The organism is Streptomyces sp. NPDC007157 (assembly GCF_040634235.1).
Lineage (GTDB): Bacteria > Actinomycetota > Actinomycetes > Streptomycetales > Streptomycetaceae > Streptomyces.
The window spans coordinates 1-220316 of sequence record NZ_JBEYFE010000007.1 but is presented as its reverse complement, the minus strand read 5'-3'; the positions used below and the strand labels follow the sequence as shown (position 1 = coordinate 220316).

Sequence of the window (220316 nt, the reverse complement as noted above, 5' to 3'; positions counted from 1 at the left end):
AGGCTATCGTCCCTGTACGTCATGTTGTCGTCTCGGTGGGCCAGGTGTGACGCCTGAACGGGCCTGTGTTCAGGAAGGGCGGTGAGGGTGGTGGTGAGGTATGAGGCTATCGTCCCTGTACGTCATGTTGTCGTCTCGGTGGGCCAGGTGTGACGCCTGAACGGGCCTGTGTTCAGGAAGGGCGGTGAGGGTGGTGGTGTGGGCTGCCGCCTCGGGCTCCGAACGGGACTGGGCGGACATGGCGGGGCTGCTGCGGCGCCTGGCCGAGGACGCCGCAGCGTCGAGCGCCATGGTGTTCCTCCTCTCGCCCGCGGAACCGGTCCTCCGCCTGTCGATGCTGTACGGGACGTCCTGGACCGTCGCCTCGCCCTGGGCGCGAATCCATGTGGAGGAAGCAATTCCGGTCGCCGAGGCGACGCGGGAGAGGCGCTTGGTCTGGGTCGCCGACCCCGAGGCGCTGGCCCTGCACTATCCGCGGCTCGCTCTCATGGTGCCCGAACACATGGTGGCGGCAGCCCCCATGGTCGCCGGAGACGCCGTGCGGGGTGCGCTCTGTCTGCTGTGGCCCCCCTCGCACTCCGACGATCTGAGCGCAGGGGAAACGGGGGCGATCGAGGCATACTGCCGTGAGGCGGGGCAGTTGCTGGAGCGCGCGAGCCGGAGCGGGCATCCACTGGTGCCCGGGGAGCGTCCACTGGCCGTGGACTCAGACCGTCCCGGCCCTCCCGGCACTGCCGAAGCGCTGGCAGCCTACGACTACGCCGTCCGTCTGCCGGGAGCCATGTCCCTGGATCTGGACGGCAGGATCGCCTTCGCCGGCGACGCGGCCGCCGATCTGCTCGGCGTGCCGGCCGCGGACCTGACGGCCGGGCGTCCGTGGGAACGTGTGCCGTGGCTCGGTGGCAGTGCCTTCGAGGAGCGGTTCCGTGCCGCGGTCATCGGCCAGCGCCCCGTCCGTTTTACCGCCGGGCACACACCTGACGCACGTGTGTGCTTCGAGCTCTATCCCGACGCGAGCGGTGTCAGCGTCCACATGGCCCCGCTCCCCCACCCTCCGTCGGCCGCTCGGCCCCGTCACATCTCCCATGTGGAAGACACCGAGGTCAGGCCCTACCACCAGCTGATGCACCTCGCGGCGGCGCTCACGGAGACCGTGCGGGTGAAGGACGTGGCGGAGACCATCGCCAATCAGCTCCTGCCCGCCTTCGGGGCCGTGGGCCTGATCCTGATGGCGGCGTCCGAGGGACGGCTGCAGGTGGTCGGCCAACGCGGTTACACCACGGCCTTCCTGTCAATCTTCGACGGCCGCTCCCTGGGCTCCGACAACCCGCCCGCGAAGGCGCTGACCGGTCACACTCCGCTGTTCTTCAGCAGCTTCGCCGAGTTCAAGCGGACCTACCGGGACGCCGTCCAGTACGGCACCAGGAACGCCTGGGCGTTCCTGCCACTGGTGATCCGCGGCCGGCCGGTGGGAATACTCGTCCTGTCCTTCGACCACACCCGGGACTTCCCTCCCGCGGAGCGTCATCTCATGGTCTCCATGGCCGGGTTGGTCGCCCAGGCCCTGGACCGGGCCTGTCTGCACGAGGCCAAGGACAATCTCGCCCGGACCCTGCAGACCGGTCTGCTGCCGCAACGCCTGCCCGCGGTCCCCGGCCTGAACGCCGCCGCCCGCTACCTGCCCGCGGGTCACGGCATGGACATCGGGGGCGACTTCTACGACCTGATCCGCTGCGGGACCACCAGCGCGACGGCGGTGATCGGCGACGTCCAGGGCCACAACGTCCGGGCCGCCGCCGTGATGGGCCAACTGCGCACCGCCGTACACACCCACGCCGTCGCGGGCATGGGTCCGGACGACCTGCTGGCCCGCACCAACCAGGTGATGTGCGACTTCGACACCGGCCTGTTCGCAAGCTGCCTCTGCGTCCAGTTCGACCTCGCCCGGCGCCGCGTCCTGCTCGCCACGGCCGGCCACCTTCCGCCCCTGCTGCGCCGCCCGGACGGCCGTACCGAGGCCCTCGCGCTCCCCCCGGGACCGCTGCTCGGCATCGTCCCCGACGCCGACTACCCCCTCGTGGAGCTGCCGTTGGTGGCAGGCACCACGCTCGCCCTGTACACCGACGGCCTCGTAGAGGCACCCGGCATCGACATCGACGATGCCGTCGCCGCCCTCGCACGCCGGTTCGCGCGGTCCCCTGACGACGACGTCGAAGGCCTCACGGACAGACTCCTCGGGGACGCGTCGTGCAACCCGCGCGCCGACGACATCGCCGTGCTGCTGGTCCGCTTCACCGGCTGAGGCCGAGCCGGTCCCCGGAGCGAGTACCCGCGATGCAGGGGACCGTCGCCTCGCACGCAGGTATGTCCCGCTCCGGGGACTCGCGTCGTGGTCAGCCGTTGATGAGGTCGAAGCAGCGGAACCACGGTGGTCTGTGATCGTCGAGGAGCGCGACTGGGTCGGGCCCTCGCTGGCCGTGCCGGTACAGGGTGCTGTCCGATGGAGTGTCATAGGCAGCGGTTAGGGTCTGGGCCATGACGCAGATGTTCGATATCCGCAAAGGCCTGGAGCAGGCACGCGCGGACCGCGAGGGCGCATGGCAGTTCGTCCGCGACTTCACGTACGCATGGGTGGAACCGCTCAACGACGGCGACGGCTTCACCGAGGGGGACCTCACAGCAGCAGAGGAACGTCTCGGCGTAGGCCTGCCAACCGTCCTCGGCGAGATGTACCGACTGTTCGGGCGGCGCCAGGACCTGACGAGCAACCACGATCAGCTGCTGCGGCCGGACCAGCTCTACATCGATGCTCGAAGCGAAGCACTGGTCTTCCGGGAGGAGAACCAGGGCGCCTGCTCCTGGGGCGTACTGCTCAAGGATCTCGACCAGGCTGATCCGGGAGTTCATGTGCTGTTGGATCTCGCCGACCGGCAGGCCCAGCGGTGGGAGCCGTGGATGGAACGCCTGTCATGGATGGCCGTCGAGATGATGCTGGCGGAGTCTCTGCACGCACCGCAGCACCTGACCGACTTCCTGTATGAGCCCGACCCCGAATACACGCGCATCATCGAAGAGAGCTGCGAGCCACTGCCGTTTCCGGCGTATCCGGCCAGGGGTTACGAGGGCACCCGCTGGTTCCTCGGCGCGGACGTGCTGCTGCGGGATGAGGACGGCTGCGTGGCCGTGAGGGCTCGGACCGAAGAAGCACTGGAAGCGGTCCGAGCCCTGCTCCCAGGGGCCTGGCTCAACGAATAGTCAGTTGTCCGCGTGTTGTTGGGAGTGCCTGGCCAGTGGCTCGTCTCGAAGCATCGGCCGGCGACGAAGGGTTCCGAGTTGATCGTCTGGTTGTCCATCTGGGCTGGCCGGGTAACCGGTCCCACGGGCATCCTGCATCCGGGGCCGCACTCGAATGCGTCATGACAATCGGCCGGGTGTGGTTCGCTGCTGGGGTGACTCAGGACTTGGAGATCGTCGTATTCGAATCCGCCGAGGCATTCCAGGCATGGCTCGGCGAGAACCACGCCGCCTCGCCCGGCATCTGGCTCAGGCTTCGCAAGAAGGGCCCCGGAATCGTCGCGCTGGACTACGCCGAGGCACTCGACGTGGCACTCTGCTACGGCTGGATCGACGGCCAGAAGGCCAAGTTCGACGACCAGTGGTGGCTCCAGCGGTTCACCCCGCGCAAGCCGCGCAGCAAGTGGTCCAAGATCAACCGGGACAAGGTGGCCGCCCTGATCGAGCAGGGCCGGATGCATCCCCCGGGGCAGGCCGAGGTCGACCGCGCCAAGGCGGACGGCCGCTGGGAGGCAGCCTACGACGGCGCGAAGACCGCCACGGTGCCGGACGACCTCACGGCGGCCCTGACCGCCGCCCCGGCCGCGGCGGAGTTCTTCGAGACACTGGACCGGCAGAACCGCTACGCGATCCTGTACCGGGTCCAAGACGCCAAGAAGCCCGAGACCCGGGCGCGCCGGATCGAGAAGTACGTAGCGATGCTGGCGAAGGGCGAGAAGCTGTACCCGTAATCACGGAGAGGGACCGCAGCCGTGCAGTGCCTTGGAGTCCCGGCGCGCCTGCGGCCACGGCGGCAGCAACCAGGCGTCCTCACTGAACGTAACGAAGCGTCGGAGGCCCTGAGTAGACGCACCGCTCAAGCGGCCGCGGCGCCCAGCCACCGGTCTTGGGAGGCTTCGGCGCCGTCCGCAGTGCAGCACAGCTCGACGGTGAGCTCCCGCCTCAAACGATCGGGGGGATTCCCCTCCCCCGCGGTGAGCACGGTCAAGGCCTGGCGCATCCGGGCTCGCGGAAGAGTCGGCGGTACTGCTCCACTGCGGGGGCGGCGCCCAGCATCCGGCCGACCTGAAGGTCGTGACGGCGGCCAGCGGACCGACGGCGTACCGAGCGTTGGACCGAGCCGGCGGTCCGCGCGGCCTGCTACGGCGTGACGGCGATGTTCGTCCGGCCCTTGCCGCCGATCACCGTGCATCACTGGCGTACACCATTGTCTTGCAGGACGAGGTGGCGTTCGTGACGTTGATGGCCAGTTGGGTCGATCCCGTTGCACCGCTGAGGGATGACTTGTTGTTCCTGAACACGGTGCCGCAGGCCCACCCTGACTGCTGCGTGTGCGTCTGATAGCTGTCGTTCGTGGTCTTCGTGCCGAGGGTCTTGTCGTCCGTGCGGGCTGATGCGGCTCGCCGCTGCCCCACGGCATTGGTCGCGTCAGGACGACGCCACGGCCTTGAGGGCCATTCGCAGGCCCGGCGCTCCGGGGAAAGCCCGGCGCGAGGCCGTTCCAAAGCTGGGCAGGTAAACGATCTCGTGGTCTCATACTGCCGTGGACGGTGTCATCGCGGCCTTGATCGCCATTGTGGGCACGTTGTTGGGCTCCGCTGTCACGCACGTGTTCCAGCGCAGCGCGTCCGCGCGCGACCGGCTGTTCGTGAGTCAGCAGCAACTCCGCGCGGACCGGATGGCCGTCTACAGCGACTTCGCCGGAGCGCTGACGGAGTTCCGACGCGGGCAACAGGACCGCTGGCACCGCAGGGACGAGGATCCATACGGGTCCACGTATTCCGAAGCCCGCGCAGAGGCTCACCGGCTCCGCGGGGTCGCCCTCCACGCCCTGTTCAGGGTCCAACTCATAGCGAGCGCGCGGCCACTGATCGACACCGCTCAGGAGGCCTACGCCCTGACGTCGACCTTGCACAAGGCATCCGACAAGACGGAGCTGAGTGTCCTCGGCGCGCAAGCGCGGGAGGTCCTGGAGCAGTTCGTCAGGCTTGCGTCATCGGACGTGCAGTAGAACATCTCCCGCCGGCCCGGCGGCCCACCGCGGATCATCCCGACCACAGCGCTCGGGAAGCTTGTTGGCTGGGCGAGGTCACCGCCGTGCTCGTGGAGAGGGAGCCCGAGAGGCCCGTCGTGGCGGTCGACGCCGCACCGTCGCGGTCGGGTGCCTGGGTCAATTCCCGGCGGTGCTCTGCGTCTTGGACAGCCAGGCGCGGTAGCTGCGCAGTGCCCGTCGCTGCTTGCGTCGCTCGGCGATCAGGGCGACTGCCGGGTGGGTGTTGGGTGTGATCTTGCGGTCGCGGGCGATGCGGCGCATCTGGTGGCGGACCTGAGCCATGCCGGCGGCGGAGGCGAGGGCCTTGTCGGACCAGGTGACCGGTCGCAGTTGGCGGTCGGCTTCGCGGCCGTTGCGCCAGCGGGCGGGCAGGTCCGGGGTGACGGCGAGGGCGGTGCCCATGCCGATGATCGCGACGCCGCTGTCGAGGACCTTCTCGGCGGTCTCGCGGCGGGTGATGCCGCCGGTGAGCATCAGGGGGAGCGGGCTGGTCCTGACCAGGTCCCTGGCCAGGTCCAGGAAGTAGGCCTCACGGGCCTGGGTGCGGGAATCGGCGGCGCGGCCGGACATCGCGGGGCTTTCATAGCTGCCACCGGACAGTTCGACCAGGTCGACGCCGAGCGGTGCGAGCATCTCGATCACCTGGCGTGCGTCGTCGGCGTCGAAGCCGCCGCGCTGGAAGTCGGCGGAGTTGAGCTTCACCGCGACCGCGAAGGACGGCGAAACGGCGGCGCGAACGGCGCGGACGATGTCCAGCAGCATCCGGGCCCGGTTCTCCAGCGATCCGCCCCACTGGTCGGTGCGCTTGTTGACCAGGGGGGAAAGGAACTGCGACAGCAGGTATCCGTGTGCGGCGTGGACTTCCACGCCGTCGAACCCTGCCTTCTCGGCACGGCGGGCCGTGACCGCGTACCGGGCCACGGTGGCCTTGATCTGCTCCGGAGTCATGGCGACAGGCCGGCCGAATCGGCTGCTGTGCTTGCCCAGGGAGACGCCGATGTCGGACGGGCCCCACACGACGCCCGGCATGTCGGCCTGGATCTGGCGGCCGGGGTGGTTGATCTGCATCCAGATCGCCCCGCCGCCGCTCTTGCCGGCCCTGGCCCACTCCGTGAACGGCTTCAGCGGCGCGTGCTCGTCAAGCACCACGCCCCCAGGACCGGTCAGCGCCTCGGCGTGCACCATGACATTGCCGGTGATCAGCAGTCCGGTGCCGCCGGAGGCCCAGCGCTGGTACAGCGACAGCAGCTCATGGTCGGGGAGCTGGCCGTCGCCGGCCATGTTCTCCTCCATGGCCGCCTTCGCGATCCGGTTGCGCAGTACCTGGCCGGAGCGCAGGGGCAGCGGCGAGAACAGCTCGCTGGACATCCGAGTTCCCCTCTTCCATCTCGATCGTTTACAATGTGTGCACCGTTCACATTAGGGGATGGATGTTAGCACCGCAAACATGAGGGAGTGTGACCTGTGCCGCAAGCGACTGCGTACCATCACGGCGATCTGCGCGCCGCTTGCCTGCGCGCCGCGCGGGAGCTGCTCGAGGAGGACGGCAGCGCCGGGCTCTCACTGAGGGCGGTGGCGCGGCGGGCCGGAGTGTCGGCGACGGCCCCCTATCGCCATTACGCGGACCGGGACGCGCTCGTCTCCGCAGTCGCCGCGGAGGGTTACCGCGAACTCACCGCAGACCTGGCCGCGGCCCATCCGTCACCCTCGACCCCCGACGATCTGGCCGCGGTCGCCGTCGTCTACGTGCAGTTCGCGCTCAAGCATCCCGCACTGTTCCGGGCGATGTTCGCCGAACCCTGCGACCCGAACAGCGAGGAGCGGGTCGCCGCGACCACCGTGATCTCGGAATACGTCCGGGGCATCGTCCGCGACACCTTCCCCGGCACGGACGATGTGGGCGCGCTCGCGACGACGGTGTGGGCCCTCGTCCACGGCCTGGCCTTCCTGCACCTCGACGGCAAGCTCGACAGCTCCACGCCCGAGGTGGTCGCCGAGCAGGTCCGTGCGGCCGTGAACGCGCTGTTCGCCGTCTCCCCGGCGATGTCCCAGGCAGCCGCGCGTCCGGGCAAGTGACGGTCCGGGTCACACAGTGCCGGCGCGGTCCGGCGGATCCTGTCAGCGGTACGTGAGCAGGTGACGCCGATCGCCCGCGAAGTGGGCGTGCTCGTTGAAGGTCAGGAGGGTGGTCCCGGATCCGCCCACCACGAGTGTGGTGACGGAGGCGTTGACGGTCACGCGGTTGAGGGCGACGACTCCGTCGTACGGCAGTGACAGCAGCGTGCCGCACAACGCGGCCAGGAGGCCGCCCGAGGTGACGACGACCGCGTCGCGGCCCCGGCCGAGCACGGCAGACAGCTCGGCCAGCGCGGCCGCGGCACCCTCGGCGAAAGCGGCCCAGGCTTGTCCACCGGTCGCGTCAGGGTCCCGCATCCATGCCAGCAGGGCGTGATCGAGCAAGTCCTGCATGGACTGGGAATCCTGGGGCGACGGGGCGTAGCGGGCCAGCAGGGCGAGGTGGTCGTACTCGTTCCAGCGCGCGTCCTGGTGCAGCGGCTGCTTGAATCCGGCTGCGTCCGCGACGAGGTGCGCCGTGTCGCGCTGGCGGCTGAGTGTGCCCGACACGAGGTAAGGGTCACGCAGTCCGCGGCGAGCGAGTTCCTGGCCTACGACGGTGGCCTGGGCGCGGCCGAGATCGGACAGGACGTCGTAGTCCTCCGCGGCGAAGGAGGCCTGGCCGTGGCGGACGAGGCAGATGAGCGGCATGGTGAAAATCCCGTCTGTCAGCTTCCGCCGGTGCGGCGGATGGCCGAGCGGCAGCGTCGGTCAAGGTAGTTGACGGCGAGCCAGAGGTTGCGGAACGCCGGGTTGCGAGTCTGCTTGTGGTGGTAGCGGTAGTAGATCTGCTGGGCGATCACGGCAAGCCGGAACAGGCCGAAGGTCTCGTAGAAGGGCCAGTTGTCGGCGGACAGGCCCGTCCGGTCGCAGTACCGTTCGACGATCTCGGTGCGGGTGAGCATGCCGGGCAGGTGGCTGGGCTGGCGGCGCGTGGCGCGGGCCATGCGGTCGTCGTCGGCCTGCACCCAGTACGCGAGGGCGCTGCCGAGGTCCATCAGGGGATCGCCCAGGGTGGCCATCTCCCAGTCCAGGACGCCAGTGATGCGCAGATCCCTCTCGTCGAGGACGAGGTTGTCCAGGCGCCAGTCGTTGTGGATGACGCAGAGGGCCGAGTCGTCTGGCTGGTGGTCGGCCAGCCAGGCCGTCACCCGGCGGAAACTGGGCGTGTTCCAGGTGCGGGCCTGTGCGTAGCGGCGGGACCAGCCCTCGACCTGGCGGCGGACATAGCCGTCGCCCTTGCCGAGATCAGCCAGCCCTGCAGCAGCTGGGTCGACCCGGTGCAGATCGGCGAGGGTGTCGATGAACGCTTCCGACAATGTCCGCGCCGCAGTAGGTGGCAACGTCATGCCATCCGGGAGCCTGCCGCGAAGGATCAGGCCAGGCACCTTGTCCATCACGTAGAAGTCAGTGTCGATGACGGAGGGGTCCTGACACAGCGCACGGACCGTGGGCACGTACGGAAAGACGGGCTTCAACGCCTCCTGAACGTGGTACTCGCGCGCCATGTCATGCGCGGAGCCGGCCTTCTTGCCGGCCGGCGGGCGGCGCAGGATCAGTTCCCTGCCGAGATGCGGATAGCGCAGCAGGTACGTGAGGTTCGAAGCGCCGCCCGTGAACTGGACAACTTCCGGAGGAGGCCCGGACAGTCCGTCCACCCGCTGTGCCAGCCACGTGTGGACGCGCGCGACGTCGAAGGAGTCTTCGGCGCGGACCGCGCTCTGGTGCGTGTCGTTCATCATCACCTTGCCACGAGTCGCAGGGGCAGATGGCGCATGAGGAATCCCATGGGGACCCACGGCCACGCGGGGACCTTCGCTTGCGAGCTCTCACGCTCGATGGCTTTCACCATGGTCCGCACTCCCTTCTCGGCGGAGGCCATCAGCGGCGTCTTCGCCGCGCCTGCGCTCAGGTCGGTGGCGATATAGCCGGGGTGGATCGTGGTGACGGCGATCGGCGTCCGGGTGACGGTCATCTCGGCGCGGATGCCTTCGGCGAGCGCCGAGACGCCGGCCTTGGTGGCCGCGTACGTGGTGAGGTTGCGGGGCAGTCCCCGCATCGCGCTCATCGACGAGACGACCACGAGGTGGCCGGAACGCTGGGCGCGGAAGATGTTCATGGCGGCCTCGCACTGGGCGAGCGCGGCGGTGAAGTTGGTCTGCGCGGTCTGCAGATTGACGTCGAAGCGCCCGGTGCCGATCGGCTGCCCCTTGCCGAGGCCCGCGTTGACGATGACCCTGTCCAGTCCGCCGAGGTCTGCGCGCAGCGTGTGGAATACGTCGAAGACCTGCTGGTGGTCGTTGACGTCCAGGCTGCGGACCGACACGTTGATGCCCGGGTGGGCGGCGAGCAGTTCCTCGCGCAGCGTCTGCAGACGATCCGTGCGGCGGGCGCAGAGCGCCAGATCACGGCCGAGGGCGGCGAAGGTACGGGCCATTCCTTCGCCGAGACCCGAACTCGCCCCGGTGATAAGAATCTTGCTTCTCACGGTCACGGCGTCCTCACTCGCTCCTGCTGGTCTTGAGCCTTGAGCGTCCTGACGGTGCGCCGCCATCTCACGGCGGCCTGTGCGTCGGCAATACGGGGAAGGAAGCGCCTCAGGCGTACGGCGCGCCGGTCCTCGGAATGCGTGAGGAGCGGGAATCTTCCTGCGCCGACCGCGTCGACGATCCGCTCGACCACCTGGTCCGCGGTCGGTTTGCCGCGCCGCATCATGCGGTCGGCCTGCTTGGCCGGTACAGGATCAGGACTGTGCAGATCTGTTCTCAGGTTGGTCTGTACGAAGCCCGGGCAGATGACTGCTGCCTTCGACACGTTGTGTGAGGCCATGCCGGGCAGGTTCAGCAGCCCTGCCGGGGCGGCGATGTTGACGACGTGTCCGCTGCCCTGGCGCTTGAACAGCGGAATGAAGGTACGGCTGCCGTGGACGGCGCCCTTGAGGTCGATGTCGACGATCCGGTCCCAGTCGTCGTCATGAAGGCGTTCGCCGCGCCCGACTGCCTTCACCCCGGCGTCGTCGACCAGTACGTCAAGGTCGCCCCAGTGGTCCTCGCACCGGCTCAGCGCGCGTTGCCAGTCGTGGTGGACACGAACGTCCAGGCGGATGAACGAGACGGTGCCGGTGGGGAGTCCGGCCGGCTCGTTGCGATCCGTGATCAGGACACGGTCTCCGGCAGCGGCGTATCGCTGGGCCAGGTACCAGCCCAGCCCGGAGGCTCCGCCGGTGATGAGGACACGCCTGCTCATCGTGACTCCCCGTTGCGGTACCGGTCGAGTTCGGCCCGGGCGATGACGCCGAGGTGCACCTCGTCAGGACCGTCGGCCAGGCGCAGCGCACGGGCGGCGGCCATGGCGGCAGCGAGCGGGAAGTCGTCGGACAGGCCGGCGCCGCCGTGGAGCTGGATGGCCATGTCGATGACCTCGCAGGCCATCGTGGGGACGGCCGCTTTGACCTGGGACAACTCGCTGATGGCGGCGGCTGCTCCGGCGGTGTCCAGCAGCCAGGCGGCGTGCAGGACCTGGAGCCGCGCCTGGTTGACCATGATCCTGGCTTTCGCGATGCGTTCGCGGTTGCCCCCCAGGTTGGCGAGCGGCTTGCCGAAGGCGGTACGGGATACGGAGCGCCGGCAGGCCAGTTCCAGGGCGTTCTCGGCGAGTCCGATCAGTCGCATGCAGTGGTGAATGCGGCCGGGGCCGAGCCTGCCCTGGGCGATTTCGAATCCTCGGCCGGGCCCGGCGATCGCCGCGTCGAGTGGCAACCGCACGTCGGAGAACGACACCTCGCCGTGGCCGTAGGGCTCGTCGAGGTATCCGTACACCGGCAGCATCCGCTCGATGCGCACACCCGGGGTGTCAAGAGGCACCAACACCATGGAGTGCCGGGCGTGGCGCGGCGCCTCCGGGTCGGTCAGCCCCATGAAAATGACGAACCGGCAGTCCGGGTGCCCGACTCCGGTGCTCCACCACTTGCGACCGTTGAGGACGAGCGTGTCCCCGTCGACGACGGCGGTGGCCGCCATGTTGGCCGCGTCGGAGGAAGCCACCTCCGGCTCAGTCATGCAGAAGGCCGAGCGGATCTCGCCGCGCAACAGCGGCTCCATCCAGCGGCGGCGCTGCTCATCACTGCCGTAGTGCAGCAGGACCTCCGCGTTCCCTGTGTCGGGCGCGTTGCAGTTGAAGATCTCAGGGGCGATCAGCGAACGGCCCATGAGCTCGGCCAGCGGTGCGTACTCGACATTGGTCAGACCGGCGCCGTAGGTGCTGTCAGGCAGGAAGAGGTTCCACAGTCCTGCCGCCATGGCCTTCGTCTTCAGTTCATCGATCACCGACGGCGCGGACGCCCAGCGGTCCTCCTGGGCCCGTAGTTCAGTGAAGTACTCCCGCTCACGCGGCAGGACCTCTGACGCCATGAAAGAGCCGACACGCTCGACGTACTCGCGTGCCCTGGGCGAGTGTCCGAAGTCCACGTGCTTTCCCATCCTGTCGAGCAGTGCTCAGTAGTAGAGGCGGACGTCGACCGGGCAGGGTCCTGCCCGGTGGACGTCAGTGGTGCCCGATGACGAACCGTGCGGTGACCTGCTCCAGGTTGTTCACGAGCAGGTCGACCAGGTCGGCCGTGGTGACGACGTCTTCGGTGGCGCTGATGGCCATCTCCTCCGCCATGGCCAGCCAGCCGCGCACGGCCAACCGGTGCAGCGGCGCGGGAGCATCGACGCCCGCGGCCTCCAGCACCCGGTCGGTCAGGATGCGGCGGTTGTCCTCGAAGACCTCCAGCACCAGTTCGTCGCCGCCCGCGGCGGCACGGACAACGGCCACGTAGTTGCTCTTGCGGCGCTGCACGAACGACACAAAGCCGTCGACGATCCCGCGCACCCGTTCCGTGGGCGTGCCCTCTTCCGGCGCCTTGGCATGCAGCAGGAGCCGGCGTCCGCCTGCCTGCACTACCGCGACGTAGTAGTCCCGCTTGGTCGGGAAGTAGTGGAAGAGCAGCCCGCGGGAGATGCCCGCCTCGGCGGCCACCTCATCGATGGACATCTCGTGGATGGGCCGGGTGGTGAGCAGGCGCAGGCCGATGTTGATCAGCTGCGTCCGGCGTTCCTCCGGCCTCAGTCGCACGCGGGTCGGTACGGACTTCACGGTCATGACTGCCGACCCTAGCTTGTTGAGCAATGCTCGACAAGCTGCTCGGGCACTGGACGGGCGCGTCTTCCGGGCAACGCCCCACTGGCAGGCGCCGCTCGGGGGGCCGGGGGGGGCCGGCCGATATCGACGCCACACACCCAGGCCGCCGCCAGGGGGGGGCATGGCGGGCTCCGCCGGTGAAGCACACCCGCGCCTTCGCCTGGCCGGCGTGCGCAAGGCATCGCACAGCAAACCGCACCCACACAACAAGAAGCCCTGCGGCCCGGGGCTAGAGTGACTCGGTGGAGGGACTTGATGAGTGCTGTGGAGATGAGCCGCGCGGAGGCGGTCGTGCTCGTGCAGCGGATCATGCGAGCGGACTACGCCTCAGACAACGAAGTAGACAGCTGGCTGGACATGCTCGACAGAGCCCTGGCATGCTCGTCCGGTCATGTCAGCGATTTGATCTTCTGGCCGGAGCGAGAGCTTTCGGCTGATGAAGTAGTCGATCAGGCCCTGGCGTATCGGCCAATCGCTTTGTGAGGTCGGACTCAACTCCGAAGCCGGATAAGCAGAGCCGCGATGGTTGCAGGGCCGAGGAAGATGTAGCAGCGCTTGTCATGGCGGGTGGCCACGGCTGGGGGCTGCTTCAGTCTTCGTGGTGGTGAGGTATGCACGACCACGCCGTACTGCCGGATCTACCGGATCCACCGAAAAGGGATCTCCGGGTTACCGGATGCGGCGGAGGTCATTCGAGGCTGAACGCCCATTCGCCCCATGACCAGGGTGGGGCGTCGATACGGTCCGGGCTGCGGCTACGGGCGGCCGCTTCCCTTTGCGGATTGACGAGTTCACGATAGGGCGTCCCAGTGCGGGGAGCTGCCATTCGAGCAGGCTCTGTGCGGGATCTTGTTCGTGCCGCACACCGGTATTCAGTGGGAGTACCTCGCGCAGGAGCTGGGCTTCGGCTCGGGCATGACGTACTGGCGGCTTCTGACTGCATCGAGCGAGGCCGCGTCTGGGACGAACTGCACCTGGCGCTGCTGATGAAGCTGCGGGCCGCGAAGTAGCCGGACTGGTCGCGGGCGGTGATCGACTCTTCCCACGCGCGCGGGCCACTCGACGGGGCTCAAAAGCGGACCCGGCCCGGTCGACCGCGCGCGGCCGGGCAGCAAGTAACTATTTCCCATGTCCTGACAAAAGTCCTCACCTGACCCTTGACTGGTCTGGACCAATCACGCTTTGCTGCTGGGGTCACCACTCACCCCCTACCCCTGGAGTGGCAGATGGGCACAACCATGCCCAGCGAGCATCACAGACCCGCATATGGCAGGTGCATGACAGCACTGCTGGCCGTCCTGGCCGGCCTCCTCGGCGCGTTCACCGTCCTCGGCACCGCGAGCCCCGCGTCGGCGGCGGACTGCGCCACGGCCTGGAGCTCCGGCACGGTCTACACCGGCGGCATGACCGCCTCCTACAACGGGGACAACTGGCAGGCCAAGTGGTGGACACAGGGCGAGACGCCCGGCGTCGCCGCAGTCTGGGCCGACCAGGGAGCCTGCGGTGGCTCCAGCGGAGGAGGCACCGGCGGCGGCAGCTGCAACTACCCCGCCTGGGTGGCCGGACAGTCCTATGCGACCGGCGCCATCGTGCAGTACAGCCCCAATGGCCAGTACTACGTCGCCACCCACGACAACCCCGGATACGACCCCACGATCAGCACCTGGTACTGGTCCCCCTACACCTGCACCGGAGGCTCCGGTGGCGGAGGTACGGGCGGCGGCACCGGCGGATTCGTGGTCAGCGAAGCCCAGTTCAACCAGATGTTCCCGAACCGGAACTCCTTCTACACCTACAGCGGCCTGGTGGCCGCGCTCAGCACCTACCCCGGATTCGCCACCACCGGCAGCGCCACCGTGCAGAAGCAGGAGGCCGCGGCGTTCCTGGCCAACGTCGACCACGAGACCGGCGGCCTCGTCTACATCAACGAGGTCGACCAGTCCGGGAACTACTGCGCGAGCGAGCCCTACGGCTGCCCCGCCGGCACCTACGCCTACTACGGACGCGGCCCGATGCAGCTCAGCTGGAACTTCAACTACAAGGCCGCCGGCGACGCCCTCGGCGTCGACCTGCTGGACAACCCCGGCCTGGTTGCCTCCGACGCGGCCATCTCCTGGAAGACCGGCCTGTGGTACTGGAACACCCAGACCGGCCCCGGCTCGATGACCGGACACAACGCCATGGTCAACGGCGCGGGCTTCGGCGAGACCATCCGCAGCATCAACGGCAGCATCGAGTGCAACGGTGGCAACACCGCCGAGATGCAGGACCGCGTCAACGACTACCTCTCCTTCACCTCCATCCTCGGCGTCCCCGCAGGCTCCAACCTCACCTGCTGACCGCCACCCGTGGGAACGCCCGACCATCAAGCCTTCTCACCAACCGAATAGCCGGCTCCTCAGTACCGAATGGATGAGGATTTTCAACCTGATCACGAAGCTGGCGGTCGGCAATTCAGAACGGCGAAGCTCCTGGTAGACGGGGTGTCAAACACGAACAACCTTCTCTGCCAGGAGCTTCGCGCACTCGTACGCCCGGTGACGTCGCCCGCCCTGCGGTCGGCACGCCCCAGGAGCATGGGCCCGACCACGTTACGGTCGGGGGTTCGCGCAGCTCGCAGCAGGCTTCGAAGGCTGTCGCACAACTTCGCCCGGCCGGGAGCCAGGAGCCGAATCGTGTGGTGCTGGTGATGAGTTCACCGAGGTTGTGGACGGTGCCGAAGAGCTTGATCTCGGCCCCGACGGCTCGATGGCCTCGGTTGTTGAGGTGTCGGCCGAACCGCCGGCAGAGCCGGGCGAAGCCCGGTTCCACCAGGGCGCTCGCCAGGCGGTCGGCCATGGCCTGCCGGCCGGCGGGGGCGCTCTGGCGCTCGGCAAGGAAGCCCGCCTGATCGGCCTCGCTGGTGACCCGCGTCAACCCCGGTCGGCGTACGGCTGTCCCCGGCCTCACGGGCGTTGAGCGTGGCTGCCCCGGGTGCGGTGCCGGCTGAACCTCCGGAGCGGGCGTTGCGTATGAGTTCCGAGGGACAACTCTGGTCTCTGCCTCGGGACGGAAGGAGAGCACCGTGCCCACACCGCCCGCGTCCGACCCACCGGACGACCGCACCGCGCTGGAGCCCATCCGCGTGCTGCGCCCGCGCCGTACCGAGGCGCTGGCCCAACTGCTCGACGACATACGCCAGGACAAGGACTACCGCGGCCACACAACCGTGGCCGCACCCGTTCCCCACACCCCGACCGACGCCAAGACAGAGGAACTCCCGCCTGTCCCCGGGGGCCGGACGGAGGAACTCCCCACACTCGAGGGCGACTCCCGCCCGCCGCGTACCGTAGACCGCCCCCGCCTGGGGCCCGGACAGCGCCGGGCGGCCGTGGTGATCGCGGTCGCCGCGGCGGCAGTCGTCGGCTTCGGCTGCTCTCTCCTCATCCGCAGCCCTACCGAAGCCACCCCGACCGCGCCCTCAGCGAGCACGTCAGCCGCCCCGACATCGGCCGCCCCAAGCGCGGTCGGGGTGGCCGACGCCCTGACCAACCCCGGCTTCGAGTCGGGCGGTCTCTCGCCGTGGAGCTGTGCCGGCAACCCTGGCTCGATCGTTTCCTCCCCCGTCCACGCCGGCTCCAAAGCCCTCCAAGGGACGGTGAGTTCGAGCGACACCGCGCAGTGCAACCAGACCGTCGCGGTACGGCCGAACACCACCTACTCGCTCAGCGCCTGGGTCCGCGGCTCCTACGTCTACCTGGGCGTGAACGGCGGCGCATCCACCTGGACCACTTCCCCAACCAGATACAGCCCACTGACCGTCTCCTTCACCACAGGCGTCTCACAAACCAGGGCGACGATCTACGTGCACGGCTGGTACGCACAGGGCAGCTACTACGCCGACGACATCACCCTGAACGGGCCCCGTGGCAGCGGTCATACCTAGAGCGGGTCTCGCATACGAGTTGATCAATGGATCGTTGACCTCCTGAAGGCTTGCAGCGTCGTCCATGGAAGCCTGGCGGCATGGATACGTTCGCGGGCCGGCTCGACGATGGAACGCAGTGGTGGAACGCCGCCATTGAGGAAGCGCAGGAAGGGCGCTGGGTCCGTGATGCCGTGGAGCGGCAGGTGATCAAGGACATCGGGGCTGCCACGAACCCTCTTCATGGTGGACGGACGGCCCCGTTCACCGAGGACTCTTGGCACGTACGCATCGGGAGGATCGCGAACTGGGCCGGGGTGCTGCGGCTCGCTGCTCGGTCAGGCGGGTGGGTGCTCCAGCCAGTCGTCGGACGCCGCCCGCCGCACCCTGCAGGCATGGCCGAGCTGTTGTCTGGCATCTACGCGGTCGGCGAGCAGGGAGAGATCTGGATGAAGCAGTTGCTGAAGGGCGAGCTGCCACCAGGCGACGAGATCGCGAAGGCCGAGGGTTTCCTGACAGGACCAGGGTCCGTCGAGGACCTTGAGCTGTTCTTCTACGCCTGAGCCGCCTCTTCGTCCCGGCAGTGACGCGTCCAGATGAGGATGGCGGCGAGATGGAGTGCGACCTGGTGAACGAGGGCGAGCCTGCCTGTCCGCAGGCCAGTCCGCGCCACTGTTTGATCCGGTTGTTGCATCGTTCGTTCACATTGCGCTGCTTGTGGCGTTAACGGGCTGAGCCGGTTCAGGCACGGATTTCGTGAAGCCGATCAAGGGCCGTCAAGGTCTGTGTTCGATGGCCAAGATCTGTACGGACGGCTGTGCCGTGCGGCCGCGGTCGGACAGAATGCTGGACATGACGACTTGAAGAGCACCGGCCGGGCGGCAGCACTGGCGCAAGGTCGGGAGCGGCTGGTCCGTTCCGGACGGTGAACGCCGGAGCTGTGCCGCATGCGGGACGCCTGTCCGCTCGTACCAGTACCGCTTCTATCCGCCCGAGTCCGCCATGTTCGAGCGCTGCATCGGGTTCGCCTGGTGCTCAACTTGCAGGATCTACTCCGGAAACATGGTGTACATCCCGCGGAAGCGGGTTCTGGTCGATGCCCTCGCATCCCTTCCCCCTGAGCATCGCGAGCGGTTGGTGCGTTCGGAGACGGGACTGATCGAGTTCCTGGACCGCCAGCCCCGAGGCGGGGCAGGGCGGGCCATCGGCGGTGTGGTCGCCCCGGGCCGACGGCCGAGGCGCAGTGGATGGACGTAGTCGCGCAGGGTGCTGCAGCGTGCGACGCGTTCGCGTAACTCATGTAGGGCCTGAACGGGTCGACCTTGCTGGTCCGGTTTTGCCGCTGCCCGTGCAGCATCGCCTCCGGGCCGGCCGCGCGGGCGTACTTGCGCGCGGTGTTGCGTCCCAGGCCGAGGCGGCGCGAGCGATCTCGCGCGGACTCAGGCCCTGCTCAACCTGGGCACGGACCGTGGCGTGGGTGTCGCGGAGCCGGTCGAGGAACTTCCCCGCCGGGTAGGGCTCGGGCGCATCCGCCGTGGCCGTCTCGGTTGCTGCGGGCACTGGTTCGGACGGCTCGGGCTCTGGTTCCGATTCAGGCGATCGGGGTTCGACCAGGCCACGCGGCAGGACACCGTGGTGGGAGACGAGGCGTTCTACGGCCTCGCCGACGTTGCGCCATACGCGCCACCGCGCGGGCCGCCACGACCACGTCCAGCGCCGCGAGCATCCGCTGCCGGACGGGCGTGCGCCGACCGTACCGACAGGTCAATCCCTCGACCTGCTCGGCGAACGTCACCCGTCGGCACCCCCTCGTTGCCGCAGAACAACCGGCGCACCGGACAGCTCGATGGGAAGGCGGCCACCGAGGCGACCTCGCCGCAGCCGGTGACGGACCTGGTCGGAGGGCTGAGGGATTACTGCGCGGATCCCGTGCCGACGGAGATGGCTCCGGATCGCGCGGGACGCATACGCGCGATCTGCCAGGACGGTATCCGGTCGGGTCCGCGGTCTTCCCGGCCCGCTTCGTGGAACACGCAGGCTGTGCCGACTTCGTCGTCATGTCCGCTCTCGACACACGTTGGCGAGAGGGCGAGTTACTCGCCGACGGCACCGTCGATAGCTTCGCGGAGGAGGTCCGCGTGGCCTACGTGGCGGGCGTACTCCTCAATCACGTGCTCGAGGACGAACCGGACATCGGTGTCGCCGAACTCCGGGTTCGGCACGAGACGTGCAGGGGCGTCGGTCACCCGCGCGAAGACCCCCCGCGACTCCTCGCACGCCTTCAGATAGTCCTCGTAGACGTCCCAGGCCGGCGTAGGGTCCGACTCGTCGTACCACTCGTCACCGGCACCTGTGACGTAGGTCTGATAGGGGTGGAACTGAGGGGGTGTGGCCGCCAGCGTCCGCTGGAACCACGCCCGTTCGACCCCCTGCAGATGGCGCATGAGCCCCAGCAGGGTCAACGCTGTTGACGGCAGGGGTCGTTGCCGCAGCTGGGTCTCCGACAGACCCTCGCACTTCCACAGGAAGGTCGCACGGTGATAGTCGAGACTCGAAGCGATCACCTCCAGCCACGGGCCCGACAACACGCGCTCAGGCCGAACGATCTTCTTCACCACGATGTCGTCCACGCTGGGGTCTCCCTACTTGTCAACAGGCTTGGTCAGTTCAGGCGCACGATCCCGGGGCTCGGCCACGGACACCCTGCTGCCATCCCGCGTCAAGCGCATCCGCGCAAGAAGACCCCTTTCCGCATCGAAACTCATCGCCTGGCGGCCAACCGGAGGTCCGCAACCAGTTGGCGGCTACGGGCCTGCCCGTGCTCTCGCCGTGGTTGAAGCCGGGGTCCTGGCCGGTGGCGCCGAGGTGGACATCGACGACGGAGCCGACGGAGCCGACTCGGCGGGCGGGGTGTTCGTCGGCTGGCAGGCAGCCCTCGCCTGAGGGCATGCGCGAGCCACGCGTTCGGACCGAACTACCTCGACGATCCCGTCCTGCCGCACTCCAGCGCGATCGGGACCGCGATGATGCTGCGACGGCGGCGGTCTCGGCCGCGGCGGGCTTCAGTGTTGAGGACGCGCGTGACGGATCTTGAAGTACTCCAATGTCACCTCGTCGCCGTCGAACTCGCCGATCGTGACAGCAAGGTCACTCTGGTGCTTCGTCGAAGAACTTACCCAGGCGCAAACGGACTTGGCCCGCCTGGGCGAAGGCGTGCTCAGCGCCCACTGACGCCCGGAGCCGGATCAGTCGGGCGTTGCGCCCGTGCCCTCGCGGGGGCACGGAAAGGTGTCCGGTGCCGTGCCCCACTTGGCGCGGTTCTGTCGGTCGGGCAGGATGCCGCAGCTGAGCAGCGTGGTCGTGGCGCCGCCCGGCTGGGCGATCTCGCGGATGTAGACGGCCTTGTCGGGCGGGTACTTGTTCTTGCCGTCCAGTTGCAGCACGCCCGAAGCGCCCGGGTACTGGGTCACGCCGTGGGCGGTGAGCCACAGGTAGATGTCGTTGGGCTGGACGTCGTGCGAAGCCGGCAGCAGATTCTCGATGACCTTGGAGACGATACCGACGGTGTCGAAACCGCCGGCCGCGTCGGCGTCCGCGCTCAGATGCCCGAAGACGGCTGCGAAGTCCTGCGTGAACTGGGCGTACGGATCCCGGGGGTCCGACGTGGGGGCGTTCGCCGTCTCGTAGAAGAGCGTCATGTACGGGTAGGCCTGTGCCGTGCGCCCGGGGCGGAGCTGGAAGTCGATGGGGGCGCTCTCGGCGATCAGCGGAATGGTGGTGCCCTCGGGTGGCTGGCACTGACCCCCGGCGCTCTGCATGGCGTTGAGCAGGCTGGGCAGTACGCCCGACCGTGCGAGGTAGACGACGATGCCGTGCGTGCCTGCGACCTTGTTGCACACGTCGGTGGCGATGCTGTCCGGTGTGGTGGCTCCTGGTTTTTCGCTGTAGGTGACCTCGTCGATGCCGCCGTACGTCCGGTAGGCGCGAAGGAAGACGTTTTTGAGGTCCGTGCTGAAGGAGGTGTCGGTCGGGTCGTAGACGACAACGGCGTGGGGCCTGCCGCTGGTGAGGCGGTGGATCTCCGGGGAGTGGCGGATGAAGTCGGCGAAAACGGGTCCCAGGCGCGTGTTGGGAGCCGAGATCTGGAAGTAGCGCTGCGGGGAGTCGGGTCCGACCATGGTGCTGCCGGACACGCCGTTCGCGATGACGGGAATGCCGGCCTGATCGAGTTCCTGGACCGCCTTCAGTGACTCGGGGCGGCTCTGGGTGATGCCGATGACCGCCGCGATGTGGTCCGCGCGCTGCCGGCTGATGATCATCTGTGCGATGTCCGGGTCCTTCGGCGCTGCGTTGTTGCGCGCGCCGTACTGGAAGTACTGACCGGTGTTGGCGATGAGCAGGCGGATGGGCATCTTGTTCTGGCGGACGCCGGCGTTCAGCTTGTGCTGCTGGGCGATCGCGCCGCGCAGGATCTGCAGGCCCAGCGGAGGGTCGTCGTAGACACCCTTCTGCAGGCTCAAGGGGGCAAAGAAGACCAGGGTGCGGTACCGCCCGTCGGGGATCCGGGCGTTCTCCTGGGCGACCTTGCGTTCCAGGTCCCGCAGTTCTTTGCCGGGGTCTCCGGGCACGGCCAGGTCGCACTGCTCGCCGTCGGTGACACCCACTCGCTCCCCGGTGCTGACCGTGACGCACGAGGGGGACGCGGGATGCGCGGTCCTGGGCCAGAGGGAGGCGGGCGCCAGGTAGAAGGCGGCGGTCGCCAGGACCAGGACCGGCAGAACCGAGGGACGCGCCCAGTCGAGTGGCCGGTCCTCTCGGGCCGTGACGCCCGCACCCTTCTCGATCTTGTTCTTCGCGGTGCCCTCCGCGTCGTTGTCGGCCGGCAGCGTGACGAGGCGTACGGGCTCGGGGCTGTCCTCGCTGAGGGCGGCGAACACCTTGTCGGCGATGCCGTTCGGCCGGTCGAGGTCGGCGCCGAGCGGGACGGCGTAGTCCGGCGGCGGGCCCGCGCAGCCGGCCAGGACGAGCAGTGGCCGGGACGGGTGGTCGCCGGCCAGTTCCGCGAACACGCCGAGAAACGCCCGGCCGGGTCCCTCCGCGCCGTCGATCTCCGGGATGAGGAGGACGAAGGACCATCGTCGCCGGGACCGCAGGTGACTCAGTCGGGACCTGCGCCGGGTCGCTCTACGCAGGTCGATGAGGAGGGCGCGCAGCAGGATGCGTCGCACGCGCGGGTCCTCGCGGTCCAGCTCGCCGTCCCGGCAGAACGAGAGAGCGGCGTCCAGGAAGTTGGAGGTACGGCATTCGTCCGCCACCCACCTGAGGCCCCAGTGCCGCAGGAACCAGCGGTAGAACAGCTTGGGAACTCCGACGGCCGCGGCGGCGACGAGGCCCTGAAGCCAGCCGGTCAGAACATGCTGTCCCAGGAAGTTCGCCGTGTACGCGCCGGCGCGCAGCGTCCCTCGTCGCTTCAGGAGTTCCGTGTACAGGCTGTCGACGATGGGCTGCTGCTGGGACTGGAGGCTTCCCGTGCCCCGCTCCGACTCCAACACGGCCCGGCACGTGTGGAAGGCTCGCAGCCGCAGTCGCCCTGACGGCATGGTGAGTTGGAACCTCAGGGCCACTCGGTCGATCGCCGAGAGGAAGCCCCCGTTCAGTTCCGCGTCGTCGACCACCGCGTGCGGCACCTGACCTTGCGTGTTTCCGCGCCCTCGGGCCAGTCGGTGCTCATACTCCCGGATGACGTAGGCGGGCCATCGCGGATCACCGCCGTCCTGCCTGCCCAGCACCAGAGCAGGCACTCTCTCGGCCCCGGACCTCCTCGCCGCGAAGGCGTCGAACTGGCGTATCAGGCGGTCCGACCACCTGGGGTAGGCCGGTGTCGAGTCCAGAGGGGCGGGAGAGTTGGGCACGCGTGCCTCCCGGGAGGAAGTAGGGAGGTCAACATGCCATGAGCACATGGCTCGCCAGCACTTCCTATCCGCCAGTGGCCCTTACTGCCTGCTTCGGATCGTTTCGACGTCGCCGGGTGGTAACAGCGTGATGCGAGAGTTCCGCGCTTTGACGGCGCTACGTCACACATCTCGTGTGCGTGAGAAAGAGATCCCGCCGTGGGCGCGCACCGACTACGGCCACGCCCAGACTGTGGAGTCTCGTCAACCTGGGCAAGCTTCTTGGAACTGTGCGCGTTCATCGCAGCCGGTGTGGCCAAGCGCGACGTGGCCATCGCCGACAACGACGCCGCCGGGCACCAGGCGTACCCGACCCCTGCGACCATCTGTGCCTGAGCGCCTCAGTTGGTTCTGCCCGCTCTTCCGGATGCTGTTGGTGATCTCCGGCTGCTGTTCCGGGCAGGGGATTTGGCAGGTGTCAGGATGCGTGGACCAGGGTGGCCAAGGGAGTTTGTGCGGCGTCCGTCGCGGGACGTGACAGGTACAGCGTGGTGTGGAAGTAGCCGTGGGTCTCCCTGTCCTGCGGATCCTCGCCGGCCGCGGTCACCGCGTCGATCGCGTACTGCTGCTCCTGCCTGCTGGTGAAGCGGCGTTGCGGAAACGTGTGGGGGACGGCTTTCTCGGTCCTCAGGCCGTACGGTTCCAGGCACGTGGCGATGCGGCGGTAGGAGTGGGTACGCAGCGCGAACGCGGCGACCCACACCGGGCTGTGGACGCAGTCCAGGAGCGGCTCGAAGGTGCGAGGAGACAGGAAGCTGGCTCCGCCGGTGACGGTGATGAGGCGGGTGTGGCGGGCGGCCTGGCGCAGGGCCGGGCTGGGCGGCGCGCTCTCCAGATTCTCGGCGAACCCCTCGTCCAGCAGGCCGACGGCGTGTGCGTAGGAGACGGCATTGGGGGCGGCGTCGAGCCCGATGACGCGGGCCGGGTCCGAGCGCCGGTGCGCCGCGTAGTAGGCCCGGTCCCATTCGATCAACTCTGCGGTGGTCAGCTCGGTGGCCTGCGGCGATGTGTAGCGGGCGTACAGGTCCGCCAGGGTGAGATCGTGGTTGAGCAGGGCGGCGTTGATGCCGTAGGAACAGCACAGGTCCAGCACCGTGGCCCGGCCTGCGGGCCGGCACGCTGTGAGCATGCGGCGGAAGACGGGCTGAGCATGATGAGGGGTTTGGTATTCCCAGGGGCCCAGCTCACGAAAGTATGCGCGAGGGTCCGGCTGGTCGTAGATGTCGTCGAACGGAGTCATGGCCCCTGCCGCGAGGGCAGGCGTCTGCCGGGAGTCGCTGACCACGGGTGCTGGTGAGCCGTTCGACCGTGCATGGGTCATCACGTGTTCCCTCTCGCCCTGGTCCGGAACTGCCCTGTGACAACAACTAGCGGGCGACGGGACCAGTTGGGAACAAGGCGGAGACGGAACCGGCCAGGCGCGCCTTCGGCACCCGCGCAGAGATCACCGACAGGGTCCCGACGGGCGGTCAGAGCCCCGCGGTTGGCCCATCACTGCTCCAGTTGGCCCGCGTGACGCTCCGTGGCAACGGTGTGCCGCGACGGGCCAGCACCGTGTCGGCAGGATGTCGGCCGCCCGACGGCGCTGTCGGTGATCCGTAGGCGATCTGTCGGCGGCCGCTGGAACCGTGGGCGTTGAGCTGCCCTGCGGGGGCAGCCGCAGCCGTGTTCAACAGCAAGGGAGCCCACCGCCATGTCGCCCACCTCCTCCACCCCGCCCTGGGACGTCCAACGGCTGCCGCGTGCCGATGCCGGCGTCTTCCTGGTCACCGGTGGCAACGCCGGCATCGGGTACTTCATCGCGGAGCAGTTGTCCGCAACCGGAGCCACTGTCGTACTGGGCAGCCGGGATCCCGCCAGGGCCGAAGTCGCCACGGCCTCGATCCGCTCGCGTGTCCCTGGCGCTCGGGTGCGGACCGTACGGCTGGACCTCGCCGACCTCTCGTCGCTCGAAACAGCGGTGCGGTCACTGGATGTGGACCACCTCGACGCCGTGGTCCACAACGCCGGCGTCGCGCTCGACGACCCGCCGCGCCGGGAGACCGGGGACGGTCATGAGCTCATGTTCGGCACGAACCACCTCGGACACTTCGCGCTGACCCACTGGCTGATGCCGCTGCTGTCGGCCGCACCGGCGGCCCGCATCGTGACCATGGGCAGCTTCGCGGCGAAGTCCGAACGGCTCGACCTCGACGACCTGCAGTCCCGGAAGGACTACCGGCCCAAGCGCACCTACGGACGCTCCAAGCTGGCGCAGATGTACTTCGGCCTCGAACTCGACCGCCGCCTGCGCGCTGTCGACAGTACGGTCGCGAGCGTAGTGGTCCATCCCGGCGGCGCGCTGGACTCCCTGACCCCGTCACGGCCGCCAGTCCAGGTACGGACCGCTGGTGCGCGGCTCCGCGGCGCACCAGCCGCTCTCCTCGTCCAGGGCAAGGACGCCGGCGCATGGCCCGCAGTCCGGGCGGTGCTCGACCCGGCCGTGCGTGGAGGGCAGCTGTGGGGACCGCGCGTCTTCAGCCTGCGCGGCAAGCCCCACCGCGAATCGGTGTGGAGCCACCTCACCGATACCTCCGTAGCGGCGCGGCTGTGGGACACCAGCCGTGACCTGACCGGCGTCGACCTCGGCACCGTCCCCGGATAGCCCTGGACGCGCGCTGGCCGACAAGCGGCCCAGAGGTCGTTCTCCTTCCGGATCTTGTGTGCGGATTCCGCTGGTCGGACATGGGATTGCAGCTGTCGCGGAAGTCTCGGCTCGTTACCGGTCGAGATGTTGCGGGGGGGCGGATGCCGTCGATGCGGGCGGTTCTGGAAACTCTGCGGAAGGCCGCGACGCAAGGGCACACACGGAACGTCACCGTCCCGCTACCCTGAGATTCCGAGTCGGGGTGCGACGGGGGAATAGGCGTGGACGCTTTGACGCTTGCTGCGGCTTCCGCAGTGGTGGGGACGATGACAACGCAAGCTTGGGAACAGGCGCGCCAGACAGTGGTGGCGTTTTGGCGGCAGCGCCATCCAGAAGAGGTCCCGGCCATAGACGCGGAACTGGTCTACGGTCGCACCCAGGTGACGGAGGCGCTGGCGGTCGGGGACCGTTCGGCCGAAGAGGCGCTGATCGGCGACTGGCAGCGGAAACTGCGTCGGCTTCTTACGGAAGACCCTTCATTGGGCGCCGAGTTGCAGCGCCTACTTGATGAAGAGCTGACGCCGCTGCTGCCGGACGCCGAGGCCGCCCGGATCACCAAGATCAGGATGAACGCCAAGGTCTCCGGTCACGGCAAGGTGTACATGTCCGGCCGCGACATGACGATCAACGAGGGGCCGTCATGACACACGTACCGCCCTCGTCTCCCCACGAGGAGCCCGATCAACCCGAAACGTACGTCTCGACGCGCGACAACAGCAGGGCGTATATGTCGGGCCGCGACATGACCCTGAACAGCTCACGCACGAAGCACATCATCAAACAGATGGGTACATTTCCCCTAGTCATGCTGGTTACGGTCGCCGTTGTCGCGATCCTTTCCGTCGCATGGCTCGTCATACGCGTGACCGACGACAACGCAGGACCGTCGGACACAGCCCCCGTGAGCACAGAGATCACCATCAAGCCGACGTCCGGTCCACTGGGGACCCCTGTGCACATCTCTGGCAGCGGCTTCGAACCAGGAAACATCGTGCAAGTGATCTGTCAGGATCCAATGAATCCGCAACTTGGCCAGTTTCGCGCGGAAGACGATGGTTCGTTCACCGGCGAGATCCGCATTCCCCAGGATGAATGGATCAGCAAGGTCGGTGCGCAACTCGCCATCGTCGCGGCCAGCGGTCAGGCACAAGACTCAGACCGGCAGGGGTTGGTGTTCTTCACGGTGCGCCGGTGAGACGTCGCTTCCCGCGTCTGGCGACGGATCCCTCAACAGGTCACAGCTGCCAAGGGCTCCGACAGGTCCTGTATGCGACCCCGGTCATCGACCGGGGTACGCGTGGGTGATCCACGCGCCGTCCCCTTTCGCCGGCCGGTTCCCTGGTCGTTCGACTTCTCCTTCTCGAGACAGAAGACAGCCGCCGCCTGCTGGCCGAGAAGCACGCGGGCCGGGAGCTGCGGGTGGCGGACGCGGCCTCGCTCTGGGGGGGCGGTCGCCGGCATCCTGACCCGGAGGCGGTAACCGTCGGTGTCGAGTACGGCATCGGCGGGCTGGTCGTAGTGGGCGACGTGGTGGCTGACGCGCGGGGGCGGTCGCCGGCCGAGGAGCGCTGCAGGCCCATGCCGGCATGGAGCCCGTGGTCCACCCGGTCGGACAGTACGACGCCGGGTCGCAGGCCGCGCAGGATCCCGTGGAGCGCCGTGAGGGCGAAGACCAGCATGAAGTCCCAGCGCAGTCCGCTCGTGGCGATCACGAGGCCCTAGTGCCCCTCGGTGTCGCGGGTGTCGGCGAGCACGAGTTGGCGGGAGTAGACGCCCGGCGGTCGCTCGGACAGTTCCGTCTGCACGTCGTCGGTCTTCGCCACCGGCCGGCGCTCGGCCTTGGCGGTGAGCATGTTCCGCTCGACGTCGATCGCGTCCGCGGTGACGCCGGGGATGTCGAAGGCCACCACGTACTCGTCGTCCTCGCGGTAGGCGTCCAGCGGCATCGCCGACGGCTTCGGCCAGGTGCCCGGGCCCATCAGCCGCTGCGCCAGCCGGTCCGGCTCACGGAAGGGGTTGGTGCGCATCAACATCGTGAAAACGCCTCCGGCAGGTTCGGGCGTTTGCTCCCCATGCGCTTCACTGACACCGCTAGTGTGTCATCCAATGGACGACAAGCACGATGTCGTCGACGTGATGACCGTCCGAGGGAGGTGGCCGTGACCGCAGCCGACCAGCCGTCCACGACCAGCACCGACGCCCACGGCCCGGCGTCCTTTCTCGCGGCCGCGGCGGCCCTTGCCGCCATAGACGACGCCCTGCGCGACGCCCAGCACGAGACTCCCGACGCCGCCGGCCCCGGTCCCGAGCAGGCGCTGGCCTCCCTGATGCTGCTGCGGCAGGTGCGCGAGCAGCTCGCCGGCTGGGAGACCGGCCTGATCGAAACCGCCCGCGAGGCGGGAGCCAGCTGGGCCGACCTCGCCCGCCCCCTCGGCGTCGCCAGCCGCCAGGCCGCCGAACGCCGATACCTGCGCGGCCGCCCCGGCGCCGTCGGCACCACCGGCGAGCAGCGCGTGACGGCCACCCGCCAGGCCAGAGCCGCCGAACGCGCGTCTGTCACCTGGGCCCGCGCCAACGCCGCCGACCTGCGCCGCCTCGCCGGACAGATCACCGCGCTCGCCCACCTGGCGCCCGAAGCGCGCTCAGCTCAGGCCGCCCTGCATGCCGCCCTCGGCGCCACCGACGCCGCCGAACTCATTGCCCCCCTGACCGGCATGCGCCCCTACCTCGACGCCCACCACACCGACCTCGTCAAATGCCTGGACGCCCTCGACGACCGGCTCACGGTGACAGCAGCTGACGATCCCTGACTCCTATCACGGAGAGTCACAACATGCGGGTGCGGTGCGGCCTGCCCCGAACCACGCCGACGGCGGGCAACGATTCGTCTCGGCCCGATTCCTATCCGTACATGACGTTCCCACAGAGAGGGCCCCACATGGGTAGCAGTGTCGAGACGCTGGAATTCCAGACTGAGACACGCCAGTTGCTCCGACTGGTGATTCACTCGATCTACTCGAACAAGGACATCTTCCTGCGCGAGCTGATCTCGAACGCCTCGGACGCACTGGACAAGCTACGCCTGGAATCGCTGACCGACTCCAGCCTCGTCGAGATCGACACCACCGCCCTGCACATCTCGTTGGAGGTCGACAAGGACGCCCGCACCTTGACCGTCCGTGACAACGGGATCGGCATGAGCCGGGACGATCTCGTGGAGCTGATCGGCACGATCGCCAAGTCCGGCACCGCCGACCTGCTGGAGAAGATCAAGACGTCCAAGGACGCCGCCACCGCCGAGAGCCTGATCGGGCAGTTCGGCGTCGGCTTCTACTCGGCGTTCATGGTCGCCGACAAGGTCACCCTGCGCACCCGGCGGGCCGGCACCGACTCCGGCACCCAGTGGGAGTCCGACGGCGAGGGCGCCTACACCATCCAGGCCGTCGACGGCCTGCCCGTGGGCACCGCGGTCACCCTGCACCTCAAGCCCGCCGACAGCGAGGACGGGCTCGCCGACTACCTGTCCGAGTCGAAGATCCGTCAGATCGTCAAGCAGTACTCGGACTTCATCCGCTGGCCTATCCGGATGGCCGCCGAACGCACCGACGCCGAGGGCGAGACCACCCGCGACGTCGACACGCTCAACTCGATGAAGGCGCTGTGGGCGCGGCCGCGCACCGAGGTGACCAAGGAGGAGTACGACGAGTTCTACCAGCAGATCAGCCACGACTGGCTGGCTCCGGCCGAGACGATCCATATGCGCGCCGAAGGCACCTTCGAGTACGAGGCGCTGCTGTTCATTCCCTCGCAGGCGCCCTTCGACCTGTTCTCCCGCGAGACCAGGCGCGGCGTGCAACTGTACGTCAAGCGGGTGTTCATCATGGACGACTGCGAAGCGCTCATGCCCAACTACCTGCGCTTCGTCAAAGGTGTCGTGGACGCCCACGACCTGTCGTTGAACGTCTCCCGCGAGATCCTCCAGCACGACCGCCAGATCCGCGGCGTGCGTCGGCGCCTGGTCAAGAAGGTGCTCGGCGCCATCAAGGACATGCAGTCCAAGGACGCCGAGCGCTACGCGAAGGTGTGGGCGCAGTTCGGCCAGGCACTGAAGGAAGGCCTGATCGAGGACACGGACAGCACCGAGGCCCTGCTTGAACTGGTGTCGGCCGCCTCCACGCACGACCCGGAGAAGACCACCACGCTGCGCGAGTACGTCGAGCGCATGAAGGACGGGCAGGACGCCATCTACTACCTGACCGGCGAGACCCGCGCGATGGTGGAGAACTCCCCGCACATGGAAGCCTTCGTCGCCAAGGGGTACGAGGTCCTGATCCTCACCGACCCCGTCGACGAGATGTGGGTGGACCGGGTCCCGGCCTTCGCCGGCCACCGTCTGCAGTCCATCGCCAAGGGCCAGGTCGACCTCGACGCGCCCGCCGACGGCGACCAGGAGACCGACGCCGAGAGGGCCCAGCGCGAGCAGGACTTCGCCGCCCTGCTGCCGTGGCTGACCACCACCCTGTCCGAGCAGGTCAAGCAGGTCCGTCTGTCCTCACGCCTGACCACGTCGGCGGCATGCATCGTCGGCGACGCCCACGACGTGACGCCGACCCTGGAGAAGATGTACCGGGCGATGGGACAGCAACTGCCCACCGTCAAGAGGATCCTGGAACTCAACCCCGCACACCCGCTGATCACCACCCTGCGCACGGCACACGACGCCAACGCCGACGACCCCGCACTGGCGGAGATCGCCGAGCTGATATACGGCAGCGCGCTGCTCGCCGAAGGGGGTGACCTGCCCGACCCGGCCCGCTTCACCCGGCTGCTCACCGACCGCCTGACCCGCTCTCTGTAACCACCCATGGGTGCGGCCCGGCACGGCCGAAGCGCCCGGCCGCACCCACCCCGACCTCGCCCCACTCCGCGAACGTCCAGGTGTGCCGCTCCCGGCCAAGGTCCTCGGCCCCCGTCCATGAAAGTGCGTAACAGCCGCCGTAGTCCGAACGGGTGAGCAGCCGCGTGACGGGGATGGCCACCGACGCGGCGATGTGGTCCGTGGCTTCTTGCGTGAGGCCGGGTGGCCGTTGGTGACGGATCCGGAGGGGGCCGGGGCCGTCGCCCCCGTACTCAGGCAGCGAAGCCGATGTTGGTGACGTACTCGTACTGGCCCCACTGCGAGCCGAGATCGGCGACCTGGTCGATCCACGCGTCGTCCAGCCCCTGGTCGTCGGCGGCGGCCCATGCGGCGACGATCCGGTCCCAGCGCCGGACGTTCAGCGTGCGGAACTCCACCGGCCGCTGGCGCGGACCTGAGACCTGTGACTGATTGAGCGGGTGGAACTCCACGCGGGTGCCGCGACCGTCGCGGTTGAGGCGGGCTAGCAGGTGGCGGGCGACGTTCGCCCGCCGCACGGTGCTGTAGGCCTGCTCGATCGCGGCGAGGCTGGCGCGGGAGGGTTGGCGGGTGCCGTCGAGCCAGGCCTTGACGGTGCGGTCGGTGACGGTGAGGCCGGCGGCCCGGGCGGCGGCGTGGGCGTGCTGGGTGCGGGTGAGGTAGTGCAGGCGGGCCAGGAGGCCGCGGCGGGCGGTGATCGGGGTGGTGATGTATCCGGCGAGGGCGTCGAGCTGGTGGGCGACCGCCTGGTGTCCTTTGATGCCGCGGGCGCCGAACTTGCCGAAGTCGAGGTTGCGCTCGGGCATGTCAGGCCCCTTCCGCAGTCATGAGGTCCGCGCTGTTGACGGTGTAGACGTCCTTGACCTTCACCTCGGTCACGCCGCGTCCTTCGGGAAAGATCGCGCGCCAGTCGCCGATGACGTGGAGTTCGTCGGTACCCATGGCGCGGACGACCATGAGGCCTTCGTCCCAGGCGCGGTGGGCCTTGAACCACAGGTTCGCGAAGGCCTGGGAGCGGATCAGGTGCATCCAGTCGGTGCGGTACAGCTCCCTGTTGTAGTTCGACTCCCCCATGGTCGAGACGAACTTCGAGTACATGGCCTTGACGTACTCCAGCGTTACCTCGTCCTCCTCGGCGATCGCCCGGTCCCGGGCGTCCTTGAGCGTGATGCGGAACTTCTCCAGGAGGCCCTCGGTGGCCCCGGACGTCCACGACTCGTGGATCACGGGCGGATCGCACAGCCCGTACTTCGGGCCCGAGATCCGCAGCAGCAGACGCAGGGTCGGCTCGGTCACCCACAGCGGGCCCGGCTCGTCCCGCTCGCCGATCGGATTGGGCAGCACCGCCTCGTGGGCCCAGCCGGGCGGGGTGATCAGATGGATGCCGGCGCGGCGCGGGTTGTGCTCGTTGCCGGTGGAGTGCTCCAGCTGTCCGAGCGGCAGGTGCGTCTTCAGCGCGGACAAGTACGCCCCGTTGACATCCAGCGCGGTCACCTCGTGGGCACCGGCCGGGAGTTCCGGCCGGGTCCACTTCGGGCGGGCCTCCCACACCTGGTCCGCGCCCCGCGCGGTCTGCTTGCGCAGCACCTCCGGCAGCCACGGGTGCGCAACAACCTCGTACCGGCCGCCCACGCGGGACTGGTCGAGCAGGGTCATCGCGTCCGGGATCGCGTGTTTCACCAGCGCCGCCGAAGCTGCCGCCACGTCCCCGCCATGCTCGGCGAGCGCCGCCGCGACCGCCGAGGAAATCCGTGCCGCGAGCGGGTCCGGGGCGTCGGCAGGCCGCACCCGTCGCCCGACAGCCACAACCTTCACCCCCCGCCCTGAGCGCGGGGCCTGGCGGGCCTCGTCGACACGACCCCCACCGGGCTCTTCAGTTGAGGATGCGCCCGCAGAACCGGCTGCCGTCTGCGCGGTGGGAGGCGCGGCCGTCGGCGCGGTGATGCACTCGGCCGGGTCCAAGTGCTGAGGAAACCCCTCGACCTGGTGACGGGCCGGCTGCCCGCACAGCACACACGGCTGTGCCACCGCAAGCACGTCCGTATCCTCGTCCAGGACCGCCGCCGGCCCGGCCTCCGCGACCACCTCGTCCTCGGGTCCGCCATCGGGGCTCTGCTCGGCCGCCTCGGCGGCCAGCTTGGACTTCGCTCCCTCGAGGAAGTACGCGTACTTCACCCTCGTCTCACCGCTCGGGTCCCGCCCCGCCTCCCAGCCTCCCACCGTGGAAGGGCTCACCCCCAGCACCTGAGCAAGCTGAGTACGCGAGAGGTTCAACTCCTCCCGCAGAAGGCGCCGTTCCCCGGCCGGCGGCAGCGGAACCTCTTTCCCGGCACCGGCAAGGAGTGCATCGATCGCAGCGAAATCGGTCATCGCGCCTCTCCCCCGACAGCCGCGGGACGCCGGGTACCGGCCTGGCGGCCCGGAGGGCGGCGGCGCGGGGCGGGCAGCGCCTCGGTCGCCCGGGTAGGCCCCGCCATCAGGTCAACGACGTCAATACCGTAATGCGCGGCAACCGCCTCACAGTCCGCCAAGGTCCACGCCGCGCTGCCACGCTGACGACGGCTCACCTGAGCCTGACTCACCCCCAGCACGGCACCCAGCACCGACTGCGACTCGCCCGTCGCGTACAGAAGCGCAGCCACCGCCGACCTCACTCGCTCCTCAAGACTCATACCCACAACGCCAAGTCTACCACTTGCAGCTCATTTATTATTCAGATTTCGCATCACTCTTTGGAAAACAACCCGTGTATCCACGTGCTGACGCACACCTCCTGCGCGCTTGCGTGCAGCTCCCCGGGGCATCAGCCGCCTGCTCCCTCGACACCCAGCCGGCAGACCCGCGCGCAGCGCCGCCGACCTCACCCGGTCGTCCCCGCTAGGCGCTCACCGGGGAACATCGGTGCCCGCTGAGCATCCCGGTCGACCGGACCGCGCCACGCGGGCGGGACCGCCGGAGCGGCGAACGGTCCGTCCGGGGCAGTGCGACCCCGGACGGACCGTTCTTCACTCGCGTGATCCGCGGCTGTGCGTCAGCGCAGGCCGAACGCCCGAATCACGGTCTGGTGCACCGCGTTGCCCGCCGAGTCCTCGGCGCTCGCCCTGAGTGACACGTAGGACGCCTTCTTCGGCGCGTCCAGGCGGTACCGCCCGTCGTGATCACGGGTGGCCCGGTGCCAGGTCGTGCCGCCGTCGTAGGACATCTCCAGGGTGACCGCGCCGACCCGGCCGGCGCCGACGGCACCCGGCAGCTGAGCGGCCGTGACGGACAGGGTGTCGTGCCGTCCGGCCCGCCCGGCCGAGTCGGTGCCGACCTCGTAGTCGACCTGCACCAGCGGCAGCACCGCGCGGGTGTCGTCCGCCGTCGCCTTCGAGGTGAAGTCCCACTCGGTGCGCGTGCTGGAGGAGTACGGGGTGAACGCCACGTCGCGCTTGCCGGTGACGACCAGCCGGTACGGCAGCTTGCCGGCTCCGGGTGCGTCGCCCGAGACGTTGGTGAAGGTCCCCGTGCCCAACTCCGTGGTGCCCTGGTAGAGGGTCTGCCGCTGCTCCGCTCCGCCGTCGATCTGGTTCATGCCGACGTGGTTGCGGCTGCCCCAAGCGGGGGTGTCGATGTACAGGTGGTCACCCGTGCGCGTGGGCAGACTGTAGACGTCGTTCAGGTAGGGCCGTTCGATCGGCTTGAACCACTCCTCGGACTGCCTGCTGCCGGCCCGGTAGGAAGCCTTGGCACCGGCTTCGAAAACCATGCCGTCCGCGTACGCGCTCTGGCTCCAGCTGTTGAAGCCCCCGGTGGAGACCCAGTCGGTGCGCTTCCCCCGCACCGGCTCCGGCATCATGCCGCCGATGGCCCAGTCGTTGTAGGTGGGCCAGTCGAACCGGAACTCGCCGCCGGTGCTCCCCGGGGCCGGGCTGTCGAAGGTCTCGTCGACCCGGGCGAGGTTCTTGGCACTGCCCTGCACCACCATGTGGCTGGGGATCTCGTTGTGCCAGGTCTGGTCGAGGTCGTAGACGTACGGGCTCACGGGCGCCGAGCCGACCGTGACCGAAGCGCCTCGGGCCTGGGCCTGCCGGACGAGCTTCTCGCCCTCGTCGGTGCTGAGCAGGCCCACGTCGAGCGGGATGGGCGAGGACCCGAACGGCGCGTTGTAGCCGCGGAAGCCGCGGCCGTCCACGTTGTTCACGACCAGCATGAGCTTCGCGCCCGCGGCCATCGCGGCGGCCGCCTGGTCCCTGTCGGACACGTCGTCGTTACGGCGTACCACCACGGCCTTGCCGTGCACGTCCAGGTGGGCGTAGTCGCTGCTCGCGCCCTGACCGGCGAAGACCAGGGGGAGCTTGACGCTGCCCTTGGGCAGAGGGGTGACGCCGTCCTGGCGCAGCACGTCGGTGAAGTCGGTCGTCCGGGTGGAGACGGACAGTGCGGGCTGCTCCTTGCGCCACCGAGCCGCCAGGTAGAAGTCGCCGTGGGTGACCTTGTGGGTGGTCGGCTGGGCCCACAGGCTGTCGTAGTTGGTCTGGGTCTCCATGTAGTCCCGCCAGTTCTGGCCGCCCATCAGGCGGGTGTAGTCCAGTCGCTGGTAGGTCGTCGCGGTTCGCTGAGGTGCCGTCATGTCGATCCGGTCGATCTTGGACGCGTCGAGCGTGACGGTGGTGTCGCGGTCCAGTCGGACGTCCGGGTCGCCCAGCAGTGCCATGCCCCACGAGTGGGGACCGTGCACGCCCTGCACCGTCTTGAACGACAGCACCGAGTAGACGTCGTTGGGCAGGTACATCTGCGCCGTACCGGAGTCGTCGATCACGATGAACTGCGGGACGTCGTCACCTGACCTGAGCAGTTCGACCACGCCGGACATGGGCCGCCCCTGGGCGTCCTTGAACTCCATGGTCAGTTTGTGCTGGACGTCCCCGAGGGAGACGGCGGTGTGCGCCGCGACGTTGCCGTCCGCGGTCTTCGCGACGACCTGGCCGGTGTACCGGCCGTCGGCGGTGACACCCGAGCCGTCGATCGTCACGGTGACACCGGCGGTACCGTGCGCGGGCACGACCACCTGGGAGGCGGAGAGCCGGAACATCCCGGCGGGGGCGTGTGCCGCCTCGACGCTCAGCGCGAGGGTGACGGGCTTGTCCGTGGTGTTGGTGTACGTCACCGGGCGCTGCACGCCGCCGGCGGGATTCTGCGGAACCTGCGCGGCGTACGCGGTCGCCGAGGCGAAGACTCCGGCGTGCGAGGCCGCGGCGACGTCGAGGCGGCCGCTGCCCGCCTGGAAGGCGTCGTACTGCGGGGTCTGCCGGGAACTGCTGGCCAGCAGATCCTTCAGCTGGCTTCCGGTGAGGTCCGGATGAGCGGCGGCCATCAGCGCGGCGGCGCCGGCCACGTGGGGCGTGGCCATGGAGGTGCCGCTCATGGTCTGGTAGGCGCCCTCGCCGTTGCCGTCGAACTGGGAGTTGGCCGCGAGGATGTCGACGCCGGGGGCGGTGATCTCCGGCTTCAGTGCGCCGTCCACGCGGGGACCCTGGCTGGAGAACCCGGCCAGGGAGTCGTCGGAGTCGACGGCGCCCACGGTCAGCGCGTCGCTCGCCGCGCCTGGTGCGCCGATGGTGCCGGGTGCCCCCGCGTTGCCGGCGGCGACGACGAACAGCGCGCCGGTCTCGGCGCTGAGCCTGTCGACGGCCTGGCTGAGGGGGTCGGTCCCGTCGGACGCCTGACCGTCACCGAGGCTCATGTTGATGATCTTGGCGTGCTGGTCGACCGCAGCCCATTCCATGCCGGCCAGGACCCAGGAGGTCTGACCGGACCCGGTGTCGTCCAGCACCTTGCCGATGTCGAGGCGGGCGCCGGGGGCGACACCCTTCTCCTTGCCGTCGGAGGCCGCGCCGGTACCGGCGATGATGGACGCGACATGCGTGCCGTGCCCGAAGTGGTCGTCCGTGTTCTCGTCCGGTACGAAGCTCTGCCGGCCCGCGACGCGGTCCGTGAGGTCGGGGTGTCCCGCGTCGACGCCGGTGTCCAGGACGGCCACGTCCACGCCCTGCCCGGTGTTGCCGTCCGCCCAGACCTGGGGAGCGCCGATCTGCGCCGTGCTGTCGGCGAGGTCGGCATGGACGAGGCCGTCCAGCCAGATGTGCTCGATCCCGTCGGCGAAGCGCGGTGCGGCGGACTGCTTGCGGGCTCCGTCGGTCGCCGCCGCCTTGGCCACGGACTTCCAGAAGTCCGCGGCGTGCACGCGATCCGCGGTGAGGGCGGCGCCGTTGATGCCGTCGAGGGTACGGACCCGGGTCGCCCCGTCGGGCACAGCGGCGGCCTTGCCGCGCGCGTCGGCGGAGGGCGAGTAGGAGACGATGAGTGGCAGCCGGTCACGGTGCGCGTCGTCGTACCTGTCGGCGATCATGGCCGTGATGTTGAACAGCTGCCGGTCCAGGATGCCCTTGGCCACGAAGGGCAGCACGGACTCGGGGAACACGTAGAGGTCGTCGCCCGACGTGAGGATGTGAGTCTGTACCGGGCGCCCGTCGGCACCACGGACGCTGACGATGCCTCCGGTCCCGTTGTCGGTGCCGGGGCTCTGCCGGGTGGTGACCACATCACCGGTGATCAGCGTGACCGAGTGGTCGCCGACGGGCACCCGGTCGGACGTGAATGCGGTGGACGGGGAACCGGCGGCGACGGGACGTGCTGCCGAGGACGCGAAGGCCATCGCGTCGTAGGGGCCTGCCAGCACGAGTACCAGAGCGCCGGCGGCAACCGGCACACTCCAGCGTCTGCGGCGGTGTGCTTTCACAACGTCTCTCCCGGATCTGCGATCGGGCAGAGCACGGTCGTGTCCTCTGCCGTCCAAGTGGCGCCGCCTGACCGGTCGTAGGCACCGAGTTGCTCGGAGCCCTTCCACAGGTGGCGTGAACGTTCAGAGTGAAAGCTTGTGAACGACCAATGTCTAGATCAAACTCATGTCGTACATCGCCAGTTGGCGATTCGCGTCACGACCGTCCCGAGTGCTCACCGGGCGGTGATCACTGGGAGGGCGGCCGGTGCTGAGCACCCTGGGGATCAGCGAGTTCGACGAACGGGTCTACCGCGCCTATCTGACCAGGTCGGACCGGACGACTGCCGAGATCGCCGAGACCCTCGGCACCACGCCCAGCCGGATCAGGCGCACCGTCTCCCGGTTGGTGGAACTGGGCATGCTGAGAAGGGAAGGACACGGCCAGTACCGGCCGGTCAGCCCGCACACCGCGCTGCGGGCACTGCTGGCCAGACGCCGAGCCGAGACCGAGGCGGCGTTCACCGCGGTGTGGGGCACCGTCGACGACCTGGCGGACGAATACCGCGCCCGTCGGCTGCGGGAGGATCCGACCGGACTGGTGGAAGTGATCACAGGCGAGGCGGAGATCACGCTGCGCGTCGCCGAACTGATGCAGTCGGTCCGCACCCATTTCTGGGTGCTCGATCGACCCCCCTATCTGGGCCCCTACAGCACCGAGTTGGAGGAGGCCCTGACGATGGACCTGCTGGGCCGCGGCGTCGACATACGGTCGGTCTACACACCGGAGGCCTTGGCGCAGCCGGACCGTTTCGAGCTGATCACCCACCTCGCCCAGATCGGCGAGCAGGCCCGCATCCTGCCGGCCCTGCCGTTCAGACTGCGCATCATGGACCGACGGGTCGCGTTGGTCGCGCTGGTCCCGGGCCGCTACGACATGATCGCCGTCGTCCACCAGTCGGGCCTGCTCGACGCACTCCTCGAGTTGTTCGACTCCTACTGGCAGCGTGCGCAGTCCCTCGTCGCGACCGATCCGGCGACGCCCGACGGACCGAGCGCGCAGGACCTCCTGCTACTGAAGATGATGCAGGCGGGATACAAGGACCAGGCAATCGCCCGGCAGTTGGGGACGAGCGCACGCACCGTGACCCGCCGGATCGCGGCGATCGCGTCCGGGCTCGGCCTCGACACCCGCTTTCAGGTAGGAGCCGAGGCCGCGAAGAGGGGCTGGATCTGAGACCCGGCGTTGGTCACGTCGGCGTGTGTCGACGTGGACGATCTCCCTCGGCAGCACCCTTGTGGACCTGGTGGTGCCCGGCACGTCCGTGGGATACGGCCCAGGCCAGCTGCTCGGCCGCCCGCGCCGCCGGCGTCACCCCTCTGTACGCGGGCGACCCCGGATACGACGCGCACCTCGACCAGGACGGCGTCGGCGTCGCCTGCGAATGACAGCAACAGGTCCCACCACGACAGGAAATGCGCGGCGGGACCTACAGGTGGTGTGGCACGGGGCAGCTACTCGACCGCAGCGAAGTACAGTACCGTCGTCTTCTTGAACACTCCGCGCTGCTTCGTGCTGGCCAGCACCCAGCCGGCCGCCTCCACCGCCGCCTGCACGGTGGCCACGTCCTGCCCCGGCGGTACGTCACGCACCAGCATCACGTCGCCGTTCCGCCGCGCATTCACTGCCTGCTGATCCGCCTGCACCATGGCGCCCCCTCGAACTATGAGGCCGACAGTGTTGCGCAGTTCCAGCCCAGGCGAGTGCTGTTCCAACGGATCTGAACCGCTCCGGGTTCGGTAGAGGGCGACTCGACAGGCTGCAGGCGTTGTGCGTGCGGCAACGCTGTCAAAAAGCACCCGACAGGCCCGCGCCGATGGCATCGACGAGGCCGGCGTGGGCGTCGGAGGTCACCAGCTGGACTGGGTGCCGCAGGCCGGCGACCACCCCAAAGCCCCCGTCACGGCACACGACTAATGTCAACTCGATCGCAGAGCACGCGACTTCGGCTTTCTGGCGGTTCGCAATTCTCTGCACGCGACGCCGAGCCCTCAGCCCATCCGTGCACGCGACTACGGGCATTCACAGTGGAGCCCGACAATGACCACCCAGTCGAGCGACTCTCGCCCGGGACAAAGACACAGGTGTCTTCCGTAGTATCGCTACGACACACTGTGCGGCAGCAACTGCTACTGCTCACACAACAGCACGCGGATGAGCACCCGCGCGGGAATGCGCAAACACCGCGAGCCCGCCGCCTTCAGCCGCAGCATCAAGAAAGGTGTAAGCACCATGCCCGACACCACGCCCCAAGCCACCGAGTTGACCTCGCAGTACAGCGCACAGGTGGCCGGCGACCTCGAACGCAACCTCAAGGAACAAGACCGCCTCAGCAGCGAAATCGAAGCACTCCAGGCACAGTTGGCCGCCGTGCGGCACGACCACACCGTCCTGGTGAACATCCAACAGGCCCTCGGCATCCCGGCAGCACCCGACGCGCCTGCGGCCGAGCCCGTCGCGGCGGTGCCCGCTCCCCGCAACAAAGCAGCGGGTGCATCGGACGCGGCCCAGCAGAAGAAGGCCAGGAAAACCGCCGCCACGGCCCGGAAGCGGACCGGCGAGAAGAAGTCCGCCCAGGCACCCGCCGCGCCCTCGGCCTCACCCACGCTCGTCGAACTCGTGCATGAACATCTGACAGGCCAGAGCGAACCCCGCTCCGCGGCCGAAATCACCGCTGCCCTGGCGCAGCAGCACCCCGAGCGCGCCATCAAGACAACTGTCGTGCGCACCACGCTCGAAGGGCTCGTGGCCAAGAGCCAGGCCCAGCGCACCGTGCAAGGCAGGTCCGTCTTCTACACCACCCCCGAATCCGCCGAAGCATCCGAACCGGCGGCACACAACGAGCAGACCGCGCAGCAATCCGCCTGACACCCCCGCCCTAGGCGCTGCGCCATACCCCGCTCACAACAATCCCGCAGCGCCTGAGAACGCCGTTCCTGCCTCACCCGCCCCCAGGAAACCACCTCCTGATGGCGGGCGGCGTGTCATGTCAGGCCGGCACGCGGCCGTCGACCACTCATGCCCGGCCGGCCAGGCCACTCCCCCCAATCTCGGGCGGCCGCCTCCACGGCCCATAGGTAATCCTGAAGGAGGACGTCCGCACCACGGTCGATCAAGGCGACAGTCTCGGTTCGCCCTCCTTGCGGCATGTCGGGCTTTGCGACGCCGTAGGGCGGGTCTGCACGGTCACGCCGACCAGCTCCGACGGCTTCCGTACCTCTACACGCTGGCGCACGGCGGATACCTGATCCACATGAACGCCTCGCACGACGCGTCGTACTCCGGGGCCATCTCGCGGCCGATCCCACCGCCCGCTCCGGTGACGACTCCCCGGCGGCGGTCCAGGTCCGCACCCACTCCCAAACTAGTTCTTGATTGAACTATCCATTATTGCTACGGTGGCATCGCCGCGCCAAGGGGACCCCCCTCCACGCACGGGTTACGTATTGATCAATCCAGAAAAGAAATGGTGTGAGGTCATGGATCTCGAACTCGACAACAAGGTCGTCGTCGTCACTGGTGCCAGCAGGGGCATCGGCCTGGCCGTCGCCCGCGCCTTCGCCCACGAGGGCGCTCACGTGGTCGCTGGCGCACGCAACCCGGGCAAGGAACTCGCCGAGCTGAGCGATCGGCACGGTCTCGTCTCGCTGCCGGTGGACCTGAGCACGGCCGACGGCGCCGCCGCCCTCATCGACACGGCGGTCACCCACTTCGGCAGCGTCGACGTACTCGTCAACAACGTCGGCTCGGTCGCTCCGCGCCTGGGCGGGTTCTCGTCCGTCAGCGACGACGACTGGACGCAGACCTTCAACACCAACCTGTTCAGCGCCGTGCGGGCCAGCCGGGCAGCCCTCCCCCACCTGCTGGAGAGCCGCGGAGCAATCATCAACATCGGCTCCGTGAACGCGGTCCTGCCCGACCCGAGCATCGTCGACTACGCGGCATCCAAGGCCGCCCTGGCCAGCTTCGCCAAGTCGCTCTCCAAGGAGGTCGGCCCCCAGGGCGTCCGCGTCAACACCATCAGCCCGGGACCGGTCGAGACCGACATCTGGCTGGCCGATGGCGGCATGGCCGACACCGTCGCCAACGCCATGGGTGTCGGACTCGACGCGGCACGCGAGGCCATCGTCGCGGGCCTCGGTGGCCTGGCCACCGGCCGCTTCACGCGCCCCGACGAGGTTGCCGACCTCGCCCTGCTGCTGGCCAGCCACCGCACCGGCAACGTCACCGGCGCCGACTTCACCATCGACGGTGGACTCATCAAGACCCTGTGACACCCCCTGGAGCAACGAGCGGTGCTTCGACGCGGGGTCGACACGGAGTTGACTGTGGGACGCACCCGCGGGACCAGCTGTGCCACCGGGACGCCCTTCGAATCGCCCTTCGAATCGGCCATCGACATGTCCTGACAGTCAAGGACGGCCTGCTGGTGCGCTTCGACGCGTTCGTCGAGGACCAGCCGATCAACGCCGAGATCTGGACCACGCACGCTCAGAACCGAGCGGGCACAGCACTCGGGCACATCTCGGCTGCGCGTTCCGGTCCGGCCGTCGCGGCCGCCGGCCTGTCCACGGTTGTCCCCTGGAGCGGTGATCACCCCCCTCCCTCAATACTGGAATAAACATTCCAGAAATGCTACAGTGATCCCATGGCACGCCCTCGGGAGTTCGACACGGACCAGGTACTGGAGCGGGCCATGGACCTCTTCTGGCGTCAGGGCTACAACGCGACGTCACTGCCGCAACTGACGACGGAACTGGGCATCGGCAGCGGCAGTCTGTACGGCGCGTTCGGCTCCAAGGAAGGCCTGTACGCCCAAGCCCTGAAACACTATTGCGACGACCAGGCAGCCTCTCTCGTGGAGCGACTCGATTCCGCCTCCGACATCCGTGCGGCACTTCGGGAAACGCTGCTCGCCATGGCCGAAGCGGACCTCGCGGACCCCGAGCGCGGCTGCCTGCTGGTCAACGCGGCTACGGAGCGCGCGTCACACGAGGGCACAGTCGAACGTGTGAAGTCCACCATGGCCACCGTCGAGTCCGCGCTGGCCGGAGCGTTGCAGCGCGCCCAGGTTCGGGGTGAGCTGCCCGCCGAGAAGCGGCCGGCCGATCTGGCGCGCTTTCTGACGACGTTCATCCAGGGAATGCGTGTGATGGGCAAGGCCCACGCGGACCGGGAGTTCCTCGAGGGCGCTGTGTCCGGCGCCCTGAAGGTGCTGGACTGAGGCCGCACGGAGGGAAGTGCCATGGCGGGGTGGACGGCCACGCGAAGAGCCTGACCGTCGACGCTCGACGCCTCCGCCTCCGACGGACGCGCCACCTCAGCCGGTGCATCCCGCACCGAGGCCCGTGAGTGAACGCCGAGCTTGGGACCCCCCCCCTCGCCCGGAGTGCAGCGGTGGCCACCACACCGGACACTGCACGTCGTCGTAGCCCGCTGCGCGTAGAAGCCCCGCCGGAACATTCCGGCGGGGCTTGGTCGTCTCGCGCGTTAGATGCGGCGTCCCGGGCCCCGGGGCAGGGCCTCCGCTGCGCGAAAGACGCGGACGTGAACGCCACGCAGGAGCGCCCGGCCACCTCAAAGGGGGCCGCCTCACGCATTCCATAGTGCCGATGCACGACCAAGGAACGCTCGTTCGACGTCTCCACGCAGGCGACGCCCAGGTCGAGAGCGCCCTCAAGTTCACGGCTGAGCGCGACGAGCGACTTCGTCAGTACGCCGCGGCCTTGGAAGCGGTCGCCGACCGCGACGGGATCTTAGAGGCACAGTCTGCCGAGACCGCGGCCCTCCGCAGCCCTGAGCACCGCGACGGTAAATCAGCTGCCCGCCGCACCCACGAGCCGTAAGCTGAGGGAACCGAAGCGGGGTGGAGCAGTTAGGTAGCTCGCTGGGCTCATAACCCAGAGGTCGCGCGGTTCAAATCCCGCCCCCGCCACCACCGGTCCGGCCCCCTCCGATCGACACGGAACGGGGCCGGACCCATGCGGGCCCGACCGACAGAGGCTCACCCCGTCGCCAACGCGACGACAGGCCGCCCGCGACCAGCAGTCCAACGACCATCATGGCGTCCGAGCCACGCGCCGGCGGCGAACGCCGGCAGCACGATGTCGGATGGCGACGCGGTGGTCAGGAGGCCTCCCTGTCGTGGTGGACGGTGACGAGGTCGCGGGGCGAACGACCGGCGCGCAGGTCGGACAGGTTGTCCAGGAAGCCCTGCCCCACCGCGGCGACCTCGCCGGGGAAGGCGAAGCGCAGTGCGGGGAGACGACGAGGTTGGGTACCCTCCACGCGGGATCCTCGGGCGGCAGCGGTTCGACGCGGTGTACGTCGAGGAAGGCGCCGCGCAGAGCGCGTGAGCGCAATGCCTCGTGCAGTGCGGTGTCATCCACGGTGGACGAGCGTCCGAGGTTGACCAGCACCGCGTGCGGAGGCAACGCGGCCAGCACGTCCTTGTCCACGAGATTCGTCGTCCCGGGGGCGTCCGGCAGGCAGCACACGATGCGGTCGGCGCTCTCGGCGGCCTCGGCCAGACCGGCCACGCCCACGGTCCGGTCGGCGCCTGCGATCCGAACCGCGCCGCGGACACGATCATCGTCCCGGGCTTCGAGCACTTCCAGCGCCCTCCGCGCCCGCGGGTGAGGGCCGCTCTCAAGCTCGCCGGCCGCGCCGGGATACGCATCGCCTCCACCGCGGATCGCGGGGCGCGGGGGCTCGCGGCGAAGGCGACACTGGCATGATCCGGGCCATGGATCAGCTCTCGTACTCGGCTGCATGGCTGTCACGGTGGCGTGACGAGCTCACGGGCGCGGTGAACTCCATGATGTCGACGTTCGAGGAGACGTACGGCTACGAGCCGGGCAGGAACGAAGTCCGGGTCGCCGGTGAAGAGGACCTTCGGGCGGCCCGTGACTACGGTCGGGAGGTTCTGGGATTCGAGGATCTACTGACGTTCTACGAGTCGATCGGGGAGGTCGTGTTGCCCGACGTGGGCAACGGCTACTTCGTCCACTCGGCGCGCGATGTCCTGCACAGGCTCGCAGAGGAAGGGCCGGTCTTCGTTCCGGAAGCTGATGACCCTCATGGGATGGTGATCGCTTCGAACGGTGGGGGCGTCCTCTACGTCGCCGACCGGGGCGGCGCGATCCACCGGTCTCGGTCCGCCTCCATGGACGACGCGGAGTTCGACAAGGTTGCCGACGACCTGCCGCAGTTCCTTGATGACATCTGTCGTTGCGTCGTCAGTTTCGTGGAGACGGGTGCGACCGGAGACCTGTGATGATCACCGACTGTGGTCGCCGGGGGCGTATCGGGACTGCCCCTCGCGCCGGCGTCTGCAGATCTCATCCTGCTGAGCCGGCGAAAACCCGTGGTCACGCACCTGTGCCTCCACGATCACATGATCATCCGGGGGTGGTGCGTCGATCACTTGAGGGTGCCTTCGTTTGCCGACAGGCTCAGATGTGCCCTCCGATGGATCAGCATCGATCTCCCTATGGATCTCAGACGTGCAGCTCTGGCGGGAAGCCGGTCCAGCGGAGCTCGGCGGGGAGGTGGCCGGTGTCGTTGAAGAGGAGGACCGCCGGGGGGCGGTCGGGTGCGTAGCGGATGACGGTCAGGGCCGCGTTGGCATGGTTGATGCCCAGCCACCGCCACTTCGGCGCGTCGAGCGCGGCTCGAACGAGCCAGCCGACGAGGAAGTTGTGGGTGACGACAAGCTCGTGGCGCGGTTGGTCGCCGTCGACAGGTCCGGTGAAGTCTGCGAGCGCCTCCGCCGCGAGCCCGGGGCCCTGCTCGCGTTCCTCAGCCGTGAACTGGTCCAGGAACTTGATCCAGGCGTCGGCTGCCTCCGGCGGCAGCTCTTCGCGTGTCGGCAGGTAGGGGAGGTAGTCGCCAGCCGCGTCGGAGCGACGGCGGGGAACGCCGTCGAGCCGTTCACCGACCAGCCGGGCGGTCTGTTCAGCACGGGCGAGTGGCCCATGGTGGATTGCCGCCAGCGGAACCCCACGGAGCCGCTCCCCCAGCAAGGCTGCCTGGTGGCGGCCCGCATCCGTCAGTTCGCTTTCGTCCGACGATGCCTCGGCGTGGCGGGTGAGATAGAGGTAGCGGGCAGCCATACCGGTCATCGGCGCATCCTTCAGTGGAGTCGATCTTGCGGACTCATGAAGGGACGCCGACCGCCATGGGCCGGTTCCACGAACGTGCTGGGGCCAGGCGAGCGGACGTCGGGGGAACAAACTCATTTCCGTGAACGCATAACATAACGATCTGCACCTATTATTACTTTTTATGCGTCGACGCTCGCTGTGGTGATTCTCAGGCTGGTAGGCGGGGCGGGTGGAAGGGACTGCGGTCGTGAGTGGTGGGCAGAGTGGACTTCCCCGGTTGCTGACGGCAGCGGAGACGGCGGCGCCGGTGGATGCCGTCGGTGTGATCGCGGAGGACCTGCGGCGGCGTTTCGAGGCCACGAAGGTCTCTTTCCTCATCGTGGACCTGACAGGGAAGGCGGTGGCGCGGCTGTCGACCGCCCCCGCGGAGGATGGGCGGAAGGTGGAGCGGATCCCCTTGTTCGGCAGTGTCTACGAGGAGGTGATCCGTACACAGCGGCTGTATCAGGAGGCGACCGGTCAGGGGCAGCGGGTGATCGTGCCGGTCACCAACCGGGGGGATGCGATCGGGCTGCTGGAACTGCTCCTGCCGGTCGATCCCGGCGAGGACATCCTTGATGAGGTCGGGGAAGCCGCCCATGCCCTGGCCTACATCGTGATCGCCAACGGGCGCTTCACCGACTTCTACACCTGGGGCAAGCGCTCCAGACCGCCCACCCTGGCAGCAGAGATCCAGTACCAGCTGCTCCCCTCGTCGCTGTCGTGCGAGGCCGCGCAGTTCACACTGTGCGGAAGCCTGGAGCCCTCCGAAGATCTCAGCGGCGACACCTTCGACTACACCCTGGACCGGGACACACTGCACGTGTCGGTGACCGATCCCATGGGCCACGACATCGATGCCGCTCTGGCCGCCACGGTCCTGGTGAGCGCGCTGCGCGGGGCCCGCCGCGCAGGAGCCGGTCTGGCCGAACAGGCCCACCGGGCCGACCAGGCACTCGTCGCCCACGGCCACGGCCACGCCACCGGGCAGCTGCTGCGCATCAATCTCCACACCGGGCAGGCCCACCTCGTCAACGCCGGGCACCCCTGGCCACTGCGCATGCGTGAGGGCACTGTGGAGGTGATCACCTGCGAGGTGGACCATCCCTTCGGGCTGTCCGAGTTCGCGACCCTCCCCTACCGCATTCAGGACCTCGATCTGCGCCATGGTGACCGTCTGCTCATGTTCACCGACGGCATGGTCGAACGGCACGGGGAGAAGGTCGACCTGCGCGCCCTGCTGGAGCGCACCCGAAGCCTGCACCCGCGGGAGACCGCGTTGATGCTGACATCCGCGGTCCGGGATGCTGCCCACGGCCGGCTCGATGACGACGCCACCGTGATGTGTCTGGACTGGCACGGCCCCCAGGAGACCCAACGACACGTCAGCTCCGGCGCGGACGTCGGACAAGCCTCGGCCAGCCGCACAAAGCGGCAGCCGTGATCAGGGTGCTCACCTGGACGGCGCCGGGCCGCCGCTGAGTAACTCTCGCGTCGCGCCTCCTGCCGGAAGCCTGGCATGCCGCCCTCCCCCAGCCGCTACGAGCGACCCCGGGGCCGTCCGACCCCTCCAGCTCGCCACCCTGCGCACGGGCCGGTCCACAGCACTTGTGCGCCTGCTGGGACGGCAGTGGCCGCTGGCGACATTCGTCGGCCGCACCCCGGACGCACTCGACGAGCGGCTGGGACCGGACGAGGCCACACGATGGGCGACGCTCCGCTGGATCCTCGACCTGACCGGGCTCGGCGGCATCGTCGTCGTCGATGCGCTTGCCTTCGCAACCGGCTGGGACTCCACGCTGCTCCACCTGTTCCTCCAGGCCCTGGCCGAGCGGCAGGGCCGCGCCGGCGGGGGCGAACGATGGCTGTCCCGGTGGCGGCAGGAGCGGCAGTTCACGGCCGCCGTCGAGGACACGGTGCTCCGGCCGCTCGGCTCGTCACGGGTCGCCCGTATCGCGTTCTGGGCGGCGCTGGCCGCGGCACCGGCCGGCGAGGAGGTCACGGCGAACGAACTGCTGGCGGCGGCGCAGCTCACGGCCGACCTGGTCCCCGACGCCGAGGTACTCACCGCGGCCATGGCCGGGCTCGGCCGTCTCCGGCTGACCGAGCAGGCCTCCGCGGAGCGAGTCCGGCTGCGCCGCTGCGGGGTGCTCGCCCTGCTGGGCGAGCGGGCGGAGCAGCGGCTGGAGACGGCCCTGCGGGACTGGGCGGCACACTCGGAGGCGGCCGCGCACGAGGACCACGGTCATGCCGTACGCCTCTGGGAGTCCCGGCGGCACGGGCTCAGCCACGATTACGACGAGTACCTGGCCGCCCTGGAGGGGGCCGCCCCGGCCGCCGACCTCGACGCTCGGCTGGCGCGACTGGCGCAGCAGACCGCCGAATCTTCCGTGGACGAGCGGAGCGTGGCCGGGACAACCGATCTCGTGCCCATGCTGCGCGAGACGATCGGCCTGTGGCAGCAGGCGTTCCCCGGCGTACAGGTGGAGACCGGCGGACCGGGCGCCGCCGTGGCGCGGATCAGCGCCCGCGCCGCCCAGGTGCTCCTCTACGAGCTGCTGGCGAACGCCGGTGAGGAACTGACCGGTTCGGAGGCAGGACGCGTCTCCGTGCACGTCGAACCGTACGGCGACGAGTGGCTCGTCGACGTCCGCGACAACGGCGCCGGGATCACCTACCCGCAGGGCCGGGAGGACCTGGTCTTCCGGGCGGGCCGCTCCACCAAGGGCGAGGGCCGGGGCGACGGTCTGCACCGCGCCCGCGACATCGCCGAAGCGGCCGACGGCGCCCTTCTGCTGGCCTCCCGCGCGGACGGCCACCCGATTCTCAAGGGTGCTCATTTCCGACTCATCCTGGCGAAGGGCTGACGATTCGGCGCACAGGATTTTCAACAGCGTCCGATGCCTGCGGTGGACACGAGGATCGAACTCGTACGTGCCGGCCCCACGCCTTGTTCGTTCCGGACGTCGGACGCGCGCACAGGGCCACCCACAAACTGGCCTGACAACTGACAGGCACCATGACTTGTCCCGCTCTGATGCAGGCCTCGGCTGTCAAGTGCCCGCTCCCCCAAGGGACTTATGGACCGCCCACGACGAGATGCGCCCGGGGACATCAAGTCCCCGGGCGCCCTGGAAGACCGAACTCGCCTTCTAGGAGAGGAGCTTGTAGCCGCTCCAGCCGCTCGCGATCCGTACTCGCGTACCGAACGAGCCCTTTCCGTCACCGCTGGTGCGCCACACGTTGCCACTGGTGTCGCGGGAGACCAGGTCCGGCCTGCCGTCGTCCGTGATGTCGCCGACCCCGACGACCGCGTTGTACGAGCCGCCCCAGTTCGACAGCACCTTGACGCGGGCCGCGAACGTGCCGTCGCCCTTGCCGTTGTAGCGGTAGAGGTTGTTGGACGTGTCCTGGGCCAGGAGGTCGGCCTTGCCGTCGCCGGTGATGTCACCGGCGCCGACGATCTTCTTGTAGCCCTTCCAGTTGTCGTAGAGCTTGACGCGGGAGGCGAGCTTGCCGGTGCTCGTCCCCTTGTAGAGGTAGACCGCTCCGGTGGACGAGTTCCTCGCGATCAGGTCCGGGCGTCCGTCACCGCTCACGTCGCCGGGCGAGGTGAGCGCGTTGTACTGCGTCCAGCCGCTGGTCCCGAGGGTCGTGTACGACGTCGACGGCTTGACCGCCGCCCCGCAGCCCGGCTTGTACAGCCGCAGCGCGCCGCTGCTGTAGCGGACGAGGACGTCGTTGCAGCGGTCGCCGCTGAGGTCACCGAAGGGGATCGCCATGATGGTCGTGGGCCAGCCGGTGCCCGTGTACTTGTCGCCGAACTTGCCCGTCCCCGTGCCGCTGTGGAAGGTCAGCCCGCCCGAGGAGTTCAGAGTGAGCAGGTCACCGCGCCCGTCCGGGCCGTCGGGGCTGACGAAGTCGCGGCGCACCGCGGCTCCGCGCTGCAGGAAGCCCTTGCCGCTGCTCACCGTGTTCGCCGTGGCGGTGCCGAGGCCGGTCGCCTTCAGGGTCCAGGTGAAGTGCCCGTTCGGGAAGTAACTCCCGCTCGTGGTCTTGCCGTTCCAGGTCGCCGACACCCGGCCCGGGGTCGCGCCGCCGGTGAGGGTGCGGGTGGCCTTGCCGTTCGCGCCGCTCTGGACCGAGGTGAAGGTGAGCGACCAGGAGGTGACCGGGCGGGACAGCACCCAGGCGCCCTGGAAGGACGCCCCTGGGACCACGTAGTCGCCGACCTCCGTCTCGAAGGCCGTCACGGCGGACGGGGCGATGCCCGTGGTGGTGACGTGGGTGCGTTCGTACTCGTCGAACCAGGCGACCAGGCCGGTGTACTCGTCGACCGTCCAGCGGTAACGGCGGTCCACGGTCAGGCCCTTGTCGGCCAGGCCGGAGGCGATCGTGTGCGTGGTGCCGGTGGCCGCCTCGGTGAGGACGAGCGTGCCCGCGCCATGGTCGTGGCGGACGGTGAAACCGTCGCCGAGAAGCACGTCGCCGGGGGTGACCGCCCTCGACGTACCGGCCTTGGTGTCGTACACGCCCGCCGAGTCCGTCCCGCAGGCCCAGTACACCCAGCGTCCCGCCGCCTGGAGTTCGCTCGGCACACAGGCCAGGCCGGGGACGGTCACCGTGGTGAGCGTCTTCGCCTGCGGGATGCTGTACGAGGTCAGCTTGCCGACGGTGGAGGCGCTCCACAGGGTGGAGCTGTTCAGGGCGGCGGCGCGCACGGACCGCTTCAGCTTCTGGCCCTGGCCGAACTGGCCCACGTACTGCGCCGGGGAGGTGCCGCCGGAGTCGAAGACGGCGTAGTCGTCGGAGACGTCGACGATGTGGCCGCCCCGGCCGCCGAAGTCCAGATCGTTGCCGCCGATCTCCACCAGCCGGTCGTCGCCGAGGCCCTCGCCCTCGTCGGTGCCGCCGTTCGCGTCGAGGTAGACGTCCCGGGCGTTGAGGTTCCCCCACAGCGCCGAGCACGTGGCGCCCTGGTACGGGCAGAGGGCGGCGTATATCGAGCCGCTCGCCGTGGCTTCGGACGCCGTCAGCGTGCCGGAGCCGTCGGTGGTGAGGGTGCGCACGGACGTGGTGTCCGCGGTGGCCTTCGGGTCGTCCTCGGCGACCCGCAGGCTGCCGCGGCTGAGCGCGATGCCCGTCTTGGCGTTCTCCACCGCCGGGGCCTGCTGGACCTTCGCCTGCTTCAGCGTGCCGTCCTCGGCCGGGCTCACCCGCCGCACCCACCAGTCGGTGGCGTCGGTGCCGCCGGTGACCAGCGCGCTGCCGTCAGCCGCCGCCAGCGTGTACTCGCCGGCGCTCGCCAGCAGGGTCTGCTGCACCGAGGGATCGTCGACGTCGACCGCGAGCAGCCGGGAGCCGAGCGCGCCGGAGGACAGCGGCAGCAACAGCCAGTGGCCGACCAGGACCGGATCGCCGTCGAGTTCGCCCGGGTTGGCGGGCAGCGTGACGACCTGTTCGGCGGCGGTGAGGTCGGTGCGGGACTTCAGGTGCAGCTCGGCCTTGCCGGCCTCGTACCAGCCGATGCGGTCCTCGCTCATCACGTAGTGCGAGGCGTAGGTGGCGTCGGTGAACGCGTAGGTGTTCACGGCCGAGGCGACGTCGATGTAGCCGATCGTGCTGGTGCCGAGCGACCAGAGCACACCGGCGGAGTCCGCCGCGAGGACGTCCTCGCTCCCCACGCTCGTCGCGTCACCGGTGACCTTGCGGGTGCGCCACTCGCCGTCGACCTTGTCGATCAGGGCCTGGCTGGTGACGATCGTGTCGCCGGCGAGGGCCCGGTAGTAGCCCTGGCCGTACTGGACGGAGCCGTTCCAGCTCACCTTCTTCGAGGTGGCCGTCGCCGGATCCCACAGGGTGGCGTACGCGTCGTTGGCCGTGGCCGGCAGCGCGACCAGGTCGCCGTCCGAGCCGTACCAGGCGTTACGGCACTCGGAGGCGATGGACGTGCAGCCGGTGCCCGGGGTGTAGACGCCGTCGGCGTTCTCGACGGTGACGGTTCTGCCGGTCGCGTAGTCGGTCCACAGCAGTCCGGTCCTGCCGGTCTGCCGGTGCAGGAAGCCGGTGTCGCCCGCGACGTAAGGGCGGTCGGTGCGTGGTGTGGTGGAGCTGGGGTCGACCAGTGTGATCGCGGTGGTGTCGGCCCCGGCCGCTTCCGCGGAGCCGCCGCCCTCCGACAAGAGCACGACGGACGCGGCCGCGACGGCGACCGCGAGCAAGGAGACGGCGGCGGTCAGCCCGCCCCGTCTCAGGGCGTGTCTGCCCACGTGAGTTTCCCTCCCCTACGAGGGTCCGTACCCTCGCACAAGTGGCCGGATCTTACCAAGGATTGGTAAAGGCAGGGACGCTCTCGCAGGTGAGAGGGGGCGGCATGCCACCCGGTTCAGGCAGGCAGTGGCTCGATCACGCTCACAACAACGAACCCCAGACCACCGACCTGGGGTGTCCCCATGGACCGGGTGCCGAGAATCGAACTCGCGGTCTCAGCCTGGGAAGCTGTGATCATTCGCGACCGGTTCGAGCGCCGACCTGGAAGAACGGCCGGGGCTCCGTGCCCCGTCTCAAAAGATCTGGTCCGAGGCCAAGGCTGGGAGCTGCGGCGACCAGATCTACTGAGACGGCCTGCGGATTGGTCCCGTTGACCTGACACAGGGCCCAGATCGGCCCAGACGGGACATGTCGGCGGGGTAGGGGATACAGCTGGTGGGCATTCCGTCCCACTGAACATGGTCGCCTGCAACTGGCCTGCTGACGTGGCTAGGACTGTCGGCGCGCGAAGAGGACCGCACCTGGAACGCTCTCGTCGGGGTCGATCAGCATTTGGGCCTCGACGGTGAACCCGGCATCGCGTAGCCAGCCCGCCACTTGGTCAGGCCGGCGACGGTGAACGTGGACGTTCATCGGGTGGCCGCCGTAGCCCTGCGTCTTCAGCCTCGACCCGTCGCCGACATGAAAGCCGAGCAGCAATGGTCCGCCGGGACGCAACACGCGCCGGAAGTGGCCGAAGACCGTGGGCACCGCTTCGTCGGGGACGTGAATCAACGACCAGAATGCGAGCAGGCCGACGACTGAAGCATCGGCGAGGTCGAGGTCGGTCATCGAGCCCACCTCGAACCGCAGGCGGGGGTGGTCACGCCGAGCCACGTCGATCATCACGGATGAAAGGTCGATGCCGAAAGCGTCCACACCCAGCTCGTACAGGTGAGCGGTGACGTGTCCAGGTCCGCAGCCCACGTCCGCCACCGGCCCACCGCCGGCGGCGTGCACCAAGTCGGCGAACAGCGCTAGAGCCGCCCGAAGATAGGGCGCCCCGGCCAGAGCCTCGCGTAGTTGGTCGGCATAGCTGACCGCGACCGTGTCGTAGGAGGTCCGGGTGTCTGCCAACCAGCGGTCCGCGTTCATGGCTCGACAGAGTAGGGCAGCGATCAGGATGACGAACCAGATCAGCCGAGATCAACGACGGATCACACCGCCACACGCCCCCTGCGATCCGCTGGGGCCAACCACCCCCGCTTCTGGCTGCACCCGCGGATCGACGCACTGCGGGCCGCCGGTGACGAGCGCCCACTGCGCACCATCCTGCTGCGTCAGTTCCCCGCGGTGGTCTCCGTCGAGACCCTCCTCGGCATGACACTCCTCTTCGTCGCGCCCTTCCTGCACGGCTCCGCCCGCAACCAGGCGTTCCAGGCCGACACAGCCAAGCATTCCGCAACCGCGATATCCCCCGAGGATCTACCGAGGCTTTCCGACAAGGCGGTCAGCGCCTCCACGTGGGTGCTGGGGAGCACCGAGACCCTCGTCCTCATCGCCTTGATGGTCGGCGGTTACTGGTACTCCGGAGTACTGGCCCGCCGACGCACCGTGGCCGCTCCCGGACACAAGCCCGCGACGGGCGATCTCCTCGAGGCCTGACCACCCCAACACACGACCGATCCGGTAGGGGCCGGCCACCCGGCACTTCCCCGCCCATGTGGTCCACCCGGCCTGCGGGACGCCCGAGCCGGGTGCGCCGCAGGCCACGGGACCGCTGCGGCGCGTGCGGCCGGGTACCAGCGCCCTCGCGACTGGGCGACGTCCGACCTGTGCACCATGCGTTCCCACATGCTGGGGCAGCAGTTCGCTCAGCGTCTCCGGCGCCTCTTCCGGGATCCAGTCGAACGCCGCCCAGCCCAGCGCATAGCAGGCCAGTCAGGTGTAGCGGTCGGCCTGCTGGGAGAGGGCGTCGGGCTGCCATGTGTCGCGATAGGAGAAGCTTCCGGTGCCGGACTGGTAGCCGACGGTCGGGGTGGTGCCGTTGGTGGCGGTGTCCTTGCGGGAGGGGTCGTCGGCGGTGGAGCCGGTGGCCTGGAGGCCGTCGGAGGCGAGGCCGGTGGTCAGGTGAGCGGCCGGGGAGAAGGGTCTCCGCGACCTCGCCCGCCGCCGGGGGTCTCTGTGGAGGGCATGCCTCGGAGACAGCCACGTGAACTGCTGTCGATGTACGGGGTATTGACGCGTAGCTGGTCTAGTCCATACCGTCTTCAACCATCGATGGTTCAGCAGAGGAACCATCGTTCAGCTACGTGAACTGCTGCTGCAGCTCCCGAATGCTCTGTCTCGGCACCCCCACCTCGCGCGTCCCGCGTTCATGACAGGAGCCGTCCTGTGATCAGATCCGCTGCCAGAGCCCTCGCCACCATCCCCGCTGTCCTCGCGACGGCTGCCACCGTCCTCGTTGCCACCGGCGGCTCCGCAAGCGCCGCGACCAACCCCGGCCCTGGCTTCCCCGCCCACTACGCCGCGCCGTACGTCGAGACGTGGAACTCGCCCTCGGCCATGGCCAACGCCCGCAACGCCACAGGCCTGAAGTACTTCACGCTCGCCTTCGTCATCGACGGCGGCGGCTGCAACGCCATGTTCAACGGCGACACTCCCGTCACCGACGCCGGCTGGACGTCAGCGATCAACTCCCTGCGCGCCGCGGGCGGCGACGTCATCGCCTCCTTCGGCGGCGCCTCCGGCACCGAGGAGGCCCAGGCCTGCACCACCGTGGCCTCGCTCAAGGCCCAGTACAAGAAGGTCGTCGACGCCCTCAACCTCACTCGGGTCGACTTCGACATCGAGGGCAGTGCGATCGCCGACACCGCCGCCAACGACCGCCGGAACAAGGCCCTCGCCCAGCTCCAGCAGGAGTACGCCGCCGCCGGGCGCAAGCTGGACGTCCAGTACACCCTGCCGTCCATGCCGAACGGCCTGGACGACAACGGCACGAAGTTGCTGTCCAACGCCAAGAGCAACGGGCTCACCGTCAATCTCGTCAACATCATGACGATGGACTACTACGACGGAACCCGGGACATGGGCAAGGCGGCCACCGACGCCGCCACCGCCCTGCGCACCCAGCTCGGCACCATCTGGCCGGAGAAGTCCGACGCCCAGCTGTGGGCGATGGAAGGCAACACCCCGATGATCGGGGTCAACGACGACGTCAGCGAGATCTTCACCACCGGCAACGCCACCACGCTCGCCAACTTCGCCAAGTCCAAGGGCATCCAGGAACTCGCGTTCTGGGCACTCGGCCGCGACAAGGCGTGCGCCACCAACGGCCAGCTCTCCGACACCTGTAGCGGTACCCCACAGAGCGCCTGGCAGTTCTCCAGCGTCCTCAACACCGTGACCGGTGGTACGACTCCCCCGCCGCCCACCGGCTCCACGGGCCAGATCACCGGCCTCGGCGGCAAGTGCGTGGACGTCGCGGCGGCAAGCAGCGCCAACGGCACCGCCGTTCAGATGTATGACTGCAACGGCACCACGGCCCAGCAGTGGACCGTAGGTTCCGACAACACCATCCGCAGTCTCGGCAAGTGCATGGACCTCACCGCCGCCGGCACCGCCAACGGCACGAAGGTCCAGTTGTACGACTGCAACGGCACCGGTGCTCAGGTCTGGCAGCGGAGCAGCGGCGACACCCTGGTGAACCCCGCCTCCGGCAAGTGCCTCGATGTCACCGACAAGTCGACGGCCAACGGAGCCCGGCTGCAGATCTGGACCTGCGCCGGCGGCACCAACCAGCAGTTCCACCTGCCGACCTGACAGGCAAGAACACCACCCGCTGCAGCCCGGCGCAACGAGTACGCGCTGGGCTGCAGCGGATGGGAACCGGCCAGTACCGGCACCGGGCTATGCCCGGTGCCGGTACTGGGTAGGTCGACCAACTCGGCCAAAGCCGCTGAGATTTCGGGCAACGGGTGCACGACCCGCGCCATGACTACCTTCCGCAACCTTGCCATCGGCGTGCCGAGAACCTCGGAGCCGACGACATCGCCACGACCACCCGGGCGATCCGCGGTGAACCCGAACTGGCAGTCACCGTTCTGGGCATCACCAACAACCGGGAGAGCTACGGAGCCTGATCAAGCCCTGGCGCTCCACCGGCTCGGTAGAGCAAAGATCACCCTGTCGCAGAAGCAGGTCGCGGCGATCGGAGCAGCGACACGGAGGGTGGAACCGCGGTACGACATCCTGATCCGGCTCACAGTCCGCGCCCGGTGGCGCCCGGCGACGACTGCGCCCGCAGCGGCGGCCGGAGCTGCCGGAGGCGTGGTGGAGAGCCAGGTGTTACGCGCGTAATTTCTTGCGACCGATGGCTTGCCGACGGCCCCTGAACTCCCGATACTTCAGAATTGAACTTGTCAGGAGCACGTCGGGGCCGCCCACCGGTGGGCTCGTGCCGTGCCCACTCGCCCCTCTGACCCGCATCCCCCCACAGGAGGACCGCATGCGGATCAAGAAGCCCAGCACTGCGAGACGCACGGGACCGATCGCCACAGCGTCCGGCCCGATGACGGCAACCGTACCCACGACCCCCAGCACTCGCACCACCGTCCACCCGGGCGGGTCCCCGCCAAGTAGGCGCCCGAAGTTCACCGAGCCCCCATCCGCCGCCACCATCACCTCCTGCGGTGGCGTGGCCGCCGCAGAACGCGCGAGCGCAACCCCCGGACGGCCGCAACGCGGTGAGAGCACCTCACACAGGCCACCGACCCGCCGCCGACGTACACACCGCACACGCCACGCCCACGGCGCGCACGACACCCGCGACGCCGGTACGACCGCCGACGGCCACGTCCGCACCGCGCGCGGCGAGTCACACGGCAGGGCATCCAACCGTGCCAGGACACTCACCCCCGCCTCCGGCGGCTGTGCCGCCCGCGACGCGCGTAACTCAACTCCCGCCTCCAGGCCCGTGACCGGGACGCCGCACACGTACGGCACCGACATGCGCTGACGGTCAGCCGGCCGCTTCCTCGCGGCACCCACACCGCCCCCACCGGCCCGTCGGGGGCATCTCACCGCCCTCTCGCGGCGGCCTTCCCTGTTCACCCGCCCCTGGTCCCGTCCCCGTGAGACCAGGGCGCGAACGCGGAGTGCCGCAAGAGGGTTGATCTGTCATGCGCACGTCACACGCACCTCACACGCCTCGCCCACACGCCCCTTTCGTGTGCCACCCGATGGAATCCGACATTCCACTTCAGGAGGTCCCGTGAGATCAACCAGGTCGCTGTCCGTGCTCGCAACCCTGGGCGCCGCAGTACTCATCAGTCTGGGTCTGGCCGCTCCGGCCGAGGCCGCCGGCCCGGTGTACGTCGCGCTCGGCGACTCCTACTCCGCCGGCAACGGGGCGGGCAACTACGACAGCGCGAGCGGTAGTTGCCACCGCAGCCTCAGCTCCTACCCCTACCTCTGGAAGAACGCGCACGCCCCGTCGTCCTTCGCGGACACGGCCTGCTCCGGCGCGGTCACCACGGACGTGACGAACTCCCAGCTCGGCCCCCTGAACTCCTCCACCACCCTGGTCTCCGTCACCATCGGCGGCAACGACGCGGGCTTCGCCGACGTCATGACGGCCTGCGCCACGGATTCGGACTCCGACTGCGTCAACCGGGTCAACCAGGCCGAGAGTTACGCGCGGAACACCCTGCCCGCCCGCCTCGACGCCACCTACGACGCGATCCGGGCCAAGGCCCCCAACGCCAAGGTGGTCGTGCTGGGTTACCCGCACCTGTACACCCTCAACGTCTTCTGCATCGGGCTCAGCGACACCAAGCACCGCAAGATCGACGAGGCCTCGGACGTCCTCGACAGCGTCATCCAGGGCAGGGCCGCCACGCACGGCTTCGTCTTCGGTGACGTCCGCACCACGTTCAACGGGCACGAGCTGTGCTCCGGCGACGACTGGCTGCACTCCATCGTCATCTCGCCGACCTGGGAGTCCTACCACCCCACCGCAACCGGCCACGCCTCCGGCTTCTACCCCGTCCTCAACGCCAACAGCTGACCGGCCCACAACCACGCGCAGGCATCCCGGGCCGCCGGGGTGCCTGCGCGCGGAACGCCGCGCACCAGGCCGCCATGCGCCGCCACGCCGGTGTGCGCGCCCGGTGGACAGCCGGTGGGAGCCGAAGGCAGCCGGAGGCAGCCGGTGGATGAGGTCGGCCTCCCCGCGCTCCCCCACGCCCCTCCGGCCTGGCCACCTTGCAGATCTGAGGCAGAATGACCCACGGGCGCCCGCTGTGGCGGGCCGGGGCGAGGGGGCGGCGACATGGCGCACTGGCAGGGAACCGACTTCACCGTGGACGGCCGCGAGCCGACCAGTGCCGAGGACTACTACCAGATCGGTCTGCACTGCTGGAACAGCGGGCAACACCGCGCCGCGGCCCCCTTTTTCCTGGAGACGGCCGCCTCCGCCGGCCATGTCGCCGCCGTGGAACTCCTGGGGCACATCGCCTACCTGCAGGGTCACTACGCGATCGCGGTGCCGCTGCTGCGGCAGAGCACCGGTTCGCCGCGAGCGGCCTACTACCTTGCCTCGCTGTACCACCAGGGCTGCCCCGAGGCGGGTATGGCCCAGTCGCTCGACGAAGCGGCCCGCCATTACCGGGCCGCGGCCCGACTGGGCGAACCCGAAGCGATGCTGGCCCTGGGCGAGCTGTACCTGGAGCGGCTGCTGCCCCTGACGCGGACGCCCGCGGAGCACGCGCTGGAGTACTTCCTGGCGGCGGCCGAGCGTGACCACCCCTATGCCCAGTACCGTGCCGCGGAGCTCTACCGCACTCTCTACCAGGACACCGAGCGCGCCGCCGCCCTCTACCGGTCCTGCGTGGACAACCCGAAGACCGGCCGCCACCCGCTGGGCTCGATGATGACCCTGCAGAGCGAGGCACACCTGCGGGAGGAGGCAGCCATGCGGACGGCTCGCGCGGCGCAGCAACGGCGCGACGCCGTCAACCCCGTAGAGCGACGGGGCGACTTCATCTGAGCCCGGAGCCCCGGGAACGGGCACGAAAGGCACACCCGGCATCCCGCGCGGCCGCACCCGGCCGACGCGTCGCGGTGCGGCCGCGCATCGGCAGCCCGTCGTGACGCGCGCCAGCCGGTCAGGCGCACGCCAGCACCCACAGGAAGACGGAGAGCGTCCGTACCAGGTCCCGCGTCTCCTCAGTCTGGACCCGCAGGGCGTCCGGTACGTGGGACAGCTCCCAGTCGGCCGGGTCCCGCGGCTCCTGCGGCTCGGCCTCCCACAGGAGCCGTACTTCCTCAGCGCTGGTCCGCAGTCCGGTGCAGGCGCGAGCCGTGGCGTCCAGGACCTGCGCGAGCGGATCCGGCGTCCCTCCGTCGTCGGCCGGCTTCGCGTCGGCCTCCCTGGACAGGACGTCGGCGGCTCTGGACAGGACGTCCGCGAGGCCGACCAGGTGCGTTGCCCGTGCCAGCCAGCTCGGGGCCCGGCCACCCGGCGCGCCGATCCCGCCGGCCGGTTCCCGGTCCAGGGACATGCGTCCACACAGGGACCGTTCCCGGGCGCCGGGCTGCCAGGTCCCCCGCTCCCGGAGAACGTCGGCCCGCTGCATCGCCTGCCGGGCCTGCGCGATCACCGCCGGCCAGTCGCCGCGATCCCAGTCGGGTGTCGCCAGGAGTTCCCGGACGCGGTAGCCGACCGTCACCGTCGGCCGCACTCCGGCCGGGGCAGAACGCGGGAGATCGGGTGTGAGGTGGGCGAGCAGTACGTGTCTGACCCCGGCCACCGCTTCGACGCTGCCCACCCCGATCCCACCGTGACGGGCCGCGTCGGGCATCGGGCCTGCCGCCAGAGGAGCGGCAGCGGGGTCGCAGTAGCGCACGACGTCCGCCAGGGGTACTTCGTCGACGAGGATCCCGGCGTCGTAGGCGGTCCGCCACAGCAGCAGACCAAGGGTGTGCGGGCCACTCCCCCACGGCCACTTCACGCGTGCGCCGGGATCGGAGGCGAACCGCCGGGACGCCGGTGCGCCGAAGTGGAGATCCTGCTCCTGGTGCCAGGCGACCATCAGGCCCCCCTGATGACAGGCCCGCTCCCAGGCACCGCACCCGTACGCGGCCCGGTGCCGCGACTCCCACCCGCCCGCGCCCAGCTCCACGTCAGCGTCCACGTGACGAACCGTACCGGTGCTCTGTCGTAGCGGTGTTGCGCTCGTCGTCCCGGCGTCCGGCACGGACGACAAGGTGTACGCCGTCACCACGTCCGGCTCTCCGCAACTCATCACCGTCGGCCCCCGCACCGGTCAGGCCACACCGATCGCGGGCCTGCCGGTAGGGACCGGCAAATGGATCTTCACCTCAGGCAGGGTGTACGCCCCCCACCTTCGTCACCGACCGGGTCGCCGACGCAGATGCATTCATCGATTTCATTTCTCAATGCCATGACCAACAACTGTTGGACCTCTGAATCATCGATTCCTAGGCTCGGCCAGGCAGGCCTTCCGTACGAGAAGACCTCGACCACCTGTCTTCCAGATTCGGAGGAGACGTCCGATGAAGCAACGCACGATCGGCGGACGGACGGTTTCGGCGATCGGGCTCGGCGGCATGCCGATGTCCATCGAGGGCCGCCCCGACGCCCACAGATCGATCGCGACGATCCACGCCGCGCTGGACGCCGGTGTCACGCTCATCGACACAGCGGACGCGTATCACCGCGACGCCGACGAGGTCGGACACAACGAGGAGCTCATCGCCCGGGCTCTGCGCACGTACGGCCGGGGAGCGGACGACGTGCTCGTCGCGACGAAGGGGGGTCACCTGCGGCCCGGCGACGGCAGCTGGACCGTGAACGGCGATCCGGCCCATCTGAAGCGGGCCGCCAAGGAGTCGGCCAAGCGCCTGGGCGTCGAGGCGATCGGCCTCTACCAGTTCCACCGCCCCGATCCGCACGTCCCGTACGCCGATTCGATCGGTGCAATCCGTGACCTGCTCGACGAGGGCGTGATCCTCATGGCGGGCATCTCGAACGCGACCGTGGAGCAGATCGACGAGGCGAACGAGATCCTGGGCGGTCGCCTCGACTCGGTCCAGAACCAGTTCTCGCCCAGCTTCCGCTCCAGTCTGCGCGAGCTGGAACACTGCGCCGAACTGGGAATCGCGTTCCTGCCCTGGAGCCCCCTGGGCGGCATAGCGAACGCGCCCGAACTCTCGGCGCACCACGCCGCTTTCCGCGAGGTCGCGGACGAGGCAGGCGTCAGCGTCTACCGCGTGACCCTGGCCTGGGAGCTTGCCCTCGCGCCCGTGGTGGTCCCGATTCCCGGGTCCTCTCGCCCCGAAAGCATCCGTGACTCAGCGGCCGCCACCGACGTAGAGCTCACCAGCGAGCAGATTTCCCGCCTGTCGGCCACCTGAGGCCCCCGGTACCGGCACCGAATACCACTTACGGACAAGGACCCGATCGTGAAGACGTTCAAACTGCCCGGCACGGACATGGTCGTCCCGAACATCGTGCTCGGCCTGATGCGCATCCAGGACAAGAGCGACGCGGAGGTACGCGAGCTCCTCGCCACCGCCATGGACGCCGGCATCACGTTCCTCGATCACGCCGACGTGTACGGCAGCGAGCTGCACGGCTGCGAGCGCCGTTTCGCCGAGGCGATGCGGCTGAGCTCGTCGCAGCGCGAAAAGTTGATCATCCAGTCAAAGGCGGGCATCGTCCGCGAAGGCCCCTACTTCGACTTCTCCTACGAACACATCATGGAGTCGGTGGACGGTTCGCTCAAGGCTCTCGGCACCGACTACCTCGACATCCTGCTGCTGCACCGACCCGACGCCCTGGTCGAACCCGAAGAAGTCGCGCGCGCCTTCGACGAACTCGCCACGACGGGCAAGGTACGGGCCTTCGGCGTCTCGAACCACACCCCCCGGCAGATCGACCTGCTGAAGCGTCACGTCAGTCAGCCGCTGGTGGCGAACCAGCTCCAGCTGTCGATCACGCACGCCCCGCTCGTCGCGCAAGGCGTCGCGGCCAACATGCAGGGCCTGGACCAGTCGGTCAGCCGTGACGACGGGCTCCTGGACTACTGCCGACTGCACGACATCACCGTGCAGGCCTGGTCACCGTTCCAGGCCGGCTTCTTCGACGGACCGTTCCTCGGCTCGGAGCGCCACACCGAGCTCAACGCCGTCATCGATCGCCTGGCGGCGAAGTACGGTATGCCGCCCCTTGCCATCGCGACGGCCTGGATCACCCGCCACCCCGCCCGGATGCAGGTGGTCATCGGCACGACCACACCGCAGCGCGTCGCGGACGCCGCCCTCGGATCGGACGTACCACTGACCCGTGCGGAATGGTACGAACTGTTCCGCGCCGCCAACTACATCGTGCCCTGACCGTCGGCCCAACTTGGCAGCGCGGAGCGGCGTCCTGGGCCACAGGTGCGCAAACCATCTCGCCGATGGCCGCGCACGCACGGGTGTACGGTCACACACTCGACCGCGCGGTTCTCGGTGAGACGGCGCAGGCACCCCCGCACGGCTGGACGGCGTCTGCGGTACGAAGTTCAGCGACGGCTGCGTCGGCGCGGTTCGTGTCACCAACTGCGCGCGAAAGGAGATCCATGCCACCACCTGCGCGCGAAGCAGATCCATGCCACCACCTGCGCGCGAAGCAGATCCGTGTCGCCGGCTCAGGCGCTGCGTCAGTCGCCTGAGCTCGCGCAGCAGTCCAGGCCTCCCAGCCCTGGATCGCGGTTGCTCGTCGGTCAATCCGCTGGCGGGTGTGCCTGGTTCGCCTCGCGCAGGGCCTTCCAGGCGTCCGCCACGGGGCCGACGTGCCCGAGCTTGTCGGGGTTGTTCACCGTGCGGATCGTCTGGATCTGCCCATCGAGTACGTCAAGCGCCCAGGTGCTGAGGACCTGGCCATCTCGGTCGCGGAAGATCGAGCCCGGCTGGCCGTTCACCTGCCTCGGCTCGACAACGCCACCGCCCCTGATCACCAGCGGGACAAACGACGCCAGCGCCCGGAGCACGTTCTCGGCGCCAAGGATGACGGGCTTGAACTGCGGGGCCTTGCCGCCGCTGTCGCCGATCATGCGAACGTCGGCGGCCAGCAGCTCGGTCAGCCCGTCGACGTCTCCTTCGCGGAAGGCGTCGAAGAAGCGTTCGGCGAGTTTCTCGCGTTCCTCCCGGTCCGCCTCGAACCGGATCCGGCCCGCGTCCATGTGCCGGCGGGCCCGCACCGCGAGCTGGTGGCACGCCGCTTCCGAACGTCCCACGGCCGATGCGATCTCCGGGAAGCCGAAGGCGAACACCTCCCTCAGCACGAAGACCGCGCGCTCCAGCGGGGTGAGCCGCTCCAGCAGGAGCAGTGCCGCCATCGACACCGAGTCCGCCAGCTCCGCCGACCGCACCGGATCCTCGTACGGATCGGTCAGCAGCGGCTCAGGGAGCCACGGTCCGACATACTCCTCCCGCCGGACGCGGGCCGAGCGCAGCACGTCGATCGAGATGCGGGTGACCACGGTCGACAGGAACGCCCTGGTCGACCCGGGCCGGGTGGAGGCGGCCTGGTAGCGCAGCCATGTCTCCTGGACCGCGTCCTCCGCCTCGCTCACACTGCCCAGGATCCGGTAGGCGATCGAGAACAGCAGCGGCCGCAGCTCCTGGAACTCTTCTGTCTTCGTCACGCCGGACTCTCCTTGTTCGTACGCACCTTGATCGGCCCTGGTGCACGGACTTGTGCCGGCTCCACTCGCACGTTCGACGGTGGAGCCCACACCCCTGCAACTGCGTCCTTTCGCTGGAACAGGACCGAACAAGGGGCCGCCCCACTTCCGATCGTGCGGTGGGGTGGCCGGACCGGTACAGCGCAGCTGTCCGGGACCACCATCACCAGGGCACCGGACCCTCAGCACTGAAGAACCCTCCGGTCGGTCCGTCCGTGCCGAGCATGGCCAGGCGCACCACGGACATGGCGCCCTGCGCGACCGTGAGGAACCCGGTGTGGTTGTTGCTGTCCGTGTCGACGAAGCCGGGGGCGACCGCGTTGACCAGGATGCCGTCCCTCCGTAGCTCATTGGCGTATTGCACGGTCAGGGCTGTCAGCGCGGTCTTGGACGGCGAATACGCGGCGGACGGCAGCAGTCCCGTGAAGGGGCCGTCCGGATCGCTGGTGAGAGTCAGCGAGGCGGCGTGACTGCTGACGTTGACGACGCGTGGCGCCGGTGACCGCCGCAACAGCGGCAGCATGGCATTGGTCACTTGGATCACCCCGAAGACGTTGGTCTCGAACACCGCCCGCACCATGTCCAGGTCGACGGAGCTGGGGACCTGATCGTGGGCGTCTTCGGGCGACACCCGTCCGGAGCCGGTGATTCCGGCGTTGTTGACCAGTACGTCGAGATGCCCGAAGCGCTCCTCAACCTGCTTCGCGGCCCCTTGGACGGTGGCCTGGTCAGTGACGTCCAAGGTGACCGCGTGCGCGTCGCCGCCGACCGCGCGCACCGCCGCGGCGGCCTCCTCGCCGCGCATCGGGTCTCTGGCCCCGATCACGACCGCCATGCCCAGCGCGGCGAGTTGCTCAGCGACGCCACGGCCGATCCCCTTGTTCGCACCGGTGATCAGCGCGACCTCCTGGTGCGTGCTCTCCTCACTCATCATCTGCTCCTTGTTGTCGAGGCGGACTCTTCTCGGAACCTGTCTTCACAGCCTGAGACGAGACAGCCAGGCCATCTCTGACATGGGGGCACCAGGAGCTCTTCACCCAGGAATGGTCCGGCGGAGGTCACGCGAGACCCGACTCCGACCGCGAGTGGTCACACGCACCGAGGAGAGCGGGGCCCTCGGCCGAACTGACGGCCCTGGTGAATCTTGCTGCGGCAGGGCACCCTGGCCGCCTTGATGTCGTGGAGGGCGCCCGGCAGGGTCGGCGAGGCCCACAGCAATCCGTCATGCGGATCAGCGATGACCTGCACGTTCATGCCGTGCTTCTCGGGCTCCCCGGGGTAGGAGGGCGGTGGGCTGCACGCGACCGTGTCCGCCACCGGTCCCCCGTGGACGTGGTGATGCATTCCTGCGATGCGGGCGAAGGTGACCAGTGGGACTCTGTAGGTCCTGGAACCCCAGGGGCCGCCAGCGCGGCCCTAGGCACCCGCAGTGCCCGAGGTGGTTGAAGTGATGGGCATCACGAGGACAGGACATCGACGACGGCCCCTCACGCCGCTGGCCGCCGTCGTCGACGGCGTCGTCGCCGGCGTCGCGGGGACGGTTTGCATGGATGCCGTGCGCTATCTGCGATATCGACACGCAGGAGGCACCGAAAGTCCCAAGGACTGGGAGTTCGCGCCGGTCGAAGGCTGGGAAAAGGCGCCGGATCCCGGCAAGGTGGCGAAGCGGGTACTGGAGGGGTTCACACAGCACGACATCCCTGACCGGTGGGCATGGCTCATCAGCACCGCGATGCACTGGTCCTACGGGTCCGCCTGGGGAGCGCTGTACGGGATTGCTGCCGGATCGGCCCGGCGCCCGAACCCGTTGCTCGGCATTCCTTTCGGCGCGACTGTGTGGGCCAGCGCATATGTGGTCCTCCCGCAGGCGGGGCTCTACAAGCCGATCTGGAAATACAGCCCGAGGACATTGGCTGAAGACCTGAGCGCCCACCTCGTGTTCGGTCTGGGAGCCGGCACCTGCTTCTGGCTCACCAGCAGACACTGCTGACCTGGCACTCCGCGAGAGGCTCGGCGCACCGCGCCATCCTCGCTTCCCTTCTGATCCGCGCCGACGTCGACAACGCCGTACCCCTGGAGTCGCAGCAGAACGTCACTTGCCGGGTCGAGAAAGCAGCGGACTGGGGGAGGTCGCCGACCGGGGCGCCCTGCTGTTTCGCGCGTGCTTTCCCGGGCCGGGCGCGGCCGAGGTGCGACGCGTGGGCGGGAAGTTCGCGGTCAACGGATGGGCGGCATGGCGATGAGGGTATTCCGCGACATTCCGGGAGCGGCCCGCATCGGATCCGCGCGATCAGCACCCATGAACAGGTCGCCCCACGGGGTGTGTTGGGAGCTACTACTCGGCTGCGGGGGCCTCTATGAATCGGTCCAGCGGATCGGGTGACCGGATGCGTCCGTGGTGAGCCAGGATCCGTCTCCGAGAGGCTGAATGTCGTAGGGGTTGTCCGTGCGCGCGTCGAACTCCGTTCGGACTTGGCCAGAGCGCGCATCTACGCGGTAATGGCGGAACCATTCCTGCTCGTCCTCGGTTTCGCCGGTGAGGGTGACGATGATCGTGTCCGGGCTGAGGTAGCCGCCACTCCATTCCATGTAGACCTCGTCGGGGTCGTGTCCGAAGGCGTCAACGGAGAGCGCGAACCTCACCTCGCCGCCGGGGTAGGTGTGGACGGCGATGTCGGCCTGCCCATGGTGAACGGTCATGAACTGGTGGCCGTCGGGCGACAGGCCGATGAGGCACCGGTCGTCCCACGGATAGCCGATGAGATCCATCCGGGCCCCGGTCAGTGACGCCCGGTAGATGACCGAGCCGTCCTGCCCTTCGCCTACATCGAGGAGGACCTGATCGCCCGCCGGGTGCAGCAGTTGTTGCCCGCCGTGCCCGACGGTCTGCAGATCCGCCTGTGCGATGACCGCTCCGGTCTCGGCGTCCAGGGCGACCCACTGGTCGGGGCGGTTACGGCCGGCCATGGCGTCAGGCCGGTAGACCCACACCACAAGTTCGTTCAACGACAGGACACAACCGGGTCGGTGTCCGTGCCGCTGATCCGACTGTGGCTCGAAGTGCGACCGCCAGGCCTCGGCCCCGTCTGCCGTCATGCAGACGACTGCGTTGAGGGTCGCGTAGTAGGAGCGCTGAAGGCCGGCGGTAACGGCGTGGTCGACGACCACGTCATCGGGGGACGGCCGATAGTCCATGACCGGCGACAGCACGCCCCTGGCATCGGTGGCCAGGTCATACGCGCAGATGCGTCCGTCAACGAGCCGCGTGATTATCTGCCGGGGAGGAGGGGATTGATCCACGCCTCGGAGGTTAGCGTTCCAGCGGATCTTCGGCACGGGGTCGACCACCGGCTCCCGGCGGCCAGCCGAGGAGGAAGCTGCCGACCCGGGCAACCACACTGGACCCCTGCATGCTCGTTCCGCGTGGCCGCCTGGACACGCCGCCTATCGCGATGACCAGGGAATGCGTTTCTGCCGGCCGACAGGGCGGACATCGACAAGATCGAAGCCGTCCTCGTGGCGTACGAGATGTTGGATCTGGCCCAGGCCGGAGTCGCGGACCAACCCGACCCACCCTTGGGTCGTCGCGTGTCTAAGAAGCCACCCGACGACGTCCATCGTCAGTCCGAAGTCGTCCTCGTGGACGCAGGTCCGGACGGTCAGGGCCCACGGTTCGCCGCCGTCCGGATTCGGCCTGTCCACGGCACGGACCAGCAGGGAGACATCGGCCCCGTCGAACGAGTGACTGGCCGAACCACCGGCGAAGGCCTGCCAAGGACCGCCCCATGACTCCCAGTCGGTCGACTTCAGCTCTGCCGGCATGTCCGCCTGCCCCAGGAGCCACCTCAGTTCCAGAAGTACCGGCTCGGGCAGGTCCGGCGGCAGGTCCACCGTCAGGAACAAGTCGTAGTAGTCACTCACACCAGGGACCCTAGTCCCAGCCGCCGACGGCACTCTGCGGGCCTGACAGACTCCCAACGGAGCCCCGTGCTGTCGGTGCCGTTCGTGGACCGTCCTCCACCTGCCGAACCTCTCCGGCAAGCCGAGTGACTCGGAACCAAAGATTGTCGAACGCCCCCATATTGCCGTGTGCCCTGATGCGCTACATGTGATCCGGAGCTCGGTTTCCGAGAGGGTGGGTTGCACATGAGCACGGATTTCCGGCGTGCCGCCAGGCCGGCGGCGGAAGCGTTCGTGCGGGCCGCTATCGGGCAGGTACTCGTCGTCGGATGGGCTCTTTCAGGGGCTTGGGACGCTGTAGAAGCAGGCCGGAACGCTGCCAGCGGCAATGGCCCGATGACCAGGGAAGAAGTGATCGCGCTGATCCGCTCGCTCCCGCGGGCGGAGTACGAGCAGATCGTGGACCGTGAGCTGTCTGTGGCCGAGGGCAGTATTCGGGGATTGAGCCCGGCCGAGCTGCTGGCGGTACGACGGCAACTCGTCGAGTTGCCCGCGACCTAGTACTCCAGCCGTAGATCGTGATCTTGCTGCTCGGGGCCGGTGCAGAGACGGCTGGGGCCACCGTTGATCATCGTGAGTTGTGTCGACAAACGAAGATCACGCGGTGGCCGCAGGTCACAGCGTAGTACCTGCCCGATGGCGGTCGATGTTCGACCAGCTGACGGGCCGTATCGCAGGCCGGTTCACACGGGTCGAACCGCGCCGCCGGGCAAGGGCGCTGGTCCTTGGCCTGCTGTCGGACCTGCCGAGGAAGAACTGCTGGACCCTGGCCGAGCACGCGGGCGATGCCACCCCGGACGGCATGCAGCACCTGCTGCATCGCGCGAAGTGGGACGCAGACGCGGTCCGCGACGACGTGCGCGCCTACGTGGTCGAGCACTTGGCCGACGACGAGGCCGTGCTGGTGGTCGACGAGACCGGCGACCTGAAGAAGGGCGCCGCCACGGTCGGCGTCCAGCGTCAATACACCGGTACTGCCGGGCGGATCGAGAACTCCCAGGTCGCCGTCTACCTCGTCTACTCTGCCGCCCGCGGGCACGCCGCGATCGACCGCGCCCTGTACGTGCCGCGCTCGTGGACCGACGACCCCGGCCGCTGCCGGGCCGCCGGCATCCCCGACAACCTCGCCTTCGCAACCAAGCCGGTCCTGGCGGCCCGGATGATCGGCCGGGCGCTGGACGCGGGAACGCCCGCCGGCTGGGTCGCGGTCGACGAGGTCTACGGCGACAACCCGCACCTGCGGGCCGCACTCGAACACCGCCGGACCGGCTACGTCCTGGCAGTCTCCAGCACCCACCAAGTCTCCACCGCCGCAGGGACGTTCCCAGCCAAGACCATCGTGGCGAAGATCCCCAAGCGGGCCTGGCAGCGGCGCTCGGCAGGAGCGGGCGCCAAGGGCGAGCGGTACTACGACTGGGCCCAGGCCGACATCCATGGCCCCGCCGACCAGCCCGGGCACTGGTGGCTGCTGATCCGCCGCAACCAGCGAAGCGGTGAACTCGCCTTCTTCCGCTGCCTTTCACCGCGTCCCGTCCCGCTGACCGACCTGATCCGGGTGGCCGGACGGCGCTGGACGGTCGAGGAGACGTTCCAGGCTGGCAAGGGCCTGGCAGGGCTGGACGAGCACCAAGTCCGCCGCTGGACCTCCTGGCACCGCTGGGTCTCCCTCGCGATGCTCGCCCACGCCTTCCTCGCCGTCACCGCGGCCGCCGAACGCCCCGGCCACCCGTCCTCGACGACCTGATCCCCTTGACCTGCAACGAGCTCCAGCGTCTGTTCACCACCATGACCAGCCAGGCCCACGACCTCGCGCACCGACTCCGCTGGTCGTACTGGCGCCGCCGCCACCAGGCCCGCGCACGCAGGTCTCACTACCAACGGCAAGCGGTCACCCAGCTGTGACTGAACGCTGTAGTTGGCCCGTCTGGCCATGTAGGTGCTCAGCCGACTTGCCATGCAGACCGGGCCCGGCCCAGAAGCTAGCGGCCGACGGTGCTCCAATCGGCGGGGGCGGGCGGCACCGAACGGCCTGCGGCGTGTTCGCGGAGGCGTCGGGTCAGTTCCGGCAGGTCGTAGGCGGGGAAGCTCACCTGGAGGAGGCGCAGGCCGAAGTGCGATGGTTGGTCCTCCTGGAACATCGCCGCGTCCATCGGCTTGATCTTCACATCCCAGGCGTCCGGGGCGGCCCAGTGAGTCATCCGCACGTAGAAGGCGTCTCGCGGGCCGGCGTTCGCCGCGGCCGAGAGGAAGGCGAGGCCGCTTTCGACCGGGAAGTCGATGAGCATCCAGCCACGGCGGGACTCCACCCACTCCGCCATGTGCGGCAGCTTCTCCGGCCAGTCCGCGTTGCTCTCTGCCAGGTCCTGGCAGCAGGTGAACGTGTCGAGGCCGCACTCCCAGATCGCCTGGATCGTGGGTGCGAGCTGTTCGTCGATTTGGGCATGGCGGCTACCCACCCGGACGAGAACGGTCCGATGCGTTCCTTCGTAAGACGTCATCGCAGGAGCATAGAAGCGGGGCACGACATCAAGGCAGGCGGAGCCCCAGGCAGCTTGGGCCGCTCCCCAGGCCGACTGGAGCGCACACCGGCCATGAAGATCACGATCTACGGCTGGAGTACTAGGCGCAGGACCTACCGGCTGGCGGCCGCTCACCTCGGTCGTGCGGCGACTTCACAGTCGTAGATATTCTGCTGGCAATTGCCGATTCGGCTGCCCGTTGCTCACCCGCCGTTCACGACACCCCTGAACAGTCGGCGCGAATCCATGTAGCAACCACACACCATGATGAGGGCACATGTGTCTTGACGGACATTGCGAGCACGAGGTGGACGTCCTCCACGTCGAGCAGAGCGACGAAGCGACGAGCGCGCCCGGACGCCGCCGCTTCCTGGCCGCGGCTGCCGTCGGTGCCGCGGCGCTCACCCTCGAGTCGGTCTCCTTCGCGCAGAGTGCCGGCGCGGCGGTGCAGAGCACGCCGCCGCAGACAGGCGAAGTGACCCGCACCATCAGCGGACATCTGGACACCGGCGTGGCGGACTTCGTCTACCTGCCGGTCGAAGTACCGAAGGGCGTGCAGAAGATCTCCGTGTCGTATTCCTACGACAAGCCGGCCGTCCCCTCCGGCACGCCGGGCAATTCGTGTGACATCGGCATCTTCGACGAGCGCGGTATCGCACTCGGCGGCCGCGGCTTCCGCGGATGGTCCGGTGGCTCCCGAACCTCGTTCGAGATCAGCAACAGCGAGGCCACGCCGGGATATCTCCCCGGACCCGTCGGCCACGGCACCTGGCACATCGTGCTGGGTCCCTACCAGGTGGCACCGCAGGGACTGAACTACCAGGTGCAGATCACCCTGACGTACGGCCCGGACGGTCCCGCCGCCCCTCGCCACTACCCGCCGCAGCGTGCCAAGGGACGCGGCCGTGCCTGGTACCGCGGCGACTGCCACCTGCACACGGTCCACTCCGACGGCAAGCGCCAGCCCGCGGAGGTGGCGACGGGAGCGCGCGCCGCCGGCCTGGACTTCATGGTCTCCACCGACCACAACACCTCGTCCGCCCATGCCGTGTGGGGCGACTACGCCGATTCGGACCTTCTGATCATCACCGGTGAGGAGGTCACCACCCGCAACGGACACTGGCTGGCTCTGGGCCTGCCCGCCGGCGACTGGATCGACTGGCGCTACCGCACCCGTGACGACGCGTTCCCCCGCTTCGCGCGTAAGGTGCGCCGCGGCGGCGGTCTCGTGGTTCCGGCTCACATGTACTGCGCCTACGTCGCGAGCCAGTGGAAGTTCGGCTTCGACGACGCCGACGCCACCGAGGTGTGGACCGGCCCGTGGACGTACGACGACGAGCACGCCATCAGCACCTGGGACCAGAAGATCGGCGAGGCCGTCCGCTCGGGCGGGCGGTGGATCCCCGCCATGGGCAACAGTGACGCGCACAGCGAACCGCAGGTGATCGGCCTGCCGCACAACGTCGTCCTCGCCGAGGACTTGAGCACCGACGCCGTCATGGACGGTATCCGCGCGGGACACAGCTGGATCGCGGAGTCCTCGGCCGTCCAGCTCACGTTCACCGCCAGCGGGAACGCGCGCCAGGCCGGTATCGGTGAAACGCTGACGGTACCCGCCGAAACCCCCGTGGACATCCGGCTGGACGTCAAGGGCGTCCCCAACGGCACCGTCCGCTTCATCACGGACGAGGGCCAGATGCACCAGGAGTCCGTGAACGCCGCGGGCGAAGGCACGGTGGTGTGGCGTACGACGGCCTCCCTGGCCGCCTACGTCCGCGCCGAAGTGCGTCACCCGATGGCGAACGGGTCGCCGGGACAGGGCAACACGATGGGCGACGCCCTGATGTTCGGCCCCATGGCCGCCCTCACCAACCCCATCTTCCTTACGCCGGACCGTCACTGACGGACCACGGGACTACGGCCCACGGAGTTCACCGGCACGGTTTCGACAGCGGCGAGCACCCGCGCCGGGCGTCGCGAGGGCTCTGCGAGCGGTTCCGCTCGCAGAGCCCGCCAGCGGAAGATCACCCCAAGCAGGGCAACTATCAGAGGTCACGCGACCGTACGTGCACGTGGCCGGCGAGGGGGTAGGCGGGCGGTGCCGCGGGCAGCAGCGCTGTCAGCTCGTACCGGCTCTTCTGGGCGACACGGCAGGACGCCGTGTTGTCCGCCTGATGCAGGAGTTCAAGACGGGTCAGCCCGTCACGGGGGAAGGCGGTGAAGGCCCAGTCCGTCAGCGCCAGCAGTGCCCGGGGCGCCACTCCCCGGCCGCGTGCGTGCGCCGCGGTCCAGTAGCCGACCTCGGCGTGCGGCGCGCGCAAGGTGACGTTCTTGAGGACCACGTGGCCTGCCAGCCGCGCCTCGGCGCCGGCGGCCTGGGATTCCACGACGGCGAATCCGAAGCGGTGGCCCGTCTCCCATCCCTGCTGCTGGTCCTGAATCCACTGTGCCGCGCTCGCCTCGTCGTTCACAGCTGAGCTCGTCCAGCGGCGCATGGCCTCGTCGCGGTACAGCCCGACCAGGTCAGCAGCGTCTGCCGGGCGCCAGGGGCGCAGTATGAGAGCGGGGCCTGCCGGTGTGGCGTCCGCTTCCAGTCGTACGGTGCTCTTGCCCATGCGGTGTCCGCCTCCAGTGGTGCAGAGATCCTGTTTCCCGGTCGAGGGTACGAACCCGCCGCGGTCCGCGCACGAGTCGGGCTGTGCAGCGGGGCGCTGGGGCCGTTGCCTCAGCGGGCTGCCCGTGCCCGCAAGGCCGTGACCGACCAGTCGAGTTCAGGACGAACTCGTGGTCCTCCTTGCCGGTGCCCAGCGCGTACGAACTGCCGCGGCCGGCCACGACGGTGACGGGGGTGCCCCTGACGGTCGAGTTCTCGCCCACCGTCCGGCCGAACATGATCACGTTGTCCAGCCACGCCTTGAGCGTGGACGGGATCGTGTAGTTGTGCATCGGCGCGCCGAGGACCACCGCGTCGGCCTGCTCCAGTTCCGCGAGCAGCCGCGAACGGACGCCCCACGCGTCGGCGTTGCCCCGTAGGGCCGGGTGCACCGACGGGTCGACATGTGCCTCGGCGGTGATTGCGGGACCGGGTCGGCGGACAGGTCTCGGTAGATCACCGTCCCTTCCGGGAACCGTGCTTCCCAGGTGTCACGGAAGGCCCCGGTCACGACACGGGAGGTGGAGGAACCGGAGGGGAGCACGGATGAGTCGATGTGCAGCAGCGTGGTCAAGGGACACCTACTCGCAGGGGTACGGAGGTCGGGGAGCCGGCGCCCCGGCTGGGCGGCCGACGAGGCGCGGGGCACCGCCCCGGCTTCAACTCCAGGGCCGGGGGCGCAGGACGCCTTCCGGGTCGTAGCGCTTCCACAGGTCGCGCACGCGGTCGCCGGTCATGCCCGGGTAGGCCTGCTGGAACGTCGCCCTGCTGGGGCCGGACTCGAAGTTGACGTAGGCGCCGTCGACGTGCGGAGCGAGATGCGCCCAGCCGGCGGCGAGCCGGTCCTTGTCGTGCGGCGGGAACGCCGAGGCGACGAGGAGGACGTTCTGGTGGCGGTGCGCGAACGCCGTGGCGGCGGGGTCGAGATCGTGGGTCGCGCCGCCGAGCGACCGCAGCTGCACGAGAACCGGGTCCGCCGCGGTCGTGGCACGCACCAGAGCGCGCGCCGCGTCCCGGGACATGCCGGTGAGCATGCCGTTGGTGGTGCTCGACGGCATCTGCGCCGCGTTGGTGTGGAGATGAGCCGTGGGCACGAGGTCGGGGTAGCGGACCATCTGCGCCTGCTGGACCGCGACTTCGCCGATCTCCAGCAGCGGCGCCAGGAACCGCTGGGCGGTCCTGTGGTCGTCGGATGCCACGACGGCGCTGATCAAGGCGGCCGCGGTGGCACCCTGTGAGGCCAGCACCACCGCCGTCGACAGCTCGCGCGGGTCCCTGGTGGTGACGTCCGCCCAGCGCCGCAGGGTCTCCCCCGCCGGATCCACGGCGGCGACCAGCTGGGCGTAGCCGACCGCGCCGAGTTCCATGGCCTCGATCTCGAAGGCGACCGCGATCCCGGCCCCCGCCCCGGCTCCGCGCATCACCCACAGCAGGTCGGGATCGGTCTCGGCGTCGGCGCGTACGACCGTTCCGTCGGCGAGGACCACGTCGACGGCCCGGATGCGGTCGACCGTGAGCCCGTACCGCCGTACCAGCCAGCCGACCCCGCCGCCGGTGGCGATGCCTCCGACTCCCACGTTGCCGTGGTCGCCGGAGCCGATGGCGAGGCCGCGCGGGGCGAGCGTCTGGGCCACCCGGGCCCAGCGCGCGCCCGTCTCGGCCCGGACCAGCCGGGCCCGGCGGTCGAGGACGTCGACCCGGTGCAGTGCGCCGAGGTCGAGGACGAGCCCGTCGTCGTTGGTGCCGGTGCCGGCCAGACCATGGTCGCCGCTGCGGACGGCCACCCAGAGCCCTGCCTCGTGCGCGGTCCGCAGTGCCGCCGCGATGTCGTCCGTGGACTCGGGCAGCACCACGGCGGCCGGCCGGCCCACCGTCGTGTAGGTGGACCGCAGGCGCGGGTAGCGCTTGTCGTCAGGCGTGACGATCTTGCCCGCGAGCTGGGCGGGCGCGGCGCGGCGGAGGTTCTTCACCGGGCGCTCCGGATCGCTTCGACGCGCTCGCGCACCTCCGGGACGACCTCGCGGGCGAACAGGGCGACCTGCCGCTCCGGTTCGGCCGCGGGCCAGAGGACGAAGGTGTCGAAGCCGAGGTCGACGGTCCATCCTGTGAGGGTGTCCACCCAGCGCGCGACGTCGCCGACGAGTCCGGGGCCGCCCGCGCGGCCGCCGATCGCGCCGATCACGTTGTAGACGCGCCGCAGCGTGCGGGGGTCACGGCCGGCCGCGGCGGCCGCCTCGTCGATGATCTCCTGCCGGGAGGGCACCTCGTGTGGCGTGACATAGATGTTGAGGGGGAGATCCAGCCGTCCGCGTACCGCCCGGTGACGGTCAGCATGCGGCGCTTCTGGGCGCCGAGCCACACTCCGACGGGCTGGGGCGGGTTCGGCCCCGGCTGGTAACCGCCGATGGAGTGGTATGGGCTGTGGTGCCGGACGACCTCGCCGTTCAGCGCCCTGTGCAGCAGTTCGACGGACTCCTCGGCGAAGGCCACCATGTCGGGGCCGCGTCGCGCCGGACCGCCCATGGAGGCGATGGCATCGGGTATGCCGCCCCCGCCGACACCGAGCCGGACCCGCCCGCCCGTGAGCACGCTCAACGACGCGGCGGCCTTGGCGAGCATCACCGGCGGCCGGAGCTGGAGGTCCGCGACGTCCGTGACGAAGACGATGCGTTCCGTCAGGGCCGAGAGGTGCGAGATCAGCGTCCAGGCGTCCAGGTGGTCCGGCTGGTAGGGATGGTCCTGGACGGCGAGGTGGTCCAGGTCCAGGCGCTCCGCGGTCTGCGCGAGCTGCCGGGTCTGCGCCCACGACCCGGCGACCGGGGCAAGGCTCAGACCGAAGGAGAGGGGACGTCGGTAGTCGCACGAAGCGTGACGGCTCCCGGAGCACCGACCGACCGGCTGACCTCCGCGGCCTGCGGGGCCTGCGCAGACCGCGCGGCCTGCGCGGACTGCTGACTGCTGACTGCTGACTGCTGACTGCTGACTGCTGACTGCTGACTGCTGACTCAGAGCATCAGCTGGTCGATGGTGAACGGAAGCGACCTCAGACGGCGGCCCGTCGCGTGGTGCACGGCGTTGCCGATGGCCGCGGCGAGCCCGACCAGACCGACCTCGCCGACCCCCTTGGTGCCGACCTCGGTCGCCCGGTCGGACCCGCCGCAGAAGATGACCTCCACGTCAGGGATGTCCGCGTTCACCGGCACCAGGTAGTCGCCGAACGTGGCGTTGGCGATGCGTCCCGTCCCCGCGTCGGTCACGGTCTCCTCGAAGATCGCCTGGCTGATGCCTCCGACGGTGCCGCCGACGATCTGGCTGGTGGCGGTCTTCTCGTTGAGAATGCGGCCGCCGTCGATCGCCGACACGACGCGCGCGACACGCAACAGCCCGAGTTGCGGGTCGATGCGCACCTCGACGAACTTGGCACCGAAGGCACCGGCGGTGGCCATGCCGAGCCGCTGGGCGTCGGGCGGTGTGCTGCGGCCGTCCGCGCTGAGTTCCTCCAGGCCGTGACGGGCGAGGATGTCGGCATAGGACTCACCGGCGCCGGGATCGTCGACGAGGTGCAGGCGGCCGTCGGTCACCTGCACCCCGTCCGGCTCCGCGCCTCGCAGCGGGGAGGCGTCGTCGTCCCGCACCACGTCGAGGAACTCCCCGACGAGGTTGCGGCAAGCCGTGTGAATGGCGTTCGCCAGAGCCCCGGTCAGCCCGGACCCCCCGGCCTGCGGGGCGTAGGGCATGTCGGAGTCGCCGAGGTCGAAGCGGACCCTCCCGATGTCCAGGCCCAGGAGTTCGGCCGCCAGCTGTGTCATGACCGTGTACGTGCCGGTGCCGATGTCCGTGGCGGCGCTGCGCACATAGGCCGATCCGTCGCGGCGCAGCGACCCCCGCGCCTGGCAGGGCATCTGGTAGAAGGGGTACGACACACTCGCCAGGCCGTAGCCGACCAGCCACCGGCCGTCGCGCAGGGAGCCGATCCCCGGCGTGCGGCGGGACCAGCCGAACCTCTCGGCGCCCTCGGTGTAGCACTCCCGCAGGGCGTTGCTCGACCACGGCAGGCCGAGCACGGGGTGGGTCTCGGCGAAGTTCCGCAGGCGGAGTTCGAGCGGGTCGATGCCGAGGGTGTGGGCCAGTTCGTCGATCGCGGATTCGAGGGCGAAGTTCCCCTGTGCCTCCGCGGGTGCGCGCATCGATCCCGGACACGGGATGTTGAGCCGGGCCTGCCGGTCGCGAGTCACGACGTTGGGGCAGGCGTAGGACACCGCCGAGCACAGGGAGACCGGCTCGTAGTCGTCGTCCGCCATCGCCACCGAGGAGAGGCCGTGGTGCTCGATGGCGACCAGGTCACCGGCCGAGGTGGCGCCGATCCTGATGTGCTGGACGCTGTTGGGGCGGTGGCCGACCGAGGTGAACATCTGCGGGCGCGTCAGCACCAGTTTGACCGGGTGCTTCACCTCGCGTGCCGCCAGGACGGTCAGCACCGTGTGCGACCACACCCGCAGTCCGGCGCCGAAGCCGCCGCCCACGAAGGGCGCGAGGACCCGGATGCCGCTCTCGGGGATGCCGAAGATCCGGGCGATCGAGGTGCGGACGTTGTGGGGCCACTGGGTGGAGTCGTGGATGGTGACGGAGTCGCCGTGCCAGGAGGCGATCGTGGTCATGAGTCCGAGCGGGTTGTTGGTGTTGTCCGGGGTGCTGTAGTCCCCCTCGACCACCACGTCGGCCCGGTCGAAGCCCGCGGCCACGTCTCCGCGCGCGGTGTCCAGCCCCCACGGGTTCTCGACGATCTCCGCCCGTGGGTCCCGGACGTCGAGGAGCGGATCGGCGGGTTCGTACGTCACCCGCACGAGGGAGGCGGCGTGCCGGGCCCGCTCCGGGCTGTCCGCGACGACGACGGCGATGTGCTGCCCGTAGTGCAGGATCCGGTCGTCCTGCAGCGGGGCCGGCGGGGACTGCCCGAGCAGTGTCATGGGTCCGCGTTCCAGCCGGGGCGCCGTCAGGTGCGTGATGACGGTGATGACGCCCGGGGCCGCCTGTGCGGCGGAGGCGTCGATGCCGCGGATGCGTCCGGCCGCGATCGTGCTGCCCACCAGGGCTGCGTGTACCAGGCCGGGGTAGCTGAAGTCGTTGGGGTAGTGCGCGGTCCCCGTGGTCTTCAGGGGGGCGTCCACCCGGTCGAGGCCCGCTCCGACGGAGGTGGGGGTGGCGAGGGTCGTCATGGGTGGCCTCCCGTGACGGTTTCGAGAGCGCGGACGAGTGTGCGTTTGGCCAGCTCGACCTTGAACGCGGTTCCCGGCAGGGTCCTGGCGCCCTTCAGGGCGGCCTCCGCGGCCGTCCTGAAGTTCTCGCCGCTCGCGCGGCAGCCGCGCAGCACGCTCTCCGCGCCCCAGGCTCGCCAGGGGATCGTGCCCACACCGCCCAGCGCCACCCGGGCTTCGGTGATCATGTCGCCGTCGACTTGAACGGCCACGCCCGCGGACGTGAGGGCGAACTCGTAGGAGACGCGGTCGCGCACCTTCAGATAGTGGGACCGGGTCCCTTCGGGAAGGAGGGGGATCTCGACCTCGGTGATCAGCTCACCGTGCCTCAGCATGTTCTCGACGTCGGGTGTGGTCCCGGGCGGGAGGTAGAACTGCGTCAGCGGGACGGAACGCGGGCCGTCCTCGCCCTGCACTCGGACGACCGCGTCGAGTGCCACCAGCGGGACGGCGAGGTCCGAGGCGTGCAGGGCGATGCAGTGCGCGCTGGTGCCGAGGATCGCGTGCATGCGCTGGGCGCCGGTGATCGCGGCGCACCCCGATCCCGGGTTCCGCTTGTTGCACGCGGCGACCGCCGGATCCCTGAAGTAGCGGCACCGGGCGCGCTGAAGCAGGTTGCCGCCGATGGTGGCCATGTTCCTCAGCTGCGTCGACGCGCCGAGCAGCAGGGCCTCCCGGACGAACGGGAGCCGTTCGTCCAGGACCGGGTCCGCGGCGAGCTCCTCCATCGTGGTCAGCGCCCCGACGTGCACCGACGTGGCCGTGTGCATGATTCCCCTGAGCGGCAGCCTCGTGATGTCGACGAGGCGCTCGGGACGAAGGACGCCGTCCTTCATCAGGTCCAGCTGGGTCGTCCCGCCGGCGAGGTACGACGCGTGCCGGTCGCGGGACACGGTCGCGACAGCTTCGTCGGCGGCGGAAGCGCGCACGTACTCAAAGGGATCCATCGTTTCCCTCCGACGCGACCTCGCGGATCGCCGCGCGAATGTTGGGATACGCCCCGCAGCGGCAGATGTTGCCGCTCATGAACTCACCCACGTCCTCCTCGCTGCGGGCCCGGCCCTCGGCTATCAGGGCGACGGCGGACATGATCTGCCCGGGGGTGCAGTAGCCGCACTGGAAGGCGTCGTGCCGCGCGAACGCCGCTTGCATCGGGTGCGGCTCGTCGTTGTCGGACAGCCCCTCGATGGTGGTGATCTCCTGCCCGTCGTACTGGGCGGCCAGTGCCAGGCAGGCGACGATGCGCTTTCCCTCGACGAGGGTGGTGCAGGCGCCGCAGGCACCCTGGTCACAGCCCTTCTTGGCGCCGGTGAGACCGAGGTGGTCGCGCAGCGCGTCGAGGAGTGTCACTCGTGCATCGATCCGCAGGCGATAGACATCGCCGTTGACGTGCAGAGTGACGTCCACATCGGGAATGCCGGAAGCTGCCTGTCCGGGGCGCGCCGTGGTCTCGAAGTACTTCATAGCGCCTCAGTTCTTCGATCCAGCCCAGAGGGAACGCCTCACCGTCCGGAGCGGTATCTGTCCGATATTAAAACCGGATCGGCCTGTTCGCCTGCCTGGAGGTGCGGGCCTCTTCCCGAGGCGAAAACGCTCCCTGCTCCGGCGGTCCGGCTCCGTCCTCTCGGGGCTCGTCGTGGAACACGTCCGCGCGCCCCTGCCGATCAGGGTGCGGGATTCCGTCTCTGCTTCACGAGCTCCACGAACACATAGGGGTGGCCTGAATAGGGGCGGCATCCTATGCAAATCCTTCCCTGGCTGGCCGCCCGCCTCCGACAGACGATTGGACTACTCACCACCGGAACTCATCGTGACGGAGACTTCCCATGACTGTTTGGTTCATCACCGGCGCCTCCCGTGGCTTCGGCCTGGAAATCGCCCGCCAGGCACTGGAACGGGGCGACAAGGTCGTGGCCACCGCACGCCGTCCCCGTGAGATCGAGCAGGCGCTCACCGGCCACGGGGACCGGCTGCTCGCCGTCCCGCTGGACGTCACCGACGAGGCACAGGCAGCCGCCGCGGTACGGTCCGCCATGGACGCGTTCGGGGCGATCGACGTACTGGTCAACAATGCGGGACGCGGAGTCCTGGGCGCGGTCGAGGAGACCTCGGACGCCGCCGCTCGCGGCGTCTTCGACACCAACGTCTTCGGGCTTCTCAACGTCACCCGGGCCGTGCTTCCCGTCATGCGAAAGCAGCGGAGCGGCCGCGTCCTCAACCTGAGTTCCATCGGCGGCTTCAGGGCGGCGGCCGGCTTCGGGGTGTACTGCTCGACGAAGTTCGCGGTCGAGGGTCTGTCCGAGGCCCTCCAGGACGAGGTCTCGCCGTTGGGGATCAAGGTGACGGTCGTCGAGCCCGGATACTTCCGGACCGACTTCCTCGACGGTTCCAGCCTGCACGTCGAGGAGCGGGTCATCTCCGACTACGAGATGTCGGCCGGCGCGGTCCGCGGGGCCGTTCCGGGCCTCAACCACGCCCAGCCCGGGGACCCAGTGAAGGGCGCCACCGCGATCCTGGAACTCGCCGACGCGGCGGCGCCACCGCTGCGCGCGCAGCTCGGCAGTGACTGCGCGGAGGCCATGAAACAGAAGGTCGCGGATCTCGCCGCGGAGGCGGAGGCCTGGCGGTACCTCGCGCTGTCGACGGATCATGACGACGTCGCCGTTCGCGCATGATCCCCTCACGACCGGCGCAGGGGGTTCAGGGATGACCCGGGAGTGTTCGGCCCCAGAGTGTTCAGAGGTGTTCGATGGCGCAGCTGAGTGAATACCTGCGGGCGTGCCGGGCCCGGGTCAGCGCCGAGGAGTTGGGGCTTCCGGCGGTCGGCCGTCGCAGGGTGCCGGGACTACGCCGGGAGGAACTGGCCGCTCTCGCCGGGGTCAGCGTGGACTACATCGTGCGCCTCGAACAGGGGCGCGTGAGATCCGCTTCGCCTTCGGTTCTCCTCGCGCTGGCCGAAGCCCTGCGCCTGCAACCGGACGAGAGGGAGTACCTTCTGCGACTCGCCGACGACGACGCGGCTGTCGCCGGCAAGGTGGCGCAGACGGCACCGAAACGCCGGCAGGTGTCGTCCGCGACGCGGGTGCTGCTGGACGATCTGGTCAACGCCCCGGCGCTGCTCCTCGGGCGGCGCATGGACGTCCTCGCCTGGAACAAGCTGGGGGCGGCGCTGTTCACGGACTTCGGCGAACTGCCGTCGCGGCAGCGGAACCACATCTGGCTGACCTTCCTGGACCCCCGGGTCCGGGGGCTGTACGCGGACTGGCCGAAGGTGGCGCGGGAGTGTGTCGCGTACTTGCGCATGGACGCCGTGCGCTACCCGGACGATCCCGAACTCGCGCAGCTCGTCGGCGAACTGTCCTTGAAGGACAAGGACTTCGGCACCTGGTGGTCCGATCACCGTGTACGGGCCCAGCGGCAGGGGCGCAAGAGGTTCAGCCACCGGGTCGCAGGCGAACTCGAACTCGACTTCCAAGTGCTCGATGTCCGGGGCGGAACCGATCAGTCGCTTCTGGTCTACACCGCCGATCCCGGCTCCCACTCCGCCGAGGCCCTGGCCTTCCTGACCAGTTGGTCCGCGGCTCAGACACCCGAGAGCCGGCCGGGGCACAGCCACGACAGGGAGAGCCGAGCCTGACCGCACGGCGGTGACCGCGTCCGCGAGGCGCACCGGGACTGCTTCAGCGTAGAGGCGTTCCCGGCTCGGTGTGTCCGGACTTCTTCCCGAAGCGGGGCGTCGCGGGCCGCCGGAGGACGCCGTACCAGTAGGCCAGTGCGAGTTCCCGGGCCACCTCCGCGTCGGCCGCGCCCTCCACACCGGCGACTTGCCGTGCGATGACGTGGCCGCCGCCCCGTACGACGGCTTTCGCGGCCAGGCGGGGATCGACGTCGGGCGCCATGCGGCCGGCGTCCTGTTCCTCTTTCATGAGTCTGATCGTGTTCTCGATGAACTGGTTCTGGTACTCGTCCCACGCGTCTCGCACCGCCGGGTCGTACGCGGCCACCTCGTGGATGGCGGACAGCAGAGTGCTGTACTTCCGGTAGTGCTCCAGGATCTGTTCGTATATGCGCACCAAGCCGTCCAGTCCCCCGTCAGGACCCGTCGGGCGCCAGGATCCCGCGATGGCGTAGCTCTCACGCTTGAGCGTGACGCTCAGGCGAAGCAGCACGTCCACTTTGTCGCGGAAGTAGAGATAGAACGTCGAGCGGGAGATTCCCGCCGACTGGGCGATGTGCTCCACGCTCAGCTCGGTGTAGGTCGCACCTTCCCGGAGATGCTCGTCGATGACCGCGAGAATCCGCTGCTCAAGAACGGCCCGTCGGTCCGAGGCGTTGGAAGGTCGTCGCGTCGTGGAAGCCATGTCGTCGTCCAATGGTCGCCCGCCCCAGCGCTCCGGCCGGCTCATCTCCGGTCGAGCGAGGATGCGGTCCATGGGGTTTCGAGCAGAAGAGAAGTGAGCTCGTGCGGCATGGACAGGAAGGGTGAGTGGCTCCTCACCAGGCGTGTGACGCGACCCGTTCTCGCCGCCAGTTTCTCCTGGAGTTGTGCCGGTAGCGCCTGGTCGTGCTCGCACACGATGTATATCGAGGGTATGTCACGCCGGCCGACCGCGGTCACGACGTCGCTGAAGGATCCCGCGCTCTGCGGCACCAGTCGGTCGACGGCGTCCTCGGCCTCCGCGGCACAGAGGTCGCCGTAGAAGACCTCCCGAAGGTTTTCGGGAACGGGTTCGGAATCGTGTCGACCGGGCTGATGTCGGCGAGAGCCTCATGGGTTTCCACGGTGTTCAGCCGACACCTGTGTGCCGGGGATGCCACCGTGGGAGTGGGCGAGTACGACAACCGGTCCGTCCACGGACGCGAGCGCGTCCTTCACGACGGCCGCGTCCTGTGCAAGCCCGCTGGTCCCGCCCGAACTCGGGAGGCGGATAGTGCCTCCGGAAGCGGCGGAAGACTCCCGGACACGGTGTCCAACACCTCGTCCGACAGCAGGCATGTCGGATCCTGGGTGACACTTCGGCGGTGCCGCCCGCATGGCATGCGCCACTCCTCACCGCGTCCGCCGGCACCGATCCGCGCCACTCGCTCCGCCCGGTCCCCGGATGCCCCGCCCACCGACGTTTGCCATGCTGAATTGGCCGGGGTATGGAAGGAAGTGGCTGATGTGAGCGCCACAGAGGAGACACCGCGACATCCGCCCGAGTCCGGCTCCAGAACGGCTGACGTGGTCGTCGATCAGTACGGCGTGATCGCGAGATGGAGTGCGGCGGCGGAACGGTGTCTGGGCTTCACTGCCTCGGAAGTCGAGGGCGAGGCGGCCGGCGACCTCCTGGCCTCTCGGCAGGAAGGGCGGCCGGACGAGCCCGACCGTCTGCGCCGGGGCCGGGAAGCACCGGTGGCCCTTCGCTGCCGCGACGGCCGCACCGCGGCCTTTCAGGTACGTATCTGCCCGGCCGCCGAACCTCCCGGTTGCTGGAACGTGGTCCTGACCCCCATGACCGAGATGTCCGAGGCGCGGGCGGTGGACGACGCCGTCCTCGACGCCCTGTTCAACCGCTCCCCCACGAGTCTTTGCGTGTACGACCCGGAACTCAGACTACGACGCTTCAATCCGGCGGCACGGGGGATGCCAGGCGTCTTCGGCGAGGACTCCATCGGCCGGACACCTTTCGAAATCTGGCCGGAGTCGAACGCCGATGCTTTTGAACACGACATGCGGCGCGTTCTGGAGACCGGCGTCCCGCGGATCGACTTCGAGAAGCGGGGCCGCCCGCCGGACGATCGCGAGCACGAACGCGTGTTCAGGAATTCCATTTTCCGACTGGAGGATTCCTCGGGCCGTGTCCTGGGCCTGGCGACCACCGCGGTGGAGATCACCGAGCAGCGCCGCGCCGAACAGCAGATCGCTCTGCTCACGGAGGCCAGCTCGGTGATCGGCACGTCGTTGGACGTGATGGAGACCGGTCAGCAGCTGGCGAACATCAGCGTGCCCCGCCTCGCGGACGCCATCACGATCGATCTGTTCGCCCCGGTCCTTGCGGGGGAAGACCCCGCTGCCGCGTCGCCCGCTCCCACGGCGAAAGACCTCCTGAGAGTGGGCATGCGCTTCGCCTGCGACCGATTCGACCTCACGAAGACCGGCCGCCCGGGATTCCCCTACCCGTCCTCGGTGGCCTCGCTGGTCCGCACCCCCGAGCCGCGGCTGGGAGTCACCGACCTGCCGGCCGACGACGGGGAGCCGCTGTATCGGGGCACGGGCGGCAAACGGTCGGCGCATTCCCTGGTGATGCCGGTGACCGCCCGCGGGATCGTGCTGGGCTTCGTGTCGTGCTACAGATTCGGACCGAGTGAGCCCTTCACCGAATTCGACGTCATGACCTGTCGCGAGCTGGTCTCCAGGGCCGCTCTCAGCATCGACAACGCTCGGCAGTACACCCGCGAATACAACACGGCTCGTGGTATGCAACGCGACTTCTCTCCACAGGGCATCGTCGATCACGGTGCTGTGGAAACGGCTCACTACTTCGCTCCCACCTCATCGGAGGCGAACTGGTTCGACGTCATTCCCATCTCGGGCGCCCGCGTCGCGCTGGTCCTCGCCGCCACGGACGAAGCCGGCCTGCGTGGCGCGGCCACCATCGGCCGCCTCGGGGCGGCGGTGCACACGCTCACGCATCTGGATCTGAGTCCGGAGGAAGTGCTGGCCCGCCTGGACGGCGTGGTGAAAAGCATTTCGGGCATCCAGGCGTCCGGCACGGGTGAAGGTGAAAGCGGTACGGCGGCCATGGACCTCCGGTGTGTGTACGCCGTGTACGACCCGGCCACGGGCAGGCTCTCCATTTCGAGCGCCGGGCACCACCTTCCGGTCGTCGCCCGCCCGGACGGGGACATGTATGTGCCGGCTGCGCCGGTCGGCCCTCCACTGGGGACCTCGGAAATGCGCGCCAAGGCGGAGGAAATATATCTGGAGGCGGGCAGCACTCTGGTGTTCTCGTCGTCCTTCGGTGCCTCGCCCACCGTTTCCACTTCCACATCCGCTTCCGACGAGCAGGAGCAGCTGATGCAGGCGCTGTCGGCTGCGGCGGACGTACCCCTGAAAGACCTCAAGAAGAAGGTGCTGGAGACCATCCACCATGGGCCCTCTCCATCCGAAGGAGAAGTGCTTCTTCTGGCACGCACCCAGTGTCTGAGCGCCAGCAACTTCATCACCTGGGAGTTCCCCGCCGATCCGGCCGTCGTCGCGACGGCACGCAGTCTGGTCGAGCACCAGCTCCGCATCTGGGGGCTCGACGCCGCCGCGTTCACGACCGAACTCGTGGTGAGTGAACTGGTCACCAACGCGATCCGCTATGCGAGCGGCCCCTTCGGCCTGCGGATGATACGCGACCACCGTGTGCTCATCTGTGAAGTCTCCGACACGAGCGCCACGGCCCCACACCTCCGGTACGCGCGCTCCAGCGACGAGGGAGGACGAGGCCTGTTCCTGATCGCGGAACTCACCGACCGTTGGGGAACGAGATTCGGCGACAACGGAAAGACGATCTGGGCCGAACAGGACCTCGTGGCGGCGTGAGGTTGCGGCTGGAACCGTGGTGGTGCCCGAGGGTGCTGGCCAGGACTAGGTGCGCTCAACAACCCAGCGGCGGCGCCGTGAAGTTCAGGCCTTCCAGCGGGTCCTTGATCAGACGGGTCGGTTCTGCCAGTGCGTCCTCGTAGCGGCTACGAGCGAAAACATGGGGCCCCATGGAAAGCTCGCCCCACTCCTTGCGAACTGGCTGTCGGAACGATGACCAGGTGACGGTCGTCGGAGTGGTGGTGATCGGAGCCAGTAGGGGCCAGCAGCCCCAGATGCCGCAGGAGCAGCCCAGGACCGGGGTGGTACCGGTCGCGCCCATGCGCGCGGTGGAAGCGTCGTACGGGATGCGTCAGCGCCTTGCCGGTCAGCTTCGACGGGCCGCCGGAGCGGCGGGTTCGCCGAGGTGTCCGGCCGCCGTCCTCCACGCGGCCGTCACCGCGCCGTGGGCCTGCGCGGTACACGCTGCCCGGTCACCGGTCAGGGTGATCGGGGCCCCGACGTGGACGTGCAGGGACGGGCGGCGCAGTGGTGCGGTGACCAGCCCGGCGAGCTGCTTGCCGATCTTGCCCGAGGTAACGCGCCGGGCTCCTGCCTGGCCGACGGGTACGACGGGGGCGCCGGTGCGTTCGGCCAGCCGCGCCAGGCCGCTGCGGAAGGCGGCGGGCGCGGCTTCGGCGGCATCGGTACGGAGCGGGAGTCTGCCTTCGCCGTAGATGAGGACCATGCGTCCTTCGCCCAGGGCGGCTGCGGAGAGGTCGAGGCAGCGAGCAGCACGGCGGTCGTTGCGGTGTACCGGGATGTGGCCTTCGCGGGCGAGTGCGCGGCCCAGCAAGGGAATGCGCCACAGGCCCGCGGCCGCCATGACGGCCGGCTCGGCGCCCAGGCGGCGCAGCGCGGCGAGAACGACGGCCGGATCGGCGAGGGAGGTGTGGTTGACGACGATGATGCTGCCGGGCGCGAAGGCGGCACCGGTGTCGGCGGTCACGGTGAGTCGGCCGACGGCCGGCAGCAGGACGTCGGCAAGGCGGCTGAGCATGAGGTCTCCCGGTCTCAACGATGGTGATCATCATTCTTGAGGACCGGAGGGGGTCGAGGCGTGAGCGCATCTACTCAGCTCCACGGGCGCCCGGTACTCAACCCGGGCCGCATCATTGGCTGGGGCGCCGGCACCTTCGAGCCCCTGGGCCGCCGCGGTCTCGTCGTCCGGCGGTCGGAAGGCCCTCGTGATGACGGGAACGGGAAGGGCGGGCATCGCCGCATGGCGGCGACGGCGACGCCCACGGGTCCGAGTCTCATGGAGGTCTCTGCGGATGCGTTGGGAGGGGAGCCTGTCAGGCGCCACGCGAGGTACGCCAAGGGCGCCGCGGCAGCGCTTAGTTCATGACTTGATTTAACTCATGAGTCTCGACGCTCGGCAAGACTTCCGCAGTGGAATTCTTTCCGGGTCCTCTTCTGCCGGATCCCTTGACACCTTGATGACATGGCCTCAACACTCCTCGGCGGGAGAGCGCTCTCCCGAACGTCTCCCGGCGCCCCCACGTCAGCTCGCCTGACGTCACGTCATGGGGACTCCTGGCGACGACCTCTGACACCCCCACCGTTCAGGAGGAGGTCTCCATGCCACGGAGATCGAAAGGCCTGTCAGCCACGCTGATCACCGGCGCGCTCCTGCTGACCTCGCTCGGCCTCGGCGGCATCGCCGTCAGCGCCGGGCCGCCCGCACCGCACAGCGCCGCCGCGCAGTCGTTCGCGGCCACCCACTCCGGTCATGCGATGGCCGCGTCCACGGCCAACTCCCCGGAGGATCCGGACGGCGACGGCTACATCCCCGCGAACCCGCCCGTCACCGGCGTGACGCCGTCCACCCAGGACCCGCCGCACCGCTACTTCCACGAGTTCCAGGCCAACTGCTCGGTCACTCACACCAGGCCGGACGACCCCATCGTCTATCCCCAGCAGCCGGGCAAGTCCCACGACCACACCTTCATGGGCAACACGACGACCGACGCCAACAGCACGACCGCCTCGCTGTCGGCCGGCGGCACCACGTGCAAGGCCCCCGGCGACCTCTCCGGCTACTGGATGCCCACCCTCTACGACGGCGACCAGCAGATCCTGCCCGTCGGCCCGCAGGTCATCTACTACAAGGCCGGTGTCACCGACTACACCAGCGTCCGGCCCTTCCCCAAGGGGCTGCGCTTCGTCGTCGGCAGCCCCATGCAGAGCGCCGACGAGTTCCGGCACCACCCCGGCTTCGTCGAGGGCTGGGAGTGCGGTGACAGCTACTTCAACACCGAGTTCCCCGCGACCTGCCCCGACCGCGCGGACGTCCAGCTCAACATCCGTTTCCAGGCGCCCAGTTGCTGGGACGGCAAGTACCTCGACACCCCCGACCACAAGAGCCACATGGCCTACCCCGTGGTCAAGCCCGGCACGAACGACAACATGTGCCCGGCCGACCACCCGGTGGCGCTGCCGATGATCGAGTTCAAGATGGCCTTCCCGGTCAACGGCGACATGTCGAAGGTGCGGCTGTCCAGCGGAACGGGTCACAGCTTCCACTACGACTTCTTCAACGCCTGGGACGCCCCCACGCTCAAGGCCCTGGTCGACCACTGCGTCGTCGGCGGGCTCCAGTGCGACGCGCGCGGCTACGACGAGACCCACCCGGAGGCGGGCGCCGCGCTCGACGAGCACTACCGACTGCCTTGAGGAGTTCACGCATGACCCCACGACCCCGCACCCGCACCCGCACCCGCACCCGCACCCGCCGCATCGCGGCACCCCTCACCGCCGGCGTGCTGGCAGCCGGATTCCTCGCCGCTCTGCCCGCCGCCCAGGCCCACGCCGCGGGCAGCGTCGTCAAGATCACCGGCAGCCAGGGCGCCTGGCAGCTGACCGTGGACGGGCAGCCGTACCAGGTCAAGGGCCTGACCTGGGGCCCGAGCGTCGCGGACGCCGAGAAGTACCTGCCGGACCTCAAGTCCATGGGCGTCAACACGATCCGCACCTGGGGCACCGACGCCACCAGCAAGCCGCTGTTCGACTCCGCGGCCGCCCACGGCATCAAGGTCGTCGCGGGCTTCTGGCTGCAGCCTGGCGGCGGACCCGGCAGCGGCGGCTGCGTCAACTACCTCACCGACACCGCGTACAAGAACCAAGTGCTCGACGAGTTCCCCCAGTGGGTCCAGACGTACAAGGACAACCCCGGCGTGCTCATGTGGGACGTCGGCAACGAGTCGGTGCTCGGGCTGCAGAACTGCTACAGCGGCGACGAACTGGAGAGACAGCGCGACGCCTACACCACCCTCGTCAACGACATCACCAGGAAGATCCACGCCGTCGACCCCAACCACCCGGTCACCTCCACCGACGCCTGGGTCGGCGCCTGGCCCTACTTCAAGAAGAACGCGCCGGACCTCGACCTGTACGCCGTGAACTCCTACAACGCGGTCTGCGACATCAAGTCCGCCTGGCAGCAAGGGGGTTACACCAAGCCCTACATCGTCACCGAGACCGGGCCGGCCGGCGAGTGGGAGGTCCCCGACGACGCCAACGGCGTTCCGCTGGAGCCCTCTGACCAGGCCAAGGCGGACGGCTACACCCGGGCCTGGAACTGCGTCACCGGGCACAGGGGGGTCGCGCTCGGCGCCACGATGTTCCACTACGGCACCGAGTACGACTTCGGCGGCATCTGGTTCAACCTGCTGCCCGCCGGCCAGAAGCGTCTGTCGTACTACGCCGTGAAGAAGGCCTACGGCGGCGACACCAGCCACGACAACACCCCGCCCGTCATCTCCGACCTGACCGTGGAGGGCGGCGCGGGCCAGGTGCAGGCCGGACGTGACCTCGTCCTGGCCGTGAAGGCCACCGACCCCGACGGCGACCGGATCTCCTACGAGGTCCTCGACAACAGCAACTACATCGACCAGAGCAAGAACCTGGCCTCGCTGCCCGCCACCGACCTCGGCGGCGGTCGTCTCAAGATCACGGCGCCCGACCGCCCGGGCGTCTGGAAGGTCTACGTCAAGGCGACGGACGGCCGGGGCAACGTCGGCGTCGAGGCCCGCTCGATCCGCGTCGTCCCGCCGATACCGTCCGGCACCGACGTGGCACGGGGCAAACCCGCCACCGCCTCGTCCTACCAGGCGAGTTACGGCGACTGCCCGTGCACCGCGGCCAACGCGGTCGACGGCAACCAGGCCACGCGCTGGGCCAGTGACTGGAGCGACCCCCAGTGGCTCCAGGTCGACCTCGGCACCCGCACCACGTTCCGGCACGTCCAGCTGTCCTGGGAGGCCTCGTACGCCAAGGCCTACACCATCCAGACCTCCGACGACGGCCAGAACTGGCAGACCGTACACACCGTGTCCGACGGCAACGGCGGGATCGACGACTTCGACGTCACCGGGACCGGCCGCTACGTCCGCGTCAACGGCACGGCGCGGGGCACCGGTTGGGGCTATTCGCTCTACGAGTTCGGCGTCTACGCCTGACGGACGGACCTCTCCCGGGGTGCACGCCGCGCTCCGGGAGAGCGCTCTATTTCCGGATACGCAGGTCCGTTAGGGTGCCTGCATGAGCAGACGGGCCCCGACGCTGGAGGACGTCGCCCGGGAGGCCGGTGTCTCCCGGGCGACCGTGTCCCGGGTCGTCAACGGCATCCGCAACGTGGATCCCGAGATACAGGAGGTGGTCCGCGGGGCCATCGAGCGGACCGGTTACGCGCCCAACCGGGCCGCCCGTTCCCTGGTGATCCGGCGGGCCGAGACCGTCGCCCTGGTGATGTCCGGCGCCGGGGACACCACCGACGCCGGACAGGACGCCTTCGCCGCATCGGTGTTCGCGGACCCCTTCTTCGGACGGGTCGTCAGCGGGATCGTCGGCTTCCTGCGCCCCCGCTCGATGCACCCCGTCCTCATGTTCGCCGAGTCCGCGCAGGCGCGCGAGGAGGTGCTGACCTACCTGCGCCAGGGCCGTGCCGACGGCGCCCTGGTGGTCTCCACCCATGCGGACGACCCGCTGCCCGCGCTTCTCGCCGACGCCCGGCTTCCCGCGGTGCTCTTCGCTCGTCCCTCCCGTCCGGTCCCGCTCAGCTATGTGGACCTGGCGCACCGGGACGGCGGGCGTCTCGCCGCGGAGCACCTCCTCGCGCGTGGCTGTCGCCGACCCGCCACGGTCTGCGGCCCCCTGGACGTGGCGGCGAGCCAGGAGCGGCTCGCCGGGTTCCGTGACACGCTCGCCCGCCACGGTCACCCCTATGTCCCGGTCGCCGAGGGCGGGTTCACCCTGGACAGCGGTCTCGCGGCCATGTCCGACCTGCTGGCCCACCACCCCGACACGGACGGCGTGTTCGCCGCCAACGACCTCATGGCGCAGGGCGCCTGCCAGGTCGTGAGGGAGCACGGACGCCGAGTGCCCGAGGACGTCGCGGTCGTCGGCTTCGACGACTCCAGCATCGCCGTGACCTGCCGGCCCCGGCTGACCACGATCCGCCAGCCGGTCGAGGAGATGGCGGCGGAGATGGCCCGCCTGCTCGACGAGCACATCCATGGCGGCCGCGCCGATGCGACGTCGGTCATCTTCGACCCGGAGCTGGTGGTCCGCGACTCGGCCTAGCTGCGCTCTTCGGACAGGTCGGTGACGCGGCTGGCCGGTATCCGCCCGCCGATGCCGGCGTGACGTCGATGGAACTCGTACCAGTCCGGCCGGCCGCTTGCTCCTCCTGACTCCGAACAGCATCGTTGTGCGCCGTTCACGACTCGACTCTGAGCCCCGGGGAGCGTCGGCAGGAGTTACGGGGCTTCGTGGTACAGCGCGTACCACCCAGCGGGGCCGGGTGTGCGGGAGGATGGTGTGCATGGATCAACTCGGTGCCGCGCTGCGGGCGTGGCGGGACCGGCTGGATCCCGCGACGGTGGGTTTCGCACACGGCTCACCCCGTCGGGTCCCCGGTCTGCGACGCGCGGAGCTGGCGACGCTGGCCGGTATCTCGGTCGAGTACGTGGTCCGGCTGGAGCAGGGACGGGTGGCGACGCCCTCGGCGCAGGTCTGCTCGGCCCTGGCTCGCGCCCTGCATCTGTCCGACGACGAGCATGCGCACCTTCTGCGCATGGCCGGTCACGCGGCGGATCCGACCCGGGTTCCACGAATGATCCCGGAGAGCCTGTACCGGATCGTGGACCAGCTCGCCGGCAACCCGCTGGCGATCTACGACGCCACCTGGCAGTTGCTGCACTGGAATCCGCTGTTCGCGGCCACGTTCGGCGATCCCACGGTCCACGGTGTGGGAGACCGCAACGTCCTGGTCTGGCAGTTCCTGGGTGAGCTGCCCCGGGTCCGGCAGACGGCGGCGGAGCGGGCGGCGTTCGAGGAGTCCCTCGTCGCCGACCTGCGCGCGACGACGAGCCGGTACCCCGACGATCCCGACCTCGCGGCACTGGTGTCGAGGCTGAACCTCAGCCCACGGTTCCGCGAGTTGTGGAGCCACCGAGCGGTGGGCGGTCACCAGAGTGCGCACAAACTCGTCCAGCACCCGGATGTCGGAGACATCGCCATGAACTCCGACATCCTCAACACCCAGGACACCAACCTCCGCCTCGTGGTGTACACGCCGCAGCCAGGCACCGACGCCCGCAGCAAACTCGAACTCCTTGCGGCCATCGGGGTCCAGAGGATGTCTCCTCAGGGATGAAGGCCCGCGTTCCGCTTCGCCCGGTGGACCGGGCTGCTGGGTGGTACGCGCCGTACCAGGAAGTCCCGTAGCTCCCGCCACCCCTCCCGGGGACCCAGCATGGAGTGCGTGAACAGCGCACGACCGTGCTGTCCGGACCAGGAGGAGCCAGCATGACCACCACATTCATCACCGGGGCCAACAAGTCCCTCGGTCTTGAGACCGCTCGTCGCCTCGTCGAGGCGGGGCACACCGTCCTCCTCGGTGCCCGCGATCCCGAGCGCGGTCGGGCCGCGGCAAAGGCGCTCGGCGCCCGGTTCGTTCAGATCGACGTGACCGACGACGCCTCGGTCCAGGCCGCGGCCGCGGATGTCGCCGCGCATGAGGGAACGATCGACGTCCTGGTCAACAACGCCGGCGTCCTCGGCAAGGTCGGCCCCGTCGAGGAGTACACCGCGGCCGACGTGAGCGCCGTGCTCGACGTGAACGTCGTCGGGATCGTGCGCGTCACGCACGCCTTCCTCCCGCTGCTGCGCAAGTCGCCGAACCCCGTCATCGTCAATGTGTCCAGCGGGATGGGCTCCTTCGGCATGACCCAGGACCCGGCGCGGATCGAGTCGCGGTATGCCCTGCCCCTCTACTGCGCCTCGAAGGCCGCGGTCACGATGCTCACGACGCAGTACGCCAAGGAACTGAAGGACGTGAAGGTCAACGCCGCAGACCCCGGGCAGACCGCGACCGACTTCACCGGCGGCCTCGGACACAGCGTCGCCGACGGCGCGGAGTCCATCGTGGCCCTCGCGACGATCGGCCCGGACGGGCCGACGGGACAGTTCATCGACCGATCCGGGAACCTCCCGTGGTGAACCTGCCCTGCTACCTCGCCGCTACCCGCGTCACACTTCGCATGCTGGTCTGGCAGGCACGCGGCCGCTACCGCTGGGAGGGCCCACCCACCAGCCGCCGCCTCAAGTGATCCATCTGCCGGTCGGTCTAAGCCAGAAGGCCCTCTCACCACCTGTTCAGGCGGTCAGCACGCGCGTCGCCAACTCCCGTCGTCAACACCCGTGATCTACACCTGGCGCGCCGGGGACGTGATGCGGGCCGTCGCCCGGACCGGGCCCCCGTCGGCGCCGGCGAGGCGCATCGGAAACAGGAAGACCTCGACCGCGCATCCCGCGGCCTGCGCCTCCGCGACGCGTCCGAGCCCGGTCAGGTTCTCGGCGATCACACCCCCCGCTCCGCACAGCACGCGGTGCGAGGGCAGTTCCGCGGGACCGGTCGGATCGACGCTCAGCGCGTCGATCCCGACGGTGAGGCAGTCGGCCGCGACCACGGCCTGCGCCGCCTCGGGCGTGAGCCAGGGGTGGGCGAGGTAGTCCTCGGTCCCCCAGTGCCGCGACCACCCGGTGGCCAGCAACAGGATCGAGCCGGGCCGCAGCCGCAGCAGGCCCAGGGCGGAGGTGAGCAGGTCGGACGTGATCGGCGCCCGCGCGGGCAGACCGCGGACATCGGCGACGACCGCCGGCCCCGCGAACCGCTCCAGCGGCAGATCGTCCAGCGTGGGCCACGCCTCGTCCACGTGGTACGGCGCGTCGACGTGCGTGCCGGACTGCGACCCCATGTGCAGCCGGAGGACGTTCACCCCGTGCTCGGCGACCCGCAACGCCCTGGAGACCTCCACCTCCGGGTCACCGGGGTAGACGGGCATCCCGGTGACCACGGGCACGGACAGGTCGAGCCAGCTCTCCATCAGCGCATCAACTGCCTTCGACGGCGAGGGCGGGCGTGCCCTCGCTCTCCGTACCGGGACCGGTGATCGGCGGCACCGGAACATCGATCGTACGAGCCAGCCGCGGGCCGTCGGGCCCGTACACCGCCCGTGGCTCGGGGAACAGCCGCAGCAGCGCCAGGTACAGCACAGCGGCGACGGCCAGCGACAGCGGCAGGCTGATGTCGATGCCGTTGACGAGATCACCCAGCGGTCCGACGAACTGGCCGGGGATGTCGGTGAACAGCACACCGACCACGGCACCCACCCACCAGGCCGTCATGCCGCGCCAGTTCCAGCCGTGCGTGAACCAGTAACGGCCGCCGCGCTGGCGGCGGTTGAAGACCTGGAGCGCGTCCGGGTCGTACCAGCCGCGCCGGGTGTAGAACCCGAGCATCATCACGACCATCCACGGCGTGGTGCAGGTGATGATCATCGTGGCGAACGTCGAGATGGACTGCACCAGGTTGAAGCCGAAGCGTCCGATGAAGATGAACGCGATCGACAGGACTCCGACCAGGACCGTCGCCTGGACCCGCGACAGCTTCGGGAACACCGAAGAGAAGTCGAGCCCGGTGCCGTACAAGGACGTCGTACCGGTCGACATGCCGCCGATCAGGGCGAGCAGACACACCGGCAGGAAGAACCAGCTCGGTGAGATGGCCAGCAGACCGCCCACGAAGTCCGGAGCCGCCGGGTCGACGTACTTCGGTGCCTTGGTCGCGATGATGCTCGCGGTCGCGAGCCCGAACACGAACGGCAGCAGGGTCGCGATCTGGGACAGGAACGCGGCACCGACGACCTTGCGCCGCGGTGTGTCCGCCGGGATGTAGCGCGACCAGTCACCGAGGAACGCGCCGAAGGACACCGGGTTCGACAGCACGATCAGCGCCGAGCCGATGAAGGAGGGCCAGAACAGCGCCTGCGTCGCCGAGTCGGCCGAGGCCGTGAAGGCACCGGCGTACGAGGGATCGAAATCACCGGCGAAAGCGATCGCGCCGAGCAGGAAGAGCAGGGTCGCCGAGGTCACCGCGATCTTGTTGACGAACAGCATGAACCGGAACCCGTACACGCACACCGCGAGCACCAGGCAGCCGAAGAGCCCGTACGCGACCACGTACGACAGATTGTTCTGCTCCAGTCCGAACAGCCGGTGCGCGCCGCCGACCAGGGCGTCTCCGGAGCTCCACACCGAGATCGAGAAGAACGCGACGGCCGTGAGCAGCGACAGGAACGAACCGACGACCCGGCCGTGCACACCCAGGTGCGCGGAGGAGGCAACGGCGTTGTTGGTGCCGTTGACCGGGCCGAACACCGCCATCGGGCAAAGGATCAGCGCACCGACGACGACTCCGAGGAGAGTGGCCGCGAGCCCTTGCCAGAAGGAGAGCCCGAAGAGAATCGGGAAGGCCCCGAGGACGCAGGTGGAGAAGGTGTTCGCACCGCCGAAGGCGACTCTGAACAGGTCGAGCGGCGACGCGGTGCGGTCCCCGTCGGGGATGCGCTCGACGCCGTAGGTCTCCACCTCGGTGAGAGACGGCGACGACGTGGCGGGGGAATTCTCGGACAAGGGTGTGCTCCAGCGAAGTGCCTGGGCCCGGACGCGGGCGGTGGAGCGCGTGATGGCGCGAGGGGAGAACGGCCTCGCCTTCGCCGCTGGGGTGTGTGGCGGGAGCGGGAGCCGTCCTTGGAGGGTGTGCCGACGTTAAAGCCGGGCCGGTGATCTGCGCCAGAAGGTAAAACATCCATTTTGCGCGCCAGAGGTGGAGCATTCATCCATTGCGGGGCCTGCCCGCCGGCTCAGCTCTCCGGCCTCGGGTACACGGCTCCGCGAAGTCTTCCGCGCGGACCAGGCCCATCAGCCGCCGAGGATCTGGCCGAGGCGGTGGAAGAGTCTCTCCCTCAGCACGCGGACGCTGTGATCATCCTCAGCTTCCCTGGCCTCGGCGCCCAGGTGCTTGCCGAAGCCGGGGGGACTGGCACGCCGCCACCCGATGACGTCCCAGTCCCACCACGGCCCATCGGCATCAGCCGGCCGAACTGACCAAGGCCTCGAATCCTGAGCTATCGCAGTAGGACACTGCCCGCCCCTCAGCCCCGGCGTCGCCGCGAACCGCGTTGACGGTGTCATCGAGGATGTGGGTGCCGCCGTGTTCCAGGTCTGCCCGGTCAAGTCTTTTCGAGGCCTCGATGACCGCATGCCCTGCCCATTCGGTGTTGTCGGGCTCGGGCGACTGGACACCCTGCCCGTCACCGGTATCGGCGTCTGCTTCGTTGGTTGTTGTGGCGTGCGCCGCATCCTGCCAGGACCCCAGCTTGGTGCAGTAGTCCTGTTGCCACTCCTTGGCCTGCGCCGGATCGTCTGACGAACAACCGCTCATCAGGACAGCCGCGACCACGACGGCCGCCACTCGCCCGACTGCTCGTGCGATCCCACAGCTGTGCTGCATGGACATGCCCTCCCCGAACCTGCCGACACAGAATGTGGATCACGAAAGTTTGATTTTACGCCGAACTAACGGATCATCAGCACCGGATCGGCAAGAAGTAAGCACACGCCCGACACGGCGCGCCTGAGCGGTCACGGCACCGGCCAAACGCCCTTCATGCCGGCGGACCCGGACCGGATGTCAGTGGCTGCGGCCACGGCGGCGGACCCATCCGGATCCGAGTCACCGGGTGCGGCGGGCGGTGCTGAACCGGCGCCGGTAGGCGGCGGGGGCGATGGAGAGCTCCCGGACGAAGACGCGGCGGAGACTCTCGTAGCTCGGGAACCCGGCCAGAAAGGCCGCCCGGGTCGCGGTGTGCCCCTGGTCGAGCAGGGACTTGGCGATGTCGAAGCGGATCGACTCGACGTACCGGGCAGGCGTGGTGGACAGCTCCTCCCGGAACAGGCGTGTGAGATGGCGGGGGCTGAGGTGGAGATGCCCGGCGAGCTCGTCGAGCGAGTGGTTGCCTCCGGGATCCGCCGTCACCAGGTCGACGACCGTGCGCAGGGCCGGGGAACGGGGCGGTGGGCCCTGCAGCGGCGCGGAGAACTGCGACTGGCCCCCGGCGCGTTGCAGATAGACGACCAGCGCGCGGGCGACGTCCCGGCTGACGTCGGCGCCGTGGTCCTCCTCGACGAGGGCCAGCGCCAGGTCGATGCCGGCGGTGACGCCGGCCGAGGTGTACGTGGTGCCGTCACGCACGTAGATGGCGTCGGGTTCGACGGTGATCTTCGGGTGACGCTCGGCGAGTTCGCGCGCGATCTTCCAGTGGGTGGTCGCGCGCTTGCCGTCCAGGAGGCCGGTGGCGCCCAGGACGAACGCCCCTGAGCAGACGGACGCCACCCGCCCGGAGCGGTCCGCCAGTTCCCTGGTGGCGTCGGTCAGGTCGCGGGTGACGGGCGTCCGGGGATAGACGACCCCGCCCGGCATCACGAAGGTGTCGGGGTCCGGTTCGGAGGCGGGGCTGCCGTCGACGGCGATCCGGATGCCGGTCGAGGAGGTGACGGCGGCGCCGGTCACCGACAGCACGGCGATCCGGTAGTCGGCGCCCAGCCGGTTCGCCTCGCCGAACACCTCCGCGGGGCCGGCGACGTCCAGCAGTGCGACCCCGTCGTAGACGAGGATCGCGACCCGATGCGGTGCGGAGCTCACAGTCCCGTTCCTCAGGTGTCCGGATTCGAGTGGTTCATGGCCGTGCCGGGGTGGCGGCGAAGGCCGCGCGATCGGCACCGTGGAGATGAGGCGAACAGCCCGCTCCGCACGATCACACCGAAAGCACGAACATCATGACCGACATCATCGCCGCAGTGGAAATTCCCGAGACGGCAGCTGTGACGGAGGCCACCGCATTTCTTCGCGAAACGGCCAGCCCACTGATCTTCCACCACTCCCGGCGGGTATTCCTCTTCGGTTCTCTGCAGGCCCGCGCGCTCGGTCTGCAGCCCGATCCGGAGCTGCTCTACATATCCGCGATGTTCCACGACACGGGGCTTTCGACGCCGTTCTCCGAGGTGGAGCAGCGCTTCGAGCTCGACGGCGCCGACCACGCGCGCAGGTTCCTGCTCGACCGCGGTTTCCCGAAGAGTGCCGCGGACGTCGTCTGGACGGCGATCGCGCTGCACACGACCCCGGGAATCCCCGGCCGGATGGGACCGGAGGCGGCTGCCACGAACTACGGCGTCCTGACCGACGCGGTCGGCTGGGGGCTGGAGCGGCTGAACGCCGACCGGGTGGACGAGATCATCGCCGCCCATCCGCGCGGACAATTCAAGGAGGGATTCCTGCAGGCGTTCGTCGACGGACTGAAGAATCGTCCCGACACGACGTACGGGACCGTCAACGCGGACGTGCTGGAACATTTCATTCCTGGTTTCCGCAGCACGACGATGGTCGAGCGCGTAATGGACGCACCCTGGCCGAATTGAGGTAGGAGAACCCAGCGGAAGCCAGAGAAATCCAGAGGCATTCCGGTCGCGTGGGTGGGCGGCGTTCCCGATGGCCGGTGAGCGCGATGTCGATCGCACCGGTGCGGTCGGCGCGCGCCGTCGCCGGTGTGGCGGCGCTCAGAGCGTTGTGACTGTCGGAGGGAGAACCGGGACAACGGGGAGAGTCGGACGAACCGGTCCCGGCGCGCTGGGTGTCGTGGGCGAAGAAGGCCATGGGCGGTGGTACGAGCACGTCGGCGGACCGCCACAGGGGCGGTCCGCACGCGCACGAGCCGTCAGAACCCCTCCCCGACCGGCGCGTCGGCCGGACACCGGCCGGTCAGGACGTCTGCGGCAGAGCCCGTCCCGTCGCCTCGGCTTCCTTCGGCGCGGCGGTTCCCGTTCGCTCGGGGCCGCGGCCCCGCCGTCGGCTGAGCTGCGCCCCGAGGGCCGAGGTCACCAGGCTCAGCGCCGCGGCCGTGTACCAGACGACCCGGAAGTCGTGGTGCGAGGTGGCGTCGACACGGGAGCCGACGACCGCGACCAGGACGGCGACGCCGATCGTGGCGGAGATCTGGCGCACCGAGTTGACCAGCGCCGACCCGGTCGCCGCACGGTGTCCCGGTACCGCGTGCACGCCGGCGGCCACCAGTGTGCCCAGGGCCAGGCCCACTCCCGCACCGGTCAGCAGCTGGCTGGGCAGCAGTTCACTCGCGTAGTCAGGTGTGACCGACGCGAAGATCGCGAACCAGACCATGCCACCGGCGAACAGCACGCCGCCCGCCGCGATGAGCGGTCCCTGCCCGAAGCGCTGTGCGGCGCGGGTGGTCAGCACGGTGACGACGGGCACGAGCGCGGGGCCGGGTGCCAGGGCGAGACCGGTGCGCAGCGCGCTCCAGTGCCAGATCTCCTGACACCACAGCACGTTCGACAGCAGCATGATCGAGAAGGCCACGCCGAACAGGAGACTGCCCGCGTTCGCCGCACCGAAGCGCGGCAGCCGCAGCAGGTCCAGCTCGAACAGCGGACGGGGGTGCCGCAGGGACCGGAGCGCGAACGCGGCGCCGCAGATCACGGCGACGGCCAGCAGCACTACAGTCTGGCCGCTCGTCCAGCCCTGGTCGGGTGCCTGCACCAGCGCCCCCGACAGCGACGCGATCGAGACGCTGACCAGCAGGGCGCCGAGGAGGTCGGGAAGCGGCCCGGTCTCCCGCGCGGCCGGCTTCGGCAGCGCGGCTCGGCCGACGACGAGCGCCGCGATGCCGATGGGCAGGTTGACGGCGAAGACCCACCGCCAGTCCACCTCGGTCAGCAGGCCACCGGCGACTGGCCCGGCAGCCGCGGCGAGCCCGCCGACCCCGGCCCAGCCGCGGGTGGCCTGGGTGCGGCGTTCGGCCGGCACCGCCGCCAGGAGCAGGGCCAGGGAGGTCGGGATCTGGGCCGACGCCCCCACGGCCTGCACCACCCGGGCCACGATGAGGGTTCCCAGGTTCGGGGCCAGGGCACAGCCCAGCGACGCGAGCGTGAAGACGGCGATCCCGGCAAGGAAGACCGGCCGCTGCCCTATGCGGTCACCGGCACGCCCGGCCACCACCAGCAGCGCGGCGAAGGTGATCGCGTAGGCGTTGAGGACCCAGGACAGCGATCCGAGGCTCGCTGCCCCGCCGCCTGCGGAGAAGTCATCTCCCATGGCGGGCAGCGCGACGTTGACGATCAGCAGATCCAGGTTGGTCATGAAGACGGCCACCAGGACGACTGCGGCGGCCGCCCGAGGGTGCTTTGAAAACCGAAGCAGCGTGGACATGGCGCAACCCAAACACAGGGTGGTTTGGAAATCAAACCCTGCCGGGTGATACTGGGAAAATGACCACGCCCATCGACCCCCGGGACATGGCGGGGCGCCCGTGCTCCCTCGCCGCCGCCCTCCAGATCATCGGTGACCGCTGGGCCCTGCCGGCGATCCGCGAGGTCATGCTCGGCAACCACCGCTTCCGGCAGATCGCCAGGAACACCGGCGCTCCCACGGACCGGCTCGCCGCGCGCCTGAAGGCGCTGGTGGAGAGCGGCGTCCTCGAACGGCGCCCACTGCCGGACGACGACCGCTACAGCGGCTACTACCTGACGGCGGCCGGGCGCGATCTGGGGGCCATCACCCGCGAGCTGATCGGCTGGGGCGACCGCTGGGTCGTCACCGCACCGCCCGCCCGGATCCGGCACCGGGATCACGAACTGGTCACCCACACGGTGTGCGAGACCTGCGGCGAGCGGGTCCATGGGGAAGATGTCCACCGGGACGACCTCGTGCCCGGCTGGGACCAGTCGGGCCCGGTGACGACCCCGTAGACCGAACGGCCCATCTCCGCGAAACGAAGGTCCGGCATGATCAACGGCGCCCACGTCATCCTCTACAGCCAGGACGCGGAGGCCGACCGCGCCTTCATCCGCGACGTCCTCGCCTTCCCCGGTGTCGACGCGGGCGGCGGGTGGCTGATCTTCAAGCTGCCCCCGGCAGAGATCGCCGTACACCCCACCGAGGGCGCCCCCCAGCACGAGTTCTACCTGATGTGCGACGACCTCGACGCCCAGCTCGGGGAACTGCGGGCGCGGGGAGTCGAGATCACCCGCCCGGTCAGCGAACAGCGCTGGGGCAGGCTGACGGCGGTGCGTCTGCCCAGTGGCGCCGAACTGCCGCTGTACGAGCCTCGTCACCCCGTGGCCCACAGTCTGTGACACTCGAGCGGCCCCGCCCCGGGGCCCACCGGATGTGCGGACGGCACCGCCCCGCCACGGTGACCGGATCTCCCGTGAAAGCCGTTGTGGTGCCTGGTCGCGGGGGCTGATGGAATCATCCGCCGGGACGACCGCGTTCCCCCCACGGGAACCCCGGCGGAGGCGGCCCGGATGGTGAGAAAGGTGGCGACATGCTGGAGACGGTGGGTCTGACGGCCGACGAGAGCGAGGTGTACCGCCTTCTGGTCGCCACCGGGACGGCGTCCCCTCAGGACATCTCCGGCCGCTCGGACCTCGACGTCGTGACCGCGCGGCTGCTACTGCGCGCGCTGGAGCACAAGGGCCTGGCATCGGCGGCCGAGGACAGTCCCGAATGGTTCACGGCCGTGCCGCCGCAGGTGGCCCTCATGCCCCGGCTCCAACGCCGCTTCGACGCCCTGGAACAGACCCGGGCCGCCGTCTACGAACTGGCGGAGACACACCGCCGCAGCGCATGGGCCCGAAGCACCGGCGAGGCCGTCGAGATCATCACCGGCGCGGCGGCACTGCGCCAGCATCTGCGCCAGCTCCAGCACGGCGCCGACCGCGAGATGATGTGGTTCGTGAAGGCCCAGTACGTGGCCATGTCCGCGGAGAGCAATCAGGAGGAGTACGACGCGCTGGACCGGGGCGTGCTCTACCGGGCCCTGTACGAGCAGGCGTACTTCGACGACCCCGACGCGGTGGACTACGTCGTCAAGGGCGTGTGCGCCGGAGAGGTCGCCCGGGCGGCGCCCCTGCTGCCGCTGCGGATGGCGATCGCCGACCGCTCGGTGGCCATCCTGCCGCTGGCCTCCTCCGGCACGTCCCGCAACCCCCGGGAACTGCGGGCCGCGGTGGTGCGGGAGAGCAGCCTGCTGGACGCGCTCATCGCCCTGTTCGAACACCACTGGGAGATCGGTGCCCCGCTCCGGGTGACCGAGGAGGGCCAGATCGGCGGCGCCGGCACCACGGATGCCGCCTCGCCGGTCGGGGAGGACCGGCACCTGCTCTCCCTGATGGTCGCCGGCATGACGGACGAGGCGATAGCCGGACAGCTGCGGGTCAGCAAGCGCACCGTCCAGCGGCGCATCCAGGGCCTGATGACCCTGGCGGGCGTCGCGACCCGTATGCAGCTGGGCTGGCATGCGGCCCGCCGCGACTGGCTCTGAGCACGGCGGACGCCGCGACGCACACGGACAGGGCCCACCGGAGGTGTCCGGCGGGCCCTGCCCCGTTCGTCCGACCGCTGCGGCCGGGCTGCGCTGCTCGCGGAAGCAGCTGCTCGAGTACGTGGCCACTCCGCGGAAGCAGCTACCCGAGGACGTGACTACTCCGCGCAGGCGGCTACTTGAGCAGGTAGCCCTTGATGACGGTCTCCTTGAAGGAGTTGCCGGCCGCGTCCTTGACGTGGACGCGCAGGCTGACCGAGCCGCCCGCGGCGCGGCGCGGGTGCTCCACGGTCACGGTGCGCTCCAAGCCGGAGCCCTTGACCCGCACCGACTGCCAGGTCTTCCCCTCGTCGAAGGAGACCTCGGTGGTGAAGACGCGGATGGGCGACGCCGGGGCGCCGGCCGTCCGCTGGATCAGGATCGGGATGTCGAGCTTGCGGCCGGCCTCGGCCCGGTTCCACTCGTCCAGCTTCGGCGACATACGGACCGCGTACAGCGGCAGCGCCTGCCGGGTCGCCGTGGTCTGCGACCGGAACCGCCATTCCGCCCGCACACTCGTGGACACGGAGCTGGGGGCCTTGTCACGGTTGTGCTCGACCGTCAGACGGTAGTCGGCGGGGGTGGCGTCGGCCGGGACGTCACTCATGCTCCAGTCCTGGGAGACCAGCTCACCGTTGCGCCACAGCTTCACCTCGGGCAGGCCGGACGTGGTGTCGGCCACCAGGTCGAGGTTGCCGTTCGCAGCCGACTGGAAGGGGCGGTAGATGGTGTCGCCCTCGCGGAAGGCGGCCATCGAGGAAGCGAGACCCACGGCCTGGATCCCGCCGTTCCAGCGCTCCTCGACCTTGGCGCCGGCCTTGTAGCTGTGCAGATCGCCGAGGTAGCTCTGCCCGCGGGTGTCCGGGTCGAAGAGGTTGTTCTGGTCGAAGGCCGTCTGCCAGCGCAGGCCCTCGGCCGACGAGAAGTAGTCGACCCGCCGGGTCGGCACCGGCAGGCCCGCCATCGAGGGTGCGCTGAAGCGGACGTTGTCCACGTACATCCAGACGAGGCGGGCCGCGGTGGTTCCCGGGGTGGTGGCGGCGAAAGTGGTGTCCACCTTGGCCAGTTCCGACGAGGGGGGGCGGTACCCCGGATCGGCCGGGATGGCGCCGTGCACCGGCCGGGAGAGGTAGTAGACCGACGAGGGGTTGCCGTCCGCGCCGGCGGGGTCACCCCAGACGGTGCTGACGAGGTAGGTGAACTTCGAGTCCTTGTCCCGGGCCGTCGGCACCGCGTACACACCGTCGATGTGGTCCGTGCCGATCGCGTTGTACATGGTGACCGAGAGAAGCTGGTCGGCCATGCTGATCGTGCCGATCTCGGCCGACATGATGCGCGCGGACCGGCTCGGTGCCGACACCGTGACGGGCTTCGCCTTCCGGGCGTCGATGGTCACCTGCCGGTCGGCGCTCATCACGACCTTCGGCACACCGACGATGGTGCCCTCGGTGAAGGAGGCGTCGAAGTAGAAACCGCTCACCGAGTAGGTGTCCTTCGGCAGTCGCACCACCGTGCTGCTCTTGCCGAGCGCCTCGACCTCGTACGCCTTGCCGTCGGCCGAGTTGACCAGCAGGTAGGCGTTGTCGGGGGCGGCGCCCGTGCGGCTCTTCATGTCGATGCGCAGGTCGTAGGACGGCTGCTCGTCGTCCATGCCGAACGGAACGCGCACCGACACCTGGTGGTCCGCGGTGCTCGCGGTCACCACACCGCTGTAGGCGGCGTACGTCGTGGTGGCTTCCGGGGTCGCGGTGAGGGTGACGGCCGCGGTTCCGTGCGCGGGCACGGTGACCGTGTCGGCGCTGAGCCGGAACAGGCCGGCGGGGGCGGGCACGTCCTTCTTCCCGCTGCTCGGGTTGTCCTTCAGCTGAAGGGTGACCGGCGCGGCGCCCGGGTTGCGGTAGGTGATGGTCTTGGTCACCGGAGGCCGCTCGCCGTCCGTCCAGCGGATCAGCCCGAAGTCCAGTGCGGTGGTGTCGGCGGTGACGTCCTGGTCGACCGCCCGGGCGACGTCGACGCGTCCGGCGCCCTGGAAGTAGGCGCCGTGCTCCTTGGCGCCGGTCGCCGACTGCATCAGCTGGCGCTTGACCTGCTCCGCCGTCCAGTCGGGGTGCTGCTGGAACAGGATGGCGGCGGCTCCGGTCACATGGGGCGTGGCCATGGACGTGCCGCTCATCGCGACATAGCCGTCGTCGGCGGTGGTTCCGCCCGCCTGGGCGGCTACGACGTTGACGCCGGGGGCGATGATGTCCGGCTTGAGGCCGGAGTCGCCCACCCGCGGGCCGACCGAGCTGAAGACGGCGAGGTCGTCGTCTTCCTCGGCCGCGCCGACGGCCAGCGCCAGGTCGTCGGAGGCGGGCGAGGAGACCTTGTCGGGACCGCTGTTGCCGGCCGCGGCCACGACCAGCGTGCCGTAGTCACGGGTCACCGTGTCGACCATGGCCTCGAGGGCGTCGGTCTCCGGGGTGTCCGTGTCGCCCAGGCTGAGGTTGATCACCTTGGCGCCGTGCTGGGCGGCCCAGGCCAGGCCCTCGACGATGTCGGAGTTGTCGCAGTTGCCGTCCGCGGTGCACACCTTGCCGGACAGGATCTGCACACCGGGTGCCACACCCTTGTACTTGCCGTCGGAGGCCGCACCGGAACCGGCCACCGTGGAGGTCACGTGGGTGCCGTGGCCGTTAAGGTCGTCGGTGTTCGGCTCGGTCGTGAAGTTCGCGGACTCGGTGACGAGGCCCTTGAGGTCCGGGTGGTCGGGGTCGTAACCGGTGTCGAGCACGGCGACCTTGACGCCGGTACCGGTGTAGCCCTTCTCCCAGGCATGCGGGGCGCCGATGCGCGGCACCGTGCTGTCGAGCTGGATCCTGGAGTGGCCGTCCAGCCAGACCCGGCGCACACCCGCTCCGAAGGACCTGGCGTCCGCTCGGCCGGGGGCGATGCCCTTCCAGAACCCGGCGGCGTCCGCGCGGTGTTCGCCGAGGGTCGCGAAGGGGGTCCCGCCGATGGGGCGGACGGTGTCGGCACCGGCGGCGGTCAGCTGTCGCCGGGCGGTGCCCGCGTCCCCGGCGTACTCGACGATCAGCGGCAGGCTCGACCGCTGCGCGTACTTGCCCCGGACCAGGGCGGAGACGTTGAACAGCGCCTTGTCGAGGCGGCCCGACGCGAGCAGCGGGAGCGTGTCGGCGGGGATGACCGTCCAGTCGCGACCGGACTGGCGCTTGATGAACGCGACGCGTTCGCGGCCCTCGGCGGGCTCGACCGACACACTCTGCTTGCCCGAGGTGTCCGTCTCCAGCGTGACGCGGTCGCCGGTGATCAGGGTGAGCTGCTGCCGGGAGATGATCGGCGACCGGGCCGCTCCGGTCTGCGCGGCGGCTTCCGTTCGGCCGGTGTGCGGGCCGAGGTCCTGAGCGGCGCCGGGGGCGGCGGTCAGACCGGCCACGAGCGCCACGAGGGCGGCGGCCGCCGCCGTATGCCGAGGCCGGGGCGGACGGATCCCGCGGCGCCACCTGTTGTTCATGTCTCTCATGGGAGGACAGCGTGGTGCCGTCAAGTGTCGAGGTCAGCAGTTTGCCCTGTCCACCAGACGTCAAGTCACCTTTACGCCAACCCGCATACGTCACAAAGAGACCAAAACCGGCCAGGTTGGCGACTCATGGACGAACCGAGCGAGCCGCTCCCCAGTGGGGTCAAGCCGACCGCCGGAGATCACGCCCGGCCTTCCCCTCCCGGCACGACCGGAACGCTCCCTGCCGGCCACCAGCGGTTGCGCGACAACCCAGTCGTCGGGCTTCGGACGCCTTCCGCTTTCCGAACGTGATCGATTGGTTCGGGGTGGGTGACATGAACTCCGTTTCCTAGCGGGAGACATGGGCGTGGTTCGTCCGTTCGTCTCGCTTTTGACGGTGGCCGGCGCCGTCGGTGCTCGGTTTGTTGGAAGCGCGTGCCCCGGCGGGAGACGGGCATGGCGGCCCAGACCCTCTCGCCGGACTTTCAGCGGCTCCTGTCAGTGCTGGAGTCTGAAGCGGGCCGGGAGGACATGCGGCTACCGGCAACTGGCCGTCGCGCTGGAACTGGCAGCGGTCCCGGCGACGGTCGAGGGGCTGCGCTCGAACACGAAACGCCTGGTGGCGCGGGGGCGGATTCTGCAAGTGCGGTTGGGACCACGGCAGTTCGAGTTGCCTTCTTCCGGACGCGGGTCCGGTAGTCCGCTTCTCACGCGCCGGTGACCGCGGACAGCACACCGACCGAATACAGTACGCCGTCAACGCGATCGACGAGAAGCGGACCATTACCCACGAGCAGCTGAGCGGGGTCTCCCGTCCGCACATACTCTGCGGTCGGGCAGGAGACCGGCCGTGCGCAGTCACCGAACTCCAACTTGCGGGTGTGGAAGTGCGACCGGAACTCGCGCCATTCGTCCGTCGTGGGTTCGCGGATTCCCTCCGCACGCCTCGGCCTCCTCGTAGCAGGGGCACGATCTCACGGCCGTCGGGGATCCGATAGGACACCAGCGCGAGGTGCGTGACGACCGCGACGCTGCACGCGGACTTCCCTGGCGCCTGCGCGTCATGCAACCCTAGATCACCCAGGTCTGGGCCGACTCTGCCCATACCGGCCAGCTCATCAACTGGTCGACGAATTCCTGAACATGATGCTCAGGACCCTCTCTCGACCCGTGGGGCAAAAGGCCTTGCTGTCCTGCCCCGTCGCTGAAAACTAACTACGAACGCCTCCCCCAACACTCTGAACTACATCTGACCTGGGCACTCATCATCCTCATGCCCCGGAGGCTCGCCCGCGACGGACCCCGCACGGACTGGTCGAAAGGATCTTGACACTGTCTCGCCGGCCGCTGATACCGTCCGCCTATCGACCCAGCTGACGGAGCAGAAGTGAAAACGGAAACTAAACCAGAACACGAAATTGATTCAAGCACTCACCAAAAAATTCACGAGTTGCTTGACGCATGCTTTCCTGAATACCCTTCACGTACCTACTTCAAGCAGCTCCCTCACCTTAGGCGACTCGCCTGGGAGCATGGCGCTCTAGTTGCCCAGGTAGGCATTGATCACCGAATGATCAAAAACGGTGACATGCCGCTGCGAATTTTTGGCATAATAGACCTTTGCGTCGCCGAATCGACGCGCTCCCGCGGGATCGCCAGCCAGCTCTTGGTTGAAATCGAAGCCGCGGCGCGCTCCTCCGATGTCGATGCGATTCTCCTCTTTGCGGATGACCCACGCGTCTATCTCGCCAACGGGTACCAAAGTGTGTCAAATCACGTGAAATGGCTCATGATCAACGATCACGAGACTCTCGGGATAGCAGAAAAGCCACTTGGTGAGATGATGGTGAAGATGCTTTCAGGAGAGCCATGGGGCGAAGGCGTCGTCGATCTCCTCGGCTACCTCTTCTAAAATAAGTCTTCAATCGATGAACCCATGATGGCCAAGGGAGATGGCGATGGCCAACCTTCCCGGTTCCGATCTTTTATGAGATCCCCAACACTCCCGAAGCCTTTCCTAAGCCGTCAGGCTCGGCTCTGCCGAGGTCTCGCTGGGGTGGAGTCTCACGCCTCATCTTCGGGGAAAAAGGGGTCTGCGATCCACGCGAGCCGGTCGTCACTCAGCTGCGCGGGAACCCATCCGCGGAGGCGTGCGTGATCGATGAATCGGCCCACTACGGAAACGTGGTACTGCTCGACGTGGTGGGCGAGGTCGGTGTGCCAGAACCACTCACTGTCGGTGAGGAGGTGAAGGCTGTCGATGAACCAGGTCCTCTTCGTGCGGGTCACCTTCGCTGCGCGCGGCAGCGATCAGGGAGGGTCCGTCGGGATTGCCGTGCTTCAGTTCCCTGAACTCGCCGAGAAAGCGGTCTGCGTACGGGGGCTCGCTGGTCACCGCCAGGAGAGTAGTCGATCAGATGCACGACATCGCTTATCACCTCGGCTGTGAGAAGCACGAGGAGGCCGGGAAGAGCAGCGGCAACAGCCGCAACGGCACCCGGTCCAAGACCGTGCTGACGGACGTCGGTCCGGTCGTGATCAAGGTGCCCGGGACGTGGCTGGCAGCTTCGAGCCGTAGATTGTCAGGAAGCGCCAGCGGCGCCTTGCGGGCGTGGACGAGACATCTCATGTCGTTGGCCAGTCAAGGTGAGGCGCTGGTGATCGCACAGTCGCGACTGCTCGTGCCACCCGGTGCAACCGAGTGGGCGGGACAGGCGGTAGCGTCCTTGGGATGCTGGATGGTCCTGATGTGTCGGTCGCACTGCAAGGCGGAGTGCGTACTCGTTCGCAGGCGTGGGACTTCGTGCATTGGTTCGCCGGCGAATGGCTGGGGCGCCCGTTGGAGCCGGAAGACGGCTGCGCCGTTGAAGAGTTGGCGGCTGCGGAGGCTGGTCTGGGCTTCGAACTCCCGGTCGCCTTGCGTGAGGGTTACGCGCTCTTTGGCCGCCGGGACGATCTGACCCGACAGCAGGATCCCTTGGTCCCGCCGAGCGGGCTCTATGTCGACGACGCCCTGGGCGGCGTCCTGGTCTTCCGTCGCGAGAACCAAGACTGTGCCTACTGGGGGATTCCCCTTGTCGAGATCGAGCAGGACGATCCACTGGTAGTGGTGGAATCACAGCAGGGTTGGATTCCCTTCTTCGATCGGATGTCCCTGGCATGGGTCGAGCTTGTGCTGAGCGAGTCGCTCTTCGGGGCGGACAGCCACTACGACGCCTGCGAGTTGCCGGACGCGCTGGTGCTGAGCCTCCACACTCGCTATGCCCGGGTGGATCTGCCCGACCACCCCATGTGGGCGAGCGAGGACGACTCACCCGTGCGCTGGTACGCGGCTCCCGGACGGCTGGTGCGCCGAGACGGCGTCCAGGACCAGTCCTGGATCCACGCGCGCGGGCGCACGGTTGCCGATCTTGAGACCATCCGTGAAGAACTCTCTGGACCTTGGGTTTGCTGAAGCCGTGCCCGCCACCGATGCGGGCGGGTTCAACGTGCAGTCGGCAGGCCGTTATGCAGCCGGCGCGAGAGAGTGCGCGAAGGCACGTTCAGGCGGCGCCTGACCGCTGTCGGTTACATGTGGGCCTTCGCCGCCCTGTGATCCGCGGAGCCACGGAAGGTGACCTGCCCGGTTGAGTAGAGCGCGTAGCCGGCTCCGGATGAGCTTGGCAGCGGCGGCCCGGATCGGTGATGCAGCGGGCACCGCGCGGACGCGGGCTGAGTCCAGGCCGAGCTTGCCGCCGCCCGTGGAAGGCCGTGAGGGCGGCCAGGTAGTACTCACGTGGGTGGGAACGGAGCCGGTTGACCAGTTGGCCCCTGCCCCAGACCGCGTCGAACAGATCGCGCCGACCCTGCTGCGGATACTCCTCGCCACCGGCGACCCACCGGCGCAGACCCTGAGCCGCCGTCGACTCCGTACCCTGGCGGCATGCGCATGCGCCCCACCCTGAGCTGGACCCCCGCCGCGGATCTGCCGCCGGGCACCACCGACCTGCAACCGGTCGTCGACGCGCTGAGCACCGGCGGTGTGCTGGTGCTCAGCGGCGCGGGCATCTCCACGGAATCGGGCATCCCGGACTACCGGGGCAAGGGCGGGAGCCTGAGCCGGCACACCCCGATGACCTACCAGGACTTCACCGGCAGCGCCCACGCGCGGCGCCGCTACTGGGCGCGCAGCCACCTCGGCTGGCGCACCTTCGGCCGCGCCCTCCCCAACGCCGGGCACCGGGCCGTGGCCGCTTACGCACGGCACGCCCACGTCACGGGTGTGATCACCCAGAACGTCGACGGCCTGCACCAGGCCGCCGGCAGCGAGGGCGTCGTTGAGCTCCACGGCAGCCTCGACCGGGTCGTCTGTCTCTCCTGCGGCGCCTTCAGCCCGCGCCGCGAACTCGCCCGGCGGCTGGAGGCCGCGAACCCCGGCTTCGACCCGGTGGCCGCAGGGATCAACCCGGATGGTGACGCCGACCTCACCGACGCGCAGGTCGGGGATTTCCGCATCGTGCCGTGCGCCGACTGCGGCGGCGTAATCAAACCGGACGTGGTGTTCTTCGGTGAGGCGGTTCCGCCCCAGCGCGTCGAGCACTGCCGACGGCTGGTCCGTGAAGCGTCCTCACTGCTGGTTCTTGGTTCGTCGCTGACGGTGATGTCCGGGCTCCGGTTCGTCCGCCAGGCGCACCAGGAGGGGAAGCCGGTATTGATCGTCAACCAGGACCCGACCCGGGGCGACCCGCACGCCCTCACCCGGGTCGCGCTCCCCCTGGGGTCGGCCCTGACCACCGTGGCGCACCGGCTGGGCATCCCGGTCGGCGGCGGGTCCGCGGACTGAGGCGCCCTTCGGCGCGCATCCCGCAGCCGTGGGTACCGGCTGGGGGAGCCTGCGGACCACGAGTGCTGGACGTCCAGCAGCCAGGAGACGTCGATGTAGAGGGGCGGTATCAGGCACCACCCCCACCGTCCCCGAGCACGGACCACCGAAGCGACCGCTGGCGCCGGCGCAGCACAGGCGGCGTCCGGCGACCATCGAGGGGCCAGGAGCTCGTGCCCTCCGTTCCCAGTCGTGTCTATTCATTGACAGCGCCGCCTTGGGACTTCGGTCGACCGCGACCTCCACCGGCCGCCATCATCACGGTGCCTGCGTCTCACGAGGATGGCCTTCGGCCTGCAGCTCGAACCACATGGTCTTGCCGGTGGCCGTCCGGACACTGCCCCAGGAGTCCGCGAGCAGGTCAAGGAGCTCGATGCCCCGGCCGTTCTCCGCATCCGGGTCGGCGACGCCGCGTGCGGGGCCGGCGGACTCCGTGTCCTCGACCTCGCACAGCAGGCCGGAGTGGCGCAGCTGCAGGTTGAGCCTGAGCGGACCGCGGGTGTGACGCAGAGCGTTGGTGACCAGTTCACTGACCAGTAGCTCAGCGGTGTCGGCGAGATCGCCCACAGCCCAGTCGCTCAGTTGCGCGGTCACCAGACGTCGGGCCTGGCGCACGGAGGTCAGTTCCCGCTGCAGGGGCCAGGAGGCATCCCAGGCGGTGGCACAGCCACGCGGTGCGTCGAACGGCCGCAGCGGTGCGAGCAGGCGGGACCACAGAGCCCACTGCCGGGCGAGCCGCGATGGCGCATCGGCACGAGAGGACCGCTCTCCCCGGTGAAAGGCGATGCGGTAGCTGATGACCCAGGTGGCCATGGGGATCAGTCCCTTCGCTGACGACCGGCCGGTCGGCCGGTGAACGTGCCAGGCATGCGCCAGGCCCTTGTACGTAGCAGTCGCTACATCTCAAATATAGACGTAACTGGCGCTACAGTAAATACCACGCGAAAAGCCCAATAACGGACAGCCCGGAATCCTCGACCGCGCGCACCCAGGAGTCCCCATGCCTCGCCCGCCCGATCCAGCCAAGCGACGCGACCTTCTCGACCGGGTCCGCGAGTACGTCTTGCGCAACGGCGTCGCGGACCTGTCCCTGCGACCTCTGGCCAAGGCCCTGGGCACCAGCGACCGCATGCTCCTCTACTACTTCGGCACCAAGGAACGGATGGTCGCCGAGGCCCTCGACATCTACGAGCGTCGGCCGCTCCTGCGCACCCGTGGACTACTGGAGGCCATCGGCAGGCCCGCGAGCCCCGCAGACCTGCGCCGCTTCTTGAAGGAGGTGTGGCGACAATTCAGCGACCCCGATGTACGCGCCGCAGTCCCTCTCTACTTCGAGATCATGAGCGCCAGCGTGCTTCACCCCGGCCGCTACGGGCCCGTCATGCGCGACATCGTCACCGAATGGACCCTCCTGTACACCTCCATCTTCCGCGACCTTGGCATGACCCAAGAGCGAGCGCGCATACAGGCCACCCTCCTGACCGACGCCTCCCTCGGTCTGCTGATCGCCCCGCTGGCCGACGGTCACTGGGACCGGGCCCACGAAGCCTTCCACGCCCTCCTCGACAGCCTGGAACCCGGTTGGCACACCACCCGGTGACATCTCGCCGCAGACGCAGTCCGCGGGACGGATTGGCTTTGGCATCCCTTCTTGGAGGCTGCACGACAAGCCCGCCGGTCGCGTCGGCGTACCGGCGAGAACGGGACGGTGTCCGAACGCACCGGCCACGGCCCGCCCGGCCCTCACGTCCGGCAGTGGTGGGAAGCGACGCATGCGGACAGAATTGTGCTCAGTAGGACCGCACTCTCACAGCCACGCGCCGCAAGGCCGGTGTCCCGCCCACGGAAGGTGGAAGACATGCGGCACTACGATCTCGTCATCCTGGGGGCAGGCAGCGGCAACATGCTGCTTTCCGAGGAATTCGATCGCCTGCGGACCGCCATCGTCGAACCGGACCGTTTCGGCGGCACGTGTCTGAACCGGGGGTGCATACCGAGCAAGATGTTCGTCGTCGCGGCGGACGCCGCCGAGGGTGCGCGGGCGGCACGGCGCCTCGGCGTCCACGCGAGCGTCTCGCACGTCGACTGGAAGTCCGTCCGGGACCGCGTGTTCGGCCGCATCGATCCGTTGCACGAGAGTGCGGTGGAGTACCGCAGACGCCAGGGCGTCGACGTCTTCACCGAGGCGGCCCGATTCGTCGCCCCGAAGGTGCTGGAGGTCGGGACGGAGCGGATCACCGCCGAGACGTTCGTCGTCGCGGTCGGGTCGCGGCCCGTGGTGCCGGACATCCCCGGCCTCGACACCGTCGCCTTCCACACCTCGGACACGATCATGCGGATCGACGCCCTGCCCGCGTCCATGCTGGTGCTCGGCGGCGGCTTCATCGCGGCCGAGTTCGGCCACGTGTTCACGTCGTTCGGCGTGGACATCACGATCGTGCAGCGCGGGCCACGCCTGCTCATGGCGGAGGACGAGCAGGTGTCGCAGCGGTTCACCGAGCTCGCCTCGCAGCGGCACCGTGTGCTGCTCGGCGCCACGGTCACCTCCGTCACACCGAAGGGGGACGGTGTGGCGGCAGTGGTGGCGTGTCCGGACGGTGAGCACAACGTCGAGGCCGACATGTTGCTGGTGTGCGTCGGCCGCCGGCCCAACACCGACCGACTGCGGGCCGTCGACGGCGGGCTGGAGCTGGACGAACACGGTCACATCGTCACCGACGACGCCTACCGCACGTCCGTGCCCGGGGTGTGGGCACTCGGTGACGCGGTGAACCACTTCCAGCTCAAGCACGTGGCGAACGCAGAGTCGCGGCTGGTGCGGCACAACATCCTCCATCCGCAGGACATACGGACGCTGCCGAACAGGGTGGCGCCGCACGCGGTGTTCACCAGCCCGCAGATCGCCAGTGTCGGCCTCACGGAACAGGAGGCGCGGCGGCGCGGCATCGACTACCTGGTGAGCGTTCGCGACTACGCCCAGACCGCGTACGGATGGGCCCTGGAGGACACCACCAGTTTCGTCAAAGTCCTCGCGAGTCCGGCCGATCGCATGCTCCTGGGCGCACACATCATCGGGCCCCAGGCCGCGACGCTCATCCAGCCCCTGATCCAGGCCATGTCCCTGGGACTGACGGTGGACCGGATCGGGCACGACGTCCTCTACATCCACCCGGCTCTGACGGAGGCCGTAGAGCAGGCGCTGCTGGACCTGTAGTCAGGCGAAAGCGGGTCCGGTCCCGTCCGGAGCCGGACCGCCGTGACCGGGCGGCCCACGCACGAGGGGTGAGCCGCAAGTCGGCGAGGACGATCAGGCGGTGACGTCGAGGACGACGCGGAACCGCGCCTTGCCGGAGAGCATCCGCTCGTAGGCGTCCATGGCCCGCTCGAAGGGCATCATCTCGATGGACGGGCGGATGCCGTGGGCCAGGGTGAAGCCGAGGTTGTCCTCGTTCTCGATCGACGAGCCGGTCAGGCTGCCGACGATGCTGCGGGTGCCGAAGATCAGGTCGGCGGTGTCCACCGTCAGCGGGTCGGGCGCGGCACCCACGACGACGAGCTTCCCGCCGGGCGCCAGACCGCGCACCAGCGGATTCATGGACGCGCCGCTCGACGCCGTGGCGACGACGAGCGAGGCGCCGCCCAGGTCGGCCAGCGCCGCGCCGGGGTCGGTCTCCGAGCTGTCGATGTACTCATGAGCGCCCAGTTCACGGGCGAGCGGCTCCTTGTCCTTGCCGCGGGCGACGGCGGCGACCCGGTATCCGAGGCTGCGCGCGTACTGGAGGGCGAGGTGTCCCAGGCCGCCGATGCCCTGCACGGCCACCAGGCTGCCCGCCCGGACAGAGTCCTGCTGGAGCGCGGAGAAGGTGGTCAGTCCCGCGCACAGCAGCGGGGCGGCCTCGGCCGCGGGCATGCCGTCCGGGATGCGGACCAGTCCGCTGGCACGCGCGTAGGTCACCTCGGCGTAGCCGCCGTCGACGTTCGTGCCGGTCTGCCCCTGGTCGAGGCAGTTGACGAAGTCGCCCCGGCGGCACGGATCGCACTCCCCGCAGTGTCCGTTCAGGAAGCCGACGCCGACGCGGTCGCCGGGGTGCCAGGCGGTGACGCCCGGCCCCACGGCGTCGATCACGCCGACGATCTCGTGACCGGGCACGATCGGACTCGACGGGTCGGCACGCAGGCCCTCCACGGCAAGGACGTCGGTGTGGCAGACACCGCAGGTCTCCACCCGGAGCCGGACGTGTCCCGGCGCCGGGTCGACCAGCTCGCGCTCGACCAGCCGGAGGTTGTGGACTCCGGTGGCCTCGAAGGCTCGATAGGTGGTGGACATTGAGGCTCCTTGGTATCGCCCGGCCGGCGGGGGCCGGCGGGGCTCAGTGTGACGATGTTCTGTTCAATATGACCGGTCGTCTTAGACAGTGTCAAGCCTGGTCGGACAAGGGTGCGCGGTCCCACTACCCGGACTTGACAGCGATCAAGACGACCGGACATATTGAGGGAGAGGTGATCAGAATGGCACGCGCATCGAAGCGCGAGGAGATAGCGCAGGCGGCACTGGAGCAGTTCCGTACCCGGGGCTTCAACGCCACCGGCATCAGCGACATAACCTCGGCCGCCGGCGCTCCGAAGGGTTCTTTCTACAACCACTTCGCCAGCAAGGAGGACTGCGCCCTGGAGGCGCTCGACCGCTATGCCGTCGGTCTGCGCTTCGACATGCTCGACACGGCCGGGCGTCCTCCGCTGGAACGGCTCCGGTCGCACTTCGAGTTCATGGGCTCGGACACGGTGGACAGCGGCTTCGTCCGCGGCTGCCTGGTCGGCAATTTCGGCGCCGAGGTGGCCGACCACTCCGAGGAGATCCGCTCGGCGGTCCAGCGCGGCTTCCAGCAGTGGGCCTCGCACATCGAGCGCGTGCTTGCCGAGGCCCAGGAATCGGGTGAAGTCAGCGCCTCGCTCGACGTGTCGGCGACCGCGCTCTTCGTCCTCAGCGCCTGGGAAGGTGCCCTGATCGCGGCCCGCGCCGACAAGTCCTCCGCCGCCATCGACGCGTTCTTCCACATGGTCTTCGACGTCGTACTGCGCTGAGCCTGCCCGTCATCGTCACGGCTGCCCTTCGAGAAGGTCGTCGCGCCGGGGCTGCGTGTTCGCCCCGGAGGTGTCGTGGCTGGTCCTCCGGGAGTGGTCTTCGGACCCGACGAGAAGACCGCGATGCGCTACGCAGTCCCCGCCGGGCAGCTTCTGGAAACGGGCGCCGAACAGGAATCCCGTGAGGGCCGACAGTGACCTTCTGTCATTCTGCTTGCCATGTCCGCGCGAAATCGAAGACTGCCCCGGCACCGCGCCTGGCCACTGACCACCACCGACATCGACGGGTGTCTCGGCCCCTACATGACCCGGGTCACGGACCTGCGGTTTCTCACCGGACATGACAGCGAGACCATCGTTCTGGGGGCAGCATGGATCGCTCCGATCCCCCGCAACCATGGTCGCGGCGTGCACCCGGACATGGTCGGCTTCCGCATAGACGTCCACCCAGTCGATGCCGCTGAACGTGCTGCCACGCGCGCTGTGCTACAGGCGCATGCCCTCCCGCAACTCCACGAATGGATCACACAGGCTCTCGCCGCCGACGAAACCTGGCAACTGACTCCCCATCAGCACTACTGGCGGCTCACCAACGGCCACCTCACCCACCGCGACGAAGCATGAACCCGGTCCGGACGCCAGGCACACCCTCGCACCAGCGAGGTCGGTGCCTTGCAGTGGTGGGGCGTTACTCGTCGTGGCTGTCCCGCCGTCCGCCTACGACTGCGGGCGGCTACTCCGGATGACACTGCGGTCTTCGCACTCGAAATCGGATCCGACGGGGTCTTCTCCGCCACGCTCAGCGGTAACGCTTCGGCACAGCACAAACCCCGATCCGCTTCTGGACCGAAGGACGACAGGCAGATAGAGCTCTCTGCCGGACGGGCTGATTCCAGAGAAACCGAGAATCTCTTCGACCTCGGCCTTGCTCGCGGAGCAGAGCTCGATCGACTTGTAGTGCTGGACCAACTGCATGGCACTCACACCCTCGAAACGAAGGTCCAGGCATGCGGTGTCCACGCTGTCGGGAACGGCAGACCGACGGAGTTTGTAGAGCTCCCAGTTCGTCGCACGGGCCGCAGCGACGGGGTCCGTGATCCCGTCCACGGAGCGCTACCGCACCGGTGAAGTCCTCCTGATGGTCACGGAGTTCGGCGATCTGTCGGTGGGCGCCGAGGAGGACGAGTTCTCCTACACGCGGACGGTTCGCCGAAGCTGCCGCTGGAGAATTCCGAGGCGGCCCCGGCCCCGGCCGACGAGGGGTAATGACGAGGTCCACCAGGCCCTGCCGCCAACCACGACATGCGCGGCAGGGCCTGCACGAGTTCCGGCCTTCTACTTGTACGCGATGGCCGTGGCAGCGCGGATGCTGTGCGCGGGTGTGGTGATCCGCAGGACGTGGGTGTCGGCGTCCCAGTGCCAGGCGGAGCGCGTCAGCGGGGTGCCTGCCGCGCTGACTTGGCTCGGTGGTTCGTCGACGCCGAGGAAGGACACGGTCCAGGTGCGGCGGCCGACCTGTCCGGGGAAGGTTCCCTTGGCAGGTGCGATCTTCAGCAGGTGTGTGTCCTTGTGCTCGGTATAGCGGATCCGGGTGGTTGCCGTACGACCGGAATGCGAGGTGGTGCCGTCGTCCTCGTAGAGAGAGAAAGCGCCGGATGCTCCCGGGGCCACCGTGACGCTGACCTTGTCGAGCGGGCTCTGGCGGTCGTTGGGCACGTTGTCGGACCGGGTGGTGACGATGCCGCCCGCCCGGACGAAGACCGGCATGGTGTCCAGAGTGGTCGTGATGTCCTGCGTGGCTCCGCCGGCGGGTGCGGTGTAGGTGCGGCCGGTGAAGTAGTCCGTCCACTGGCCGGGAGGGAACCACACCGACGTGGTGGTGTCGGTGCCGGGTGTGGTGACGGGTGCGATCAGCATGTCGGGGCCGTAGAGGTACTCGCTGTCCGCCTTGGTGTAGGCGTTCTCCTCCTCCGGGTACTGCAGGTACAGCGGGCGGACGATCGGGGTACCGGTGGTGGTGGCCTCGTTCGCCAGGGTGTACGTGTACGGCACGAGCGCCTCGCGCAGCCGGAGGAACTTCTCGGCGGAATTCTGTGCTTCGGGGCCGTACTGCCAGGGCAGTCGGTCGCTGTGGTTGCTGTGCAGCCGGTCGACGGGCTGGAAGGTGCCGAACTGCACCCACCGTGCGTACAGGTCGTCGGGCAGCTTGGTGGTGCGGTGGGTCTGGCCGTTCGAGGTGTATGTCTCGGCCCCGGGGATGCCGTATCCGTCGTTGTGGCCGCCGATGTCGTGGCTGACGGCGGCGAGGCCGGTGGCGGCCGACTCCCCCGGCGTATAGCCGATTTCGGCGCGCAGGGTGGCCCAGTTCGAGGTCGTGTCACCGGTGAAGTGGAGCGTACTGCGCTTGTCGGCCCAGGGGCCCGTGGGCAGGCCTACGCCGCCGCTGTAGCCGCCGGCCTGGAGGGAGCCGTAGGCGCGGGACAGGACGAAGCCGCGGTCGCTGGTCTCGGCGGTGAGGTCAGTGTACTTCTGGTTGATCCATGCGTCCGGGGTGACGCCGGACAGGGAGGAGCGGGAGGCGTCGCAGCACCAGTCCAGCCACCAGAAGTCGTTGCCGGCCTGGTCCATCGGACGGTGCAGGTCGAGGTAGGCCTTGAGCTGGTCGGGATCGCCGAAGTCGAAGGTGTAGCAGTCCGAGCCCGCGCTGCCCGCGCAACCGCCTTTTCTCAGCTTGCCCTTGGCCGTGCTCTGGGCCTTCGCGAACTGCGGGTCGGAGCCGAGGATGCTCGGGTGCACGTTCAGGGTGTTGTGCAGCCCTTGGCCGGTGGACCAGTCGAAGAAGGCCTTGGGGTCGGGGAACTTGGCCGGGTCGAAGTTCCACCCGCTCCAGGTGTTCGGCGACTTGAAGTCGGTGTCCGTGACGAGCACGTCCAGGGGTACGTCCGCGGCGCGGAACGCGGGCAGGATGGTGTTCTCGTAGTCGTTCGCCGTGCGGTCGATGTATTCGGAGTACCAGACGCCGTAGGCCCAGCGGGGCAGCAGCTGTGACGGCCCGGTCAGGGTGGCGAGGTCGGACAGGCCCTGCTGGTAGTCGTGTCCGAAGCCGAAGAGGTAGCCGTCCTGGTAGGGGCGGCCGCCGTGGGCGGGGCGTGGGGCGGCCTTCTTGGTGCCGGTGTCGTAGACCGCGGAGGTTGTGTCGTCGAGCAGGTACCAGCCGTCTCGGTGCAGGAGACCGGGCGTGGTCCAGGGGGTGGGTTCGGTGTCGCCGTTGAGTCCGTCGAGGCTGCGGCGGTAGCCGCCCAGGGCGAGGTGGGGTGCGGGGGCGGCCTCTCCCTGCCGGCTCAGGGCGAGGGTGTCCAGGTTGACGTGGCAGCTGGTGGACTCCGGGCAGTTCAGGGTCAGTTGGTCGGTGCCCGCCTTCAACTCGACGGGGATGGAGGCCGACTGCCAGGTGTCCCAGTTGTCGGTGGCCGGGAGCGTGAGGGTGTGGGAGGCGCCGTCGCCGGTGCCGACTTCGATCGTCCGCGGCTGGTGCAGGCCGTCGCTGCCGGTGCCGTTGGCGTAGCGCAGGTTCAGCAGGTAGGTGCCGTCGTCGGGTACACCGGTGATCCGGTCCGAGACGGCGGATCCCTGGTTGAGTTCGGCGGTGAAGCCGTAGCCGGCGTGACTCCTGTGGTCGGTGGCGATGATCGCGGAGCCCGACAGGAGGGCGTCCTCGGCCTCACAACTGGTCCCGAACCGGCAGCCGTTGACCGTGGTCTGCGCTCGGGAGGGGTAGGTGGCCCCGGAGGTGAGGAGGGCGAGGCTGTCGATGTTGACGCTTCCCGAGTCGGTGGCGGCCCGGTGCAGTCTGACGGTGTGCGGACCGGCGCCGAGCGTCAGCGGCAGGCGGGCCACACCCCAGGTGTTCCAGTCCGATGTCGCGGGAAGCGTGAACGTCTTGTCGGCGCCGCCGTCCACGCTGAGGCTGAGGGTGCGTGCCTCGTGGCGGCCGTCGCTGCCCACCGCGTTGGCGTAGCGCACGGCGAGGTCGTAGGTGCCGGCGGACGATGCCTGCACGTCCGCGGCGAGGGAGTTGTTGTCGACCTCGAAGCCGGCGAGGAAGCCCTTGCCGGTGAACCCGCTGTGATCGGTGGCCAGGCCTGGACCGTCGTACTGCTGGTCCTCCGCCTCGCACAGGGCGCCGACGGTGCAGACGTCGTGCTGCCAGGGTGCCGCGACCACCGGCGTCTGCCCTGCCTTGAAGGACGTCGTCAGGTTGTCTGCGTCGAAGGGGCCGGAGCCGATCCGGTAGCGCAGGGTCATGGCGCTGGTGGTGATGGTCAGGACGCCACCGCTGACGGACGAGGTGTAGGGCGGCGGGGTGAAGGAGTCCCGGCCGACGGCGTTGAAGGTGGGGCTGTCCTCGAAGCGGCCGTCCCCCGCGTACTCCGTCCGGATCAATGTCGGTGACAGGACTTCGAAGCGGGCGTCCTGCACGGTCACGGCGGCGGGGTGGCTCGGCCGGCTCCCGGTGGCCGCCGTCCCCACGCCTGGGGTGACCAGGCAGAGCCCCAGTGCCGCGATGGCCACCGTCTGAACGACGACGGGGCGGCCCAGCCTGCGGCGAGATCTCGGCAAGGATGGTTTCACAGCACTCTCCGTCTCCGGCCCAGCCACGTCTGGGCAACGACCACCACGGCCAGGAAGGCTCCGCTGACGACCTGCTGGTAGGCAGAGTCGAGCGAGCCGATCTGGTTGATCACGTTCTGGATGACCTTCAGCAGCAGCACCCCGACGAGGGAGCCGCTGATGTAGCCGAAACCGCCGCTGAGCAGGGTGCCGCCGATGACCACGGCGGAGATGGCCTCCAGCTCCATGCCGCTGCCGAGAATGGTCACGCCGGACAGCAGCCAGGCCGCGTTGAGTGCGCCGGCGAGCCCGGCGCACAGGCCCGAGAGCGTGTAGACGGAGATCTTCGTACGGGCCACCGGTGCGCCCATCAGGGCTCCCGCGTCCTCGTTGCCTCCGACCGCGTAGACGTACTGCCCGAATCTGGTCCGGCGCAGCACGACGGCGCCGAGCACGAACAGCGCCACGGTGATCCACACGGGCATTCCGATGCCGCCCAAGGAGCCCTGTCCGAGGGTGGCGAAGAAGGAGTCCTTGTCGACGAGATAGGTCTTCGAGCCCTCGTCGGTGATGGCCAGCAGGATGCCCCGGGCGCCCAGCATCGCCGCCAGGGTGACGATGAACGGAGCCAGCCGGACACGTGCGATCAGTACTCCGTTGACGAGGCCGATCAGTCCGCACACGGCAAGCGGCAGCAGCAGGGCCACCGCCGTGCCGTACTGCGAGCCCCAGGCGGCGAGGACGCCGCCCAGGGCGAACAGCGAGCCCACCGACAGGTCGATGCCGCCGGTGACGATCACGAACGTCATGCCGAGGGCGACCACGGCGAGGAACGCCGAGGACAGCGCCATGTTCTCCAGGTTGTCGCCCGTCAGGAAGGTGTCGAAGCTCAGCGACGCGACGGCCATGGCGATCACGAGGGTGACCAGGGCGCCGTGTTGCTGCGCGAGCCCGCTCAGCCGCTCGGAACGGTTCAGGCGCCCGGTACCGGCGCCCTCGCGGCTCACGGCGTCGGTCGGCATTTTGGCCTCTTCGGTCTGCGTGGTCATCGCCTGCCTCGTTCCCGGGCCGCGTAGACGGCGAGGACGATCACCACGGCCTGGGCGATCTGGGTCCACGACGGCGGCAGATCGTGCTTGATGAGGGTGGTGGTGAGCAGCTGGATGAGCGCGGCACCGGCGACGGTGCCGCCGATGCGGACCCGTCCGCCGCTGAGCGGGGTGCCGCCGACGACCACGGCGGTGATGGCGGACAGTTCCATCAGGGTGCCGAGGGAGGTGGGGTCGCTCGCGGCGAGGCGGGCGGTGGCGAGCACGCCCGCGATCGCGGCGAGGGCGCCGGAGCAGACGTAGACCACGACCAGGACCCGGCGGACCGGGAGTCCGGCGAGCCGGGCCGCCGGCCGGCTGTCGCCGATGGCCAGGACCTGCCGCCCGAACGTGGTGCGGCGCATCACGAACGCGACCAGCACCGCGAGCGCCGCGGCGATGAGGACCAGGTAGGGCACGCCAAGGACGGCGCCGGAGCCGAGTGCCGCAAGCCCCGGGTCGCGTACGTCCTTGAGCTGGGGCAGCAGGACCAGGGCCAGTCCGCGTCCGGCGACCATCAGGGCGAGGGTGGCGACGATGGGCTGGACGCCGACGAACGCGATCAGCGCACCGTTCGCGACGCCGACCACGGCACCCGCGATCACCGCGATCAAGGTGGCGATCCAGGGCCCGTAGCCGAGGTAGAGCGAGAGCAGTGAGGTGGCCAGTGCCATCACCGAACCCACCGAAAGATCGACGCCCTCGGTGCCGATCGCCAGCGCCATGCCCAGCGCGACGATGAGGACGGGGGCGACCTGGACGGCCTGGGTGCGGAAGTTCTCCGCGGAGGCGAAGTGGGGGGTGAAGGCGAAGTTGAACAGCAGCAGCACCAGGACGCCGGTGTACACGCCGTAGTCCTGCAGCAGGCGCAGCAGCCGGGTACGGTCCAGCGCGCCGCGCGCGAGGGTGAGTTCAGTCATCGCTTTCTCCAGCGGGTACGGCGGCGATGGCGCGCATCAGCTCGCCCTCGGTGACGGCGTCACCGGTCAGCTCGCGGACCACGACGCCGTCCTTGAGGACCACCACGCGGTCGCTGCCCTCGATCAGTTCCTCGGTGTCGGAGGAGATCAGCAGCACGGCGAGGCCGTCGTCGGCGAGTTCGTCGATGAGTGCCTGCACCTCGGCCTTGGCTCCGACGTCGATGCCACGGGTCGGCTCGTCCAGGAGCAGGACCTTGGGGTGCAGGGCCAGCCAGCGGGCCAGCAGGACCTTCTGCTGGTTGCCCCCGGAGAGTTCGCCGACCTTCTGGTGCGCTCCCGCGGCCTTGATGCGGAGCCGTTTCATGAACGTCTCCACGATCCGGTCGACGCGGGCGTCGTCGACGAGGCCGAAGCGGGACAGCCCGGGCAGCGCGGCGAGCGCGATGTTCTCGCGGACCGACAGGCCCGGCATGATGCCCTCGCTCTTGCGGTCCTCCGGCAGCAGGCTGATGCCGGCGCGGATCGCGGCGGCGGTCGAGCCGGCCCGTACCGGGACGCCGCCGACGACGACCTGGCCGGTGTCGGTGGGCAGGGCCCCGGCGATGGCCTTCGCGGTCTCGCTGCGGCCGGAGCCGAGCAGCCCGCCCAGGCCGACGACCTCGCCGGGCCGGACCGCCAGCGACACGTTGCGCAGTCTGTGACGTACCGTCAACTCGGTCGCGGTCAGCACCGGTTCGGCGTCGGTGTCGTGCGAGCCGGAGAACTTGGTCATGCCTTCCGCGCGTACCTCGCCGACCTCCCGGCCGAGCATCATGGCCACCAGCCGCAGCCGGTCGAGCTCGGCGAGCGGGCCGGTGTGCACGACGCGTCCGTCGCGCAGGACGGTGATCGTGTCGCAGAGTTCGTACAGTTCGTCCATGCGGTGGCTGACGTAGACGACCGCGACGCCGCGCTCGCGCAGCATGCGGATCACCTCGAACAGGGTCTGCACCTCGCGTGGTTCGAGGGAGGAGGTCGGCTCGTCCATGATGACGACGCGGGCCTCGACGGCGACGGCGCGGGCGAGCGCGACCATCTGCTGGGTGCCGACGCCGAGTTCGCGCAGCGGCCGGTGGACGTCGACCCGGATGCCGAGTCCGCGCAGTGCCTCGTCGGCTTCGCGGTGCATGCGCCGGAAGTCGATCAGGCCCAGCCGGCCCAGCGGTTCGCGGCCGAGGAACAGGTTGCGGGCCACGCTCAACAGCGGGACGAGGTTGACCTCCTGGTAGATGGTGGAGATGCCGGCCTGCTGGGCCTGCAGCGGTGTGGTGAAGCGGACGGGCTCTCCGTCGTACGTCACCTCGCCGTGGTCGGGCCGGTACACCCCGGTGAGTACCTTGATGAGCGTCGACTTGCCCGCGCCGTTCTCGCCGACGAGCGCGTGCACCTCCCCGGCGCGCGCGGTGAAGTCCACGTCGGACAGCGCGCGCACGCCGGGGAAGGTCTTGGACAGCTGGGTGACCGAGAGCACGTCAGTAGGCCTTGCCGAGGTCCGACCGGGCGTTGCTCTTGTCGTAGGCGCTGTCCTTGATAACGATGTCCTGCCCGACCTTGTCGCCCTTGGTGAAGGTGTCGAGGGTCTGGAAGGCGAGCGGTCCGAAGCGTGGGTTGGACTCGATCACCGCGTAGATCCAGCCGTCCACGATGCTCTGCACGGCGTTGCGGGTGCCGTCGATGGTCACGATCTTGACGTCGCCGGCCTTCTTGCCCGCGCCCTTGAGGGCGTTGACGGCGCCGAGACCCATCTCGTCGTTCTCGGCGTAGATCCCGGTGATGCCGGGCTTGGACTGGATAAGGTTCTCGGTGACCGACTGGCCCTTCTCGCGGGCGAATTCGCCGGTCTGACGGAATACGACCTTCAGGCCGGGTGCCTTCTCCTTGATGCGGTCCTCGAAGCCCTTGGTGCGCTCGGTGGTCACGTTGTTGCCGGCGGCGCCGAGGAGGATGGCGATCTCGCCCTTGCCGCCGGTCGCTTCGATCATCTGGTCCGCGGCCCGTTTGCCCTGCTCGACGAAGTCGGAGCCGATGAAGCTCACATAGTCCTTGCAGGCCGCCGCGTTGATCTTGCGGTCGATGGTCACGATCGGGATGTGCCTGGCGGCCGCGGCGCGCAGCACCGGCTCCCAGCCGTCGGAGTTGAGCGGGGCGATGACCAGTAGGTTCGCGCCCTTGGCGATGAGGTCCTGGACGTCGCTGATCTGCTTGGAGAACTGCGACTGGGCGTTGGCGGTGAGTAGTTTGACTCCCTGTGCCTTGGCTTCGGCCTTGATGGAGGCGGTCTCCGCGATCCGGAAGGGGTTGGCCTCCTTCTCGGACTGGGAGAAGCCGACGGTGGCGCTCTTCAGATCGAGTTTCCGGCCGCCGTAGGCGTCGATGGTGCAGGTCGGGCCGGAGGCGGTGCCGGGCGAGGCGACCACCTGGCCGGCGTCGTCCTGCTTCGAGGCGGAGGGCTTCGTGCCCGAGTCGTCCTCGGACTTGGTGCATCCGGTCGCGAGCGCGAGGCTCGTCACGAGGCCGGCGGCGAGAAGCGTTCGCGCGGAGGTGCGACGGACAAGTGCGGTGGGCTTCATGAGTGTCCCCAAACGGCACGGCCCCGGAGCTGAGAGCGCTCTCGGGGAGGCTTGCTCTTGCGTCAACTCGGCGTGCTCGTCGTTCAGGGGAGGTTTTTACATCGTTGGAAGGGCTGTGTAAAGCCTTCCGTCCGAAATCTCGTCACCGTCGGCCCAGGGTGCTCTCCCGCTCGACGAGCTCGAACTTCGCGGTCAGTTCGCGCCCGCCGGGCTCCTCACGGCCCGACAGGCTGCGCAGCAGCGAGGCCACGGCCATCTTCGCGATGGCCTGCTTGTCCGGCGACACCGTCGTCAGCGTGACGGCACCGAAACGCCCCTCCGCGATGTCGTCGAACCCCACCACCGCCACGTCCCAGGGCACCCGCAGACCCCGCTCGTGCAGTACCCGCATCGCCCCGATCGCGATCAGGTCGTTGAAGGCGAAGACGGCGTCCGGACGCACACCGGAGTCCAGCAACTCGGCCATCGCACGCGCCCCGTCGTCCCGGTCCCAACCGCCGACCGGCACCACCAGGCTGTCCGGCGCGGGCACCCCGGCCGCCGTCAACTCCGCACGCCAGCCGTCCAGTCGCAGGTGGGCGGGCTCGTTCACGGAGTCGGTGCGCACGCCGAGGTAGGCGATCCGGGTCCGGCCGCGGCCCAGCAGGTGCCGCACCGCGCACCGGGCCGCCGCCACGTTGTCGATCGCGATGTGGTCGAAGGGCAGCCCGTACTCGCGCTCACCGAGCAGCACCAGGGGTACGTCTGCGGACCGGCCCCGCAGATCCTCGGCCTCCAGGGTCAGCGGGCTGAGGATCAATCCGTCGATCACCCCGCCCCGGAATCCCTGGCTGACCAGGATCTCCTGTTCGCGCTCGCCCCGCGTGTGATCGAGCAGGACGGTGAACTCGTGCTCCGCGGCCGCGTCGATCACGGCGCCGGCCAGCTCCGCGAAGTACGGGTTGCCGAGCTCGGGAACGGCGAGCGCGATGATCCCCGTCCGGCCCTTGCGCAGGTGTCGCGCGGTCAGATTGGGCCGGTAGCCCAGCTCGTCGATGGCCGCCTGCACCTTGGCGCGCATGGCCGGGGTGACGTGCGGATAGTTGTTCACAACGTTGGACACGGTCTTGATCGAAACGCCCGCGCGTTCCGCCACGTCCCTCAGGCTGACCCGCAAGGGATCTCCTCAGCGTCGATGAGTGCCCCGTCCCCCGGGGAATTGTCATGCCCCTGGACAGAGGTCGAGAGCCGTGCTCTCATGCCAACTGCCGTTCCTTCCAACGTTGTACAGACAGAAGCAACGAGCCGCCACCCTTCCTCACCCAAGGAGGATTCGTGCGCACCAGCCCTCTCGGACAACGCCTCGCCCTGCTGCTCGCCGCGGTACTGGGCCTTGCCGGCCTCACCGCGGCACCCGCCGCCACCGCGGCCGACGATCCCGTCGAAGTCCACGGCCTCAAGGGCGAGTACTACACCCAGTCCGCCCCCGGCGCCTTCGACTTCCACGAGCTCAAGGCCACCGGGTTCGACCCGAACCTCGACTTCGACACCCTGGAGCCGCGTCTGAACTTCGCCACCGGCCAGTCGGACGACGTCAGCGTCCGCTGGACCGGGAAGATCGTCCCGGAGAAGACCGGCCCCACGACCTTCTCGATCATCGGCGACAACGGCTTCCGGCTCTGGGTCGACGGGCAGTTGGTCATCGACCACTGGGTCGACGACTGGGACCGTGAACAGACGGGCCAGCCGGTCGAGTTGACAGCGAACAAGGCCTACGACATCAAGGTCGAGTACTTCGAGCACTACGGCGGCTCCAACCTCCATCTGCGCTGGACCCCGCCCGGCGGCACCAAGACCGCCGTACCGCAGTCCGCGTTCCGCCTGCCCGACGGCTACGACTACGACGGAGCCGTCTCCACCGCCGTCGTGGCGAGCGGCCGAACCCTCGCCCTCGAGTTCGCCCAGCCGCTCAGTACGCCGCCGGCCGGTCTCAGCGAGCACCTCGACGCCGTGATCGGGGGCGCCACCTGGCCCCTGGGCGATACCCGGCTGGACTCCACCGACCCCCGGAAACTGCTGATCACGCTCAAGGAACCCGTCGTCGGCAACAAGACCGGCACCGCGTCGGGTCTCGCCGACCTGCGCTACGACGGTCAGGGCGGCCTGGCCGGCACGGGTGGCAACGTTGTCAGCTCCTTCTGGAGCAGCGGTGCCAACAGGTCGACGTACGAGTTGCGCACCAAGTGGGCCGACAAGGTCGGGCCGAGCAATGCCCACCCTGAGTACCCGAGGCCCCAGCTCACGCGTGGTGCCTGGCAGAACCTCAACGGCACCTGGCAGTTCGCCGTGGCCACGGCGGGAGAACAGCCGCCGGTGGGCAGGAAGCTCGGCGAGAAGATCCTCGTCCCGTACCCCGTCGAGTCGCAGCTGTCCGGGCTCGAACGGCACGAGGACCGCATGTGGTACCGGCGAACCTTCACCGTCCCGGCCGGCTGGAAGATCGGCTCCGGCAAGCGGCTGCAACTGAACTTCGGCGCGGTCGACTGGCGAGCGGAGGTGTACGTCAACGGCATCAAGGTGGCCGAACACCAGGGCGGATACGACAAGTTCAGCGCCGACGTCACCGACGCCCTCAAGCCCGGCCGCACCCAGGAGCTGATCGTCGGCGTCTACGACCCCACCGACGCGGCCGACGGCGAGAACCCGCCGGTCGGCAAGCAGCGCCTGGACCCCAGCGGCATCTGGTACACGCCGACCTCCGGTATCTGGCAGACGGTGTGGATGGAACCGGTGGCCGCCGACCATGTCGACCAGCTCAAGCTCACCCCGAATGTCGACGCCGGCACGCTCACCGTCGAGCCGCAGGGCGTCCGCGACGGCCTGCCGGTCATGGCGACGGCCTACGAGGGCAAACGCAAGGTGGCCACCGTCACCGGCCGCAGCGGCGCACCCCTGACCCTGCGCATCCGGAACCCGCGTCTGTGGTCGCCCGACGACCCGTTCCTCTACGACCTGAAGGTGAGCGTCGGAGCCGATCGGGTCGGCAGCTACTTCGGGATGCGGTCGATCAAGGTCGAGAAGGTGAACGGGGTCCCGCGCACCCTCCTCAACGGCAAGCCGATCTTCATGATGGCCACTCTGGACCAGGGCTTCTGGCCGGACGGCCTGTACACCGCGCCGACGGACGAGGCCCTCGCCTACGACCTGAAGATGCACAAGAGCATGGGCTTCAACGCCGTGCGCAAGCACATCAAGGTCGAGCCCGACCGCTGGTTCTACTGGGCCGACCGGCTCGGCCTGATGGTGTGGCAGGACATGCCCGCGATGACGGCCGGAGTGAACCCGTCCACCCAGGCGCGCGCGGAGTACGAGCGCGAGATGAAGCAGATGATCGACGAGCACTTCAGCAGCCCGTCGGTCGTCATGTGGGTCACCTTCAACGAAGGCTGGGGCCAGTACGACATGGCCCGCATCGCCGACCAGGCCAAGTCCTGGGACCCGACCCGGCTGATCAACTCCATGTCCGGGCTCAACCTCGGCGACGACGGCGGCACCGGCGACATCATGGACGAACACGGCTATCCCAGTCCGGCCCTGCCGCCCCACCCCGACGGTCGACGTGCCCTGGTCAGCGGTGAGTACGGCGGCCTCGGCCTTGCCGTACCGGGACACGCCTGGTCCGTGCAGCAGTCGTACGTCGACGTCGACCCGGCGACCTACACCGACGACTACCTGGCCAAGCTCGCCGAGGTCCACGCGCTGGCCTGCAAGGGCGGCAACGGCGCGGTGTACACCCAGATCTCGGACGTCGAGGGTGAGCTCAACGGTCTGCTGACGTACGACCGCAAGGTCGTCAAACCCGACGTCCAGCGGCTCAGGACGGCCCAACAGGCGCTGATCTCCGACGCCTCCCGGGCCACCCCGGCCGGGTGCGCCTGACGCCCGCCCGGACTCGGCGAACGCCTCCCCGCGCCGCGCCGAGTGTCCTGCGCCGTCCGTGAAAAGGGTGCGGTCCGCCGCCGTCCATGAAAGGAGTGCGGTCCGTCGCCTTCCGTGAAAGAGGTGCGGTCCGTCGCCGTCCGAACGGCGGCGGACCGCACGCCCGCCGCTGTCACCGGGTTCGTCACCGGGCTACTTCGGGCGGACTCCGTCCAGCAGGTTGTTCACGAGTCCGATGACGAAGTCGTCGGTGACGGGTTCGTCGGGGATGAGCAGTCGGTGGTAGACGGCGCCCCAGAGCTGGTCGACGAGGATCTGCACGTCGATGTCGGTGCGGATCTGGCCGAGTTCCTGGGCTCGGTGAAGGCGTTCTCCCGCCAGTCGGCGCCGCTGCGACGAGTACAGCTTCCGGTAAGCGGTGGCCAGGTCCTGGTCCGTCTGTGACTCGCCGATGAGCTCGGCCAGTATGCGGCCGCCGGGGGTCTGGGTCATGACCTGGGCGAAGGCGCGGAGCTGGGCGAGCAGGTCGGCGCGGATGTCCCCGGTGTCGGGGAAGGCGAGCGTGTCCTCGACGGCGTGGAAGTAGCCGTCCAGGGAGAGTGCGCCCTTGGAGGGCCACCATTTGTAGAGGGTGGTCTTGCTGACGCCCGATGCCCGGGCGACACGTTCGAAGGTGAGGTCGCGGATGCCTTCGCTGAGCAGCAGGTCCCCGACGGTGCGCAGGACGTCCGCCCGGACCTCGTCGGCGGGCCGGCGTCCCCGTCCGCGTGCGTTGCCCTCCCCGGCTGCGGGTCGGTTCGCGTCGTTCGCCATGTGTGCTCCTGCTCGGTTACCGGGGTCGTGTCGTGTCGGATTCCAGGTGGGTGCTGCCCGCGTCAAGTCTGCGGGTGTCATCTCGCGCGCGGTGTCACGGAGCGATCCGCAGGCTCGCGATCAGCCCGTCGCGCAGGCGGAAGGTCATGGGGCCGGTGCCGTTGTAGCCGTTGCCGGTCACGGTCAGGGTGGCGACATAGGTGTCGGCTGAGGTGCCTGGCTCGATCGCGTCCAGCGCGAAGTGTGCCTGTACGCCGATATTGTCAGTGCGGTCCCAGGCGCGCACGCCGTCGCGGCCGTGGTACTCGCGACCCCAGTCGTTGAGCTCGGCGTCGTGGGTGAACGCGGCGGCGAACGCCTCGGTGTCGCCTCGGTTGGTCGCCTCGACGAAGGTCTGGATGGCGGCGGGGATCTCGATGACGCTCATGGTGAGTGCCTCCTCCGTGAGTGGGGCGGGGACGCAAGGCCTGACGTCCCTCCTGGCGTCCCGGGCCGGGGATTTCAGCTCTGGACGGTGAGCAGGTCGGCAAGTCCGATCCGGGTGAGGAAGCCGCGGCGGATACGGTCGGCGGTCTCGGAGACCTCCTCTGATCCGTCGTCGGCCGGGTCGATGTGCACGCGGTAGGGGCGCTGTCCGGCGGGCAGGGCGGCGATGCGGGCGATCTCGTCGGAGACGAGCGACGCGGAAGCGTCCTCGGGGGCGAGGGCGGCGAGTTCTGTCGCCACCTGGTCCATCAGGCCGGGGTACCGGCTCTCGTATTCGCCCTCGACGGCGGTGTCGTCGGGGTGGCCGGAGTGAGCGAAGTGGTTGGTGCCGCTGGTGAACGAGCCGGGGACGACGATCGAGGTCTCCACCCCCCAGCGAGCGAGTTCACCGGCGTAGGACACCGCGAGGGAATCCATGGCGGCCTTGGCTGCGAAGTAGGGGGCGAGGTAGGGCGGGGTGCCGCCTTTGACGCTGGTGCTGGACACCCAGAGCACCAGTCCTCGCCGGCGCCGGCGCATGCCCGGCAGCACGGCGCGGTTGACGCGCTGGGTGGACAGGACGTTCACGTTGTAGAGCTCGGCGAGCTGGTCGGGGGTGAAGGCCTCGGCCGGCCCGGTCACCATGTGCCCGGCGTTGTGGACCAGCACGTCGATGTGGCCGTGCTCGGCTTCGATCCGTGCGACGGCGGTGTCGACCGAGGGCTGGGAATTCACGTCGAGCTCGATGGACCGCAGGTCGACGTGGTGCTCGTCGGCGTAGTCGGCGGCGGCCTGGACCTGGGGCGCGTTACGGCCGGTGGTCTGGCGCATGCCGGCGTAGACGATGTGGCCGGCGTCCGCCAGCGCACGGGCGGTGAGTGCTCCGAAACCGCTGGAGGCGCCGGTGATGACGACGACGTCGCCAGTGGTGGACATGGACGTGGTTCCTTTCCGCAGTGGCGGTGGAGGGGCAGGGTGGTGTGTGTGGGGCAGGGGTCAGGCGAGTCCGCCGTTGGCGTAGAGGACCTGTCCGTTGACCCAGCGCGCGGGGCCGGCCAGAAACGAGACGACGTCGGCGATGTCCTCGGGCCGGCCCAGCCGCTCGAGCGGGGTCGCCTTGGCGAAGTTGGCGATGGTGGCGTCGTCCTTGCCGTCCAGGAACAGCGGTGTGGCGGTGGGGCCGGGCGCGACGGCGTTGACGGTGATGTCCCGGCCGCGCAGCTCACGGGCCAGGATGAGGGTCAGGCCCTCGACTGCGGCCTTGCTGGCGACGTAGGCGCCGTAGCCCGGCAGCTGGGTGCGGACCACCGAGGTCGAGATGTTGACGATCGCGCCACCCGGGCGGACCCTGCGCGCCGCCTGCTGAGAGACGACGAAGGTGCCGCGGATGTTCGTGCGGTGCATCCGGTCCAGGTCGGCGAGGTCGAACGTCGCGATCGGTGCCAGGATCATGATGCCGGCGGTGTTCACGACCACGTCGATGCCGCCGAAGGCCGACTCGACCGCGTCGAACGCCGCGCTCATCGCACTCTCGTCGGCTACGTCGCCTCCCACTGCCAGAGCCCTGCCGCCGGCGGCGGTGATCGCTGCGACGGTGTCCTCGGCCCTGGTCTGGTTTCCCGCGTACTGCACGGCGACCGCGAAACCGTCCTTGGCGAGCCGCTCGGCCGCGATGCGGCCGATGCCGCCCGAGCCTCCGGTGACCAGCGCGACACGGTCGGTGGTGGGGGTGCTCATGGAGGTCTCCTCTTCAGGTGCTTCTCTTCAGGCGCTTCTAAATGAACTGCTCGTTCATATAACCATGAAATGAACGTGCCGTCCATATCTGCGGACGAGACCTCCCCGGGCACCGCCTACGCACGGCGGCGCGCCGCCCGAACTCACCCCCGCCCTCTCCGGCCGCACCGGAGGGAGCACCCCGAGCGCGAGACACGCTGAGCGCCGCGGACTCGAGTGAGCCGTGCACCGTACGGGGAGGTCGCGGGGGCGGATGCTCGCCGACAGGGCGGGACATGAGGATGGGTCAGATGTCAGGCAGGCTTTTCCACCACGTGTCCGCCACTTCACACAGGGGTCTTCGCGTCGGTCTGGGATGGAGAGGGCGGGGCGGGGACGACGGGTGGCGCCGCACAGGTCGAGTCGTACGTCAGGAGAGGCATGTCTGTCAGAGCCGAGACGTTCGGGTGTGCGGTACGGGGTGTGCGCGGGAGAGCGGGACGGGGTTTCGTGCTGGGGACCGTACTGGCCCTGGTCGCGTTCGTTCCGCCGGCCGACGCGAGCGCGCGGGCCGGGGACCCCGCCGCGGATGCCGTCGCGTGGACCACTCGGTACGTGGCGCCCGGGGTCGAGGTCCGTACCGGGGTACTCAGCGACCCGCGGGCCGTCGGCGTGTGGACGGTCACCGTCCAGGCTCCGGCCGTCAACCGCCTCACGGGTGCCGCGACCTGGGCCCCGCTGGGTGACCGCGACTGGGCCGACACCACCGCCGGGCGGTTGCGGGCCGCCGGGTTCGCGCCGCGCGTCGAGCGGGTGACGTGGGACCAGTACGCCGACACTCCGCACGGCACGATGGGGTGGCAGGTCAGGGTCGGCCGGTACGCCACCCAGGCCGAGGCGGGGACGCCGGCCTCGGCGGTGTCGGCCGCCGGTTTCCGTACCTCCGTCGAGTGGACGGGCTATGACGGACGCCGGCGCGCCGACGCGGAACGCGTCCACGTCGCCGTCGTCGATCCGGCCCGGCTGCGCGGCACGATCGAGGTGAGCGACGGCGGCGACGCCGCCGACCGCGAGAAGACCTCGACGGTGGCCGCCCGTCTGGGCTCCCTGGTCGGCGTCAACGGCGGATTCTTCGTCACCTCCGACGCGGACGGCGTCCAGGGCACCTCGGCCGGACTGTCCGCGGTGCGCGGCGAGTTGCAGTCCATGGCGGTCGGTTCCCGTGCCGCGCTGATCCTCGCCGACGGTGGTCGGCACGTCCGGGTCGCGGACCTTTCCACCACCGTGACCGTCCGTTCCGGCACCGCCGTCCGCGCGGTGGAGGGCATCAACCGGACCCCGGGCAAGGTGCGCAACTGCGGCCGCCCCGGCGCCGTGCCCACCGAACTCCCCCGCCAGGACATCACCTGCGCACTCGCGGACGACCTGGTGAAGTTCACCTCCGAGTTCGGGGCGCCACTGCCGACCGGCGCCGGCGTCCAGGTGGTCCTCGACCAGCATGGTGTCGTCGTCTCCCGTGGTGACCGGGGCGGGTCCGTGCCCGCCGGCGGCTCGGTCCTCCAGGGCACCGGGTCCGCGGCCGCCTGGCTCGCCGAGCACGGCGGAACGGGCAGGCGGCTGGAGTTGCGGGAGACGGTCCGGGACGCCTCGGGCAGGCAGGTCCGGCTCGGTCCCGACGACAGCGTCGTCAGCGCGGCCCCGACCCTCGTCGAGAACGGCCGGGTCCACATCGACGCAGCAGCCGAGGGCACACTCGACCCGCTCGACCTCTCCTTCGGGTTCGCCTGGTCCAACGTGCGCCAGCCGCGCACCCTGGCCGGCATCGACGGTCGCGGACGGCTGCTCCTCGTGACCGTCGACGGCCGGCAGCCCGGTGTCAGCGAGGGCTTCACGCTGGCCGAGGCCGCCCGGTTCATGCGCTCGCTCGGCGCGGTACAGGCGCTCAACCTGGACGGCGGCGGCTCCACCGCCATGGCCGTCGACGGCAGCCTCGTCAACGTCACGTCCGACGCCACCGGCGAGCGTGCCGTCGGCGACACGGTCCAGGTCCTGCCGCGCGCCGGACGGTGACGACCGCCCGCGCGCGGCACCGTCGAGGCGCCGTGCCACCACTCCGCCGCCCTGCGACCGGCCTGGCGGCGGAGTTGCGCGCATCGGCTGGTAGGCCGCCGGCCCGGACCGACCTGAGCCGGGCGGGGCCGGGCGGGTCCGACCTGAGCCGGGCGGGGCCGGGCGGGGCCGGGCGACAGCGGGGGCCTCGTAGAAGCGGATCGCATCAGCGTTGCTGGAGTACGCGGTCACCACTGCCAGTTCGGCCCCGATTCCTTCGCCCAGGCCGCGAACCGCGCGACCAGACGCGCTCCGAGTCCGCCACTGCGGTGGCCTGGCCGCACATACATGCTGACGAGCGCCGCCACCCTCACCGGCCTCGTCGCAGATCCCTCAGCCACGGATCCAGTGAGGTGCCCGACGACCTCATGCTGTTGATCACTCATACCGCGTCACGCCAGCCCCGCGCACCGACAGCGCCGTGTGCTCTTCGCCGACGGAGCAGCGAGCTCAGATCACCGGGAACAGATCACGGTGACGAGGGTGAACGAGGCGTAGAAGGAGCCCTCAGCGAGGCTGGCGAACCACCGTCGGCCGCGGTCCCGCTGCACGTAACCGTCGTTGATGGCCTTCTGCATGTTGCGGCCAAGCCCCAGGGTGTGGTCCGCATCGGCGAAATCCCGGAAGACCGGTGTCGTGGCGACCACCGTCTCCACACGGAAGCCCGCCTTCTCGGCGAACCGGCTCAGGCTGCGTCCGATGGTGGCGTTACGGACCACTTCCTCCGTGGTGTAGCGAGTGAAGTCACGGCTGGTCTGACGATCCTCCGCATCGACGGCCAACGTGTCCCAGTCAGGCTCGACGAGCCCGACGAGAGCCCCCGGTCGAGTGGCACGATGCAACTGGGCGAGAGCTGCCTCAGGCTGCTCGACGTGCATCAGAACCCGGTCGATCTTGGCTCGATCTACCGATCCCGGATCGATGGGAAGCGCGTGTACGTCGCCCTCCCGGATCTCCACTCCGCGAAGGTCACTGGTCCGTTCACGCGCGTGGGCGAGCATGGCCGGATCGCGATCGACGCCGATCACCGAGCCGTCCTCACCGACCCGCTCAGCCAGCGCCGGAAGGTCGGTACCCGGACCGCAGCCGACGTCCACCGCGGTCTGACCAGGCGCAATGTCCAGCAGGTCGATGAGCTGCCGCTTGTAGGCGCGGCCGGCGTCGCTGGCCGCTGCCCGCAGCATGTACGAGGCCTGCTCCGGACGGGTCACTCCAAAGGTCGTCGACATACACGTCAGTCAAACAGGCCGACAGGGCTCTGAACCACGGCTCGCCGTACAGATCCCACGACGCGGCAGGGCGAGCACCGCGTCCACGGCCCAGCCGTACACGGCGGCGTCGCCCTCGGGGCCGGTACCGGCCCCGAGGGTTTCGAGCGCTTCTACGCCCGGACCTGGCGCTTTCCTCCACCTTCTGCGCCCGGACCTGGCGCCTCCTTTCACTCCCCCGCGCGTCGGCCGCGAGACCGGCCGCGAGACCAGCTGCGGGCTTCCACGGCGGCCTGCTCCCGGTCGACTCGTAGCACGCCCGGCGCCGCAGTCGACCTCCCACCAGTGGACACGATCCGTCTCCCTGCGCTGGTGTGACTACTCCGCCCGTCGTGCCTCACCAAGGTGCCGGGGCCGGCGGCGGGACCACCGCGGGCCGGTCGTCGCAGGTGATGGTGTTCGGCAGTTCCCAGGACGCCAGCCAGGGGCCGGTCGTGCCACCTCCGTCGTTGCCGCCGAGGTCGTTCACCGCGAACTCGGAGCCGGAGGCGGGAAAGTTGAAGGATCCGCAGTTGTTGATGCCGACCGCGCCGACGTTACGGGCGTCCACGTTCTCGAAGGACGCCGATCCGGCGGAGCGGGCGCTGAGCACGGAGGTACCGGTGCCGTCCACGCGGATGTCCTTGAAGCGGACGCCTCGGATCGCGTACTTGTCCTTCACCGGGAAGTCGGAGACCAGCATGATCGCGTTGTAGGTGTTGTCGAGGAAATGGTCGCCGGTGACCTGGATGTCGGCGTCGATGTCCCGCTCCAGGGCGTAGAACCAGATGGCTCCCAGGCCGATCTTCCAGTTGAGTTCGAACGGTCCTGAACGGACCGTGGTGTTGTCCGTGATCTTCAGATGCCCGGTGAACGGCTGCGCGCCGAACCGGGAGCCGACCTGGATGGCGCTGCCCTCTCTGATGGGGTCGGCTATGAGGTTGCCGGTGACCGTGTTGTCGGTGCCGCCGTACAGGGCGATGCCGTTGGCGAGGACCGGGGTCTGCACGGTGTTGTGGTCGAAGACGTTGCGCGCGTCGCCCGTCTTCTCCGACCACATGGCCAGACCGTCGTCGCCGGTGTTACGGACGAAGGTGTTGGAGACACTCGAATCGGTCACGCCGGTGTGGAAGTTGAGGCCGTCGGCGATCTGGTCGGCGATCACGGTGCGGGTGACACGCAGACGGGTCATCGGGCCGTCGAACCACATGCCGACCTTGGTGTGGTGGAGGTAGAGACCGTCGATCGTCGAATCGCTGAGCGCCCCGCCGAGGGCGTTGACCTGGTCGGTGTCGATGCGTTCGCGTACGTCGCCCTCGACGGCGAAGCCTGACAGGTGGACGTCGTGGCTGCCCCCGTCCGCGGCGTCCTTGCCGTAGAAGCCCACACCGGTGTGAACCGAGCCGTCGGGGGCGGGGGTGTCGAGGGTGACCTGGTGACCCTTGACGATCGTGTACCAGCTGCCGGCTCCGACGATCGTCACGTCGTCCACGGTGATGTGACGGTTCACCTGGTACGTCCCCGGCGGCACGTACACCTTGAGGTGCCGCTTCTTGGCGTAGGCGATGGCGCGGTCGAAGGCGCCGCCCGCGTCACGTCGGCCGGTGGGATCGGCCCCGAACGCGATGACGTTCGCGGCGTGCTTCTCGACATGTGGCGCGCCCACGAGTTGCGTGTCGAGCAGGTCGATCACGGTCCAGGCCGCGGTGCTGTTCTTGGGCGCGGTGAGGCGGACGGTGTCGCCGGCCGCGTACCGCCTGCCGAGCAGCAGTCTCTGTTCGTCGTAGAAGTGGCTTGGCCTGAACGGCTTGTCGATGGTGGGCGTCGGGCTGGTGGCGGCGGGAACACAACCGCATTCGGTGATCCACCAGTCGGGGTGCAGCAGGTCGCCTTGGGGGTCGTTGCTGAACGGGTACTGGTTGTAGAGCCAGGAGTACTGAGAGGTGAGAGTCATCGTGGTGCGGCGGCCGCCCACGGAGACATCGAGGGGCGCGGTGATGCCGCCGCCTTCGGGAGCGTCGGGGATGCTGTACCGCACGGTGAGAGCGTTGGCCGCGCGCGGCAGGGTGAACTCGACGTACTGGCCCGGCTTCAGGCGCACCGCCGTGCGGCCGGATGCCTCCGAGGGCAGCGTGTAGGCGGTGCGGTCGGGGCCGATCACGGTGCCGTTCGTCGCCGCGTTCTCCGCCTCCTGTTCGACGAAATCCACCGTGGCGCCCCGCCCCGCGACGAGGGCGGGATCGAGCCCGGCCCGGGTCACCGCCGGGGTGCCCTCACGGCCACCGAGCCCCGGCGCCGCCGGCGCCGGAGCGCCGAGCCCGAGCACGAGTCCGGCGGTGACCGCGGTCAGCGCCACGAGGGTCCGAGCCGGTCTTCGCGCACGGCCCCTCAGCCGCTCCGCAGCCACGTGGTTGGTGTACCGCGCCATCGGATTCTCGTTTCTCTAGGAGCGGAGGTCACCGAGGGCAGCTCGGTGCACGGCAGCACGGCGGGAACGGGCCGTGCCGCTGCGTACCGGGACATTAGGCGCGGCAGGACGACCGGACAAGACATCGGACGCTTCCTTCCAGCTTTCAGTACAGATCCTGCGAGGGATTGTCGATTCCTTGCATGCGGATCGCGGGGGACCGATCACGGGGGTACCGGAGGTGGGTGTACGCGGCGTAGACCGTGCCCTCGTCGACGTCGAGCACGGTGGCCGGATGATCGGTGCGGCGCTGCCACGTCATCGCCCACCGTCCAGGGAGCGCCCTTCATACGCGGCAACGGGCTGTAGCCCGACCCCCATCGCTTCGTCGCCTTCTGCGCGCGGGCCGTCGTGCCGGTGTGGTCGGTGGATCCCGCGGCGGCCTTCTGCAACACCCTTCAAAGGCTGTCTTGTAAGCCAGGCCCCCGAGGACGAGCCATGTCAGTGGCTGGTGAAAGGCTTACCGGGTGTTGATTGAGGGATACGACTACGGCCCACTGGAGGCCGGGGAGTCAATGCTGGCTTGCCCGGGCTTCTGGTCGAACTACCTGTCGGAAATCTGCGCTGGCGGAGCCACCGCCGAGCGTCCCGTTCCGGAGTGGTTCGGCGAGGACGGCGCTGATGTCGATGCGTTGTCCGAGACCCTCTTCGATCCCGAACGCTGGCCGGTGCTCCGGGTGCCCGGTGCGGATGGCTCCGGAGTCGTGGTGGTCTTCCGCAACCTGGTCGGCGACTACGGCATCGACTTCCTGCTCATCGATCCAAGCCCAAGCTACGCCCAGCAGATCGTCAGTTGGGAAGGGGAACTCCCGGGGAGCGGACTGACGTGGCGGGAGCTGGTCCGCATGGCCGACAGCCCTGCACCAGAAGCCGACGGTGTCGTCGAGCCCGCCGCCCGCTTTCTCTTGCTTCTTCCACTTCTCAACGACCTGGAGGTGCCTGAGGAGGCGTCTGCACGGCTCAGTGCCGCCCTGACCGCAGTAGGGGTGGCGCAAGACACCGCTCTGAGCACAACGGAGCATCTGCTCGCCGGCCTGACCGGGAAACCGTGGCACGATCCCGCATGGGTCTCGCCGCTGAGCAGCTGAGACTGCTGCGTGGTCGCTCCAGTCGGGGGCCTGACAGGTGCGGCGTAGGAGGGTCAGGGTCCAGATCCGTATTCGGAACCTTGAGCTTCGCGAGTTCTTCGGCGCTGCCCCAGTGGCACTCGCCGTTGTGCTCGCCGCCCGCTACGGGCGCGTCGGTCTGCTCTGCCTGGACGAGTTCGGCTGTCTCGACTTGGACAAGGCCGGAGCGAAGCTCCTGTTCGTCGAGACCTGAACCGAGTCCTACCGGTTCACCCAGACCCAGCGCAGGCGGCGCCGCAGCTGACTCCTGCCTCGACCCTCGGCACGGCTGAGTCCCACCACTCTCCGTCTGCGGCCGTGCCGTTCCGGGTTCATCAGTCTGCCGGGACAGGTCCATCAGCCGGTGCCGCCCTTGCCGCCCGCGCCGCCCGCGCCGCCGGTGCCGCAGCCGAGCCCCAGGCAGATCCCGCCGGTGCCGCCCGTGCCGCCACGGCCGCCGTCGCCGGTGCCCACCGCGGCTCCGCCTGTGCCGCCGGTGCCGCCGTTGGCACTGCCACTGCAGATCCCGGCGCAGATCCCGCCCGCGCCGCCGGTGCCACCCTGGCGGCCGGGCGCGCCGGCCGTGCCGGTGCCGCCGCCTGCGCTGCCGTTGCACAGTCCGGCGCAGATCCCGCCCTGGCTGCCGTTGCTCCCGTTGACGGTTGCGTTGCAGTTGCCCGCGCACACCCGGTCGCCGATCCTCACACTGCCGTCGCCGGCTTTGACGGGCCCGAACCGGCCACTGCCGAACAGGCTGCTGCCGCCCGGCCGGGTGCTGTCGGCGGGAAGCTGCCGGGCGGGCGCCATGGCCGAATGGCTGTGCAGGCTCTGCTGGCTCTGCGACATCGGCGCCGCCGTCGCGGCCGGTGCAAGTGTGCCGACCGCGACGCCGGCGGCCAGGGCGGCCGAGACCGTGAGACCGAGACGGACCCTCCAAGAATACGTACGCATGACATTCCTCTTTCCAAAGAATTGTTTCCTGTACTGCGGTTTCCGCTGTATCGAATAAACCCGGTAATGGGTCTCGCCGTCACGGCCCGGGAGTTCGGGGCTTGACAGGAGCGCCCCGGCCCGTTCCGGGCCGGGGCGCTCGGGGAAGTTCGTCAGGCGCCGAGGAGGGAATTCAGACCCAGCAGTGCGACCCAGTCCCCGTCACGGAACTGCTTGTCCCAGGTGTTGAACTCCTTCTCGGAGATCTTGTACTTCTTGACGACGTCGGCCTTTTTCGCCTGCCCGGACTCCACAATCAGCACGATCCGTGCCTTGTCCACGCCCGTGAGATCCGACCTGTGCTTGTCGGGCAGGTCGCCGAACGTGAAGCAACCGGACCGGCCGGGTTTGCCGGGTTCTCCCGGCTGGCCGGGTGCACCGCCCTTGCCCCCTTCCCCGCCCTTGCCGCCTTCTCCGCCGTGGCTGCAGTGGGTGGGGTGGGCGGCGGCGGTCTGGCTGGTGCCTGTGGTGGCACCCGGTGCTGCGTGGGCGGAGACCGCGGTGCCGGTGGCGAGGGCCAGCGAGGCCACCGCCAGGACGAGCGGGCGCTGCCAGCGGGTTGTGGACATGGGGGTTCTCCGTTTTTCCTTGATCGAGATGGTGGTTCTGCAGAGTTGCGTTGCGCCGACTGCCCGGCTCAGTGCACTGGTTCGACTGGGTGCGGGCGTTGGGGGCCGCGGGACGGGCGTCGGGGCTCGGGAGTCGGGGGTCGGGGGTCGGGGACGGAGGCCGCGCGGGTCTCCGTCCCCGACCGGGGCCGGACGGTCAGAAGATGCTGCCGCCGCCGGCGCCACCGGCGCCGCCCAGGCCGCCGAAGAGGACGCCGAGCCCGCCCGCGCCGCCCTTGCCGCCACTGCCGCCCTGGAAGACGCCGAAGCCTCCGTTGCCGCCCTTACCGCCGTTGCCGCCCTGGAGGATGCCGGTGCCGCCGCCTCCACCGGAGCCGGCGCTCCCGCCGAACAGGCCGGTGCCGCCGTTGCCGCCGGTGCCTCCGTTGCCGCCGACGACACCGTCGCCACCGCCCCCGCCGCCGCCTCCGCCGCCCCCGGACAGGATGCCGTTGCCTCCGTTGCCACCCTTGCCGCCGTCGCCGCCGACGCCCAGGACGCTGCCGCCGCCGGAGCCGCCGGAGCCCCCGCCACCGCCGATGAAGCCGCCGCCTCCGGCGCCTCCGTCACCACCGGCGCCGCCGCCCTGGACGAAGCTCACGACATGCGCCGCGGGCATCGGGGCGGCCGTCGCGGCGGACGCGGGAAGGATGATGCCCCCGGTGATCACCGCGGCCGAGGCGGCGAACGCCGCGAGACGGAGGCCCCGGCGCTTGGAACGGACGCCACTGCTGGTGTCACGGGTGTCACTGTGGTCGAAACGTACGTTGCTGTGGGTGCGAAAAATACGCGTCATGGGTTTTCTCCTGCCGATACGAGGGGCATCTGCGTCTGCCCCGGAAATTCCGGACGACGGCCGGTGGATGGTTTTTGCCGCACCGCCACACCGGGACAAATCGCGGTTTCAGCGAAAGATGGAATCCCCGTGAGGATTTCCGTCTCACTGTCCTGCCTCATTTGTGTTTCCGGATTTCCTTTCCGGTGAGGCCCGCACTTCAAGTAGGCCCCACGGGCACCGCCCGGTCACGTTCCGAGGGATCGTGACTTGACTCGGCAGGACGCATCGAGTAAAGCGCCCATAAGGACGCACCGGGACAGCCCGGCCGAGATCCCGCTCCGGCTGTCTGAACGGGGCTCCACCGTTGACCTCCATGACCGCAGCCACGGCGCCCGCACACGCCCGCCGAGCATCGGGGCCCCATGGGCGCCGCCGCCGGTGATGCGCCGGCCGGCAGACAGACCGCGGTCAGATGCGTTCCTTACGAGCGGATCGTCGACGCAGGCTTCGCCCGAGCCTGGCGATCAGCGAAGAAGGCGCCCCCCGGATCGACCCGCAAGCCGCGGGCGTCTACCAGCTGACAGGCGTACGCGGGTCACCGGTCTCCGCCGGCCGGGCCACCTCTGGCAGGACGAACTCCGCCAAGTCCCTCTCCGGACCGCCTTGTCCGAGCACGGCCGGGAAGCCGGCAGAAACCAGATCTGCCCTGATGGTTCGCGACTGATGGTTCGCGACTGATGATGTGGGGCCGGGCCCGTGTTCCCCGGCCGATCCGGGTCAGTCCGTGTGCCGCTGCGGTTCGGGCCGGGTGTCCTCGGCGAGAGCCGTGCGCGCGGCCTGCAGCAGTTCTTCGGAGATCGGGTTGCCCCGCGTGGCGCGGGCCAGGACGAGGGCGCCGACCATGGTGCAGAGCTGGGCCATGCCGTCGTCGTCGCCGGTGGCCAGCCGGGCGGCGCGGTTGCGCACTCCGTTGACGTAGACGTGCTGGGCGCGGGCGGCCTGCTCGGGTTCGCGCCCCAGGTCGGCGGCGAACCCGGAGACAGGGCAGCCCTCCGCGGGGTGATCACGGTGCCAGAGCGAGAGGTAGTCCTCGATCAGCGTCCGACGGGCGGCCTCATGCTCCCCCGGGTGCTCCCCGAACGCCATGGCCGAGTGTGCCGCCTGCTCGGCAAAGGCCTGGGCGATGGCCTCCTCGACCAGGTCCTCCTTGGAGGCGAACTGCTTGTAGAACCCGCCATGGGTGAGCCCGGCGGCCTTCATCAGATCGGCGACGCTGACCGCGGTGCCTTTCTCGCGGAACATCCGGGAGGCGGTTGCCACCACGCGCTGCCGGTTCTCCTGTGCCTGCGCCCGGGACACGCGGCCCATGCGATCACCCTCCTCAGATAGATGCCACTTGCCATCTATCCTATCCCCCGTTTAGATTTCATGCGACATCTATTACGGCGGGAGCCGCTCCGACAGGTCAACCAGGACCTCTCGACGTCTCCCGCCGACCCCGGCCGGCGACCTCCGCCCCGCGACCGCACAACCACCGCACCGACAGCTCTGGAGACCCCTGTGGCATCACCGCCCGCCCCCACCGATTCCCCGACGCCCGAGGATTCCGCGCCCTCTACGCCGCCGGACCGGCGACGAGCGGTTTCCGAGGCAGTACACCGCCGGCGCTGGGCCGTTCTGGCCGTGCTCTCGTGCAGCCTCCTGGTGGTGATGTTGGACAACTCGATCCTCAACGTGGCGATGAAGACCATCGCCCAGCCCGCTCCCTCCGGACTCGGCTCCACGCAGGCCCAGTTGGAGTGGGCGGTCAACTCCTACACGCTGGTCTTCGCCGGACTGCTCTTCACCGCGGGCCTGCTCGGCGACCGGCTCGGCCGCAAGAAGGTGCTGCTCTTCGGCATGCTGGTGTTCGGCGCAGGATCCGTGCTGTCCGCGCTGTCGGACTCCTCCGGACAGCTCATCGCCTTCCGCGCCGTGATGGGCTTCGGCGGCGCCTTCATCCTGCCCGCCACCCTCGCGATCATCATGAACGTCTTCGAGCCTGACGAGCAGCCCAAGGCCATCGGCATCTGGACCGGCGCGGCCGGTTTCGCCATCGCAGCCGGCCCCCTCGCGGGCGGCATCCTGCTGGAGCACTTCTGGTGGGGCTCGGTCTTCCTGGTCAACGTGCCGATCGTGGCCGCCGCCATCGCCGCGATGGTCGTGATCGTCCCCGACTCCAGGGATCCCAGGCCCGGCCGCCTCGACCCGTTCGGGGTGCTGCTGTCCATCGCCGGTCTGGCGCTGCTGGTCTACGGCATCATCAAGGGCGGCCAGCTGGGCGATTTCACCCGGCCCCAGTCCTGGGTGACGATCCTCGGCGGCCTGGCGGTCCTCGCCGGCTTCGTCGTGTACGAGGCCCGCAGCGACCATCCGGCCCTGGACGTCACCTACTTCCGCAACCGGCGGTTCTCCGCGTCCGTCGCCGCCATCGGCCTGGTCTTCTTCGCCCTCATGGGCGTCACGTTCTTCAGCGTCTTCTACAACCAGAGCGTGCGCGGCTACAGCGTCCTGCAGTCCGGTCTGCTCGTGCTGCCGCTGGCCGCCTCCCAGATCTTCTTCGCCCCGCGGGCCCGGCTGGCCGTGGGCCGCTTCGGCGCCCGGGCCGTGTGCGCCACCGGACTCGTCGTGACCGCGGTGGCCTTCGCCGGCTTCCTGCTGCTCGGCCAGGACACCCCCATCTGGGTTCTGGAGGTGCTGTTCTTCCTGATGGGCACCGGCATGGCCCATGTGATGCCGCCCGCCACCGTCATGATCATGTCGTCGCTGCCGCGGGAGAAGGCCGGCTCCGCGTCCGCGGTCAACAACACCTTCCGGCAGGTCGGCGGGGCGATGGGGGTCGCCGTGCTCGGATCACTGCTGTCCACCGCCTACCGCAACGGCATCGACAGCCACCTGGCCGCACTGCCCGCCTCCGACCGGCACACCGCGGGCGAATCCCTCCAGGCCACCCAGGCCGTCGCCGAGAAGCTGGGACCGGCCGGCCAGGCGCTGATACGGCCCGCGAACGACGCCTTCATCCACGCCATGCACCTCACCGCGACCGGGTCGGCGGCCGTCGCCCTGACCGGTGCGGCCGTCGTGCTGGCCTTCCTGCCGGGCAAGGACGCCGCCGCGGCCGCCGACGGCGACAAGCCCCGCGCCAGAGCGCAGTAGCCCGGCCCCGATCGCGAACCGTCGTCCCCGCCGGACACCCGCGAGCGGCCACCGCCGAACATCCCCGCCACGCCGCCGCCGGAACCACCACCCCGGGCAAGGCCGCCAACGACCTCACCACCGCCGGCCCCGCACCCCGCACCCGGCACCCGGCACCCGGCACCCGGCACCCGGCACCCGGCACCCGGCACCCGGACAGCGAACGCACGAACGACAGCACCGCTTCCGCTGACACCCCGACCACACCCCACCTCAGATGTCCCCACACCTCCCAGGAGATCGACCGATGGCTGCAAACAACCTTGTCCTCATCCCCGGCGCCGGCGGCGTGGGCCGTACGGTCTTCGAGCAACTGCGGGCCCAGGACGTCCCGGTGCGATTCATGGTCCGCCGCGAGGACGAGCGGGCGGCCGAACTGCGGGCGCTCGGCGCGGAGGTCGTCATCGGCGACCTGACCCGGCCCGAGACGGTGGCCGCCGCACTGCACGGCGTGACCCGGATGTACTTCGCGATGCGCGTGTCCGCGGACCACCTGCTGGCCGCGACCGTGGTGGCCTCCGCCGCGCGCGCGTACGGAAAACTGGAGGTCCTGGCCGACCTGTCGCAGATGACGGTGTCACAGATGACCGCCACCAGCACCGAGGAATCGCACCAGCAGCGGCTGCACTGGCTGGCGGAGCAGGTCTTCGACTGGTCCGGCCTGCCCGTGGTCCACATCCGGCCGACGGCGTTCCTGGACACACCCCTGTTCACCACGATGGCAGCCCGCTCGATCCAGGAGAACGGCACGATCGCGCTGCCGTTCGGCACCGGACGCACCTCACCCATCGCCGTCGACGACGTCGCCCGGGTCATCGCCACCGTGCTCCGCGACCCGGCCCCGCACATCGGGCAGGTCTACGAACTCACCGGGCCCCGCTCGGTCGACATGACGGAACTGGCCGCGGAATTCTCCCGGGCACTGGGCCGGCCGGTGACCTACACAGACGTGCCCCCGCAGACGTGGCAGGCGCAGCTCCCGAAACTGGGAATGCCACCGCACCTCGAACAGCACGTCGCCACCATGGCCCGGCTGCATCGGGCCAACCGTTACGACCGCACGGCCGACGGCGTAGAGCGCGTGACTGGCACCCCCGCCCAGTCCATCGAGGCGTTCGTCGCCGCCCGCAGAGACCTCTACCTGGGCAGAACCACGTCCAACGGCTGAACCGCGTCCAACGGCTGAGCCGCGCCGTCGGACAACTCCCGGCCCGCCACCGGCGACGACGGACGGTACCGGATCCGGGACGGCGCGGAACAAGTCACCACGGTCACCGCGCCGGCCCGGGCCCGGCGGTGCGCACCCCTGGCATCATCCTCGGCGAAGACACCCCTGCGCCCGCCCACACCCCCGGAGGGCTCGACGAGGTCAGCGGCCACGGCCCGCATCGCGGGCACCACCCTCGATGCCGACAGGCTGCGGCGCAGCAGAGACGGCCCCGGCCGCAGGCCCGCGACCGCGGGCGGTCACGGCGATGGCGGCGAGCAGCGCGAGCACCACGACGGCGAACCAGGTCGTCGCACCGGCCAGGCTCATGGAGCGGCTGGCGACCCCGAGGCCGACGGGCAGCAGGGCCAGGCCGAGGTAGGAAGCGAAGAACAGGCCGGCGAGTGCCTCGCCACGCCCGGCCGGGGCCGCCGTACCGGCCACATGCCCGATGGCGGACTTGAACAGCACCCCCGCCCCGGCACCGGCCACGATCCCCGCCAACAGAAACACAGGCAGGCTGGCGAAGTGCACACCGAACGCCAGGACGACCATGCCCACGGCCTGAGCGAGCAGCCCGGCATACCACCGCGTACGGACACCGAGCCGGACGGTACCCGCCTGCGCCGCCGCAGCAGCCGCGAACACCGCGAACACGACCAACCCGGCCAGCGCACGCGACGGATGGTGCAAGATCCCGCCGACAAAACCGGGAACCACGGAGGTGAACAGACCGAACACGGCCATGGACGTGAACCCGGCCACACCCGCCACGAAATATCCGGGCACCCCATGAGTAGCCCCCACCCGCTGAGGCCGGTACACCGGCCTGACGACCGGCCGACGGACCGTCTCGGGCGTCAGCGCGACAGCCACCGCGCCCATCAGCAGCACAACGGCGAACACCGCGTACGGCACCCGCAGCGGCGCACCGAGATACTGAGCAAGGACGCCCGAGGCGAGAGTGCCAAGGCCCAGTCCGCCGATATTGGCGACGGTCGACACCACCTCGAACCGCCTAGCCGAAGAACCGGGCCGGTGGGCGCCGTGCAGCTCCTGCAGATACGCCGTGGCCGTCGCCGTCAGCATGCCGACACCCAGCCCCGTGACGAGCCGGGCCACGATCAGCACCGGCAGCGACGGCATGGCCAGGAACAGCACGGCAGCGACCAGTTCAAGCGCCAGCGCCCACATCATGACCCTCTTGCGGCCCAGCCAGTCCGAGACGTGTCCGGCAAGCAGCAGACTCGCCAGCACACCCAGGGCATAGACCGCGAACACAACCGTGACCGTGAACGTGGAGAACCCGTCGTGCGCCTGATACAGCGGATACAACGGAGTAGGCACGGTAGAAAAACCCATGGCGGTCACGAACACCGCCGCAACCGTCCAGAACCCGACACCGTACCGGCCGGGAGCAAAGGGCTTCCCACCGGCCCGGTCCGCCTGAACAGATATACGGCCCGCACGCAGAGCCATGGCCGACACAAACAACACCGGAATCCCTCCGATCCCTGCCGTTGGTTTCCGTCGGCGGCCGGACCGCACAGCCCTACATCCACCGCCTGTAATCACCAACGAAAGAACCGAGCCGTTGTTTCCCACCCGCCCGAGATAGTCAAAGATGACGGTTATCCGTGTGAGAGATGAAAAGCCCAGACGACCGTGAGTCCTCGCCGGACAGAGACCACCGACGCGATCGCCGAAAAGGACACGATCAGCCGCAGCCGGCCCCACGCTCATCCTTCCGCATCCCCTCCGGCCCTGCCAGATCGCCGCGGGGCGAACAGGACGTGCCGCAGGATCTGCGCCGCACCATTTTGGAGATGAGCCAGCTCACCCAGCGCCTGATGGCGCAGGCCGCCGATGTCCTAGTACTCCACCTGTAGATCGCGGCGGCGTCGCCTGGCGATCTGGTGGTCACGGGCAACGGCGAGTACGTAACCGACTTGCCGTCGCTCCAGTGCGGTCCGAAGGTGCGGGTTGACCCGTAGACTTCGTCGCCGGCTACCCAGGACGCGGGGACGCCAACGTCCAGGGCGCGGCCGATCATGCGAGCGGCGAGTGCGGGCTTCGTGGCAAAGCCGACAGTGTCGGGTATGCCGGCGGCCTGGCAGCGGCCGTGTCCTCGGTCCAGGAACGGGGGACATACAGTTCCCGGTCGATCGCCGCGTGTCCACGCCGGGTGGAGTAGGCGAGATAGACGGCGACCTGGCTGTTCTCGATTGCGTCCTGCGGTCCCGGTGTACTGGCGCTGCACACCGACCGTGGCGGCGCCCTTCTTGAGGTCACCAGTCTCGTCGACGACCAGCACCGCCGCAGTGTCGTGCAGTTGCCCGACGACGAAGCCGCGGATGTCGTCGCGTACCGCGTCGGCGTCCCACCTGGCCCTCGACAGCAGGTGCTGCAAGCCGTACGGGTTCGCGTCCCCCACGTGCTCGGCGAGCGTCCAGCAGTTCTTGCGTGGCAGGTCAGACAGCAATCCGAGCACGAACGCCCGTGCCCGGCGCCGTGGTTCCACCCGGACGAACCTTCCCGCGATACAGCCCATCAGGACCACGAACGTCTCCTGCCAGCGGCCGGGATCTATGCTGTGGCCCGCGGCCGCCGTCTGATCTTCTGTCTTCACACACCGATGAGCAACGGCGGCCGTACCCGTTCACAGACTGGGCCCGACCAGCAAGTGTCCTGTGCCATCGCAGTTTGACCATCAGCCGAGGTAGTTCGCGCGCCCCTCGTCGTCGAGCTCGAAGGGGCCCTCAGGGATGATGCAGAACTCATTGCCCTCGGGGTCTGCCATCACCAGGAACCCACCGCCGGCGTACTGCTCCAGCCTGTGGCCGCCGAGTATCTCGATCCGTTGCTGCTCGGCGGCGGGATCGGGAGAGGTGATGTCGAAGTGCATCCGGTTCTTGCTCGACTTGGGTTCGGCAGTTCGCTGAAAGCCCAGACCCAGGCCGTTCTCCCGCCGCAGCCAGACGTATGGGCCCATACGTCCTACGACCGGCCTACCGAGCAGTTCGGACCAGAACGCAGCGAGTCGCTCGGGGTCTGTGGCATCGACGATGAGGGCATTGATCTGCATAGATGAGTCCACCATGCCCCGATCCTCGCAAACGCGCGCTCAGCAGCGGCTGTGACCAGCGGAAATCAAGATTCGATGACACGAGCCGCCCTGTAGTCAGACCTCGGCAGCATCCGCTCATGGCGCGATGGCACGGGACAGCAAGATCGCGATCTACAGCTGGAGTACTAGCCACCCGCGATGTGGAAACGGCGGCGCACATGGTGCAGGGCGACGACCGTATCGACGAGCTGCACCGTGGGATCTTCGCGCACCCGATGGACGACCACTGGCGCCACGGAGTGGGGACAGCGGTCGACGTCACGTTGCTCGGCCGCTCTTACGAACGCTTCGCCGATCACGCTGTCTCCGTCGCGCGCCGCATGGTCCACCTCGTCACCGGCGCAGGCGGCGACCCGTAGCCACCCCGCCCGCAGCCCCGTGACCGCCCGGTGGGCAGCGCTTGGGGTACACCGGCGGCTGGCGTGACCGGACATGACAGTGGCCCGTCCCGTGAGATCCGGTGCGGGCCACCAACATGGTGTGGTCGTGAAGGGCGGTCGCCTACGCGGCGAAAGGCTCCACGAGGCTTCAGCCGAACGATCGTCCTCATGGGCAATAGGTGAGGCCCGGGGACACTGTCCCCTCCACAACCACACCCCCCCACAACACGCGGTGGCGGCCGAGCATTCCCGCCGGCCTGACGCGCTGCGCCGACGGTGGGCGCTGCAGCGCGGGAACCCTGCGACCGTGAGGTTCCGCTCCCGATGGCGGAAGCAGTCGGGGGTTGTGGCCCGACTACCCGATCACGGACATGCCCGTCGCCGTGCTCGTCCGCACCCTCGGCATCACCATCACCATCACCGTCGCCGTCAATTGGCAGCGAGCCGCAGCCGGAGACTGGGCCGCCTACGCAGCCGAGGTCAGCTGTCGGCCGAGATCGTCGTGATGCAGGCGGACGGCCAGTCCAGCACGGTCAGCTCGGGCCATTGCTCCTGCCACCGCGCAGCCTTGGCCTCATAGACCGACCGCGGGGCGAGTACCGGGTTCGGCCGGACGACAAGGTTGAACACGTCCGACAGTCCATGCGGCGCATACACACGCCACCGGCCACCCGTCTCCACACGTACTCCCAGACAGCACGTCGTCGCGGCGAAACTGTCGATTGCCGCCTCCGTGGACTCATACGGCGGACACGCAACCCCGAACTTGTCCTCGTACCAGAGGTGAACGCGCGCTTCGTTCCGGATCTCAATCTCTGCCGGCAAGCCCGCAAAGACCTCCCGCCCGGCCCTGATCACCGCGTCCTCCGCCTCCCAGGACAGATCGCCGCCGTCGAAGTAGAAGACGTCATAGTCCTTGATACCGCTGGTCGGTGGCCTGCCCGTGACCACGTTCCACACGGTCTGGAACAGGCATCCTGCCGTCACATACCACCCAGGCAGGTCCAACATCGCAGTCCGCGTCAGCACCTCCGTCAGTACGTCGTTGCGGGACAGCACCGCACGCAGGGACTCAAGTTGCTGGTCGAGAGGGAGTCGGCTGATCACCACCCCTGCTTACCACGAGGCCCAGCCGCTCGCCGACAGCGAATCCCGGGAGCAGGAGGGGCAGCGGGTGAGCAGCACGAGCGCCACCGTGGACAAGACCTGGGGGCTGGAAGTGGTGGGCCCGGATGTTCAGGAGTCGTGTATTCGCCACAGGCGTCGGTCGATCGTCGCCCTGTGTCAGTGCTCTGCGGCATGATGACCGCCGTGAACACCGAGATTCTGATAGATGTCTGGCAGCGGCTTCTCGCGGACCCGCACAAGTCGTGGGTGCTGTTCGAGCACGGCACTTGTGTCGTGTTGACCGCTCCGGATGGAGAGCTTGCTGAACGGGCCACCGAGATCCTGAAGGAGTTCGGCCCGGCGCACGCCGGATCTTCGGCAGGGGACTTTGGGGTGATCGACCTCAAGGATGCCGAGGGATGGGTCGTCACCGGGCACCACAACGACGTCCTTACCTATGTCGACCCTGATGAGCCTCACGATCGGACGGAGATCGCCGTCGGACTGTTCGGACGTTCCAAGCGCCATCGGGATGGCACCGAACTTCACGTCGTCCACGTTGAGGACAAGCGAGGCTCAGCGGCCCCAGCGTGAGGATCTACCCGCACAGGTCGGTCCCGGGGCGGCCGCAGCCCGCGCACTCGACCAGATCCCGGTAGGCCAGTGCTTCGGTCACCGTGTGGGCAGCCGCGGAAGGGGCCTGCCGCCGCGGCGACCTGGCGTCCCGGATTGGCTGATCCTGGCGGGCGGCCCCGACAGCGGGGGCGGGTAGGCCCGGGCAGCGCGCAGGCGGGCGGCGATGATCACTCCGACCGTCGTACGCACAGGATCAGGCAGCGGCCGGCCGGCGATGACGTGCCATAGACCACCACGACCTACCGCACCATGAGGTGCAGGCCCGGGAAGAGGACACCCTCAAGCGTCTCCGTCTTCATGACAGGGGGATCCTCCCCTGGCGGATCGGTCCTGCAATCCGGGGGTCACTGCCAGCCGGCCGCCTTGATCACGAATGCCGCGACGTCAGCGACGGAGCTCGCACTGGTATCGACGGTGAAGTCGTCAACTCCAGCCAGGCCGAGGATTCCGTCCAGTTCGCCGGACCGACTCAGGTGCCATTGCAGTGTTTCAGGATCGCTGTCGTGACGGCGGGCCAAGCGCTGGTGGATGACTGGCAGTTCGGCCCGGAGCCGGCACACCGTGAGATCAACGCCTACGGCATCGGCCAGTTGCTTCCGCTCATCCTGGTCCTCGATCACGCCGGCGAGTACGAGGCGTGTCGCTCCCGCATCGAGGTAGTGACCGGCAACGCTCCGAAGGTTCCGCAGCAGAATGCTGAAGTTGAACCGGTCACCAGGAGGTGCCGGCCACGAATTGCTCAACCAGTCCAGGTCGAGCACGGCATGAGGGAGCCCGGCATCGGCGAGCAGCTCGCCCACCGCTTCGGCAACGGCTGTCTTGCCCACACCGACAGTGCCGTTGATCAGGAGGGCGTGAGCGCCCCGAGGGCGGTCCGCGTGCATCCCGGCATCGTACGTCGAGCACTCCGAGCTCCGGAGGCGCGCTCGCGTCGCTCGCCAAAAGGCCGTGTCTACCACAGGCTCGTCCCCTGCTGTAGCCGTCATGGAAGCGCGGCCACAACCATGTACGTGGCCCGTTTGGCCGACCACAACGCTCAGCGGCACACGGAGATGACCTAGGACAGGGCTGTGAGCTCGGCTTTCTCCAGCCAGCCGGTGTACCAGCGGGCGAACGTCACCGGCATGCCGTCATCGTCGAGGAGCGGGGTGAGGTCGACGTCGTCCACCCGGCAATCGGACCAGACCGTGCCGCGATGGCTGCCGTTGACGATCAGCCACTCTCGTTGGGCGCAGCCCAGGTGGGCGATCACGATCGCGCCGGCAGTGCGCTCCGGGGCGAACATGACGGCCTCCCACCGCTCGTCCCACGCTTCGATGGCGTCGTCGAAATCCTCGATGTCGTCAAAATCCTCTTCCTCGGGACGTCGGGCAAGGACGTCGTCGAGCAGTTCCGGATCCGGACCCTGGTCAGGAAACGGCTCGGCAAGCCTCGCCAGGTCGGCCAGGTCCGCGCCATCGCCCTCCCAGCGCCAACGGCCCTGCACGCGCCGAACCGGGAACAGGCCATACGCAGGGCCTGCGCCGCCCGCGCCCACGTGGAGGAGGAAGGTCCGGTATTCCTCCGGCAGTTGCACGCCTATCTGAGCCTCGAGTTCGGCAAGCTCGCCTTGGGTAAGCGGATCCTCCACAACCCACTTGTGCCCCAGGGCACCGAAAACCTTTCCGGCCGCATGGCCTGCACCAGCCCCCTCAACCCGCCGGCGCACGCCCGCCCACCACTGATCACTCATAGGCAGACCGTACGTGCCGCCACTGACACCCGGGGAGTGGGCCCCACTGCTGCCGCGGGAACAGCCCGGCGCCCCAAGTCCCTCGGCACATCACGCACACCGGCCCGCTCAAGGGTGCCAAGCCGGAGAACCCGCAGCCCGAACCCGTGATCGTCCAACCTCGCTCCGAGGTCCATCTCATGGTTTCCGTTCGGCTGCGTGGTTCGGTTCCTCCTTCTCAGCGCAGTTGCTCGGCCAGTCCGACGATGATGCCCTCCGGGCCGCGGACGTAGCAGAGCAGGTAGCTGTCCTCGAACCGGGCGATCTCGCCGACGAGTTCGGCGCCGTGAGGGCGCAGGCGGACGACGGTGCCCTCGATGTCGTCGACGGCGAACATGACGCGGTGCGTGCCCAGAATGTTGTGCGGCCGGTTGCGCGGTCCGGCGCTGATCACCGCGGGGCTTCGGTACTTCGCCAGCTCGAGCCGGCTGTGACCGTCCGGGGTCCGGAGCATCGCGATGTCACAGTGGACGCCGTCGAGTCCGGTGCACTGGTCGGCGAAGAGGCCCTGGACCTCCCCCCTGCCCTCCAGTTCCATACCGAGTTCCACGAAGAACGCGATGGCGGCATCCATGTCCTCGACGACGATGCCGACGTTGTCCATCCGCTGAATCGCCATGCCGGTTTCTCCCTCTTCCTCGTACGACCGATGGTGGCCGCTCATGTCCCTGGGACGGAGCCGGTGACACGTTCTCGACATCGGCAGACCACCGAACTCCGAAAAATCTGGATCACGCCTCACCCGTTGCGGCCGCAGAGGGCAGAGCGGCCACTGCCGGGCCGTACAAGGAGGCTACTGACAGTGAGAGGTTGCGGTACTTGCGGTACTTCACCAGTGCCCGAAATACGCCCTATATCGTGGATGTGCCGAGTGTGGCAATATGTCACGTGTGGCTTTTGGTGCTGCAGGCAGGCGAGAGGAGTACATCATGATCGCCAAGCTGCTCGGCAAGCTGTCCTTCAGCCGCCATTACGGTGCGTACGGGGCTCACGAATGGGATTCGTACGCCGGCGACGACTAGGACCACCGACCGCACTGCTGGCGGGTGCCCCTTGGCGCCCGCCAGTTCCCAGCCACGCTGCCGACGACATCGGCCTGGACAGGTACGAGAGCCAGGGACGATCTCATGGGCCAAGAGAATGAGCCGCCACGGCTGTCCGAAGGCGGCTTCGCGGCCTGGAGCCGCGACCGGCTGGCACTGGCGCGCCGTGGCGCTGCAGAGTGCGGGGACGTCTGGCAGCTGGAGCCGGGGGTCTACGTAGCCGCTGCGGCCGGGCCGTGTGAAGCAGTCCTGCGCCGCGCGCAGGACTTCCCGAAGGCATCCTCGCCTCTCTTCCCGCCGTTGAAGCGGTCGAGCGGAGCACCAACACCCGAGGAGCGTGCGTACGCTCACGCCGCTCGCATGCGCGGACTACGTGCGCAGGCGGTTGCAGCCCGGATCGGTGAGATTGCGCCCCAGACCGCTCGATTCGCCGACCAGTGGCCCACGGGCCAGGACGTCGAGATTCTGCCCCCGGTCCGGCACGTCCTGGCAGAGATCGGCGTGAGCTACCTCTTCTCCGAAGACGCTCCCACCCTGCTGCCCTACGCCTCACAGCTCTTCCTGGCCCGGGAGGTGCTCGTACGCCCCTCGCGTTGGGTATGGCCGCACTGGATACCCACACCGGCACGGCGGTTCCGCACACGACAGCAAGTCGCCTTCACCGACGCTTTGCGGCCCATCGTCCGCCGGCGTCGTTCATCGGGCCGGCTCGGTGACGACATGCTGGGACAGATGCTCCGGCCCTCCCCCCACTACGGCCTGCTGCCGGAAGAGGCCATCCTCGACACTCTCCCCGGAATCACCGTCGCCACCTTCGAGACCCCCTCCCGGGCAGCCGGATGGATCCTGCTCCACCTGGCCCGGCACCCCCAGGCAGCCGACCGCGTCGCGGCCGAAGCCGCGTCGCTGCCCGCGGACCCGGCCGCGACGACCAGCACCCACCTCGGCAGTCTGCAATACACTCAGGCACTGGTGAGTGAGGTGCTCCGGCTGTACCCCCCGAGCTGGCTACTGACCCGGCACGCCCCGCGACAGACCCAGCTCGCCGACTACACCATCGACGCCGGGTCCACCGTTCTCGTCTGCCCCTACACCGCCCACCGCGACGCACGGGAATATTCCGAGCCGGACCAGTTCCAGCCCGAGCGCTGGCTCGACGAGTCGGACTCGCCGGCGAGAACCGGGGTCTTCCTCGCCTTCGGTACCGGGCCGCACGGCTGCGAGGGAGCGGCCATGGCCATGGCGATGCTGACGCTCCTGACCGCGCAGACCGCCCGCTGCTACCACTTGAGCGAGCCGCCCGGACCGGACCCCAGCTACCAGGTCACCACCCTCGAAGGTCTCGCGACTGTCGGCCTGCGCCTGCGCGCCACCTTGCGCGGCTGAGGCCAGTCCTGCTTTCGGCGCAGGCCCATCCACCGGTGAACAGCGAAGGTCGATCAGGTTCGAGTGGCGTTCCGTACACGTCTGCATGTCCGGCTCATGGTTCGCTCACCGTGTGTCGCCCGCCGAACTCGTCGGCAAGCATGCCCATCATGACGAGGTCGTGGTGCCGGCCGGCGAAGAAAACGTGTTCCCGCAAACGCCCCTCCTCGGTGAAACCGAGCCGACGGAAGAGTGCCAGCGATGCCTCGTTGTGGGAGAAGATCGCTGCCAGGCACTTGTGATAGCGCCGCTCGGCAAACATGAAGCGCAGCAGCAGCACTACGGCTTCCGTCGCATAACCCTCGCGCCGATGGTCGGCGCCGATCGTGACATCGAACTCGAACCAGCCTGAACGACGGCCGGTGCGATGCGAGCCGACTGTGCCGACCAGCTCTCCCGTGGCCGTCGCTTCGACTGCCAACCGGAAGCGGTCGTCATGGCACTCGGCAACGGCTTGCTCCTGCGCCCAGGCACGGTAGCTCTCGGCGGACCGCGGCAGATCCAGCCGGCTCCCCGGCCGCCCGTCGTCGGCGAAGCGCATGAACGCTGTCCAGTCGTCGGGCTCGATAGCGCGTAGGCGTACCCGATCACCAGTCCAGGATGATGCCATGCCCTATTTGATCACGCTGCTGCGCGCGCAAGGCCGACAGGCACACCGAGGCAGGTGTTGCCCGCCATGCTCTGTCTCACCGCCGGTCGTCGTTCTCGTCACGAATACCGAGAGACAATGAGAGAGGGCGGGAGTAAGCGAGCCTGACTCCCGCCCAAGAAGTGCATGGCCAAGTGCGGGGCCGGGTCTCTAGCCTGCGGCTATCTATATCGATCGACGCTGGACTCGCCGGTATCGGTGCCGCTGTTAGGCTGATTCTCTGACGGTATTTCGGCGCCCCGGGCCACACGGCTTCTGTCGAAACGGCAATCCAAGAGAGCGCCACTTACGTAACCAAAATGCAGCCGCAACCAGGGATACGTCCCCGGTCAGGCGCCGATCGCCTCTCCGCGATGGGCAATTCCTTCCCGCGATGGTCGATTCTTTCCATGGAGACCCGCGGGGTCGGCAGCCGCCGGGCTCCTCCCTCATTGCGCGCCGGAGTGGCGCCGACTCGAAGGTCTGCAACTCCCACTCCCTGTGGAGGTCGGGGTGAAAGTTGTCGTTGATCTTTCCCAATGTGAGGGGTACGCGCAGTGTGCGTTCCTGGCTCCGGAGGCGTTCCGGATGCACGGTGAGGAAGCACTCATGTACGACCCGAACCCCGACGACGCCCAGCGCGACCAGGTGCTTCGCGCCGCGGCGGCCTGCCCGGTCCAGGCGATCCTGGTCGACCGGCCGGAGGCTCGACACGCACCGGCGGAGGCGTCGCCGTCATGACCGGTGCCGACAACCTGCGTGCGTTCAAGCGCGATGGCCGCATCGTCATCGTCGGGGCGTCACTGGCGGGACTGCGGGCCGCCGAAGGTCTGCGAGACGAGGGTTTCACCGGATCGTTGACCATGATCGGTGACGAGTTGGGCGAGCCCTACGACCGGCCTCCCCTGTCCAAGCAAGTGCTGACCGGATGGGTGCCGGCCGGGGGCACCGCTTTGCCCCACCGTCGTGACATCGATGCGGAGTGGCTGCTGGGCGTGCCCGCAGGCGGGCTGGACCTCGCGACGAACCACGTCCGTCTCGCCGACGGACGCGAGGTCCCCTTCGACCGGGTGCTGATCTCCACCGGGGTACGGGCCCGGCCGTGGTTCGTCGAGTCCGAGGCGGCCCTGGACGGGGTGTTCGTCGTACGTACGCGCGAGCATGCGGAAGGGCTGCAACGGGCTCTCGCCGCCGGACCCTCCCGTGTGCTGGTCATCGGTGCGGGATTCACCGGCTCCGAGATCGCCTCCGTCTGCCGCCAGCGGGAGATCCCGGTGACCGTCACCGAACTCGGGCCGGCACCGCTGGTCGGGGCGCTCGGCGCCATGATCGGCGAGGCTGCGGCCGACATGCAGCGCGCGCACGGGGTGGACCTGCGGTGCGGCGTCAAGGTCACCCGGCTGGAGGGCGACGCGCAGGGGCGGTTTCGCCGTGCTCACTTCGACGACGGCAGTACGGTCGACGCCGATGTGGCGGTGGTGGCACTCGGGAGCATCCGCAACACCGAGTGGCTGCGGGAGTCGGGGCTGGCGGCGGGCGTGTGGGGAATCACCTGTGACACGGGGTGCCGCGCCCTCGACATCGATGGCCGCGTCACCGACGACGTCTTCGCCGCGGGAGACGTGGCACGTTGCCCGAACCCCATCTACGAATTCCGGCTCATCGCACTGGAGCACTGGGCCAACGCCGTGGAGCAGGCAGAGGTCGCGGCACACAACATGGTCAGCGCCCGGGCGGACCACCGGCCCCACCTGTCCATCCCGCTGTTCTGGTCGATCCAGTTCGGCGTCAACATCAAGTCCGTCGGCGTGCCGACCTTCGCCGACGAGGTGGTCGTCACCCAGGGATCGCTGGACGACCACCGCTTCGTCACCGCATATGGCTATCGGGGCCGCGTCACCGCTGCCGTGAGCTTCAACAACGGCAAGTGGCTGGACCACTACCGACGGTTGATCGAGACGGCCGCACCTTTCCCGCCCCCCTGTCCCACGCCGGACCGGCCGGCCGACATGAAACCGGTGCCCGTCGACTTCTCGGGCCCCGACCTGCTCGCGCAGGGCGCCACCGTGGTCGTCACGGGCCATGACCCGAGTGAGCGCCACGTCACGGCCGTGCACCAGCACCAGCACCAGCACCAGCACCAGCACCAGCAGGAGGAAGGCCGGACGACTACGACCGGGACGCCCGGCAAGCCCGGCACGCTTCAACGGATCTTCGACTACTCCGCCCGGGCCGACCCCTACCCGCTGTATGCCGAGTTGCGCCAGACGCCGGTGGCCCGGCAGGAGGACGGCAGCTACGTCATCAGCACCTATCGCGAGATCACGGACGTACTGAACGACCCGCATCTGAGTTCCGACGTACGCAATCTGTCGCCTCCGATGTCCTCAGCCGAGGGAGGGGCCAGGTCGTCGTTCATCCACATGGACTCGCCCGAGCACGATCGCCTGCGGCGGATGGCGATGCGTCACTTCGGCCCCCCGCACACCCCTGGGTTGGTGACCGGACTTGAAGGCTTCCTGACCGCCACCGTCGGTGGCCTGATCGACGATCTGGCGGGCAAGGAGCAGATCGACGTCGTCGACGATTTCGCCTTCCCGCTCCCGGTAACCGTGACCTGTCGTTTGCTCGGCGTGCCACGGGAGGACGAGCCGAGGTTCCACCTCTGGGTGAACGACATCATGAACTCGATCGACTACGACCCCGAGACCGACCCGAAGGAGAGGCTGGACAAGGGTGTGCGGGCCCGCGAGGACCTGCGCCAGTGCCTCGGCGAACTGGTGGAGCGGCGCCACGGCCGGCCGGGAGACGGCCTGCTGTCACGGCTGGCCAACGACGACGGGCCCGACGGTCGGATGGCCGACGCCGAAATCGTCGCCACCGCGAAAGTACTCCTCATCGCCGGCCATGAGACCGTCGTCAACCTCATCGCCAACGGCATGCTGACGCTGCTGCGCCACCCACAGGTGCTGAAGCGACTGCGCGACGAACCGGACCTCGTCGTGCCGCTGGTCGAGGAACTGCTGCGCTACGAGCCCCCCGTGCAGATCATTCCGTGGCGGGCGGCGTACAGCGACATCACCGTCGCCGACACCGTCATCCCCCAGGGGTCGCAGATCATGCTCATGCTGGCCTCAGGCAGCCGCGATCCGAAGCGCTTCCCCGATCCGGACCGCTTCGACCCGGATCGGCGTGACAACCAGCACCTGGGATTCGGCAGCGGTATCCACCTGTGTTTCGGCGGCCCGCTGGCCCGGCTGGAAACCCAGATCGCACTGACCCAGCTGGTACGCCGCCTCGACCGACCCCGGCTGGTCGCCGACCCGCCGCCGTACCGGCCCAGCCCCGTTCTTCGGGGTCCGAGCCATCTGGCCATCGAGCAAGGTGACGGTTGACGCGGCAGCCGAGGCAGTCGCAAGTTCGCGCCGCGCACGGTCCGGCCCACTCCGCGTCCGACAGCGTCCCGCTACCTTGTCGTGGCGGTAACTGCGATCGTCCGGCGCCATGTCCGGATCAGAGGCATGTCCGCGCCGAAGACGGTGTACCGGAGCGCCGTCACGCTGTGATACTGCTCCGATGATCAACATTCCCACAGCTGCGCTGGATTCGTTGCAGGGACTTGCCTTCGGCGACGCCTTCGGTGACCGCTGGTTCGGCATCCTGCGCCGGGACGGTTCGGCGGCCCTGGAGGCGCGGACACTGCCCCCGGAGCCGCTGTGGCAGTGGAGTGACGACACCGTCCAGGCGCTTGTGCTCGCCCGCGAACTCGCCGAGGGGGGCGGCACCGTGGACCAGGACCGCCTCGCCCTGGGCCTCGCGACGGCCTACGCCGAGGACACCCACCGCGGCTACGGAGCCTCGATGCATGAAGTGCTCCGTCGGATCGGTGCGGGCGAGCCCTGGCGGGAGGTGGTCGCCGGACAGTTCGGCGGCCAGGGCTCCTGGGGCAACGGCGCGGCCATGCGCGCCGCCCCACTCGGCGCCTGGCACGCCGTCGACCTCGACGTCGTCGCCGAGCAGGCCGCCTGCCAGGGCGCGGTCTCGCACCACCACCCGGAGGCGATCACCGCGGCAGTGGCGGTCGCCCTCGCCGCAGCGCTGGCAACACGCAGCCGGGGCGGGCCTGCCCCGGCACGCCCGGACTTCCTTCAGTCAGTCGCCGAACGACTCCCGGACAGCGACGTCCGGTCGGGGGTGCGGATCGCGGCCCGGATGCCGGAGCACACTTCGGTTCGGCACGCCGCGGAGGTCCTGGGCTCCGGCTACAGGATGTCCGGGCCTGACACCGTCCCCTACGCCCTGTGGTGCGCGGCGGGGCACCTCGACGACCTGCACGAGGGCCTGTGGCTCACGGTCGCCGGGCGCGGTGACATCGACACCACCTGTGCCATCGCGGGCGGGGTGATCGCCGCCCGCACGGGCGTCGCCGCCCTCCCCGCTGCCTGGCACGCAGCTCGTGAACCGCTGCCACCGGTCGAGTCGGAGCAAGAACCTCTACCGGGATGAGTCCGGGCGTCTCCCGCAGATCAGTGCGCGGCCGAGGGTGATTGCGCCGCGCAAGGGCTGACGCGGCCCTCGCCGGTCTGGACGCGCATGGTGGCCCGGCCCTCCGGCTCGTCGTTTCTCATGATGCGTCCGAGCACGCACGCTGGAGGGAAACGAAGGCCGCGCCGGCGGAGTCCGCAGGGAACAGCCGCGAGACTGTGGCCCGGTTCGGCGTTGTGATGACGTAGTGCCGCGCCAGGTAGGAGAGATCTCCCCAGGTTTCCCGGACATGGGCGCGCATCAGGACCTGGCCGCATCTCGCGCAGACGATCCAGGGGACGAGGACGACACCGGCCAGGTCCTGTTCGGCCCCAGCTATTTGCTCGGGGACAATGCTTCCGTCGCCTTCGACCAGTTTCAGGGGGCCCGCTTCGCCTTCATCACGGCACTGCAGGATGCGGGATGTGAGGGCCTCCCGCTCGCCCCAGGTCTCCGCGAGTACGGAGATCTGGGCCCGGACCGTGTCACTGATCGGCACCTGGTGGCCAAGGATGCCGGAGACAAGCATGCCAAGTCCCGCCTCCTGCTCTCCGATGTCCCAGCAGTCTTTGACTTCCTGAGCTTCGGCCTCCGGCAGCAAGGCGGCAAGCCGGTTCCAGATGACGGCGTCGTCGGTCATCTGGCAGACGCTACCGGCCGACGCTGACACCCAGACGTCAGAGGCAGAGGCAGAGGCAGAGGCAGAGGCAGAGGCAGATGAGCATGACCGTGATCGCAGTAAAGCCAAAAAGGTGGTCACGCTTCCGCTCGTAGTACTGCCGGAGCCGACGCCGCCCGCAGACACCTCATGATGCCAACTCGCAACGCACCGGCCGCGTTTCAGTCCAGGTAGAGAGCAGTCAGACGGGGCAGTCGGCGATCCATCTCGTCCGAGTCATCGAAGTCAAAGGCCCAGGCAGGGTCCAGCTGCGGGTAGCGGATGGTGAATGCGTCTGCAGGAAGCTGATCACCGGTCGCCGCGACGTGTGCGTCCCAGGCGATGCCCAGTACGTCTTCACCCTCCAGGTCGACGCCGTCGGCCGCGGAGGCTTGCACGACGGGCAGTTCGGCGAGGGCATCAGGATCAGCGACGGCGCGCTCGAAGACCTCACGCCCCTGAGCGATCAGCCAGCCCCTGAAGTAGTCGAAGCCGTCGTCTGAGCATCCGCCGTTGATGACGTAGGCAGCGGCCCACAGAGGGTTGGTGTAGGACTCAGCCATCAGGTCCCACAACACCTGCTGAGCGGCGACGATCTCCTCGACCGGCCGGGCGGCCAGCAGCGAGGTTGCCGCGCGAGCGACCGTTTCGCTTTCGTGTGGGTCGTTCGCCTGGTTGCGGGCTGCCGCGATGAGCTCCCAGAACTGCTGCTTGGTCATGGCGGCAGAGCATGCCACCTGGTACTGACAACGCAGCTGCCCTCGACGGTTGAGGTCACGCTGCCGTCCTCCCCGCCTCCTCGATCGGCGCCGCGAGTTCGCGGCCCGTCGCCACGATGAGGCGCTCGCGGTCCGCCCGTTCGCGCTGCTTGCGTTCCTGTACCGACACGATTCTTTGCTAGCGCCGCTAGACAAGCGAGCGCCAGCAGAGCTAGCGTTGACTCGTCATCTAGCAGCGCTAGGTCCTGAGAGGGTCATCATGCTCAACGCACTCGAGGTCTTCACCATCGTGGTCGTCGGCCTGATGGTGGGGGTGGAGTTCTCCGTCGCCTTCGTCATCAACCCGATCCTCAACGGGCTTCCCGGCGACAGTGGCCTGCGCGGCCGCGCCCACGGGGCCCGGATGCTCGGCGCCGTGATGCCGTTCTGGTACATCGGCTCGCTCGCCCTGAGCGCGGTCTGGGCCATCGCCGGATGGCACCACCACGGCGCCGGCCTCGTCGTCACCGCCGCTGGGTTGCTGATCTTGAGCGTGATCATGTCGCTCCTGCTGCTCGTCCCGATCAACAACCGGGGCAAGACGTGGACCCCCGAGAACCGGCCCGAGGACTGGAAGGAGCAGACGAACCGCTGGGACCGCTTCCACTACGTCCGCGTCGCCGTCATCATCGCCGCATTCGCCCTGCTGGTCGCCGCCCTCGTCTGAGCCCGCGGGCCGACACCACGCCGGTGGCGCACAACCCCCACTCCCCGGGGCGCAGCGGGCCGCCGAAACCCCTACATCCGGGAACGCAGTTGCCGCTGAGAGCCCACTACCGCGATCCCGACGAGCTATGCCCCTCGATGAACTGCGCGGCGCTTGGCCCTAGTTCGGGATCCTGTTCGTGTTGTACACCGGTGTACACCGGGATTCGTTCTCATCGTCGCGGCGCACGGCATCCCGGTCGCCGCGATCACCATCGGCGGCAACCGCCGGGAGATCCGCGACGACATCCACCACGCGTTCGTCACCCTCGGCCGCGCCGTCATTCGCCGGCGACGACTCCGCACCGCACTTTGTCGGCAGTAAGGCCAGGCGATGCACCCCAGGAGATGGCCTGCTCGATGTGCCAGCACGCACTCATGGCAGCGGGCCCGCGCAGCCTCACATCCGGGATCTCAGCACGTCGACCTCACAGCCCGCCGCGAACGGGTCGAAGCCGTGCTCGCCCAGCCAGCGAATCACCAGCAGGCTTCGCAACGACCACCACGCGCGGATCACGTCGAGGTCGACGTCGGCGCCATAGCCGGCGACGACGTCACCGAGGTGCTCCTCATGTCCGAGCGTGAGGGTGGCAAGGTCGTACAGGGCATCACCCGGGCCCGCCTCGGACCAGTCGATGATGCCAGTGATCTCGTCACCGTCGACGAACATGTGAGTGATCTGCAGGTCGCCGTGCGTGAACATCGGAGTCCACGGCCGGAGCGCGGCCTCGGCGACCTGGCGGTTGCGGGTGACCAGGTCGGCGGGCAGGACGCCGTTCGTCACGAGCCGCTCGCACTCGCCGTCGAGATCCGCCGCCAACTCGTCGACGCCCTTTCCCCGGCCGGGCCAGGGCGGCAACGGCGCGTCGTGCAACTTCCGGATGGCGGCACCCGCCGCGGCCCACGCCGCCGGGGACGCGGTCGACGGCTCGCCGAGGCAGCCGAGTGCCGTCCCCGGGACCGCGGCGATCGCGAGCACGGGCGGCTTGCGCCACAGGACCTCCGGGGTCGGGACCGGCGCGAGGGCCATCGCCTCGACCTCGGCGTCGATGCGTGCCTGATCGGCGTCCACCTTCAGGAACACATCGCCGACGCGCAGAGTCGCGCGCTCGGAATGGGCGACGACGACTTTGACCTCATCCATGAGCGACCAGTATCCCGGGGATGGGAGTCCTAAGCGATTTCCCGTAGGTCGGATCTGGTCGAGCTTGTGGCGGAGGGTGGCACTGTCGCATCTAGGGTGGGTCCGTGGCCTCTCAGTCCTCGCTCCGCATTGCGATAGCCCAGATGATGATCAGTCACGATGCCCGCCAGAACGGCCCGACGGTCCGGCGGCTCATGCGTGAAGCCGCCGGGGCGGGCGCCCGCCTGATCCAGTTTCCTGAAGGCTGCCTGTCGGGCTATGCGAAGGAGCAGATCCGCAGCTGGGACCAGATGGATTGGCCTGTGGTCGAGGACGAGCTCCGTCAGGTGGCCGCGCTCGCAGCCGAGTTGCGGCTGTGGGTGGTACTGGGCAGCGCCCACCGGCTCACCACGCCGCATCGCCCGCACAACAGCCTGTACGTGATCGCTGACGACGGACGGGTGGTGGACCGCTACGACAAGCGCTACTGCTCCCACACCGAGATCCTCGGCTACTACACCCCTGGGTTCACGCCGACCACCTTCTCCGTCGACGGCTTCACATTCGGCTGCGCCATATGCATCGAGATCAACTTCCCGAATCTGTTTGAGGAGTACGAACGCCTCGGGGTCGACTGTCTGCTGCTGTCGGCCTATCCGGTCGACTCGATCTTCGAGGTCAAGGCCCGGGCGCATGCCGCGATCAACAACTACTGGCTGGCGATGGCCACACCGGCGCAGACGACCGATCTGCTCAACTCCGAGCTGATCGGACCGGACGGGACCGTCCTGGTACGGGCTGACGCCGCGACCGAGTTGATCATTGGCGAGTTGGATCGCCACGCGCCTGAGTTCGACATCGCCCTCAACAAGGCCCGCCCCTGGCGAGCCGGCGCCCGGCAGGGCGACATCTACCGCACCCGCCGCGTCTCCGATCCGCGGAGTGCAGATCTGAACAGCTTCTGACAGCCGACACGTTGCGACCGGGGCCAGGACGGCTCGAAGCATCACTTGATCACGGGCGAGCACGGCACCCCGCTCACAGTCCTGCTGACTGGCGGCAACCGCGACGACGTCACCCAGCTCGTACCGCTCCTCTACGCGGTCCCGCCGGTCCGCGACCGTGTCGACCGACCGAGCCGCAGGCCCGACTCGCTGTTCACCGACCGCGGTTACGACCACGCCCTCTTCCGCGGCCAGGTCCGTACCCGCGGCATCGTGTCGGCCATCGCCCGCCGTGGCACCCGGCACGGCAGTGGGCCAGGTACTCACCGGTGGGTGGCCGAGCGCACTTTCGCCTGGCTTCTTCGCATACTGAGGGGCATGGCCCTCTATGACACGCTCGGCGAGACGTACGGCCGGACCCGGCAGCCAGATCCGCGAATCGCCGCGCAGATTCACGCCGCGCTCGACAACGCCGCGGATGTGATCAACGTAGGAGCGGGCACCGGATCCTACGAGCCACCACAGACGGCACTCGCCGTCGAGCCCAGCCGGATCATGGTCGCCCAGCGCCCACCCCGGTCCGCGCCCGCCGTGCATGCCCTCGCCGAGCATCTTCCGCTGTGTGACAACGCCGCCGACGCCGTCATGGCGCTGCTGACCGTCCAACACTGGAGTGACCTTGCGGCCGGCATTGCCGAACTCCGACGGGTCGCGCGCCGCCGTATCGTCATCCTGACCTGGGACCAGCAGATCTTCCGCGAGCAGTTCTGGCTCGTGCGCGAGTACCTCCCACAGGCCGCCGCCTTCGACGACAGCCGCGCCGTCCCGATCGACCGGCTGGTCACTCTGCTCGGCGGGGCACATCAGGAGCCCGTCCATGTCCCGCACGACTGCACGGACGGGTTCGGCGCAGCATACTGGCGCCGCCCCCACGCCTACCTCGACCCACAGGTGCGTGCCGGAATCTCCATGCTCGCCCAGACCGGAGAAGACGTCCTCGCTCCCGGCCTGGCAACGCTCGCCGATGACCTCGCGACTGGCCGTTGGCACCACCGTCACGCCGACGTGGTCGCACTCGACACCATCGACGTCGGCTATCGGCTACTGGTGTCGGACACCTGACCTGTGCCAGGAGGCCGGAAACGTCACCACCGGCGGGCCACCTCATTGTGTTAGCCGGTCGGCTGACGAATACCGTCGATGGTCAACGAGGCGACGACGACGGCCATTGACCGCGGGACAGGTCGTGATCGAGCAGCCGATCGCTGACATCGCCGTCGTAGAAGAGGTCCGGGCCGAACTCGTCACCGAAGTGCTTCGCCAGCAAGGACGAGAACAGCAGGGCGGCTGACTGCGGCCGGTGGTTCATGACGAGCTGACTGGTCTCGCCCGCCTCGTTGAAATATACGACGACGAAGTTGTAGATCTCGATTCCGCCCGGGCGGTAGATCTCGGTACCACGGATGGTGGAGCGGTAGTCTTCCAGGAAGAGCTCGCCGCGTTTGCCGAAGAAGCGGAAGTCCTGGAAGGCGTAGTTGCTTCGCGCGAAGCCCAGCAGCTTCCCTACCTTTTCCTTGCCGAGAACCTCACCGTTGGCAAAGTTGCCCTGGAGGATGACGTCGTCGGCGAGATTGTCGAGCCACTCCGGGTAGTAGTCCAGGTGGGGCGCCTGGTTCTCAGACCCGCCAGTGGGCTTGCTCGGTGTGGTCATGGCAGTTGTCTCCTCGTTCCTAGATTGTTTCGGGATGTTTCCGAGTTCGGGATGTCTGGATGTCCCTTGGCATTCACCAGTACGGCGCCACTGTTCCCTGATAACGGAACACGTCTCCTCGGTATCCAGGCAGAAATGAATGGGAATCCGTTCAGTTCCAGCCGACGCCCGAGGGGTCGGCATTCGCCGACAGGTCAGAACAACATTTCACACTCTGCACCATCGAATTTCGCACTCTTCACCAGCGAAGCATTCACCCGGATTGCGGGAGAATTACCGGAGCATTGATCGCGGCCTCCCGTGATGAGCCGGCTCCTGCTTCGAGCAGCTCCTCCGATAAAAAGGATCGTTGACCGCAACGGTCGCTGTCCAACGAAAGTCGGTGACTGAACTGATCTCGCCGAGAGATGGATCGGGGGCCCTGGAGGACACTGGGAGGGTGGAACTGCGCCAACTCGAACACTTCGTCACCGTCGCCGAGGAAGCGAACTTCACCCGTGCCGCCGCACGGCTGCACGTCGTCCAGTCCGCGGTCTCCGCCACGATCAAGAACCTCGAGCGGGAACTGGGCACGCCGCTGCTGGAACGTACTACCAAGCGCGTCCAGCTCACTGATGCCGGTGCCGCCCTGCTCCCGCGCGCCCTTGCCGCCCTCGACGCCGCCCGGGAGGCCGTCGACGCGGTGGCCGAGGTCCGCGGAGGGCTGCGCGGCACCCTGCGGCTGGGCACGATGACCACGGTCGGGCTGATCGACTTTCCCGCGCTCCTCGGTGAGTTCCATCGGCGTCATCCCGGCGTGCTCCTGCAGACCAGCGCCGCCGCCTCCGGCTCCCAGGGCCTGGTCGACGCCCTCCTCGAACGGCGGCTCGACCTCGCCTTCGTCTCCCTGCCCGGACCGCCCCCGACAGGCGTCACACTGACCGACCTCGCCACCTCGGTGCTCGACCTCGTCGTGCCGGCCGGTCATCCGCTCGCGAATCGCCGTACCGTGCCGATCGCCGAACTGGCGGGCCTGGACTTCGTCGACTTCCCCGTGAGTTACGGCATCCGGACCGTCGCCGATCAGGCCTTCGCCACTGCCTCCGTGACCCGTCGCGTGGCCCTCGAGATCACCGACCTCCCCACCGGCGTGGCCTACGTCCGCAACGGTCTGGGCGTGGCGCTACTGCCACGGCCCGCCCTCGCCGAGGCCGTGGACGTCGCCACGTTGACCGTCGACGACGTCAACCTGGACTGGCCGTTCTCCCTGGCCGCTCCCTCCGAGCGCACGTCCAGCGCCGCAGCACGCGCCCTGATCGCGATAGCCCACGAATTCCTCATCTGGCGGGGCTGACCATCACCTCGGAGCTTTCAGAGAGCGGGCAGGGCGAGGCGATCCCGCCAGTACGAAGCCCCGCGCAGAGCGCCAGGCTGGGGACGACGCCCTGGTCACGGGGATCCGCGAGGTCCGCGCGCACAAGGGAACGTACGGAGTGCATCGCGGACATGCGGAGCTGCGCGGATTCGCGCGTACGGTCAACCGGGCGTCGGCAGGTGGCGGAAGTCGTCGTCGGCCCGCCTGTCCAACGCGTAGGCGGCCCGTTGCGCTGCGCCGGTCGTTGCGGCGCTCCGGCACTCGTGAGGTCCTGATCGGCTGCAACCGGAGACCTGGCGGGGGTGGCTGGGCCGGGAGAACCCGGCCCGGTGGTCAGCGCAGGCCCGCTTCCTCGCCCGGTCCGCCGGACTCGGACCGCTGCGGTCTCGGACCGGGCACGACCCGCCGCTCGGGGTCGGCGCCGCCGGGGCAGCCCGGCCCCGCCGTCAGCACCAGCACCTCGTCCTCGGCGTGCCACACACGCCGTTCGGACTTGCCCGGAGACAGCCGGACGGCTCCGTACCGGCGGTCCGCCCGCGGAATGTGCGCGTGATAGCCGATCGCGCACTCGCCGCGTTCCAGTGCCGCCGCGACCACCGTGGCGAACGCGGCCTCGCAACCCGGCAGTACGTAGTGGTCGGCCGTGCGCAGGGCGAGCGCTCCGCCGCGTACCGTGAAGATCTCCTCGAACACGGCGGCGAGTTCGGGGTCGTGCGCGATCTGGGCCATGACCAGGGCGGTGAGTTCCCCCCGGACGACGACGTCTGAGGCGTGACCGAGCGGGGCGACCGTGCCACTGCGGCGGTCGTGCATCTCCGCCACCACCGGCAGCACCCGGCCCGTCCGCTCCTCCCACGACCGCAGGGTCAGCAGCGCCAGCAGGGTCGGGGCGTCGGAGCCCTCGGGAGCGGTCCCGTGGTCGGTGCCGAGGGCGATCACGCTGTCGTATGCGGACAGTTCGAGGCCGTGCAGGGCTTCGGGAGCGGCCAGGTCGCGGGTGTGGTGCGTGACGGCGAGCGCCGGAGCGGCGGCGTCGGGGCCGGGGGTTCCCTGCCGCGCGAGGACGAGTTCGAGCTCGGTACCCGGGTCCGTGACGACGTCGAGCGACGAGCCCGGACGGGCGGTTCGACACAGGGCGTCCACGATCATCGGTGCGCGGCGGTTCCAGCCCAACAGCAGGAGCCGGGAGGGTGGTTCGGGCACGGGCCCGGGCGGTGCGACGGCCATCGTGTCGACCGCTGCCCAGCGGTCCAGGAGCGGGGCGGGCCGGTCGTCGTGGGCGACGGTGACGAGCCGGTCGCCCGGTTCCACGACGGTTCGGGGCGCCGGGGTGAGCAGGGGCCGGCCGTCCCGCCGCAGCAGTCCGACGGCGCAGGAGGTGTCGAGGCGGAGGGCGACCTCCTCGAAGGACAGTCCGACCGCCTCCGGCACGTCGGTCACATGGAACTCGGCCCCGGAGAAGTCGAGGAGGTCACGCAGGACCGACGGCATCCCCGGGCGCCGCGCGGACTGGACGAGCAGTCGTGCGGCGGTCCGGTCGGTTTCGAGGACCGTGCCACGGGGCCCGGCGGCCAGCCGCGCGGCGGACAGATAGCGGCCGTCGTGCACCGCCGCCACCACCCTCGGCCCGGACCCGTCGGCCAGCAGGGTGCGCAGCGCCAGCAGGGTCCGTACGGTCCTCAGATCGCCGTCGGCGTCCTCGGCGGGCAGCACCACCACCGCCCTGGCCGCGGCCGGTGTGACCAGTGCCAGGTCATCGGGGTCGGTGAGCGTGCCGCTGCGGCAGACCAGCCGGACGCCCTCGGTGACGCCCAGGGCGGACGTGAGCGCCGTCGCCGTCTGGGCCGGGTCCCGGTCGGCGAGCACGGTGATCACCTGCCGTCCGCCGCCGGCCCGTCCGGCGATCAGTTCGCGGATCACGGTGACGATCTGATCGTTCCAGCCGACGACCACGTCATGGTCGCGCTCCAGCACCCGGGAGCGGCCGCGCCGCAACTCGGTGAGCTGTTCGCCGAGGCCCGTGGTGACGACTCCGACGACGGTGGACACGCACAACAGAGCGATCAGGCCGAGCAGGACGGACAGCAGCATCCGCGCCGGCGCGCCCGTCACCGCGCCGAGCCGCAGGGTCTCCGCGCTGGTGCGCCACACCTGGGCGAGGCGGCCGGAGAAGGAGTGCGGCGCGTCGGGATCGGTCCACACCAGCAGGGTGCTGACCGGGACGACGACGGCCAGGCAGCAGACGGCGAGCCAGCCGAGCAGGGTCCCCGTGCTGCGGGCGAGTGTCCTGTCGAACAGGTAACGCGCCCGGTACCGTAACGGAGTCCGCTCCTGCCCTCGGTCCACATCAGCCTCCTGATCTCCACGCACGCCTCCGGGAGTCGAAGCGTGCCGGGCCAGGACACCGCGACATGCCGTCCGACCGGGACTTTCACACTTTCGGGCAGCGTCGGGCGGCTCAAACCCGGGCGGGGCGGCCGGGATTCCGAGGGGCACGCTCAGCACGGTGCCCACCAGGATGGTGGCGAGCAGGATCCAGAACGCCGCGTCGCTGAAGGCGTCCTCAGGCGCGGTGCGGGCGAGATCGAGCGCGTCGCCGGCCACCGAGGCGTACACCGCAGCGCGAAGGCCACGCCGAACACACGGTGGGCCCGGGTGCCACTCGCCGAGGGCCGGGGCACGGCGTAGGGCCACAGCTCGGTGACGGCGATCGGGGCGTAGGCCAGGCACACGACCGAGACGGCGTCCGCCCCGGTCAACGCTCCGTCGTGCGTTCGTCCCTGGCGCGCACCCACTCCCAGCAGCCGACCGTCATGCGCTCGTACCGGATGCCGAAATCCAGCGTCTCCCGCTGTCCGGCGGTCAGCAACTCCCCCACTCTCCAGGCCAGTTGCTCGTGATCGCCCAACGTCTCCACGTGCGCGCTGAGTTGAGTGAGCGCGAGCGCGTCGGGCCGGCCGCCGAACCAGATGCGCGTGCGGCAATGACCAGAACGGCGCGACGGTCCGGGCCGCCTCCACCTTCACGTCGTAGCCATGTGGTGACCGTGCCCCCGCGCATCCGCCCGCGCGCCCCCGCACGGACGGCGTCCGATCCATGAGCGGGTCGACGATGCGTACTTGTCCCACCGTCGATTCCCGCTACCGTGGGGGCGCCAGGTCAGCAGGTCCCGCCTCTCCCCCACCGCAGGAGGCTCCGTGCCCATCCGTCCTCGCCGGCTCGCCGTCCCCGCTCTGCTCACGGCGGCCGCTCTCGCCGTGGCGGCTCCGACCGCTCAGGCCAGCGGCACCAAGATGACCCAGTCGGCCGCGGCCGCGAAGCTCTCCGCCGCGGGCATCACCTGGAGCTCCAGCGGCAATTGCACCACTCGCTCCAACTCGACGTGTACGTCGTTCGACCAGATCAACTCCGGCACGGTCGACGCCATGATCACGCTGAAGCGGGCCAGCGGCTGTGCCGTCAACATCACCGGTGGCACGGAGGTCGGCCACGCCTCCGGCACCTACAGCCACTACAACGGCTACAAGGTCGATCTGGCGCACAACTCCTGCCTGGACGGCTATGTGCACAACAGCTTCACCTACATCGGCTACCGCGGTGACGGCTATCCGCAGTGGCAGGCCGCATCCGGCAACCTCTACTGCGACGAGGGCAACCACTGGGACGTCACGGTCTACTGAGTCCCACGGCGGGGCTCACGCGCGAGACGGCGTGGAGCCGGCGGGTCAGCCGTCGATGGCGCTCGGCGGCGCAGCCCTCGGCCAGCGCACTTCAGCGGCTCCCTGGCTCGCGGACAACAAGGTGAGGTCCGCTGCGAAACTGACGTGTCCGCTGATTGAGCCAGGTGCCGCGAGCACCTGTCCCCGCTCAACCGTGTCGGCCGCCACCCCACGCAGCAACAAGCCCACGTTCATGCCTGCGCTCGCCTCGTCGACGTACCCACGGCAAGCCTCGATGTCCCTGACGGTGACGGTCGCCTCGCCACCGAAGCCGACGATCTCCACCTCGTCACCCTTGCGAACCCGTCCTCGCTCGATCCGGCCGGACAGCATGACCACCCTGCCCTGGTCCCGGCAGAGGACATCCTCGATATGCATCAGGAACGGCTTGCCCGGTGCATCCATCAGCACTCCCTCCCAACGACCAGCCACAATCGGACGCGCACCGTCGTGGGAGGTCAGCTCGGTGTGGGCCGCCAGGAGACTTCGGCGGCCTGAGCGGTGGGGTGGGTGGGGAAGACCTGTTCCAGGCCGACGATGCGGAAGACTCGGCTGACACGGTCGGGGACCGCGGCCAGCGCGATGGCGGCGTCGGCCGCCAGGGCGTGGTTGCGCGCGGCGATCAGCACGGTGATGCCGCTGGAGTCGCAGAACGTGATGCCCGAGAGGTCGAGGACGAGTTGCTGGCCCGGCCGCAGTGCGAGTCCGGGCAGGGCGGCACGGACTTCGGGTGCGGTGTGGTGGTCCAGGTCTCCGGCGAGTTCGAGCACCGCTCCGGCGGCGGTGGCGCGGGTGTGGAGGCTCAGATGAGGAGTCACTGCTGCTCTTCACTGGTGGGTCGGGGCACGTGGACGGCCAGGACGGCGACGTCATCGTCGATGCCGGTGCCGAAGGTGTCGAGCAGGTCGCGGACCGCGCCGATCGTGTCCGACGCGGTGGCAGGGGCCAGGTCGCGGCCGAAGTCGAGCAGGGCGTCGTCGCCGTAGCGGTCCTCCCCGCCGGTGGGGGTGTGTGCTTCGGTCAGGCCGTCGGTGTGCAGCAGCAGGGTGTCGCCGGGCGCGAGGTGGACGGTAGTGATGGCGATGTGGACGTCCGGCAGGACGCCGATGAGCTGCCCGCCGGGGGTGTCCAGGAAGTCGGCACTGCCGTCCGCGCGCATCAGCAGGGCCGGGGGATGTCCGCCGCTGGCCAGGGTGACACGGAACCCGCCCCGGTCGTGATCCGGGGTGAGCAGGCCGAAGACGACGGTGCAGAACCGGGGGTCGTCGCCGTTGTACTCGTGGTTCAGCACCGTGTTGAGGTTGATCAGGACGGCGGCCGGGTCGGGGTCGTAGACGGCGGCGGCGCGCAGGGTGTAGCGGGCCAGGGAGGTGACGGCCGCGGCAGCGGCGCCCTTGCCGCACACGTCGCCCAGGAACAGCCCCCAGGTACCGGTGGCCAGGGGGAACAGGTCGTAGAAGTCGCCGCCGACCTCGTCGGCAGAGGCGATGTGGTAGTAGGCGGACACGTCGAGGCCGGGTACGTTCGCCAGCGCCGGCGGCAGCAGGGTCTTCTGCAGGGTGGTGTTCAGGAGCTTGAGGCGGTCGCGTTCCTGGTCGGCCTCGTTGCGGGCGCGCAGCAGCTCGGTCTCGTACGCGCGGCGCTCGCGGGCGTCGAAGACGGTGGTGCGGATCAGCAGCGGCTGTCCGGCGCTGCCCGTCTTCACCATCGAGGTGACCATGACCGGCAGGCGGGAGCCGTCGGCGGCCTTCAGCTCCAGGGCGATGCCTCTGATCTCGCCCTGCATCTGCAGCAGAGGGGCGAAGTGGGTCTCGTGGTAGAGCCGGCCGCCGACGGTCAGCAGGTCGGAGAAATGCTTGGCGCCCACCAGGTCGTCGCGTTCGTAGCCGAGCCAGTCCAGCAGCGTGGCGTTGACCTTCGCGATCCGTCCGTCCAGCAGGGTGGACAGGTAGCCGCACGGCGCGTGCTCGTAGAGGTCTTCGGCGCTGTCCTCCAGCAGCGAGGAGAACTGCGCCTGTGGGTCCGCCGGTCCCCGGTCCTCGCCCGGTCTTCCGCATTCCTCCTGGTCCTGGTCGCCGGTCTCGCACATCATCCGGCGGCCCCCGCGAACGCGGCGATCGCCGCGGCGGTCTCCTCCGGCGCGGCGAGCTGCGGGCAGTGTCCTGTCGCGTTCAGTGTGACCAGCTTGCTTCCCTGGATCCGCGCGTGCACGAACGCGCCCACCTCCGGCGGGGCGATCGCATCACGGGAACACTGTGCAATGAGCGTGGGCACCCGCACCGCCGCGAGATCGGCGCGGTTGTCGGACAGGAACGTCACCCGCGCGAAGACCCGGGCGATCGCGGGGTCGGTACGGCAGAAGCTGTTGGTCAGCTCCTCACCCAGCTCCGGCCGCTCCGGGTTGCCCATGATCACCGGGGCCATGGCGCCCGACCATCCCAGGTAGTTCGCGTCCAGGGACTCCAGCAGCTCGTCGATGTCCTCGGCGCTGAACCCGCCCCGGTACCCGGTGTCCGGGTCGTCGATGAAGGAGGGCGAGGGGGCGAGCAGTACCAGTCCGGCAAACGCCTCGGGCTCCCTCGCGGCAGCCAGCACGCCCATCATCGCGCTCACCGAGTGCCCCACGAACGTGACGGGGCCCAGCGCCAGCTCCCGGCACAGTTCCAGCACGTCGTCGGCGTATCCGTCCAGCGACGCGTAGCGTTCCCGGCTCCACGCCGACAGCTGGGAGTTCCCCGAGCCCACATGATCGAAGAGGACCACGGTGAAGTCGCGCTCCAGCGCGGGCACCACCAGGCGCCACATGTTCTGGTCGCACCCGAACCCGTGCGCCAGCATCACCACCGGCCCACCAGCTCGCCCGGTGACCGTCACATGGTTCCTGCTCCGCACGTCCATACGACACATGCTCCCAGACCCTCGCCCCGGCCCTCCGCGCGATCATGCATCTGGCAAGCGAGCGGTTCCCGGAGCAAGAGTCGGCCTCACCTGTAGATCAACTCCTCCGCAGCCGAGCGGGTGAGCAGAACGAACCCGCGCGATATGTGTCGCGGGGATCCTCGGGCGCTGTTCCCTGTCCGGGGTGCCGCGACGCCAGAACGGACGGTCGAGGTCTGCGGACGGCCGCGTCTCCTCCAAGCCCATCCACCGCCCCGCCGTGCCGGGCCTTCTGCACGCCCCCGCGATCACGCCTGTGCGCTGCCCCTCCCTCCAGCCGCGGAAGGACACGGCCGGACAGACTCATACCGGTTGCACAACAGCTGGTCGGAGACACGAAAACAAGGAGTGCGCATGCGCCGACTTCCCACTGTTCTGGGCACCTTGACCGCATCCGCTTTGCTGCTGGTGGCGCTGCCGACGTCGTCCCAGGCCGCGACCGGGAGATTCGACTACAGCGGCACCGACGGGGTGCCCAGCGTGATCTTCAATCCGCCCAACGGCCCGTGCTTCGGCTTCAACAAGCCGGCTGTCAGCGTCGACAACCAGACGGACACCGGTGCCACCGTGTACACCGGCCTTGCTTGCAGTGGCACCGCCGAATACGTACCAGCACGCACCGGAGTGAGCTGGGGGGTCTTCAGGCCCAACAGTGTGCGATTCGGCTGAGAAGCCGATGCTGTGCCGTGCTGTTGATCCACGCGGGGCTGCACCGGCCCCTGCGGAAGATCCGCCACGAGGTTTCCGCAGTCCTCCGGCGTTGACGACCTCTCGTGGGCAGACGCCGGTGCGGGGAGGAATCGGCTGCTCGACGGGCGTTCAGGCGTAGGCGTCCTCGACGACGACTCGTCGCACCGTGCGCAGCGTCGACCGGAGACTGTCCAGATCGGTCGAGCCCAGGGCGAGGCGGATCGCCTGCGGTGTGTGGATCGAGGTGGTGAACGGCTCCGCCGTGGTGACCGAGATGTGCTGACGCGCGAGGGTGGCGGTCAGGCGATCGGCGCGTGCGTCGTCGGGCAGCGGCAGCCACGTGAAGTAGGACGAGGGGTGGCTGATGAGCGGCAGTCCCGCCAGCTCCTGTCCGGCGAGTGCTTGGCGTGCCTTGGCGTCCTCGCGTTTCCGCGCCTCCAAGTGGTCCACCGTCCCGTCGTCGAGCCAACGGCAGGCGATCGCGGTGGTGAGGGCCGGGGTGTTCCAGGTGGTCGCCCGAATCGCGCGTTCGAGCGACGGCACCGCGGACGGCGGTGCGACGACGAAGCCGACCCGGAGGCCGGTGGCGACACTCTTGGACAGTCCCGAGACGTAGACGGTGATGTCCGGCGCGGTCGCGGCCAGAGGCGGTGGAGGGTCCTCGACCAGGTAGGCGTAGGAGGCGTCTTCGATGATGAGGGGACCGTGCTGTCGAGCGATCTTGACCAGGCGGGTCCGGTCGGCTGCCGACATGACCCAGCCCAGCGGGTTGTGCAAGGTGGGCATGGTGTAGATCGCGCGTACGGGGCGGGTCGCGCACAGCTTCTCGAGGGCGTCGAGGTTCGGTCCGTCGGCGGTTGCGGGGATGGGTTCCAGGTCCAGATGGAAGGCATGCGCGAGCACCTTGAAACCCGGGTAGGTGAGCGCGTCGACCGCGACGACGTCGCCGGCGTTGAGCGCGGCCATGACGGTGATGGCCAGGCCGTGCTGAGCACCGTTGGCGATGAGGATCCGATCCGCGTCGATGGTGATTCCCCGACGCCTCAGGTGCCGTGCCATCGAGGCTCTGTCCTGCGGGCGCCCTCGATGTGGTTGGTAGCGCAGCAGCGAGTCGATATCACCGGAGGTGGCCACCTCCCGCAGGGCCTGCCGAAGGAGATCGGCCTGCCCGGGCAGCGACGGATAGTTGAAGTTCAGGTCGACCGCATCCGTCGCGACGACCTGCTGGTCGATGCCGTGGCCGGCGGGAACCGCGATCTCACGCACGAACGTGCCCCGGCCCTGTTCGCGGCTCACCAAGCCCATCGTCTCCAGCTCGGCGTACACCCGGGTCGCGGTCACCACGGCGATGCCCTCACGGGCGGCGAGCCCGCGGTGCGTCGGCAGCCGTACGCCGGCGGCGAGCCGCCCGCTCCGGATGTCGGACGCTAGCGCGTCGACCAGTGTCTTGTACCGCGAGGCTGCCATGTTTCGGATTGTACGCATGACAATTCTTTGACTGTCCTGTTCGCGGCTCCCTACCGTCAGGACCCACTCACCGGAAGGGACAACCGCCGTGCACATCGCCATCCTCACCTTCGAGGGCTACAACGAGCTCGACTCCCTGATCGCGCTCGGTGTCCTCAACCGCGTCAAGAGCGACGACTGGCGCGTCACCATCGCCACCCCCAGCCCCAAGGTGACGTCGATGAACGGGGTGGTCATCGAGCAGATGTCCACTCTTGAGGAGGCGTGCGCCGCTGACGCCGTCATCGTCGGCAGTGGCATCGCCACCCGCGAGGTCGTCGAGGACCCGGCGATCATGAACGTCCTGCGTGACCTGGACCCCTCGCGCCAGCTCGTCGCGGCGCAGTGCTCCGGCGCGCTCGTGCTGGCCAGGCTCGGCCTGCTCGACGACATCCCCGCCTGCACCGACCTGGTCACCAAGCCCTGGGTCGTCGCCGCCGGCGTCGAGGTACTCAACCAGCCCTTCTACGCCAGGGACAACATCGCCACCGCCGGCGGCTGCCTGGCCTCGCACTACCTCGCCGCCTGGATCATCGCCCGCCTCGCGGGCAAGGAGGCCGCCGACGGCGCGCTGCACTATGTCGCCCCGGTGGGCGAGAAGGAGGAATACATGGAACGCGCCTGGGGCAACATCAACCCCTACCTGCCTGCTCCCGCGCCGACGCTCGCCTGAACTCCGGTCGTAAGCGGTGACCGGCCGGAAAGCTCTCTCGGCAGCCTGGCCGGTCGTTCGCGGCCCGAACACCCACCGGCCCCTTGGACAGGGAGGTCCCGAAGCAATGGACGACGCGGGGAAAGACACTGGAAAAGACGCGGCGTACGGCGGTGCGCAACCGGCGCCGAGCGACCACCGACCGGGCATGAACCGCGAGGAGGTAACGGCTGCGATCGTCTCCAGCAGACTGGCCAAGGGGTTCACGTGGCAGCAGCTGGCTGACGCAATCGGCAGGCCGCTGGTGTGGACCACCGCGGCATTGCTCGGGCAACACCCACTCCCCCCGGACAGCGCACGTCGGGTCGCCGAGTTGCTCGAGCTGCCCGCGGAAGCCGTGCCGGTGCTCGCCGCCGTTCCGTATCGCGGCGGCCTTCCCACCGCGGTGCCGACCGATCCGACGATCTACCGCCTCTATGAAGCGCTGCAGGTCTATGGGCCGGCCTTGAAAGAGCTGATCCACGAGCAGTTCGGCGACGGGATCATGAGCGCGATCAACTTCAAGCTCGACATCGGGCGCGCGGTCCACAATGGGGCCGAGCATGTCGTGATCACCCTCGACGGGAAGTTTCTGCCCTACGACTGGCCCAGCGACTGAGGCCTTCCAGCGTGGCCACCCATCGGATGACAGGGCCACAGGGCCGTGGCAACGGTTGGAAGCGGCGGACGCCGCGATCAGCGCGCGGGGCGTCCAGGTCGTCGGCGTACGCCTCGCGCTCCTGTGCCGTCCAGGCGGACTCCCCCGCTGTCTCACGCCTCGGCGAGCGGGACCAGGTGTTGTCCGCGCGTGTGGAAGGACGCCGCAGAGGCCCGCGACATGCTTCATGTCCCCTTCGTGAACGGTGCGTTATCCACCACGGCGGCGAGATGCGGCTGACAGCGACGACGTAGACGACGCGGTGGCTAGTACGCGCGAGTGGTCACTGCTCCCGCGGTGACCGGATCGGTCCGCACCCGGACCCGATGAGGCCTGTCGCCACTGAGGCCCGACGGTCAGGCTTGGGGGTATGACACGAGCGCTGATCGTCATCGACGTCCAGGAATCCTTCCGTGCCCGCCCGCTGTGGGAGACCATCTCCAACCCGAAGATCGCCGACCAGGTGGACCGACTGGTCCGGCTCGCCCGCCAGGCCGGCGACCTGGTGGTGTGGGTACTGCATTCCGAGCCCGGCAGCGGCGATGTCTTCGACCCCGCCCTCGGCCATGTCCGGCTGATGGAGGAGCTGGAGCGCCGGGACACGGAACCACTGATCCACAAAACCTCGCACAACGCGTTCACCACCACCAACCTGCAACAACTCCTCACCGAGCGCGGCATCCACGAGCTCACTGTCTGCGGCATCCGAACCGAGCAGTGCGTGGAGACCACCACCCGCGTCGCGAGCGACTTCGGCTACCGGGTCACCTTCGTCATCGACGCCACCGCGACCAACCCCATCCCGCACCGTGACGCTCCCGCCGACCAGAGCGTCGCCGAACTGCTGTCGGACCCCCGCACCCTGAGCGCCGAGGAGATCATCAGGCGCACCGAGTACGCCCTTGCCGGACGCTTCGCCACCATCGCCACCGTCGGTCAACTGGAGGCTTCGGCCGGATCTCAGGCATGATGACCGGATCGTGAGCCACATCGCCTTCCTCCTGGTGCCCGGACTCCATCTGCTGGACCTGGCAGGTCCGGCACAGGTCTTTTCCACGGCCGCCGACTTCGGGCAGCCCTACACGCTCAGCTACATCGCCGAGCAGCCGCTGGTCACCAGCGCTCAGGGCCTGCCCTTGGCGGCCCGGCTCGACTGGCCCGACCTCGGCCCCGAGGACTTGATCGTGGTGCCCGGCTGGCGGGCGCCCACCCTGGCCGGCAGCCCTGCCATCGGCGCGGCCTCCCTGCGGTCTCTCCGGGACCACCATGCCAGGGGCGGCACCGTTGCCAGCGTCTGCGCCGGAGCCGAGGCGCTCGGCCGGGCCGGCCTGCTCGACGGCCGCCGGTGCACCACCCACCACGATGTGCAGGACGAGCTCGCACGCCGCTACCCCAGGACGACGGTCGTCCGCGATGTTCTGTACACCGCCGACGACCGGGTGGTCACATCGGCCGGCATCGCCAGTGGCATCGACCTGGCCCTGCACCTGATCGCCACCCGGCACGGCCCTGCCCTCGCCGCGCAGGTGGCCCGGGACATGGTCGTCTACGCGCGGCGCAACGGCCATGACCCGCAGGCCAGCGCCATGCTCAGGTACCGATCCCACCTCGACGACACCGTCCACCACGCCCAGGACCTGCTCGACGCCCGCTTCGACCAACCGCTGCCCCTGTCCGCCCTGGCCGCGACCGTGGGAGTGAGCGAACGTACCCTCACCCGCCTCTTCACCCGCGCCACCGGCGGCCTCACCCCGCTGCGCTATCAGCAGACCCTCCGTCTCGAACGGGCCGAGCACCTCATCACCCACGGCGCCACGGTCGATGCCGCCGCCCGCGCGGTCGGCTTCGAGGACCCCCGCATGCTGCGTCGCCTGCGAGCACGCGAGCACTGACCAGCGGCAGCGCACACCACAACGGAGAACAAACCGCTCCTGGCGGTGGGCCGGCCGAGCGTCGCCGGACCCGGCTCGGCGCGGCGTTCGATCGCGAAGCCGCAGCGGCACCTTGCCGCCGGCGAACGGACGGTCCGGCCTCAGCCGGTCCGCAGGGTGGGGACTCCCGGCGCTGGAGGATCGAGCCGGGCGATGAGCCTGCGGCTGATGCGCTGGAGTTCCTCGTCGTGATCGATGCTCTGGAATCTGCCGCCGCGCCGGGGCAGTGCCAGTTGCTCGCGGAGCAGGGGCAGGGCCGGGGCGGCGCGGGAGCCCATGCGGTCCAGGCAGGACACGACGCGGTTGGCCGTCGCGGGGTTTTGGGCCATGGCCCGCAGCAGGGTGTCCAGGACGGCCGGTGTCTCGGCCGCGCCGCCGATCTCCCAGAGCGCGGCCGCGCAAGGCACCCGGACCCATTCGTAGTCGTGCGTCAGGAGGTTGCGCAGGCGCGGCAGGGCGGCGGAGGCGGGCGGGCCCATCTCGCCGAGCAGATCGGCCGCGTCGGCGTTGCGGTCGTCGAGGAGGCCGAGCAGGAGCGGCATGACCTCGGACAGGTCACCGCCGACGGCCCACAGTGCGGCGACGGCGCCAAACCGTGTGCGCGCGTCGGTGGCGGTGGTCAGCGGCCGAATCGTGTCCAGGGCGCCGGCCGCCGCCGGTCCGAACGCCCTCAGTGCGTTCAGGGCTGATCGCGTGATCTGGTGCTGCTGGAGGCGCACTGCGGCGCCGAGTGTGTCCGCAACCACGGCGACGGCGGTCGGGGCGCCCAGCGTGGCCAGGGCGGAGAGGATCGCGTTGGCGCTCATCTCGGTCCGCTGCTGGGAGAGGTCCATCCGGCGCAGGTGGCCGCAGAGCCTGGGCACCAACTCGTCGGCCGCCCGCGGCAGATAGCGTGCGACCTGAACCGCGCGCCACGCGTCGACGTCGCTGTCCAGCGCGGCCAGCAGACTCGGCAACGCACGTGCGTCGCCGAGGCGCGCCAGGGCCCGGACGGCCTCCTGGTGGCTTCTGCGCAGCCGCGCCTGCGGCGAGGCCCATACTCCCGGGCCGTGCGCCGCGCGTTGGGCGTGGATGTGCGCCGCGAGTGGCTCCCGGGCCGGGGCGGCGATCGGGTGACAGGACGCCAGGACAGCCGCAGCCTCGGCGGCGACCTCCTGGTCGGCCGTGGTGAGCTGATCAGCGACGAGCAGGAGGAGGCGCGTGTGGTCGGCGCGCCAGGTGCGCATGAGTTCCCCGCCCATACGGACCGCGTCCAGGCGCGCGCCGGGGTCGGGGCTGCTCAGCTGCTCGGCCAGCACCTCGGTGCGCTCCGGCACCCGGGCTCCCAGAACCTCGTGGAACGTACGCAGCAGGGCAGTGGTCGGTGCGTACACGCGCGTGTGCCGGTCGAGATCCTCGAAGGCGGCGACGATCTGGGGCGCAACGGTGTCCGTGGGTGTGGCCGGGCGGCTCGGGACCGGTGCGATCCCCCGTACGGGCAGGGCGCGGGCGCTCTCGCGCAGCAGGCCGACGGCGGCCGGCACGACGTCCTCGCCGATCTCGTCCGGGGCGCAGCGAGCCCGGTGGACAACGGTCGCGAACCGGGTCACCGGATCCTGGGACGGGTCGGCAGCGAGGTCGGCAAGCCAGTCCATCACCTGCTGGGTGACCGCCGGCATACGCAGTGCCAGGGTGGCCGCCGCCGCCACGATCCGCTGCCGTGCCGCGATTCCGCGCTCGACGGCCAGCCGCTCGCGCAGCACCACGGCGGCCCGGTCGGCGTCGTCGAGGAAGAGCCCCAGTCCGGGGATCGCGGCCAGACGCACATCCGGGTCGACGTCACGGACGAGTTCGGCGAACCGTGCGCCCCGCTCGCGCAGGAAGGCGAGGGCCTGCCCGCAGCCCGTGGGCGGGCAGTACTCGATCTCGGTGCCGTCGTCCTCGAAGCCCCGCTCAAGGGACTCCCGACCGATACTGACCAGCAACGCGACCACGGCGGCCCGGTCGGGCGTGGCGCCGTCGGCGGCCAGCTCGAACAGGAAGGGCAGACTGGCTGCCGTGGACGGGTACACGTCGCCCTGGTGGTGGACCGCGCCGTAGAAGCGGTCGAGAGCCTTGCTGCGTTCCTCGGTGTCGCGGGAACGCAGCGCCCACAGCAGCGCCGGTACCTCCTCGGCCGAGCCGTACGCATGCTCCATCGACGCCCAGTCGATGTCATGAAGTCCGTCGAACATGATCAGAACCATGCCAGCCGGCACTGACAACGGAGGTGTCGCAAGTCCACCACCGTGGGCGGCAAGGCCTCACGCGCCGCGAGCCTGCGCGAGGTCGACCGGTTCCGGGCGTCCCATCCGCGCCGCCGGGCAGCGGCGCACCACACGCCAGGCCCAGCCCGGGTGTTCCACGCCCAGGTCGGCGATCCCCTCGGCGCGGAGCGCCCGGCACGTGCGGACCAGAGCGTCGGTGACGCGAGACGAGTTGATGCGAGGAGTTGCTGTGACGGTTCCGGTGGCTGGTGGGCAGCGCGGGCCGCTTCGTGCTGTCGTCGGTCGGGGTGGAGGACGGCCCTCGCGGAAGGGGTCCGTCACATCGGGAGGGAGAAGAGACGCACTGGCTCGGAAGGCCAGTGCGCGTTGTCGCGCAGGGGTGTCACCATGGTCCGCAACGGCATGGTCACCAGGCGGTTTTCGGGTTGTTCGACAAGGACCTCCTTGTCGAGGGGGTGCCATCCGAGGCGCTGGTACAGCGGCACAAGGGGAGGCCGGCAGAACAGGAGCGCGTGCTGAGGGCCCATCGTGCGAGCGTGCTCAAGTGCCGCTGTGACCACACGCCGGGCCAACCCCTGACCCTGTAGATCGGGTGCCACGGCCACTCCACCGACGCCCACTACTTCTGTCTCGACGTCGCCGATCGCAACAGGCAGCCGTAGGAGGCCGGCGTGTGCCACAAGCCGGTCGCCGTGTCTGATACCGAAGTGTTCGTTTTTGGGCAGCCAGGTCAGACCGGCCGCGGCAACACCGAAGGGATCATCGCCGTCGCCGAGGATCTCGTCCTGGTCTGTCTTCGTGTACCGCGGGAGCCGCACTGCAGCCGATGCTGCGGAGGATTGATTCTCAGGCATCCCCATATGATGATCTCTCCTCCGAGGACCGGCCAAGTGACCGATCATGGGCCAACTCGTCGACGAGTCAGCGACTTCGGTTGGTCAGCCTGCTGTCGGGCTCTGCGGGGTCTGCGCTCGCGTGAACCCGTGGCTCCGCTCCACTTTGGCCACATGCAGCGTGTAGCTCTGGTACCACTCGGCTTGCCCACGCTTTTGCGCCGCGCGATGCTCGGCGTTGGTCCGCCACTCGGTGAGGGCGTCGGCGTCGCGGAAGTACCCGACGGTGATGCCCAGCCCGCCGGGAGTCTGTGCGTGGTCCATCCCCAGGAACCCCGGGACGCCCTTCACCAGGTCTTCCATGCGCGCGTTGGTCTCGCTGAAGCCGCTCTGGTCCTGGCTTCGCACCGAGGTGAAGACAGCCACGTAGTAGGGGGGTTCATAGGCCTCGACGGGCGTGACAGGCGCTTCGGAATGATCGCTCATGACGCCACCGTAGGGCGGGACGCGCCCAACGAGCCAGCGTCTTTCCCGAACGGGATACATAAGGGATCGGGCTCTTTACCGAAGCCGTCGTGGCGTGCGGTCACAGGGCGGATACCGCTCGGTCAGCGGCACGGGCTTCAGGTCAGAACGGCTCGAAGCTCGGGTTGACCGGACCGATCTCGCCGCGTGCTGCCAGTTCGTCCAGATCTTCCGGCTCAAGAAACTCCAGGGCATCCGGATCGATCCCGTGATGCGGATCCACGTCGCGCAGGCGCGTGACGAAGGAGAGAACGAAGTCGGTGAAGGGTCCGTCGAAGACCTCGGGGTCGGCTCCGTTGATGTTGGTGACGACCTTCCAGTGGTCCGGCTCCGGGGCGCACGGCCAGAAGAAGTGCTCATCGCCCGAGTAGTCGTATCCCCAGGAGATGAGGCCGCCGGGCTCGGGATGGAACCGGAACGGATATTCGTGCGGCTCACGTCTCCACGACCGGCCGAACGACTCGTGGATCTTCCGCATCCTCGTGATCAGCGGACTGGAACCTCGCGGCTGGAAGACGACCAGTTCGCCGCAGATCACGCCCGTGCCATAGGTGTCCAGAAACGCCTTGAAGTCGTGGGGCAGCGCTGAGCCGACGTATTCCTCGACCTCAGCCCAGTCCTCCGGAGAGGATTCACGTGCCGACGGCGTTCCGAACACCTGCACAAGATCGTCCACCCTGGCCATGTGCCCTGCCCCGCCCGGTCGTCCGTTGCTGCCCGGGAACCTAGTCCAACGCCGGGTCGGGCACCAAACGTGGGAGTCGGCCGCGGATCGGTCCCTGGCCGTGGACGCCAGAGGGGGCGCTCAGAAGATGTTCTTCTCCCGGTGCTCCGCTCTGAGGGCGTCGAAGCGGGCCCGGACCTCGGGCTGACCCAGGCCGTGCTCGGCGAGGATCATGAGGCTGGCCAGTTTGTCCCGGGACTCCATGAAGCCGCGCCATTTCTGCTGCGGCTTCAGCCATGTGTCCAGAGCGGCGAGAATCGCGACGAGAAGGGCCAGCACGGGCACCCATTGCACGATGGATGTGCCTTTTCCGTCGGCCAGGTTCTGGTCCGCGGCGACGACCGCGCTGGCGATGATCAGAGAAGCGCGTGAGACGTAGTAGCTGACACCGTAGTTGAGGGTGGCTCTGCGCCACCGTACGAGTTCCCGGTTCATCTCCTTCCGCAGCAGGGCCGACGGCTGATCCGGGACAACCGGTACGCGGGGAGCGGGTTCCCCGTCGTCGTTGTGGCGTCGCTCGGTCTCGTGCATGCGAGGACACTCCTTTGTCCGGACGGCACCAGACGATCGGTTCAGTCCGGCACTTTCCCTCGGGCCGGACCGGTCACTCTCCGATCAAAGGATCAAAGGCTTCAGTTCGGCGGCGACTGCCGTACATCGCAGGTAGTTGACGGCGTGGTGGAAGTCGAAGAGCCCGATGCATTCGTCGACGTCCACGTCGACTTCGGGGAAGTAGCGGGTGAAGGGGCGCGCGATGGTGACCAGATCGCCGGGGTCGGAGACGTTGACCCAGCGGGCGACCCCCGGTGGGCGGGCGATGACGTCGTCCACGGGTCCCGGGACGAGCCGGGGGAAGACCGCACCTTGCAGCGCCAGGGGGGAACCCAGCGTGATCAGGCACCCGACTTCGAGTTCGGGATGCTCGTGCAGCGCCTCGAACACGGTCACGGTTCCCAGCGAGTGCGCGATCACCGCGTCCGGGGTGTGCGCCCTGATGGCCTCGGCCACCGCGCCACGGGCGGCGAGCCGTCGAGGTGAGTTCGGGTGCTGCAGATACGTGGCCAGTTCTCTGAAGAAGACGGCGACGAACAGGTCGGTCAGTCGTCCGTCCAGCCCCAGGGAGTCGGCCGCCATGGCGACCGCGTGTCTGAGCGGCACGGTCAGTCGTCCATGTGCCGTGGCTCCGGGCAGCGCCATGGCGTCCAGGAGGTCGATCAGCATCGACCTGGCATCGTCCGGCAACTCGTCGACGCCGGACCCGTGTTGCCGGGGCGTGGCCGTGTGCAGGTGGCGTGCGTAGGGTGCGAGAACCAGATCCACGTCGGCCGGATCACGACCGAGCCCGTCGGCGAGGCTTTTCGCCCAACGCCGTGTCCGGGCCGCGTTGTCCCGGTCGTGGTCGGCGCCCGGACGGTAGTGCCCGGCGCCTGGAACGCCCACGATGGTCGCCAAGAACACCTCCGGCCAGTTCGCGAAGTCCGCACGGAAGCACCGCCTCGCCAAGCTTATGCTCAGGTGAAGACGGCGGGCGAGGGGCTGAATTGACGGCAGATCGTGTCGAGCGACCACCGGTAGGCGCTGTGGACGGCGAAAGGGCCACGTGGTCCGGCAACGCCGGCCGCGTCAGTTTCGTGGTCGGATTCCGCGGTCCCGGGCCCGACCTCGACGAAGAGGCCGATCTGGAGGAACTCACCCGGCCGGTGCTCACCTACGCGGAACGGTACGCCGCCGATCTCCAGAACTCCCTCAAACCCTTCGGTTACCTCGCCGCGCATGACGAACCGGTAGGTGAGTCGGCCGAGTTCGACAGCCGGCTCGTCACGGTGCTCTCCGGGCGGAAGATCGCGGTGGTGCATGTCCTCGCGCACGGAGACAAGGACGCGCGCACCCGGAAACTTCATGTCATCGCGAACGACGGTGCACGCACTTCCCATGTCGAGTCCTGGCTCGAGCAGGTCGAGGCGGCGGACCCCCTGGAGCGTCCGCTCGTCCTGTTCGTCCTGGACATCTGTTACGCGGGCGGTCCGCTGCTGGAGCGCTGGCAGCGAGAGTTGTACTCGGAGGACCGCAATGCCTGGGTCATCGCCGCGTGCAGCGAGGACAAGCCCTGCTACGACGGCAGGCTGACCCAGGCCTTCTCGACGGTCCTCGACCGTTTCGCGTCCGGCGAGTTACGGGTGGACCCGGGCGTCGCGCACATCCCGACGCCACGTATCTGCCGGGAGATCGCGGCAGAAGTGTCCAGGCTTCGAGGGGACGGCCCGCCCCAACGGCTCGAGTACACCGCCATCGGGCTGGGTGACGACATCAGTCATCTCGTCTTCTTCCACAACCCGCGGCACGACGCCGCCGGTTCGGGGCTGCTCGAACGCCTGGAAATCGATCCGGCCGTCCTCCCCCTGCTGCCGGACGGGCTGGAGCATTTCCTCGGCAACGTCTACTCTCCGGCAGGCCCGGTGTTCCAGGGCCGGCGAGTTGCTCTCGGTGTCCTGGCAGAGTGGCTCGGCCGGCCTGCGTTGTCGCTCGGCATCGTGACGGGCCGGCCCGGATCGGGGAAGTCCGCACTGCTCAGCGTGCTCGTCTGTGCCGCCGACGGGCGTCTACGACGTGCCGTGTCAGCACTGTGGGAGCAGGTTCCCGAGATCCCTGCAGAGGTGGACGACCTCGCGGTGGTCCATGCCCGGCACCTCGGCGTCGCGGAGATCACGGACTCCCTGACCCGTCAGTGGAATCTGGCACCGCCCACGAATGCCGCGAGCGGCCGGGCAGACAGCCTCACCGACCTGGTCCGGGCACGGTTCCCGCACGGCACCGCGACCTTGGTCCTCGACGCTCTGGACGAGGCGGATCGCCCGGAGGACGTCATCGCCGCAGTGCTCCTGCCCCTCGTGAGGACCCATCGGGAGGATGGTCGCCCGCTGTGTCGCGTCGTGGTCGGAACGCGCCAGTGGCCAGGGGCGGATCGCCTGTTCGAGCACGCCCGCGGCAACGGCGAGATCCTCGACCTCGACACGGCCGCGCCGGCCGAACTCGTCACGGATGTCAGTGCCTTCGTGGCCGCGGTCCTGTCGGCCGAACCCGCCTATCGACGTGATGATCTGCGGCCGGTCCGGGACGCCCTGGCGAAGTCCATCGCGGAGCATTCCGTCGCCGCCGGGCTGCCCTGGGGGGAGTTCCTCTCGGCGGGGCTCTACGCACGGAGCCTGTTGGGACAGCCGGCTGTCCGTGGTCTGCGCCGAGCGGAGAGCGTGGGCGCCGCGATGCCCTCTGACCTGCGGACGCTGCTCGAGTACGACCTCGTCGCGCGGCTGCGGCACCCGCTGGCCGGAGCGGTCCTGTCGGCGGTCGCCCATGCCAAGGGCCAGGGCATGCCGGAGGAGACGGTACGAGCCCTGGTCCCCGCGTTCACGGGCGGAGTTCCGCCGGAACCCGACGAGGTACGCGAAGCCCTGGACACGGTCGGTTTCCATCTGCGCCGCGGGCTGGATGAGGAAGGCTCCACGCTGTATCGCGTCTTCCACGAGGGTCTCGCCGAAGAACTCCGCCGTGAGCCGCTGACCACGGAGAACTCCGTCGCAGAGGAGGCCGAACGTTGACGGTCGAGCAGTCACTCGCCATCTGGACACAGCTGGAACCGGCGGCCGACCAGCCGGGGCGCTGGGAGAACGAATCGCCCTACCTGCTCGAGCACGCGGCTCGGTACGCGGCCGAAGCGGGACGGCTGACCAACCTGCTGGCCGACGCGGACTTTCTCACACATGCCGATCCGGCCTCGGTCTCCCAGGAGATCTACCGGTCCGCCGAGGCCCGCTCCTGCCTGCCGGGAATCGTCTACCGGTCCTCCTACGACCGGCACAAGGACGCCCCGCCACGGATCCGTCGGCACATCCTCGCCTTCGACGCGGCGCGTGCCGGCGACGAGGCGCTGCTGCGGGGCCTGGAACAGCACTCACCCTGGCGCATCCGGTGGGCGACCGGCGGGCAGTTGGCGCCCGCGCTGTCCCTGAGCCTCACCGGCCACGAGAACGACGCATCGGCTGTCGACACCTGCCTGCTGGACGGCCGCCCGGTCGCCGTCACGGGCAGCGAGGACGGAACCGTACGGTTGTGGGACCTCCTCAGCGGCACGGTCGTCCGCGTGCTGCGCGGCCACACCGGGTGGATCGGGACGGTCGTGACGACCGTGCTCCGGGGACGGCCGGCCGCCGTCACCTGTGGGGACGACGGAACGGTCCGCGTCTGGGATCTGCTGGACGGAACGGCTGTCGACGTCCAGGACCACGGTCCCGCCAAGGTGCACCGGCTCGCCCTGCACGGTTCCCTTCTGGCCACCGCGCATTCCGACGGGACCGTACGTTGGCGGGATCTCTTCCAGCGCGGCGCGGGCACTGTGGTGGCGGCACACCAGGGGGCGGTGTCCGGTGTGGCGGTCGTCGAGATCGAGGGCAGGGCACACGTCCTGTCCGCCGGCCACGATGCCGCCGTGCGGCTCTGGGATCCAGCCGGCCTCCGGGCCACCCGGACGATGGCGGGGCACACGGGCATCGTCACCTCGGTCACGGCATCCGCTCTGGATGGCGTTCCCTGCGCGATCACGACCTCCAGCGATGGCACCGTCCGCATCTGGGACCTGCGCCGGGAGACCGGACCGAGCCTGCTCACCGAGCACGACCGGCCTTTCATGAACGGAACCACGGGTCGTGTCAACGGCTCGCACTGTTTTCTGGCCACGGCGGCGGACTCAACCGTCCGTGTCTGGGACCTGGGGACGCTGCGGCCCGTCCGGCGACTGCCGGGGCGTACCGTCTCCGCCGATGTGGCCGTGTGCGAGCTCAATGGCACGTCGCACGCCGTCACCTGCAGCGCTTCCACCGTCCAGGTGTGGGACCTGGCGATCGCGGGGCTGGAGCCCCCGTTGGGGGCGGGCCATTCGAATCAGGTGTCCACGCTGTCCGCCGTGGACCTCCAGGGAAGTCCGTGCGTGGTCTCCTCGTCCTGGGACGGAACCGCGCGTGTCTGGGATCTGTCGAGCGGTCTGCGGGGCGAGCTCACAGGTCACAGGGGCGGGCTTCGTACCGTCAGCACGGCGGTCATCGACGGGCGGCCGTCCGCGATCAGTTGCAGTGACGACGGCACAGCAAGGGTGTGGAACCTGCTCGACGGATCAGCACCGCAGGTTCTGCAGCAGGGGAACACACCCGTCACCTGCGCGGCGAGCTACCAGCGGCCCGAGGGGACCTTCGTGGTCACCGGGGACACCAGCGGAACGTGCCGCGTCTGGGATCTGCGGACGGGCCACATGCTGCGCACCCTCACCTGTCACCGGGGGACCGTCTCCGGTCTGGGTGTCACCCGCATCGGCGGTACCACCTGTCTCGTCACCTGCGGCTGGGACCGTACGATCCGCACCTTCGACCTCACCACCGGGGAAGCGCTGCAGGTCATGGCGGGGCACGAGGACACGGTCAACAGTCTCGTGGTCTGCGCTGTCGACGGCCGGCCGCACTGCCTGACCACCAGCCACGATCACACGGCCAGGCTGTGGGACCTGGCGTGGGGCACCCAGGCCGGAGTCTTCACCGGACACACCTCCACGGTGTCGGCGGTCGCGCTCAGGGACGGTACGGTCGCCACCACCGGGTGGGACAGGACGCTCAGGCTCTGGAGTCTTTCCGCCACTGAGCAGCTAGACATGTACACGTTCACGGACATCGTGGACGCCGTCACCTTCGGCGACGACGGTTCGCTGGTCGTCGGGGTGGGCTGGGAGGTCGCAGTCGTCGAACACCGATCACTGCCCCGCCGGTGAACGTCGCGGCGGCCGACCGCCCGCGTCCAGGGCTCCGCCGGACCGACACCACAGAGCCCCACAACGGGGAACGCCCCTCCACGGGCGCCGGGATAGGGTTCAGCCGTGGAACGGATCCTGGTGGTGGGCGTGACCGGCGCGGGGAAATCCACCCTCGCCCGAAACCTGAGCAGCCGCCTGGGCCTGCCCTACCACGAAATGGACGCCCTGTACTTCAACGGCCCCAGTTGGGCCACCAACAGCAAGCTGGCCGAGGACGTATCGGAGCTCACTGCCGGACCTCGCTGGATCATCGACTCCCTCGGATATCCCGAAGTCCGTGACCTGCTGTGGGACCGCGCCGACACCGTGATCTGGCTCGACTACCCCAAACACGTCGTCATGCCCCGCGTTCTGCGCCGGTCGCTGCGCCGCACCGTCACCCGCGAGGTCCTCTTCGGCGGCAACAGAGAGACCTGGACGGGCTGGCTGAGCCGCGAACACCCGGCCTGGTGGGCCTGGACGCAGCACAGAGCCCGCCACCGTGAAATCGAGCGCCGTCTCCGCGATCCCCGCTTCGGCCCGCTCCGCACAGTCCACCTGCGCCGCCCCCATCACACGACGGCCTGGCTGACGACCCTCTGACCGGGCAGACCGGACACCGGTCCCCCATCACCGACGCAGCGGTCGTCCGGTCTCGAGAGGACAGCAGGGGCTGCGCCCGCAGCCGGAGTGGGGACCATTCCGGCGGACGCGCGGTCGGAACCCGGACCAACGCCGACGAGTTCGGCGGCTCGCCGTCTCCCGTGCCGCGTCGGCGGGTTCCGGGCCCGAGACGTCGGTGACCGTGACGTACACCCCGGCCTCGACGCCCGGCAGTTCGCACGGCACGCCCATGCCCACCTCGTCGAAGGCCGACCCGGCGGTGAAGCAGTCGCCGAGTACCGGGGTCACGGAGGACTCCGTCACACAAGGACAGGGCTCGGGGACACCGGATCTCCGTGCCGCCACCTGCCCCACCGAGATCACCTCGGGGGCCTCCGGCGACTGCGTCAAGGCCCTGCAACTCCTCCTCTCCGGTCACGGCCTGTACGTGACGGCAGACGGCAGGTTCGGCGGTGGGACCCTCGCCGCGGTCAGGGCCTTCCAGGCCGAGGCAGGGCTCACCGTCGGAAAGGCGGACGCGCTGACCAAGAAACTTCTGTACGGCCTGCCCCGTGGGCCGGTCCGGAGCGGCTCGCTCACCGTGACCGAGAGCGTCGACGCCGTCTCGGTCGCCCGATGTCTCGACACCCGCGGCGCGAACGTCCAGGTGTGGGGGTGCAAGGGCACGGCCGGTCAGAAGTGGGCGCTGTATCGGCTGGCCGGCCAGAACACCCAGTACCGCGTGGTCGATCAGGGCACCCATCTCTGCTAGATATCGAGCAGCCGCATCCGCAGAATTCGAGGTCGCCGGGTCAGAAAAGCGGCAGAAATAGGCTCATTGCATCGACGGCAACCGTGAGGATTTCTCAACGGTGGCCGACTACCCAAGTGGCGGGCGGAGTTATGGCGTGAAAAAATATGCGAGCGCGTCTGACGCGGGGCACGCGTCATGAACGGGAAGGGCGGATACGCAAAGGAGCCAATCTTCCGTCCTCCGAAGGAGGAGAACATGGATGTGATGTTCGATCCGTCAGCCTATCCACCCTTGGCTCTCGGATTCTTCGGTCTCGGTACCGGATACCTCGTGTACGGGCCGCACGAACTGTTCGGATATCCGCCGGAGAGCGACGCGACGGACCGTGCTCTCGGCGTCTGGGGAATATGGCTGCCGGGCATGTGCCAGTTCGTCACAGGGATCATCCTCTTCGTCGGGCTCAGCTGGTTCGAGGTCTTCACGAAGTCACCGCCACTGTATATGGCCGCGCTGGCCTTCTCGGCGTACGGAATCCACTGGTTCGCGATGGGCTGGAACCGCTATCGCGGCAATGAGGCGCGCACCAATGCCGGTATGTGCGTCGCCTACATGGTGATCTCCGCTATGGGCGCGACAGTGTTCTTCAAGGTCAAGGACTGGCCGGTGGGCCTCCTCTTCGTGGGGCTTTTCGTGATCTACTTCTGTCATTTCTTCTCCGTCATCGGCGTCAAACTGGGCGGACGCGGACTGGGGTTGTTCCATATCCTGACCGGCGGCTGGCTCATGTATCTCACCTACGCCGTCGCTGTGAATTCTGCCCTGGGCTACCACTGGAGGGCGTGAGCGACCAGGCGGATCGGTCCGAGAGCCGGGAGTCAGGTCGCTCGAAGCTGTGCGGCCTCGTGGCGGAGAGCCTCCACGGTGGCCGTCACCTCGGGAGAGCGGTCGCGGGCCGTGACGGCGACCGTGGCCCGGCCGAGCCAGGCGGGATCGTCGACGCGGACGACGCGGACGCCGGTGGGGACCGCCGCGGCGGCCAGTTCGGGCAGTACGGCGATGCCGAGACCGGCGGCGACAAGACCCAGGCGAGTGGGCCATTCGCGGGCGGCGTAGGCGATCCGTGGGTGGTCGAGTGTTGGCCAGGCGCCGAACTGGGGGTCGTCACGCAGGCCCTTGCCGACGATCCAGGCTTCGTCTCTCAGTTCGGTCACCGGGATGGTTCCGCGGCCGGCGAATCGGTGGCTCGCGGGCACGGCGAGCAGGAGACCGCCGTCCAGGAGCAGGTCGCGGAGGAGTCCCCCGACGTCGTAGGCGGGCAGGTCCGGTCCCACGGCGATCACCGCGACGTCGATGCGGTGGGCGCGGAGTTGGCGCAGCTGGGTGGGTGAGGACGCCTCGCCGAGCTCGACGACCAGGCCCGGGTGATCGTGTCGCAGGCGTGCCAGTGCCCTGGGGACGAGGACGGTGGCGGCCGAGGGGAACGCGGCGATGACGACCCGCCCGGTGAGGTGGTCCCGCAGTCCGGCGAGGTCTGCGCCGACGGCGTCGATCTCGTTGACGACCGTAGCGGCCCGGCGGGCGAGCAGCATGCCCGCCGGGGAGGGGGCGACCCCACGGGCGCCCCGGACGAACAGCGGTACACCCGCGGCGGCTTCCATCACCGCCACCTGACGGGACACCGCCGACTGCGTGTATCCGAGCGCGTCCGCCGCGGCGGTGAACGATCCGGTGTCGACTACGGCCTGGATGACGCGCAGGCCGGTGAGGGTGTAGTCGGCCATGGCGCCATCCTGACACATTCCGGAATGGCATGTCTTCTGTGCGAGAGCCTCGCTGGTGGAATGTCTCGATCGGCAGCACGATGAAGGAGCGGCGGCCGGCAATCCACCTATCCCCCAGAAGGAGCACCCATCATGGCGAAGACGTGGTTCATCACGGGCAGTTCGAGGGGCTTCGGCCGTGAGTGGGCGGAGGCGGCGCTCGAGCGCGGCGATCATGTTGTCGCGACGGCTCGGGACGTCGGCCGGCTGGCCCCTTTGGCGGAGCGGTTCGGGGACGCGGTGTTGCCGGTCCGGCTCGACGTCACCGACCGTGCGGCGGTGTACGCGGCAGTGCGGCGTGCGCGTTCGCATTTCGGTTCGCTTGACATCGCGGTCAACAATGCCGGCTACGGGCATTTCGGCATGGTCGAGGAACTGGGCGAAGACGAACTCCGGGCTCAGATGGAGACCAACTTCTTCGGCGCGGTGTGGGTCACACAGGCCGTTCTGCCCGTGATGCGGGCCCAGGGGTCGGGAAGGATCCTGCAGGTGACCAGCGAGGGCGGCGTACGGGCCTTCCCCGGCATCAGCGCGTACCACGCCTCCAAATGGGCCCTTGAGGGGTTGTCGGAGTCCCTGGCGCAGGAGGTGGCTCCCTTGGGCATCCACATCACCAACGTCGAACCTGGTCCCTATGCCACCGACTGGCTGGCCCGCGGGGCACGGCACAGTGCGCGGCACCCGGAGTACGCCGAGGTCCACGCGGCCACCGCGGTGGATTTCGAGGTCGGCGACCCGCGCGCCACCCGCGACGCGATCCTTCGGATCGTCGACGCGGACGAGCCCCCGCTGAGGATCTTCCTCGGCAAGTCCTTCACCGACGTCGCCGACCTCTACGAGGAGCGTCTGAACACCTGGCGCCGGTGGCAGCCGGTGTCCCTGGCCGCCTTCGGATGAACGGATGAGGGGATGCGGGGACGAGCGGAACAGTGGCAGCACCGCCGGCATGCCGGCCGCACCAGCGGCAGCCCAGCCCGCCCGTTGCCGCCCCGGGCCCGTCCACCGGAGTGGACGGGCCCGGGGCTGGGCGGGGCGCTGGGTGCGTCAGTTCACGCGGATCGTCACCGTGACGGTCTTGAGCACGGCCGGCAACTTGGTGGTGTCGACCTTCAGGATCTCGCCGTTGTCGGTCTGACCCGTCGGCGGCAGCACCTTCTGGTGGACGGTCCATTTCCCGTCGGGGTCGACGGCGATGGTGTCGATGCCGAAGTCGTCGTCGTTGGACAGGTACAGCGTCTTGCCGGCGTCCGTGGTGGCGACACCCTCGACCTTGTCGTGCCCGAAGAACTTCCCGCTGGGGTCGAGCTGGCTCACCAGCGTCCCGACGTTGACGTACGGCTGCTTCTGCGCGACCTGGACGCCGGCACCGGTGAGCGCGGTGAGCGCGGCGTTGGTACCGACCTTGCCGACGAACGCCTCGGGCGACTTGCCGCCGACCGTCAGCCCGCTGACGTCGTTCGCGCCGTTGATGTCGACCTCGTAGAGGGACTTCTGCGCGAACGGCTCGAAGTTGCCGTCCCGTTCGTCGATGACGAACTTCGTGTCCGACAGTGCCGTGATCTCGCTGTTGGCGTCACCCGTGGTGGCCGGGTCGTCCAGCAGGTACAGGTACTGCTTGGTCTTCCACGTGCGCAGGTCGATCGTGACGATGCGGGTGGGCGACAAGTTGGACGCCTTGGTGCTGCCGAGATCCGGCTGCTGCAGCGCGGCCTGCATGACGCCCACCAGGGTCGAGCCGTCCGGCGTGACCGTCAGGCCCTCCATGCCCTTGTTCTTCGAGCGGTTGGCCAGTTCGGCCGGCAGGTAGCCGAGGATCTTGTGGTACGCGTTGTCCGGGCTGTCCTTGTACGGGGTCAGCCGACCCAGCTCGTAGCCGTTCCGGTCGAAGTGCGTGACGTACGGACCGTACTCGTCCGAGACCCAGAACGTGCCGTCGGGCAGCGCCACCAGGCCCTCGGAGTCGTAGCCGTAGGGATCCCGGGCGACGGGCACGGGAGTGCCGCCGTTGGCGTTCGTCGCGGCGACGTCGTCGATCACCTCGCTCGTGTCGTGCGGCGGACGGCCGCTGTACAACACGCCGCCAAGGTTCTTCGGCCCCTTCAGGGTGACCTTCTTGACCAGCTCGGCCTTGCCCTTGACGAGCTTGAACTCGCCGATCTGCGGCGTGAAGTCGGTGAGCATCTCGGACTTGTTGCCGTCCGGGGCGTCGGCGTTGGGGCCGCGGTCGGTGAGGCCGTAGAAGTAGCCCGACCGGCCCGGCACCGGGGCGAGCGCGGAGCCGTAGCCCTCACCGGAGATCTGGGTGGTGGTACCGCCCGGGCCGGCGACCGTCGCCAGCGAGGGCAGCGGGGCGCCGTTCGGCTGGGTGTCCTTGAACAGCTGTACGGCGTCGGTCGCCGTGTACGTGAAGGTGTCCGTGCCCTTGAAGCCGGAGCTCGGTGTGTACGTGAACGTGCCGTCCGCGTTGACCGTCGCCGTGCCGTGGGACGGGTCGGTGTGCCGCACGACGGCGGTCGCGCCGGAGTCGTTGCGCAGCACGTTGCCGGTCACCTTGTCGTGGCCGGAGAAGGAGTCGGCGGCCGCGTCGAAGTCGTGCGCCGGGGCGGACAGCCAGCCGTGGGCCTGGGCCACGACTGTGCCGGTGCCCGCCACGGCGACGGTGACAGCGATCGCTATGCCGATCCGGGTGCGGTTGCGCAAGCGAGGTCTTGAGGTCATGCCCATGAACTTGTAGGTCAGTGATGAACTCTGAGTCGTTTTTGGGTGAACCGGCAGTTCAAAACGGGCCTTTTTTCGTTCCTGGGTTTCAGTGCGTCAGAGGGTCGCCGTCGTCTGCTCCCCCGAGGCGCTGCCCGCGAGCCACTGGTCCCATCCCAGGTTGAAGTCGGCGTAGCCGTTGTCGGCCGGCGCCTTGGCGCGGGGCGAGCCGGTGATGGTCACGGGGTCGCCCTGCTTGACCTGGCCGTAGAACCACTTGGCGTCCGACATGGACAGGTGGACGCAGCCGTGCGAGCCGCGCGCGCTGCCGCTGCCCGGGTTCGGGTCGCCGGTCGAGTAGTGCACGTAGGTACCCGACTGGGTCAGGTGGACGTCCCAGGGCAGGGTCAGGTCGTAGTAGTTGGGGCTGCCCTTGTCGCAGCTGATGCCGACGCTGCAGGAGGTCATGTGGACCTTCTCCTGCTTGTCGATGACGGCCATCGTGCCGTTCCACGTCGGATACTCGGCGCTGCCGGCGTTGATCGACAGGGTGCGTACCGTCTGGCCGTTGCGGGTCACCTTCATGGTGTGGTTGGTCACCGAGACGTCCGCGCGTACGTCGTCGCCGATCTTGAAGGTGTGTGTGTAACCGTGCACGCCGTAGCGTCCGTTGCCGTTGCTGACGCCCTTCATGTCGGCGTCGATCTTCACCGTCGTACCGGAGGGCCAGTACGTCTTCGGGCGCCAGTCGGCGCGCCTGTCGCCCATCCAGTGCCAGGCGCCGGCCACCGGCTGTGAGGCGCTCACCTTCATGTGCTTCTCCACCGTGGCCCGTGCCTTGGCCGCCACCGGGTTCGTGAAGATCACCGAGATGGGCATGGCCACACCGACGGTGGTTCCCGTCTGCGGGGTGATCGTGTCCAGCAGCATCGGCGGGCCCGCGGGCTTCGTCGGCTTGGGCGAGGCACTCGCACTCGGCTTCACCGACGCCTTCGCGTCGTCGCCGCTCGCCTTGTCACTGCCACCCCCGCCGCAGGCGCTCGCACCCACCACCAGCACGCCCGTGACGAGTGCGATCCCTATGCCGCCCTTGCGCCGCCTCACGGTCTGCCCCACTCTCTCGTTCTTCGGCCCTTGCGGGCCCGACTCCCGACTAATTGTCAGACAGTCATGGCATGGCCCATGGTTGCCTGTCTCGCGTAAAGCATGTCCCAAGATTCGGTGCACACCGCAAGAGGTGCGAGTCAGGCGGCAGTCCAACTGCGCCCACGCGGACGGCGACGCGGATCTCGCACTGCACCGCTCGGCGACGGCGGGCAGCTTCACCCAGACGTACGCCCCGTCCAACACGGTCGACGCGAACACCACGAGCTACTGGGAGAGTGTCAACAACGCCCTCCCGTACGGGTTCCAAGTGGATCTCGGCCACCCCGCCGGCGTCCGCAGGCTCGTCATGCATCTCCGCCGCTCGCCGACCTTGTCCGGGTCCCGATGGGCTTCGGCCTGGTCAACCGCCGGCGGGGGTGTCCCCGCGGAACGCCCCGGCCACCACGGGGACCAGTTGCCGTTCGATCTGTTCGGCGGGCATGGCGGCCAGTTCGGTGCCGATGGGTGCCAGCGCGAGCCAGTTCAGCAGGCCGGCCGCGCAGCGCGTACGGAAGATCAGCTCCTCCTCGCCGACTCCGGGGAGGTTCGCCGTCAGCACGCGGAGGGCCTCCCGGCGGCTCTGGTCGAACTTGCCGTTCAGCCGCTCCCAGGCCTGGGGCGGATCGATGCCGACGCGCGCCACGGTCCGCATCACGGCCAGGTCCTGTCCACCGGCAGACAGCGCGCTCATCATCGGCCGGGCGAACGCCGTCGCCACCTCCTGGAGCGTCGCGGTGGAGGCGAGCGCGCCGAGTTCCCGCAGTTGCGCGTCGAGATACCGCTCCAGCGCGTGCTCTATCGCCGATTCGCACAGTGCCTTCAGCGACCCGAAGTGGTAACTCACCGCGGCGACGTTGGCTCCGGCGCGATCGGTGATCTCGCGGAGCGTCACGCCCTCCTGACCTCGTTGCGAGAGCAACTCCAGGGCGGCCGTCTGCAGGCCGTCCCGCGTGCGCTGACCCGCCTCCCGGCGCAGGTCCGCCTTTTCCGCCCTTGTCATGGCATGCATTCAAGCAGACGATTGACTATATCGTCAACAGTTCCCGCGAACACCCGGGTCACCACCCCGGATCACCGCCGCAGACCCTACCCGGCCAGCCACAACGCGGCAGCGCGCGCACCCCCTCGGCCGCACGATCGAAGAATTCAAACAGTGGCTTGACAGCTTGCATCGTCAGCCATAAAGTCAAGCGAGCGTTTGAATTTTCAAGAGCGCGAGAGAGCCCGTTGTGACGAAGCCCGGACCCTGGGAACCGGTCGGGAGGAGCACGACATGAAGCCGCTCGACCGCGCATCGGTCACCGCCGCGACCGCGGTACCGCCCTGGGTGGTCTTTCCACCGCCGCCGCGCCGGCACAGGCCGCAAGCCGGTGCGATTCACCGAGGCCCTCGGCCGGGTCTCGCGCCAACCCGACCGAGACAACGTTAACTTGATTGCGCAACCAACCACGGAGGAGCACACCGGCATGACGACCCGGCTCGGAATCGGTCTCCCGCAGAATCGGCAGTACGACCTCGGCAAGGACGTGCCGGACGTGGCACGCGCCGCCGAGGACATCGGATACGACAGCCTCTGGGTGTACGAACGGGCCCTGTTCCCGGAACCCCAGACCCAGCCCCTGTACGGCATTCCGGGGCTGGCCTGGCCCGACGCCTACCGGGGCGTGGCCGAACCGCTGGTCACACTGACGCTCGCGGCGGCGGCCACCGAGCGGGTCGAGCTGGGCACCGCCGTTCTGGTGGCGCCGCTGCACATCCCGTTCCAGCTGGCCAAGTCCCTGGCGACGCTGGACGCGGCGAGCGGCGGCCGGGTGGTCGCGGGCCTCGGCAGTGGCTGGTCCCTGGACGAGTACGCGGCCGCCGGGGTGCGCCCGTTCGAGGAGCGCGGCAAGGTCATGGACGAGGTGTTCGAGGTGTGCCGGGCGGTGTGGGGCCCGGACCCGGTGGTCTACGAGGACGGCCGGATCACGAGGATCGCCTCGGCCGTCGTCGGGCCCAAGCCGGCCCGGCCGATCCCGATCCTGGTGCCGGCCAACACCCCGCGGGCGATGCGCCGGCTCGTCGACCACGCCGACGGCTGGCTGCCGTATGCCGACGGTCCCGAGCAGGTGGCCGCCCAGTGGCGCCAGTTGCGGGATCTCGCCGCCGAGCGGGGCCGCACCCGGCCGCTGCGGACGGTGGTGCGGGTGAACCCGGACTACACCGCCAAGCGCCACGAGGGCCCGGACCGCCGGCCCTTCCAGGGCGACGTCGAGCAGATCGTCAGCGATCTGATGGCGTACACCGAGATCGGTCTCGACGAGTTCCTGGTCGACCTCTCATGGGCCACGCGGGACGCACAGGAACTGAAGGACGTGGCCGCCGAGGTGTACTCGACGGCCCGTGCGGCAGGCTTCTGACCGGCTCGCCGGGCAGGGCGGGTGTTCGGGGCTCCGAGGCAGGGGTTCGCGATCAGGCTGTGCGACCACGGGTGGCGGGCCAGCACCGGGCGCCCGGGATTCACCCTGTCGAGGGCAATGCGCCCGGTCGGTGACAGCCGTCAGGCCACGGGGGGCGTTCCGGGCTCCGTCATCGTCTACAGTGCAAAAATCGTCTACATGCCTGTAGTCACCCCCAGGAAGGCCCAGGCCCCATGACCACATCGCTGCACCTCGCCTCGCAGCTGGCCGTCAATGTGCTGGACGCCCGATCGCTGCTGGCCGCCTTCGGCGTGCTGGGCGTGGGCGTGGTGATGTTCGCCGAGACGGGGCTGCTGGTCGGCTTCTTCCTCCCCGGGGACTCGCTGCTGTTCACGGCGGGGTTGCTGTGCACGGGCACCGCCGACCAGGGCGTCCACCTCTCGCTGGGGCCGTTGCTGATCGCGGCGGCCCTAGGAGCGCTGGCCGGAGCCCAGTGCGGGTATCTGCTCGGCCGGAGGGCGGGCGGGGCACTGCTCGCGCGCAGCCGCTCGAAGCGCCTGCACGAGGGAGCGCAGCGGGCCGAGGAACTGCTGGAGCGGTACGGCCACGCGAAGGCGATCGTACTGGCCCGCTTCGTGCCGGTGGTACGGACGGTTCTCAATCCGATGGCGGGCGCGCTGGGTGTGCCGGTCCGGACGTTCACCGTGTGGCAGGTGATCGGCGGCCTGGTGTGGAGCCTCGGCCTCACGCTCGCCGGCTACGCACTGGGTTCCTCGATCCCGAACGTCGACCGCTACCTGCTGCCGTTGGTCGCGCTGATCGTGGTCGTGTCGCTGCTGCCTCTGCTGGCCGAGGTCCTCCGCTCCCGTCGGACCGCAAGGGCACGCGAGGAGCGCGGATGAGCTCGGCCTGCGAGGGGTCCGCGGCGTAACCACCGGCGTGGTCAGGGGGCTGGGTCCACCGCTCGTCGCGCCGTGAACCACTCGTCCGTCACCGGCGGGAACCACCATCCCGCCTGCCGGCGCCCGCTCAGCCGGCGCCGGGACGGGCCAGTCCGAGGTCGTAGGCGAAGATCACGGCCTGGATGCGGTCGCGGGCACCTATCTTGGCCAGGACACGGCCGACATGGGTCTTCACGGTCGACTCGGACACGACGAAGCGGGCGGCGATCTCGCCGTTGGTCCAGCCCTTGCCGATGGCGACGAGGATCTCCCGCTCGCGCTCGGTGAGGGCACTCAGTCGTGCGTCCTCACCGGCGTCGGCACGGCGGGCGGGCACGTGCTCGGCGTACTCGTCCAGGAGCCGACGGGTGAGCGCGGGTGCGATGACGGCGTCGCCGACGGCGACGGCGCGGATGCCGGCGAGGAGTTCCTCGGGGCGTGCGTCCTTGAGGAGAAAGCCGCTGGCGCCGGCCCTCAGCGCGGCATGGACGTACTCGTCGAGGCCGAACGTGGTCAGCACGAGGACGCGCGAGCGGCCACCGGCGGCGGTGATCCGGCGGGTCGCCTCGATGCCGTCCATACCGGGCATCCGTACGTCCATCAGAACGACGTCGGGGCTCAGTTCGGCAGTCTTGCGGACGGCCTCGGCACCGTGCGCGGCCTCGCCGACCACGTCCGTCTCGGGGATGGATTCGAGCAGGACCCGGAAGCCGTAGCGCTGCAGCGGCTGGTCGTCCACGATCAGGACCGTGGTCATCGGCCGCCTGCCCGGGGTGCCAGGTCGAGGGTGACCTCCACCGTCCATCCGCCGCCGCTCGCGGGTCCGGCGCTGACGGTCCCTCCGTAGAGCGCCGCTCTCTCTCGCATACCCACCAGGCCATGTCCTTCCTCGTTCCGGGGCCGGGAGTCCACGGCCGAGCCGTCGTCCCGGACGCGGACCACCAGCCGGGTGTCCTCGGCCACGACCGACAGTCTCACCCGGGTGCCGGCTCCGGCGTGTTTCAGGGTGTTCGTGAGGGCTTCCTGGACTATGCGGTACACGGTCAGCTGCATCCCGCCGTCCAGGGCGTCCATGTCGCCGACGGTCCGGTAGACGACGTCCAGGCCGGCGCCGCGCACCCCGTCACACAGCGCCTCGATGTCCGTGAGGCCGGGCTGCGGGCTGAGTTCGGCCGCCTCGGCCGGGCCGTCCGGTGCCTCCCGCAGCACACCGAGTACGCGTCTGAGCTCATCGAGGGCCGTCCGGCCGGTTTCGCCGATGAGGCTCAGGGCCTCCTTGCCGCGTTCGGGAGCCGCGTCCGTGGCGTACGCACCGGCATCGGCGAGGGTGATGATGACGGCCAGGTTGTGGCCGACGATGTCGTGCATCTCGCGGGCCACCCGGGCGCGCTCGGTGGCGGCCGCGAGTCTGCTGCGCTGGTCGCGTTCCCGCTCCAGACGCGCCGCGCGCTCCCGCAGTCCCGCGAGCTGGGCCCGGCGCATCCTGATCATCAGGCCGAGCGCGAGGGCCCCGGTCGCCGTGCTGAGCAGGAAGAACAGCGCGTCCCAGACCGACACCACCGCCGACACGCGCACCGCGACCAGCACCATCCCCGCCACCATGATCGCGCAGGCCCACGGCAGCTGCCGTAGCCGCCCGTGCAGGGCCAGGCTGTACAGGGCGACGAACAGGGCGACGTCCGCGCGCAGGGCGGCACCCAGCGACCACTGGAGGACGAACACGGCGGCGACGGCGGCGAAGGCCGTCATGGGCCGGCGCCGTCGCCACAGCAGCGGCAGTACCAGGCCCGCCTGGACCAGCAGCATGGCCGCCGGCGGCAGGCGGGTGAACGCGACACGGAACCGGTGGGGCCCGTCGCCGTCCCCGGCACCCCCGTGCAGCAGGTCCGGCAGGCAGAACATGAGGAAGACCAGCACCACCACCGTGGTGTCCAGCACCCAGGGATGGTCGCGGTCGGCGTGGCGCAGCCGCTGGCCGGCCCGGGCGAGCCGGGCGGCCAGCGGTCCCATACCGCCGATGTCGCCGGCGGACGTGGCTGTCGTCAACGTGGTCACCTGCCCATGGTGCGGGCCGTCAGACGTCGCTGCGCACCAGCCGGTACGCCGCTCCCGCCAGGGCGAGCGCCGTCCAGCCGAGGAAGACCAGCAGTCCCGCGGCGGGAGACAGGGTGGTGCTGTCGTGGGTCAGCGCGAACATCGACTCGCCCGCGTTGCTCGGCAGGTAGGGGCTGATGTCGTCCTGCCAGGAACTGGGCAGCAGGGAGATCAGCCCCGGGATCAGCATCAGTGTGGCGACCAGCACCGAGATGCCGCCGGCCACCGACCGCAGCAGTGCGCCCAGGGCGGTGCCGATCACCCCGACCAGGCCGAGGTAGAGTCCGGCGCCCAGCAGGCTGCGTACGACGCCCGCGTGCGTCAGGCTCATCGCGGCGGGCGTGCCGGAGACGATGGAGCTGCCGAACCCGAAGGCGACGAACGCGCCGAGGGTGCCGACGACCAGCGCGACCAGCCCGAACACGGCCGCCTTGGACCACAGCACGGGCAGCCGGCGCGGTACGGCCGCCATGGTGGAGCGGATCATGCCGGTGGAGTACTCCCCCGCCGTGACCAGCACGCCGAGCACGCCGAGGGCGAGCTGGGCGAAGTTGGTGCCGAACAGGGACAGGCGCACGGCGGTGGACTGCGCGAAGTCCCGGTCCAGGTGGCCGGAGCCGTAGCCGGACTTGTAGCGGCTCGCGGCGATCAGCCCGAAGGCGACGAGGAACAGCAGGCCGAGGCCGAGGGTGATCCATGTCGAGCGCAGCGACCACAGTTTGGCCCACTCCGAGGCCAGCACGCGCCGTCCGGTCACCCGGTAGGCGGGGCGGGCAGGAGCGGCCGGGGGCGTCTCGACGGGCGCGGTGACGGTGCTCATGCCGCCCTCCTGTCGGCCACGGGGGTCTCGATGCCGGCCGTGGAACCCTGGTACTCCACGGCATCCCTGGTCAGGTTCATGAACGCCTCCTCCAACGACACCGTCCGCGCGGACAGTTCGAACAGCGCGATCCCGTGCTCGGCGGCCTTGAGGCCGATCTCGCGGGCGCTCAGCCCGGTCACCTGAAGCTCCTCGGAGCCGGACCGGCCCGTGATGTCGACTCCGGGACCGGCCAGCACCTCCCGCAGCCGTGCCGGGTCCTGTGTGGCCACCTTCACCGTGTCGCCGCCCGCCTCGCGGACGAGGTCCCGCACGGTGGTGTCGGCCAGCAGCCGGCCGCGGCCCACGATGATGAGATGGTCCGCCACCAGGGCCATCTCGCTCATCAGGTGGGACGAGACGAACACCGTCCGGCCCTCCCCGGCGAGTGCCTTCAGCAGGTTGCGGATCCAGAGCACGCCCTCCGGGTCCAGCCCGTTGACCGGCTCGTCCAGCATGACCGTCTGCGGATCGCCCAGCAGGGCCGCGGCGATGCCGAGCCGCTGGCCCATGCCGAGCGAGAAGGCACCGGCCCGGTTCTTCGCCACGCTGCCCAGTCCCGCGAGGTCGATGACCTCGTCGACCCGGCTGGCGGGAATCCCGTGCGTCAGTGCGAGCGCCCGCAGGTGGTTGTGGGCGGAGCGGCCCGGGTGGATCGACTTGGCCTCCAGGAGGGCGCCGACCTCTTGGAGGGGCGCGTGGTGCCGGGCGTAGTGCCGGCCGTTGACCCGCACGGTCCCGCTCGTCGGTGCGTCCAGCCCGACGATCATGCGCATGGTCGTGGACTTTCCCGCACCGTTGGGCCCCAGGAACCCGGTCACCGTGCCCGGCTCGACGGTGAAGTCCAACCGGTCGACGGCCGTCTTCTCGCCGTACCTCTTGGTCAGCTGCTGTGCCTCGATCATGCGCGTCTCTTCCTGTCGGACACCGGCGCCCGTCCGTTGCCCCTGACGCCTCACCCACCACGCTAGGATCCGAAACACCCCGATTCGGTGGTACCGGGGACTGATCCGCGCGCGTCGGGTCGTACCGCGGTACTACCTGCCGACGTTGCGCGCGCGCTGTTCAGGATGCGTCCAGGCGGGGAGTGCCATCGTGCGGATCAGACCGCGGAGCACGTCGTCGACGACCGTCCCCTCACGCCCGTTCACCGGATGGCGAACGGGCGAGGTCAGTCCGGTGTCTCTTCGTGGGGCTCCTCCTCGCTCGGCAGGCCCTCCGGGCGGCGGCCGCGCGGCTGCTGGGGCTCGGGGCGGACGGAGCCGGGCGGGACTTGCCGGTCCACCGGCTCATCGACGCTCACGGTCAGCGGCTCCCCGAAATGGAGCACGGTCAGCGGTTCGCCTTCCACCAGCCGGTAGCGCGCACGGGTCCGCCCGATGTCGACCTTCAGCCTCCGTCCGTGTGTCTGCACCGTGAAGGCCACCCTGGACAGCGCTTCGGGCAGGCGCGGTGCGAACCCGAGCAGGCCCGGCTTCCCGTCGTCGTCAAGGTGTCGCCGCAGGCCGCCGAAGCCGCCGACCAGGGCGAGCCAGGTCCCGGCGAGGGAGGCGATGTGGAGACCGTCACGGGTGTTGTGCTCCAGGTCGTCGAGGTCCATCAGCGCGGCCTCGGCGAGGTAGGCGTAGGCCAGCCGCAGATGCCCGGTCTCGGCCGCGAGCACCGCCTGGCAGCACGCCGACAGGGAGGAGTCACGGACGGTCAGCGCCTCGTAGTAGGCGAAGTTGCGTACCTTCTCATCGTCGGTGAAGGCGTACGGGCACTGCAGCATCGCCAGTACCACGTCGGCCTGCTTCACCACCTGCTTGCGGTACAGGTCGAAGTAGGGGTAGTGCAGGAGGAGCGGGTAGTGCTCGGGTGGGGTGGCGTCGAAGTCCCAGTGCTGGAAGTCGGTGAATCCGGCCGACTGTTCGTGCACGCCAAGGGTCTCGTTGTACGGCATCGCCATACGGGCCGCGGCCTCGCGCCAGCCGGCGGTCTCCTCGTCGTCGACACCGAGTTCCTCGGCCCGGTCCGGATAACGCGCGGCCACGTCCGCGGCGGCCATCAGGTTCTGCCGGGCCACCAGGTTGGTGTACAGGTTGTCCCGCGCGATCGCGCTGTACTCGTCGGGTCCGGTGACGCCGTCGATGTGGAAGACACCGTCGGCGTCGTGGTGGCCGAGGCGACGCCACAGCCGGGCGGTGTCGACGAGGAGGTCGAGGCCCTCGTTCCGCTCGAACTCCTCGTCTCCGGTGACCATGACGTATCGGACGGCCGCCATGGCGATGTCCGCGTTGATGTGGAAGGCAGCCGTCCCGGCCGGCCAGTAGGCGGACGACTCCGAACCGTCGATCGTCCGCCAGGGGAACATCGCCCCCGCGAGGTTCAGCTCACGGGCGCGTTCCCGCGCCGCCGGCAGCATTCTGTGCCGCCAGCGCAGCGCCGACGCGACGGCCTCCGGTGCGGTGAACGTCAGTACCGGCAGCACGTAGGACTCGGTGTCCCAGAAGGAGTGCCCGTCGTACCCGGTGCCGGTCAGCCCCTTCGCGGGGATCGCCCGGTTCTCGCCCCGGGCGGCCGCCTGGAGCACGTGGAAGAGCGCGAACCGCACCGCCTGCTGGATCTGCGCGTCGCCCTCCACCTCCACGTCCGCTCCGGCCCAGAACTCGTCCAGATACGCCCGCTGCCCCGCCACCAGCCCGTCCCAGCCGGCGCTGACCGCGGCCGCCACCGCTCCGTCCACCTGATCGTGCACGGCCGACAGCGAACGCTCCGCCGACCAGCCGTAGGCCACGAACTTGAACAGCCGCAGCGGCTGCCCGGGCGCCAGGTCCGCCGTCACCGTCAGTCGACTGACGTCGGGCTCGCTCTGTGCCGTCCAGCGGGTACTCTCCGGCCCTTCGACCAGATGGTCGGCCGCCGCTCCCACCCGTAGCGCGCTGCGGTCGGTGCAGTGCACCAGCCGCAGCCGGGTGCCCTGCGCGAAGCTCTCCTCCGCCATCAGCGGGGACTCGATCGCCGCGGCGACGCGCGGATCGCCCTGCAGGCTCGGCAGTTGTTCGTTCGCGACGAGTTCGGACTGCACGGCCACCGTGACCGGTCCGTCGACCGGCTCGACCTCGTACACAATGGCGGCCACCGCCCGCTGGGTGAAGGACACCAGCCGCCGCGAGGTGATGCGGACCGTACGGCCGCCGGGAGACATCCACCGTGCGGTACGGCTGAGCACACCGGTACGGAAGTCCAGCACCCGCTCGTGCTCCAGCAGCCGGCCGTAGCGCAGATCGTACGGGTGGTCGTCGACCAGCAGCCGGATGATCTTGCCGTCGGTGATGTTGATCATCGTCTGGCCGGACTCGGGATACCCGTAGCCGGCCTCCGCGTAGGGCAGGGGATGCCGCTCGAACACGCCGTTGAGATAAGCACCGGGCAGCCCGTGGGGCTCCCCCTCGTCGAGGTTGCCCCGCCATCCGATGTGTCCGTTGGACAGAGCGAACACCGACTCGCTCTGGGCGAGCAGGTCCAGGTTCAGTTCGTTTTCACGCAGGCACCATGGCTCCACCGTGAAACTGGGATGAGTGATCACCGCGACTCCAGGATCTCGGCCGGACCGCGGACCACGAGGTCCGCCCCGTGTCTGTGCGACCGGCCCGCCCGGCCGCCCCGGTCGACGCCCCGGATCCGGCGCCGCACCGGGCTGCTCTTTCGCGTACCCCGTCCGTTCACGCGTTCCGCACCTCCCACGAGTCGTCCGGCATGCCGTCGGGCAGGTGGACGCCGCGCGCGGCGACAGGCCCGGACGCCCCGTCCCCGCGGAGCCGGCCGTCCCTGTGTCCGCCGTGGTCGTCCACCGCCTCGAAGGGCACCAAGTCAGTCGCCTCGCTTGTGACGCGGGTGCGGAGATATTCGTCGAACACCGTGTTCCGGGCAGCCGCACGTACCTTCACGGTCCGGGTGAGCACGGCGTCGAGGCTAGGTGGTGCCCACGGCCGACGCTCCGCACGCACCGCCCGGCACGCCGGAAGGCACCCGCTCGGTCGAGACACGCACGGCGGCCACGGCGCCGGCCGGCGCGTCGGCGCATGTGGTGAGGTACGAGACGGACCGCGGCACGCGCACGGCCAGTTGGTGCAGGCACTGGCGGCAGGCGACGGGACTGCCAGACGCCGCCGATACCGGGTGTCTCGCTCAGCCGACCCTGCGGGTTCTGACTCCGCCGGCCTCGAAGTCGTAGACGGTCCGGTTGATGCGCACGCCGTCGACCGCGCCGATCCACATGTAGTCGCGGCCCTTGCCCACCGCCGGGACGAGCACTGAAGCCGGTGCTCCCACAGCGTCGCCGCGCCAGGAATCCGCAGGGGCGGAAGTGGTCACGACTCACCTGCGATACAGAACGCTTAATCCCTATGGTGGAGCAGCGTTGGTCCATCCGCGTCCCACGAGTTGTCAGCGGCACGGACACTCCCGATCACGACGTCGTCGACAAGGCCGACCAGGCCCTGGACCTGCCCCTCATGGATAAGAAGTAGCTGCCCGGGCCCGGTTCCGCATACGTTCTCCAGATGGCTGACGAGTGTTTCGGACATCCACGGCTCGCCGCGATCTACGATCCCCTCGACCCCGACCGGAGCGATCTCGACGCCTACCTCGGGATGGCAGAGGAGTTCGGGGCGCGTCACGTCCTGGACATCGGCTGCGGCACGGGAGTGTTCGCACTTCTCCTGGCCGACCGGGGGGTCGAGGTCGTCGGTGTCGATCCTGCCTCGGCGTCCATCGATGTCGCTCGGGCCAAGCCGGGAAATGAGCGAGTGCGCTGGATCCGGGGTGATGCGACCGACCTGCCGCCGCTGCGGGTCGACCTCGCGACGATGACCGCGAACGTCGCCCAGGCCATCGTCGACCCACGGACGTGGCAGAAGACGCTGCGCGGAGCCTACGAAGCGCTACGACCCGGCGGGCGTCTGGTCTTCGAGACCCGCGATCCGGCCCGACGCGCCTGGGAGGAGTGGACCCGCCAGCACTCCTACCGCGTGACGGAGATCCCGGGCGTCGGCGCCGTCGAGAGCTGGGTCCAGCTGATCGAGGTGAGCCGGCCTCTGGTGACCTTCCGCTCGACCTACGGCTTCGCTGCGGACGAACAGGTGCTGACGTCGGATTCGACGTTGCGTTTCCGAGAACGGGCCGAGGTCGAAAGGGACTTGGTCACGCAGGGCTATGTGGTCGAGGAGGTCCGCGACGCCCCTGACCGGCCAGGAAGGGAGTTCGTCTTCGTGGCACGCCGTCCGTGACCTTCGACGACCCACAGCGGTCGAGATCGAGTCTCGTACGGACTGCGGACTCAGTCCCCGGCGATCCGGATGACCGTCCGGCCGGGGACGCGTCGATCGGGGGCGAAGGCCGCCGCCGCCTCGGTCAGCGGCCGGACCGCGCCGACCCGCACCTGGAGGCGTCCGTCCCGGAGCCGCTGCGCCAGATCCGCGAGGCGTGCCCGGTCGGGTTCCACGACGAAGAACAACGCCCGGCCGTCCTCGGGCCGGACCGTCGGCGGCTGGGCGATGGAGACGAGCGTGCCGCCCGCCCGCACCAGCGCGGCGGAACGGTCGAGGACGTCTCCGCCGATCACGTCGAACACCACGTCGACCTCACCGGCGTCCACCGGCCGACCGGCGTCGAGGTCCAGGAACGCGTGCGCGCCGAGCGCGAGGACGGTGTCCCGGTCGGCGGGGCGGCCGGTGCCGATCACGCGGGTTCCGGCCTCCCGCGCGAGCTGCACCGCGAGTGAACCGACGCTCCCCGCGGCGCCGTGGATCAGGACGGTCTGGCCGGTCACGATCCGCGCGTGGTCGAACAGGCCCTGCCAGGCCGTCAGACCGGAGATCGGCAACGCGGCCGCCACCGTGTGGTCGACGTCCGCGGGCAGCGGGGCCAGGTTACGGGCCTCCACGGCGACGTACTCGGCCAGCGAGCCGTTGCGGGCCCAGTCGGTCAGCCCGAAGACGCGCTGGCCGACCGTGAGACCGGTGGTTCCGTATCCGAGTTCCGCCACGACACCCGAGACCTCGTGCCCGGGCACGCTCGGCGTTCGGTCGCGGCCGGCGCGGTCGGTCCATGTTCCGGGCCAGGCGAGCTCTCCCCGGGTGAATCCCGCGGCATGCACCCGCACGATGACGTCGTTCTCCGCGGCATGGGGATAGGGCAGGTCGGTCAGGGTCAGCCCGCTGACTCCGGCGTCGCGGTCGGTGACGGTGACGGCTTGCATGAGTGTTCCTCCTGTCTGCACCGTCTCGTCCGAGCGGCCACCGAGTAGTCGGTGCTCGGGGCGCCCCCGGGCCTTGGCGTTCGCATGCGCAGGCCCCTGCTGTCTCCCGTGCTCCTGGCTGCATCCTCGCCATTCGGGTGGCTCGCCGCCACTCGGCGACGCCCCCGAGGTCAGGTCGCGGAACCATCCGGTCGCCGCCCGCGCCACCGTCACGGTGCCCAACCTGTGCGCGGTCCCGTCTGCGGTCGACGCGGGCGGCGACCACGGCGTGCTGCCCCGTTCGCCCGGCCAGGAGTATCCCGACTCCGGCCCGAAGAGCCTTACCGGAACGGCCACTTCGTCGAGCCGCCCCTCTTCGACCGGGTCACTCCGGGCACGCGGATCGTCCAGGAGGAGATCTTCGGCCCGGTCCTGTCCGTCCCCGCCGCGGGCCGTGTGCACACCCCTCCGCCAGGCTGTACCGAGGAGGGGCCCGCCCGGCTCACAGGCTTGTGCGGCGCAGGGGTGAGACGGCTGCTGCTGGTTCAGAATCCGATGGCTTCGCGGAGCAGCAGGACGGTGCCGCGTCCGGCCTGGTGTTCCGCGTTGAGGATGAGGAGCCGGTTGACGGCACTCGGCCATCCGTAGGCTTCCCGGGTGCGGGCGCTCTCCAGCGGGAGGCAGTGGTCCTCGACGCGGCGCAGCGCGGTGTCCAGGTCGGGTACCACCTTCTGCGCACCGACGATCCAGATCGCCCGGCCCGCGCCGCCGGCGTAGCCGGGCAGCTGGCTCCCGCTGCCCGAGGCGACCACGAGGGAGCCGGTTTCGGTGAGCGCGGCGACGCTGCCCACGATGACGTCGGGACCGGCGAGCAGCCGCCGGATGTCGTCGGCGCCGGTGACGCGGTCCATGGCCAGGACGCGTGGCTTGACGGCCTGGTACCGTCCGCCCGCGTTGATGTCCTCGTCGATGCCGGACAGGCGGAGGGTCTCGCTGGCCGCGGTGAACACGCGGGCGCCCTCCGGTATCAGATCCTTGACACGGGTGCGCGCGGCGGCGGCGTCGTCGAGGATCTCCACGGTGAAGCCGTGCGCGGTCAGCGCCGCGGCCGCCCGTTCCAGTCGCTGCTCGGGCGCCGGGTCGGTGAACTGTGTTGCCGGTATCGGGGTGGTCATGGTCTCTCCGGGCTTCCTGTTCGCTGGATGATGTGTTCGTCTCATCGGTTCGACAACACAGCCCGGCGGAATGTGAGGCGGCGGTCGGGCCTCACATTCCGGTGCGCTGTCTTGTCGAACCGATGAGGACAGCTGCGACCGAGGGAGCCGTCGGCACCATGACCACCCGATCCGGGCAAGGACACGGACAGGCCGATCCGGGCCTGGACGCGATCATGAGCGAGCGGCGACAGCTGATGAACATCGCCTACCGGCTCCTGGGCTCCCTGGCCGAAGCCGAGGACGCCGTCCAGGAGACCTACACCCGCTGGTACGCGCTGTCCCCGCGACAGCGGGACGCCATCGAGTCCCCCGGTGCCTGGCTGACGACGGTCGCCGGCCGCATCTGCCTCAACGTGCTCGGTTCCGCCCGGGTCCGGCGAGAGACCTACGTGGGCGAGTGGCTCCCCGAGCCGCTGCCCGAACACGCGGAGTGGACCACCGGACGGCCCGGCGGCACCACCGCCGACCCGGCCGAACGGGTCACCCTGGACGAGTCGGTCAGCCTGGCGTTCCTGGTCGTGCTCGAATCGATGACCCCGGCCGAACGGGTCGCGTTCGTCCTCCACGACGTCTTCTGCCACTCCTTCGCCGAGGTGGCCGAGATCGTGGGGCGTACCCCGGCGGCATGCCGTCAGCTGGCCTCCTCGGCCCGCCGCCGGGTCCGGGCCGCGCGGCCTTCCGCGACTGCGGCGGCCGAGCGCGCCGGAGTCGTCAGGGACTTCAGGCGGGCATGGGAGGCCCAGGACCTCGACGCGCTCATCGGCCTGCTCGACCCCGATGCCACGGCGACCGCCGACGGCGGCGGCCTCGCCGCGACCTTCCTGCACCCCATCGAAGGCGGCGCGGAGATCGCGTACGCCTGGCTGGAGATCGCCCGTCGCCGGCCCGGCACCATGGCGTTCCTGGAGCGTACGGTCAGCGGTCAGCCCGGTCTGGTGGCCGTGCAGGAAGGCGTCGTCGTGACGGTGTTCGCGTTCGACGTAGTGGGCGGCCGGATCACGCACATCTGGGTCGTGCGCAACCCCGAGAAACTTCGCCACTGGACGACGACAGGCTGACCCGCGCCTTCTCGCCGCCGGTCCGTTCACCGCCGCCGCCCGGCGGCCGGAACCCGGCCCCGGACGCGAGATCTCCAGGTGGTTTCCGGACGGCCGTACATTCCGGCCCGTGGGAGCGGCTCACCTGCCGCGCAGGGCCGCGCTGATGGTCTTTCCCGTCTGCTGTACCGCGCCCACGAGCCGCTCCAGGCTGTGCGCGGGATCGGTCACCACGCTCAGGGACGCCGCCGGCGCGCCGTTCGGGCCGCGCACCGGCACGGCCACACAGCACACGCCTGCCGCCACGTCCTCCCGGTCGAAGGCGGCACCGCGGTCCCGGATCACCTCGGCCTCCCGGCGCCAGGACCTGGGCAACGGGCCCAGCGGAAGCCGCGGACACGCCCCGGCGACCAGCACTTTGCCCGCCGCGGTGAACCACGGCCAGGCCCCGCCGTCGTGCCCGGTGAGTGGTCAGTCCGTGAAGCCCTGGAGCCGCTTTCGTCTCCGTGCCCACGCAGAGGCAGCACTTGTTCTACAAGGAAAAGGGGGGCGCCGACATGGCCACATGTCGGGGAGTCGAGAAGGCCTCGCCGTGAAGATCCACTCCCGGCCGCCGGCGACCGTGGCCGGAGTCCTCCTCGGCTGGGCGGCTCCGCCCGACTACGCGGGTACGGAGCACCCGGCGCGGACCACCGCCGTGCCCGGTCCCTGACCTCGGTAGCGGTACCGACGCGAGCGGTCGGTCAGTCCTCCACCGTCCGCATGCCCTGCTCGTCGTACCGCTCTCCTGCCACCTTCGGCAGTTCGGCGTCGATGCGGTCCAGGTCTTCCTTGGTCAGCTCGACGTCGATCGCACCCGCGTTCTGCTCCAGGTACGTACGACGCTTGGTGCCCGGGATCGGGACGACGTTCTCGCCCTGGGCCAGCACCCAGGCGATGGCCAGCTGGGCGGGAGTCACGTCCTTCTCCTCGGCGATCTCCCGCACCTTGGCCGCCAGCCGCAGGTTCGCGTCGAGATGGGCGTCCGCGAAGCGCGGGACCTGGCGACGCATGTCGTTCTCGTCCAGCTCGTCGGGGGAGGTGAAGCGGCCGGCCAGGAATCCACGTCCGAGCGGCGAGTAGGGCACGAAGCCGATGCCGAGTTCGCGGCAGGTGGGCAGCACCTGGGCCTCCACGTCCCGCGTCCACAGGGAGTACTCGGACTGCACGGCCGTGATCGGGTGGACGGCATGCGCACGGCGGATGGTCTCCGCACTGGCCTCGCTCAGCCCGATGTGGCGCACCTTGCCCTCGGCCACCAGCTCGGCCAGGGCGCCGACCGTTTCCTCGATGGGTACGTCGGGGTCGACGCGGTGCGGGTAGTACAGGTCGATGCGGTCGGTACCGAGACGCTCCAGCGAGCCGTGCACGGAGCTGCGGACATGCTCGGGCGAGCCGTCCGGAGCCCCGACAGAGCTCATGTCGCCCGGTACCGCGTCGTCCATGCGGTAGTAGAACTTCGTGGCGATCACGTACTCGTCACGGTGTCCCTTGATCGCCTCGCCGATCAGGGACTCGTTGGTGAGCGGTCCGTAGACCTGCGCGGTGTCGATGAAGTCGATACCAAGGTCCAGGGCGCGCCGGATGGTCGCGATGCCCTCGTCCTGGTCCGCCGTTCCGTAGAAGGCCGACATGCCCATGCATCCCAGGCCGATGGCCGATACCTGGAGATCCCGCAGAGTGCGCTGTCGCATGTGGTGTCCCAAGCCTTTCCTTCGTTCTCGTCCGCGTTCGGTACGGCACGAATGTCACGTTCAGTGACTTTTGTGCGTCTGTAAATGAGAGCAATCGGAACGGGTTCCGTCACTCGCGTGACCTGTCATGCGCGCTCGGTCAGCCCTGGGCGATTCGGGAGACATGCTGCCAGTCGGCCCAGGTCTGCAGACGCTCGGCGTACAGCGGCGCGATGATCTCGATGGGCTCGGTGCCGAACAGCACCCGCAGCGGCGGGTTCTCGGCGTCGACGATCTGCAGCAGGGCGGTGGCGGCATCGGCCGGGTCGGCGAACCGGACGTCTCCCATGCGGGCGGCCATGGCCGCGCGGACCTCGTCGTAGGCGGGGTTCAGCTCGGCGTGCACGCCGGAGGAGCCGCCCCAGTCCGTGGTGAAGCCGCCCGGCTCGACCACGGTGACCTTGATCCCCGCGCCCGCGACCTCCTGCGCGAGGGCCTCGCTGAAGCCCTCCAGCGCCCACTTGGACGCGTGGTACCCGCCGAGCGACGGGAACGCGACGACACCGCCGGCGGAGGAGATCTGCACGATGTGACCGCTGCCCTGGGCCCGCATGACCGGCAGGGCGGCCTGGGTGACCCAGAAGGCGCCGAAGAGGTTCGTCTCCATCTGGTCGCGCAGCTGCTGCTCGCTGATCTCCTCGACCATGCCGAAGAGTCCGTAGCCGGCGTTGTTGACCACCACGTCCAGGCGGCCGAACTTCTCGTGCGCGGCGGCCACCGCGGCGGTCACGGCCGCCCTGTCGGTGACGTCCAGCGCGACGGGCAGCACCGCGTCCTCGCCGTACTTGGCGACGAGGCCGTCCAGCGAGGCGACGTTCCTGGCGGTCGCGGCGACCTTGTCGCCGCGCTCCAGGGCGGACTCGGCGAACGCGCGGCCCAGACCGCGGGACGTACCGGTGATGAACCAGACCTTGCTCATGGTGTTCTCCTTCGGGATGGGCCTTTCGGGACGGACCTCCCGGGGCCGATCGCAACTGTAGCCCACAAATTAGACGAGTCCAAAAATAGAGGAGTCCAGAGTCCGGGACGTACGATGTCCCTGGGAGAAAGAGGTGCGATGAACCTGCGGGAGCGCAAAAAGCTCGCGACCTGGCATGCCATCCGGTCGGCCGCGCTGCGGCTGTTCGACGAGCAGGGCTACGAGGCCACCACCGTCGAGCAGATCGTGGCCGCGGCGAACGTCTCGCGCGCCACCTTCTTCAACTACTTCGCGGGCAAGGAAGCCGTCGTCTTCGACCAGGCCCCCGACGAACGGCACGCCTGGCAGACCCTGATGACCGACCGCCCCGCGGACGAACCGCTCTGGGACTCACTGACCGCGATCCTCACGGGCTTCCTGGAGAACCTGCGGGACCGCATGCCCATGCAGCGCCGCCTCAAGGCGCAGTCCCCCGCCCTCGCCCAGTCCGGCCAGAACTTCGGCGAACGGTTCTTCACCGAACTCCGCCAGTGGGTCGCCGCCCGCACCGCCCACGGCGACGAACTGACCGCCACCCTGCAGGTCAACCTCGCCCTCGCCGCCGCCGACACCGCCTACCAGACCTGGCCCGACGACCAGCCCTTCGACGACTTCCTGGAGCGCCTCGACCAGTGCCTCCGCCAGGCACGCCCCGGCACGGCCACCGACTGAGCCACCGGTCTCCGCCGCGGTTCGGCCGAGGCGGTCGACGCCCCCCGTTCACCGCGCCCGGGTGAAGCGGACGTAGACCTCCTCGGCGTGGGCCAGGTCGATCCCGGTGGCGCGGCGGCCGTGGCCGAGGCCGCCCGCGCACACGACGTCCCCCTCGCGGAGCCGCCCTGGCCTCGCAGCGGGTGGCAGGGGCAGCGGCGGATCAGTAGTGGATCGGCCCGACCTGGCCGCCGCCGACCGCGATCGACTCACCGTTGACCGCCACGCTCAGCGGGGACGCCAGGAAGGCGACGGTGTTCGCGATCTCCTCCGCCGTGACCATACGGCCGATGCTCACCGCGGAGGAGAGCCGCCGCACGACCTCCGCCTCGTCGACACCCTGCGCCTCCGCCATGGCGGCGAACACCGCCGGGGACGCCTCGGTGATCGTCGCGCCCGGGTGGACGACGGTGACATTGACACCCTGGGGGCCGAGTTCGTCCGCCAGGTTCTTCGTCATCGCCGTCACCGCGACGTTGCGCACCGAGCCGATCACCGAACCGGTCTGCCGGGCGGCCAGGCCGCTGACGTTGATGACGCGCCCCCATCCCCGCGCGGTCATCAGCGGTGCCACCGCCCGCACGCAGCGCAGATAGCCGAGGACCTTGGTCTCCACCTCCTGCCGCAGCCGGTCGTCGTCGATGTCGGCGAGCGCGCCGGCGAACCCCGAAGTGGCAGGTGTGGCTGCCGAGTTGACGAGGATGTCGACGCTCCCGAACGCGTCGGCCGCACGCCGAACCAGCTCTTGCACGGAGGCCTCGTCGGTGGTGTCCGTCACCACGGCGAGGGCCCGGCCGCCGTCGGCGACGATGCGCGCGGCCGCCGCGTCGAGCGCCTCCCCGCCTCTGGCGGCCAGCACGACAGCAGCACCTTCGGCGGCCAGCGCGCGGGCGACGGCGTATCCGATGCCCCGGCTCGCTCCCGTGACGACCGCGCACTTTCCGGCGAGTTGCAGATCCATGCGAGAACGGCCTCTCAGGTCACTTACGTGTACTGGACCGCAAGTCTAGATCGGGCTCAGCACCGCAACCCGGCGGCTCTCCCTCGCGTTTCCTCGCGCGCGAGTGCGCCCGGGCGTAGATCCCCGGCCGCTCGGCGTCCAGCAACAGGGCGACCGCCCGTTCCACGTCCGCCGGATCGGCGGCGCTGAGGTGGCGGCGGGGCGGCTCGTAGGCGAGGAGGGCGTCGTCGATCTCCTCCTCGGCGACATCAAGGGGCAGTTCGAGCAGCATCGGTCCGGGCCGGCCCGACCGCATGAGCTGGAATGCGCGCCGGAGTTGGGCCGGAATCGTCTCGCGCTCTCGAACCGGGCCGACCACTCGGTGATCGAACGGAAGGAGTCGACGGCGTCGAACGTCGTACGCGGCCCGAGTTCGTCGACCGGGTCACCGAGGACACGGTGAGTCTGCCGCTGGTCGAGTTCGCGGCGCTGGTCGGAACGCCGGGGCAGCGCCGGCAGGCCGGAATACACGAGCCGCTTCCTCGGCGCGGTCGTCGACGGCGCGCCGAGGCCGACGACCGATCGGCGCCCTCGTGGATCCGTGCTGCCGAGCACGAGTTCGACCGGACGGTGTGGCCAAGGACCCGACCCCCAACCACTGCTCGGCGCGGTACTCCTCGAACGGCTCCAGTCGGATGCCGCACGCTGTCGACGTCAGCGGGGACGGATTCCGTCGAGCATCATGCGCAACAGCCGGGTACGTCGATCCGGGTCGGACGGCGACTGCCCATCCACCCAGGCGATAGCCGCGGCCAGGGCCTGCACGTCGGCCGCGTCCGTGTCAGCGCGCAGCACACCGGCCTCGGCCGCGCGGCGGACCAGTGCCATGCCTGCCTTGATGGCCAACCAGCAGCTGCTGTGCTCGTCAGCGGCCGGCGGAGGGGTGACCAGACTCCGGGCCAGACCCTCGTACATGCCGCTCTGCTCGATATAGGCATCCAGCCAACGCTGGACCGCCCGCAGCGGATCCGGCTCATCGAGCAGCTCGACGCCGAGCCGGTGCAGCTCGGTCAGCCGGTCGTCGATCACGGCCAGGACCAGCTCGTCCCTGCTCGGAAAATGGCGGTACAAGGTGCCGGGGCCGACGCCTGCGGCGCGGGCTATGTCGTCCAGCGACGTGTTGACGCCGTCGCGGTCGAACGCGTCGCGGGCGGCCTCGATCACCGCACGGCGGTTGCGCGCCGCGTCGGCGCGCAGTGGGCGGGCGCCCGCTCCGGTGGCCACAGCACCCTCCTCGGCGCCCGTTCGACGAGCGAAGTCCGTCCCCACACGAGAAGTGGAGCCTGTCTCCGAATGCTACCTGAAGGGTGCCACCTGGGATGCCGGCCGACCCCCGGCAGGCAAGGGGGAATGGGGCGACCGGAGGCTATCCGGAGAGTGTCTCCAGATAGGTGTTAGGGTGGCTGCCACCCGGAGAGAGTCTCCGTTTGTGTCGGGGTGGCGACGTCCGCCCTCGGGAGCCAGGGCCACGCCCCGGCGGCGGCCGGCCCCTTCCGGCTTCCGTCGACGGAGACCGCGCCACAGTGGCGCCTCACGCATCAGGCCACCAGGAGGATCAGTGACGAACAGGCAGTGGATCTATACAGCGGCGCCGGAAGGCAAGCTGACGACGGACATCTTCGAGCTGCGGAAGCTCGACATCCCCGAGCCCGGTCCCGGTGAGGTCCTGGTTCACAACCGGTACTTCAACGTGATGCCGGGCAACCGGGCCTACATGCACGCCAACCCCACGTACGGGTCAGTCGGCCTCCACGCGGGGCAGCCGATGGTCGGCATGGCGGTGGGTGAGGTCGTCAGTTCCCATGATCCGGGATTCGCGCCCGGAGATGTGGTGCAGGCGGGGTCGCCGTGGCAGGACTACGCCGCCCTGCCTGCCCAGAACCTCGTCAAACGTGACGGCGCGCATGCCATGGAGCACTACATCGGCCTGCTCGGCCAGACGGGATACACGGCCTACTTCGGACTCCTCCACGTCGGCCGGCCGCGCGCCGGTGAGACGCTGCTGGTCTCCGCGGCAGCGGGCGGCGTCGGATCCGCGGTCGTCCAGCTCGGCAAGATCGCGGGCTGCCGCGTGGTCGGCGTCGCCGGGGGACCGGAGAAGTGCGCGTGGCTGGAAGAGGAAGTCGGGGCGGACGCGACCATCGACTACAAGTCCGGCGACCTGGCCGAGCAGCTGAAGCGGACCTGCCCCGAGGGCGTCGACCTGTTCTTCGACAACACGGGCGGACCGGTCCTCGAAGCCGCGCTGGACGCCATGAAGCGCGGGGGCCGCATAGTGCTCTGCGGCAACACGGCGCAGTACGACAGCGACAAGCCGATGAGCGGACCCAAGGGCGTGCCTCTCACCCTGATCCTGAAGGACCTCACCATGAAGGGGTTCGCCTGCCCCACCTACCGCGACCAGTTCGGCGAAGCCGACCACGCCTACTCGTCCTGGCTCGAAGACGGGCGGATCAAGCCGTTCTACCACGTCATCGACGGGCTGGAGCAGGCACCCAGTGCCCTCGTGGGCGTCCTGGGCGGCGCGAACCGCGGCATGACCATGGTCCGCGTCTGAGATCCATGACCTGACAAGTTGCGTCTCGGAGGCCGCTCGACCTTGGCCGCGAGAGGTCAGCCGCGCTCCGCCCCGAGGAAGGCGCGCCACGCCTTCCTCGACTACGGCAGACACTCTGGTCGAGCAAGGGCGTTCATATACGCGAACATCATGCACATGGGTGTACATGGTCCGAGCCTGCATGCCACACTCCTTCAACTCCCGTGCACCTCAGTCCAGTTGGAGAGGCAGGCAGTCATGTCCATCTCCCGGCGGGCCGTGCTGGCCACGGCCGGCGGCGCCGCGGCCGCCTACGCCAGCGCACCTCTGCCCGCGCACGCCGAGGCCGGGCACGTGCCGGCCGCCACCACGCAAGTCCTCAGGGCCGCCGCCGACTACGCGGTCGAGAAGGTCCGCGCCGTCGCACCCGGTGTCAGCGGCTTCCCCGTCGTGACCAAGTTCGAGAAGTGGACCTACTCCCAGAACGGCGACTGGGTCGGCGGGTTCTGGCCCGGCACCCTGTGGATGTGCTGGCTCCACACCGACGACGACCGGTTCCGCACCCTCGCCCTCGACTCCGCCCGCAAGCTCGCCCCCCGCCGCACCGACACCACCACCCACGACCTCGGCTTCCTGTTCACGCCCTCCTGGGTCACCGCCTGGCGCCTGACCGGAGACGACCAGTGGCGCACCGGCGCCATCCAGGCGGCCGACTCGCTCAGCCGGCGCTACAACCCGCGCGGCCGGTTCCTGCGCGCCTGGGGCGCGCTGGACGACCCCGCCAACGCCGGGCGCATCATCATGGACACGATGATGAACCTCGACCTGCTCGTCTTCGCCACGCAGCAGACCGGCGACCCCGCCTATCGCGACATCGCCGTCGCCCACGCCGAGACCGCCCAGCGCCTCTTCCCGCGGGCCGACGGTTCCACCCCGCACGTCTGGGACCTCGACCCGGCCACCGGCGCCCCCATCGGCCCGAACACCGTCCAGGGCTACAGCCCCACCTCCTGCTGGTCCCGCGGACAGGCCTGGGGGATCTACGGGTTCACCACCCTCTACCGACGCACCGCCGACCGCCGGTTCCTCACCACGGCGACGCGTCTCGCCGACTACGCCATCGGCGTGCTCACCCCCGACCACGTGCCCGTCTGGGACTACCGGGCACCCCAGCACCCCCACGACATCAAGGACGCGTCCGCCGGAGCCATCATGGCCTGCGGGCTCCTCGACCTGGCTGCCGCGACCGGCCAGGAGAAGTACCGCGGCGTCGCCCTGCGGCTGCTGACCGCGCTCGCACAGACCTGCCTGACCAGGGCCTCCACCCGGGCGGACGCCGTCGTCGCCCGCTGCACCCGCAACCGGCCCGCCGAGGACGGCATCGAGGTCTCCCTCCCCTACGCCGACTACTACCTCCTCGAAGGCATCCACCGGGTCCTCCACCCCCAGGCCCTCGACCGCGCCATCGACCTCACCATGCCCTGACGGCGACGGCGCGCGGCCGCGGCGACCGCAGGAGCCGCGTGCGGTCGCCGGGCCGGCACCGGTCGGCCTCCCGCAGTTCAGTGGCCGTTACATGGACCGCTGTCCCTCGTGCCGACCGGTGGTGAGATGATCACACCATGGGGACGGAAGAACTCGTTCGGCGCCGGACGCGCCGAGCCGTCACGCCGGCCGCCGGCGTCCCAGACCACCGAGTGGACCTTCCGCGCCCCGAAAGGGGAAGTACCGTGTCCGTGTTCCAGCGCATCCTCGTCGCCGTCGATCCCAGCCCCGCCCGCCGCTCCGCCGTACGGCTGGCAGGCGAGCTGGCGCAGCTCGTGAACGCCGAGGTCCGCGTCGTGCACGTCATCGCCTCCGCCGCCTCCGTCGCCGCGATCGTCCCGCTGGAGGATGACACCGAGGCCCAGGCCGTTCTCGACGAGGCGCTCACGGCCCTCCGGGACCAGGGCGTCAAGGCCGAGGGAACCCTTCTGAGGGGGCTCACCACCCAGGTCGCCGCCGCCATCTCGGAGACCGCCGAGGAGTTCGGCGCCGATCTCATCGTGCTGAGCCCGCACCACCGCAGCGCGGCGCAGGCGCTGTTCGACCCGCGGGTCAGCGACGCCGTCGCGCACCACACCCACACCGCGATCCTGCTCGCCCCGGAGAGCCAGGACCAGGGCTGACCGGATGCGAGCCCCGGGGCCGCCGCGGACACGGAGGTCCG

191 protein-coding genes, 1 tRNA gene and 17 pseudogenes are annotated in these 220316 nt (G+C 69.3%); 96 read left to right on the top strand and 113 right to left on the bottom strand.

All coding sequences use genetic code 11. The features are described 5' to 3' along the window. Positions 1–184: 184 nt before the first annotated feature. From ABZ642_RS15565 to ABZ642_RS15555, 3 genes are all read left to right on the top strand, one after another. Complete coding sequence (locus ABZ642_RS15565; protein WP_360483033.1) at positions 185–2302, top strand: SpoIIE family protein phosphatase; 2118 nt, start codon at positions 185–187, stop codon at positions 2300–2302. Between the two features lie 233 nt (positions 2303–2535). Continuing rightward, a complete protein-coding gene (locus tag ABZ642_RS15560; RefSeq protein ID WP_360483030.1) occupies positions 2536–3255 on the top strand; it encodes an SMI1/KNR4 family protein in 720 nt (239 codons plus the stop codon). 161 nt (positions 3256–3416) lie between these two features. Then, entirely contained in the window at positions 3417–4025 is a 609-nt protein-coding gene (locus tag ABZ642_RS15555; RefSeq protein WP_360483027.1) for a YdeI/OmpD-associated family protein, read from the top strand. 409 nt (positions 4026–4434) lie between these two features. Here the strand turns inward: ABZ642_RS15555 and ABZ642_RS15550 are convergent. Continuing rightward, positions 4435–4661 (bottom strand): annotated as a pseudogene (locus ABZ642_RS15550) (sheath polysaccharide-degrading enzyme); the annotation flags it as partial. Positions 4662–4837: 176 nt separating this feature from the next. Here ABZ642_RS15550 and ABZ642_RS15545 point away from each other — a divergent pair. Continuing rightward, positions 4838–5305, top strand: coding sequence for a hypothetical protein (locus ABZ642_RS15545; protein WP_360483024.1), 468 nt, complete (start codon positions 4838–4840; stop codon positions 5303–5305). Between the two features lie 159 nt (positions 5306–5464). Here the strand turns inward: ABZ642_RS15545 and ABZ642_RS15540 are convergent, their stop codons facing one another. Next, entirely contained in the window at positions 5465–6715 is a 1251-nt protein-coding gene (locus tag ABZ642_RS15540) for an NADH:flavin oxidoreductase/NADH oxidase family protein (protein ID WP_360483021.1), read from the bottom strand. A 96-nt stretch (positions 6716–6811) separates the two neighbouring features. Here ABZ642_RS15540 and ABZ642_RS15535 point away from each other — a divergent pair, with 96 nt between their 5' ends. After that, complete coding sequence (locus tag ABZ642_RS15535) at positions 6812–7423, top strand: TetR/AcrR family transcriptional regulator (RefSeq protein ID WP_360483018.1); 612 nt, start codon at positions 6812–6814, stop codon at positions 7421–7423. Between the two features lie 42 nt (positions 7424–7465). Here the strand turns inward: ABZ642_RS15535 and ABZ642_RS15530 are convergent, their stop codons facing one another. From ABZ642_RS15530 to ABZ642_RS15505, 6 genes are all read right to left on the bottom strand, one after another. Further along, positions 7466–8113, bottom strand: a complete 648-nt coding sequence (locus tag ABZ642_RS15530; protein ID WP_360483015.1) for a histidine phosphatase family protein — start codon at positions 8111–8113, stop codon at positions 7466–7468. Positions 8114–8130: 17 nt separating this feature from the next. Next, positions 8131–9267 carry a phosphotransferase family protein gene (locus ABZ642_RS15525; RefSeq protein WP_360483012.1) on the bottom strand — a complete coding sequence of 379 codons (1137 nt, stop codon included), beginning with the start codon at positions 9265–9267 and terminating at the stop codon, positions 8131–8133. Next, a complete protein-coding gene (locus tag ABZ642_RS15520) occupies positions 9204–9950 on the bottom strand; it encodes an SDR family oxidoreductase (protein ID WP_360483009.1) in 747 nt (248 codons plus the stop codon). Before ABZ642_RS15520 ends, ABZ642_RS15525 begins: the two co-directional genes overlap by 64 nt. A 2-nt stretch (positions 9951–9952) precedes the next feature. Then, a complete protein-coding gene (locus ABZ642_RS15515; protein ID WP_360483006.1) occupies positions 9953–10708 on the bottom strand; it encodes an SDR family NAD(P)-dependent oxidoreductase in 756 nt (251 codons plus the stop codon). Further along, entirely contained in the window at positions 10705–11940 is a 1236-nt protein-coding gene (locus ABZ642_RS15510) for an acyl-CoA dehydrogenase family protein (RefSeq protein WP_360483004.1), read from the bottom strand. Before ABZ642_RS15510 ends, ABZ642_RS15515 begins: the two co-directional genes overlap by 4 nt. A 64-nt stretch (positions 11941–12004) precedes the next feature. After that, positions 12005–12604 carry a TetR/AcrR family transcriptional regulator gene (locus tag ABZ642_RS15505; RefSeq protein ID WP_360483001.1) on the bottom strand — a complete coding sequence of 200 codons (600 nt, stop codon included), beginning with the start codon at positions 12602–12604 and terminating at the stop codon, positions 12005–12007. Positions 12605–12898: 294 nt separating this feature from the next. On the opposite strand from ABZ642_RS15505, the gene ABZ642_RS15500 reads away from it, so the two are divergent. From ABZ642_RS15500 to ABZ642_RS15480, 5 genes and pseudogenes are all read left to right on the top strand, one after another. Beyond that, the gene (locus ABZ642_RS15500; protein ID WP_360482998.1) at positions 12899–13126 is read left to right on the top strand and encodes an e9imm peptide; all 228 of its coding nucleotides are present in this window, start codon (positions 12899–12901) and stop codon (positions 13124–13126) included. Positions 13127–13474: 348 nt separating this feature from the next. After that, positions 13475–13759 (top strand): annotated as a pseudogene (locus ABZ642_RS15495) (IS5/IS1182 family transposase); the annotation flags it as partial. Positions 13760–13920: 161 nt separating this feature from the next. Beyond that, positions 13921–14982 (top strand): glycoside hydrolase family 19 protein, encoded by a 1062-nt coding sequence (locus ABZ642_RS15490; RefSeq protein WP_360482995.1) that lies wholly within the window; start codon positions 13921–13923, stop codon positions 14980–14982. A 1175-nt stretch (positions 14983–16157) separates the two neighbouring features. Next, positions 16158–16547: pseudogene (locus tag ABZ642_RS15485) on the top strand (carbohydrate binding domain-containing protein); the annotation flags it as partial. Between the two features lie 101 nt (positions 16548–16648). After that, a complete protein-coding gene (locus tag ABZ642_RS15480) occupies positions 16649–17110 on the top strand; it encodes a hypothetical protein (protein WP_360482992.1) in 462 nt (153 codons plus the stop codon). Positions 17111–18401: 1291 nt separating this feature from the next. On the opposite strand, the pseudogene ABZ642_RS15475 reads toward ABZ642_RS15480, so the two are convergent. The 4 genes and pseudogenes from ABZ642_RS15475 to ABZ642_RS15460 all read right to left on the bottom strand — a co-directional run. Next, positions 18402–18581: pseudogene (locus ABZ642_RS15475) on the bottom strand (transposase); the annotation flags it as partial. Between the two features lie 59 nt (positions 18582–18640). Next, entirely contained in the window at positions 18641–19177 is a 537-nt protein-coding gene (locus ABZ642_RS15470) for a DinB family protein (RefSeq protein ID WP_360482989.1), read from the bottom strand. 615 nt (positions 19178–19792) lie between these two features. Next, the gene (locus ABZ642_RS15465; RefSeq protein WP_360482986.1) at positions 19793–22459 is read right to left on the bottom strand and encodes a hypothetical protein; all 2667 of its coding nucleotides are present in this window, start codon (positions 22457–22459) and stop codon (positions 19793–19795) included. A gap of 457 nt (positions 22460–22916) precedes the next feature. After that, a complete protein-coding gene (locus tag ABZ642_RS15460) occupies positions 22917–23627 on the bottom strand; it encodes a hypothetical protein (protein WP_360482983.1) in 711 nt (236 codons plus the stop codon). A 564-nt stretch (positions 23628–24191) separates the two neighbouring features. Between ABZ642_RS15460 and ABZ642_RS15455 the strand changes: the two genes are divergently transcribed. From ABZ642_RS15455 to ABZ642_RS15445, 3 genes are all read left to right on the top strand, one after another. After that, entirely contained in the window at positions 24192–25142 is a 951-nt protein-coding gene (locus ABZ642_RS15455; protein WP_360482980.1) for an SDR family NAD(P)-dependent oxidoreductase, read from the top strand. Positions 25143–25405: 263 nt separating this feature from the next. Beyond that, entirely contained in the window at positions 25406–25828 is a 423-nt protein-coding gene (locus ABZ642_RS15450) for a hypothetical protein (RefSeq protein ID WP_360482978.1), read from the top strand. Continuing rightward, positions 25825–26379, top strand: a complete 555-nt coding sequence (locus tag ABZ642_RS15445) for a hypothetical protein (protein ID WP_360482975.1) — start codon at positions 25825–25827, stop codon at positions 26377–26379. Before ABZ642_RS15450 ends, ABZ642_RS15445 begins: the two co-directional genes overlap by 4 nt. A gap of 532 nt (positions 26380–26911) precedes the next feature. On the opposite strand, the pseudogene ABZ642_RS15440 reads toward ABZ642_RS15445, so the two are convergent. After that, a pseudogene (locus ABZ642_RS15440) lies at positions 26912–27217 on the bottom strand (Hsp20 family protein); the annotation flags it as partial. A gap of 126 nt (positions 27218–27343) precedes the next feature. On the opposite strand from ABZ642_RS15440, the gene ABZ642_RS15435 reads away from it, so the two are divergent. Both ABZ642_RS15435 and htpG read left to right on the top strand, forming a co-directional pair. Beyond that, a complete protein-coding gene (locus tag ABZ642_RS15435; RefSeq protein WP_360482972.1) occupies positions 27344–27994 on the top strand; it encodes a type III effector protein in 651 nt (216 codons plus the stop codon). Positions 27995–28122: 128 nt separating this feature from the next. Then, positions 28123–30042 (top strand): molecular chaperone HtpG, encoded by a 1920-nt coding sequence (gene htpG / locus ABZ642_RS15430; protein WP_360482969.1) that lies wholly within the window; start codon positions 28123–28125, stop codon positions 30040–30042. Positions 30043–30314: 272 nt separating this feature from the next. Here the strand turns inward: htpG and ABZ642_RS15425 are convergent, their stop codons facing one another. The 4 genes from ABZ642_RS15425 to ABZ642_RS15410 all read right to left on the bottom strand — a co-directional run bounded on the left by ABZ642_RS15425 (position 30315) and on the right by ABZ642_RS15410 (position 36862). Continuing rightward, entirely contained in the window at positions 30315–30887 is a 573-nt protein-coding gene (locus ABZ642_RS15425) for a transcriptional regulator (protein WP_360482966.1), read from the bottom strand. 1 nt (position 30888) lies between these two features. Continuing rightward, positions 30889–32451: a helix-turn-helix transcriptional regulator gene (locus ABZ642_RS15420; protein ID WP_360482963.1), complete on the bottom strand. Its 1563-nt coding sequence runs from the start codon at positions 32449–32451 to the stop codon at positions 30889–30891. After that, a complete protein-coding gene (locus tag ABZ642_RS15415) occupies positions 32448–32753 on the bottom strand; it encodes a helix-turn-helix domain-containing protein (RefSeq protein WP_360482961.1) in 306 nt (101 codons plus the stop codon). The genes ABZ642_RS15420 and ABZ642_RS15415 overlap by 4 nt, the downstream gene beginning before the upstream one ends. A gap of 359 nt (positions 32754–33112) precedes the next feature. Then, positions 33113–36862, bottom strand: a complete 3750-nt coding sequence (locus ABZ642_RS15410) for a S8 family serine peptidase (RefSeq protein ID WP_360482958.1) — start codon at positions 36860–36862, stop codon at positions 33113–33115. 247 nt (positions 36863–37109) lie between these two features. Here ABZ642_RS15410 and ABZ642_RS15405 point away from each other — a divergent pair, with 247 nt between their 5' ends. Both ABZ642_RS15405 and ABZ642_RS15400 read left to right on the top strand, forming a co-directional pair. Further along, positions 37110–38078, top strand: coding sequence for a helix-turn-helix domain-containing protein (locus tag ABZ642_RS15405; RefSeq protein ID WP_360482955.1), 969 nt, complete (start codon positions 37110–37112; stop codon positions 38076–38078). Positions 38079–38101: 23 nt separating this feature from the next. After that, entirely contained in the window at positions 38102–38290 is a 189-nt protein-coding gene (locus tag ABZ642_RS15400) for an excalibur calcium-binding domain-containing protein (protein WP_360482952.1), read from the top strand. Positions 38291–38356: 66 nt separating this feature from the next. Here the strand turns inward: ABZ642_RS15400 and ABZ642_RS15395 are convergent, their stop codons facing one another. Further along, the gene (locus ABZ642_RS15395; protein WP_360482949.1) at positions 38357–38551 is read right to left on the bottom strand and encodes a hypothetical protein; all 195 of its coding nucleotides are present in this window, start codon (positions 38549–38551) and stop codon (positions 38357–38359) included. 583 nt (positions 38552–39134) lie between these two features. Here ABZ642_RS15395 and ABZ642_RS15390 point away from each other — a divergent pair. The 4 genes from ABZ642_RS15390 (at position 39135) to ABZ642_RS15375 (ending at position 42840) form a co-directional block, all read left to right on the top strand. After that, entirely contained in the window at positions 39135–39770 is a 636-nt protein-coding gene (locus tag ABZ642_RS15390) for a hypothetical protein (protein ID WP_360483466.1), read from the top strand. A 611-nt stretch (positions 39771–40381) separates the two neighbouring features. After that, a complete protein-coding gene (locus tag ABZ642_RS15385) occupies positions 40382–41176 on the top strand; it encodes an oxidoreductase (protein WP_360482946.1) in 795 nt (264 codons plus the stop codon). Positions 41177–41550: 374 nt separating this feature from the next. Then, positions 41551–42126 (top strand): TetR/AcrR family transcriptional regulator, encoded by a 576-nt coding sequence (locus ABZ642_RS15380; protein ID WP_360482943.1) that lies wholly within the window; start codon positions 41551–41553, stop codon positions 42124–42126. Positions 42127–42762: 636 nt separating this feature from the next. Further along, positions 42763–42840, top strand: a tRNA-Met gene (locus tag ABZ642_RS15375). 188 nt (positions 42841–43028) lie between these two features. Here ABZ642_RS15375 and ABZ642_RS15370 read toward each other — a convergent pair. Further along, positions 43029–43190 carry a hypothetical protein gene (locus ABZ642_RS15370; RefSeq protein WP_360483508.1) on the bottom strand — a complete coding sequence of 54 codons (162 nt, stop codon included), beginning with the start codon at positions 43188–43190 and terminating at the stop codon, positions 43029–43031. Positions 43191–43210: 20 nt separating this feature from the next. Continuing rightward, positions 43211–43399, bottom strand: a pseudogene (locus ABZ642_RS15365) (NAD(P)-dependent oxidoreductase); the annotation flags it as partial. On the opposite strand from ABZ642_RS15365, the gene ABZ642_RS15360 reads away from it, so the two are divergent. Both ABZ642_RS15360 and ABZ642_RS15355 read left to right on the top strand, forming a co-directional pair. Next, positions 43325–43639, top strand: coding sequence for a hypothetical protein (locus ABZ642_RS15360; RefSeq protein WP_360483505.1), 315 nt, complete (start codon positions 43325–43327; stop codon positions 43637–43639). The pseudogene ABZ642_RS15365 and the gene ABZ642_RS15360 overlap by 75 nt on opposite strands. A gap of 8 nt (positions 43640–43647) precedes the next feature. Further along, positions 43648–44178, top strand: a complete 531-nt coding sequence (locus ABZ642_RS15355; RefSeq protein ID WP_360482940.1) for a hypothetical protein — start codon at positions 43648–43650, stop codon at positions 44176–44178. 223 nt (positions 44179–44401) lie between these two features. On the opposite strand, the gene ABZ642_RS15350 is transcribed toward ABZ642_RS15355, so the two are convergent. Beyond that, complete coding sequence (locus tag ABZ642_RS15350; protein ID WP_360482937.1) at positions 44402–45025, bottom strand: histidine phosphatase family protein; 624 nt, start codon at positions 45023–45025, stop codon at positions 44402–44404. Between the two features lie 289 nt (positions 45026–45314). Between ABZ642_RS15350 and ABZ642_RS15345 the strand changes: the two genes are divergently transcribed. Beyond that, positions 45315–46490 (top strand): PP2C family protein-serine/threonine phosphatase, encoded by a 1176-nt coding sequence (locus ABZ642_RS15345; RefSeq protein ID WP_360483463.1) that lies wholly within the window; start codon positions 45315–45317, stop codon positions 46488–46490. A 166-nt stretch (positions 46491–46656) separates the two neighbouring features. Beyond that, positions 46657–47913 (top strand): ATP-binding protein, encoded by a 1257-nt coding sequence (locus ABZ642_RS15340; protein ID WP_360482934.1) that lies wholly within the window; start codon positions 46657–46659, stop codon positions 47911–47913. Between the two features lie 285 nt (positions 47914–48198). Here ABZ642_RS15340 and ABZ642_RS15335 read toward each other — a convergent pair whose 3' ends face one another. Next, on the bottom strand, positions 48199–51315 hold the full coding sequence (locus ABZ642_RS15335; RefSeq protein WP_360482931.1) for a VCBS repeat-containing protein: 3117 nt from the start codon (positions 51313–51315) through the stop codon (positions 48199–48201). A 490-nt stretch (positions 51316–51805) separates the two neighbouring features. After that, positions 51806–52450, bottom strand: coding sequence for a class I SAM-dependent methyltransferase (locus tag ABZ642_RS15330; RefSeq protein ID WP_360482928.1), 645 nt, complete (start codon positions 52448–52450; stop codon positions 51806–51808). A 225-nt stretch (positions 52451–52675) separates the two neighbouring features. Between ABZ642_RS15330 and ABZ642_RS15325 the strand changes: the two genes are divergently transcribed. Then, positions 52676–52960 (top strand): hypothetical protein, encoded by a 285-nt coding sequence (locus tag ABZ642_RS15325; protein WP_360482925.1) that lies wholly within the window; start codon positions 52676–52678, stop codon positions 52958–52960. Positions 52961–53236: 276 nt separating this feature from the next. Here ABZ642_RS15325 and ABZ642_RS15320 read toward each other — a convergent pair whose 3' ends face one another. Continuing rightward, the gene (locus tag ABZ642_RS15320) at positions 53237–53569 is read right to left on the bottom strand and encodes a hypothetical protein (protein WP_360482922.1); all 333 of its coding nucleotides are present in this window, start codon (positions 53567–53569) and stop codon (positions 53237–53239) included. A 120-nt stretch (positions 53570–53689) separates the two neighbouring features. On the opposite strand from ABZ642_RS15320, the gene ABZ642_RS15315 reads away from it, so the two are divergent. The 3 genes from ABZ642_RS15315 to ABZ642_RS15305 all read left to right on the top strand — a co-directional run bounded on the left by ABZ642_RS15315 (position 53690) and on the right by ABZ642_RS15305 (position 58343). Next, a complete protein-coding gene (locus ABZ642_RS15315) occupies positions 53690–55117 on the top strand; it encodes a ricin-type beta-trefoil lectin domain protein (RefSeq protein WP_360482919.1) in 1428 nt (475 codons plus the stop codon). A 1450-nt stretch (positions 55118–56567) separates the two neighbouring features. Beyond that, entirely contained in the window at positions 56568–57362 is a 795-nt protein-coding gene (locus tag ABZ642_RS15310) for an SGNH/GDSL hydrolase family protein (protein WP_360482916.1), read from the top strand. Between the two features lie 264 nt (positions 57363–57626). Continuing rightward, positions 57627–58343 carry a hypothetical protein gene (locus ABZ642_RS15305; protein ID WP_360482913.1) on the top strand — a complete coding sequence of 239 codons (717 nt, stop codon included), beginning with the start codon at positions 57627–57629 and terminating at the stop codon, positions 58341–58343. A 118-nt stretch (positions 58344–58461) separates the two neighbouring features. On the opposite strand, the gene ABZ642_RS15300 is transcribed toward ABZ642_RS15305, so the two are convergent. Then, positions 58462–59490: a hypothetical protein gene (locus ABZ642_RS15300; protein ID WP_360482910.1), complete on the bottom strand. Its 1029-nt coding sequence runs from the start codon at positions 59488–59490 to the stop codon at positions 58462–58464. A gap of 382 nt (positions 59491–59872) precedes the next feature. Between ABZ642_RS15300 and ABZ642_RS15295 the strand changes: the two genes are divergently transcribed. Both ABZ642_RS15295 and ABZ642_RS15290 read left to right on the top strand, forming a co-directional pair. Continuing rightward, on the top strand, positions 59873–60733 hold the full coding sequence (locus ABZ642_RS15295) for an aldo/keto reductase (protein ID WP_360482908.1): 861 nt from the start codon (positions 59873–59875) through the stop codon (positions 60731–60733). A gap of 48 nt (positions 60734–60781) precedes the next feature. Further along, the gene (locus tag ABZ642_RS15290; RefSeq protein ID WP_360482905.1) at positions 60782–61714 is read left to right on the top strand and encodes an aldo/keto reductase; all 933 of its coding nucleotides are present in this window, start codon (positions 60782–60784) and stop codon (positions 61712–61714) included. Between the two features lie 371 nt (positions 61715–62085). Here ABZ642_RS15290 and ABZ642_RS15285 read toward each other — a convergent pair whose 3' ends face one another. Further along, the gene (locus ABZ642_RS15285) at positions 62086–63009 is read right to left on the bottom strand and encodes an RNA polymerase sigma-70 factor (RefSeq protein WP_360482902.1); all 924 of its coding nucleotides are present in this window, start codon (positions 63007–63009) and stop codon (positions 62086–62088) included. Between the two features lie 202 nt (positions 63010–63211). After that, the gene (locus tag ABZ642_RS15280; protein ID WP_360482900.1) at positions 63212–63979 is read right to left on the bottom strand and encodes an SDR family NAD(P)-dependent oxidoreductase; all 768 of its coding nucleotides are present in this window, start codon (positions 63977–63979) and stop codon (positions 63212–63214) included. Between the two features lie 498 nt (positions 63980–64477). On the opposite strand from ABZ642_RS15280, the gene ABZ642_RS15275 reads away from it, so the two are divergent. Beyond that, positions 64478–65038 (top strand): hypothetical protein, encoded by a 561-nt coding sequence (locus tag ABZ642_RS15275; protein ID WP_360482897.1) that lies wholly within the window; start codon positions 64478–64480, stop codon positions 65036–65038. A gap of 365 nt (positions 65039–65403) precedes the next feature. Here ABZ642_RS15275 and ABZ642_RS15270 read toward each other — a convergent pair whose 3' ends face one another. Together ABZ642_RS15270 and ABZ642_RS15265 are read right to left on the bottom strand one after the other, a co-directional pair. Continuing rightward, positions 65404–66348: a hypothetical protein gene (locus tag ABZ642_RS15270; protein WP_360482894.1), complete on the bottom strand. Its 945-nt coding sequence runs from the start codon at positions 66346–66348 to the stop codon at positions 65404–65406. Positions 66349–66492: 144 nt separating this feature from the next. Next, complete coding sequence (locus ABZ642_RS15265; RefSeq protein ID WP_360482891.1) at positions 66493–66969, bottom strand: hypothetical protein; 477 nt, start codon at positions 66967–66969, stop codon at positions 66493–66495. 375 nt (positions 66970–67344) lie between these two features. Between ABZ642_RS15265 and ABZ642_RS15260 the strand changes: the two genes are divergently transcribed. Together ABZ642_RS15260 and ABZ642_RS15255 are read left to right on the top strand one after the other, a co-directional pair. Then, positions 67345–67509: a hypothetical protein gene (locus ABZ642_RS15260; RefSeq protein ID WP_360482888.1), complete on the top strand. Its 165-nt coding sequence runs from the start codon at positions 67345–67347 to the stop codon at positions 67507–67509. A gap of 145 nt (positions 67510–67654) precedes the next feature. Continuing rightward, a pseudogene (locus tag ABZ642_RS15255) lies at positions 67655–68910 on the top strand (IS701 family transposase). Between the two features lie 77 nt (positions 68911–68987). Here the strand turns inward: ABZ642_RS15255 and ABZ642_RS15250 are convergent. Continuing rightward, positions 68988–69506, bottom strand: coding sequence for a hypothetical protein (locus ABZ642_RS15250; protein WP_360482885.1), 519 nt, complete (start codon positions 69504–69506; stop codon positions 68988–68990). Between the two features lie 298 nt (positions 69507–69804). On the opposite strand from ABZ642_RS15250, the gene ABZ642_RS15245 reads away from it, so the two are divergent. Further along, positions 69805–71430 (top strand): CehA/McbA family metallohydrolase, encoded by a 1626-nt coding sequence (locus tag ABZ642_RS15245; protein WP_360482882.1) that lies wholly within the window; start codon positions 69805–69807, stop codon positions 71428–71430. A 142-nt stretch (positions 71431–71572) separates the two neighbouring features. Here ABZ642_RS15245 and ABZ642_RS15240 read toward each other — a convergent pair whose 3' ends face one another. The 8 genes and pseudogenes from ABZ642_RS15240 to ABZ642_RS15205 form a co-directional block, all read right to left on the bottom strand. Next, positions 71573–72142: a GNAT family N-acetyltransferase gene (locus ABZ642_RS15240; RefSeq protein WP_360482879.1), complete on the bottom strand. Its 570-nt coding sequence runs from the start codon at positions 72140–72142 to the stop codon at positions 71573–71575. 154 nt (positions 72143–72296) lie between these two features. Next, positions 72297–72754: pseudogene (locus ABZ642_RS15235) on the bottom strand (NAD(P)H-dependent oxidoreductase); the annotation flags it as partial. A gap of 85 nt (positions 72755–72839) precedes the next feature. Beyond that, positions 72840–74150, bottom strand: a complete 1311-nt coding sequence (locus ABZ642_RS15230; protein WP_360482876.1) for an FAD-binding oxidoreductase — start codon at positions 74148–74150, stop codon at positions 72840–72842. After that, positions 74147–74443: a hypothetical protein gene (locus ABZ642_RS15225; protein WP_360482874.1), complete on the bottom strand. Its 297-nt coding sequence runs from the start codon at positions 74441–74443 to the stop codon at positions 74147–74149. The genes ABZ642_RS15230 and ABZ642_RS15225 overlap by 4 nt, the downstream gene beginning before the upstream one ends. Then, positions 74359–74940, bottom strand: coding sequence for an LLM class flavin-dependent oxidoreductase (locus ABZ642_RS15220; RefSeq protein WP_360483460.1), 582 nt, complete (start codon positions 74938–74940; stop codon positions 74359–74361). The genes ABZ642_RS15225 and ABZ642_RS15220 overlap by 85 nt, the downstream gene beginning before the upstream one ends. 245 nt (positions 74941–75185) lie before the next feature. Then, complete coding sequence (locus ABZ642_RS15215) at positions 75186–77396, bottom strand: xanthine dehydrogenase family protein molybdopterin-binding subunit (RefSeq protein WP_360482871.1); 2211 nt, start codon at positions 77394–77396, stop codon at positions 75186–75188. Continuing rightward, complete coding sequence (locus ABZ642_RS15210; protein ID WP_360482868.1) at positions 77393–78382, bottom strand: xanthine dehydrogenase family protein subunit M; 990 nt, start codon at positions 78380–78382, stop codon at positions 77393–77395. Before ABZ642_RS15210 ends, ABZ642_RS15215 begins: the two co-directional genes overlap by 4 nt. Continuing rightward, the gene (locus ABZ642_RS15205) at positions 78369–78899 is read right to left on the bottom strand and encodes a (2Fe-2S)-binding protein (protein WP_360482865.1); all 531 of its coding nucleotides are present in this window, start codon (positions 78897–78899) and stop codon (positions 78369–78371) included. Before ABZ642_RS15205 ends, ABZ642_RS15210 begins: the two co-directional genes overlap by 14 nt. Positions 78900–79261: 362 nt before the next feature. Between ABZ642_RS15205 and ABZ642_RS15200 the strand changes: the two genes are divergently transcribed. Further along, positions 79262–80110, top strand: coding sequence for an oxidoreductase (locus ABZ642_RS15200; RefSeq protein WP_360482862.1), 849 nt, complete (start codon positions 79262–79264; stop codon positions 80108–80110). 74 nt (positions 80111–80184) lie between these two features. Beyond that, positions 80185–81072: a helix-turn-helix transcriptional regulator gene (locus ABZ642_RS15195; RefSeq protein ID WP_360482859.1), complete on the top strand. Its 888-nt coding sequence runs from the start codon at positions 80185–80187 to the stop codon at positions 81070–81072. A gap of 43 nt (positions 81073–81115) precedes the next feature. Here ABZ642_RS15195 and ABZ642_RS15190 read toward each other — a convergent pair whose 3' ends face one another. After that, a complete protein-coding gene (locus tag ABZ642_RS15190; RefSeq protein ID WP_360482856.1) occupies positions 81116–81796 on the bottom strand; it encodes a TetR/AcrR family transcriptional regulator in 681 nt (226 codons plus the stop codon). Positions 81797–82599: 803 nt separating this feature from the next. Between ABZ642_RS15190 and ABZ642_RS15185 the strand changes: the two genes are divergently transcribed. Then, entirely contained in the window at positions 82600–85008 is a 2409-nt protein-coding gene (locus tag ABZ642_RS15185; RefSeq protein WP_360482853.1) for a PAS domain-containing protein, read from the top strand. A gap of 367 nt (positions 85009–85375) precedes the next feature. On the opposite strand, the gene ABZ642_RS15180 is transcribed toward ABZ642_RS15185, so the two are convergent. Further along, positions 85376–86047 (bottom strand): lysophospholipid acyltransferase family protein, encoded by a 672-nt coding sequence (locus tag ABZ642_RS15180; RefSeq protein WP_360482850.1) that lies wholly within the window; start codon positions 86045–86047, stop codon positions 85376–85378. Positions 86048–86628: 581 nt separating this feature from the next. On the opposite strand from ABZ642_RS15180, the gene ABZ642_RS15175 reads away from it, so the two are divergent. The 6 genes and pseudogenes from ABZ642_RS15175 to ABZ642_RS15150 all read left to right on the top strand — a co-directional run. Further along, the gene (locus ABZ642_RS15175) at positions 86629–87723 is read left to right on the top strand and encodes a DUF1996 domain-containing protein (RefSeq protein ID WP_360482847.1); all 1095 of its coding nucleotides are present in this window, start codon (positions 86629–86631) and stop codon (positions 87721–87723) included. 11 nt (positions 87724–87734) lie between these two features. Further along, positions 87735–89507: a discoidin domain-containing protein gene (locus ABZ642_RS15170; protein WP_360482844.1), complete on the top strand. Its 1773-nt coding sequence runs from the start codon at positions 87735–87737 to the stop codon at positions 89505–89507. Between the two features lie 82 nt (positions 89508–89589). Further along, complete coding sequence (locus ABZ642_RS15165; RefSeq protein ID WP_360482841.1) at positions 89590–90630, top strand: LacI family DNA-binding transcriptional regulator; 1041 nt, start codon at positions 89590–89592, stop codon at positions 90628–90630. 241 nt (positions 90631–90871) lie between these two features. Further along, positions 90872–91705, top strand: coding sequence for a helix-turn-helix transcriptional regulator (locus ABZ642_RS15160; RefSeq protein ID WP_360482839.1), 834 nt, complete (start codon positions 90872–90874; stop codon positions 91703–91705). A gap of 152 nt (positions 91706–91857) precedes the next feature. After that, entirely contained in the window at positions 91858–92550 is a 693-nt protein-coding gene (locus ABZ642_RS15155; protein WP_360482836.1) for an SDR family NAD(P)-dependent oxidoreductase, read from the top strand. Then, a pseudogene (locus tag ABZ642_RS15150) lies at positions 92544–92660 on the top strand (IS5/IS1182 family transposase); the annotation flags it as partial. The gene ABZ642_RS15155 and the pseudogene ABZ642_RS15150, both read left to right, overlap by 7 nt. A 96-nt stretch (positions 92661–92756) precedes the next feature. Here the strand turns inward: ABZ642_RS15150 and ABZ642_RS15145 are convergent. From ABZ642_RS15145 to ABZ642_RS15130, 4 genes are all read right to left on the bottom strand, one after another. Further along, a complete protein-coding gene (locus ABZ642_RS15145) occupies positions 92757–93437 on the bottom strand; it encodes a cyclase family protein (RefSeq protein ID WP_360482833.1) in 681 nt (226 codons plus the stop codon). A gap of 7 nt (positions 93438–93444) precedes the next feature. Beyond that, positions 93445–95025, bottom strand: a complete 1581-nt coding sequence (locus ABZ642_RS15140; RefSeq protein ID WP_360482830.1) for a cytosine permease — start codon at positions 95023–95025, stop codon at positions 93445–93447. 457 nt (positions 95026–95482) lie between these two features. Further along, on the bottom strand, positions 95483–95911 hold the full coding sequence (locus ABZ642_RS15135; protein ID WP_360482827.1) for a hypothetical protein: 429 nt from the start codon (positions 95909–95911) through the stop codon (positions 95483–95485). Positions 95912–96127: 216 nt separating this feature from the next. Beyond that, positions 96128–97096 (bottom strand): GlxA family transcriptional regulator, encoded by a 969-nt coding sequence (locus tag ABZ642_RS15130; protein ID WP_360482824.1) that lies wholly within the window; start codon positions 97094–97096, stop codon positions 96128–96130. 134 nt (positions 97097–97230) lie between these two features. On the opposite strand from ABZ642_RS15130, the gene ABZ642_RS15125 reads away from it, so the two are divergent. Beyond that, positions 97231–97869, top strand: coding sequence for an HD domain-containing protein (locus ABZ642_RS15125; RefSeq protein ID WP_360482821.1), 639 nt, complete (start codon positions 97231–97233; stop codon positions 97867–97869). A 340-nt stretch (positions 97870–98209) separates the two neighbouring features. On the opposite strand, the gene ABZ642_RS15120 is transcribed toward ABZ642_RS15125, so the two are convergent. Continuing rightward, positions 98210–99673 carry a DHA2 family efflux MFS transporter permease subunit gene (locus tag ABZ642_RS15120; RefSeq protein ID WP_360482818.1) on the bottom strand — a complete coding sequence of 488 codons (1464 nt, stop codon included), beginning with the start codon at positions 99671–99673 and terminating at the stop codon, positions 98210–98212. 59 nt (positions 99674–99732) lie between these two features. Here ABZ642_RS15120 and ABZ642_RS15115 point away from each other — a divergent pair, with 59 nt between their 5' ends. The 3 genes from ABZ642_RS15115 (at position 99733) to ABZ642_RS15105 (ending at position 101789) form a co-directional block, all read left to right on the top strand. Continuing rightward, the gene (locus ABZ642_RS15115; protein WP_360482815.1) at positions 99733–100212 is read left to right on the top strand and encodes a helix-turn-helix domain-containing protein; all 480 of its coding nucleotides are present in this window, start codon (positions 99733–99735) and stop codon (positions 100210–100212) included. Positions 100213–100248: 36 nt separating this feature from the next. Then, a complete protein-coding gene (locus tag ABZ642_RS15110; protein WP_360482812.1) occupies positions 100249–100599 on the top strand; it encodes an extradiol dioxygenase in 351 nt (116 codons plus the stop codon). Between the two features lie 191 nt (positions 100600–100790). Then, complete coding sequence (locus ABZ642_RS15105) at positions 100791–101789, top strand: helix-turn-helix domain-containing protein (RefSeq protein ID WP_360482810.1); 999 nt, start codon at positions 100791–100793, stop codon at positions 101787–101789. A 175-nt stretch (positions 101790–101964) separates the two neighbouring features. On the opposite strand, the gene ABZ642_RS15100 is transcribed toward ABZ642_RS15105, so the two are convergent. Further along, a complete protein-coding gene (locus ABZ642_RS15100; protein ID WP_360482807.1) occupies positions 101965–105342 on the bottom strand; it encodes a S8 family serine peptidase in 3378 nt (1125 codons plus the stop codon). 695 nt (positions 105343–106037) lie between these two features. After that, positions 106038–106202 carry a YrhB domain-containing protein gene (locus ABZ642_RS15095; protein WP_360482804.1) on the bottom strand — a complete coding sequence of 55 codons (165 nt, stop codon included), beginning with the start codon at positions 106200–106202 and terminating at the stop codon, positions 106038–106040. A gap of 515 nt (positions 106203–106717) precedes the next feature. Here ABZ642_RS15095 and ABZ642_RS15090 point away from each other — a divergent pair. Next, a complete protein-coding gene (locus ABZ642_RS15090) occupies positions 106718–107242 on the top strand; it encodes a GNAT family N-acetyltransferase (RefSeq protein ID WP_360482801.1) in 525 nt (174 codons plus the stop codon). A 152-nt stretch (positions 107243–107394) separates the two neighbouring features. On the opposite strand, the gene ABZ642_RS15085 is transcribed toward ABZ642_RS15090, so the two are convergent. After that, on the bottom strand, positions 107395–107619 hold the full coding sequence (locus ABZ642_RS15085; protein WP_360482798.1) for a hypothetical protein: 225 nt from the start codon (positions 107617–107619) through the stop codon (positions 107395–107397). 134 nt (positions 107620–107753) lie between these two features. Between ABZ642_RS15085 and ABZ642_RS15080 the strand changes: the two are divergent. The 3 genes and pseudogenes from ABZ642_RS15080 to ABZ642_RS15070 form a co-directional block, all read left to right on the top strand. Continuing rightward, positions 107754–107905 (top strand): annotated as a pseudogene (locus ABZ642_RS15080) (transposase); the annotation flags it as partial. A gap of 156 nt (positions 107906–108061) precedes the next feature. Beyond that, positions 108062–108784 carry an SMI1/KNR4 family protein gene (locus tag ABZ642_RS15075; RefSeq protein WP_360482795.1) on the top strand — a complete coding sequence of 241 codons (723 nt, stop codon included), beginning with the start codon at positions 108062–108064 and terminating at the stop codon, positions 108782–108784. 468 nt (positions 108785–109252) lie between these two features. After that, positions 109253–110152 (top strand): NAD-dependent protein deacetylase, encoded by a 900-nt coding sequence (locus ABZ642_RS15070; protein WP_360482792.1) that lies wholly within the window; start codon positions 109253–109255, stop codon positions 110150–110152. A gap of 297 nt (positions 110153–110449) precedes the next feature. Here the strand turns inward: ABZ642_RS15070 and ABZ642_RS15065 are convergent, their stop codons facing one another. Next, positions 110450–111004, bottom strand: coding sequence for an ATP-binding protein (locus ABZ642_RS15065; RefSeq protein WP_360482789.1), 555 nt, complete (start codon positions 111002–111004; stop codon positions 110450–110452). Positions 111005–111191: 187 nt separating this feature from the next. On the opposite strand from ABZ642_RS15065, the gene ABZ642_RS15060 reads away from it, so the two are divergent. After that, on the top strand, positions 111192–111791 hold the full coding sequence (locus tag ABZ642_RS15060) for a TetR/AcrR family transcriptional regulator (protein WP_360482786.1): 600 nt from the start codon (positions 111192–111194) through the stop codon (positions 111789–111791). A gap of 258 nt (positions 111792–112049) precedes the next feature. After that, the gene (locus tag ABZ642_RS15055; RefSeq protein WP_360482783.1) at positions 112050–113405 is read left to right on the top strand and encodes a mycothione reductase; all 1356 of its coding nucleotides are present in this window, start codon (positions 112050–112052) and stop codon (positions 113403–113405) included. Positions 113406–113498: 93 nt separating this feature from the next. On the opposite strand, the gene ABZ642_RS15050 is transcribed toward ABZ642_RS15055, so the two are convergent. After that, entirely contained in the window at positions 113499–114518 is a 1020-nt protein-coding gene (locus ABZ642_RS15050) for an alcohol dehydrogenase catalytic domain-containing protein (protein ID WP_360482780.1), read from the bottom strand. A gap of 182 nt (positions 114519–114700) precedes the next feature. On the opposite strand from ABZ642_RS15050, the gene ABZ642_RS15045 reads away from it, so the two are divergent. Continuing rightward, positions 114701–115273 carry a TetR family transcriptional regulator C-terminal domain-containing protein gene (locus ABZ642_RS15045; RefSeq protein WP_360482777.1) on the top strand — a complete coding sequence of 191 codons (573 nt, stop codon included), beginning with the start codon at positions 114701–114703 and terminating at the stop codon, positions 115271–115273. 219 nt (positions 115274–115492) lie between these two features. Further along, positions 115493–115897, top strand: a complete 405-nt coding sequence (locus ABZ642_RS15040; protein WP_360482775.1) for a hypothetical protein — start codon at positions 115493–115495, stop codon at positions 115895–115897. A 711-nt stretch (positions 115898–116608) separates the two neighbouring features. Here ABZ642_RS15040 and ABZ642_RS15035 read toward each other — a convergent pair. The 6 genes from ABZ642_RS15035 to ABZ642_RS15010 form a co-directional block, all read right to left on the bottom strand. Beyond that, a complete protein-coding gene (locus tag ABZ642_RS15035) occupies positions 116609–119803 on the bottom strand; it encodes a TIM-barrel domain-containing protein (protein WP_360483457.1) in 3195 nt (1064 codons plus the stop codon). Between the two features lie 98 nt (positions 119804–119901). Next, a complete protein-coding gene (locus ABZ642_RS15030) occupies positions 119902–120906 on the bottom strand; it encodes an ABC transporter permease (protein ID WP_360483454.1) in 1005 nt (334 codons plus the stop codon). 23 nt (positions 120907–120929) lie between these two features. Continuing rightward, a complete protein-coding gene (locus tag ABZ642_RS15025) occupies positions 120930–121892 on the bottom strand; it encodes an ABC transporter permease (RefSeq protein WP_360482772.1) in 963 nt (320 codons plus the stop codon). Next, a complete protein-coding gene (locus tag ABZ642_RS15020) occupies positions 121885–123402 on the bottom strand; it encodes a sugar ABC transporter ATP-binding protein (RefSeq protein ID WP_360482770.1) in 1518 nt (505 codons plus the stop codon). The genes ABZ642_RS15025 and ABZ642_RS15020 overlap by 8 nt, the downstream gene beginning before the upstream one ends. A gap of 1 nt (position 123403) precedes the next feature. Then, positions 123404–124501, bottom strand: coding sequence for an ABC transporter substrate-binding protein (locus ABZ642_RS15015; RefSeq protein ID WP_360482767.1), 1098 nt, complete (start codon positions 124499–124501; stop codon positions 123404–123406). A 142-nt stretch (positions 124502–124643) separates the two neighbouring features. Further along, a complete protein-coding gene (locus ABZ642_RS15010) occupies positions 124644–125657 on the bottom strand; it encodes a LacI family DNA-binding transcriptional regulator (protein WP_360482764.1) in 1014 nt (337 codons plus the stop codon). A 158-nt stretch (positions 125658–125815) separates the two neighbouring features. Between ABZ642_RS15010 and ABZ642_RS15005 the strand changes: the two genes are divergently transcribed. Beyond that, positions 125816–128419: a PA14 domain-containing protein gene (locus ABZ642_RS15005; RefSeq protein ID WP_360482761.1), complete on the top strand. Its 2604-nt coding sequence runs from the start codon at positions 125816–125818 to the stop codon at positions 128417–128419. 192 nt (positions 128420–128611) lie between these two features. On the opposite strand, the gene ABZ642_RS15000 is transcribed toward ABZ642_RS15005, so the two are convergent. The 4 genes from ABZ642_RS15000 to ABZ642_RS14985 form a co-directional block, all read right to left on the bottom strand. Further along, positions 128612–129232 (bottom strand): TetR/AcrR family transcriptional regulator, encoded by a 621-nt coding sequence (locus ABZ642_RS15000; protein ID WP_360482758.1) that lies wholly within the window; start codon positions 129230–129232, stop codon positions 128612–128614. A gap of 94 nt (positions 129233–129326) precedes the next feature. Then, the gene (locus ABZ642_RS14995; RefSeq protein WP_360482755.1) at positions 129327–129659 is read right to left on the bottom strand and encodes a nuclear transport factor 2 family protein; all 333 of its coding nucleotides are present in this window, start codon (positions 129657–129659) and stop codon (positions 129327–129329) included. 74 nt (positions 129660–129733) lie between these two features. Further along, positions 129734–130633 (bottom strand): SDR family oxidoreductase, encoded by a 900-nt coding sequence (locus ABZ642_RS14990; RefSeq protein ID WP_360482753.1) that lies wholly within the window; start codon positions 130631–130633, stop codon positions 129734–129736. Positions 130634–130693: 60 nt separating this feature from the next. Continuing rightward, complete coding sequence (locus ABZ642_RS14985) at positions 130694–131434, bottom strand: SDR family oxidoreductase (RefSeq protein WP_360482750.1); 741 nt, start codon at positions 131432–131434, stop codon at positions 130694–130696. A gap of 420 nt (positions 131435–131854) precedes the next feature. On the opposite strand from ABZ642_RS14985, the gene ABZ642_RS14980 reads away from it, so the two are divergent. After that, positions 131855–133483 (top strand): phosphodiester glycosidase family protein, encoded by a 1629-nt coding sequence (locus ABZ642_RS14980; RefSeq protein WP_360482747.1) that lies wholly within the window; start codon positions 131855–131857, stop codon positions 133481–133483. A gap of 227 nt (positions 133484–133710) precedes the next feature. On the opposite strand, the gene ABZ642_RS14975 is transcribed toward ABZ642_RS14980, so the two are convergent. The 4 genes from ABZ642_RS14975 to ABZ642_RS14960 all read right to left on the bottom strand — a co-directional run bounded on the left by ABZ642_RS14975 (position 133711) and on the right by ABZ642_RS14960 (position 137498). Continuing rightward, positions 133711–133908: a GNAT family N-acetyltransferase gene (locus ABZ642_RS14975; protein WP_360482744.1), complete on the bottom strand. Its 198-nt coding sequence runs from the start codon at positions 133906–133908 to the stop codon at positions 133711–133713. A gap of 69 nt (positions 133909–133977) precedes the next feature. Continuing rightward, complete coding sequence (locus tag ABZ642_RS14970; RefSeq protein ID WP_360482741.1) at positions 133978–134751, bottom strand: methyltransferase domain-containing protein; 774 nt, start codon at positions 134749–134751, stop codon at positions 133978–133980. 376 nt (positions 134752–135127) lie between these two features. After that, positions 135128–137197, bottom strand: a complete 2070-nt coding sequence (locus tag ABZ642_RS14965; protein WP_360482738.1) for a glycosyl hydrolase family 28-related protein — start codon at positions 137195–137197, stop codon at positions 135128–135130. A gap of 145 nt (positions 137198–137342) precedes the next feature. Next, complete coding sequence (locus ABZ642_RS14960) at positions 137343–137498, bottom strand: hypothetical protein (RefSeq protein ID WP_360482735.1); 156 nt, start codon at positions 137496–137498, stop codon at positions 137343–137345. Positions 137499–137703: 205 nt separating this feature from the next. Between ABZ642_RS14960 and ABZ642_RS14955 the strand changes: the two genes are divergently transcribed. Then, positions 137704–138324: a hypothetical protein gene (locus ABZ642_RS14955; RefSeq protein WP_360482732.1), complete on the top strand. Its 621-nt coding sequence runs from the start codon at positions 137704–137706 to the stop codon at positions 138322–138324. A 375-nt stretch (positions 138325–138699) separates the two neighbouring features. Here the strand turns inward: ABZ642_RS14955 and ABZ642_RS14950 are convergent, their stop codons facing one another. The 4 genes from ABZ642_RS14950 to ABZ642_RS14935 all read right to left on the bottom strand — a co-directional run bounded on the left by ABZ642_RS14950 (position 138700) and on the right by ABZ642_RS14935 (position 142086). Beyond that, entirely contained in the window at positions 138700–139293 is a 594-nt protein-coding gene (locus tag ABZ642_RS14950) for a hypothetical protein (protein WP_360482729.1), read from the bottom strand. A gap of 152 nt (positions 139294–139445) precedes the next feature. Beyond that, positions 139446–139901 (bottom strand): DUF1153 domain-containing protein, encoded by a 456-nt coding sequence (locus ABZ642_RS14945; RefSeq protein WP_360482726.1) that lies wholly within the window; start codon positions 139899–139901, stop codon positions 139446–139448. Between the two features lie 196 nt (positions 139902–140097). Continuing rightward, the gene (locus tag ABZ642_RS14940; RefSeq protein ID WP_360482723.1) at positions 140098–140736 is read right to left on the bottom strand and encodes a hypothetical protein; all 639 of its coding nucleotides are present in this window, start codon (positions 140734–140736) and stop codon (positions 140098–140100) included. A gap of 759 nt (positions 140737–141495) precedes the next feature. Then, positions 141496–142086 carry a TetR family transcriptional regulator gene (locus ABZ642_RS14935; RefSeq protein WP_360482720.1) on the bottom strand — a complete coding sequence of 197 codons (591 nt, stop codon included), beginning with the start codon at positions 142084–142086 and terminating at the stop codon, positions 141496–141498. A 315-nt stretch (positions 142087–142401) separates the two neighbouring features. Between ABZ642_RS14935 and ABZ642_RS14930 the strand changes: the two genes are divergently transcribed. Together ABZ642_RS14930 and ABZ642_RS14925 are read left to right on the top strand one after the other, a co-directional pair. Further along, positions 142402–143913 (top strand): MFS transporter, encoded by a 1512-nt coding sequence (locus tag ABZ642_RS14930; RefSeq protein ID WP_360482717.1) that lies wholly within the window; start codon positions 142402–142404, stop codon positions 143911–143913. Positions 143914–144199: 286 nt separating this feature from the next. Next, positions 144200–145120, top strand: a complete 921-nt coding sequence (locus ABZ642_RS14925; RefSeq protein ID WP_360482714.1) for an NmrA family NAD(P)-binding protein — start codon at positions 144200–144202, stop codon at positions 145118–145120. Positions 145121–145321: 201 nt separating this feature from the next. On the opposite strand, the gene ABZ642_RS14920 is transcribed toward ABZ642_RS14925, so the two are convergent. Next, positions 145322–146536 carry an MFS transporter gene (locus ABZ642_RS14920; protein ID WP_360482712.1) on the bottom strand — a complete coding sequence of 405 codons (1215 nt, stop codon included), beginning with the start codon at positions 146534–146536 and terminating at the stop codon, positions 145322–145324. 407 nt (positions 146537–146943) lie between these two features. Here ABZ642_RS14920 and ABZ642_RS14915 point away from each other — a divergent pair. Continuing rightward, a pseudogene (locus tag ABZ642_RS14915) lies at positions 146944–147036 on the top strand (phosphate transport system regulatory protein PhoU); the annotation flags it as partial. Positions 147037–147188: 152 nt separating this feature from the next. Here the strand turns inward: ABZ642_RS14915 and ABZ642_RS14910 are convergent. Further along, positions 147189–147710, bottom strand: a pseudogene (locus tag ABZ642_RS14910) (transposase); the annotation flags it as partial. Between the two features lie 159 nt (positions 147711–147869). Further along, complete coding sequence (locus tag ABZ642_RS14905) at positions 147870–148259, bottom strand: VOC family protein (protein ID WP_360482709.1); 390 nt, start codon at positions 148257–148259, stop codon at positions 147870–147872. Between the two features lie 149 nt (positions 148260–148408). On the opposite strand from ABZ642_RS14905, the pseudogene ABZ642_RS14900 reads away from it, so the two are divergent. Further along, positions 148409–148645, top strand: a pseudogene (locus ABZ642_RS14900) (PhoU domain-containing protein); the annotation flags it as partial. Between the two features lie 501 nt (positions 148646–149146). Here ABZ642_RS14900 and ABZ642_RS14895 read toward each other — a convergent pair. Continuing rightward, positions 149147–149773: a nucleotidyltransferase family protein gene (locus ABZ642_RS14895; protein WP_360482706.1), complete on the bottom strand. Its 627-nt coding sequence runs from the start codon at positions 149771–149773 to the stop codon at positions 149147–149149. A gap of 195 nt (positions 149774–149968) precedes the next feature. Here ABZ642_RS14895 and ABZ642_RS14890 point away from each other — a divergent pair, with 195 nt between their 5' ends. Continuing rightward, positions 149969–150367, top strand: a complete 399-nt coding sequence (locus ABZ642_RS14890) for a hypothetical protein (RefSeq protein ID WP_360483451.1) — start codon at positions 149969–149971, stop codon at positions 150365–150367. 386 nt (positions 150368–150753) lie between these two features. On the opposite strand, the gene ABZ642_RS14885 is transcribed toward ABZ642_RS14890, so the two are convergent. The 3 genes from ABZ642_RS14885 to ABZ642_RS14875 form a co-directional block, all read right to left on the bottom strand. Beyond that, complete coding sequence (locus ABZ642_RS14885; RefSeq protein WP_360482704.1) at positions 150754–151293, bottom strand: hypothetical protein; 540 nt, start codon at positions 151291–151293, stop codon at positions 150754–150756. Between the two features lie 173 nt (positions 151294–151466). Continuing rightward, positions 151467–152141 (bottom strand): SMI1/KNR4 family protein, encoded by a 675-nt coding sequence (locus ABZ642_RS14880; protein WP_360482701.1) that lies wholly within the window; start codon positions 152139–152141, stop codon positions 151467–151469. 217 nt (positions 152142–152358) lie between these two features. Further along, positions 152359–152799 (bottom strand): VOC family protein, encoded by a 441-nt coding sequence (locus ABZ642_RS14875; protein ID WP_360482698.1) that lies wholly within the window; start codon positions 152797–152799, stop codon positions 152359–152361. Between the two features lie 784 nt (positions 152800–153583). Here ABZ642_RS14875 and ABZ642_RS14870 point away from each other — a divergent pair. Continuing rightward, the gene (locus ABZ642_RS14870; protein WP_360482695.1) at positions 153584–154609 is read left to right on the top strand and encodes a cytochrome P450; all 1026 of its coding nucleotides are present in this window, start codon (positions 153584–153586) and stop codon (positions 154607–154609) included. 94 nt (positions 154610–154703) lie between these two features. Here the strand turns inward: ABZ642_RS14870 and ABZ642_RS14865 are convergent, their stop codons facing one another. Beyond that, the gene (locus ABZ642_RS14865; RefSeq protein ID WP_360482692.1) at positions 154704–155258 is read right to left on the bottom strand and encodes a GNAT family protein; all 555 of its coding nucleotides are present in this window, start codon (positions 155256–155258) and stop codon (positions 154704–154706) included. Between the two features lie 531 nt (positions 155259–155789). On the opposite strand from ABZ642_RS14865, the gene ABZ642_RS14860 reads away from it, so the two are divergent. From ABZ642_RS14860 to ABZ642_RS14845, 4 genes and pseudogenes are all read left to right on the top strand, one after another. After that, positions 155790–156017: a ferredoxin gene (locus ABZ642_RS14860; RefSeq protein WP_360482689.1), complete on the top strand. Its 228-nt coding sequence runs from the start codon at positions 155790–155792 to the stop codon at positions 156015–156017. Further along, positions 156014–157381: pseudogene (locus ABZ642_RS14855) on the top strand (FAD/NAD(P)-binding oxidoreductase); the annotation flags it as partial. The gene ABZ642_RS14860 and the pseudogene ABZ642_RS14855, both read left to right, overlap by 4 nt. 6 nt (positions 157382–157387) lie before the next feature. Continuing rightward, positions 157388–158671, top strand: a complete 1284-nt coding sequence (locus tag ABZ642_RS14850) for a cytochrome P450 (protein ID WP_360483448.1) — start codon at positions 157388–157390, stop codon at positions 158669–158671. A 181-nt stretch (positions 158672–158852) separates the two neighbouring features. Next, positions 158853–159782 (top strand): ADP-ribosylglycohydrolase family protein, encoded by a 930-nt coding sequence (locus ABZ642_RS14845; RefSeq protein WP_360482686.1) that lies wholly within the window; start codon positions 158853–158855, stop codon positions 159780–159782. Positions 159783–159900: 118 nt separating this feature from the next. Here the strand turns inward: ABZ642_RS14845 and ABZ642_RS14840 are convergent, their stop codons facing one another. The 3 genes and pseudogenes from ABZ642_RS14840 to ABZ642_RS14830 form a co-directional block, all read right to left on the bottom strand. Beyond that, a complete protein-coding gene (locus ABZ642_RS14840) occupies positions 159901–160440 on the bottom strand; it encodes a hypothetical protein (RefSeq protein WP_360482683.1) in 540 nt (179 codons plus the stop codon). Between the two features lie 200 nt (positions 160441–160640). Next, on the bottom strand, positions 160641–161177 hold the full coding sequence (locus ABZ642_RS14835; RefSeq protein ID WP_360482680.1) for a DUF4240 domain-containing protein: 537 nt from the start codon (positions 161175–161177) through the stop codon (positions 160641–160643). 91 nt (positions 161178–161268) lie between these two features. Next, a pseudogene (locus ABZ642_RS14830) lies at positions 161269–161346 on the bottom strand (TetR family transcriptional regulator); the annotation flags it as partial. A 90-nt stretch (positions 161347–161436) separates the two neighbouring features. On the opposite strand from ABZ642_RS14830, the gene ABZ642_RS14825 reads away from it, so the two are divergent. Next, complete coding sequence (locus ABZ642_RS14825; RefSeq protein ID WP_360482677.1) at positions 161437–161883, top strand: DUF1772 domain-containing protein; 447 nt, start codon at positions 161437–161439, stop codon at positions 161881–161883. A 438-nt stretch (positions 161884–162321) separates the two neighbouring features. Here ABZ642_RS14825 and ABZ642_RS14820 read toward each other — a convergent pair whose 3' ends face one another. After that, the gene (locus tag ABZ642_RS14820; RefSeq protein ID WP_360482674.1) at positions 162322–163065 is read right to left on the bottom strand and encodes an aminoglycoside phosphotransferase family protein; all 744 of its coding nucleotides are present in this window, start codon (positions 163063–163065) and stop codon (positions 162322–162324) included. 104 nt (positions 163066–163169) lie between these two features. On the opposite strand from ABZ642_RS14820, the gene ABZ642_RS14815 reads away from it, so the two are divergent. The 3 genes and pseudogenes from ABZ642_RS14815 to ABZ642_RS14805 all read left to right on the top strand — a co-directional run bounded on the left by ABZ642_RS14815 (position 163170) and on the right by ABZ642_RS14805 (position 165110). Next, complete coding sequence (locus tag ABZ642_RS14815; protein WP_360482671.1) at positions 163170–164009, top strand: carbon-nitrogen hydrolase family protein; 840 nt, start codon at positions 163170–163172, stop codon at positions 164007–164009. 3 nt (positions 164010–164012) lie between these two features. Next, positions 164013–164357 (top strand): annotated as a pseudogene (locus ABZ642_RS14810) (transposase); the annotation flags it as partial. Between the two features lie 9 nt (positions 164358–164366). Then, a complete protein-coding gene (locus ABZ642_RS14805; protein ID WP_360483445.1) occupies positions 164367–165110 on the top strand; it encodes a methyltransferase domain-containing protein in 744 nt (247 codons plus the stop codon). Between the two features lie 82 nt (positions 165111–165192). On the opposite strand, the gene ABZ642_RS14800 is transcribed toward ABZ642_RS14805, so the two are convergent. After that, positions 165193–165699, bottom strand: a complete 507-nt coding sequence (locus ABZ642_RS14800; protein ID WP_360482668.1) for a hypothetical protein — start codon at positions 165697–165699, stop codon at positions 165193–165195. Between the two features lie 439 nt (positions 165700–166138). On the opposite strand from ABZ642_RS14800, the gene ABZ642_RS14795 reads away from it, so the two are divergent. Next, the gene (locus ABZ642_RS14795; protein ID WP_360482665.1) at positions 166139–167032 is read left to right on the top strand and encodes a LysR family transcriptional regulator; all 894 of its coding nucleotides are present in this window, start codon (positions 166139–166141) and stop codon (positions 167030–167032) included. A gap of 354 nt (positions 167033–167386) precedes the next feature. On the opposite strand, the gene ABZ642_RS14790 is transcribed toward ABZ642_RS14795, so the two are convergent. Beyond that, on the bottom strand, positions 167387–169399 hold the full coding sequence (locus ABZ642_RS14790; RefSeq protein WP_360482662.1) for an NAD-binding lipoprotein: 2013 nt from the start codon (positions 169397–169399) through the stop codon (positions 167387–167389). A 409-nt stretch (positions 169400–169808) separates the two neighbouring features. After that, on the bottom strand, positions 169809–169961 hold the full coding sequence (locus ABZ642_RS14785) for a hypothetical protein (protein ID WP_360482659.1): 153 nt from the start codon (positions 169959–169961) through the stop codon (positions 169809–169811). A gap of 325 nt (positions 169962–170286) precedes the next feature. Between ABZ642_RS14785 and ABZ642_RS14780 the strand changes: the two genes are divergently transcribed. Further along, a complete protein-coding gene (locus tag ABZ642_RS14780) occupies positions 170287–170733 on the top strand; it encodes a hypothetical protein (RefSeq protein WP_360483442.1) in 447 nt (148 codons plus the stop codon). Between the two features lie 45 nt (positions 170734–170778). On the opposite strand, the gene ABZ642_RS14775 is transcribed toward ABZ642_RS14780, so the two are convergent. The 4 genes from ABZ642_RS14775 to ABZ642_RS14760 are packed head-to-tail and all read right to left on the bottom strand — an operon-like array spanning position 170779 to position 173670. Next, on the bottom strand, positions 170779–171177 hold the full coding sequence (locus ABZ642_RS14775) for an EF-Tu/IF-2/RF-3 family GTPase (protein WP_360482656.1): 399 nt from the start codon (positions 171175–171177) through the stop codon (positions 170779–170781). Between the two features lie 53 nt (positions 171178–171230). After that, the gene (locus tag ABZ642_RS14770; protein ID WP_360482653.1) at positions 171231–171590 is read right to left on the bottom strand and encodes an STAS domain-containing protein; all 360 of its coding nucleotides are present in this window, start codon (positions 171588–171590) and stop codon (positions 171231–171233) included. Beyond that, on the bottom strand, positions 171587–172861 hold the full coding sequence (locus ABZ642_RS14765; RefSeq protein WP_360483439.1) for a SpoIIE family protein phosphatase: 1275 nt from the start codon (positions 172859–172861) through the stop codon (positions 171587–171589). The genes ABZ642_RS14770 and ABZ642_RS14765 overlap by 4 nt, the downstream gene beginning before the upstream one ends. Beyond that, a complete protein-coding gene (locus tag ABZ642_RS14760; protein WP_360482651.1) occupies positions 172861–173670 on the bottom strand; it encodes an alpha/beta hydrolase in 810 nt (269 codons plus the stop codon). Before ABZ642_RS14760 ends, ABZ642_RS14765 begins: the two co-directional genes overlap by 1 nt. A 393-nt stretch (positions 173671–174063) precedes the next feature. Here ABZ642_RS14760 and ABZ642_RS14755 point away from each other — a divergent pair, with 393 nt between their 5' ends. Further along, the gene (locus ABZ642_RS14755; protein WP_360482648.1) at positions 174064–174378 is read left to right on the top strand and encodes a hypothetical protein; all 315 of its coding nucleotides are present in this window, start codon (positions 174064–174066) and stop codon (positions 174376–174378) included. Between the two features lie 150 nt (positions 174379–174528). On the opposite strand, the gene ABZ642_RS14750 is transcribed toward ABZ642_RS14755, so the two are convergent. Then, positions 174529–175866 (bottom strand): PLP-dependent aminotransferase family protein, encoded by a 1338-nt coding sequence (locus tag ABZ642_RS14750; RefSeq protein ID WP_360482645.1) that lies wholly within the window; start codon positions 175864–175866, stop codon positions 174529–174531. Between the two features lie 88 nt (positions 175867–175954). Between ABZ642_RS14750 and ABZ642_RS14745 the strand changes: the two genes are divergently transcribed. From ABZ642_RS14745 to ABZ642_RS14730, 4 genes are all read left to right on the top strand, one after another. Then, positions 175955–176578 (top strand): DJ-1/PfpI family protein, encoded by a 624-nt coding sequence (locus tag ABZ642_RS14745; protein ID WP_360482642.1) that lies wholly within the window; start codon positions 175955–175957, stop codon positions 176576–176578. A 187-nt stretch (positions 176579–176765) separates the two neighbouring features. After that, positions 176766–177215, top strand: a complete 450-nt coding sequence (gene cynS, locus ABZ642_RS14740; RefSeq protein ID WP_360483436.1) for a cyanase — start codon at positions 176766–176768, stop codon at positions 177213–177215. A gap of 409 nt (positions 177216–177624) precedes the next feature. Beyond that, a complete protein-coding gene (locus ABZ642_RS14735; protein ID WP_360482639.1) occupies positions 177625–178224 on the top strand; it encodes an isochorismatase family protein in 600 nt (199 codons plus the stop codon). A gap of 10 nt (positions 178225–178234) precedes the next feature. Next, positions 178235–179146 carry a DJ-1/PfpI family protein gene (locus ABZ642_RS14730; RefSeq protein WP_360482636.1) on the top strand — a complete coding sequence of 304 codons (912 nt, stop codon included), beginning with the start codon at positions 178235–178237 and terminating at the stop codon, positions 179144–179146. Positions 179147–179286: 140 nt separating this feature from the next. Here ABZ642_RS14730 and ABZ642_RS14725 read toward each other — a convergent pair whose 3' ends face one another. From ABZ642_RS14725 to ABZ642_RS14700, 6 genes are all read right to left on the bottom strand, one after another. After that, complete coding sequence (locus ABZ642_RS14725; protein ID WP_360482633.1) at positions 179287–181398, bottom strand: HEAT repeat domain-containing protein; 2112 nt, start codon at positions 181396–181398, stop codon at positions 179287–179289. A 350-nt stretch (positions 181399–181748) separates the two neighbouring features. Beyond that, positions 181749–182285 carry a GNAT family N-acetyltransferase gene (locus tag ABZ642_RS14720; protein ID WP_360482630.1) on the bottom strand — a complete coding sequence of 179 codons (537 nt, stop codon included), beginning with the start codon at positions 182283–182285 and terminating at the stop codon, positions 181749–181751. Positions 182286–182369: 84 nt separating this feature from the next. Beyond that, complete coding sequence (locus ABZ642_RS14715; protein ID WP_360482627.1) at positions 182370–182750, bottom strand: antibiotic biosynthesis monooxygenase; 381 nt, start codon at positions 182748–182750, stop codon at positions 182370–182372. Between the two features lie 142 nt (positions 182751–182892). Further along, positions 182893–183474 carry an SMI1/KNR4 family protein gene (locus ABZ642_RS14710; RefSeq protein ID WP_360482624.1) on the bottom strand — a complete coding sequence of 194 codons (582 nt, stop codon included), beginning with the start codon at positions 183472–183474 and terminating at the stop codon, positions 182893–182895. A 120-nt stretch (positions 183475–183594) separates the two neighbouring features. Continuing rightward, positions 183595–184044 (bottom strand): hypothetical protein, encoded by a 450-nt coding sequence (locus ABZ642_RS14705; RefSeq protein WP_360482621.1) that lies wholly within the window; start codon positions 184042–184044, stop codon positions 183595–183597. A gap of 84 nt (positions 184045–184128) precedes the next feature. Beyond that, positions 184129–184965 (bottom strand): hypothetical protein, encoded by an 837-nt coding sequence (locus ABZ642_RS14700; protein ID WP_360482618.1) that lies wholly within the window; start codon positions 184963–184965, stop codon positions 184129–184131. 179 nt (positions 184966–185144) lie between these two features. On the opposite strand from ABZ642_RS14700, the gene ABZ642_RS14695 reads away from it, so the two are divergent. From ABZ642_RS14695 to ABZ642_RS14675, 5 genes are all read left to right on the top strand, one after another. After that, positions 185145–187109, top strand: a complete 1965-nt coding sequence (locus ABZ642_RS14695; protein ID WP_360482615.1) for a hypothetical protein — start codon at positions 185145–185147, stop codon at positions 187107–187109. Further along, entirely contained in the window at positions 187106–189322 is a 2217-nt protein-coding gene (locus ABZ642_RS14690; RefSeq protein ID WP_360482612.1) for a WD40 repeat domain-containing protein, read from the top strand. The genes ABZ642_RS14695 and ABZ642_RS14690 overlap by 4 nt, the downstream gene beginning before the upstream one ends. A gap of 105 nt (positions 189323–189427) precedes the next feature. Next, entirely contained in the window at positions 189428–189946 is a 519-nt protein-coding gene (locus tag ABZ642_RS14685) for an adenylate kinase (RefSeq protein WP_360482609.1), read from the top strand. A gap of 202 nt (positions 189947–190148) precedes the next feature. Further along, positions 190149–190718: a peptidoglycan-binding domain-containing protein gene (locus ABZ642_RS14680; protein WP_360482606.1), complete on the top strand. Its 570-nt coding sequence runs from the start codon at positions 190149–190151 to the stop codon at positions 190716–190718. 237 nt (positions 190719–190955) lie between these two features. Continuing rightward, positions 190956–191543, top strand: a complete 588-nt coding sequence (locus ABZ642_RS14675; RefSeq protein WP_360482603.1) for a hypothetical protein — start codon at positions 190956–190958, stop codon at positions 191541–191543. Positions 191544–191575: 32 nt separating this feature from the next. Here the strand turns inward: ABZ642_RS14675 and ABZ642_RS14670 are convergent, their stop codons facing one another. Then, positions 191576–192481, bottom strand: a complete 906-nt coding sequence (locus tag ABZ642_RS14670; protein WP_360482600.1) for a LysR family transcriptional regulator — start codon at positions 192479–192481, stop codon at positions 191576–191578. Between the two features lie 132 nt (positions 192482–192613). Between ABZ642_RS14670 and ABZ642_RS14665 the strand changes: the two genes are divergently transcribed. Further along, positions 192614–193417, top strand: a complete 804-nt coding sequence (locus ABZ642_RS14665; protein WP_360482597.1) for an SDR family NAD(P)-dependent oxidoreductase — start codon at positions 192614–192616, stop codon at positions 193415–193417. Between the two features lie 147 nt (positions 193418–193564). Here the strand turns inward: ABZ642_RS14665 and ABZ642_RS14660 are convergent, their stop codons facing one another. From ABZ642_RS14660 to ABZ642_RS14650, 3 genes are all read right to left on the bottom strand, one after another. Further along, positions 193565–195238: an esterase-like activity of phytase family protein gene (locus ABZ642_RS14660; RefSeq protein ID WP_360482594.1), complete on the bottom strand. Its 1674-nt coding sequence runs from the start codon at positions 195236–195238 to the stop codon at positions 193565–193567. A 96-nt stretch (positions 195239–195334) separates the two neighbouring features. Beyond that, positions 195335–196333, bottom strand: coding sequence for a L,D-transpeptidase (locus tag ABZ642_RS14655; RefSeq protein WP_360482591.1), 999 nt, complete (start codon positions 196331–196333; stop codon positions 195335–195337). A 391-nt stretch (positions 196334–196724) separates the two neighbouring features. Next, positions 196725–197363, bottom strand: a complete 639-nt coding sequence (locus ABZ642_RS14650; RefSeq protein WP_360482588.1) for a TetR family transcriptional regulator — start codon at positions 197361–197363, stop codon at positions 196725–196727. Between the two features lie 466 nt (positions 197364–197829). Between ABZ642_RS14650 and ABZ642_RS14645 the strand changes: the two genes are divergently transcribed. Together ABZ642_RS14645 and ABZ642_RS14640 are read left to right on the top strand one after the other, a co-directional pair. Next, a complete protein-coding gene (locus ABZ642_RS14645) occupies positions 197830–198762 on the top strand; it encodes an LLM class F420-dependent oxidoreductase (protein WP_360482585.1) in 933 nt (310 codons plus the stop codon). A 233-nt stretch (positions 198763–198995) separates the two neighbouring features. Beyond that, positions 198996–199664: a DedA family protein gene (locus tag ABZ642_RS14640; protein ID WP_360482582.1), complete on the top strand. Its 669-nt coding sequence runs from the start codon at positions 198996–198998 to the stop codon at positions 199662–199664. 127 nt (positions 199665–199791) lie between these two features. On the opposite strand, the gene ABZ642_RS14635 is transcribed toward ABZ642_RS14640, so the two are convergent. From ABZ642_RS14635 to ABZ642_RS14605, 7 genes are all read right to left on the bottom strand, one after another. Beyond that, positions 199792–200460, bottom strand: a complete 669-nt coding sequence (locus ABZ642_RS14635) for a response regulator transcription factor (protein ID WP_360482579.1) — start codon at positions 200458–200460, stop codon at positions 199792–199794. Next, positions 200457–201713: a sensor histidine kinase gene (locus ABZ642_RS14630; RefSeq protein ID WP_360483433.1), complete on the bottom strand. Its 1257-nt coding sequence runs from the start codon at positions 201711–201713 to the stop codon at positions 200457–200459. Before ABZ642_RS14630 ends, ABZ642_RS14635 begins: the two co-directional genes overlap by 4 nt. Before the next feature lie 64 nt (positions 201714–201777). After that, the gene (locus ABZ642_RS14625) at positions 201778–202617 is read right to left on the bottom strand and encodes an ABC transporter permease (protein WP_360482576.1); all 840 of its coding nucleotides are present in this window, start codon (positions 202615–202617) and stop codon (positions 201778–201780) included. Beyond that, positions 202614–203561, bottom strand: coding sequence for an ATP-binding cassette domain-containing protein (locus ABZ642_RS14620; protein WP_360482573.1), 948 nt, complete (start codon positions 203559–203561; stop codon positions 202614–202616). Before ABZ642_RS14620 ends, ABZ642_RS14625 begins: the two co-directional genes overlap by 4 nt. 266 nt (positions 203562–203827) lie before the next feature. Further along, on the bottom strand, positions 203828–206224 hold the full coding sequence (locus ABZ642_RS14615; RefSeq protein ID WP_360482570.1) for a glycosyl hydrolase family 65 protein: 2397 nt from the start codon (positions 206222–206224) through the stop codon (positions 203828–203830). Positions 206225–206360: 136 nt separating this feature from the next. Then, on the bottom strand, positions 206361–206600 hold the full coding sequence (locus ABZ642_RS14610; protein ID WP_360482568.1) for a hypothetical protein: 240 nt from the start codon (positions 206598–206600) through the stop codon (positions 206361–206363). A gap of 226 nt (positions 206601–206826) precedes the next feature. After that, positions 206827–206952, bottom strand: a complete 126-nt coding sequence (locus tag ABZ642_RS14605) for a hypothetical protein (protein WP_360482565.1) — start codon at positions 206950–206952, stop codon at positions 206827–206829. A 92-nt stretch (positions 206953–207044) separates the two neighbouring features. On the opposite strand from ABZ642_RS14605, the gene ABZ642_RS14600 reads away from it, so the two are divergent. Further along, complete coding sequence (locus ABZ642_RS14600) at positions 207045–207167, top strand: hypothetical protein (RefSeq protein ID WP_360482562.1); 123 nt, start codon at positions 207045–207047, stop codon at positions 207165–207167. A 33-nt stretch (positions 207168–207200) separates the two neighbouring features. Then, positions 207201–207926, top strand: coding sequence for a class I SAM-dependent methyltransferase (locus tag ABZ642_RS14595; RefSeq protein ID WP_360482559.1), 726 nt, complete (start codon positions 207201–207203; stop codon positions 207924–207926). Between the two features lie 50 nt (positions 207927–207976). Here the strand turns inward: ABZ642_RS14595 and ABZ642_RS14590 are convergent, their stop codons facing one another. Then, positions 207977–208897 carry an NADP-dependent oxidoreductase gene (locus ABZ642_RS14590; protein ID WP_360482557.1) on the bottom strand — a complete coding sequence of 307 codons (921 nt, stop codon included), beginning with the start codon at positions 208895–208897 and terminating at the stop codon, positions 207977–207979. Between the two features lie 84 nt (positions 208898–208981). On the opposite strand from ABZ642_RS14590, the pseudogene ABZ642_RS14585 reads away from it, so the two are divergent. Then, positions 208982–209317, top strand: a pseudogene (locus ABZ642_RS14585) (aldehyde dehydrogenase family protein); the annotation flags it as partial. A 104-nt stretch (positions 209318–209421) separates the two neighbouring features. Here the strand turns inward: ABZ642_RS14585 and ABZ642_RS14580 are convergent. Beyond that, positions 209422–210051, bottom strand: coding sequence for an LUD domain-containing protein (locus tag ABZ642_RS14580; protein WP_360482554.1), 630 nt, complete (start codon positions 210049–210051; stop codon positions 209422–209424). A 158-nt stretch (positions 210052–210209) separates the two neighbouring features. Here ABZ642_RS14580 and sigJ point away from each other — a divergent pair, with 158 nt between their 5' ends. Continuing rightward, on the top strand, positions 210210–211151 hold the full coding sequence (gene sigJ / locus ABZ642_RS14575; RefSeq protein ID WP_360482551.1) for an RNA polymerase sigma factor SigJ: 942 nt from the start codon (positions 210210–210212) through the stop codon (positions 211149–211151). A gap of 120 nt (positions 211152–211271) precedes the next feature. Here sigJ and ABZ642_RS14570 read toward each other — a convergent pair whose 3' ends face one another. From ABZ642_RS14570 to ABZ642_RS14560, 3 genes are all read right to left on the bottom strand, one after another. Continuing rightward, positions 211272–211505, bottom strand: coding sequence for an IclR family transcriptional regulator C-terminal domain-containing protein (locus ABZ642_RS14570; RefSeq protein WP_360482548.1), 234 nt, complete (start codon positions 211503–211505; stop codon positions 211272–211274). A 368-nt stretch (positions 211506–211873) separates the two neighbouring features. Further along, positions 211874–212863 (bottom strand): aldo/keto reductase, encoded by a 990-nt coding sequence (locus ABZ642_RS14565; protein ID WP_360482545.1) that lies wholly within the window; start codon positions 212861–212863, stop codon positions 211874–211876. 139 nt (positions 212864–213002) lie between these two features. Beyond that, complete coding sequence (locus tag ABZ642_RS14560) at positions 213003–213821, bottom strand: SDR family NAD(P)-dependent oxidoreductase (RefSeq protein ID WP_360482542.1); 819 nt, start codon at positions 213819–213821, stop codon at positions 213003–213005. Positions 213822–213959: 138 nt separating this feature from the next. Between ABZ642_RS14560 and ABZ642_RS14555 the strand changes: the two genes are divergently transcribed. Further along, a complete protein-coding gene (locus ABZ642_RS14555) occupies positions 213960–214532 on the top strand; it encodes a helix-turn-helix domain-containing protein (RefSeq protein ID WP_360482539.1) in 573 nt (190 codons plus the stop codon). A 202-nt stretch (positions 214533–214734) separates the two neighbouring features. Here ABZ642_RS14555 and ABZ642_RS14550 read toward each other — a convergent pair whose 3' ends face one another. From ABZ642_RS14550 to ABZ642_RS14540, 3 genes are all read right to left on the bottom strand, one after another. Continuing rightward, the gene (locus ABZ642_RS14550) at positions 214735–215532 is read right to left on the bottom strand and encodes an SDR family oxidoreductase (protein WP_360482536.1); all 798 of its coding nucleotides are present in this window, start codon (positions 215530–215532) and stop codon (positions 214735–214737) included. A gap of 19 nt (positions 215533–215551) precedes the next feature. After that, positions 215552–215827, bottom strand: coding sequence for a hypothetical protein (locus ABZ642_RS14545; RefSeq protein ID WP_360482533.1), 276 nt, complete (start codon positions 215825–215827; stop codon positions 215552–215554). Positions 215828–216225: 398 nt separating this feature from the next. After that, positions 216226–216795 carry a helix-turn-helix domain-containing protein gene (locus ABZ642_RS14540; RefSeq protein ID WP_360482530.1) on the bottom strand — a complete coding sequence of 190 codons (570 nt, stop codon included), beginning with the start codon at positions 216793–216795 and terminating at the stop codon, positions 216226–216228. A 334-nt stretch (positions 216796–217129) separates the two neighbouring features. Here ABZ642_RS14540 and ABZ642_RS14535 point away from each other — a divergent pair, with 334 nt between their 5' ends. From ABZ642_RS14535 to ABZ642_RS14525, 3 genes are all read left to right on the top strand, one after another. Next, complete coding sequence (locus ABZ642_RS14535; protein WP_360482527.1) at positions 217130–218128, top strand: NADP-dependent oxidoreductase; 999 nt, start codon at positions 217130–217132, stop codon at positions 218126–218128. 237 nt (positions 218129–218365) lie between these two features. Next, positions 218366–219592 carry a glycoside hydrolase family 88 protein gene (locus tag ABZ642_RS14530; protein WP_360482524.1) on the top strand — a complete coding sequence of 409 codons (1227 nt, stop codon included), beginning with the start codon at positions 218366–218368 and terminating at the stop codon, positions 219590–219592. A gap of 251 nt (positions 219593–219843) precedes the next feature. Then, complete coding sequence (locus ABZ642_RS14525) at positions 219844–220275, top strand: universal stress protein (RefSeq protein WP_360483430.1); 432 nt, start codon at positions 219844–219846, stop codon at positions 220273–220275. Positions 220276–220316: the final 41 nt, after the last annotated feature.

Bases quoted from the DNA above. Each gene is read 5' to 3' on its own strand.
- ABZ642_RS15560 (WP_360483030.1), top strand. From the start codon at position 2,536: ATGACGCAGATGTTCGATATCCGCAAAGGCCTGGAGCAGGCACGCGCG.
- ABZ642_RS15555 (WP_360483027.1), top strand. From the start codon at position 3,417: ATGACAATCGGCCGGGTGTGGTTCGCTGCTGGGGTGACTCAGGACTTG.
- ABZ642_RS15540 (WP_360483021.1), bottom strand. From the start codon at position 6,715: ATGTCCAGCGAGCTGTTCTCGCCGCTGCCCCTGCGCTCCGGCCAGGTA.
- ABZ642_RS15530 (WP_360483015.1), bottom strand. From the start codon at position 8,113: ATGCCGCTCATCTGCCTCGTCCGCCACGGCCAGGCCTCCTTCGCCGCG.
- ABZ642_RS15515 (WP_360483006.1), bottom strand. From the start codon at position 10,708: ATGAGCAGGCGTGTCCTCATCACCGGCGGAGCCTCCGGGCTGGGCTGG.
- ABZ642_RS15510 (WP_360483004.1), bottom strand. From the start codon at position 11,940: ATGGGAAAGCACGTGGACTTCGGACACTCGCCCAGGGCACGCGAGTAC.
- ABZ642_RS15505 (WP_360483001.1), bottom strand. From the start codon at position 12,604: ATGACCGTGAAGTCCGTACCGACCCGCGTGCGACTGAGGCCGGAGGAA.
- ABZ642_RS15500 (WP_360482998.1), top strand. From the start codon at position 12,899: ATGAGTGCTGTGGAGATGAGCCGCGCGGAGGCGGTCGTGCTCGTGCAG.
- ABZ642_RS15490 (WP_360482995.1), top strand. From the start codon at position 13,921: ATGACAGCACTGCTGGCCGTCCTGGCCGGCCTCCTCGGCGCGTTCACC.
- ABZ642_RS15480 (WP_360482992.1), top strand. From the start codon at position 16,649: ATGGATACGTTCGCGGGCCGGCTCGACGATGGAACGCAGTGGTGGAAC.
- ABZ642_RS15460 (WP_360482983.1), bottom strand. From the start codon at position 23,627: ATGCTCACAGCGTGCCGGCCCGCAGGCCGGGCCACGGTGCTGGACCTG.
- ABZ642_RS15455 (WP_360482980.1), top strand. From the start codon at position 24,192: ATGTCGCCCACCTCCTCCACCCCGCCCTGGGACGTCCAACGGCTGCCG.
- ABZ642_RS15445 (WP_360482975.1), top strand. From the start codon at position 25,825: ATGACACACGTACCGCCCTCGTCTCCCCACGAGGAGCCCGATCAACCC.
- htpG (WP_360482969.1), top strand. From the start codon at position 28,123: ATGGGTAGCAGTGTCGAGACGCTGGAATTCCAGACTGAGACACGCCAG.
- ABZ642_RS15425 (WP_360482966.1), bottom strand. From the start codon at position 30,887: ATGCCCGAGCGCAACCTCGACTTCGGCAAGTTCGGCGCCCGCGGCATC.
- ABZ642_RS15420 (WP_360482963.1), bottom strand. From the start codon at position 32,451: ATGACCGATTTCGCTGCGATCGATGCACTCCTTGCCGGTGCCGGGAAA.
- ABZ642_RS15415 (WP_360482961.1), bottom strand. From the start codon at position 32,753: ATGAGTCTTGAGGAGCGAGTGAGGTCGGCGGTGGCTGCGCTTCTGTAC.
- ABZ642_RS15395 (WP_360482949.1), bottom strand. From the start codon at position 38,551: ATGGTGCAGGCGGATCAGCAGGCAGTGAATGCGCGGCGGAACGGCGAC.
- ABZ642_RS15390 (WP_360483466.1), top strand. From the start codon at position 39,135: ATGCCCGACACCACGCCCCAAGCCACCGAGTTGACCTCGCAGTACAGC.
- ABZ642_RS15385 (WP_360482946.1), top strand. From the start codon at position 40,382: ATGGATCTCGAACTCGACAACAAGGTCGTCGTCGTCACTGGTGCCAGC.
- ABZ642_RS15380 (WP_360482943.1), top strand. From the start codon at position 41,551: ATGGCACGCCCTCGGGAGTTCGACACGGACCAGGTACTGGAGCGGGCC.
- ABZ642_RS15355 (WP_360482940.1), top strand. From the start codon at position 43,648: ATGGATCAGCTCTCGTACTCGGCTGCATGGCTGTCACGGTGGCGTGAC.
- ABZ642_RS15350 (WP_360482937.1), bottom strand. From the start codon at position 45,025: ATGACCGGTATGGCTGCCCGCTACCTCTATCTCACCCGCCACGCCGAG.
- ABZ642_RS15330 (WP_360482928.1), bottom strand. From the start codon at position 52,450: ATGAACGCGGACCGCTGGTTGGCAGACACCCGGACCTCCTACGACACG.
- ABZ642_RS15325 (WP_360482925.1), top strand. From the start codon at position 52,676: ATGACACTCCTCTTCGTCGCGCCCTTCCTGCACGGCTCCGCCCGCAAC.
- ABZ642_RS15305 (WP_360482913.1), top strand. From the start codon at position 57,627: ATGGCGCACTGGCAGGGAACCGACTTCACCGTGGACGGCCGCGAGCCG.
- ABZ642_RS15295 (WP_360482908.1), top strand. From the start codon at position 59,873: ATGAAGCAACGCACGATCGGCGGACGGACGGTTTCGGCGATCGGGCTC.
- ABZ642_RS15280 (WP_360482900.1), bottom strand. From the start codon at position 63,979: ATGAGTGAGGAGAGCACGCACCAGGAGGTCGCGCTGATCACCGGTGCG.
- ABZ642_RS15260 (WP_360482888.1), top strand. From the start codon at position 67,345: ATGACCAGGGAAGAAGTGATCGCGCTGATCCGCTCGCTCCCGCGGGCG.
- ABZ642_RS15250 (WP_360482885.1), bottom strand. From the start codon at position 69,506: ATGACGTCTTACGAAGGAACGCATCGGACCGTTCTCGTCCGGGTGGGT.
- ABZ642_RS15245 (WP_360482882.1), top strand. From the start codon at position 69,805: ATGTGTCTTGACGGACATTGCGAGCACGAGGTGGACGTCCTCCACGTC.
- ABZ642_RS15240 (WP_360482879.1), bottom strand. From the start codon at position 72,142: ATGGGCAAGAGCACCGTACGACTGGAAGCGGACGCCACACCGGCAGGC.
- ABZ642_RS15215 (WP_360482871.1), bottom strand. From the start codon at position 77,396: ATGACGACCCTCGCCACCCCCACCTCCGTCGGAGCGGGCCTCGACCGG.
- ABZ642_RS15210 (WP_360482868.1), bottom strand. From the start codon at position 78,382: ATGGATCCCTTTGAGTACGTGCGCGCTTCCGCCGCCGACGAAGCTGTC.
- ABZ642_RS15205 (WP_360482865.1), bottom strand. From the start codon at position 78,899: ATGAAGTACTTCGAGACCACGGCGCGCCCCGGACAGGCAGCTTCCGGC.
- ABZ642_RS15200 (WP_360482862.1), top strand. From the start codon at position 79,262: ATGACTGTTTGGTTCATCACCGGCGCCTCCCGTGGCTTCGGCCTGGAA.
- ABZ642_RS15195 (WP_360482859.1), top strand. From the start codon at position 80,185: ATGGCGCAGCTGAGTGAATACCTGCGGGCGTGCCGGGCCCGGGTCAGC.
- ABZ642_RS15190 (WP_360482856.1), bottom strand. From the start codon at position 81,796: ATGGCTTCCACGACGCGACGACCTTCCAACGCCTCGGACCGACGGGCC.
- ABZ642_RS15180 (WP_360482850.1), bottom strand. From the start codon at position 86,047: ATGCTCAGCCGCCTTGCCGACGTCCTGCTGCCGGCCGTCGGCCGACTC.
- ABZ642_RS15175 (WP_360482847.1), top strand. From the start codon at position 86,629: ATGCCACGGAGATCGAAAGGCCTGTCAGCCACGCTGATCACCGGCGCG.
- ABZ642_RS15170 (WP_360482844.1), top strand. From the start codon at position 87,735: ATGACCCCACGACCCCGCACCCGCACCCGCACCCGCACCCGCACCCGC.
- ABZ642_RS15165 (WP_360482841.1), top strand. From the start codon at position 89,590: ATGAGCAGACGGGCCCCGACGCTGGAGGACGTCGCCCGGGAGGCCGGT.
- ABZ642_RS15160 (WP_360482839.1), top strand. From the start codon at position 90,872: ATGGATCAACTCGGTGCCGCGCTGCGGGCGTGGCGGGACCGGCTGGAT.
- ABZ642_RS15155 (WP_360482836.1), top strand. From the start codon at position 91,858: ATGACCACCACATTCATCACCGGGGCCAACAAGTCCCTCGGTCTTGAG.
- ABZ642_RS15145 (WP_360482833.1), bottom strand. From the start codon at position 93,437: ATGGAGAGCTGGCTCGACCTGTCCGTGCCCGTGGTCACCGGGATGCCC.
- ABZ642_RS15135 (WP_360482827.1), bottom strand. From the start codon at position 95,911: ATGTCCATGCAGCACAGCTGTGGGATCGCACGAGCAGTCGGGCGAGTG.
- ABZ642_RS15125 (WP_360482821.1), top strand. From the start codon at position 97,231: ATGACCGACATCATCGCCGCAGTGGAAATTCCCGAGACGGCAGCTGTG.
- ABZ642_RS15120 (WP_360482818.1), bottom strand. From the start codon at position 99,673: ATGTCCACGCTGCTTCGGTTTTCAAAGCACCCTCGGGCGGCCGCCGCA.
- ABZ642_RS15115 (WP_360482815.1), top strand. From the start codon at position 99,733: ATGACCACGCCCATCGACCCCCGGGACATGGCGGGGCGCCCGTGCTCC.
- ABZ642_RS15110 (WP_360482812.1), top strand. From the start codon at position 100,249: ATGATCAACGGCGCCCACGTCATCCTCTACAGCCAGGACGCGGAGGCC.
- ABZ642_RS15105 (WP_360482810.1), top strand. From the start codon at position 100,791: ATGCTGGAGACGGTGGGTCTGACGGCCGACGAGAGCGAGGTGTACCGC.
- ABZ642_RS15100 (WP_360482807.1), bottom strand. From the start codon at position 105,342: ATGAACAACAGGTGGCGCCGCGGGATCCGTCCGCCCCGGCCTCGGCAT.
- ABZ642_RS15075 (WP_360482795.1), top strand. From the start codon at position 108,062: ATGCTGGATGGTCCTGATGTGTCGGTCGCACTGCAAGGCGGAGTGCGT.
- ABZ642_RS15070 (WP_360482792.1), top strand. From the start codon at position 109,253: ATGCGCATGCGCCCCACCCTGAGCTGGACCCCCGCCGCGGATCTGCCG.
- ABZ642_RS15065 (WP_360482789.1), bottom strand. From the start codon at position 111,004: ATGGCCACCTGGGTCATCAGCTACCGCATCGCCTTTCACCGGGGAGAG.
- ABZ642_RS15060 (WP_360482786.1), top strand. From the start codon at position 111,192: ATGCCTCGCCCGCCCGATCCAGCCAAGCGACGCGACCTTCTCGACCGG.
- ABZ642_RS15055 (WP_360482783.1), top strand. From the start codon at position 112,050: ATGCGGCACTACGATCTCGTCATCCTGGGGGCAGGCAGCGGCAACATG.
- ABZ642_RS15050 (WP_360482780.1), bottom strand. From the start codon at position 114,518: ATGTCCACCACCTATCGAGCCTTCGAGGCCACCGGAGTCCACAACCTC.
- ABZ642_RS15045 (WP_360482777.1), top strand. From the start codon at position 114,701: ATGGCACGCGCATCGAAGCGCGAGGAGATAGCGCAGGCGGCACTGGAG.
- ABZ642_RS15040 (WP_360482775.1), top strand. From the start codon at position 115,493: ATGTCCGCGCGAAATCGAAGACTGCCCCGGCACCGCGCCTGGCCACTG.
- ABZ642_RS15030 (WP_360483454.1), bottom strand. From the start codon at position 120,906: ATGCCGACCGACGCCGTGAGCCGCGAGGGCGCCGGTACCGGGCGCCTG.
- ABZ642_RS15025 (WP_360482772.1), bottom strand. From the start codon at position 121,892: ATGACTGAACTCACCCTCGCGCGCGGCGCGCTGGACCGTACCCGGCTG.
- ABZ642_RS15015 (WP_360482767.1), bottom strand. From the start codon at position 124,501: ATGAAGCCCACCGCACTTGTCCGTCGCACCTCCGCGCGAACGCTTCTC.
- ABZ642_RS15000 (WP_360482758.1), bottom strand. From the start codon at position 129,232: ATGGCGAACGACGCGAACCGACCCGCAGCCGGGGAGGGCAACGCACGC.
- ABZ642_RS14995 (WP_360482755.1), bottom strand. From the start codon at position 129,659: ATGAGCGTCATCGAGATCCCCGCCGCCATCCAGACCTTCGTCGAGGCG.
- ABZ642_RS14990 (WP_360482753.1), bottom strand. From the start codon at position 130,633: ATGTCCACCACTGGCGACGTCGTCGTCATCACCGGCGCCTCCAGCGGT.
- ABZ642_RS14985 (WP_360482750.1), bottom strand. From the start codon at position 131,434: ATGAGCACCCCCACCACCGACCGTGTCGCGCTGGTCACCGGAGGCTCG.
- ABZ642_RS14980 (WP_360482747.1), top strand. From the start codon at position 131,855: ATGTCTGTCAGAGCCGAGACGTTCGGGTGTGCGGTACGGGGTGTGCGC.
- ABZ642_RS14975 (WP_360482744.1), bottom strand. From the start codon at position 133,908: ATGAGTGATCAACAGCATGAGGTCGTCGGGCACCTCACTGGATCCGTG.
- ABZ642_RS14970 (WP_360482741.1), bottom strand. From the start codon at position 134,751: ATGTCGACGACCTTTGGAGTGACCCGTCCGGAGCAGGCCTCGTACATG.
- ABZ642_RS14965 (WP_360482738.1), bottom strand. From the start codon at position 137,197: ATGGCGCGGTACACCAACCACGTGGCTGCGGAGCGGCTGAGGGGCCGT.
- ABZ642_RS14960 (WP_360482735.1), bottom strand. From the start codon at position 137,498: ATGACGTGGCAGCGCCGCACCGATCATCCGGCCACCGTGCTCGACGTC.
- ABZ642_RS14950 (WP_360482729.1), bottom strand. From the start codon at position 139,293: ATGCGTACGTATTCTTGGAGGGTCCGTCTCGGTCTCACGGTCTCGGCC.
- ABZ642_RS14945 (WP_360482726.1), bottom strand. From the start codon at position 139,901: ATGTCCACAACCCGCTGGCAGCGCCCGCTCGTCCTGGCGGTGGCCTCG.
- ABZ642_RS14940 (WP_360482723.1), bottom strand. From the start codon at position 140,736: ATGACGCGTATTTTTCGCACCCACAGCAACGTACGTTTCGACCACAGT.
- ABZ642_RS14935 (WP_360482720.1), bottom strand. From the start codon at position 142,086: ATGGGCCGCGTGTCCCGGGCGCAGGCACAGGAGAACCGGCAGCGCGTG.
- ABZ642_RS14925 (WP_360482714.1), top strand. From the start codon at position 144,200: ATGGCTGCAAACAACCTTGTCCTCATCCCCGGCGCCGGCGGCGTGGGC.
- ABZ642_RS14905 (WP_360482709.1), bottom strand. From the start codon at position 148,259: ATGGTGGACTCATCTATGCAGATCAATGCCCTCATCGTCGATGCCACA.
- ABZ642_RS14890 (WP_360483451.1), top strand. From the start codon at position 149,969: ATGACCGCCGTGAACACCGAGATTCTGATAGATGTCTGGCAGCGGCTT.
- ABZ642_RS14885 (WP_360482704.1), bottom strand. From the start codon at position 151,293: ATGCACGCGGACCGCCCTCGGGGCGCTCACGCCCTCCTGATCAACGGC.
- ABZ642_RS14880 (WP_360482701.1), bottom strand. From the start codon at position 152,141: ATGAGTGATCAGTGGTGGGCGGGCGTGCGCCGGCGGGTTGAGGGGGCT.
- ABZ642_RS14875 (WP_360482698.1), bottom strand. From the start codon at position 152,799: ATGGCGATTCAGCGGATGGACAACGTCGGCATCGTCGTCGAGGACATG.
- ABZ642_RS14870 (WP_360482695.1), top strand. From the start codon at position 153,584: ATGCGCGGACTACGTGCGCAGGCGGTTGCAGCCCGGATCGGTGAGATT.
- ABZ642_RS14865 (WP_360482692.1), bottom strand. From the start codon at position 155,258: ATGGCATCATCCTGGACTGGTGATCGGGTACGCCTACGCGCTATCGAG.
- ABZ642_RS14845 (WP_360482686.1), top strand. From the start codon at position 158,853: ATGATCAACATTCCCACAGCTGCGCTGGATTCGTTGCAGGGACTTGCC.
- ABZ642_RS14840 (WP_360482683.1), bottom strand. From the start codon at position 160,440: ATGACCGACGACGCCGTCATCTGGAACCGGCTTGCCGCCTTGCTGCCG.
- ABZ642_RS14835 (WP_360482680.1), bottom strand. From the start codon at position 161,177: ATGACCAAGCAGCAGTTCTGGGAGCTCATCGCGGCAGCCCGCAACCAG.
- ABZ642_RS14825 (WP_360482677.1), top strand. From the start codon at position 161,437: ATGCTCAACGCACTCGAGGTCTTCACCATCGTGGTCGTCGGCCTGATG.
- ABZ642_RS14820 (WP_360482674.1), bottom strand. From the start codon at position 163,065: ATGGATGAGGTCAAAGTCGTCGTCGCCCATTCCGAGCGCGCGACTCTG.
- ABZ642_RS14805 (WP_360483445.1), top strand. From the start codon at position 164,367: ATGGCCCTCTATGACACGCTCGGCGAGACGTACGGCCGGACCCGGCAG.
- ABZ642_RS14800 (WP_360482668.1), bottom strand. From the start codon at position 165,699: ATGACCACACCGAGCAAGCCCACTGGCGGGTCTGAGAACCAGGCGCCC.
- ABZ642_RS14775 (WP_360482656.1), bottom strand. From the start codon at position 171,177: ATGGATGCACCGGGCAAGCCGTTCCTGATGCATATCGAGGATGTCCTC.
- ABZ642_RS14765 (WP_360483439.1), bottom strand. From the start codon at position 172,861: ATGTGCGAGACCGGCGACCAGGACCAGGAGGAATGCGGAAGACCGGGC.
- ABZ642_RS14760 (WP_360482651.1), bottom strand. From the start codon at position 173,670: ATGGACGTGCGGAGCAGGAACCATGTGACGGTCACCGGGCGAGCTGGT.
- ABZ642_RS14755 (WP_360482648.1), top strand. From the start codon at position 174,064: ATGCGCCGACTTCCCACTGTTCTGGGCACCTTGACCGCATCCGCTTTG.
- ABZ642_RS14750 (WP_360482645.1), bottom strand. From the start codon at position 175,866: ATGGCAGCCTCGCGGTACAAGACACTGGTCGACGCGCTAGCGTCCGAC.
- cynS (WP_360483436.1), top strand. From the start codon at position 176,766: ATGAACCGCGAGGAGGTAACGGCTGCGATCGTCTCCAGCAGACTGGCC.
- ABZ642_RS14735 (WP_360482639.1), top strand. From the start codon at position 177,625: ATGACACGAGCGCTGATCGTCATCGACGTCCAGGAATCCTTCCGTGCC.
- ABZ642_RS14725 (WP_360482633.1), bottom strand. From the start codon at position 181,398: ATGTTCGACGGACTTCATGACATCGACTGGGCGTCGATGGAGCATGCG.
- ABZ642_RS14720 (WP_360482630.1), bottom strand. From the start codon at position 182,285: ATGCCTGAGAATCAATCCTCCGCAGCATCGGCTGCAGTGCGGCTCCCG.
- ABZ642_RS14715 (WP_360482627.1), bottom strand. From the start codon at position 182,750: ATGAGCGATCATTCCGAAGCGCCTGTCACGCCCGTCGAGGCCTATGAA.
- ABZ642_RS14710 (WP_360482624.1), bottom strand. From the start codon at position 183,474: ATGGCCAGGGTGGACGATCTTGTGCAGGTGTTCGGAACGCCGTCGGCA.
- ABZ642_RS14705 (WP_360482621.1), bottom strand. From the start codon at position 184,044: ATGCACGAGACCGAGCGACGCCACAACGACGACGGGGAACCCGCTCCC.
- ABZ642_RS14675 (WP_360482603.1), top strand. From the start codon at position 190,956: ATGGATGTGATGTTCGATCCGTCAGCCTATCCACCCTTGGCTCTCGGA.
- ABZ642_RS14670 (WP_360482600.1), bottom strand. From the start codon at position 192,481: ATGGCCGACTACACCCTCACCGGCCTGCGCGTCATCCAGGCCGTAGTC.
- ABZ642_RS14665 (WP_360482597.1), top strand. From the start codon at position 192,614: ATGGCGAAGACGTGGTTCATCACGGGCAGTTCGAGGGGCTTCGGCCGT.
- ABZ642_RS14660 (WP_360482594.1), bottom strand. From the start codon at position 195,238: ATGACCTCAAGACCTCGCTTGCGCAACCGCACCCGGATCGGCATAGCG.
- ABZ642_RS14650 (WP_360482588.1), bottom strand. From the start codon at position 197,363: ATGACAAGGGCGGAAAAGGCGGACCTGCGCCGGGAGGCGGGTCAGCGC.
- ABZ642_RS14645 (WP_360482585.1), top strand. From the start codon at position 197,830: ATGACGACCCGGCTCGGAATCGGTCTCCCGCAGAATCGGCAGTACGAC.
- ABZ642_RS14640 (WP_360482582.1), top strand. From the start codon at position 198,996: ATGACCACATCGCTGCACCTCGCCTCGCAGCTGGCCGTCAATGTGCTG.
- ABZ642_RS14635 (WP_360482579.1), bottom strand. From the start codon at position 200,460: ATGACCACGGTCCTGATCGTGGACGACCAGCCGCTGCAGCGCTACGGC.
- ABZ642_RS14630 (WP_360483433.1), bottom strand. From the start codon at position 201,713: ATGGGACCGCTGGCCGCCCGGCTCGCCCGGGCCGGCCAGCGGCTGCGC.
- ABZ642_RS14625 (WP_360482576.1), bottom strand. From the start codon at position 202,617: ATGAGCACCGTCACCGCGCCCGTCGAGACGCCCCCGGCCGCTCCTGCC.
- ABZ642_RS14620 (WP_360482573.1), bottom strand. From the start codon at position 203,561: ATGATCGAGGCACAGCAGCTGACCAAGAGGTACGGCGAGAAGACGGCC.
- ABZ642_RS14600 (WP_360482562.1), top strand. From the start codon at position 207,045: ATGGTGGAGCAGCGTTGGTCCATCCGCGTCCCACGAGTTGTCAGCGGC.
- ABZ642_RS14595 (WP_360482559.1), top strand. From the start codon at position 207,201: ATGGCTGACGAGTGTTTCGGACATCCACGGCTCGCCGCGATCTACGAT.
- ABZ642_RS14590 (WP_360482557.1), bottom strand. From the start codon at position 208,897: ATGCAAGCCGTCACCGTCACCGACCGCGACGCCGGAGTCAGCGGGCTG.
- ABZ642_RS14580 (WP_360482554.1), bottom strand. From the start codon at position 210,051: ATGACCACCCCGATACCGGCAACACAGTTCACCGACCCGGCGCCCGAG.
- sigJ (WP_360482551.1), top strand. From the start codon at position 210,210: ATGACCACCCGATCCGGGCAAGGACACGGACAGGCCGATCCGGGCCTG.
- ABZ642_RS14565 (WP_360482545.1), bottom strand. From the start codon at position 212,863: ATGCGACAGCGCACTCTGCGGGATCTCCAGGTATCGGCCATCGGCCTG.
- ABZ642_RS14560 (WP_360482542.1), bottom strand. From the start codon at position 213,821: ATGAGCAAGGTCTGGTTCATCACCGGTACGTCCCGCGGTCTGGGCCGC.
- ABZ642_RS14555 (WP_360482539.1), top strand. From the start codon at position 213,960: ATGAACCTGCGGGAGCGCAAAAAGCTCGCGACCTGGCATGCCATCCGG.
- ABZ642_RS14550 (WP_360482536.1), bottom strand. From the start codon at position 215,532: ATGGATCTGCAACTCGCCGGAAAGTGCGCGGTCGTCACGGGAGCGAGC.
- ABZ642_RS14545 (WP_360482533.1), bottom strand. From the start codon at position 215,827: ATGCGGTCGGGCCGGCCCGGACCGATGCTGCTCGAACTGCCCCTTGAT.
- ABZ642_RS14530 (WP_360482524.1), top strand. From the start codon at position 218,366: ATGTCCATCTCCCGGCGGGCCGTGCTGGCCACGGCCGGCGGCGCCGCG.